Raw genomic sequence first — 227,121 nt, 5'->3', positions numbered from 1 at the left:
ACGCGGCAGGATCTGCTCGAACTCCTCCTGCCCGACGCCGACCACGCGGAAACTGTCGTCGAAGACGATGGCGCGCGACGAGGTGGTGCCCTGGTCGATGGCGAGAACGTAGCCGCTCATGCGCCCGCTCCCGCCCATGCCCCTTGCCGCGTCGCCGGCTCAATCCTGCTCTTCAAGCTGCGTCTCCTCCCGAATCGCGTGCCTTGCCAGTTTAGGAGCGAACGCCGCGCGTTGGAACGCGTGACAGACGTCTTTCCTCCGCCCGCGCGCCGTCGTAGAGCGCGCCGATCAGGGGCGGAGGAAGCGGACCATGGCGAAGCTTGCAGTGGTGACGGGCGGCAACACGGGCATCGGGCGGCATCTCGCCCTCAGCTTCGCGAAGGCAGGCTACGCGGTCGCCGTCGGCTACAAAGCCGACGAAGACGCCGCGCGCACGCTGACGGCGGAGATCGAGGCGGCGGGCGGCCGGGCGCTCGGCCTTGCCTGCGATGTCGGCCAGTCCGCCGAGGTCGCCGCGTTCTTCGAGGCGGTGGAGCGCTGGCATGGCGAGGCGCCGGACGTTCTCGTCAACAATGCGGGCATCCAGACCTGGAGCTCGCTTCTGGATCTGGCGGAAGAAGACTGGGACCGGGTGATCGCGACCAATCTCAAGGGCACTTTCCTCAACACGCAGGCCGCGGCCCGGCGGATGATCGCCCATGGCAAGGGCGGGTCCATCGTGAACATCGGCTCGGGCTGCAACAAGCTCGCCTTCCCCCGCCTCGTCGACTACACGGCCTCGAAAGGCGGCATCGAGCAGCTGACCAAGGTCTCGGCCACTGAGCTCGGGCCGCATGGCATCCGCGTCAATTGCGTCGCCCCCGGCGCCATTCTCAACGAACGCACGCTGCAGGAAGCGCCGGACTACGCCGCGAGCTGGGGCCGCATCACCCCTCTTCGCCGCGCCGGCACGGCCGAGGACATTGCCGGGCCCGTCCTGTTCTTCGCGAGCGAAGCCGCCGCTTTCGTCACCGGACAGACGCTCTGGGTGGATGGCGGCGTGTTCACGCAGGCCAACTGGCCACAGGATGCTTGACTGGAAGACTCATTATACCAGTTGACGATCAGACCAGGGATTGTCATGGTCCCGGCATCGCTGCGGGGAGGCAGCGCCCGATGCGAGGTTCCGCGCGCCCATGAGCCGCCCTCGCTCGGAGAGTTTCGGGAGGACGATCCATGTTCAAGCAGCTTCTTCTATCGACGGCCGCCGCCGCCATGCTCGCGGTCACCCTGCCGGCCGGGGCGTTCGCCGCCGACCTGATGGCAATCATCACGCCGAGCCACGACAACCCGTTCTTCAAGGCCGAGGCCGAGGGCGCGGCGGCGAAAGCCAAGGAACTCGGCTTCGAGCCGCTGATCCTCGTTCACGACGACGACGCCAACAAGCAGAACCAGCTGATCGACACGGCGATCGCGCGCGGCGCCAAGGCGATCGTTCTCGACAATGCCGGCGCGGCGGCCACCACGGCGGCCGTGCAGAAGGCCAAGAATGCCGGCATCCCCTCCTTCCTGATCGACCGCGAGATCAACGAGACGGGCATCGCCGTGTCGCAGATCGTGTCGAACAATTATCAGGGCGCGCAGCTCGGCGCCGAAGAGTTCGTCAAGCTCATGGGCGAAAAAGGCCCCTATGCGGAGCTTCTGGGCCGCGAGGCCGACACCAATGCCGGCATCCGCTCGAGCGGCTATCATGACGTGATCGACCAGTATCCCGACATGAAGATGGTCGTGCAGCAGTCGGCCAACTGGAGCCAGCCGGAAGCCTTCGAGAAGATGCAGACGATCCTGCAGGCGAACCCCGAGATCAAGGGCGTGATCTCCGGCAACGACACGATGGCCATGGGCGCCTGGGCCGCGCTGGAAGCGGCCGGCCGCACCGACGTGATCGTGGTCGGCTTCGACGGCTCGAACGACGTGCGCGACAGCATCAAGAAGGGCGGCATCAAGGCCACCGTTCTCCAGCCGGCCTATCGTCAGGCGCAGCTCGCGGTCGAGCAGGCCAAGCAATATCTCGACACCGGCAAGACGGGCGTCGAGGAAAAGCAGCTGATGGATTGCGTGCTCATCAATGCCGACAATGCCGACAAGCTCGAAACCTTCGCTCTGAAGGACTGACCCGACAGGCGGGCGGCGCATCGTGCCGCCCGCATCGTCGGCTGGCCCGATGCGGAGGCTCTCCATGTCTCACTTTCCCAAACTGCCCCTTGTCGCCCTCGGCCTCGCACTGGCGCTCACCGGCTGCAAGTTCATCGAAACGGCGGAGCTTGCCGCCCGCAAGGAAGCGGCCGCCAAGCCAAAGGCCGGCGCGGGCGCGACCGCCATGTGGGCGACGCAGGTCACCCCCTATTTCAGCGAGAAGGCCCGTCCCTTCGCCGAGGTGCGGCCCGCCATCGCCGCCGATCTCGACACTGCCGGCCGCAGCTTCGGCTATCGCGAGGTGCAGGAAGGCGCGCCCTGGAACTTCGCCGTGCGCGTGAAAGGCACGGTGGTCGCCGCCAACACGCAGTCGCGCGCCGCCACCGCCGAACTCGACACGGATGGCGACGGCAAGGGTGACGTGACGCTCCAGCTCGGCCCCGTCATCAAGGGCACCTCGATCCGCGACGTGCTGCCCTTCGTCTCCTTCACGCAATATGCCAACCAGATCGAATATGCCGACGTCGCCAAGGCCTTCAACACACAGGCCTACGAGACCGCGCTGAAGGACCTGCCGCGCGACAAGCTGGTCGGCGCGACCGTCGAGGCGACGGGCGTCTTCACGATGAAGACCAAGAGCGACAAGATCCTCCTGACGCCGGTTCTCGTTTCGCTCGGGGGCGGCGCATGAGCGCGGGCGCGCAGGACCACGAGATCGTGCTGTCGGTCCGCAATGCGACCAAGGTCTATCCCGGCACGCAGGCGCTCAAGGGCGTCGATTTCGACGTGCGCAAGGGCGCGGTGAACGTCCTCGTCGGCGAGAACGGCGCGGGCAAATCGACCCTCATGAAGATCATCGCCGGCGTCGAGCAGCCGACGACGGGCGAGGTCATCGTCAACGGCCAGTCCGTCACCCTGTCGGGTACGGCCGATGCCGCCCGGCACGGGATCGGCATCGTGTTTCAGGAACTCAACCTCTTCCCGAACATGACGATCGCCGAAAACATCTTCATCGGCCGCGAGAAGACGCGCCTCGGGATCGACATCGACAGGCAAGCCCAGGCCAAGGCCGCGAGCGCGCTTCTGCGCCGGCTGGAGCATTCCAACGCGCCGGACACGCCGGTCGCGGACCTTCGCATCGGCGAGCAGCAGATCGTCGAGATCGCCAAGGCCCTGTCGCAGGATGCGCGCATCCTGATCCTGGACGAGCCGACCTCCGCGCTCTCGGCGGCCGAGGTGGAAATCCTCTTCGGCGTCATCAACGAGCTGAAGGCGCAAGGGGTCGCGATCGTCTATATCTCGCATCGGCTGGAAGAGCTGGTGCGGATCGGCGACTACATCACGGTCCTGCGCGATGGCCGCATCACCGGCGCGCAGCCGATGACCGACGTGGACGTGCCCTGGATCGTGCGCGCCATGATCGGGTCCGCCTCCAAGGACTTCGCCAAGACCGTGGACCATGCCTATGGCGACGAGGTCTTGAGCGTGGAAGACATGACCCTGCCGCGCAAGGGCGGCGGCTTCGCGGTCGATCACGTGACCCTGTCGCTGCGAGCCGGCGAGATCGTCGGCATCTACGGGCTGATGGGCGCGGGGCGCACGGAGCTGTTCGACTGCATCATGGGGCGCGAGCCGCTTTCCACCGGCCGTATCGTGCTGGACGGCAAGGAGCTTCACGACAAGACGATCCATGGCCGCATCAAGCGCGGCATCGCGCTGATCCCGGAGGATCGCAAGGCGGAAGGTCTCGTGCAGATCCTTTCCGTCACCGAGAACATGACCATGTCGAGCTTGGCCGCTTTCACCAAGGTCTTTCATCTCGACGTGAAGGCCGAGCGCGGTGCCGTCCGCGAGTTCGTCCGCAAGCTCGCGGTGAAGGTCTCCTCGCTGGACAATCCGGTGTCCTCGCTGTCGGGCGGCAACCAGCAGAAGATCGTCATCGGCAAGGCGCTGATGACGGGGCCGAAAGTGCTCCTGATGGACGAGCCGAGCCGGGGCATCGACATCGGCGCCAAGGCCGAAATCTTCCGCGTCATGCGCGAACTGGCCGCGCAGGGGCTCGGCATCCTCTTCGTCACCTCCGACCTCGAAGAGGTCATGGAACTGTCGGACCGCATCATCGTCATGTCCAACGGCCGCGTGACGGGCGAGCGCTCGCGCATGGAGGCCTCCGAGCCCGAGATCGTCGCGCTCTCGGCCGCCGGCCATGGCCTGTCCCCTGCCTCGACCACCTCCGTTTCGTCCCGTCCCGCTGGGGAGCTTCACTGATGTCGGCCCAATCGCTTGCAGCCGCGCCCGGCGGAAACGACGCCTCGTTTGTCCTTCTTCTCCTGAAGGCGCGCACCTTCATCGCCCTGATCGCGGTGATCGCCTTCTTCTCCTTCGCCGCGCCGAACTTCCTGTCGACGGCGAACCTCATCATCATGTCCGAGCACGTGGCGCTGAACGCGTTCCTCGCCATCGGCATGACCTTCGTCATCATCACCGGCGGCATCGACCTTTCGGTCGGCTCCATCGTCGGCCTGTGCGGCATGGTCGCCGGCTATCTCGTCCTGAACGGCGTGACGCTCGACTTCACGGGCTACACGGTCTTCTTCAACACCTACGAGATCATCCTCCTGACGCTCGGCGTCGGCGTGATGGTGGGCGTCGTCAACGGGCTCCTCATCACGCGCCTCAACGTCGCGCCCTTCATCGCGACGCTCGGCACGCTCTATGTCGCGCGCGGCATGGCGCTTCTGTCCTCCGACGGCGCGACCTTCCCGAACCTGCGCGGCTCCGAGGAATGGGGCACGGCGAGCTTCCCCTTCATCGGCGCGGGTTCGATCTTCGGCGTGCCCGTGTCGATCTGGGTGCTCGTGGCGGTCGGCCTCGGCGCGGCCTATCTCGCCGCGCGCACGCCGCTCGGCCGGCAGATCTATGCCGTCGGCGGCAACGAGCGCGCCGCCGCGCTGTCGGGCATCAAGGTCAACCGCGTCAAGATGTTCGTCTACATGTTCTCCGGCTTCTGCGCGGCGATCGTCGGCCTCATCATCGCCTCGCAGCTCGTCGCCTCGCATCCCGCCACCGGCGAGACCTTCGAACTCAACGCCATCGCGGCGGCGGTTCTCGGCGGCACGTCCATGTCGGGCGGGCGCGGCCGGATTGGCGGCACGATCGTCGGCGCCTTCGTCATCGGCATCCTGTCGGACGGGCTCGTGATGATGGGCGTCTCCTCCTTCTGGCAGACCGTCATCAAAGGTCTCGTCATCATCGCGGCCGTCGTGGTCGATCAGTTCCAGCAACGCCTTCAGCAGCGCATCGCGCTCCAGCGTCAGGCGGCCCTCGGCCGCTGACGGGAAGGCACATTTCTTTCGCAGTGAAAGGACATTCCATGACATCCATTGCTCTGTTCGGGGCAGGCGGAAAGATGGGCTACCGTCTCGCCAGCAATCTGAAGGGCTCGCGTTTCGACGTGCGCCATGTCGAGCTGAGCGAAGCGGGTCGCGAGCGGCTGAAGTCGGGTCTCGGCTTCGACTGCGTGCCCCAGGATCAGGCGCTCGACGGCGCCGAGGTCGTCATCCTCGCCGTGCCCGACACCGCCATCGGCAAGGTCGCCGCCGGCATCAACGAGCAGCTGAAGCCGGGCACGATGGTCGTCGTTCTCGACGCCGCCGCGCCCTTTGCCGGCCATCTGCCGGAGCGCGCGGACCTCACCTATTTCGTCACGCATCCCTGCCATCCGCCGATCTTCAACGACGAGACCGACCCTGCCGCCAAGCGGGACTTCTTCGGCGGCATCGCGGCCAAGCAGCACATCACCTCGGCCCTCATGCAGGGGCCGGAGGAGCACTATGCGCTCGGCGAGGAAGTGGCGAAGGTGATCTGGGCGCCCGTCATGCGCTCGCACCGCGTGACGGTCGAGCAGATGGCGCTGCTCGAGCCCGGCCTGTCGGAAACGGTCTGCGCCAGCCTTCTCGTTGTCATGCGCGAAGCCATGGACGAAGTGGTCCGGCGCGGCGTTCCCAAGGAAGCGGCGCGCGACTTCCTACTTGGTCACATGAACGTGCTCGGCGCGGTGATCTTCGAGGAAACGCCGGGCGTCTTCTCCGACGCCTGCAACAAGGCGATCGAGTTCGGCAAGCCCATGCTGATGCGCGACGACTGGAAGCGCGTCTTCGAGCCGGACGAACTCGCCGCCTCGATCCGCCGCATCACCTGATTGCTCCAACTGGCGAACCCGTCCCGTCCGGGCCGACAAGGTCCGGGCGGGGCAGACTGAAGGAATGGGAGAGTGACATGACCGAGCTGCGCGGCGCCCTGATCGGCTGCGGCTTCTTCGCCGTCAACCAGATGAACGCCTGGAGCGAGATCGAAGGCGTTCGGATGGTCGCGATCTGCGACCGGGACGAGGCTCGCCTCCAGGCCATGGGCGAGCGTTTCGGCATCGACGCTCGCTACACCGACGCCGCCGAGATGCTGCGCGCGGAAAAGCCGGATTTCGTCGATATCGCAACCACCGCGCCGAGCCACCGCGCGCTGGTGGAACTCGCCGCCTCCCTTTCCATCCCGGTCATCTGCCAGAAGCCGTTCGCGCCCTCCATGGAGGATGCGCGCGCCATGGTCTCGGCCTGCGAGCGGGCCGGCGTTCCGCTGATGGTCCATGAGAATTTCCGCTGGCAGTCGCCCATCCTGCGGGTGCGCGAGGCGCTGGACACGGGCACGATCGGCACGCCCTTCTTCGGCCGCGTTTCCTTCCGCTCGGCCTATGACGTCTATTCCGGCCAGCCTTACTTGGCCGAGGGCGAGCGCTTCATCATCGAGGATCTGGGCATCCACGCGCTCGACATCGCGCGCTTTCTGTTCGGCGATGCCACTTCCATCACGACGCGCACCAAGCGCGTCAATCCGCGCATTCGCGGAGAGGATGTCGCCACCATGCTGCTCGACCACGAGAGCGGGATGCATTCGGTCGTGGACTGTTCCTATGCCACGAAGCTGGAGGAGGAGCGCTTTCCCCAGACGCTGGTGGAGATCGACGGCTCCGACGGATCGATCCGCCTCGACGCCGGCTACCGGCTGACCGTGACGGATGCGAGCGGCACGACGCATACGGACGTCTCGCCCCCGCTCCTCGCCTGGGCCGAGCGCCCCTGGCACAACATTCAGGAAAGCGTGCTCCTGATCCAGAAGCACTGGGTGGAGAGCCTGCGCGCGGGCCGCGAGCCCGACACGTCCGGCCGCGACAATCTGAAGACGCTGGCGCTCGTGGAAGCGGCCTACGAGGGCGCGGCCTCGCGCCAGACCGTCGATCCGGCGAGCCTCTGAGCCATGAGCGACCGCATCAAGCTCTTCGGCACCGACGAGCCGCCCGCCGCCTCGCGCCTGATGACGGCGGGGCCGCTCTCGGTGGAGTTCGTTTCGGGTGCGCTGCGCGCGATCCGCTTCAAGGGCCACGAGGTCCTGCGCGCCATCTCCTATGTCGTGCGCGACCGGGATTGGGGCACCTATGATCCGCCGATCGAGAACCTCACCATCGAGGAGGAAGAGGCCGACCGCTTCGCCCTGCGCTTCGAGGCCGCCTGCGAGGCCCCGGATGGCGCACGGCTGCGCTATCGTGCCCGCATCGCCGGCGAGGCGTCCGGCCGGCTTTCCTTCGAGGTGGATGCCCTGTCCGAGGGCGCGTTCGAAACCAATCGCTGCGGCTTCTGCGTGCTGCATCCGATCGAACATCTCGCCGGAACAGCGGCCGAAATCGAGCATGTGGATGGATCGACGGAGCGCAGCCGCTTCCCCGACCTGATCGAGCCCTGGCAGCCCTTCAAGGACATTCGCGCCATCACGCACGAGATCGCGCCCGGCCTGCGCGCGACCTGCCGGATGGAGGGCGATGCGTTCGAGATGGAGGATCAGCGCGCCTGGTCCGACGCCTCCTACAAGACCTATGTCCGCCCCCTCGCCCTGCCCTGGCCCTATCGGTTGGAAAGCGGCGTGAGCAATCGGCAGGCGGTGACAATGACGATTACGGGGGACGTCGCCGCCCTGTCGCCGGCCGCCCTCCAGACAGGCCTGGTCGAGATCGCGCTCGGCGATGCGACCGGCGAGACGATGCCCCGCTTCGGCCTCGCCATCGCGCCGGAAGAGGCCGAGACCGCGCTCGCCGAGATCGCACGGCTGAAGGCCATCGCGCCCCGATATCTCCTGTTTCACTTCGATCCGCTGGCCGGCCATGGCGTGGGCGATCTGAAGCGCTTCGCCCGCATCGCGGCCGAATGCCCCGAGGCGGAAATCGCGCTGGAATTCGTCCTCCCCGCACGCGGCGATCTCGACGCCGAGTGCGAAGCCGGCGCGCAGGCGATCCGCGAAGCCGGCTTGCGATTGGAGACATTGGTAGTCGGCCCGGATGCCGATCGCGGCTCGACCCCGCCGGGCAGTGCATGGCCGGACTGCCCGCCACTCGCCGACATCTACGCCGCCGCGCGCCGCGCCTTTCCGGATGTCCGGCTGGGCGGCGGCATGTTCAGCTATTTCACCGAGCTGAACCGCAAGCGCGTTCCGCTGGAGCCGCTGGACTTCCTCACCCACGCGACCTGCCCTATCGTCCACGCGGCCGACGATCGAAGCGTCATGCAGACGCTGGAGGCGATCCCCTTCATTGTCAGATCGACCCGCGCCTTTGTCAGCGACAAGCCCTACCGGCTGGGACCGACGACGATCGGCATGCGTCAGAATCCCTACGGCTCGCGCACCATGCCGAATCCCGACAACAAGCGCGTGCCAATGGCCGCCGACGATCCGCGCGGCCGAGGCCTCTTCGGTGCCGCTTGGGCCATCGGCTATGCCGCGCGGCTGGAGGGCGGCGCGCTGGAGAGTTGGTGCGGCGCCTCCTTCGCCGGGCCGCGCGGCCTTCTGACCGAGCACGGCGGCGTCGTACCCTTGTTCCATGTCGCGCAGGGTCTCGCCCACGCCGCCGGCACCCCGCGCCTGGCGCTCGCCTCCTCGGACCGGACCCGGATCGACGGATTCGCGACGCGCGGCGAGGATGGGCGCACGAGCCTCTGGCTCGCGAACCTGACGGGCGAAATCCAGACGCTCCGGCTCGCCGGTCGCTGGTCCGCGAGCGTCCTGGACGAGGCGAGCTTTCTCGACGCGGCGCCGGGCGAGATGCCGGCGGCCCTGCCCCTGGCCGAGACGATCCGCCTCGAACCCTATGCCGTGGCGCGGCTCATGTCGGTCGCGGCCAAGGGTCAGGACGCCTGATGGACGTAGAGCGCGCGGGACCGTTCGAGATGGCGGATCAGGGCCGCTTCCGCGCCGTCCGCGTCGTTGCGCGCGAGGGCGTCGAGGATTTCCTCGTGCTCCACGAGGGTCAGGTTCTCGCGGCCGGTCCAGATCAGCATCTCCGTGTGATACTCCTTGAGCCAGCCGAGCATGGAGCTCGACACGGCCTCGAAGATCGGATTGCCGCAGATCGACGCGATGCGCGTGTGAAAGCGCATGTCGGCGGCGATGAAGATGTCGGGCGTGCCGAGCGCGTCGGCCTGCGCGTCGAGAAGCGCGCGCAACGCTCGGATATCCTCGGCGCTCGCCTTTTCGGCTGCCTGCCGCACGATGCCGCGCTCGAAGAAGATGCGCGCTTCCTTGAGGTGATCCAGCGCCGCCGGCGAGGTGGACAGCATGATCTCGGCGGCCAGATCGACCTGCGAGATGACCGAGCGCGGCGTCAGCGGCAGGACGCGCGCCCGCTCGCCATGCGAGATCGCGATGAGGCCGAGATTGCCGAGGCTCTGCATGGCCTCGCGAATGGCCGGGCGGCCGACGCCGAAGCGCTCCATCAGCTCGCGTTCGGACGGCATGACGTCGCCGGTCTTCAGCGTCCCGTCCGTGATCATCGCCTTCAGCCGGTCGAAGACCTGCGACGACAGCTTCCGGCGCACGATGGGTTCGGACGGCGACGCCATGGACTGCTCCTCGCGCGAAAAAAGGGAAAGCGGAGGCCCGATCATCGACCGGACGCTCCCGCTGGTGTGATGATTATACCAGAGTTTGGAATCGGAACAGAGACGAAGGCGAGGGCGCAAGAGGCTGAATGGCCCGGCAGCCGCAGACCTTCCAGATGGAAATGACATGTCCGACACGATCGTTCTGACCTACCGCATCGAAACGCCCGGCAGCGTGGAGAAAATGGCGGCCAAGATCGCCAGCGACCAATCCACCGGCACGTTCGTTCCCTTGCCCGGCGAGACGCCCGAACTCAAGGCGCGCGTCGCCGCGAGAGTTCTCGACGTGCGCCCGCTCGATCCGGTTCCCGAGCCCGCCTTCGGCCGCTCGCATGACGATCTCGCCGAGGCCTGGCGCTTCAACTGCGGCGAGGCGGACATCGCCTTTCCGCTGGAGGCGGTCGGCACCGATCTCGCCGCTCTGATGACGATCGCCATCGGCGGCACCTATTCGATCAAGGGCTTCAGCGGCATTCGCGTCACCGACCTGAAGCTGCCGCCCGCCTTTGCCGGCGCCTATCCCGGCCCCCAGTTCGGCATCGCGGGCTCGAAGCGGCTGACCGGCGTCGAGGGTCGCCCGATCATCGGCACGATCGTGAAACCGGCGCTCGGCCTTCGCCCCGACGAGAGCGCGGCCATGGTGAAGGAGCTGGTCGACGCCGGCGTCGATTTCATCAAGGACGACGAGAAGCTGATGAGCCCCGCCTATTCGCCGCTGGCCAAGCGCGTGAAGGCGATCATGCCGGTGGTTCTCGACCACGAGCAGCGCACGGGCAAGAAGGTCATGATCGCCTTCGGCATCTCGGCCACCGACCCGGACGAGATGATGCGCAACCACGATCTCGTGGTGGAGGCCGGCGGCAACGCGGCGGTGGTCAACATCAACTCGATCGGCATGGGCGCCATGAGCTTCCTGCGCAAACGCTCGCAGCTCGTCCTGCACGCCCATCGCAACGGCTGGGACATCCTGACCCGGCATCCCTCGCTCGGGATGGACTTTGCCGTCTACGAGAAGTTCTGGCGGCTTCTTGGCGTCGATCAGTTCCAGATCAACGGGATCGGCGCCAAATACTGGGAGCCCGACGCCTCCTTCGTGCGCTCGTTCCAGGCGCTCGATCGCCCGATCTTCTCGGAAGCCGACAAGCCCCTGCCCGTGGTCTGCTCCGGCCAATGGGGCGGGCAGGCGCCGGCGACCTTGGCGGCCGTCGATACGACCGACATCATGTATCTGTGCGGCGGCGGCGTCGTCAGCCATCCGGGCGGACCGGGCGCGGGCGTTCGCGCCGTGCGCCAGGCCTGGGAAGCGGCGGTCGCCGGCATCCCGCTGGAAACCTATGCCGCCAGCCATCCCGAACTCGCCGCGTCGATCCGGACCTTCGCCTCTGGCGCGGGTGCCTGATCCCATGGAGCGCCCCATGACGAGCCCTCTCCTTCTCACCTTCTATGGCGACGACCTCACCGGCTCGACCGACGTGATGGAAGCGCTCGCCCTTCGCGGCGTCGAGACCGTCCTGTTTCTCGACGTGCCGACCGAGGCGCAGCGCGCGCGCTTTCCCGACGCTCGCGCCATCGGCGTCGCCGGCACCAGCCGCAGCGAAACGCCGGGCTGGATGGACGAGAACCTGACGCCGGTCTTCCTCTGGATGGCGCAGGAAGGGGCCGAGATCAGCCATTACAAGGTCTGCTCGACCTTCGATTCCTCGGCCGCGATCGGCTCGATCGGCCGGGCGCTGGAGATCGGCCATGCCGCCTTCGGCGGCCATCCCGTGCCCATCCTCGTCGGCGCGCCGCAGTTGAAGCGCTACACCGCCTTCGGCCATCTGTTCGCCGCCTATCGCGGCGAGGTCTTCCGCATCGACCGGCATCCGGTCATGAGCCGCCATCCGGTGACGCCCATGCGCGAGGCCGACCTGCGTCGGCATCTCGCCGATCAGGCCGACCTGACGATCGCGCTTCTTGATCATCTCGCGCTCGGCGGCGAGGAGGCAGACCAGGTGGCGGACGCCGCCCACGCGGCCCGGCCCGGCGCGATCCTCCTCGACGTTCTCGACGCCGCGAGCCAGCGCGCGGCCGGTCGTCAGCTCCAGCGTCTGGCGCGGGCGGGCTCGCGCTTCGTCGTGGGCTCGTCGGGCGTCGAATATGCGCTGGCCGAAAGCTGGCGCGAGGACGGGACGATCGGCGCACCCGCGCGCTTCGCGCCGCTCGGGGCCACGGAGCGCCTCGCTGTCGTTTCGGGCAGCTGCTCGCCGACCACCGAGCGCCAGATCCGCCATGCCGAGAGCGAGGGCTTCGAAGCACTTGCCTTCGACCCCCGTCATTTCGTGAACGGCGACAGCGCCGCCGTGGAGGCGATGCGGGCGCAGGCTCTGGCGCATCTGGAAGCGGGTCGCAGCGTCATCGTCTACACCGCGCTCGGCCCTGAGAGCGATCTCGGCGCGGAGATCGCAGGGAGCGACGGTGCGCGCCATGCGATCGGTCGCGGGCTCGGCCGGCTTCAGGCCGATCTCGTCCGCCAGGCGGGCCTGTCGCGTGCCGTCATCGCCGGCGGCGACACGTCGAGCCATGCGCTGCGCCAGCTCGGCGTCCACGCGCTCACGCCGCGCCTGCCGCTTCCCGATACGCCGGGATCGCCGGTCTCGACCGCCCATAGCGACGACCCCGCCTTCGACGGGCTGGAGATCGCGCTGAAGGGCGGACAGGTCGGCCACGACGATTACTTCGTGCGGATTCGCCGGGGGAGCTGACCCCTCGTCCGAAGGGCTGGCCCTTCGGACACCGCCCGCCGGGGCGACGCGCGCATCGACCCGAGACTGAAACCGACCGCCGGACCGCATCCGGCGGAACGGTGCCCCATGACCTAAAGCGAGGAACCGAGATGAGCATACCACAACCCGACGTCGAGACATCGGCGATCCGCAAGATCGTCTGGCGGCTCGTGCCGTTTCTCGGCCTGATGTTCTTCATCAATTTCCTGGACCGCACCGCCATCGGCTTTGCCGGGCCGAACGGCATGACGCAAGATCTCGGCCTTTCGGCCGCGCAGTTCGGCTTTGCCGCCGGCATCTTCTTCTTCGGCTACATCCTCCTCGAAATTCCGAGCAATCTGGCGCTTCACAAGTTCGGCGCGCGGCGCTGGCTGGCGCGCATCATGGTGAGCTGGGGCATCGTCTCGCTGCTCTTCACCTTCGTGCAGGACGCGACGCAGCTCTATTGGCTGCGCTTCCTCCTCGGCATCGCCGAAGCCGGCTTCTTTCCGGGCGCGATCCTGTTTCTCAGCCTCTGGGTGCCGGCCCGCCACCGGGCCAAGGTTCTGGCCGTCTTCTACGTCGCGCAGCCGCTGACGACGGTGATCGGCGCGCCGCTCGCCTCGCTCCTGATCGACATGAACGGGTTGTTCGGCCTTGCCGGCTGGCGCGTCATGTTCGCGGGCGTCTCGATCCCGGCCATCATCGTCGGCGTCATCGCCTATTTCTACCTGCCGGACACGCCGAACGACGCCAAATGGCTGACCCCGGCCGAGCGGGACTGGCTGAACGAGGAGCTCGCGCGCGAGGACCGCTCCAAATCCTCCGGCGGCCATATCTCGGGACAGGCCCTGCGCGACGGGCGCGTCTGGACCCTCTCGCTGATCTATTTCGGCTTCATCTACGGGCTCTACGCGCTCGGCTTCTTCCTGCCGACGATCATCGGCGGCTTCGAAGCGCAGTTCGGCACCAAGTTCACGGTGATGCAGCGCGGCCTCGTCACGGCCATCCCCTATCTGCCCGCCGCCGTGGCGCTGATCCTGTGGAGCCGCGACGCCTCCCGCCGGGGTGTGCGCCCCTGGCATATCGGCCTTCCCGCCATTCTCGGCGCCGTCTCGATCCCGCTGGCGCTGACCATGCAGAGCCCGACCGCGACGATCGCCGTCATCACGCTGACGGCCTGCGCCATCTTCTCGGCCCTGCCGAATTTCTGGAGCTTCCCGGCGCGCTTCCTCACCGGCGCGGGCGCGGCGGCCGGCATCGCCCTCATCAACACGATGGGCAATGTCGCGGGCTTCGCCGCTCCCTACATCACCGGCGCAGTGAAGGACTGGACCGGTGGCTATGTCGTCCCGATGGCGATCGTCGGCGGCTTCATGGCTCTGTCGGCGGTTCTCTCCTTCATCGCCCTGCCGCGCCTGCGGGCGCCTTCGGAGGAGACGGTCAGGCGTTCCAGCGTCTGATCCGTCGAGAAATGAGGCTCGCCACCGATCGGGCGAGCCTCCGGCCTTCGTCGGACGGACGCCTAGTTGCCGGTCACCGTCTGCAGCGAGCCGCCGATATTGCGGCCGACATCCTCGATGCTCTGGCCGAGCCTCTGGCGCGCGCCGCGATCGACGATCGCGGCGGGCACGGTCACGGCGGCGTTCACGGCCGAGCCGACGCCTTGTGCCGTGCCGATCGCCGCCGCGCCGAGCGTTTCGCCGAGGCCGAGATTGCCTTCCGAGACCTTCTGCCCTTCGATCAACCGCCGCCCGATCGCCTTCACGACTTCGGCGCTCTGCGCGAATTTCGTGTGATTGAGGCTGTCGCCGGTGCGCACGCTCGTGAGATCCACGACCGTGATGCCGCGCTGCGCGAAGGAGGCCTGCACTTCCGGGCGCGTCAGATCGACAGCGCCCAGGCGCTGGACCCCGCCGGCCAGACGCCGCGACACGAGAAGCGCCCGGTCGTCCTTCGACGTGAAGATCGTGATGCGGGACTGATCCCGCCCGATCTCGTCGAGCTGTTCGTGGAAGACGTCCACGTCGAGATCGGGCGACGCCAGGATGACGTTGGTGAGCTTGGCGGGAAGACGCCCCTTGCGGATCGCCATCTGGCGCAGCGCCTCCATGGTCAGCCAGCTTCCCATGGAATGGGCCATGACCGTGATCTCGGAGACGTCACGGCGCGCGGCCGCTTCCTCGATCACCTTTTCCAGGCTGGACCGGGAATAGTTGGCGCTTTCGCGGTCGTAGAGATAGCCGAAGATCGAGCCTTGCGAGGGCCAGGTGAAGAGGATCGGGGCGGCGTCCGCGCCCGAATCGTGGCTGATCTGGGCGAAACGGAAGACCGCTTCCTCGTAGCTCGAATTGAACCCGTGGACGAAGATCAGGAGCCGCCCGCTCGGTGCCTCGCGCTGACGGAACCAGCGATCCACGGCGCCCTCGTTCATCGGATCGATGCGCAGCGCGACGAACTCGCGGCTCGGGTCAGGCGGCGTGCTCTTGGGGTAGACGACCTCGCCCGCCTTGCGCGTTCCCGCCGGGGGGATCGATACGACGATGTTTTCGAGCGACAGCCCCGGCCCCCGATCGCCGGAGAACACGACGCCGGCGACGGGCGACGGCGCGCGCGTCGTCGCGACCAGCATGTCGACCTCCCGCGCACCAGGCACGGTTTCCCCGACCGCAACCAGCGTCGCATAGGGGCGGCTGGCGCAGGCGGACAGTAGCAGGAACGGCGCGAGGATCGTGACGAGACCGCGCCGTCCGATCAGGGCGCCCACCAGCCGGCTCAGTGTCATGCGTCCCCCGAAACCTCGTCTTGCCCCGCCCCGCTTTACCAGCGTGCGGCCGTCCGGGCGAGCCCGAAGCGCTCGGGCCTTGCTAGTCCCGGTTGCGGTCGTGTCGCCAGACGAAGACGACGGCGGCCGCGAGCATGAGCGCGAGGGCGAACCAGGTCAGGGCATAGACGAGATGATTGTTGTTGAAGCGGATGACGGTGAGGCCGCCGACCGGATAGCCGCCCGGCACCGCCTCGGCGCCCGCATCCACGAAATAGGGCGCGACCGGCCCGTCCAAGTCGCGGGCAGCCGCGATGGCGGCGACGTCCCGCGAGTACCAGCGGTCTGCGGCGGGTTCGTTGGCGCGCAGGAAACGCCCGCCCGGCTCGCTCATCCGCAGCAGGCCCTCGACGGTCTGCTCGCCGTCGAGCTGGCCTTCCGGCCGGCTGGCCGGGTCGCGCCGATCGCCCGGCACGAAGCCGCGATTGACGAGGGTGATCGAGCCATCCGTCGCACGCAGCGGCGTCACCACCCAGAAACCGCCGCCGAGATCGGTGACGGCCTGAACGAGGGTCTCACGATCGTTGAGAAAGGTGCCGGTGAGTTGCACGCGGCGGTACTCGTCCGCGGTCTTGTCGATCGCCGGCCATTCGGCTCGCGTCGGAGCGGGAACGGCCGGGGCGTGGACGCGGGCGTCGACCCGTTCGATGAGATCGAGCTTCCAGGCGCGGCGTTCCACCTGCCAGATGCCGAGGGCGAGAAGGCCGCAGACGAGAGGCAGCGACAGGACGAGAAGAAGAAGGCGGGATCGGCGACGCATCGGCGCTCTTTTCAGGACCGCTTGCCGCGTTCGGACGGGAGGCGAAGGCAAGCCCGAGGCATGAAAAAGGGGCGGGCCGCGTCATCGCGCGGCCCGCCCCTCGGGAATGTCAGGGCGTCATGCTCATATTGTGCATGGGCATCATGCTCGTGTTCATATGGTACATGACCCAGAGCGAGCCGGCGAGAACGATCACCACGACCACCACGGTGAAGACCAGCGCCGTCATGGTCCAACCGCCCTCCGACTTCCCGTTCATGTGCAGGAAGAAGATCATGTGGACGACGATCTGAACCGCCGCGAGCGCCATGATGATGATGCCGGTCAGCGCGCGGTCTTCGAGAACCTCGCCCATGACCAGCCAGAACGGGATGGCCGTAAGGATGACCGACAGGACGAAGCCGGTGACGTAACCGCCGAACGTGCCGTGGTCGTGCCCGTGTCCGTCCAGATGCCCGTGATCGTCGGTCGGGCCGTGGCCCGCACCGTCCGCGAGGGCGGCGTGCTTGCTCGAAGGGGCCTTGGCGCTCATCGAAGCACTCCCATGAGATAGACGAAGGTGAAGACGCCGATCCAGATCACGTCGAGGAAGTGCCAGAACATGCTGAGGCAGCTGAGCCGCAGCTGGTTGGCCGGCACGAGACCGCGCTGGTTGATCTGGAACATCAGCGTCACCAGCCAGATCAGGCCGAAGGTGACGTGCAGTCCGTGCGTGCCGACCAGCACGAAGAAGGCCGACAGGAACGCGCTGCGCTGGGGCGTCGCACCCAGATGAATGAGATGGGCGAACTCGTAGAGTTCGATGCAGAGGAAGGCGAGACCGAACAGGCCGGTGATGCCGAGCCAGATCTGCACCGAGCGCACGTCCCGCTTCGCCATGGAGAGCATGGCGAAGCCGTAGGTGATCGACGACAGAAGCAGCATCGAGGTGTTGAGCGCCACGAGCGGCAGATCGAACAGATCCCTCGGGCTCGGGCCGGCCGCGTAGGCGCCGCCCAGAACCGCGTAGACGGCGAACAGGCACGCGAAGATGAGGCAATCGCTCATCAGGTAGATCCAGAACCCCAGCATCGTGCTGGAGCCCTCGGCGTGCTCGTGCTCGTCGGCGACGTAGAAGGTCAGGACGTCGTCCTGCGCGATAGACGAGGGGCTCGTGGTCATGCGTGCTTGGCCTTCGAGAGGAGACGGGTCCGCTCGGCTTCCGTCGCGATCACTTCGCTGACCGGGATGTGGAAGCTCCGGTCGTAGTTGAACGTGTGGTAGATCGAGTAGCCGACGATCCCGACGAGGGAGAGCGCCGCGAGCCACCAGATGTACCAGATCATGGCGAAGCCGAAGACGACGCTAAGGCCGGCGATCACGATGCCCGCTTCGGTGTTGCGCGGCATGTGGATCGGCTTGAAGCCTTCCAGAGGACGCTGATAGCCGCGCTGCTTCATCTGATACCAGGCGTCGCCGTCGTGGATCATGGGCGAGAAGGCGAAGTTGTAGACCGGCGGCGGCGAGGACGTCGCCCATTCCAGCGTGCGCCCGCCCCAGGGATCGCCGTCCACGTCCGCCAGCTCGTGGCGACGGCGCACGCTGACGAACATCTGCATCAGGAAGGCGCCGATGCCGACCGCGATCAGTCCGGCGCCGATGGCCGCGATCACGAACCAGATCTGCAGCGAGGGATCGTCGAAGGTCCGCAGGCGACGCGTCACGCCCATGAGGCCGAGCACGTAGAGCGGCATGAAGGCGACGTAGAAGCCGACCACCCAGGCCCAGAAGCTCACCTTGCCCCAGAACGGGTCGAGCTTGAAGCCGAAGGCCTTGGGCCACCAGTAGTTGATGCCGGCGAACAGGCCGAACAGCACGCCGCCGATGATCACGTTGTGGAAGTGCGCGACCAGGAACAGCGAGTTGTGCAGCACGAAGTCGACAGGCGGAACCGCCAGGAGCACGCCTGTCATGCCGCCGATCACGAAGGTGATCATGAAGGCGACGGTCCACATCATCGGCAGCTCGAAGCGGATGCGGCCGCGATACATGGTGAACAGCCAGTTGAAGATCTTCGCTCCCGTCGGGATCGAGATGATCATCGTCGTGATGCCGAAGAAGGAGTTCACGCTCGCGCCGGACCCCATCGTGAAGAAGTGGTGGAGCCAGACGAGATAGGCGAGGATCGTGATGACGATCGTCGCGTAGACCATCGAGGTGTAGCCGAACAGGCGCTTGCCGCAATAGGTCGAGGTGACCTCGGAGAAGATGCCGAAGGCGGGCAGGATGAGGATGTAGACCTCGGGATGCCCCCAGATCCAGATGAGGTTCACGTACATCATCGGGTTGCCGCCGAGATCGTTCGTGAAGAAGTTCGTGCCGACATAGCGGTCGAGCGACAGGAGCGCGAGCACCGCCGTCAGGACCGGGAACGAGGCCACGATCAGGATGTTGGTGCAGAGCGAGGTCCAGCAGAAGATCGGCATCTTCATGAGGGACATGCCCGGCGCGCGCATCTTGATGATGGTCACGAGCAGGTTGACGCCGGAGAGAAGCGTGCCGACGCCGGCAACCTGCAGGCCCCAGATGTAATAGTCGACGCCGACGCCCGGACTGTAGTTCGCGTCCGAGAGCGGCGGGAAGGCCAGCCAGCCCGTGCGCGCGAACTCGCCGACGAAGAGCGAGACCATGATCAGGATGGCGCCGCCGGCGGTCATCCAGAAGCTGAAATTGTTCAGGAACGGGAACGACACGTCGCGCGCGCCGATCTGCAGCGGCACGACATAGTTCATGAGACCCGTCACCAGCGGCATGGCGACGAAGAAGATCATGATCACGCCGTGCGCGGTGAAGATCTGGTCGTAGTGATGGGCGTTCAGATAGCCCTCGGACCCGTTGAAGGCCCAGGCCTGCTGCAGGCGCATCATGATCGCGTCGGCGAAGCCACGCAGAAGCATGACGATGCCGAGGATCATGTACATGATGCCGACCTTCTTGTGGTCGACGCTGGTGAGCCACTCTTTCCAGAGATAGCCCCAGAGCTTGAAGTAGGTGAGCGCGCCGAGGAGCGCGAGCCCGCCCAGCATCACCACGCCGAAGGTCACGACGACGATCGGCTCGTGATACGGGAAGGCTTCGAGCGTCAAGCGCCCGAAGATCATTCGTATGAGATCGGAGTTGTCTTGCATCTCTGGCACTCGTGCGATGGCATCGTCAGGCGTCGCACCCCAAACGGCGCGACACGGTGCTCGGTTAGTTCGTCTGGTTCAGCTGGGCCGGCGCGACACCGGTCCCGCTATTGGGCGCGACATTGCCGGACGGATTGGCCGGAGGCGTTTCGGTTCCGTCCTGGTTGACCTCGGGGTTCAGCTGGTCCGGCTGCATGCCCTGCGGCTGGTCCGAGCTGTGCGGCATGCGGCCGCTGGCCGGGAAGGTCGCACCGGCGGGCTCGTCGCCCTGCTCGGCGCGGCGCGTGTCCCACATCAGGCGTTCGCGATTCTGATGACTGTCGACGCCGGCTCCGCCCATCGAGTCGATCTGCATCATTTCGTCCGCGCACATCTTGCCGGGCGCCACGCACTTGTTGAGGATCGCGTTGTAAAGGCCGTCCGCGAAGCTCGAATAGTAGCGCACCGGCTCCTTTTCGCTCGGCTTCTCCAGCTCGAGGAAGGTCTCGCGCGAGAGCGGCTGGCCTTCGGCGCGGACCTTGTCGACCCAGGCGTCGAAGCCCTGCGGGCTCAGGCTGTGGAACTTGAAGCGCATGTTGGAGAAGCCCGCGCCGCTGTAGTGCGAGGACATGCCGTCGTACACGCCCTCCTCGTTCGCCACGGCGTGAAGCTGCGTTTCCATGCCGTTCATCGTGTAGATCATGCCGGCGATCGAGGGCACGAAGAACGCGTTCATCACGCTGGTCGAGGTCAGCTTGAAGTTGATCGGTGTATTGACGGGAGCGGCCAACTCGTTGACCGTCGCGATGCCCAGTTCTGGGTAGATGAAGAGCCATTTCCAGTCCATCGAAACGACGCGGACCTCGATGGGCTTCATCTGGGGCGTGACGGGTTGCCCTTCGGCGATGCGCGTCAGCGGGCGATACGGGTCGAGCAGATGAGTGGCGGTCCAGGTCAACGCTCCCAGACAGATGATGATGAGCAGCGGCGCCGACCAGATCGCCAGCTCCAGGTGCGTCGAATGGTTCCATTCGGGATCGTAGGTCGCATCCTTGTTGCCGCGGCGATAGCGCCAGGCGAAGATCACCGTCGCGGCGATCACGGGAATGATGATGAGAAGCATCAGCCCGGTGGAGATGTAGAGAAGGTCGCGCTTCTGAAGGGCGACGTCGCCTGCCGGATTCAGGAGGACGGCATTGCAGCCGCCGATCAGCAGGAGAAACGGTGCGAGGGCTAGGAAGCGAAGTCGGCTCAAGGTAGCGGTCCAATCCAGCGAAATGGGGTCGCCTGCATGCTTTTCTTAGCTGCATCGCAGCAAATAGTTTATGAGGCGTTCGTTAAGCCTGCCGAGGCCTATATTCAAGGTGGCATCGACACCGGAAACGCGAATGTTCCCCCCGGTTGCCAAAGTTGAGGAGCGAGATCAGATATGAGTTCGAACAGCGCGGCGGCCGCTCCGTCCGCCTTTGAAAGGGATGCGCGCATCGCGAACGCGCATCACGGCGAAGTTAGGCCGAGCGAGATCGCGATCGGCGTGCTTCTTGGTCGCACGGCTGAATTCTTCGACTTCTTCGTCTACGCCCTCGCCTCCGTGCTGGTGTTTCCGGCGGTGGTCTTCTCGTTCACCGATCCCGTCACCGGCACCTACTATTCCTTCGGCCTTCTGGCGCTGGCTTTCGTCGTGCGGCCGATCGGCACGATCTTCTTCACCTGGATGCACCATCGCTACGGCGACGCGGCCAAGCTCACCACGGCTTTGTTCCTGCTCGGCTGCTCGACCATCGTCATGGGCTTCCTGCCGAGCTATGCCAGCGTCGGCATGGCGTCCGTCGTCACGCTCGCCGTCCTCCGCTTCGGCCAGGGCTTCGCCCTCGGCGGCACGTGGGACGGCCTGGCGCCGCTGCTCGCCATGAACGTGCCCGAGAACAAGCGCGGCTGGTACGCCATGCTGCCGCAGCTCGGCGCGCCGCTCGGCCTCATCGTCGCCAGCGCGCTCTACTACTTCCTCATCACCAACCTCACGCAGGAAGACTTCCTCGGCTGGGGCTGGCGCTATCCGTTCTTCGTCGCCTTCGCGATCAACGTCGTCGCCCTCTTCGCCCGGCTGCGTATCGTCGTCACCGAACATTATCGCGAAATGTTCGAACGTGGCGAACTGCAGCCCTCGCCGGTCGGCGAGACCGTCGCGCAAAGCGGTCGCTATATCGTGATCGGCGCTTTCGTTCCGCTCGCCAGCTTCGCGCTGTTCCACATGGTGACCGTCTTCCCGCTCTCCTGGGTCACGCTCTTCGCGGGCGAGAGCATCGCCCGCTTCCTCCTGATCGAGCTGATCGCCACCGTGTTCGGCACGATCGCCCATATCGCCTCGGGTCCGCTGGCCGATCGCTACGGTCGTCGCCGCGTTCTCGGCATCTGCGCCGGCGCCATCGCCTTTTATAGCGGTCTGGCCCCGCTGCTCCTGAACGGCGGTGTCGTCGGCGAGACGATCTACATGGTGGTCGGCTCGATCATCCTCGGCGTCTCCTTCGGCCAGTGCTCGGGCGCGCTCGCGGCGAACTTCCCGCGCTCGCAGCGCTACACCGGCTCGGCCCTGACCTCGGACCTCGCCTGGCTCTTCGGCGCCGGCTTCGCGCCACTGGCCGCGCTTCTGATCGCGGACAAGCTCGGTCTCGTCTTCTCGGGCGCGTACCTCCTGTCGGGCGCCGTGGTCACGCTCCTGGCGCTTCTGATCAACCGCCGCCTCGCTTCCAGCGCGATCTGATCGAACGCTCCGATCCGCCAAGACTGCAAAAGGCCGGGTTCGTCCCGGCCTTTTTCGTGTCCGCATTTCATCGGCTGCGGGAGATCGTCGCGTCCGAGGAGGCGCGCCCCCTCACCTTCCAGCCCTCGCCCCTCCTAGCTTTCGTCGGTGCGGCGAAACGACTCGAACAGGCTCTGCAGCATCCGCCGGCCGGTCGTCACGAGATCGAAGCCGAAGCCGGAGCGCAGCCATTGCGTGATCAGGCCGCTCATGGCGCATTGCAGCGTCGTCGTGGCCGCCTCGGCGGTCCATTCGCCCGACATCAGCCCGCGCTGCGCCGCCTCCTGAAAGGCGCGGCGGATGACGCTCAGCATCTCCTCGTCGGCCTCGCGCAGGCGAACCAGCATCTCCTCCATCTCGGCCACGTATTCGCAGCGCAGCAGCATGATCGCGAGGATCTTCTGCGTGCGGGCGTTGGTGCTGATGAAGTCGAGCGCCTCGACCGCATTGGACCGGATGCGATCGAGCGGGTCGGCGGCGCCGATGAGATCGTCCAGCTGAACGAAGCACTCCTGCGGCAGGCGCCCGCGCTCCAGCATGGCCTCGAACAGCGCGTTCTTGTTGGCGAAGTGAAAGTAGATCGCCCCGCGCGTGACCTTGGCCGCTTCCGCGATCATGGCGAGCGTGGTGCGCGACACGCCGTTCTGAAAGAAGGTCACCTCGGCCGCGTCGAGGATCGCGCAGCGGGTTTCCATCGCTTCGGCCTTCGTCCGCCTCATGCTTCGCCTGCCTTCCTTACGATCTTGTCAGCTTTCATACATGCATGTATGTTGCACGGCAATATCAGAGTCGGTGGCCCCGCACGGGCGGCAAGCGAGACGGTTTTCATGAAGTTCTCTTCCCCCTCCCTGTTTCTCGCGACCGCGCTCGGCCTGCTCGTTCTGGCTGGCTGCCAGGGCGAATCGAAGTCGGCGGCAGCCCAAGGACAGGGCGGCGGCGCACCCCCGCCGAGCCCGGTCGGGATCGTCGAGGTCAAGCCCGAAGCCATCGCCGTGACCGCCGAACTGCCGGGCCGCATCGCGCCGACGCGCATCGCCGAGGTGCGCCCGCGCGTCGGTGGCATCATCGTGCAGCGCGTCTTCGAGCAGGGGTCGGACGTTCAGGAAGGCGATCCCCTCTTCCAGATCGACCCCGCGACCTTTCAGGTGGCGGTGGAATCGGCCGAGGCCGGCGTCGCCCGCGCCGATGCGGTCCTGACGCAGGCCCGGCAGGACGCCGACCGCACGCGGGCGCTCGTCGCGCGCAACACGGTTGGGGCGGCCAATCTCGAAACCGCTGTCGCCACGCAGCGGCAGGCCGAGGCTGATCTGGCCGCCGCGCGCGCCCAGCTTCGCGCGGCGCAGATCAATCTCGACTACGCGACCGTCCGCGCCCCGATCTCGGGCCGCATCGGGCGCGCGATCGTCACCGAGGGCGCGCTGGTCAGCACGACGGGCACCGAGGCGCTGGCGACCATCCAGCAGCTCGATCCCGTCTACGCCGACATCCAGCAGCCGGTCTCGCAGCTCCTGCGCCTGCGCGAGGCGCTGCGCACGGGCCAGATCACGCAGCTCGAAGAGAATGTCGCCCAGGTCCGCCTGCGCCTCGACGATGGCAGCGACTATCCCTATCCCGGCCGCCTGCTCTTCTCGGAAGCGACGGTCGAGGAAACCAGCGGTCAGGTGACGCTGCGCGCCGAGTTCCCCAATCCCGACGACACGCTGCTTCCGGGTCTCTATGTCCGCGTCGCGGTGGATCAGGGCATCGACGCCAACGCGCTGGCCGTGCCGAACCAGGCTGTGCAGCGCGACACGGCGGGTCAGGCCTTCCTGTATCTCGTGAACGGCAATTCCACGGCCGAGCAGCGCAACGTCACCGTGGCGCGCGTCGTCGGCAACCGCTCGGTGATCTCCGAAGGGCTCGCCGCCGGCGACAAGGTGATCGCGGACGGGTTCCAGAAGATCGGACCGGGCTCGCCGGTCGCCCCGACGCCCTGGACGCCGGTGGGCGCTGCGGCAGACGGGCTGACCAAGGACGATGCCGACGGAACGGCCGTCGGCGCCGGCACGCAGGCCCCCGCCCCGACGCCCGCCGGCAACGCCGCAGCGAGCGGCACCACCAATCCGGCCCCGCAGGATGCGGGCAGCCAGCGCGCGAGCACGCCGCCGGCCGACGCGTCCACCTCCGCGCGCTAAGGACCGAATCCCATGCCTCAATTCTTCATCGAGCGCCCGGTCTTCGCCTGGGTGATCGCGATCTTCATCGTGCTCGCCGGCGTCATCTCGCTGCCGTCCCTGCCGATCTCGCAATATCCGAACGTCGCCCCGCCGCAGCTCACCATCTCGACCGCCTTCCCCGGCGCCTCGCCCGAGGACCTCTACCAGCAGGTCACGCGGCCGATCGAGGAAGAGTTGAACGGCATCCAGGGCCTTCTCTATTTCGAGAGCACGAGCGACGCGACCGGCGCGGTGCAGATCACCGTGACCTTCTCGGCCGGCACCGAGATCGCGCAGGCCGTCGTGGACACGCAGAACCGCCTGCGCCGCGTCGAATCGCGCCTGCCGCAGCAGGTGACGCAGCAGGGCGTTCTCGTCGAGGAGGCCGGATCGAGCTTCCTCATGGTCGTCGCGCTGGTGGGCGACGAGAAGTCGACGCTCGATGCGGTCGGCCTCGGCGACTACATCACCCGCAACGTCATCAACGAGATCCGCCGTGTGCCGGGCGTCGGCCGCGCCCAGCTCTTCGCCTCCGAGCGCGCCATGCGCGTCTGGATCGACCCCGACCGTCTGGTCGGCCTGAACCTCGCCGTCTCCGACGTGACCTCCGCCATCTCTCAGCAGAACGCGCAGGTCGCCGCCGGCTCGATCGGCGCCAATCCGAACCCCGTCAGCCAGCAGACGCAGGCGACAATCCTTGTGAAGGGTCAGCTGCAGACACCCGAGGAGTTCGGCGCCATCGTTCTGCGCGCCAATCCGGACGGCTCGCTCGTGCGCCTGTCGGATGTGGCGCGCGTCGAGATCGACGCCGAGAGCTACAATTTCAACACGTTCCTGAACGGCCGGCCGAGCGCGGCCATCGGCATTCAGCTTTCGCCGACCGGCAACGCGCTCGACGCGGCGACGGGCGTACGGGAGGTCATGGAGCGTCTGGCTCCGCTCTTCCCGCAAGGGGTGAGCTACCAGATCCCCTATGACACGACGCCCTTCGTCTCGGCCTCGATCGAGAAGGTGATCCACACGCTTCTCGAAGCGGTGGCGCTGGTCTTCGTCGTGATGTTCGTCTTCCTCCAGAACATCCGCTACACGGTGATCCCGACGCTCGTCGTGCCGATCGCGCTGGCCGGCACGCTGGCGGTGATGCTGGCGGCGGGCTTCTCGATCAACGTCCTCACCATGTTCGCCATGGTTCTCGCCATCGGCATCCTCGTCGACGACGCGATCGTCGTGGTCGAGAATGTCGAGCGCATCATGGCGAGCGAGGGATTGCCGCCCAAGGAGGCCGCCAAGAAGGCGATGGGCCAGATCACCGGCGCGATCATCGGCATCACGCTGGCGCTCTGCGCCGTGTTCATTCCGCTCGCCTTCTTTCCCGGCTCGGTCGGCGTCATCTATCGCCAGTTCTCGCTGACGATGGTCACGTCGATCCTGTTCTCGGCCTTCCTCGCCCTGTCGCTGACGCCCGCGCTCTGCGGCAGCTTCCTGAAGCCCATCAAGGCTGGGCATCACCATGGCAAGCGCGGCCTGTTCGGCCTGTTCAACCGGGGCTTCGACCGGACCTCGCGCTCCTATTCGAACGGCGTCGGCTATCTGATCGGCCGCACCAAGCGCTTCATGGTGATCTATCTGGCGCTTCTGGCGGGTCTTGGCTGGTTCTACGTCCAGATCCCCTCGGCCTTCCTGCCGCAGGAGGATCAGGGCTTCCTGATCGCGAACTTCCAGGGTCCGGCCGGCGCGACCAGCAATCGCCTGCGCGAGGTGACGTCGGAAGCCGAGAAGTTCATCCTGTCGCAGCCGGCGGTCGAGAGCATGATCACGATCCAGGGCTTCTCCTTCTCGGGTCAGGGCGCCAATGCGGGCCTCGCCTTCATCACCCTGAAGGACTGGAGCGAACGCGGACCCGGCGAGGACGCCGACACACTGGCCGGCATCATTTCCGGCCGCATCATCCAGTTCCGGGACGCGATCGCCTTCGCCCTGTCGCCGCCGCCCATCCAGGGTCTCGGCAACACCGGCGGCTTCGCCTTCCGCCTGCAGGATCGCGCCAACCAGGGCACGGCGGCGCTTCTGGCGGCGCGCGATCAGCTGATCGCGGAAGCCGGCAAGAGCCCGATTCTCGGCCGCATCAATTTCGAGGGCCTGCCCCCCGGCCCGCAGATCGAACTCGATATCGACCGCGAAAAGGCCAACGCCTTCGGCGTCACCTTCGCCGACATCAACCAGACGATCTCGGCGGCGCTCGGGTCGGCCTATATCAACGACTTCCCGAACGGCGGCCGGATGCAGCGCGTCACGCTGCAGGCCGAGGAGCGCGCCCGCATGCGCATCGAGGATGTCATGCAGCTCAACGTGCGCAACAACCAGGGCGGCATGGTTCCGCTGTCGGCCTTCGCCGAGGGCAAGTGGACGCTCGGTTCCTCGCAGCTCGTCGGTTACAACGGCTATCCCTCGATCCGCCTGTCGGGCGACGCCAATCCTGGCTATTCGTCGGGCGATGCGATCGCGGAGATGGAGCGGCTCGCCGGGCAGCTTCCAGCCGGCTTCGCCTTCGAATGGACCGGCCAGTCGCTGCAGGAAATCCAGTCGGGCAATCAGGCGCCCTTCCTGATCGGTCTCGCCATCCTCTTCGTGTTCCTGTGCCTTGCGGCGCTCTACGAGAGCTGGTCGATCCCCTTCTCGGTCATGCTCGTCGTGCCGCTCGGCGTCATCGGCTGCGTGGTCGCGGTCATGCTGCGCGGCCTGTCGAACGACGTGTATTTCACGGTCGGCATCATCACCATCGTCGGCCTCTCCGCCAAGAACGCGATCCTGATCGTGGAAGTGGCGAAAGACCTGATGGACGAGGGCATGAGCCTTCGTGACGCGACGATCGAGGCGGCGCATCTGCGCTTCCGCCCGATCCTCATGACCTCGCTCGCCTTCACCATGGGCGTTCTGCCCATGGCCATCGCCAGCGGCGCCAGCGCGGCCAGCCAGAACGCCATCGGCACGACGGTGATCGGCGGCATGATCTCGGCCACCGTGCTCGCGATCTTCTTCGTGCCGATCTTCTTCGTCTTCGTGCTGCGACTGACCGGCTACGGCAAGTCGCGGCCCGCCAAGCCGGAGGGGGCAGAGGCCACGCCCGCAAAGTAACAGGGCCCGACCGACAGAACCGACGCCCCGGCCGCCCGCGCGGCCGGGGCGTTGACATGCAGGTCCCTGCGGTCCATGCGCAGTCCCATCCCGCCGGCATGAGACGGACCGCCATGACCGCCACCCTTTCCGTGAATCTCAACGCGATCGCGATGCTGCGAAACCGCCGCGATCTGCCCTGGCCGGATGTCATCCATTTCGGCCGCATTGCGCTCGCGAACGGCGCGTCGGGCCTCACGGTCCACCCCCGCCCCGACCAGCGCCATATCCGCTTTTCCGACCTGCCAGCCCTTCGCCAGCTGATCGACGCGGAATTCCCTTCCGCCGAGTTCAATATCGAGGGCTATCCGACGGAGCATTTCTTGGGGCTCTGCGAAGACGCGCGCGCCGATCAGGTGACGCTGGTTCCCGACGACCCGGCGCAGGCGACCTCCGACCATGGCTGGGATTTCGCGGCCGAGGCCGAACGCCTTCGGCCCATCATCGCGCGGCTGAAAAGCCGGACCATGCGCGTCTCGCTCTTTGCCGACCCGACGCCCGACGGGCTCGACGTGGCAAGTGAACTCGGCGCGGACCGGGTGGAATTCTACACCGGCCCCTATGGCGGCACGCATTCCGACGAGGCAGCGGCCGAGCGGGAACTCGCCAAGCTCCGGAGTGCCGGCAAGGCCGCGGCCGAGCTTGGCCTCGGCGTCAATGCCGGGCACGATCTGACTGTCGCCAACCTTCCCGCCCTGTGCCGGGCTCTCCCCACGCTTCGGGAAGTGTCGATCGGCCATGCGCTGACGGCCGACGCTCTGGAATACGGATTCGCCGAGACCACGAAGCGCTTCATTCGCGCGCTTCAGCCGGCCTGAGGCTGCCGATCAGCCGATCGGCTTGATCTCGACGATCTCCGCCTCGGAAGGTCCGACCTTCACCACGTCGCCGACGCTCTTGCCGGCGATCGCCTTGGCGAGCGGCGAGAGATAGGACAGGCGCCCGTCCGCCGGGTTCGCCTCGTCGATGCCGACGATGCAGAAGACCTGCGCCCGCCCGTCGTCGCGCTCGATCGTGACCTCCGAGCCGAAATGAACGGTCTCGGCGTCGTCGGGCGCCGGCACGAGTTCGGCGCTCATCTTGCGCGCCCGCCAATAGCGAAGGTCCCGATGAACCGAGGCATAGCCGATCTTGTCGTCGGCGTCCCGCGCGGCGAAAAGCTTCGCCTCGAGATCGGCCACCTGATCCTCGATCTGCTTCAGGCCCTTGGCGGTCACGAAGTTCGGGTCCGTTCCGAGTTCGCGGTCCGGCAGGGTCTCGACCTGATTCTCGTTGGGCTCCTTCACAAACGCGACGCTCACGGCGAACTCCTCTCAGATTCTTGTCTTTATGTAGGGGCTGAAGGAGGGACGTTAAGTCCCTGATCCCTCTTGCGCCGCAGAACCGGCGGTCCCCGCACCTATCGCGATTGTGACAGGCTTCCACAACGCTCGAGACACCAAATGCGCCTCTCCCGCGTTGGGAGGAGAGCAGGAGGGCGGATTATGAGCAATATCCCGATCGAACAAGGCGTGGAGCCTGATCTCAAAGCTGAGGAACTCGCCGGAAAGCACGGAATTTCCGTCGAGGAAGCCCAGCGCATCATCGCCGAAAACGGCACCGACCGCGCGACCATCGACGGCGCGGCCGAAGCGGCGAAGGACGAGACGGACTGATCAGACGGCCGGGCGGCTCATCACCGCCCGGCCGCTTCGGTCTGGTCATTTCGAGAAGCGTCAGGCGCGTTCGATATCGCCAGCACCACCGCCTTCTTCGGGGTCCTTCTCGATCGGCGGACGTCCCTCCCCCGGTTCGCGAACGGCATCCGACCCGACGTGATCGTCTTCGGACGGGTCGGGAAGCGAATCCGGCGGCAGCGGCGGTCCCTTGGTGGGGTCGATGATATTGGGTTCGATATTGGACAAATCGGCCTCCTCGTTCTTCGTGGGAAACGCCGTTAGCCGCCGAAGTTTCCCCAGCCCGTCTTCGCCCGCCCCGACCACGGCTTGAGAACGGCCCCCACTTGCGATAGGGCAAGCATGGGTGGGGCCTGTAGCTCAATGGTTAGAGCCGGCGGCTCATAACCGCTTGGTTGCAGGTTCGAGTCCTGCCGGGCCCACCAATCTGCCAGCCGCCGCACGGGTTTGCGGAAACGTTAGCCAGAGCGTTAGCCACGTCCATTCCCTCGACTCTCAGGGGGAGCCGCAACCCGCCTCCACCTCGCGGCTCACCGGCGCAGGGTCGAGCAGCCATGGCGCGAATCCCGTTTCAGTCACAGCTACGCATTCTACACGAGTGATCGGATAGGGTTCAGTCCACGCGGGCACGCCCCGAGCCTGGGATCGGACCGATGCTGACCGAAACGCTGAATTTCAACGAGGTCAGAGCCGCGATCGACGCGAAGGCGTGGCGCACATCGTTCCCATCGGCGATCGAGGCGGCCTACGAGAGCCACAGGCGGCGCTACAAGGCGCGCGATATCAGGAGCACGATCGTGCCCTGCGTCACCGTCTACAACCTTTTCCTTCTCCTCGACTACCTGCTGGTCCCCGAGACGTTCGCTCTGGCGGTCGCGGTGCATCTCGGTCTCGTCACGCCCTACATGATCTGGGCCGCCTCCGTGCTGAAGCGGGAACCGCGGAAGGTCGTGCGCGAACTGGTGACGATCAGCGTGCCCTGTCTCATGGTCGCGCAGATCCTGCTCATCTATGCCCTGAACACGGGCGAAGGAGCGGATCAGTATCAGTACCTGACGGTCGTCGTCGTGATCTTCATGGGGTCCGTTCAAAGGGCGGACGCGCGCTACGCCATCGTGGCCTCTCTCGCCATGATGGCGCTGTACATCGCGGTGTTGAGCACAGGATCGTCGCCCCCCGCGGTCGAGATCGTCGGCGTCACCTTGATGGGGTCTGTGGCCTATCTCACCGCGACGGCGAACAGGCGTGTCGAACAGAGCGCTCGCCACGCCTTTCTCCGCACGCTTCAGGACAGCTTCGACCGGATCCATGCTCTGGAGGCCGCAAGACGCGACCCTTTGACGGGTCTCGGCAACCGCCGCCATCTCGACGAGCATCTGGCTCAAAACTGGCCGGCGATGGCAGCGAGCGGGACATCGGTCGCCGTGCTGGTCGTCGATGTCGATCACTTCAAGATTCTCAACGACACGCTCGGGCACGACGCAGGCGACATGTGTCTTCGACGGATCGGCGAACTGTTTTCCACGACCATTCGGTTGGAGGATATGGTGGTTCGTTACGGTGGAGAGGAGTTCGTCGTCGTTCTGCTCCACGCCACGGCGACCAACGCGGTCAAGGCGGCCGATCGACTTCGCGAATCCGTGCAGGCGCTCGGCCTGTCGGCTGGCGGAGATACGCCGGGGAATGTCGTCACCGTCAGCGTCGGCGTTTGCACCGGAACGGCCGCCGAGACGTCCCTCCCCTCGCTGATCACCGACGCCGACAAAGCCCTTTATCAGGCGAAACGGAGCGGCCGGAATCGCGTCGTGCTTCACAACGGTTGATGGCAGGGTGGCGGCTCTGCGGTGCCGACCACCAGCGCTGCGCATCCGACACCCTTTCGAGCTTCAACCCACTCCTTAGCCGACAAGTCGGCCTTCCTGATGCCGGCGGAGTTGCATCCTCTGGAGTCCCGTTCTGACGGGCAGTCCCCGTCGGCACTTTTGGAGCCACCGTCGGCGGGCTGGACTCGTCCGTCGAAGCACCTCGGTCCACGCAAGTTCGAGAGCTTGACGTCAGTCCCCCGCCAGCGTGCGCACGAAGCGGATCGTGCGAGGGTCGGTCGGCTGGCGGAAGAGCCGGTCCGGCGCGCCCTCCTCGACCACGACGCCATCCTGCAGGAAGGCGACGTGATGGGCTGTGCGGTTGGCGAGGCGCAGGTCGTGCGTGGCGATCAGCATGGTCGTTCCCTCGCGCGCGAGCGTGCCGAGCACGTCCACCACTTCAGCCGCGAGTTCCGGGTCGAGCGCCGAGGTCGGCTCGTCGCACAGAAGCAGTTTGGGGGACGCCGCCAGCGCGCGGGCGATGGCGACGCGCTGTTGCTGGCCACCCGAGAGCGTCGCGGGATAGGCATCGGCCTTTGCCGCCAGCCCGACGCGGTCGAGGAGTTCGAGCGCGCGCGCCCGCGCCTTTTCGGCCGGCCATTTGAGAACGACGACGAGCCCTTCCATGACATTGCCGAGCGCGGTGCGATGCGGAAAGAGCTGGAAGCTCTGGAAGATCATGCCGGTCTGACGCCGGACCGCGAGGATATCGCGCCGGTCCGGCCCCCTTCCCGAGAAGGTGACGGACAAGCCGTCAAGATCGAGCCGCCCGGCCTCGGGAATCTCGAGAAGATTGGCGCAGCGCAGAAGCGTGCTCTTGCCGCTGCCCGATGGCCCGATCAGCGCCGTCACCTGACCGGGCGCGATGTCGAGGCTCACTTTCTTCAGGATGACGTTTCCCGAAAAGCTCTTTTCGATATCGCTGAGGCGGATCATGCGCGACCCTCCCCATAGCCGCCATAGGAAGCGAAGCGGCGCTCCAGCTTCGACTGAAGCGCGGAGAGAACCGAGGAAAAGGCGAGGTAGATCAACGCCGCCTCGATATAGAGGATCAGCGGCTCGTAGGTCGTGGCAACGATGCGCTGGGCCTGCTGGAACAGTTCGGGCACGGTGATCGCGGCGGCGAGCGAAGTGTCCTTCACCAGCGAGATGAAAGAGTTCGACAAAGGCGGCAGCGCGACCCGTGCCGCCTGCGGAACGATCGTGCGGCGCAAGGCCTGGCCGCGCGTCATGCCGATCGCATAGGCCGCTTCCCATTGCCCCTTCGGAATGGAGGACAGGGCCGCGCGGATGATTTCCGACGTATAGGCGCCGACGCTCAGGGAAAAGCCGATCAGCGCGGCGGGAAAGGCGTCGATCAGGATGCCGACGCTCGGCAGGCCGTAGAAGATCACGAAGAGCTGGACGAGAAGCGGCGTGCCGCGAATGAACCAGACATAGAAGCGCGCGACGGCGGCGAGCGGCCAGGGCGCGAAGAGCCGCACCGAGGCCGTCAGGAAGCCGAGCGCCAGCCCGAAGGCGAAGGAGAGGATCGCCAGCGGGATCGTGAAGCGCAGCCCGCCCCACAGAAGCGGCCAGAGCGAGTCGAGCATGAGCTGCAGGAAGGGCGGCAAGGCGGATCGTCCCGTGGCGGCGGAAGGCGGACGAGCCCGCCTTCCTTCCAATCAGATGAGGAGCGGCTCAGCGCGACACGTCGGCGCCGAAATAGGTCTGCGAGATCTTGTCGTAGGTCCCGTCCGCCTTCATGTCGGCCAGCGCCTTGTTGATGGCCGCGACGAGCTCGGGATTGTTCTTCTGGACGATGATGCCGGAGGCGGCCGCCTCGTCCTGCGTCGCGGCGATCGTCACCGGCGCGTCGGGCTTCTGCTTCTTGAAGTCGAGGAAGGAGAGATTGTCGTTGATCGTCGCGTCCGCCCGGCCGGTCAGGACGAGCTGGATCGACTGGTCGAACCCTTCCGTGCCGACCAGCGTCGCGCCGGACGCTTCCGCCAGCTTGCCGTAGTTCGAGGTCAGCGACTGCGCGGCGCGTTTGCCCTTGAGATCGGCGAAGGATTTGATCGCGTCGTCGCCATCCTTCACGATCAGGACGGCCTTCGACACGATATAGGGGTCGGAGAAGTCGAACCGGGCCTGACGCTCCGGCGTGATGCCGACCTGATTGATCACGGCGTCGTAGCGGTCGGCCGCGAGGCCGGCGATCAGGCCGTCCCACTTGCCTTCCACGAATTCCGGCTGGACACCGAGGCGCTTGGCGACCTCACGGCCGATCTCGACGTCGAAGCCCGTCAGTGCGCCGGATGCGTCATGGAAGGTGAAGGGTGCATAGGTGCCCTCGGTGCCGATCCGCAGCGTCTTCGCCGCTTCGATATCCTTGAGGCTGCCGGCCGAGGCCGCGCCGGCGAGCGAGGCGAAAAGGGCGGCGAGAACGAGCATGCGCTTCATGAGCGAATTCCTGACCATGATGGACCCGACCCGGTGGCCGGCTCGGGACTGCTGTGTGTCGAGATAGGCGAAAGCTCGGCCGAGATTAGTGGGAAAGCGGTCGGGGCCAGCGTTTTGCACCGTTCTTGGCCCTCCTGCGCGCCTCGCGCGCCCATCAGGATGGCGGCCAACGGGTCTCCAACCCCTTTGCGCCGCAATCCCATGCGAGCCTGATCCTTCCGATTCGCCTGGAGATCCGTGTCTTGAGTCCATCCCGCTTCGCCCTCGCCTCGGCCGCGCTGGCCACCCTTCTCGCCGCCTCCGCCCCGGCTCTTGCGCAACAGCCGCCCGCCCCGCCCCCGGCCCGCATCGAAGTCGGCGGCGAAGGCACGGCCTATCGCGCGCCCGATCTCGCCGTGACGCAGCTCATCGTGATGCGCAATGCCGCGACGGCAGCCGACGCGCTGGCGGAGGCGAACGAGGCGATCGCCGCCGTGACGAAGGCGATGGGCGAACTCGGGATCGAGAAGCGCGATCTCCAGACCGCCGGCTTCCAGATTTCCCCGCAATATCAGTACGACAACCAGCCGAACGGACAGCAGTCGCCGCCGAAGGTCGTCGGCTACGAGGTGCGCAATTCGCTGTCGGTCAAGGTGCGCGACCTCGCCAAGCTCGGCGACGTGCTCGACCGCGCCGTGCAGCTCGGCGTCAACGAGGGCGGCTCGATCAATTTCGAGATCGACGACGCCTCCGCCATCTCGAACGAGGCGCGCCGCCTCGCCGTCGCCGACGCGCGCAAGCGGGCCGAGACGCTGGCCGAGGCGTCGGGCCTCAAGCTCGGGCGCGTCATCCTCATTCAGGACGGCGCGATGCGCAACGAGCCCCTGCCGCCCGTGCCGATGATGGAGTTGAAGATGGCCGCGCCGGCCTCGGCCAGCAGCCGCGTTCCCGTGGAGACCGGCGAGAACGCCGTGCGCGCCGATGTGCGGGTCGTCTACGAGCTGACCAACTGACACGAAAAAAGGGGGAGGCCGCTGCCGGCCTCCCCCTTCGTCCTTGCGATCGATCGTCGCGCGCTCAGCGCATTCCGATGACCGGGCAGCCGCGCACCTGCGCGAAGCGAACGGCGACCGGGTGGCCGCGACGGAAGCCCGCGACCGTCACGCCGCGCGGCGAAACGCGCACGATGTCGCCGCGCCGAACGCCCATGCGCGCGGCTTTCTCCAAAGCGAGGCCCGGGCGGCAGATGCCGTCGCGCCGGCCATGGCGATCCTCGCGCCAGCCGCGCCGGTCGTGATGCCAGTCGCGCGGGCCACGGCGCTCGTGCCAATCGCGCGGCCCACGGTCTCCGCGCCAGCCGTCCGGGCGGTCGCCGCGATACTGCACCGTCTGCACCGGAGCGTCGATCGATGCGGCCTGCGAAGGGGCCCACACGCCGGCGGCCAAAGCCAGCCCGAGCAGCGCGGAGCGAACGAGACGAAGCGTCATGGAAACCTCCTGAAAGCGATGCGCCCTCACCGGCGCTTGGCGCAAATCTGCGCCGCTTCGTCTGAACCGGCGACGAAGGCGTCGTTCAGGTTCGGTTCATTTGTCGGAAATCCGGCAGGGGATCGCTAGCCAAGACGGGCGAGACAACCGGCGGATGGGAGAATATTAAAGAGCCCGCGCTACAAGCGGTGCGACCCAAAGGTGGACGCGCATGGCAGTGCATTCTCTGACCCGGCTCGAACGATCCCGAAGCGGAAGACTGGCCTCGCTGCGCCCGTTTGGACCCGCGTTCCTCGCGCTGTTCTGCCTGCCCCTGATGCTTCTCGGCGAGACCGCGAGCCTTGCCGCCGGCGCGGCAATGATCGCGCTGACGCAGGCCAGCGTCTTCGGCGCCTGGCGCCGCGAGCGGCAGCGGTTGGCGGAGGCGACAACGCAGGACGAGGGCACGCGAGCGGACAGAGAGACGGACGCGACCACCGGCGTCCTGACGCGCCATGCCTTTCTCGCCCGCTGCGAACCCCTCCTCACCGGCCAGAAGACCGCGACGGATTTCGTTCTCGTCACCGTGCAGTTCGTGTCGATCGAGGAGGTGAATGAAAGCCTCGGCTACAAGGCCGGCGATTTCGCGCTCGCCACGATCGGTCAGAGATTGGCCAGTTTCGCGCCGGGCGCTATCGCGGGCCGTCTCAGCAGCCGGCACTTCTCGCTCATGCTGCCCTGCGAGACGGGCGTTTCTTCCGCGGGTCGTCTGGACGCCTTGAGGGAGACCCTCCTCCAGCCCTTCATCACCGGCGGTCGAGAGATCGTGCCGCAGCTCCTCATGGGCGCGGTCGCCCTGCCCGAGCAGACCGTCTATCTCACGCAGGCGCTGCAATATGCCGACCATGCCCTGCAAAAGGCCGACCGAAACGACAGCGCGCTGGTCCTGTTCGACAGCGAAATGCAGCGCGAGGTGAAGTACCGGCGCCTGATCGACCGCGAATTGCGCGCGGCCATCCTGATGAACGAACTCGAACTGCATTATCAGCCGATCATCGACCTGCAGGGCACGATGGTCGGCGTCGAGGCGCTTCTGCGCTGGGAAAGCCCCTCGCGCGGGCGCATCTCGCCCGCCGAGTTCATCCCCGTCGCCGAAAGCTCGCTCCTGATCGACCAGCTCGGGGAATGGGTGCTGCGCCGCGCCTGCCTCGACGCGCGCGACTTCGACGGGCTCCACATCGCCGTCAACGTGTCGGCCAGCCAGCTGCGCCGCGACGACGTCGTCTCCATGGTCGCCCGCGTCCTGGCGGAGACCGGCCATCCGGCGGAGCGGCTGGTTCTGGAACTGACGGAATCGGTCGCCGTGGAAACGACGCCCGACATCCGGCGCCGGCTCGCCGCGCTGCGCGCCATGGGCATCCACATCGCGCTCGACGATTTCGGCACCGGCTTCAGCGGCTTCGACTATCTGCGGCACCTGCCGGTGGATTCGATCAAGATCGACCGCTCCTATATCGAGAAGCTCGGCAGCGGCGAGGCGGACAATGTTCTGGTCTCCGCGCTCGCCAGCGTCGCCAGCGCCATGCATCTGAACGTCCTGGCCGAGGGCGTCGAGACCGAAGAGCAGATGGCGCTTGCCAAGGCGGCGGGCTGCCGGCTGTTCCAGGGCTATTACACGGGCCGGCCGATGCCCAAGCACGCTCTCCTGCAAGGCGTCAGCCTCGCGGCCTGACCCCCCTGCCCTTCTAAACGCGACAAACGAAAAAGGCGCCCGAAGGCGCCTTTTCTGCATGATCTCTGGCTGCAAGCCGATCAGCTCTGCAGGAACGAGCGGAGCGTCCGTCGCTCCTAGCTGTCCAGAAAGCTTCTCAGCTTTCTGGAGCGGCTCGGATGCTTGAGCTTGCGAAGGGCCTTCGCCTCGATCTGGCGAATGCGCTCGCGCGTCACCGAGAACTGCTGGCCGACTTCTTCCAGCGTGTGGTCCGTGTTCATGCCGATGCCGAAGCGCATGCGCAAGACGCGCTCCTCGCGCGGCGTCAGCGAAGCCAGAACGCGGGTCGTCGTCTCGCGCAGGTTGGCCTGAATCGCGGCGTCGATCGGCAGGATCGCGTTCTTGTCTTCGATGAAGTCGCCGAGATGCGAATCTTCCTCGTCGCCCACCGGGGTTTCGAGCGAGATCGGCTCCTTGGCGATCTTCAGGACCTTGCGGACCTTTTCGAGCGGCATGGCCAGCTTCTCGGCCAGCTCTTCCGGCGTCGGCTCGCGGCCGATTTCGTGGAGCATCTGGCGCGAGGTGCGCACGATCTTGTTGATCGTCTCGATCATGTGCACGGGAATGCGGATCGTGCGCGCCTGATCGGCGATCGAACGCGTGATGGCCTGACGAATCCACCAGGTCGCATAGGTCGAGAACTTGTAGCCGCGCCGATACTCGAACTTATCGACCGCCTTCATCAGGCCGATATTGCCTTCCTGGATGAGGTCGAGGAACTGGAGGCCGCGGTTCGTGTACTTTTTGGCGATGGAGATCACGAGGCGCAGATTCGCCTCGACCATTTCCTTCTTCGCCTGCCGCGCCTCGCGCTCGCCCTTCTGCACCATGTGCACGATGCGGCGGAACTCGATGATCTCGAGACCCGTCATGGTGGCGAGGCTCTGGATCTCCTGGCGCAGCGTCTTGATGTTCTCGCGCTCGTTCTGGACGAATTTCAGCCAGCCCTTGCCGGAGAGATTGGCGATGGACTGAATCCAGTTCGGATCGAGTTCGGTGCCCTGGTAGCTCTTCAGGAACTCGTCGCGCTTCACGCCGTGCGATTCGGCCAGACGCAGAAGCCGCCCCTCGTTGCCGACGAGCTGCTTGTTGATGTCGTAGAGCTGGGCGACCAGCGCGTCGATGCGGTTCTGGTTCAAGGAGAGCGACTTCACCGCCGCGATGAGGTCTTCCTTGAGCTTGTTGTAGGAGCGCTCCTGGCTCTGCGACAGGGTGCCCTGCGCGGCGAGACGGTTCTCGACCTGCTGGTCCTGCAGCTTGCGCAGACGCTTGTAGTTCTCGGCGATGACGTCGAAGATCGCCATGACCTGCGGACGGATCTCGGCTTCCATCGCGGCCAGCGACAGCGAGTTCTCGAGATCGTCCTCGTCGTCCTCTTCCTCGCCCGGGCGCAACTCGCCATCGGCGCGCGCGCCGGGCAAGCCGCCTTCGGCCTCCTCGGCGGGCGGCGCGGAGGGCATCTTGGCCTCGGGGCCGGCATAGGTCGCTTCGAGATCGACGATCTCGCGCAACATGATGTTGCCTTCGTTCAGTTCCTCGCGCCAGATGATGATGGCCTGAAAGGTCAGCGGGCTCTCGCAGAGCCCGGCGATCATCGTCTCGCGGCCGGCTTCGATGCGCTTGGCGATGGCGATTTCGCCCTCGCGCGACAGAAGCTCCACCGATCCCATCTCGCGCAGATACATGCGCACGGGGTCGTCGGTGCGGTCGTTCGATTCCTTGCGGGTGGTCGTGGCGACGGCGTTGTTGGAAACCTCGGCGAGCTCGGTCGAACCGCTCTCCTCGGCTTCCTTCTCCTCGGCCTCTTCGCCCTCGTCGTCTTCCACGACGTTGATGCCCATGTCGCTGAGCATGGCCATCAGATCTTCGATCTGCTCGGACGTCACGTCCTCGGCCGAAAGCACCGAGTTGAGCTTGTCCATGCTGACAAAGCCGCGCTTCTTGGCGGCCTTGATCATCTTTTTGACGGCATCGTCCGACAGGTCCAGCAGAGGACTGTCAGGCGTCTCCTGACGCTCATCGACGGCCATCTCGCCTTCCTTGACCTTTGTCGCCATGCGCATTCATCTCCAATTCGCGCGATCGATGAAGGAGAGCCGCATCCGCGCCCGACCTTCATAAACGCTTGCCGTTAAGAACCGCTTAACCATAAGCTGGCCCTGCGGTCGCCGACCTCTTCCCTATTCGCCGTCCGAAAGGGCGGCCCCTTACCAGCACTTCGTTCCGACACGTTCGGCGGTGTTTGTGCTTTCGCTCCGCCAAGTCAAGGATTTAACGCATAGCGGTTGGAAAAATTCCAATCGCCTCGCGTCGGGTCTCACCTTCGCCGGACTGTCTCCGTCTCGCGTCTAGATTCCCTTGGCCGGCCGACCCGACAAAACGCCAAACCCGTCGATCAGAGCCTCGGTTCCCGCTAGATTGTTGATCTCTCGATTGATTTCAACGACCTGGGCATAGGCGAGCTCGTCACCATCGACGGCCAGCGCCTGCTCTGCGGCCTTCAGTTCCCTATGTAGCGAGCGAAACTTGTGATGCAAGTGAAGCGCCTGCCGCACGGCCTCGCGCGCATCCTCCAGCGCCGCCTCGCCGAGGAACGACCAGAGCCGCACGGTGCGCAGCTGCGTCTCGAACCCTTCGAAGATCGGCAGGAGCCCCTGGCGCTCGATCGCGGCCAGAAGCTCGTCGCGCGAATGATGCAGCTCGTCGGCATAGACGTCGATCACCGCCGAGCGCAGGCGCTCCAGATCGCCGGGTGGCAGTTCCACATCGGCAAGGTAATCGAAGGCCTCGCGCAGCAGCAGCGGGTGGTTGATGAAGCCGACGACGATCGAGACCTCGCGCAGCGACGCCGCCTGCATCCCTTGCGGGCGAAGCAGCGAACTGCGGCTCAGCCGGTCGGACACGGCGGAGCGACGCCCGCCCATGCCACCCGGACCGCCGGCCCCGCCCCGCCCGCCGCCGCCATTGCGATCGCCGCCTGCCCGTCCACGCCCGCGCCATTCGCCGCCGGCCCCGCCGCCGCGTCCGTAGCCGCCCGTGCTCGGCGCCGGGCCGAAAAAGGCGCGCAGCCGATCGTCCATGTCGCGCAGGTAATGACGGCGCACGCTTTCGTCCTCGATCGTGCGCACCAGCCCTTTCAGGCGGTGTTCCAGATCGGCGCGGCGCTCGGGCGTGTCATAGGTGCCGCCGGCCGTTTCGCGCATCCAGAGAAGGTCCGCCAGCGGCCGGGCGCGGGTGAGCACGGCGCGCATCGCGTCGGGCCCTTCGGCGCGCAGCAGATCGTCGGGGTCCTTGCCCTCGGGCAGAAGCGCGAAGCGCAGCGAGCGGCCGGGCTTCAGGAAGGGAATGGCGATCTGCGCGGCGCGGTTGGCCGCCTTGATGCCGGCCGCATCGCCGTCGAAGCAGAGGATCGGCTCGGCGACCGTGCGCCAGAGAAGCTCGAGCTGGCGTTCCGTCAGCGCCGTTCCGAGCGGCGCCACGGCATGTTCGAACCCGGCCTGATGGAGCGCGATGACGTCCATGTAGCCTTCGGCGACGACGAGCGTTCCCGCCGCCTTGGAGGCGCGCCGGGCCTGCGCGAAATTGTAGAGGACGTTGCCCTTGTGAAAGATGTCGGTTTCCGGCGAGTTCAGATATTTCGCCGCGACGTCCGAGGACATGGCCCGCCCGCCGAAGGCGATCGGCTGCTCGCGCGCATCGAGGATCGGAAACATCACGCGGTCGCGGAAGCGATCGTAGGAGACCGCGATGCCCTCGCCGGACACGACGAGCCCCGCCGCCTCGATCTCCTCGCGCGCGACGCCCTTCCCCGCCAGAAACTCCTTCAGGCGGTTGCGCCCTTCCGGCGCGTAGCCGACGCCGAAGAGCTTCTGCGTCACCGGGTTCATGCCCCGATCGCGTAAGTAGGCGCGCGCCTTGGCGCCTTCGCTTTCCTGCAGCGTCTGGCGGAAGAAGTCGGAGGCGAGCTTCATCGCCGCGATGAGGCCGCCCCGCCCTTCCTCGCGCTTCTCGGCTTCCGCATCGCGCGCCGGCATGGGAACGCCGGCCTCGCCGGCCAAGCGCTCGACGGCCTCGGGAAAGCTCAGACCCTCGAGTTCGGTCAGAAAGCGGAAGTGATCGCCCGACACGCCGCAGCCGAAGCAATGGTAGCGGCCCTTGGAATCCTCGCAGTGAAACGAGGGCGACTTCTCGCCATGGAACGGGCAGCAGGCCCAGTAATCGCCGCGCGAGGGCTGCGTCTTGCGCCGATCCCAGGTGACACGGCGGCCGATCACATCGGAAATGGGAATTCGGGCCCGGATCTCGTCCAGGAAGCTCGGTGAAAAGCGCATGGAGGACATATCGGCTCGCGGCGGCGCAAATACCATGGGCCGGCGGCCGGTCGTAGCCGCCCCTCCCCCTTATCCACGCCAATCCACAGGCTCGTCCAACAAGGAATCCGCAAGCGCGGGGCTTTGACGGCGGGCGCGCTTGCGCCTATCCAACGAGCTAGGGCGCCTCGACGCGCTTCCAGTCACGGACGATGGATATGCAACAGCAGCCCCCCTTGCCGGAGCTTCAGAACCTGCGCGACAGCATCGACAATATCGATGCCGCGATCATCCACATGCTGGCCGAGCGCTTTCGCTGCACCCAGCGCGTCGGGGTGCTGAAGGCCGAGCATGCGCTGCCGGCGGCCGATCCCGCCCGCGAGGCCCGTCAGGTGGCGCGCCTGCGCGAACTGGCGCTGACCGCCAAGCTCGATCCGGATTTTGCCGAGAAATATCTGGCCTTCGTCGTGAAGGAGGTCATCCGCTATCACGAGCAGACCGCGCGCGAACTCGCCGAACGCCCGGCCTGACGAAGCCCGCCCGAGGCAAACGCGCGGGCGGCCCGGCTGCCCGCTTCGGCCTTCTTGCAGGCGTCAGCTCAGGAGCGAGCGCACCACGCCCGAGGCCTGCACCAGATCGACCTTGTCGTTGTAGCGCTCCTTCAGCACGCTGACGCAGCGCCCGACATCGCGCAGGCCCTTGGCGCCGGTCTCGCTGACCGCCTGCTTGCAGGCTTCCACCATCTCGGTCAGCGGCAGCGCCGGCGGCAGGAGCGCGCGAATCGCCTGCGCGTCGCCGCGCTCGCTCGTCGCCTCGTCGTTCCGGCCCTTTTCGGCCAGATCGTTGGCGCTGCGCTCGCGCTGGTCGGCCAGAAGCTGCAGAAGACAGGCGATGTCGCTGTCGGGCACCTTGTCCTTGCCGGCCATGCGGCTTGCCGCATCGCGGTCGCGAATGGCGGCGGTGACCAGCCGGAACAGGCAGGCGCGCCGTTTGTCGCCGGACGCGGTGGCGTCCTGAAGGGCGGCTGCGATCTCTTCACGCATACGCGTTTGTCCTATGTCTCGCTCCGCGCGGCGAACCCGGCCCCGGAGCGAACGTCGGGATAGGCCCATGCCGAATGGGCGGCCATCCTAGTTCGGGAAACTGACTTGGGAGTAAAGGCAAGCGAGGCGGAGAGAAAAGGCGGGCTCGGCGGGCCGCGTCGTCATCGTCCTGTCGTCGTACACTGCTAACTCGTTCGGACATCGAGTCCGAGAACGCATTCTCCGCACGGATATCCGGCGCGCCGACGCTGTCCGGCACCCCGCTTTTACGAAGCATTAAGTTTTGGCCGGCCCTTTTGCAAGGGGACGGACCGGTTCTCCACCGACAAGAGGGTTGCGTTCGGGCTCCAGTGGCGCGATAGAAGCGCTCCGGAAGGGCTCGGTCGCGCCGCGCGGCCTCGACATGCCCGATGGAACCCCGACGGAGATGCCCCCAATGAGCGCAAGCTGGCCGCAGAGGAAACCGACTGCCCTGTTGGTGCTCGCAGACGGAACCGTGATCGAGGGCGATGGCATCGGCGCCGAAGGCGAAGCGCTGGGCGAGGTCTGCTTCAACACGTCGCTGACCGGCTATCAGGAAATCCTGACCGATCCGTCCTACGCCAAGCAGATCGTCACCTTCACCTTCCCGCATATCGGCAATGTCGGCGCGAACGACGAGGACGTCGAGGATCTCGTGCCCGACAACGCGATCGGGGCGGTCGGCGCGATCTTCCGCGCCGAAGTCTCGGCCCCCTCGAACTACCGCTCCGCCGGCGGTCTCGACGCCTGGCTGAAGAAGCGCGGCGTGGTGGCCCTGTCGGGCATCGACACGCGCGCCCTCACCGCCCTCATCCGCGAGAAGGGCATGCCCAATGCCGTGATCGCGCATCGCGCCGACGGGGTGTTCGACGTCGAGGCCCTGAAGCGCAAGGCCGCCGAATGGAGCGGCCTCGTCGGTCTCGACCTCGCCAAGGACGCCGCGACGCCGGCCGAGGAAGTCTGGACCGAAGGCCCTTGGGTCTGGAACGCCGGCTATGGCGCCAACGCCGCGCCGAACTACACGATCGTCGCGATCGACTACGGCGCCAAGCGCAACATCCTGCGCCTGATGTCGGGCCATGGCGCGCGCGTCGTGATCGTCCCGGCGACGGCCAGCGCCGAGGAAATCCTGAAGCACCAGCCGGACGGCATCTTCCTGTCGAACGGTCCGGGCGATCCGGCGGCCACCGGCGAATATGCCGTGCCGGTCATCCGCGATCTCTCCAAGACCGGCATTCCGATGTTCGGCATCTGCCTCGGGCACCAGCTCCTGGCGCTGGCGCTCGGCGGCCGCACGGAGAAGATGCACCAGGGCCATCACGGCGCGAACCATCCGGTGAAGGACTTCACCACCGGCAAGGTCGAGATCGTCTCGATGAACCACGGCTTCGCGGTGGACCCGGCCTCGCTGCCCGAAACGGTCGAGCAGACCCACATCTCGCTCTTCGACGGCACGAATTGCGGTCTCCGCGTGAAGGGCGCGCCGGTCTTCTCGGTGCAGCACCATCCCGAAGCCTCGCCCGGCCCGCAGGACTCGCACTATCTCTTCCAGCGCTTCTTCCAGATGATCGACGATCATCGCGCCGGCAAGGCGGCGTAACCTCCATGCGCTGGGCGTTGCATCTGAAACGCCTCGCCTATGCCGCGCCCCTCCTTCTGGGGCTCGGCTTTCTCGGCGTCCAGCAATGGACCGGGAACGTCCACACCGTGATCGAGCACCAGCTCTATCGCTCGGGAACGTTGGGCGCGAGCGCCTTCGACGCGCTCCTGCAGAAGGACGGCATCCGCACCGTCATCAACCTGCGCGGGCCGCATGTCGGCACGCCCTGGTACGACGACGAGCGGCGGATCGCGGAAGCGCGCGGCGTGCATCTCGTCGACCTTTCCTGGTCGGCGGGCCGCGAACTCAGCGACGACATGGTCGCGGCCTTCTACGACGCGGTCGGGAAGGCCGAGGGTCCGATCCTCATCCACTGCATGTCCGGTTCGGACCGCACGGGCCTCGCCGTCGCGCTCTACATGGCGAAATTCGCCCATGCGGGGGAGTATGCGGCGGAAGAGCAGTTGTCCGTGCGCTACGGGCATTTCGCGATCCCGTTCCTGTCGCGCGCCTATGCGATGAACGAGACCTTCGAGCGCTTGGAGCCGAGCCTCGGCTTCTACGGCTCGTGAAGCCCGTCGACCGATCCTGAAAAACACTGAAGGCGCCGGATACGTCCGGCGCCTTCAGCTTTTCTCCCCCCTGCAATCCGCAGAACGGCGCTCGGTCATGCCAGATGAAGCATCCTGAACAGCCGGCGCACGGCGTTGCGGAAACCGCAGCTGAACGTGGCGTGGCGGTGGAGATCGTCGCGATTGCGGTCCGCTCCGCAGGTCGAGCGGCTGACGATCAGATCGGCAAGCATGGCACTTTCCCTTTCTCGCTTGGCTTGGTGAGGCAACAGCTCGAAACTTCGGGTCTCGTGCTGTCCACCTCTATAACTGCGCACATTGTGCGCCTCGACAAGAGGGTCAGAAGCGCACGAAGTGCATTTATTTATTGCGGGGAGAAGGGCATTTGCTACGACGCCGTAGCGGAGCGGACCGAAGTCTGCGCCCTATGAATTAAGCGAAGCTGACTCCGGCTTAGAGCCGGAGCGAAGGAGCGACCAGGGGAATGACGCCAGCCATGGATTCGGAAGGGTTTCGTCAGTGGCGCCGGGACATGGGTCTGAAGCAGAAAGATGCCGCCGACCGGCTGGGCCTCAAGAAGCGCGTCATTCAATATTACGAGAAGGGCGATCGCGACGGGAAGCGGGTCGACATCCCGCGCACGGTGGAACTCGCCTGTTTCGCCCTGTCGCTCGGCTGCGAGCGCTATGACGGGCGCCGTCTGCCGCGCTCGGCCGCCGACCTTCTCGATCCGCCGCCGCTGGCTTCGCACGAGCCCAAGGGGGAATGAATCGGCGCAAAGCGCGGTTTCACCCTTTCGCCGCGCGGCACGATTGCCTATAACCCGGCCTTAGCCTTGAATTTCCTTGTAGACGCACCCCGGCCGCTTGCGGCGCGGGGTGTCTGCGCACGATCGAACAGACGGATTTGCCATGCCCAAGCGCCAAGATATCAAAACCATCCTGATCGTCGGCGCTGGCCCCATCATCATCGGGCAGGCCTGCGAGTTCGATTATTCCGGCACGCAGGCCTGCAAGGCCCTGCGCGAGGAAGGCTACCGGATCGTCCTCGTCAATTCCAACCCGGCGACGATCATGACCGATCCCGATCTCGCCGACGCCACCTATATCGAGCCGATCACGCCGGAAGTCGTCGCCAAGATCATCGCCAAGGAGCGCCCCGACGCGATCCTGCCGACGATGGGCGGCCAGACCGCGTTGAACACCGCGCTGTCGCTGAAGCGCATGGGCGTTCTCGACAAGTACAATGTCGAGATGATCGGCGCCGACGCGACCGCCATCGACAAGGCCGAGGACCGCGCCCTCTTCCGCGAGGCCATGGCCAAGATCGGGCTGGAAACACCCAAGAGCTATCTGGCCAATGCCACCGAGGCCAAGCAGGCCGACCGCCTGATCCATGAGGAGAAGCGCGCCGCGCTGATCCGCGAAACCGCCGATGGACCCGAGCGCGACGACGCCCTGCAGGCGCTCGAGAACGAATGGAACCTCGGCGAGACCGAGCGCAAGCAGCGCTACATGGCGCGCGCCATGGGCGCGGCCGCCGAAGCGCTGGAGCATGTCGGCCTGCCCGCCATCATCCGCCCCTCCTTCACCATGGGCGGCACGGGCGGCGGCATCGCCTACAACCGCTCGGAATTCTTCGAGATCATCGAGGGCGGCCTCGACGCCTCGCCCACCACCGAAGTCCTGATCGAGGAATCGGTCCTCGGCTGGAAGGAATACGAGATGGAAGTCGTGCGCGACCGCGCCGACAACTGCATCATCGTCTGCTCCATCGAGAACGTCGATCCGATGGGCGTCCACACGGGCGATTCGATCACCGTCGCGCCGGCCCTCACGCTGACCGACAAGGAATACCAGGTCATGCGCAACGCCTCGATCGCGGTGCTGCGCGAGATCGGCGTCGAGACCGGCGGCTCCAACGTCCAGTTCGCCGTGAACCCCGAGAACGGCCGCCTCGTCGTCATCGAGATGAACCCGCGCGTCTCGCGCTCGTCCGCGCTGGCGTCGAAGGCCACCGGCTTCCCGATCGCCAAGATCGCGGCCAAGCTCGCGGTCGGCTACACGCTGGACGAGCTGAAGAACGACATCACGGGCGGCGCGACGCCGGCCTCGTTCGAGCCGACGATCGACTATGTCGTCACCAAGATCCCGCGCTTCGCCTTCGAGAAGTTCCCCGGCGCCTCGCCCGTCCTCACCACGGCCATGAAGTCGGTCGGCGAGGTCATGGCGATCGGCCGCACCTTCGAGGAATCGCTGCAGAAGGCGCTTCGCGGCCTCGAGACCGGCCTCGACGGGCTCGACGAGATCGAGATCCCGGGTCTGGGCGAAGGCGACGACAAGAACGCCATCCGCGCCGCCCTCGGCGTGCCGACGCCCGATCGCCTGCGCATGGTCGCCCAGGCCCTGCGCGAAGGCGCGACCAAGGAGCAGGTGCATCGCTCCTCCAAGATCGATCCCTGGTTCATCGACCGCTTCAAGGCGATCATCGACCTGGAAGCCCGCATTAGGGAACACGGCCTGCCGGAGGACGTCGACAATCTGCGCTTCCTGAAGTCCGTCGGCTTTTCCGACGCGCGCCTCGCCAAGCTGTCCGGCCAGTCCGAGGCCGAGGTGAAGGCATTGCGCGAGCGGCTCGACGTTCACCCCGTCTTCAAGCGCATTGATACCTGCGCCGCCGAGTTCGCCTCGCCGACTCCCTACATGTACTCGACCTACGAGCGGCCCTTCGCGGGCGAAGTGCGCTCGGAAGCCGGCGTGTCCGACCGCAAGAAGGTCGTCATCCTCGGCGGCGGACCGAACCGCATCGGCCAGGGCATCGAGTTCGACTATTGCTGCTGCCACGCCGCCTTCGCGCTGCGGGACGCCGGCCTCGAAGCCATCATGATCAACTGCAATCCCGAGACGGTCTCGACCGACTACGACACGTCGGACCGCCTCTACTTCGAGCCGCTGACGGCCGAGGACGTGCTCGAAATCCTGCGCGTCGAGAAGTCGCGAGGAACGCTCCACGGCGTCATCGTGCAGTTCGGCGGCCAGACCCCGCTAAAGCTCGCAGAGGCCCTCGAAGAAGCCGGCATTCCGATTCTGGGCACGAGCCCTGACGCGATCGATCTCGCCGAGGACCGTGACCGCTTCCAGAAGCTCCTCCACGACCTGAACCTGCGCCAGCCCAACAACGGCATCGCGCGCTCGGTCGAGGAAGCGCGCACCATCGTCGAGCGCATCGGCTATCCCGTCGTCATCCGCCCGTCCTACGTGCTTGGCGGCCGCGCGATGGAGATCGTGCGCGGCGACACGCAGTTCGAGCGCTACATGAAGGAAGCGGTCGTCGTCTCCGGCAAGTCGCCGGTGCTGATCGACAGCTACCTCTCGGACGCCACGGAGGTCGACGTCGACTGTCTCTGCGACGGCACCGACACGTTCGTCGCCGGCATCATGGAGCATATCGAGGAGGCCGGCATCCATTCGGGCGACTCGGCCTGCTCGCTGCCCGTCCACTCGCTGTCGCGGGAGATCACCGACGAGCTGGAGCGCCAAACGCGCGAGATGGCGCTGGCCCTGAAGGTCGGCGGTCTCATGAACGTGCAGTTCGCCATCAAGGACGGCGACATCTACGTCCTCGAAGTGAACCCGCGCGCCTCGCGCACCGTGCCCTTCGTCGCCAAGACGGTGGGATCGCCGATCGCCAAGATCGCCGCGCGCATCATGTCGGGCGAGACGCTGGACGCGGCCTTCGCGGCCTATGGCGGCAAGCCGGACGTGAAGAACTTGCAACACATCGCGGTCAAGGAAGCGGTCTTCCCCTTCGCGCGCTTCCCCGGCGTCGACACGCTGCTCGGCCCCGAGATGCGCTCGACGGGCGAGGTCATGGGCCTCGACCGCGGCTATGCGCTGGCCTTCGCCAAGTCCCAGCTCGGCGCCTCCGTCGATCTGCCGCGCGAGGGGACGATGTTCGTGTCCGTGCGCGACGGCGACAAGCAGAAGATGCTGCCGACCGTGCGCCGCATGGCCGAGCTCGGCTTCCGCATCTCGGCGACCGAGGGCACGCAGCGCTTCCTCGCCGAGCACGGTATCGAGTCGGAAAAGGTGAACAAGGTGCTCGAAGGGCGTCCGCATATCGAGGACGCGATTCGCAATCGTCAGGTGCAGATCGTCCTGAACACGACCGAGGGCGCCAAGGCGCTGTCGGACTCGCGTTCGCTGCGCCGCGCGACCCTGATGCACAAGGTCCCCTACTTCACCACGCTCGCAGGGATGGAAGCGGCGGCCCAGGCCATTGCGGCGCTAAAGGCCGGCAATCTTGAAGTGCGCTCGCTTCAGTCCTATTTTCAAGCCGCTTGAGTTCGCGACGGGCGCATAGGTCTGTCCAACCATGAATGATCGGTCGGCTGGTTTCCTCACGGAAGCCGGCCGGCTTTTTACTTCCGGCAGGGGCCGGACGAAGCAAGACGGCCGGCCGCGAGCCGGGCGTCGGGAAAGCAAGGGTAGAGGGCATGGAAAAAGTGCCGATGACTGTCAGCGGGTTCGAAGCGCTCAAGGAAGAGCTTCGCCGCCGTCAGCAGGAAGAACGCCCCCGGATCATCACCGCGATTTCGGAAGCGCGCGCCCATGGCGACCTGTCCGAAAACGCCGAATATCATTCGGCCAAGGAGGCGCAGAGCCTCAACGAGGGCCGGATCGGCGAGCTGGAGGATCTGACCGCGCGTGCCGAGGTCATCGACGTTTCCAAGCTGTCGGGCGACCGCATCAAGTTCGGCGCGACCGTGAAGCTCGTGGACGAGGACACCGAGGAAGAGAAGGTGTACCAGATCGTCGGCGATGCCGAGGCCGACGTGAAGCAGGGCCGCATCTCCATCTCCTCGCCCATCGCCCGCGCCCTGATCGGCAAGAGCGAGGGGGACACGGTCGAGGTCGCCGCGCCCGGTGGCGCCCGCTCCTACGAAATCATCGAACTGCGCTGGGTCTAACGCTTTCATTCATGCCTTCTTCTGCACTCGATAAGGCCGAGGCGATCGCCTCGGCCGCCCATGAAGGTCAGCTCGACAAGCGCGGGCGGCCCTTTCTGGCTCATTTGCGCCGCGTGGCCGGCTGCGTCTGCGGCGAAGACGAGCGCGTCGTCGCCCTTCTCCACGACGTCGTCGAAAAGGGTCCCGGCTGGACGCTCGAAGCCCTCGCCGCCAAGGGCTTCTCGCCCGAAGTGGTGGAAGCCGTCGATGCCCTCACCCGCCGCGAGGGCGAAAGCGACGAGGAGTTCGTCGCCCGCGCCGTGGCCGTGCCGCTCGCCCGCGCGGTGAAGCGCGCCGATCTCAAGGACAATCTGGAAAGCGCCCGGCAGTTCATGTCCGGCCCCGACGCCGAAGAGCGCGTCGCCCGCTACGAGGCGGAACTGCGCGAACTCGACGCCGCGATCCAGGCGGCGGCGTGAGCCAGACCTCGCATCCCGGCGGCGACGTTCGCCGGGTTCAGGTCATCGCGCCCAATTTCAAGCGCCGCCTCTCGGGCGTGACCTCGACCATCGTCCAGCTCGTTCCCGAACAGGCGCGCACGCTTCCGATCCGGGCCCTCGGGCCCGGCCTCCCCGCCCATCTGCCCAAGCTCCGCTGGCGCGATCTGCCCGCGCTCTGGCGCCGGCCGGAAGGCCGCCCCTTTCGCATCTGGCACGCGCGCCGCAATGTCGAGATGCTGCCCGGCATTCTCCTGCGCGACGTCCTGCGCATGCCGCTCCGCCTCGTCTTCACCTCCGCCTCGCAGCGCCGGCACACGGCCTATACGCGCTGGCTGATCGCGCGCATGGACGCGGTGATCGCGACGAGCACGCGCACCGGGACCTATCTCACCGTTCCCCACTCAACGATCACGCACGGCATCGACCAGTCGCGCTTTCGCCCGCCCGGGAGCCGGCAGGCGGCGCGCGCGGCGCTCGGCCTCGGGCCGGACAAGCGCACAATCGGCTGCTTCGGCCGCGTGCGGCATCAGAAGGGCACCGATCTCTTCGTCGATGCCATGATCGCCCTCCTGCCCCGTTTCCCCGGCTGGCAGGCCGTGATCGCCGGCCGCGCGACGGCCGAGCACCAGGGCTATGAGACGGAGCTGCGGGCGCGCGTCGAGGCGGCGGGCCTCGCCTCTCGCATCCTCTTCGTCGGCGAGCATCGCGACATCGAGCGCTGGTATCAGGCGCTCGATCTCTTCGTCGCGCCGCAGCGCTGGGAAGGCTTCGGCCTGACGCCGCTGGAGGCCATGTCCTCGGCCGTGCCCGTGGTCGCCGCCGATGTCGGCGTCTTCTCGGATGTCGTCACCCCTGACACCGGCGCGATCGTGCCCCCCGGCGATCTCACGGCCATCATCGAAGCCTGCGAGCGCTGGATGGCGGACGATGCCGCGCGCGAAGCCGCCTCGCACGCCGCGCTCGCCAAGGCCCGCGCCGAGTTTCCGCTCGCCCGCGAGGCCGAGGCGATCAACGCCGTCTACGAGCGTCTCTGGCGCGAGGCGCGTTAGCGGAAATCCTCGTCGCGCAGTTCGGTCCGCCGATAGGTCGCGGGGCCCAGGCGGCAGAGATGATGGCCGGCGAGCCGAAGCTGCGTCGCGATCCGCCGCCAGCGGAACGGCAGCGTGTCGAGCCGCAGCGGCAAGCGCCCGCGCGGCGCCTGGATCGAGGTCGCCGCATCGATCGGCGCGCCGCCACTCCGCCGCTCCCAGAGATGAGCCTGAATGGCGAGCGCCGGCTCGGCCTGCCAGGTCTCCAAGCCGGGCAGCCCGTGCAGGAACGCATCCACCGGCGCCGCCCCCCGCTCGGCGCGATCGAGTAGCTTTCGCGCCCCGGCCGGCCAGAGGAGATAGGCCGCCGAGCCCGACTTGTCGCGATAAACGCGGCGCACCGAAAGCCCGTCCCCGAGCGCCACCGCCTCACGCGCCACGAAGCGCCGCCGCTCGAAGCTCTCCAGATTGAGGAACTCCGCCCGGTTGAAAGCGACGAGAACGGGCAGCGCTGACGGAAGCTGGCGCGACAGGATCGCATCATCCTCCAGAACCAGGACCGGCTCCGTCCCGCCGGCGATCTCGCGCCAGAGCCCGTGATGCGACAGGAAGCAGCCGAGTTCGGGCAGCGTCAGCGGCCGCTCCCAGCGCCCGTTCAGCCGGGCGGCGAGCGAGGCGCCGATCTCCCCCGCCTCGACGGCCCGCACCCGCTCCAGCGCGAGGCCGAGCTTTGCGCCCTGCGCTTCCATGAAGGCGCGGCGCGGCACGGCGCGGTCGAGATTGATGAAGACCGCGCGCATCAGTCCCTCCAGAAGCTCGGCGACAGGAGCACGAGCACGGTGACGAGTTCGAGGCGGCCGATCAGCATCAGGAAGGACAGGATCCAGAGCGCGGGCGCCGACAGGAAGGAGAAATTGCCGGCCGGCCCGATCAACTGCCCGAAGCCCGGCCCGACATTGCCGACCGCCGTCAGCGAGGCGGAAAAGGCGGTGAGAAGGTCGAGCCCGCAGATCGACAGCGCGGTGGTGCCGACGAGCAGCGACAGGAAGAACAGGAAGATGAAGATCGTCACGCTCTGCAGCGTTTCGAGCGAGATGTCGTCATGCCCGTATTTCAGCCGCTGCACCGAATGGGGCCGGATGACCCGCCGGAAATTGGCGCGCACCAGGGCATAGAGGATGATGATGCGGTTGACCTTGATGCCGCCCGATGTCGAGCCCGAGCATCCGCCGATGAACATGGCGAGAAAGAAAAGGCCGATCGCGGCGTTCGACCAGAGCGTGAAATCCTCCGATACGAAGCCGGTCGTGGTGATCACGGACACGATGTTGAAGGAGGACGAAACCAGCGCTTCCCGGACCGACACGCCGTTGATGAAGACCCGCGTCGTTGCCAGCACCAGGGTCAGAACGAGGCAGAGGATCAGGAAGAGGATCACCTGCGGGTCGCGCCAGCGCTGAAAGCGGCGCGGCAGGAAGAGGCGGATGTAGAGGACGAAAGGCAGCGCCCCGAGGATCATGAAGACGGTGGCGACGAGAAGGATCGGCTCGGACTGGAAGAAGCCGAGCGATTCGTCATGCGTGGCGAAGCCGCCGGTCGCGAGCGTCGACATGGCATGGTTCACGGCGTCGAAGAGCGACATGCCGAAGACGTAGTAGAGAATGGCGCAGAGCAGCGTCAGCGAGAGATAGACGGCGAAAATGCCGGCCGAAAGCTGGCTGACGCGCGGCAGGAGCTTGCCCGAGCGATCCGAGCTTTCCAGATGGAACAGCGCCATGCCGCCGACCCGCAGCGACGGGAAGATCAGGAGCGCCATGCCGATGATCCCGATGCCGCCGATGAAGTTGAGGAGCGAGCGCCACAGGAGAAGCCCGCGCGGCAGGGCGTCGAGGCCCGAGATGGTGGTCGCGCCCGTCGTCGTCAGACCCGACACCGATTCGAACACGGCCGCAGCCAACCCGTTCGTCGGCAGCGCGAAATAGATCGGCACGGCGCCGATGAGGCTCCCGGCGACCCAGATCGTGGTGACGAGCAGAAAGCCGAGGCGCGGGCTCGGGCGAAACGGCTCGCCGCGTGTCGCGACGGCGATCAGCGTGCAGATTGCCGCGATGACCACGGCCGAGACGACGAAGACGATCCAGTCCCGGTTCCCGTCGAGCGCGTCCACGAAGGCGGGCAGCAGCATGCTGCCGGACAGGACCAGCCCGAAGATCGCGGCGACATGGGCGATGGTCCTGAAGATGGCGGGTCCCCTCACGGCTTCACGGGCGCCCGCCGCCTCCCCTCGCCGGCCGCCCGATGAGAACGCTTCTAGAGCATTTCCAGCAAAAGCCGAACCGGCTTTCGCTGCCGGACAAGGCGACGAGCATGAATCTGAAGCCCGACGGGAAGCCGGTCAACAAAGCGGGCGGGCATCCCCCTCGGAGGATGTCCGCCCGCATCTCGTTCGGACCAGGAGCCCGTCCAGGAGCGAGCCCCCGCCTAGCTCGCGTCGCGCAGCATCGGCGTTTCGCCCTGGCGCTCGGCCAGCTTGCGATAGACGCCGCCGGGCAGGCGCATCAGCGCCTCGTGCGGGCCTTCCTCGACGATCCGCCCGCGCTCGAAGACGAGGATGCGGTCGAGCGCGCGAACCGTCGACAGGCGGTGCGCGATGACCAGTGCGGTGCGCCCCACCATCAGCCGCTCCATGGCCTCCTGGATCAGCCGCTCCGATTCGGAATCCAGCGCCGAGGTCGCCTCGTCGAGGATCAGGATCGGCGCATCGGCCAGGAAGGCGCGGGCCAGCGCCACGCGTTGCCGTTCGCCGCCCGAGAGCTTCACGCCCCGCTCGCCCACCATCGTCTCGTAGCCCTGCGGCAGGCGTTCGATGAACTCGGCCGCATGGGCGAGTTCCGCCGCGCGCTCGATCTCGGCGCGGCTCGCCTCCGGCCGGCCATAGGCGATGTTGTCGCGCAGGGTCCGGTGAAACAGGATCGATTCCTGCGGCACGATCGCGATCTGCCGACGAAGCGATTCCTGCGTGACCGCGGCGACGCTCTGGCCGTCGATGCGGATTTCGCCGCCCGAGACCTCGTGCAGGCGCTGCACGAGCTTGACGAAGGTCGTCTTGCCCGAGCCGGAATGGCCGACGAGACCGACCCGCTCGCCGGCCCGGATCGTGACATCCAGCCCGTCATAGAGCGGCGTCCCATGCGCGGCGTAGTGGAAGCGGACGCGGTCGAAGCGGATTTCGCCGCCCGACACCGCAAGGGGCTTCGCCCCCGGCGCATCCTCGATCTGCACGCGCACGTCGTGCAGATCGACCAGCTCCTCCATCTCGTTGACGGCCTTCTGCAGGTTGTTCACGTGCATGCCGACCTCGCGCAGATAGCCGTGCATGACGAAATAGGTCGTCAGCACATAGGTGAGGTCGCCCGCTCCCGCCCGGCCCTGCCACCAGAGCACCAGCGCAAGACCCGCGATCGCCACGCGCACGACCCAGAGCACCAGCGCCTGCGCCGTGCCCGACCACGTGTGCCGCATCCAGGTGCGATGCGTGTCGTGGGCCCAGTCGCCGAGCGCTTCGGCGAGGCGCACGTCCTCGCGCCGTTCGGCGCCGAAGGCCTTCACCACGGCGTTGCAGGCGAGCGCGTCGGCCAGAACGCCGCCGACGCGCGTATCCTTGCGGTTCGACACGCGCGAGGCGGGCGCGATGAAGCGCACCGACAGGAGCACGGTCATCGTGACATAGGCGACCGCGCCGAGGCCCATGACGAGACCCATGACCGGCCATTGAACGGCGAGCAGCGTCACCGTGCCGACCAGCACGACGACGGACGGCAGAAGCGCCAGAAGCAGCGTGTCGTGCAGAAGGTCGAGCGCCCACATGCCGCGCGTGATCTGGCGCACCACAGAGCCGGAAAAGCTGTTGGCGTGCCAGTCGGTCGAGAAGCGCTGGACCCGCGCGAAGGCGGCCTCCGACACGCGGCGCATGATGCGCAGCGTCATCGGCACCACCGCCGCCCAGGCCAGATGCCGGCAGACGAGGAACACGAGGCCGAGCGCGCCCATGGCGCCGAGCGCCCAGAGCCCCTCGGCCAATGCCGCTTCGCGCCCGATATCGCGCGAAGCGACGGCATCCACCAGCCGGCCGGCGAAATAGGGAACGAAGACGTCCGCGAGCGTCGCCGTGGTGATGGCGAGCGCGATGGTCCAGACAAGACGGCGCTCGCCGCCCCAGTTGCGAAAGGTGAAACGAAGAACGGTGCGGATCGCGTCGCCGCGATCGCGTTCGGGGGAAACAGTCATGGCGTTCCGGCGCGCCGATGGCCGCGCCGTCTCCTCGAAAACCACGCCGAAGCGGGGATCAGATCAGGGGAAGCGTCGGGTCCGCGACGGACACAACACGGAGAAGCTGCCGAAGGCGGGAATCAGACCCGAGACGTGGCAGAAGCCGGGCGAAGCGTCGAAGGATGACGACGGGCCCCAGCCGGGGAAACGAACATGTGCTTGGTCATGAGGCCTCCCCTTTCCAGTGTTGAAAGCAGTCTCAGCGTAGCGAGACCTTTTGCCGCCGTCCAGTCCAGTGCAGGAAACCGGTGGAGCTGTGGCGATCGGGCAACTCTTTCGGTTGTCGGACCTGCCATGCTCCCGTATTGAACTAGGGGATGGCCGGTCCCATGTCCGGCCGGTCCGGCCTTGCCGGTTTCCACTTACGGGTTTGCGGGTTTTGTCATGTCCGAGCGTTTTGCCGAAGTTCTCGTGATCGGTTCCGGTCCGGCCGGCTATACGGCGGCGATCTACGCCGCGCGCGCCATGATGAAGCCGCTTCTCGTCGCCGGCCTTCAGGAAGGCGGCCAGCTCACCATCACCTCCGACGTCGAGAACTATCCGGGCTATCGCGATCCGATCGCCGGCCCGTTCCTGATGGAAGAAATGAAGGCGCAGGCGCTGAATGTCGGCGCCGAGATGGCGTCCGACCTCATCGTCGAGGCCGACCTGTCCGTGCGCCCCTTCCGTTTCCGGGGCGACAGCGGCACGACCTATACGGCCAACGCCGTGATCATCGCGACCGGCGCGCAGGCGCGCTGGCTCGGTCTCGAATCCGAAGCCGCCTTCCAGGGTTTCGGCGTCTCGGCCTGCGCCACCTGCGACGGGTTCTTCTATCGCGGCAAGGATGTCGTGGTGGTCGGCGGCGGCAACACGGCGGTCGAGGAAGCGCTCTACCTCTCGCATATCGCGAAATCCGTGACCGTGGTTCACCGCCGCTCGGAATTCCGCGCCGAGCGCATCATGCAGAATCGCCTCTTCGCCAAGGACAATGTCCGGGTGATCTGGAACAGCGAAGTCGCCGAAATCACCGGCGAGACCAAGCCGATGAAGTCGGTGACGGGCGTCACGCTGCGCAATCGCGAGACCGGCGAGACGCAGACGCTCGCCGCGCATGGCGTCTTCGTCGCCATCGGCCACGCGCCGGCGACCGAGGTCTTCGGCGACCAGCTGCGCCAGAAGGACGGCGGCTATCTCTGGGTGGAGCCCGGCACGACCAAGACCTCCGTCGAGGGCGTGTTCGCGGCCGGCGATGTCGCCGACGATGTCTACCGGCAGGCGGTGACGGCGGCCGGGCTCGGCTGCATGGCGGCGCTCGAGGCCGAACGCTGGCTGGCGGCCCAGGCGCTGGACGCGCAGGCCGCGCGGCAAGCGGCCGAGTAAGACGAAGAGTTCAAGGGGGGATAGGGTCGTATCATGGCGCTCGACTGGGACAAGCTGCGCATTTTCCACGCAGCCGCCGAAGCCGGGTCCTTTACCCATGCGGCCAATGCGCTGAATCTCAGCCAGTCCGCCATCTCGCGACAGGTGGCGGCGCTGGAGCAGGAAATCGGCTCCCCCCTCTTCCATCGCCATGCGCGCGGCCTCGTCCTGTCCGAGCCGGGCGAGCTCCTGTACCAGACCGCCAGCGACGTGCTGAAGCGTCTCGAAAACGTCCGGATGCAGCTCACCGAAACGCGGGAGAAGCCGACCGGCAAGCTGCGCGTGACGACGACGGTGGGTCTGGGCTCAGGCTGGCTGACCCAGCGCGCGCAGGAATTTCTCGAACTCTATCCCGATGTCGAATTGCAGCTCGTCTTCGACAACGAGGAGATCGACCTCACCATGCGCAAGGCGGACGCGGCCATTCGCCTGCGCCAGCCGCAGCAGCCGGACCTGATCCAGCGCCGCCTCTTCACCGTGCATCTGCACGTCTATGCCGCGCCCGGCTATCTCGCGCGCTACGGCACGCCCGAGACGACAGAGGATCTCGACCGGCATCGCATCATCACCTTCGGCGAGCCGGCGCCCAACTATCTGCGCAATCTGAACGCGCTGGAAACCGCCGGCCTGCCGGAAGGCCAGGTCCGCCCGGCAATCCTTCAGATCAACAATCTGATGGCGATGAAGTCGGCCATCGAGCGCGGCATCGGTCTGGCGCTCCTGCCGGACTACATGATCGACAAGGACACCAAGCTCGTGCAGGTCCTGCCCGATCTCGATCTCGCGTCCTTCGACACCTATTTCTGCTATCCCGAGCAGCTCCGCGACGCGGCGAAACTGAAGGTTTTCCGTGATTTCCTGATTGGCAAAGCGCGCACTTGGTCCTACTAGAGGGGGCGGCGGCACGCGGCTCGCCCTCCTCTCCCTTTCGACCAATACATACGAAGCTTCAGCAAAGCTGAACAAGTTCATGCAATTTCTGCATGGCAGGCATGTTGTTTCGTGGCTGGAGGCGGCGCCAAGCTCAGGTTAGCTTGAAGTCACGTCCGGGCCGCGGAAGCTTACCTCCTCCCAAGCTTTCCGCGCCGTTCGTTTCCTCCCAGAGATGCTCTAGCATCTCAAACTTTCAGCCGGGCTCCCTGAGCTCGGCTTTTTCTTTTGCCGATAGCCACATGAACCAAGCGCGGCATCGCCTGCGCCGACCGCGTCGCGAGCGCTTGCGCGGAGCCGCTTCGCCCTGTCATCTGGCCTTCGTGCTTCTCCCTTACGCGCAGCGCATGGCCCCGCTTTCCGACGCTCCTCCCGAACCCATCAGCCGCCACCGAGCTGCGGAGGTGTTCCGCGTCTTTCTCGGGCTCGGCCTCACATCCTTCGGCGGCCCGATCGCGCATCTTGGCTATTTCCGCCATGCCTTCGTCGAGCGCCGCCGCTGGCTGGACGAGGCGCGCTATGCCGATCTCGTGGCGCTCTGCCAGTTCCTGCCCGGTCCCGCCTCCAGCCAGGTCGGTTTTGCCATCGGCTACGGGCGCGCGGGCCTGCCCGGCGCGCTCGCCGCCTGGGCGGGCTTCACGCTTCCCTCCGCGCTCCTCCTCTACGCCGTGGCGCTCGGCGCGGATCGTCTCCAGAGCGGCGTCGGCGCGGACCTCACGCACAGTCTCAAGATCCTCGCCGTCGCCGTCGTCGCGCAGGCCGTCTGGGGCATGGCGCGAACGCTCGCGCCGGATCGCACGCGCGCGGCCATCGCGCTTCTGGGGCTGGCGCTGACCTCGCTCCTTGCGGGCGCGGGCGCGCAGGGGCTCGCGATCGTTCTCGGCGCGCTGCTCGGCCTCGCCTTCTGCCGGGCCGAGACGCAAGCCCCCGCGCCCGACACGCTCGGCCGCGCCGCGCCGCGCCGTCTCGGCCTCGCAGCCGGCGCCCTGTTCCTCGGTCTCGCCCTCGGCCTGCCGCTCGCGGCTTCGCTCGCCGGCTCACCCGCCCTTCAGCTGTTCGACGGCATCTTCCGCTCGGGCGCCTTCGTCTTCGGCGGCGGCCATGTGGTCCTGCCGCTTCTCGAAGCCGAAACCGTGCAGCGCGGCCTCGTCGGCACGGATGCGTTTCTGGCCGGCTATGGCGCCGCGCAGCTCGTGCCGGGTCCGCTCTTCACCTTCGCCGCCTATCTCGGCGCGCTCGCACCCGCTCCGGGCGGCTTGGCCGGCGCGACCCTGGCGCTCATCGCGATCTTCCTGCCGGGCCTTCTTCTGGTGCTCGCCGCCCTGCCCTTCTGGGACGGGCTTCGCCGCCGCCCGCTCGCCCGCGCCGCCATGCGTGGCGCCAATGCGGCGGTGGTCGGCCTCCTCGGCGCGGCGCTCTACGATCCGGTCTGGACCCACGCCATCCTGGCCCCGCGCGATCTCGTGATCGCCGTCGCGGGCTTCCTCCTCCTGACCCTCTGGGCGCGCCCGCCCTGGCAGGTCGCGCTTTTCACCGTCCTCGCCGGCTTCATCCTCTGAACGCGAAAAAGGGCGGCCGATCGCTCGGCCGCCCTTCCTGTTCAGATCCTTGAAAGCTCAGCGCTTGAGCGAGCCGCAGAAGCGCTGGATGCGGGTGCAGGCTTCCTCGAGCAGCGCGTCCGACGTGGCGTAGGACAGGCGGAAGTTCGGGCCGAGGCCGAAGGCCGTGCCGTGAACCACCGCGACGCCTTCCTGCTCCAGAAGCGCGGTGACGAAATCCTCGTCCGTCTCGATCCGCTTGCCGCCCTCGGTGGTGGAGCCGATCAGGCCCTTCACCGACGGATAGACGTAGAACGCGCCCTCCGGCGACGGGCACTCGATGCCGGTTGCTTGGTTCAGCATGGAGACGACGAGGTCGCGGCGCTTCTCGAACATGGCGCGGTTCTTCGGGATGAAATCCTGCGTGCCGTTCAGCGCCTCGACCGCCGCCCATTGCGCGATCGAGCAGGCGCCCGAGGTCTGCTGGCCCTGGATCATGTCCATCGCCTTGATGAGCTTCAGCGGCCCGCCGGCATAGCCGATGCGCCAGCCGGTCATGGCATAGGCCTTGGACACGCCGTTGATCGTGATCGTCCGCTCGTAGAGCGCCGGCTCAACCTGCGCCGGGGTGGCGAAGGTGAAGTCGCCATAGACGAGATGCTCGTACATGTCGTCGGTCATGACCCAGACATGCTCGTGGCGCATGAGCACATCGGTCAGGCTCTTGAGCTCGGCATGGGTATAGGCCGCGCCCGTCGGGTTGGACGGCGAGTTGAACAGGAACCACTTCGTCTTCGGCGTGATGGCGCGCTCCAGCGCCTCGGCCGTCAGCTTGAAATTGTCTTCCTGCCGCGTCTCGACCACGACCGGCGTGCCGCCGCAGAGCGACACCATCTCGGGATAGCTGACCCAGTAGGGCGCGGGGATGATGACCTCGTCGCCCGGGTTCAGCGTCGCCATGAAGGCGTTGAACAGGACATGCTTGCCGCCGGTCGAGACGATCGTCTGCTCCGGCTTGTAGTCGAGCCCGTTCTCGCGCTTGAACTTCTTGGAGATCGCCTCGCGCAGCTGCGGGATGCCCGAGATCGGCGTGTACTTGGTTTCGCCGCGCGCGATGGCCTCGACGGCCGCCTGCTTGATGTTGTCGGGCGTGTCGAAGTCCGGCTCGCCGGCGCCGAGGCCGATGACGTCCCGCCCCTGCGCTTTCAGCTCGCGCGCCTTCTGCGACACGGCGATGGTGGCGGACGGCTTCACGCGGTCCAGGGAAGCGGCGAGAAAGGCCATGATCAGGCTCCGGGAAACAACATGGATTCGTCTGGCGATCTTCGCCGACGCGGGTGCCGCAGCGCGAAAATCGGCGGACCGTAGTCCCGCAAGGCCCTTAGCGCAAGGCGAGGACCCATCAAGATCGCTGATGGGTGCGACGCAAAAAACGAATTGGTGCGAGCCATACCCGATCGGGCACAGATCGACCGGTCAGATGAAAGGATGGGGCGATGATCACGATCCACGGAATGGCCGACAGCGGCAATTGCTACAAGCCCCGCCTGCTCCTGTCGCTTCTCGGGCGGTCCTTTCGCCATGTCGAGGTTTCGACGCGCGACGGTTCGACCCGCACGGGAGAGTTCCTCCAGAAGAACCCGGCCGGCCAGTGCCCGCTTCTGGAACTGGAAGACGGGCGGCTCCTCCCCGAATCCAACGCCATTCTCGCCTATCTCGCCGAAGAGACACCCTTCCTGCCCATCGATCCGTTCGATCGTGCGCAGACGCTGCGCTGGATGTTCTTCGAGCAGAACGCCCATGAAGTCTCGGTCGCGGTGCGCCGCTCCCTCACCGTCTATCCCGAACGCGCGAGCGCCGCGACGCCCGAGCGGCTGGCCCAGGCGCTCCAGAACGGGCGCAATGCGCTCGGCGTGATGGAGCGCCATCTGGCGGTGGAGGACTGGTTCGGCCCGCGTCGCCCGAGCATCGCCGATATCGCGCTCTATCCCTACACGGCCACCGCGCCGGAGGGCGGCTTCTCGCTGGACGAGTTTCCGGCCGTGCGCCGCTGGCTCGCGCGGATGGCGACCCTGCCGGGCTTCCGTCCGGTCGGCTGGGTGCCCGAGGCCGCCTGACGCTAAAAGGCCCGCCCCGGATACCGGAGCGGGCCTCGATCATCGGATCGATCTACGGAGCGATCAGCCGATCAATCGTGACCGGGGACGATCTGGTCGAGATCGACGCCCTGCGCGTTGGTCAGCACGTCGCGCGTCAGGCCCGGCGCGTTCACGCGCAGGTCGTCGCCGTCCATCACGATCTGCATCGCCGACCAGTTCACCAGGACGTCCTTCTCGCCGACGCCGAGGAAGCCGCCGACCTCGACCACGACCGCGCCGACCGAGCCGTCCGCGTTGAGGATGAAGTCTTCGATCTCGCCGATCTTCTCGTTGTTCGCGCCGTAGATGTCCTTGCCGTCGAGGTCATCGGACAGGAACATCGTCGGAGCCGCACCCTGGGTCGCCTGCGGCAGGACGACGATCACGTCGCTCGAAGCGGCGCCGGTGGCCATGGCGCCGGCGGGGGCGGTGGTGGTCGCGGCGGGCGCCGTGGTCGTCGCGGTCTGGGCGAAGGCGGCGGAGCCGAGGAGCGTCGCGAGACCGGCGGCGAGAACGAAGGACTTCATACGCATATTCCTTTTTACATGGTTCCCCGGTGCGTTCGGCATCGGGGATCATGGTGTCAGAATGTCGCGCGACGGGTTCGGTTCCCGGCTGCCGAAGCTTTCCTCACCCGCCTCGCGAACGCTTTACGACGCAGGGAAGACCACGCCGCAGGCCATGCGCGAACCGGCATTGCCGGTCGGCTGCGAATGATGGTCGTCGGCCGATCCATGCACCATGATGGCCGTGCCGTCCGCGTCCTTCAGCGGCGCGTCGCCGCTCGCGAAGCGCACCATCGGATTGAACTGCTGGAACCGCGCCTTGCCGCCCTGCACGTAGATATTGGCCATGTCGCCCGCGTGCGGACCGCCTTCGACCTCGAATCCATGCTGCTTGTCGGTCGGGTTGTGATGGCCGCCGGCCGAGTCGAAATTGCCCTCGCACACGCCCTTGGCATGGAAGTGCAGCCCGTATTCACCGTCCTCCAGGTCGGTCAGGTCGCCATCGACGATCACGCCGTTCGGCGTTTCGGTGATGCGGATCGTGCCGTGGGACTTGCCGTCCGCGCTGCGCATGGTGACGCCGATCGGCTCGCTCATCGAGGCCGGCGCGGCGCCGGCTGCGGCCGGGCTGGCGGCGGCGGGTGCCGGGCTCTGCGCGAGGGCCGGAAGCGCGGCGGAAAGAACGAGGGCGGTGGCGGATAGAAGCAGGGTCTTCATCGAACGGTCTCCGGTCTGAACGGCGGGCCGAGATGTCCGGCCTCCAGCGGCCAACGCCTCCCCCTTTGGCCCGTTCCCGCGGGTCGAAGGGCCTCGCGCGAGCGTGATGGCCCCAAGCCCCGCCGCCTCAGCGCTTGGCCCCCTTCAGCGGCCAGGTCTGCGGCCAGGCGTCGACATCGCCCTCCCCGTTGCATTCGGGCTGGTCGCGCGCCTCGATCAGGGTCAGCCGGCCGGCGTCCGGGTCGATGCGATATTCCGCGTAGGAGCCGCAATCCCCGATCCCGCGCCCCTTGAAGAAGGACACGAGCCGGTCGCCCGACCAGTCGACGTTCCAGAGCTCCAGCGAGGCCACCGGCCCTTCGGCGGACATGGAGGGAACGGGGACGATATCGGCCATGTCGCCGGTTTCGAAGTAAAGCCGCGAGGGCGCGTTGTAGGCGCCGGCCATGCCGCAGGCGAGAACGAAGAGCCGTCCGTCCTCGCCGGTCGGCAGCGAGAAGCCGAGCGGCGACGGCGGCGTGTCGCCGAAATCCGAACAGCTTCCCGGCCCCTCGCTCCAGAGCGTGCGCAGGCTGGCGGGCAGCGCTTGCGCATCGGCGATGTCGGTGGGCAGGGCCTTGCGATCGGGCAGAGCCTTGTCGCCCTTGTCGATCAGCGCGCTCTTCGTTCCGGTCCGCTGCTGGTCCTCGTCCATCTTGCGCAGGGCCGCGACGAGACCGGACAGGGAAAAGCTCGCGCTTTCCGCCTTTCCGCCGGCCGTCAGCGCGATCTCCACCTTGGAGGCCTGACGGAGATCGGCGAGCCAGTCCGCCGCATCCGTGCTGACCGAAAGGCCGTCCGCATCGGGCTTGAAGGCGCTGGCCGGCAGGTCGCGGCTCGGGCCGGCCTCGAAGCGCAGCGAGACCTTGCCGGACAAGGGCGCCGCGTCCCGCAATCCGATCACGAGCGTCGGCGCATCGCCGGCGCCCGCCCCCCGCCGGATCGAAAGGCTGGTGAGCGCCGCGTCGCCGGTCGAAAAACCGGACGCGGTGCAATCGAGACCGGGCGAGCAGGTCAGCGCCCAGTCCCGGTAGCTGCCGCCCGTCGCCGCCGAGGCGCCCGTCGTCATCAGCGCGCTCGTCGCGCCGAGCGCCACGAGGGCACCGGCCATCCATGTCATGCGCATGTGTCTCTCCCCGGAGATATCCGCCGCCCCGCCGGCCTTCCGAGGAAGGAGGATAAGCGAACCTGCCCTTACGTCACAATGCCCCTCGCTCCGGCTTTTCTCTTGCCCGCGAACCGGCTCTCGCGCACAGCAGCGAGGACGAACCGTGGATGAAGGATGGAGCGATGATCGAGGACGAAGGGCACCCGAAGGGCGAACTCACGGTGCGCGTCCAGGCCATGCCGGCGGATCGAAACGCGGCGGGCGATATTTTCGGCGGCTGGGTCATGTCGCAGATGGATCTGGCGGCCGGCATTCGCAGTGCCGAGCGCGCGAACGGCCGGGTGGCGACCGTGGCGGTGGAAACGCTGGCGTTCCGCCGGCCGGTGAAGGTCGGCGACACGCTCTGCGTCTATACCGAGATCGAAACGGTCGGGCGCAGTTCGATCCGCTTGAAGGTCGAGGCCTGGGCGCGGCGCTATCTGACGTCCGAGCGGGTCAAGGTCACGGAAGGCGTCTTCGTCATGGTCGCGTTGGACAGCGAAGGTCGGCCGACGCCGGTGCCGACCGAGTTCGTGAAGGCGGCGGACTGAGAGCCTGCCGGGAAACCCATCGGGATAATCCCCGAAGCCGAGCGTCTCGGCTGAGCCTCGCCCGTCAAGGATAAGGTGCGGATGTCACCATCCGCACCTCCCAACTATCGAAGCGTCAGTTCGCGGGCGGGGGCGGCGGAGGCGTCGCACCGCCCGTCGCGGGCGAGGTCGCGGCCGGCGGGGGCGGCGGCGTGTCGCCGTTCACGAGGTTCTGCGGCGGAGGCGGAACGCGGGTTCCCGCGTCGCCCGCCTTCTGGGCGAAGGCGTCGAGGACCGGCTTGGCCGCTTCCATGCAATCGGCAAGGGATTCGTCGCCGCAGGTGACGCGCAGCGTCTGGCCCGGACCCATGTCGATCTCGAAGCCGGCGCGGGGTGCGGGCGGCGGGGGTGGCGGACCGCGATGACCGTCCGGCCCGCGACGCTCGCCCCTCGGGCCACGGTCGCGATCATGGTCGCGATCCCGATCGTGATCGCGCTTCCGGTCCCTGTCCTTCCGATCTTCGCGATCGCGGTCCTTGTCCTTGTCCTTCCGCTCCTCGCGGTCCCGGTCCTTGTCGCGATCGCCGTCGCGATCGTCGTCCTCGTAATTCATGCGAGCCCAGCGGTCGCCATGGCGCATGTCGCGCGAGCGATCCTCGTCGGCGCGCTCACGATACGGGGGCATATCGTCGTCGGAGCGCATGTCGCGCTCGTACCGATCGCCGCGGTCGGGGCCGTCTTCCTGAGCGTGCGCCATGGGCGCAGCGGCCGCCAGAAGCACGGCGGCAAGTGTCAAGGGCTTCAGCATCGCTGGTTCCTGTTCTCTTCGCGGACCGGGTTCCGCGCGGGCCTAACGCATCAAGCGCGGAAGCGTTGCCACGCATCGATCTTGCACCGCGGCACAGGCTTGACCCGATAGCCGGGACGACAGGTCGCTCAGCGCCTCCCGGTCGGCTGCTCCAGCCCGAAGATTTCGTCGCTCACGTCGTCGATCTTCCTGCGCACCAGCGCCTGCGCATCGTGCAGCCCGGCATTGCAGAAATACCCGCCCATCTTCTCGGCGAAGAATTGCATCAGCATTTCCGCCGGAATGGCGCCAATCGATTGGTCCTGTTCCTCGCGAAAATAGTCCTGGATGTCGGCGACGATCGCCCTGGTCTCGTCGCGATCGAACTGGATCGGCTTCATGGTCGGCACTCCCGGCGGTTCTGGCCCTCGGCCGTCATGTCCTATCTCGACGGGCGAGCGCATGCCGACCCGCATCGGCCCCGACGCATCGGCCGCCGCGCTCCCGGCGCGCGACCTCATTTGCAGGTCGGTCGAAGCCGCGTCTTCACGTCGAGATGCAGGTGGTCGGCATGGGCGCGGTTGTAGCCCGGCCCGAGCACGGTGCCGAAATAGCGGCAGCTTCCCTGCCGGATCGCCGACTGGAAGCCCTTCTCGCGAAACGAGAAGACGCCTTTCGGGCTGATGCGCATGGTCGATCCGTCGCTGAAGCGAAAGCCGCCGACGTCGAGCGCGTTGCCGCTGGCGTGTTCGGAGATCGTGCGCGAGCCCGCGATGCGCGAGCAGCGATAGGAGGACATGTTGATCACCGCCGTCGGCCGCTTCCACAGCTTCCAGCGCGCGGCGGGCTTCACGTCGTTCTCCAGCCAGCGGGCCACGCGGAGCGCCGCCTGACAGTTCATCGTGGCCGCCGGCATCATGGCGATGCCCTTCGCCGCTTCCGTGATGCGCACCGGATTGGGAATGGCGCAGGAGCGGCTGGTCGAGATCGGCGAAATGTCGGTAAAGCGCACGCCGAGCTTGCGCAGCTCGCGCCGGCATTGCGCGTCGCTGCCCGCCATCGGCCGGTAGCCGTCCGGCGTTTCGCGCTCCAGCGCGCCCTGCGGGCCGGGCGGGAGCGTCGCCGGCGGCACGCGCGAGGAGAGCGAGGCATAGGATGGCAACGGCGTGCGGTCGGGCCGGGCGCGGCGCGCGGGAGCCGGCGCGGGCACGTCCTCCGGCTCGGCGTCGAGTTCGGGTTCCGCCGGCTCGGCCTCGGTCAGCCCTTCCCAGGGGTCGAACTCGGCTTCAGGCCGCGCGCCATAGGCGCCGAGCACGCCGGGCGGCGGCTCTTCTAGCGAGGCCTGTTCGATCATGCGGCCGATCGGGTCGTCCACCGGTTCGGGCGCGACGAGCGACGCCGCGCCCGCTTCCTGCACGCGACCGGCTTCCTGCACGGGGTAGGTGCGGCCGTAGTCGCCCGGCCCGCGCTCGGGCTCCGGGAGGGGCGCGGGGTCGACGGCGCGCGCCGCGACGGGCGGCGGCTCGCGGCGTGGCTTTGCGGGCGCCGGCGCGCGGCGGTGAACGGGCGGAGACGGCGGCGGGTCGCCGAAGGCGGGACTCGGAACATACCCGCCTTCGGTCGGCGCGGAGCCACCCCAGACGAGGCGGCCACCGGTTCGGGCGTCGCGCCCTTCGGGCGCGCTCCCATCAGAAGAACTCGACATCGGCGGCATCGGGAAGCCGGAATCCAGGGCTTCGGCCGCCTTGTCGGCGCTCGCCGTCGCATACACGGCGACGGCGAGCGTGACGATGCGCCAACCCGTCTTACGCAGAACCATCGGGGCGGCCTTCGCATCCTCCGCGAAACTCGAGCGGACAAGATCAGAATGGGTGAATTTGGTAAGCGAAAGATGAAGATCGGATCGCGAATGCGTGAGATTCGAATCACCTCTTCGCCGCGCTGCAAAACCGGCCTGGGGCGAACCTTTCGCCGCGCCGCGCTGTTCCCCCTTTATTCCGCCCCACCGGACGTCCATATTCGCGCCATGCCCGATCCCAAGAAGCCCCGCCGCTCGCCCATTCTCGACTATGCCGACGCGTCCGAGCGCCTGCATCCCGGCTTCGGCGAAAGCCCGCAGCCGGAGCTGGCCGGCACGCCCTTGATCGGCCCCCTCTCCGGCTGGGCCGACGAGATCGCGCAAGGGCTGGAAGAGGAAGCGCAGCGCAAGGCCGCGCAGAAACCGGCGAAAGCGAAGAAGCCCTCGGCACCCGCCGACGCGCCCAAGACCAAGCCCTCGAAGTCAGGCGCGTCGAAGACCGCGCGCGGCACGTCGATGGGCGTCGCGGCGACGCCGGCCGAGCGCGCCCGCGCGGGTCTCAATCCCGTGGCCGGCATGGATGTGAGCCTGGAGGACGCCGCCGCCCTCCCCGAAAGCGGCGTCACCGCCACCGTCCAAGCGCTGCAGGACCTCATCACATCGGGCAATCCGCTGTTCAAGAACGGCGAGCTGTGGATTCCCCACCGGCCCGACCGCCCGCAGAAGTCCGAAGGCGGCCAGGCCTTCCGCATCGCCTCGGACTACACGCCGCGCGGCGACCAGCCGACGGCCATCGCCGACCTCGTGTCCGGCATCGGCGACGGCGACCAGACGCAGGTGCTTCTCGGCGTCACCGGCTCGGGCAAGACCTTCACGGTCGCCAACGTCATTGAGCGCACGCAGCGCCCCGCCCTCATCCTCGCGCCCAACAAGACGCTGGCCGCCCAGCTCTATGGCGAGTTCAAGAACTTCTTCCCCGACAACGCGGTGGAGTATTTCGTCTCCTACTACGACTATTACCAGCCGGAAGCCTACGTCCCGCGCTCCGACACGTTCATCGAGAAGGAATCCTCGATCAACGAGCAGATCGACCGGATGCGCCACGCCGCGACGCGCGCGCTTCTGGAGCGCGACGACGTCATCATCGTCGCCTCGGTCTCCTGCATCTACGGTATCGGCTCGGTCGAGACCTACACGGCGATGACCTTCCAGATGGCGATCGGCGACCGGCTGGACCAGCGCCAGCTCCTCGCCGATCTCGTCGCCCAGCAATACAAGCGCCGCGACATGGATTTTACGCGCGGCAGCTTCCGGGTCAGGGGCGACACGATCGAAATCTTCCCGGCCCACCTGGAGGACCGCGCCTGGCGCATCTCGCTCTTCGGGGACGAGATCGAGGCGATCCACGAGTTCGACCCGCTGACCGGCGCCAAGACCGACGACCTCAAGTCGGTGAAGATTTACGCCAATTCGCACTATGTCACGCCGCGCCCGACGCTGCAGCAGGCGGTCAAATCCATCAAGGAGGAGCTGCGCCTTCGCCTGATCGAGCTGAACAAGGCCGGCCGTCTTCTGGAGGCGCAGCGGCTGGAGCAGCGCGTCACCTTCGACATCGAGATGATCGAGGCGACGGGCTCGTGCAACGGCATCGAGAACTACTCGCGCTATCTCACCGGCCGCCAGCCCGGCCACCCGCCGCCGACGCTCTTCGAATACCTGCCCGACAACGCCCTCGTCTTCATCGACGAGAGCCACGTCACCATTCCGCAGATCGGCGCGATGTACCGGGGCGACTTCCGCCGCAAGGCGACGCTGGCCGAATACGGCTTCCGCCTGCCCTCCTGCATGGACAACCGCCCGCTTCGCTTCGAGGAGTGGAACGCGATGCGCCCGCCGACCGTCGCGGTCTCGGCGACGCCCGGCTCGTGGGAGCTGGAGCAGAGCGGCGGCGTCTTCGCCGAGCAGGTCATCCGCCCGACCGGCCTCACCGATCCCCCGATCGACATCCGCCCCGCCCGCTCCCAGGTGGACGATCTCCTCGGCGAGATCCGCGAGGTCACGGCCAGGGGCTACCGCGTGCTCTGCACCGTGCTCACCAAGCGCATGGCCGAGGACCTCACCGAATATCTGCACGAGCAGGGCATCCGCGTGCGCTACATGCACTCGGACATCGACACGCTGGAGCGCATCGAGATCATTCGCGACCTGCGCCTCGGCACGTTCGACGTCCTGGTCGGCATCAACCTCCTGCGCGAGGGTCTCGACATTCCCGAGTGTGGGCTCGTGGCCATTCTCGATGCGGACAAGGAAGGCTTCCTGCGTTCGGAAACCTCGCTGATCCAGACGATCGGCCGCGCCGCGCGCAATGTCGACGGCCGCGTCATCCTCTATGCCGACCGCACCACCGGCTCGATGGAGCGCGCCATCGCGGAAACCAACCGCCGCCGCGACAAGCAGGAAGCCTACAATCTCGAACACGGCATCACGCCGGAATCGGTCAAGGCGAAGATCGCGGACATTCTCGACAGCTATTACGAGAAGGATTCCGTGCGGGTGTCCGCCGGCCCGACGGCCAAGGAAGGCGCGCTGGTCGGCAACAATCTGAAAAGCCATCTGGAGCATCTCGAAAAGGAGATGCGCCACGCCGCCGCCGATCTCGACTTCGAGAAGGCCGCGCGCCTGCGCGACGAGATCAAGCGCCTTCAGGCGACGGAACTCGCCGTCGCCGACGATCCCATGGCCCGCGAGGTGGACACCGCCCTCTTCGGCGGCGGCGAGCCCTCACGCGGCAAGCGCCCCGCGCGCGGCAAGGGCGCCAACCACCAGAACCCGCGCTTCGGCCCGAACGGCGAACCGCTCGCCGCGCGCCTCAAGGGCGACCATGAAAGCGTGAAGGCCCTGCGCCCGAAGGATGCGGCGGAGACCCGCGCCGACGAGTCCCATTCCTATTTCCAGCGCCCGACGCTGGACGACATGGGCCCGGGCACCGACACGCCGACCCCCAACCGCTCGCTCTTCCGCAAGAACTCGCTGGACGAGATGACGGTCGGCCGCACGGAAAAGCCCAAGCACGACGGCCCGACCCCGGTGCGCGCGGTGTCAGGCGACGACGCTAAGCCGATCAGGCGCGAGAAGATCGGCGTGGGGAGTTATGAGGATGCGGGCGACGAGAAGCGCAGGAAGCGCCGGCCGGGGAAGACGGGACGGCCGGGGCGGTAACTTGGCATATATGGTTAGTTGTAACTTCTAAAGGGTTCCAGTAGGCGGGTCTTGGTCCACTTCGCGCATGTGCACCTCAGCCAATTTTATATATGGCTCTCGCTCGACTCCAACTACAAATCTTGAAGCCTGTCGGAACTGCTCACCGATCGTCTTCACCAACAGTATTTCTGAGAATTCCTCTCTGTATTCCACTTGGTCTGCAGCGAGCTTGGTGGATGCTATGAATAAATGATTTGGGGTGATGGGCATCTTGAATGTCACATTCCCGGCGAAATCCACTTTTCGGCTGAGGGGCCTATCAGATAGAACTAGCTTCAGCCTCGGATGATTGAAACGGAATATAGCCCAATTCAGCTTACATAAATCGACTGCCATCTCCTTGCAGAAAGATAGCATTGCATCGAAATAGATACCCTTTCCGAGCGTATTCAGCAAATCTTCGGCATAACGGTCGTTTATCTTTCCTTGTGCAATGTTTTTATCAATTAATTCTTGAAGAGACTCCTTCCATCCCTCAGTAGACGTTCGCGAGCCATCCAGGAACCTAACATTTCTCCGCAGCGGTAACGACCACAGCATAAAAGCAAACTCGCCGCGCTGGGCAGACGTTACTTCATGAAACCTATCTTCCTTTATGAGATCACGAACGATCGCGTACCTCTCCTCAATCTTCTGAAATTCAAGCTCTATGTGATTTCTACCCTCATCGCCCAATGCTTCCAGCGTATGCAGGTTTCTCTCTGATCCAATGCCTTTGAGACTTTTCCTAGAGGATGCAACCTTAGCTGGATGTCGGTAAAACGACTCCACTCGGCTATCCAGACTGCTCACCCATGGCTGCATTAGACATTTCGGAAACCAATGATGGTTAATCGGTTGATGCATGAATTTCCGCCAGGAGAGACTGAATCACACAACCCTAAATGGAAAATACAGTGCTGCCAATAATCACATTACCCGACCACATCAAAATATTTTCCTCCGCTCCATATGACACTTATGACGATTAGAAAAAGGCGGGCATGAATTAAATATGATATCGCGCTTACACTCGCCCCACCGATACGGCCTGGGTGTATTGAATAATAGGTGGCACTGAATCACCACCCATCCCAATACCGATCCCGCCGGCGCTCCTGCCGCTCCCAACGACGCCGATCCTCCCGCTCCCAACGCCGCTCCGCCCTCTCCCGGCGCTCATAACGCGGCTGGGGTCGCTCGTAGCGCTGGTCGCGGCGCACCTCGTCGGAGCTGCGCAGGCCGCGGGCGCGGTTGAGTTCGATCTGCGCGTTCACCTGATCCTGCAGGCGCTGTTCCACCGCGTTGCGCGGCGGGCCGGAGGGCAGCATGAGCTCTTGCGCCAGAGAGGGCATGGCGCTGAGCGCCAGCGCGACGGCGGAGAGGAGAAGGGTCGTCTTCACGGGACCAAATCCTTGAAGCGAGGGAATGGGAAACGCATCGCCGATGACCGGCGGAAGCCGGACGGGGCTGCAACGCAAGAGGGCGCGAAAGCGATCCACCGCTCCGCGCCCCCAATCTGAAGCAAACTTGCTCAAGCCGAGCCGTTCGGTCGGCCCTTCGGCTTACCAGCGATCGCCGTTGCGGGCGGCGCGGCGGATCGAGTGGTTGGCGCGATCCTGCATCCGCTCGATCTGGCGCGCCGAGCGCGGGTCGACGCGGCCATTGTTGTAGTAGCGGGCGCGGCGCTCGACGCGCTCGATGCGGCGCTGCTGACGCTCCAGGCGCGCGGCCTCGCGCGGGCTGATGCGACCATGGCGATAGGCGCGGTCGATGCGCTCCTGCTGGCGCCACTGGCGGTGGTCGGACCGGTGGCTCTGCGCGCTGGCGGGAACGGCGGTGGCGACGAGCAGGCCGGCGATCGCGATGATGAGAGACCTCTTCAAGGGTTCGTTCCTCCAATGTGAACTGGCACCATGAAAGCCTGAATCGCCTGAATGGTTCCTGAACCTAATGGTCAGTCTTGCTGACCAAATGGCGAAACGGCCTGCCCGCGCGAAGGCGAGGTCTCGGGTCGGAGCAAAGGGCGGCCCCGCGTTCCCCGCGAAGCCGCCGGACGATCAGCGCGGCAGGCCGTTCGAGTCGCGCGTCGCCTTCTCGCGCCAGGTGTCGCCGGGCGTGATCGGCTTGTTGATTTCCGCGCAGCCGGCCAGAAGCACGAGCGCGAGGACGGCGCAGACGGGTTTGATCAGGGACAAATCGAAACTCCAGAAATGAGAACGGCCCGCGATGGCGCCGCTTCACGGCGGCGCTGTGGCGAATCAATCCGCAATCTATCCCCGTCCCCGGAAACTGTCGCATCCTTCCCCTCACCTGCCGCTCGCGAAGGAGCGCGAATGATCACCGGGATCGTTCGGGAGCGGCGGGGCGGTGTCCGCGGTGCGTCGCCTTCCGGAGGCGGCGCGGCTCGGACGGTTCTGGCAAGCCGGGCGGCCTCTCACAACGAAGGGGTTCGCAATCGGTCGGCGCCCTGGTTTGGCGACAGCCCCATGGTCTTTCGGGACCGGCGGGCCGAGAACCAGCGCAAGCGCGGCCCGGGACGCAGACGGGGTGTTCGCACCACCTCGTGAGCCGAAAACACCGCGCGGGACGCCGGAGGCGGACCACACAACAACATGAATAGGAGGTTCGCCTCCGGCGTCCCGCCCGCCCTTCCCTCGGGAGGGCTCCGACCGTTCCCCACGCCCGCGCTCGCCGCGCGGGTCGCCTTCGCGCGCCTGTGGCGTTGGGCAGGCAACGCGGACGGGCCTCCCCGCGTTTGGAGGCGAGACACGAATTCGGAGGGGAACGGCATGAGCGGCACGAGCGACATCAAGGCGATCGCGGAGCGCAACGGATTTTCGGAAGAGGCGGCGCGGGCGCTGGCCGATGCCATCCGGTCGGGCGGCGGCTCGATGGCCCAATTCTCGCATCCCGAGCTCGGCGGCATGGGCCAATGGTCGCGCGGCGGGATGTTGATGATCGGCTCGATGAACGATCACGACCTGAAGGCCCGCGTCGGCCGCCTCGCCGAAGACCTCGCGAGCCGGGGCGATAGTAGCGGGCGAGATGCCGGCCCGTCCGAGCGCTCCGCCCCGCCCACCTCCGACAGCCCCTGGGCGCAGACCGGCGACCTCAACGACAACCGCCCGAGCGGGGGTCAGTGCGGCGGCCAGACGGGCGGGCAGACCGGCCAGCGGCACGGTTCGGGTGCGTGGTGGCCGGACGGTCTCGGCCAGCCCTCGAGTTCGGGCGCGCAGAACGGCGTGCGCTACGCCGCCTTCCCGGAGGCCCGCCGCCTCGCGATCGAGGAAGGCGGCAAGGTGACGGTCTACGACACGGGCGACCACCGCATTTCCGGCGTGTCGCAGAGCCAGAGCGGCAGCGGTCCGGGCAGCTTGCGCTTCACCAGCCAGAAGGGCGAGATCGACCTCGGCAGTCTCACGCGAGCGTGATGGCGAGGTGATATCGGGCGCGGGATGGAATCCGCCCGCGCTGCGTATACGGGGCAAGATGACGGACAAGACCTCGCCCCCGGATGTACTCGGCCAGCTCGGCGCGCTTCGCCGCTATGCGCTCACCTTGACGCGCAATCGCGACGACGCGGAGGATCTGGTGCATGACACGCTGGTTCGCGCCATCGAGCGTCAGCACCAGTTCCGCCCCGGCCTCAGCCTGCGGCCCTGGCTGCTCTCGATCCTGCACAACGGGTTCGTGGATCGCTTGCGCGCCCGCCGCGCCGAGGCCCGGCGCAATGCCGAGATCGTCCATGGCGAGACCGCCGAGCTCGCGCCCTCGCAGGATCACGCGCTGCGCCTTGCCGAAGTGCGCCGCGCCTTCCTGACCCTGCCGGAAGAGCAGCGCGCCGCCCTCCATCTCGTCTCGATCGAGGGCCTGTCCTACGAGGAAGCCGCCGCCTCGCTCGGCATTCCCCTGGGCACGCTCGTGTCCCGTGTCAGCCGCGCCCGCGCCCGGCTGCGCGAGATCGAGAATGGCGAGGGCCTCGCGCGGGACAATGTCGTTCCCTTCAAAGCAGCCGGAGGCTCCGATGGCCCTTGATCCCATCCTCGAAGCCGATCTCGTCGCCTATGTCGACGACCGCCTCCCCCCGCTGCGACGCATCGAGGTGGAAGCGCATCTCGCCGTCCACCCGGATGAGGCCGCCCGCATCATGGCGGACCTGCGCCTGCGCGACGAGCTGCGCCTCACGCTCACCGCGCCCGATGCGCCCGGCAGTCGCGCGCTCGCCGATCTCGCGCGCCGGCTGCAGAGCGGCCTCGGCCGCCGTCGCCGGCTCGACGTGCTCCGTCGCTTCGCCGCCGTCGGCGTCTTCGTGGCGCTCGGCTGGCTGGCGCATGAGGGCACCGGGCCGCTCGCGGTGCGCGAAAGCGTCGCCTCCTCGGCGCCGCCGAGCTTCGTGGACGACGCCGTCTCGGCGCACCGCACCAGTCTCCTGCGCTCCGAAATGGACTCGCAGGTGGAAACGCCCGGCTTCGACCCGGCCGAAATCCTCTCGGCCACGGCCATCGCGCTGCCCGAGACGCCGCGCGGCTGGACGGTGCGCGACGTGCAGGTCTTCCCCTCGCCCTTCGGGCCGAGCGTCGAGGTGGCGCTCGCCGACCGCTCGGGCGAGAGCCATTCGCTCTACGGCATCCGCCCCGGCACGTTCGAGGTGACGAAGCCGAGAACCGCCCTCTCCGGCGACCTTGCCGCCGCCTTCTGGCAGCAGGGTCCCGTCGCCTACGCGCTGGTCGGCCCCGCCGCCGAGCGCGACGAATTGGGCGAAGCCGCCGAACGGCTCGCCCGCTCCCTCTACTGAGCCGCAATGGCTCGGCAACCTTCCTCGCGTTTCATGGAGTTCGCGTTATGAACACACCGCATTACGGCTCGGGCTGGGGCACGCAGGCCCATCAGGCCTCGGGCGCCCTCTTCGACGAGGGCCTGCGCCAGCACATGCTGCGCGTCTTCAACTATATGGGCCTCGGCCTCGTGGTCACCGGCATCGTCGCCTTCGCGGTCGGCAACACGCCGGCGCTCTACGTGCCGATCTTCTCCAGTCCGCTGAAGTGGGTGGTGATGCTGGCGCCGCTCGCCTTCGTCCTGTTCTTCTCGTTCCGCATCCACGCCATGTCGGCCGCGGCGGCACAGATGACCTTCTGGGCCTTCTGCGCCGTGATGGGCCTGTCGCTCTCGTCGGTGTTCCTGGTGTTCACGGGCGCCAGCATCGCCAACACGTTCTTCATCGCCGCCGCCATGTTCGGCGCGACGAGCCTCTACGGCTACACGACGAAGCGCGACCTGACGAAGATGGGCTCGCTCCTGATGATGGGCCTCATCGGCGTCATCATCGCCTCGATCGCCAATATCTTCATCGGCTCCTCGGCGCTTCAGTTCGCCGTGTCGGTGATCGGCATCATCGTCTTCGTCGGCCTGACCGCCTGGGACACGCAGACGATCAAGGAGCAGTATGCCGAGAATTTCTCGGCGGAGTCGCAGCAGAAGATGGCCGTGTTCGGCGCGCTGTCGCTCTACCTGAACTTCGTCAACATCTTCCAGCTCCTCCTCAACTTCACGGGCGAGCGCGAGTAAGCGCCGACCTCACGAGCTGAACAGGACGGCCGCCGCGATCCCTTCGCGGCGGCCGTTTTCGTTTCACTTGCGATGGTCGAGCCGCGCCACCAGCCGGTCGCCCGCCCATTGCAACACGGAGACCATGACGATCAGGATCGCCACGACCGCCACCATCACGCTCGTCTCGAAGCGCTGGTAGCCGTAGCGGATCGCGAGATCACCGAGGCCTCCCGCACCGATCGCGCCCGCGACCGCCGTCGCGCCGACCAGCGTCACGAGCGTCACCACGAAGCCCGCGACGAGCCCCGGCAGCGCTTCGGGGATCAGGACCTCGCGCACGATCGTCCAACGCCCCGCTCCCATCGAGCGCGCCGCTTCCACGAGGTTCGGATCGACCTCGCGCAGCGAGACCTCCGCGATGCGCGCGTAATAGGGGATCGCCGCGACCGACAACGGCACGATGGCCGCGAGCGTCCCGATCGAGGTGCCGACGACGAGGCGCGTGAACGGGATCAGCGCCACCAGAAGAATGATGAAGGGCACCGAGCGGAAGGCGTTCACGACGCCGCCGAGAATGCGATTGACCCAGAGATTCTGCAGGATCGCGCCCCGGTCCGTCAGCACCAGAAGAAGGCCGATCGGCAGGCCGAGAACCAGCGAGGCCAGCCCCGATGCGCCAGTCATCAGGAGCGTTTCCCAGGTCGAGCGCCAAAGGAGATCATACAGCGCGGCGGACATAGCCGAGGCACTCCGTCTTGAGGGTTCGGGCGGCGAGGAAGTCGATCACGGCCTTCAGATCGTCCGGTCCGTCGTGTTCGACCCCAACGAAGAGACGGCCGACCGGGCGGCCCTGGATTTCATCGACATGGCCACCGACGATGCGCGCCGGGCGGCCGAAGGCGCGGGTGAAGTCGGAGATGACGGGATCGTCCGCGCGCTCGCCACCAAAGTCGAGCCGCAGCACCGCCTCGCCCGGCGGCTCGGGCGACAGGACATCGAGAATGCGCTGGGGCAAGTCCGCCGTGATGGTCTGAAGCAGGGTGCGCGTCACCGGCGAGGCCGGCTCGGCGAAGACGCGCCAGACCGGCCCTTCCTCGGCGACGACGCCGCCTTCCAGCACAACGACACGGTTCGCGATGCGCCGCACCACTTCCATCTCATGGGTGATGAGAACGATGGTCAGACCGAGGCGCTGGTTGATGTCGGCCAGAAGACCCAGAATCTGCTCGGTCGTCTCGGGGTCGAGAGCCGATGTCGCCTCGTCGGACAGAAGGAGCGCCGGGTCGGCGGCGAGCGCCCGCGCGATGCCGACACGTTGCTTCTGACCACCGGACATCTGCGCCGGAAAGCGATCGCCTCGTCCGCCGAGGCCGACGAGATCGAGAAGTTCGGCGACGCGGCGCGTGCGCTCAGCCCGCGCGACGCCCGCGATCTTTAGCGGCAGCGCGATGTTCTCAGCCGCAGTTCGGTTCGCGAGAAGGTTGAAGTGCTGGAACACCATGCCGACGCGGCGGCGGAGCGGCTGAAGCTCGCGCTCGCTGAGCCGCTCTATCGAACGCCCTTCGACTTCGACCTGGCCTTCGTCAGGCTGTTCCAGCCCGTTGATGCAGCGGATCAGCGTGGACTTGCCGGCGCCCGAGCGACCGATGACGCCCACGATCTCGCCGCGCGCGACGGACAGATCGACGGCCTTCAAGGCCTGATGGCTGCCGAAGCGCTTGGATACGCCGGAGAGCCGGAGGATCGGCCGCGCCGGGGTCGGCGGCGCGTCGATCGGTGTTGTGGATTGGGTCATGACGGTTGTGGAGATCGACTTTCAAAACGAGAAGCGGGCGGCAAGCGCCATAAAAGCGCTTGCCGCCCGTTCGGAAACGGAACGTAAGGAAAAGAAAAGCTTACCAGGCGGGAAGCGTGGTTCCCTTATACCACTTGGCGAGGGCATCCTTCACCGCGTCGGTCTGGTAGGCGGCGACGAGCGTCTTCACCCAAGGGGCATCCTTCTCGTCTTCGCGGACCGCGATGAAATTGCGGTAGGGATTGTTTTCGAGCGGCTCCTGCGCGATGCGCTCCTTATCGGGGTCGATGCCGCTCTTCAGCGCCCAATCGGTGTTGACGACGCCGGCATCGAGATCGTCGATCGAACGGCCGACAATGCCGGCATCGAGTTCGCGGATCTGAATGTTCTTCGGATTGCTCTCGACGTCGATCGCGGTCGCCAGAATGCCGGCGCCCTCGCGCAGCTTGATCAGCCCTTGGGCCTGCAGAAGGTTGAGCGCGCGGCCGGCATTGGACGGATCGTTCGGGATGCCGATCGCGGCGCCCTCAGGGATTTCGGCGGTGTTCTTGTGCTTGCGCGAATAAAGGCCGATCGGCTGAACCAGCGTGTAGCCGACCGGCACGATCTTGTAGCCATGCTGCTGGATCTGCGCGTCGAGATAGGGCTGATGCTGGAAGGCGTTCGCCTGGATCTCGTCATTCACCAGCGCCTCGTTGGGCTGGACATAATCGGAGAACACGACCGGCTCGACCGTCAGACCGTTCTTGGCCGCTTCGGCCGCCACGACCTTCCAGATTTCCTCGTCTTCGCCGGCCATGATGCCGACCTTCACGCTTTCGGCCGCCATGGCGCGCCCGCCAGTGAAACCGACGCCAAGGGTCAGCATCGCGGCGGTCGCGGCGAGAAGACCGAGAACGGCGCGGCGGTTGGGCTCGGACGAGCGGGGCGGCACTTGCATGAGACGATCCATTGCGTTCGATTTCAAAAATGCGGTGCGATGCTTTTGACATCGCGACCGCCTCAAAAGAAACCATCCACGGTCCGGTTTCCAACAATGCGAGGCCAAATTTTTCGCGATCTGCGCAAAATTCGACCAGCTATCAATCCGGCTCCTGCCCCGGCACGATGCCGTTGGAGGGTGTCGACGCTTCCACCGTCGTCTGTCGGCCGTTGACGGTCGGCGAACTCGACGGTTTACCGCGAACGTCCCCCGCCCCGAACAGGAACGGGATGCCGTTGTTCTCGACCAGCGGCACGGTGCGCCCATCCGGCCGAACGTAATGCCCAACCACCTGCTCGCGCTCGCGCGGCGACAGGATCAGCGTCTCGTTGTCGAAGGCGGCGGCCTGATCGACCGCCATGAGGGCGCCGAACAGGCCCAAGCCAGCGACCCAGAACCGAATTCTTTTCATCGCTCCAACTCCTTATCACCACACAGCACCTTCCGACACGCGGGGAAGGTCCTGGGCTTTGGATCATGCCTCCACCCCAAACGGGGCTGCACGCGCAGCCAGCCGTCTGGAAAGAGGCGGTCCGGACATCAGCGGACCGGCGCACCCGGCGAGCCGATCGGAATGCCGATCCCGCCATTGGTGTCGGGGATCGCGCCGGGAATACGCGTCTGCGCGTTGCCCGCCGCGCCCGAGGCATCGGGCGCCATGACGCCGTAAGCGCCGATCCCGTTGGAAAGGCCGCCGGGGCCACGGGGCGTATCGGCGCGATTGGATGTGCTCGTATCCAGCCCGACGCCCGGAAGACCCGTCGCGTTGGTTTCGATCGAGCGCGTCGGCTCGACCTGGACGACGCGGCCGCCGCGCGGAATGGGCGCGGAATCCTGCGCCATGGCGGGCGCGGCGGCCGTTGCGACCATCAGGCCGGCGAAGATGGTGGAAACCGTGCGAAGCATGGGATGGTACCTCTCGAAGAGCTTTGATGTCCAACGAAAGGGCCGCGTCGGCGTTCCGACCCCCATTCGATCGCGGACAAGAAAAAGGCCGCCCACGAGGGGCGGCCGGTTGCCACAGTCGCGGGTGGTCAGTTGGAACTCTGACCGGGCACGAGGCCGTTCGACGGCGTGTTCTCCTCGGCCGCCGCGGCGGCGTTCGGGTCCATGCCGTCGGTCTGGACGCTGGTGCCATCCGTCGGCGTCTGCGTGATCGAGCCGGTGCTGGTGCGGTCCTCGCCGGCGGGCGCCATCGTGCCCGTCGACATGCCGGTCGAGGGCGCGGCGCGTGTGTCACCGGTCGTCGCCGCATTGCCCATCTGGTCGGGCGACGTTCCCGTGACGGGCGGGATAACCTGCGCACCCGAGGTCGAGCCGCCATCGGTGGACTGAGCGAGAGCGGGGAAGGCCGCCAAGGAGATGAAGGCGGTTGCGGCAAGAAGGGTCTTCATGATCGGACATCCAATTCTGTTGGGTTCGTCTTGCGAACAGTCAGGAGAAGAAGAGCCCGGATATCGATAAGTTCCCCATATCACTTCACGTCGGATCACAGACGCGGCACTTCGGGCCGAGCTTTCCCGAAAACCCGGTCGTCCCAGTTTTTCCGCGTCGTGAGGTTACTTGAACGAAACGGTGGACCGCACTGAAAAGAGGAGAGTTTCCGCACCAGCTCCCGCAGGAGCGAACGCTTTCGACCATTCGGTCCACTTTCCCTATGGGTGACGCGAGAGCAAAGGGAAGACCTGACAAAAAACTTTTGCTTGCAAAGTCTAAAATCTCGCTTCACAAGTTTGATGTTCGGGCAAATTCGCGAACTCGGGTGATGGACGAATTGCGTATCGGAGGCGCATCCTCCGGGTGGTCCGCGAAAGCGGGTCGCGATGTATCGCTTCCTTTTCCTCGCATCAAGACTTGCCTGCATACTGCCCTTCAGGGAAACCTGAATAGACTAAAGGAAAAAGGTTCGATCATGTCGCAGACGGGTACTGTCAAGTTTTTCAACACCGAAAAGGGTTTCGGTTTCATCAAGCCGGACAATGGCGGCGCGGACATCTTCGTCCACATCTCGGCCGTGCAGGCGTCCGGTCTGCCGGGTCTCGTTGAGAACCAGAAGGTCTCCTACGACACCGAGCCGGACAAGCGCGGCAAGGGCCCGAAGGCCGTCAACCTCGAAATGGCCTGAGACCTTTTCGATCCTCGTTCCTCGCGAGCGATCCACTCTTCCGCAGCCCGCTTGACCCCGTCAGGCGGGCTGTTTGCTTTCGGCGATCCGATGTTGCCGGCGAAAGCGGCTCTCTCGTCGCGCTTTCGACCCGGATGGCTCGGCGTTTTTGACCTCGCCAGCGGATAAGCTCGCCCGCACGCCATCCAGGGATCGCTTCGCGATCTCATACAGGCTCGCCGGTTACCGGCCGTCTCCCGAGGAAACCGGGGACGCTCCCGACGGACTGCCTGTTCCAAATCGGAACGACTTTTCTGGCATGCGCCTTGCTGTAAACTCATTAACGAATCGTTAATGCGAGCAGTCGAGATGCGTAGCAGACGTTTGATGCTTTCCCTGGCGGTCTGCGCCGCCGCTTGTGGCGCGGCCGAAGCCGGTGGACGCTATTATGGTGAGGGAAACCGGTACCAGCCGATCGGGCATTCCGTGTCGCGCTTCGTTCCGCTTTGGCCGGGCTCCGAAGGCGCGCCGTACGGCACCTCGGCGCTCGGTGGCAGCGTGTCCGTTATCCAGATCAACCGCGCCTCGGACACGAACCCGCGCGCGTCCAGCTATTCCGTGATGCCCGGCGCGGCCGGCCCAAAGATCATCGACGTGGAAAACGTGCGGCTCGACCGGCGCCCCTACGGCCCGAACGGTCTGGACATCGTGTATTCGGGCACGACCAAGATCATCCGCGTCAGCCCGGACTTCCGGCGCGCGCGCGCGGACGTGAAGGACGACGTGGACCTGCCGCCGGCCAAGAACTCCGTCGCCTTCGCGAAGCTCAGCCCGGCCGAACAGGCGGTGACCGTGTATCCCGACCCGGACGAGCCGATCGATCTCGAGACCAATCGGGCGCCGACGCCGCCGAGCCTGCCGAACGTCGCGCGCGTGCCGGCTCCAAAACCCGCGCCGCGCGAGCCGCAGATCGCGAGCGCACCGGCGCCTTCGCCCACGCCCGCCCCGCAGGCGGCCCCCGCCTCGGAACCGGCCGCCGGCTTCGAACCCTGGACCGACGAATGGCTGCGCGCCTGCGTGGCGCGCTACCCCAATTTCGACGCCTCGCTCGGCACCTATACGGACGAAGCGGGCCGCCGCCGCTTCTGCACGGGCGACGCGGCGCGTTGAGGCCCGTTCCGTTTCGAAACGGACCGGAACGTCAGATGAGGAACGGGTTGCTGCGTCGCTCGTCGCCGAGGCGGCTGCCCGGACCATGCCCACACAGGAAGCCGACATCGTCGCCGAGCGGCAGGACCTTTTCGCGGATCGAGCGCAGCAGCGTCTCGTGGTCGCCGCCCGGCAGGTCCGTGCGGCCTATCGATCCCGCGAAGAGCACATCGCCGGCATGGAGAAAGCGGGCCGTGCGCTCGAAGAAGACGACATGGCCCGGCGAATGGCCGGGCGTGTGCAGCACCTCGAACCGATGCGTGCCGATGGTCAGCGCGTCGCCCTCCTCCAGCCAGCGGTCGGGCACGGCATTGCGCACGCCGCCCGCAAGGCCGAACATGCGCGCCTGATCCTCCAGCCGCGAAAGAAGCGGCTGGTCGGCGCGGTGCGGGCCGACGATTTCGACGCCGGTCGCGTCCTTCAGGTCCATGGCGCCGCCGGCATGGTCGATATGGCCATGCGTCAGCCAGATCGCCTCCAGCGTCACGCCGAGCCGGTCGACGGCCTCCAGAATATGCGGAACGTCACCGCCGGGATCGACCACCACGCCGCGCTTCTCGTCCGCGTCGAACAGGATGCAGCAGTTCTGCCGGAAGGGCGTGACGGGAACGATCTCAAGGGACAGTCGGCTCATGGTCTTTCCTTCTCGTCACGGCGTTCGGCGAGCACCTATCATAGGGCGCGGCGCGGCTCCAAACGGGGTGCGCGCATGAAAAAGCCGGCCTCGAAGGGCCGGCTTTCCGATGATCCCGAGCGAGGCGCCTATTCCGCCGCGAGACGCTTGGGCTGAACCTCGTTCATGTAGTCCTCCACCAGCTGGCGCGTGATCTCGCCCGGCTGGAAGCGGTAGGGGCCGATCTCGGCCACCGGCGTCACCTCGGCGGCGGTGCCGCAGAGGAAGCATTCCGTGAAGCCTTCCATCTCTTCGGGCTGGATGGCCCGCACCACGACCTCGATCCCGCGACGACGGGCCAGATCGATCACCGTGCGGCGCGTGATGCCGTCGAGGAAGCAGTCCGGCGTCGGCGTGTGGATCGCGCCGTCCTTGACGAAGAAGACGTTGGCGCCCGTCGCCTCGGCGACGAGACCGCGCCAGTCGAGCATCAGGGCGTCGGCATAGCCCTTGGCCTCGGCGGCGTGTTTCGAAAGGGTGCAGATCATGTAGAGGCCCGCCGCCTTGGCGCGCGAGGGCGCCGTGCGCGGGTCGGGGCGGCAATATTCGGCAATGTCGAGCCGGATGCCCTTCATGCGCTGCTCGGGGTCGAAATAGCTCGGCCACTGCCAGATCGCGACCGCGACGTTGATGCGGTTCTTCTGAGCGGAAACGCCCATGGACTCGGAGCCGCGCCAGGCGATCGGGCGCACATAGGCATCCTGGAATCCCTGACGGCGCAGGAGCTCGGTGCAGGCCGCGTCGATCTCCTCGGCCGAATAGGGCACGGTGAAGCCGAGAACGCGGCCGGACTCGATCAAGCGCTCGGTGTGCTCGCGCAACTTGAAGATCTCGCCGCCATAGGCGCGCTCGCCCTCGAACACGGCGCTCGCATAGTGCAGGCCATGGGTGAGGACATGAACCTTGGCGTCGCGCCAGGGCACGAACTCGCCATTGTACCAGATCTCGCCGTCGAGCTGATCGAATGCCACGGTGCTCATGATGATTGTCGCGCCCTTGGCGGGCGGCCTTTCCTGATCGTTCGTCCGCGACGCCCTCCCGGCGCGCGTCCCTCCCCGGTCACTCAGCCATGCCGGGGCGCCCGCTTCAAGCGAAAGCGCCGGCAAGGCGGGATCGATGGGCGGAAACGCGGCGGGCCGCACGAGTTCACTCGATCGCGACGAGCCTGCCGGCGGGCGGGCTGTTCCAACCGATGCGCAAGGGTGTAACAATGGAAGCAATATACGTCAATATTGCTGACCTTTCTTGATGGACGCCGCATTGCCCGAGACCGCCCGGCCGCCCGGCCCCCGCATCGTGGAAGACCCCCTGCCGACAAGGGGCGAGCTCGACTTCCGCCTGATCGAGCTGTTCTTCTTCGCTTATCGCGAGTTCACGGCCGATGCCGATTCGATCCTGACGCGCTACGGGTTCGGGCGGGCGCACCATCGCATCCTGCATTTCGTCAACCGCGCGCCCGGCATGACGGTGGCCGATCTCCTGGAGCTGCTCCAGATCACCAAGCAATCGCTCTCGCGCGTCCTGCGGCAGTTGATCGACGAGGATTTCGTGGTGCAGGTGCAGGGCAGCGACGATCGCCGGCAGCGCCGCCTCTACCCGACGGAAAAAGGCCGCACTCTGACGCTGGAACTGTCGCGGGCGCAGGTCCGCCGCATCGACGCCGCCTTCCGCGCCGCCGCACTGGACGATCCGGCCCTCGTGAACGATTTCCTTCTGGAAATGGGGATAGACCGCAAGGCGACGCGCGACTGGTTCACCCGGCAGGGCATCGGAAAGGAGACGTGAGGCTGTGACTTTGTCCGAAAGCGTGGCGCGCCCCGAGGCGCTGGACGACGACGCGCCGCATCTTCTCGTGGTGGACGACGACCGCCGCATCCGCAGCCTCCTGTCGCGCTTTCTCTCGGAGCGCGGCTTTCGCGTTTCCGTGGCGGCGGACGCGGCCGAGGCGCGGCGCATTCTCGTCGGCCTCGACTTCGACCTGATGATCGTCGACGTGATGATGCCCGGCGAGACAGGCCTCGACCTCACCCGCTCGCTTTCGGCCATTCGCGACATCCCGATCCTGATGCTGACGGCGCGCTCGGAAACCGACGACCGCATTCTGGGGCTGGAAGCGGGCGCGGAGGATTATCTCGCCAAGCCCTTCGACCCGCGCGAGCTTCTGCTGCGGGTCAACAACATCCTGAAGCGCGGCAATGTCTCGCCCATCCAGAAGGTCGAGCATGTGCGCTTCGGACCCTTCACCTTCTCCCTGTCGCGGCGGGAGTTGAAGCGCGGAACCGAGATCATTCGCCTGACCGAACGCGAGCAGGACATCATGGTCCAGTTCGCGCAGAAGGCGGGCGACACGATCCATCGCCAGGACCTTCTCGGCGGCGAGGCCGATGTCGGCGAGCGCACGGTGGACGTGCAGATCAACCGCCTGCGCCGCAAGATCGAGAGCGACCCCGCCAACCCGCTCTGGCTCCAGACGGTGCGCGGCATCGGCTACCGGCTGAACGTCGATTGACCGGCCAAACGCGATGACCCTCTTCGAGCGCTGGCGGGCGGACCGCTTCTCGTTCCTGCCGGGGCTCGGCAAGCTGCGGGTCTGGCGCGGGCCGTTCCGCCATGTGCCCCGCTTCGTGTCGCGGCGCACGCCGAAGGGCCTCTATGCGCGCTCCCTGATCATCATCATCGCGCCCATGGTGCTGCTTCAGTCGGTTCTCGCCTTCGTCTTCATGGAGCGGCACTGGCAGACCGTGACGCAGCGTCTGTCGACCGCCGTGGTGCAGGACATCGCGGCGGTGATCGACATTATCGACCAGTACCCGCAGGACCCCGAATTCCTGACGATCAACCGGATCGCTCGGGAGCGCCTGGGTCTGAACGTCCTTGTCCTGCCGCCCGAGCCCCTGCCCCCGCCGGCGCCCAAGCCCTTCTTCAACATTCTGGACGGCATTCTATCGGAAGAGATCACGCGGCAGATCGGCCTGCCCTTCTGGATCGACACGGTGGGCGAATCCCGCATCGTGGAAATCCGCATCCAGCTTCCGCACCATCTCCTGCGCGTCTTCGCGCCGCGCAACTCGGCCTACGCGTCCAACACGCATATCTTCCTCGTGTGGATGTTCGGCACCTCCGCCGTGCTGCTCCTGATCGCCATCCTCTTCCTGCGCAATCAGATCCGCCCGATCCAGAAGCTCGCGCAAGCCGCAGAGGGGTTCGGGCGCGGCCTGCCCATGCCCTCGGATTTCCGCGTCCGGGGCGCGTCGGAGGTGCGGCGCGCCTCCGTCGCCTTCATCCAGATGCGCGATCGGATCGAGCGGCAGATCGAGCAGCGAACGCAGATGCTGAATGGCGTCAGCCATGACCTGCGCACCGTTTTGACCCGCTTCCGGCTGCAGCTCGCGCTTCTCGAGGAGAACGAGGACCGGCGGGAGCTCGAAGAGGACGTCAACGAGATGGGCCGGATGTTGGAAGGCTATCTCGCCTTCGCCAAGGGCGAGGCCGGCGAGGATGTGGGCGAACTCGACCTCGAACGCCTGTTTGCCCGGTTCGAGAGCGAAGCGGTGCTGAAGAACCGGGAGATCACGTCCGACATTCTCGGCGATCCGCTCATCACCGTGCGGCCGGACTCCTTCACCCGGCTCGTCGGCAATCTCGTCGCCAACGCCATGCGCCACGGCAGGCATGTCCATCTCACCGCGCGACATGACGACCGCTGGCTGACGATCTCGGTGGAGGACGACGGTCCGGGCATCGCCTCGGACAAGCGCGAGGAGGTCTTCAAGCCCTTCGTGCGGCTGGACGAAGCGCGCAATATCGACGCGGGCGGAACGGGCCTCGGCCTTGCCATCGCCCGGGACATCGCGCGCAGCCACGGCGGCGACATTCTTCTGTCGGATTCCAAGCTCGGCGGCCTCAAGGCCATGGTGCGGCTGCCGGTCTAGAGCGCGCCTCTAGAAGAGCTGCGCGCCGTTCGGCACCGGATGGCTCGGCGCGGCCAGGACGACATGGCCCGCCTCGTCGGGAAAGCCGAGCGTCAGCACCTCCGAGCGCACCGGACCGATCTGCCGAGGGGGGAAGTTCACGACCGCCATGACCTGACGGCCGACCAGCTCGTCCAGGCTATGACGCACGGTGATCTGCGCCGAGGACTTCTTTTGTCCGATCTCGGGTCCGAAATCGATGACCAGCTTGAAGGCCGGTTTGCGCGCTTCCGGAAAGGGTTCGGCCGAGACGATCGTCCCGATGCGGATATCGACCTTCATGAAGTCGTCGAAACTGATCTCGGCGGAGGGTCCGGCCTTCTCGCTCATGCGCGCGACAGCTCCTCGGCCCGCGCCTTGGCGGCCGCGACGGCCTTTTTCAGGAGCGGGCCGAACCCGTCCTCGGCCATCAACACGCCGAGCGCCGCCTCGGTCGTGCCCTTCGGCGAAGTCACGTTGCGGCGAAGCTGGGCCGGATCGTCCTCCGAGCGGAGCATGAGTTCGCCCGCCCCGGCCACCGTGTGCCGGGCGAGACGCATGGCGAGCGCCGGGTCGAGCCCGGCGGCCGCGCCCGCTTCCGCCAAAGCTTCGGCAAGAAGGAAGACATAGGCCGGGCCGCTGCCCGAAACCGCCGTCACCATGTCGATCTCGGCTTCGTTGGACACCCACTCCACCGGACCGCTCGCCGACAGGAGGCGATCCGCGACGCTGTGGGCGTGATCGTCCACCAGCGCGTTGGCATAGGCACCCGTGATGCCGCGTCCGATCAGGGCCGGCGTGTTCGGCATGGCGCGCACGACAGGGTGCGCGCCCAGAAGCGCCTCGATCGACGCGACGGTGCGCCCGGCCGCGACGGAGAGAACCAGCGTCTTGGCGACGAGAACGGGTGCGAGCGGCGCGGCCGCTTCATCCAGAAGCTGCGGCTTGACGGCGAGCACGACGACGTCCTGCGGCGTTTCCGGCGCGGAGGTGCGGTGGCGCACGCCTTGATCGAACAAGGGCAGCAGCGCGTCCGACGGCCGAGGATCGACCACGGTGACGCTGGCCGGGTCGAGACCGGCGGCGATCCAGCCGCGCAGCATCGCCCCGCCCATATTGCCGCCGCCGAGCAGCGTCAGATGCCCCGCCGAAAAGCCCGTCGCCGCCGTCATCTCAAGCGTTCCCCACCGTATCGAACACGGCGCAGGCGAGCGCGCCCTCGGCATCCCGGTCCGCCCAGAGAACGAACTGGAACGCCTGATAATAGCGCTCGCAGGCCTCCAGCGCCGCCGCAAGCAGGCGCTCGGCCTGCTGGCCGGAGGGCTGCTGCCCGCCCGGAAGAAGCATCGTGTGGCGGAACATGACCGCGCCTTCGGAGGGCCACAGGTCGAAATGGCCGAGAAGCTGCTGCTCGTTGATCTTGGCCAGAAGCCGCAGCACCTCGCCCTCGCGACGGGCGGGCACCTTCATCGAAAAGGCACATCCGAGGTGTAGAACTTCCGCATCTTCCATCCAGCAGAAGGACACCGAATAGTTCGACCAGACGCCGGTCACGGCGACCTCGATCTCATTGTCGCAAGAGCGCTCGAACGCCCATTCACGGCGCGATGCCACGCGCTCGATCACGTCCACCGGATTGGTGTGACGTCTCGGTTCCCACTGAGCCAGTTGCATCTCAATCCCCATGCCGCACCTGATGCGGGACCGCCGGGCGCCGCACGCAACCCGCCGTCCGCAAAGCGTGTGCCTCGCACGCCTCGCTTCCGCATTCCGGCTCCTCGCCGCCGCGGCGAATCAGCCTTATGAATCAGTGTATAGAGCGCGACTCCGGATGCCAGAGCGGCCGGGCGATTTTAATCGTTTTCAAACGGTTTTCGGCGTCATGGTCGAAGGTCCGAAATCGATAAGCGACTCCCGGAAAAGGACTTTCCGAGTCGCCTCGTCCGAGCGGACTTGCCGACAAATCTGTGCATAGGCTGTGGATAAGATTCGGGCGGCTCGAACGGCCCGGATGCGCGGCGCATCCCTCTCCCCCAAAACGCGTTTCCGGACATGAAAAAAGCGGCTCGACCCCTGCCGAACCGCCCCGATGATCACTGCGCCTTTCGGCGAAGACGAGAGCGTTACATCGCGTCCGGCACGTCCGCCGGCTTCACCTCGCCGGTGCCGAGCTTGGCTTCCAGATCGGCGATGCGCTTCTTCAGCGCTTCGTTCTCCATGCGCGCCTTGGCCGCCATCTCGCGGACGACCTCGAACTCTTCGCGCTGGACGAGATCCATCTGATTGATGAACCGCTCGCCCTGCGTGCGGAACACGGTCTCCATCTCGCGGCGCACGCCCTGAGCAGCGCCAGCCGCGTCGGTCATCATGCGGGCGAACTCGTCCAGCATGCGGTTCGGTCCTCGGTTCGTCATGGCTCGGCTCCAATGGCGGCAACTCAGGCTGGAGGTAGGCGCTCGCAGGGCGCTTGGCAATGGAGCCGCCCGGCTTGACCGGGACGCCATCCCATCGCAAAGGGTCCCCCGCCGGCGTCTCGGCCCGGGAAACGAGGGAAACCGAACCTATGCTGACGCAAGCCGCATTCGGCCTTCTCACCTATCCCCAGATCGACCCGGTGTTTCTGCAGATCGGACCGATCGCGTTGCGCTGGTACGGGCTCGCCTATGTGGCGGGCATTCTCTGCGGCTGGATGTACGGACGCTATCTCGTTTCGACCCCGCGCCTCTGGCCGAACGGCGTGTCGCCGATCACCAGAACGCAGATCGACGATTTCATCGTCTGGATCACGATCGGCATCGTGGCGGGCGGGCGTCTCGGATCGATCTTCTTCTACGATTTCGACCGGATCGCCGCCGATCCGCTCTCGGCCTTCCGCGTCTGGGAAGGCGGCATGTCCTTCCATGGCGGGCTCATCGGCGTGACCATCGCCATGCTCCTGTTCTGCCGCACGCAGAAAGTGCCCTTCTTCTCGCTGGTGGACGTCGTCGCCGCCTCCGTGCCCTTCGGCCTCTTCTTCGGCCGCATCGCCAATTTCATCAATGGCGAGCTGTGGGGCGCGCCGACGAGCGTGTCCTGGGCCATGGTGTTTCCCCATGCGGGGCCGGAGCCGCGCCATCCGAGCCAGCTTTACGAGGCCGCGCTCGAAGGCATCGTCCTGTTTCTCGTCCTGCGCTTCGTCACGCATGGCTTGAAGGGCCTCGGGCGTCCGCGCCTGACGGCCGGGGTCTTCATCTTCCTTTATGGCTGCGCCCGCATCTTCGTGGAATTCTTCCGCATGCCGGATGCGCAGCTCGGCTATCTCCTCGGCACGAGCTGGGTGACGATGGGCATGATCCTGTCCGTACCCATGCTGCTCGTCGGCATCTGGGCCGTGGCGACGGCCAAGCCGCGCGTTTACGAGCCGCGCGTGGACGCCGAGCCGAGCCGCGCTTGACGGGGCCCGGCCCGACGCCGCTCGACCGGCGCGTTCGCGAGGAGCTCGCCGCGCGCGGGCCGATGCGGCTGGACCGCTTCTGGACCATTGCGCTGTTCGATCGCGAGCACGGCTATTACACGACGCGCGATCCGTTCGGCACGGAGGGCGACTTCACCACCGCCCCCGAAATCAGCCAAATGTTCGGCGAGCTGATCGGCGCGTGGCTGGTCGCGGCCTGGCGCGGGCTCGGGCGCCCCTCCCCGTTTCTCCTGTGCGAGATCGGCCCGGGGCGCGGCACGCTGATGGCCGATATCCTGCGCAGCGTCCGACAGCTCGACCCCGACATGATGCGCGCGGCGCGCGTTCGTCTGGTGGAAACCAGCGACCGGCTGGCGGCGGGCCAGATCGAGCACCTGTCGCGCTTCGACCTGCCGATCGTCCGCCACCGGAGATTGGACGAGCTGGAGCGCTTGCCGCTGCTTCTCGTCGGCAACGAGCTTCTGGACGCCGTCGCCATTCGCCAGCTTCGCTTTTCCGACGGGGCGTGGCGGGAGCGGGTGATCGCGCTCGGGCCCGATGGCGCGCTGCAACTCTCGGACGGCGAGCCGATGCGCTCGGTGCCGGCGGCCCTCGCTAAACTCGGCCGCCCGCCGGAGGGGGCCGTGTTCGAATTCTCGCCGGAGCGCGATGCGATCGTCGCTTCGATTGCCGGCCATCTCGCCGCGCGCAGCGGAGCCGCGCTCCTGATCGATTACGGCCATGCCGCGTCCGGCTTCGGCGACACGCTCCAGGCGCTCAGGCAGCATCGCTTCGCCCCCGCCCTGGATCAGGTCGGCGCGGCCGACATCACCAGCCATGTGGATTTCGAACGCGTGCTGACGGTGGCGCAGGAATGCGGCGTCGCGCATGGGGCACTGGCGACGCAGGGCGATTTTCTGCTTTCGCTCGGGCTTCTGGAACGCGCCGGCGCCCTCGGTGCCCCGCTGGACGAGGCGGGGCGCAGCGCCGTGACGCAGGCCGTCCACCGCCTCGCCGGCACCGGACCGGACGAGATGGGCGCGCTGTTCAAGGTCGCCGCCCTGTCCAGCCGCGCGCTGGCGCTTCCGCCTTTTTCGAGCTGAGGAGATTTCATTGACTCCGAGCGCCCCGTCCCCCACCCTCCGCGCCATGAATGAGACCGCCTCCGCCGCCCTGCGGCCCGACGACGTGCTTCAGGCCCCGACGCTTCAGGGCGACGGCCAGCTGCACCATGCCTTTTTCACCCGCGCCGGCGGCGTCTCGAAAGGGCTCTATGGCGGCTTGAATGTCGGCGTCGGCTCGCAGGATGCGCCCGAGGATGTGCAGGAAAATCGCGCACGCGCGGCGTTCTTTCTCGGCCGCGCGGACGGCGTGATCGCGACCCCCTGGCAGATCCATTCGCCTGATGTCGCCGTGGTGGATGCGCCCTTCGGCACGGAGCGGCCGAAGGCCGATGGCGTGGTGACGCGTGTGCGCGGTCTGCCGATCGGCGTGGTGACGGCCGATTGCGGGCCGGTTCTCTTCGCGGACCGGGACGCCGGCGTCATCGGCGCGGCTCATGCGGGCTGGCGCGGGGCGATCGGTGGCGTGCTCGATCGGACGCTGGACGCGATGGAAGACCTCGGCGCCCGGCGCGAGCGGATCGTCGCCGTGCTCGGGCCGACCATCACGCAGCCGAACTACGAAGTCGACGCGGCGATGATGGAGCCGTTCCTCGCCGAGGACGCCGCCAACGAGCGCTTCTTCACGCCCGGCCGCAGCGAGACCAAACGGCAGTTCGACCTGCCCGCCTATATCGTGGCCAAGCTGACGCGCCTCGGCGCGCAAGCCTCCTTCGTCGGCGCCTGCACCTATGCCGAGGAGAGCCGCTTCTTTTCGTTTCGCCGCACGACCCATCGCGGCGAGCCGGACTATGGTCGCCAGCTTTCGGCCATCGTCCTGCTCTGACCGCCGCCAGCCGGAGCGAGACCCATGCTGCATTTTTCAGCCGACGAATTCGCGAACCGTCGCGCCCGCCTTCAGGCGGAGATGGCGGAGCGCAAGCTCGACGCCCTGCTCCTGTTCGCGCAGGATTCGATGTACTGGCTGACGGGCTACGACACGTTCGGCTTCTGCTTCTTCCAGTGCCTCGTCGTGAAGAGCGACGGCGAGATGCGGCTCGTCACCCGCTCGGCCGATCTTCGGCAGGCGCGCCACACCTCCAATATTGAGACGATCGTGCTCTGGCGCGACCGCGGCGGCGCGAATCCGGCGATCGAACTTCGCGACATGATGGACGACATGGGCCTTCTCGGCGCGCGGGTCGGCGTCGAATGGGCGACGCAGGGGCTGACGGCGGCCAATGGGCGTCTCGTCGAGGAAAAGCTCGGCTCCTTCGCGACGCTGAGCGACGCGTCCGACCTCGTCCCGGCGCTTCGGCTCGTGAAAAGCGAGGCCGAGATCGCCTATGTGCGCGAAGCGGCGCGCATGGGCGACGACGCGTTCGAAGCCATGATGCCGCTCGTGCGCGAAGGGGCCGACGAGTCCGAGCTTCTCCATGCCTTGCAGGGCTCGATCCTGCGCGCGGGCGGGGACTACTCCGCCAACCCGTTCGTGCTGGGCTCGGGCGCCGACGCGCTTCTCTGCCGCTATCGCTCGGGCCGTCGCCAATTGTCGGCGCAGGACCAGCTTACCGTGGAATGGTCGGGCGTTCGGGCGAACTACCATGCGCCGCTCATGCAGACGGTGACGGTCGGGCGCCCCTTGATCCGCCACGAGGAGCTCTTCCAGGCGGCGCGCGAGGGCATGGAAGCGATCGAAGGCGCACTGCGGCCCGGCCAGACCTTCGGCGACGTGTTCGACGCCCATGCGCGGGTCGTGGAAGCGCACGACCTCGTGCGCCATCGTCTGGCGGCCTGCGGCTATTCGGTGGGCGCACGCTTCGCTCCGTCCTGGATGGAGCCGCAGATGTTCGTCGCCGGCAATGCCGAGCCGATCCAGCCCGGCATGACGCTTTTTGCCCACATGATCCTCATGGATTCCGACAGCGGAACGGCCATGGCCGTCGGCCGGACCTATCTGACGACGGAGGGCGCGCCCGAATGCCTGTCGCGCCTGCCGCTCGAACTTCCGTTCGCTTGAGCCTCGAGAGGTTTCCGGCCGCGTTTGCCATTCGCGGGGAATTCTCGGGTGAGAAGCTTGAATCTTTCCATGATCTTGTTATGAGCGCCCCAACGGCGGAGGGCTCTTCCGTCTCACCGGGCGCAGCCAGCGGCTCGACGCGAACCCTCATGCAGTGGTGCGGGACACGATGAAACTTTTTGTCGGCAACTCCAATCGTAGCCTCGCCGAGTCGATCGGCAAGTATCTGGAGCTGCCTCTCGGCCTCGCATCGGTGAAGCGCTTCGCGGACCAGGAAATCTTCGTCGAGATCCAGGAGAACGTGCGCGGCGAGGACTGTTTCGTCATTCAGTCCACGTCCTATCCGGCCAACGATCACCTGATGGAACTGCTCATCATGATCGACGCGCTGCGGCGCGCTTCGGCGCGGCGCATCACCGCCGTCCTCCCCTATTTCGGCTACGCGCGGCAGGACCGGAAGGCCGGCGGACGCACGCCGATCTCGGCCAAGCTCGTCGCCAATCTGATCACGGAAGCCGGCGCCGACCGCGTCATGACGATGGATCTCCACGCAGGTCAGATCCAGGGCTTCTTCGACATTCCGACCGACAATCTCTTCGCCGTGCCGCTGCTCGCGCGCGACATCAAGGAACATCTGGAGACCGACCATGTGATGGTCGTCTCTCCCGATGTCGGCGGCGTGGTGCGTGCCCGCGCGCTCGCCAAGCGTCTCGACGCGCCGCTCGCGATCGTCGACAAGCGCCGCGAGAAGCCGGGCGAGTCCGAGGTCATGAACATCATCGGCGACGTCGCCGGTCGCCACTGCATCCTGATCGACGACATCATCGATTCCGGCGGCACGCTGTGCAACGCGGCCGACGCGCTGATGGCGGCGGGCGCCAAGGGCGTTCGCGCCTATATCACGCACGGCGTCCTGTCCGGCGGCGCTGTCGCCCGCATCGCCGCCTCCTCGATCGAAGAGCTGGTCATCACCGATTCGATCGAGCCGACCAAGGCGATCCGCGAAGCGCGCAACATCCGCGTCGTGACCACCGCGACGCTGCTGGGCGAAGCGATCTCGCGCACCACCACCGAACAGTCGGTGTCCTCGCTCTTCGACTAGCCGGCCTCCCCTTCGATCGACGCGATCAGCGCCGGGAGCTCAGTGAGCGTCTCGATGCGCCGAAAACGCGGCGCCTCCAGCGGCGCTTCGGCATGTTCGTATTCCCATGTCAGCTGGTGGGGCACATGCACGCCCCAGCTTCCGGCCGCGAGCGCCGGGAGAACATCGGAGCGCAGTGAGTTGCCGACCATCATGGCGCGCTTCGCGCCGTCCCCATGGCGGCCGAACACGCCGTGATAGGTCGCCTCGCTCTTGTCCGACACGATCTCGACCGCGTGGAACAGATCGCCGAGGCCGGACGCCGCGAGCTTGCGTTCCTGGTCGAACAGGTCGCCCTTCGTCACCAGAACGAGGCGGAACGCGCCCGCCAGCTCTTCCAGCGTTTCGCGCGCGCCGAGCAAGGTCTGCACGGGATGGCGCAGCATTTCGCGGCCATAGCCCAGAATTTCGCCGATGACGCTCGAGGGAACGCGCCCGTCGGTCAGCTGAACGGCGGTCTCGATCATCGACAGGGTGAAGCCCTTGATGCCGAAGCCGTAGAATTCGAGATTGCGCTTTTCCGTTTCGAACAACAGGCGACCGATCGTGCCGGCGTCGCCATGCTCGGCGAGAAGCATGGCGAAGCGCTCCTGCGTCAGGCGGAAAAAGCTTTCGTTTTCCCAGAGCGTGTCGTCGGCGTCGAAGCCGATCGTGGTCAGCGCGCGCATCGCAACTCCCCTTCCCGGTCCCGGCAGGCTAGCGCCAGGGCCGCGAACCCGCAATCGGCGCCCTGTTCTTGCGAAAGATGGGCCTGCGCGTTATAGGCAAACCGTCCGCGCGGACACCCTTGGAGGCAGCGCGGACGAAAAGCGGCCCGCAACGGCCGCTTTTCGTCGTTTCGGTCCGCCAGACGGCGGATACCGCCTCGACAACCTCTGAACGAACTCAAAGGATAAAGTCATGAGCGAGAGCTACACGGTCAAGGCCGAGCTGCGCCAGAAGGTCGGCAAGGGGGCCGCCAGACATCTGCGCCGCAACAACATGGTTCCGGCCGTCATCTATGGCGACAAGCAGGACGCCCTGCCGATCGCCGTCCCCTACAAGGAAACCTTCCTCAAGCTTCACGCTGGCGGCTTCCTGACCACTGTCGTCACGATCGAAGTCGACGGCAAGCAGATCAAGGTCCTCCCGAAGGACTACCAGCTCGACGTCGTCAAGGACACGCTGGCCCATGTCGACTACCTGCGCGTCTCCGACCGCACGGTCGTTACGGTCCGCATCCCCGTTCACTTCGAGAACGAAGACGCGGCGCCGGGCATCAAGGCCAAGAACGGCACGCTGAACGTCGTCCATCACGACATCGAAGTGCATTGCTCGGCCGAGTCGATCCCGGAGGGCTTCACGCTCGACGCGTCGAAGCTCGACATGGGTGACGCGCTCCATGCGTCCGACCTGAAGCTGCCGAAGGGCGTTTCGCTGTCGACCGACGAAGACTTCGTGATCGCGACCGTCGTTCCCCCGATGAGCGAAGAAGCGGACGAAGCCGAAGAGGCCGAGGCCGGCGAAGCGGGCGCTTCCGAAGAGAAGTAAGCCGCTCCGGCTCACTGACGCGGCGCGAGCGGGGTTCGTCCTCGCTCGCGCCTGCAACGTGAAGCCGCAAGGTCACAGCACGAAGGATTCCGCGACATGCTGCTGATGGTCGGCTTGGGCAATCCTGGCCCGCAATACGAGGGAAACCGGCACAATATCGGTTTCATGGCGGTGGACGAGATCGCCCGCGCCCTTTCCTTCGGGCCCTGGAGCAAGAAGTTTCATGGCGAGATCGCCGAAGGCGTGATCGAAGGCCGGAAGGTGATCCTTCTGAAGCCTCTCACCTTCATGAACGACAGCGGCCGCTCGGTTCAGGCCGCCGCCGCCTTCTACAAGATTCCGCCCGCCGACATTCTAGTTTTCCACGACGAGCTCGACCTGCCGCCCGGCAAGGTGCGCGTGAAGCTCGGCGGGGGCCATGGCGGCCATAACGGGCTCCGCTCGATCGACGCGCATTTGGGCAAGGACTACCGGCGGGTGCGTCTGGGCATCGGCCATCCCGGCTCCAAGGAACGGGTGAACCCGCATGTGCTCGGCGATTTCGCCAAGGTCGACCGCGAATGGCTGGAGCCGCTGTTCGACGAGATCGCGCGTCACGCCGGCCCGCTCGTGAAGGGCGAGGACGCCGTCTTCATGAACCGCCTTTCGCTCGCCACCGGCGGCTCGCAGGAACCGACCGGCGCCAAGGGGGCCGCGCCGAAAGCCGCCGCCAAGGGGCAGAGCCATATCCGTCAGGCGCGCACGGGCGGGAAGCCCGCGCTGCCCACCACAGGCCCGATGGCCGGCATGCTGAAGAAGCTGTTCGGCGGGGACTGACCTTTCATCGACCACTGCCCGCCCTCGCGGCGGCGCCGGGCGCGACGACGCGCCTCCAAACCGAGGATAGAGCATGGGCTTTCGCTGCGGCATCGTGGGGCTTCCGAACGTCGGCAAGTCGACCCTCTTCAACGCGCTGACCAAGACCGCCGCCGCGCAGGCGGCCAACTACCCGTTCTGCACGATCGAGCCGAACACGGGCGATGTCGGCGTGCCCGACAAGCGCATGGGCGCCATCGCCAAGATCGGCAAGTCGGCGCAGATCATCCCGACCCGCATCACCTTCGTCGACATCGCCGGCCTCGTGCGCGGCGCGTCGAAGGGCGAAGGCCTCGGCAACCAGTTCCTCGCCAATATCCGCGAAGTGGACGCGATCGTTCACGTCCTGCGCTGCTTCGAGGACGACGACATCACGCATGTCGAAGGCCGCATCAACCCGGTGGCTGATGCCGAGACGGTCGAGACCGAGCTGATGCTCTCCGACCTCGAGAGCCTGGAGCGCCGCATCACCGGCGTGCGCAAGAAGGCGCAGGGCAAGGACAAGGAAGCGCTCGCGCAGCTGCCGATCATGGAGGCCGTGCTCGCGCGCCTGCAGAACGGCGAGCCAGCCCGCGTGCTTCTCGCCGGCTTCGACGCGGAGGAGAAGCGCGAGCTTCGCAATCTCAATCTCCTGACCTCGAAGCCCGTTCTCTATGTCTGCAACGTCGCGGAAGCCGATGCGGCGACCGGCAACGAATACAGCCGCGCCGTCGAGGAGATGGCGAAGAAGCAGGGCGCGCGCGCTGTCGTGATTTCGGCGGCCATCGAAGCCGAGATCGCCCAACTCGGCGAAGAGGAAGTCGGCGAATACCTGGAGGCCATGGGCCTCACGGAGCCCGGTCTCGATCGCCTGATCGCCGAAGGCTACGCGCTTCTCGACCTCATCACCTATTTCACCGTCGGCCCGAAGGAAACACGCGCCTGGACCGTGAAGCGCGGCGCCAAGGCGCCGGCGGCGGCGGGCGTCATCCACACCGACTTCGAGAAGGGCTTCATCCGCGCCCAGACCATCGCCTACGATGATTTCGTCACGCTGGGCGGCGAGGTCGCCGCCAAGGAAGCCGGCAAGGCGCGCGACGAAGGCAAGGAATATGTCGTGCAGGACGGCGACATCATGATGTTCAAGTTCAACGTCTGAACGAGCGTCAAGGCCCGGCGGGGCTCGCCCCGCTGGCGCACCCGCAGGGCTTCCCCTATCTTCGCGCGTGCAGCGTTTCGGGAGGCACGAGTTGCGTTACTTCGAGGATTTCACGCCGGGCACGCGGTTCGCGCTCGGCCCGTATACGGTGGAGCGCGAGGCGGTTCTGGAGTTTGCCCGCGCCTTCGACCCGCAGCCCTTTCATCTCGACGAGGACGCCGCGAACCAATCGCTGCTCGCCGGCCTTTCGGCCTCCGGCTGGCATACGGCGGCCATGATGATGCGGATGATGTGCGACGGCTATCTCCTGGACAGTTCCTCGCAGGGCTCGCCCGGCGTGTCGGAGCTGAAATGGCTTCGCCCGGTTCGGCCCGGTCACGTGCTCGTCGGCGAAGCCGAAGTCTTGGAAGCGCGCCTCGTCCGCTCGCGGCCCGAGCTCGGCGTCTGCCGAATGCGGAATACGCTCCGCGAGCAGGGAACCGACGAAGTGCTCATGACCTGCGAGTACGGTCTTTTCCTGAAGACGCGCCCAGCCGACGCGCAATGAGCGCCTTCGACGAGATCGAGATCGGCCGCAGGGACGCGCTCGGTGCCTACCATTTCGAGCCGGCGGAGGCGGACGCCTTCGCTCGGCGCTTCGATCCGCTGGTGCTCGTCTCGAGCGACGACGACGCGCCGCTCGTATCGCCCTGGCACGTGGCGGCAGCTTTCATGCCGCTCAACGTCGCGTTTCAGGCAAAGGCGGATCTGTTCCGGTTCGGCCCCTCCCCCGGCGTCTCCGACCTCGTCTGGCACCGCCCCGTCCTACAAGGCGAGACCTTGCGCTACAGCCAGACCACCACCGCCAAGCGGCGCACCGCGCGGCTGGCCGGCTGGGGTCTTCTGACCACGCATGTGGAAGCCCGCGACGAGGCGGACGAGCTGGTTTTCTCGATGACCGGCCGGGTGCTCGTCAGGACCGATTGACGATCGAGGACGGTTCGACCTTTCGCCGCGCCGCCTTGGCACTATCGGACCATTTCGACACGATGCGATTGGTGATGCGGACGCGGTTTCGCCCGGCAGCTTTGGCCGCGTAGAGGGCCTCGTCCGCATATTCGTGAAGCGCCGTCCAGTCGACGCCCTCGCGCGCCGCGAACGCGACGCCGAAGCTCGCGGTGACCCGCAGAGGTCCGTGCCCCTCGCCGATGGGCACGGCCGTCCGCTCGATGCGCGCGCGCAGGCGCTCGGTCAGCATCTGGGTTTCCACGAGCTCGCCGTTCCAGAGAAGAACCACGAACTCCTCACCGCCGTAGCGCGCCACGATGCCGTTCAGCCCGACTTCGGTATCCAGAACGCGCGAGATCGCCTGCAGAACGAGATCGCCGGCCTTGTGGCCGTAGGTGTCGTTGACGCGCTTGAAATGATCGATGTCGAGCGCGAGGAGCGCGACATCGCTGGTCTGGGCCAGACTTCGGGGCGGTCCGCTGTCACGGGCGGCGTCGAAGCCGCGCCGGTTCAAAAGCCCCGTCAATTCGTCGGTCACGGACAGAAGTCTCAGACGCTCCGACAGGGCCGCGCGCTCCGCATCCAGCACGATGCGCTCGCGCTCGCGTTCCTTTAGCGTCTCCAGCGCCCGGAACAGGCTGCTCACCTGCGGCACCGAGCCGGTATAGACGGGGCTGTCGGTGATACGTCGCTCGCTGATGGACAGGATTTCCTGCCGGAAGGCGAGAAGCGGGCGCAGCACCTGGCGGAACGTGTTCCAGGCGAGGATCGGAAGCAGCGTCAGGATCAGCGCGGTGAGAAGCAGGCTCACCGTCATGCGCATCGTGGCCTGAGACGAGAAGGCCTTGGCGTCACTCGTCATTCGTTCCAGGTACAGATCGCGCATGCCGGCGATGAGCTTCGTGGCCGGCTCGTAGATGTCGTAGATCTGCTGAGCCGGCGGCAGGGTTCGCGAATAGCCGGAGGCGGCCCGCTCGATCTGGCGGGAGATATAGGGCAGTGCCTTGCCGAAATAGGCGGCGCGCAGCGCTTCGCCGGCTTTGATCAGTTCGTCGGAATCGGGCGCGGGGACGATCTGCGCGCCGCCGACGTCCCACAGGGCGTAAATGCGTTGGATGATTCGAAGCGCCTGCATCTGCGCATCGCTCGGCAGGAGCGTTCCCGCCGCGATGAAGGGCAGAACTTCGGACGGCAACCTCACGGCCGAATCGTTGAGCGAGGCCAGCAAGCGGACCATCGCGATCTTGCCGCCGATATTGGGGTCGGCAACCTCGATCCGCCGCGACACGATGCTGAGCATCGGGACGATCGTCTCGGAGGCTGAGATCATTCCTCGAACCACGGACATGCGCAGACCGACGGAACGCTGTGTCAGCGGCATGACGAGAAGGGCGTCGCCCCGCGCGCGCTCGGTCTTGAGCTGCGCGCGCAGGAAGTTGAAGTTCATCGCGGACGCGATCCCGGTGTCCTTCGCGCGCCGCTCGAAATGGTCCAGCGCGAGATCGGTGCGAGACCGCCAACGCGCCAATTGATCCAGCCAGACGGGGTCGTTGACCGTATTCTGCGAGAGCGCCGCTTCGAAAGGCTCGCGCTCCTCGACGATCGCGTTCGCCGCCTTGAAGCCGAGTTCGAACGTGCGGAGTTCCTCGAGCGTCGAACTCGCGCGCGATTTCATCGTCATCGCAGACGACAGGGTCATGACCCCCTGGATCGCCGAGGCGAGGAGGAGCACCAACATGCCGGCCTGAAACAGCTCTATGGCATTGGGGCGCCGCATCCAGTCCTCCGAACGATTGGCCGGAAGAATGCGGGGGCAAATCTGAAGAAAGAATGGAGAGTCCCTGTCAGGATTTTTACTCACCCAAACGAAACAAGGAGGCCGAAGCCTCCTTGTGTGTCGTCTCGTATAGGTCGCACGCCCTCAGTGCGGCGTACCGGCCCAGACCCGCTTCTTGACCAGCGCCAGCATGATCGCAAAGCCGATCAGGAAGATCATCACGACGAAGCCGGTCGCCTTGCGCTCGACGAGATGCGGCTCGGCCGCCCACATCAGGAAGGCGGAGACGTCGCGCGAATACTGGTCGACCGTTTGCGGGGCGCCGTCGTCGTAGGTGACCTGACCGTCGCTCAGCGGCGGAGCCATGGCCAGCGCCGGGCCAGCGATGAAGTGCGGATTGTAGTAGGTGCCCGGATTGATCACCATGCCTTCGGGCGGCGTGCGGCCGTAACCCGTCAGCAGCGAGTGAATGTAGTCCGGCCCGCCCTCGGCATATTGCGTGAAGATGTCGAAGACGAAGGTCGGGAAGCCGCGCTCCACGGCGCGCGCCTTGGCGATCAGCGAGAGATCCGGCGGATGCGCGCCGCCGAGCGCCGCGGCGGCCGCTTCCGGGTTCGGGAAGGGCGACGGGAGACGGTCCGCCGGAATGCCCGGACGCTGGAACATCTCGCCCTGCGCGTTCGGCGCCGGGTCGGTGATCTGATACTCGGCCGCGAGTGCCCGCACCTGCGCGTCGGAATAGCCGAGCGCCGTGAAGTTGCGGAACGACACCAGATTCATCGAGTGGCAGGCCGAGCAGACTTCCTTGTAAACCTTCAGGCCGCGCTGGAGCTGCCCGAGATCCCAGTGACCGAACGGTCCGGCGAAGCTCCAGTTCAGAAGCTGCGGCTTTTCCAGCGGGTAATGCGGCGTGGCGTGCTCGCTCGCACCACCGCTGGCATGGGCCGCTTCCGTGCCGCGCGCGGCGTCCGGCGCCGCGCCGGGCGGCTGACCGGCGACGTCGGGCGCGCTCGCGGGCGCCTGGGCCATGGCGGGCGCGGCGATGCCGAGAAGGCAGGCCGCGACGAGGGCTGACAGTCTTTTCTTCATGGCAATACTCTCCCCACGCGCCATCAGCGTTTGGTTTCCGGCGTCGCCGTCGCGCCGGCAGGCACGGAGCGTCCGCCACCATGCTTGGCGAGCACGGCTTCGGAGATCGAATTGGGAAGCTTATGGGGCTTCTCGATCAGGCCGAGCACCGGCAGCACGATCAGGAAGTGGGAGAAGTAATAGATCGTGCCGATCAGCGCGAGCGTCGGGTAGATGCCTTCCGCCGGACGCGAGCCGAGCCAGCCGAGAATCACGGCGTTCACCGCGAAGATCCAGAAGAAGATCTTGTAGATCGGCCGGTAGTTCGTCGACTTCACGCGGCTCGTGTCGAGCCAGGGCAGGAAGAGGAGGATGATGATCGAGGCGAACATCACCAACACGCCGCCGAGCTTGGAATCGATCGGGCCGATGTTGAACGTGATGGCGCGCAGCATGGCGTAGAAGGGCAGGAAGTACCATTCCGGCACGATATGCGCAGGGGTCTGCAGCGGGTTCGCCGGGATGTAATTGTCCGGGTGACCGAGATAGTTCGGCAGATAGAAGACGAAGTAGCAGAACACGGCCAGGAACACGACCATGGCGAGGCCGTCCTTGATCGTGGCATGCGGCGTGAACGGAACCGTGTCCTTCGCGGACTTGATCTCGACGCCGGTCGGATTGGTCTGCCCGGTCACATGCAGCGCCCAGATGTGCAGGATCACGAGACCCGCGATCATGAAGGGCAGCAGATAGTGAAGCGCGAAGAAGCGGTTGAGCGTCGCGTTGTCAACCGCGAAACCGCCGAGCAGCAGGGTCTGGATCGCATGACCGACGCCCGGGAAGGCGGTGAAGAAGCCGGTGATGACGGTCGCGCCCCAGAAGGACATCTGACCCCAAGGCAGCACGTAGCCCATGAAGGCGGTGGCCATCATCAGAAGGAAGATGATGACGCCGAGAATCCAGAGAACCTCGCGCGGCGCCTTGTAGGAGCCGTAGTAGAGGCCGCGGAAGATATGGAGATAGACGGCGATGAAGAAGAACGACGCGCCGTTGGCATGCATGTAGCGCAGGAGCCAACCCCAGTTGACGTCGCGCATGATGCTCTCGACGGACTGGAAGGCGATGCCCGAATTGGCGGCATAATGCATCGCCAGGACGACGCCGGTCAGGATCTGGAGCCCGAGGAACAGGGCGAGAATGCCACCGAACGTATAGGCGTAGTTCAGATTGCGCGGCACCGGAAAGGCCACGAAGGAATCATAAAGAAGCCGCGGTAGCGGGAGGCGCGCGTCAAGCCAGCGCATCACGCCGCTCGACGGCACATAGGACGAATGACCGCTCATGATCGGTTGCCTCTCCCTTAGCCGATACGAATCTTGGTGGGGGTCGTGAATGCGTAGAGCGGGATCGCCATGTTCTCCGGCGCGGGACCCCGCCGGATCCGACCGGCCGTGTCATAGTGCGAGCCGTGGCAAGGGCAGAACCAGCCTTCGAAGTCGCCTGCCTGACCGTTCGGCACGCAGCCGAGATGCGTGCAGACGCCGATCATCACCAGCCACTTCTCCTGGCCGGCGGCCGAACGGTTCTCGTCGGTCGCCGGGGCATCGGCGGGAATGTTGGCGTTCCGGGCGATCGGGTCCTTCAGCTCGGCGAGCGGAACCCCCCTCGCCTCCTCGACCTCCTTCTCCGTGCGCTGACGGATGAAGATCGGCTTGCCGCGCCACTTGGCGGTGATCGACTGGCCTTCCGCAACCTGCGAGACATCGACATCGATCTGCGCCAGCGCGAGCGCCGCCGCATCCGGGTTCATCTGGTCGATGAACGGCCAGACGGCCGCCGCCGCTCCCACCACGCCGGCCGCGCCGGTGGCGATGAAGAGAAAGTCCCGCCGTGTGGGTTCACTTGTGTGGTCGACGCTCACGGGTCCCTCCCCCTCCTTCGAGGCCCCGAGGGCGCCCTCGCCCTCGAACCCTTGTCAGCACCCGAACGCCCCCCATCAGACGTTCAGGCGAATGTGGGCGAATGCCCGTTTTCGGCCAATTTTCTATGCGGCGCTTTGGAACTTGTCCAGACTTCGACGGCAACACCGGGCACTCTGTCGCTGCCTGGCGACAGGTTCATTCCGCCGCGTCCTCCGCCAGGAAACCGCCGGACTGCCGACGCCAGAGCGAGGCATAGAGTCCGCCGCGCCGCACGAGCTCGGAATGGGTCCCTTCCTCGACGATCCGGCCCTGGTCGATCACCACGAGCCGGTCGAGACTGGCGATCGTGGACAGGCGATGGGCGATGGCGATGACAGTTTTTCCTTCCATCATCGCGGACAGATTGTCCTGGATCGCCGCCTCGACCTCCGAATCGAGCGCCGAGGTCGCTTCGTCGAGAACGAGGATCGGCGCGTCCTTCAGGAAAACCCGCGCGATGGCGATGCGCTGGCGCTGGCCGCCCGACAGCTTGACGCCGCGCTCGCCGACATAGGCGTCCATCCCCGACCGGCCGCTGGGATCGCTCACCCGTCCGATGAAGTCGAACGCGTCGGCCCGCCGCGCCGCGGCTTCGATCTCGGCCTCCTTGGCCTCCGGCCGGCCATAGGCGATGTTTTCGCGAATCGAGCGATGGAAGAGCGAGGTGTCCTGCGTCACGACGCCGATCGCGCCGCGCAGCGTCGCCTGCGTGACGCCGGCGATGTCCTGACCGTCGATCAGAATCTGCCCCTTCTCCACGTCGTAGAGCCGCAGGAGGAGATTGACGAGCGTCGTCTTGCCCGCGCCGGAGCGGCCGACGAGGCCGACCTTCTCGCCGGGGCGAATCGCCAGGTTGAAGCCTTCGATCACACCGCCGCCCTTGCCGTAGTGGAAGGTGACGTCGCGAAACTCCACGGCTCCGCCAGAGGGCTTGAGATCCGGCGCATCGGGCTTGTCCACCAGCGCCGGCCGCAGCGACACCGTGCCGACCGCATCCTGGATCGTGCCGTAATTGCGCACGAGACCGTTGATGTTGAACATCATCCAGCCGCTCATCTGATTGAGCCGAAGGACGAGGCCGAGCGCGGCGGCGACATCGCCCGTCGTCACTCCGCCCCCCATCCAGGAATGAATGACGATGGCGCCGATGGCCGTCATCATCATTCCGTTGAGAACGGCGACGGCGGTGCGAACGGCGGTGATCGCCCGCGTCATGGAGCGCACGGATTCGACGAAGCGCCGGAAGCCGTCGAGCACGAAGGCATCCTGGCGCCGCGACGTGTCGAAGAGCTTCACGGCGAGGATATTGGTGAAACTGTCCACCACGCGGCCGGACATGACCGACCGCGCCTCGGCCGTTTCGCGCCCCGCGCGGCGGATCTGCGGCAGGAGGTGGCGCACGATCCAGCCATAGCCGGCGGCCCAGACGAGGAGCACGAGGCCCATGCGCCAGTCCATCGCGCCGAGAATCGCGAAGGCGAGAAGGGCGAAGGTGACGAAGCTCCAGAAGGTTTGGAGGGTCGTGACGATGAAATCGCCCGTCGCCTCGCCGACCTGCTGCACCTTCTGCGCGATGCGGCCGGCGAAGTCGTTCTGGAAGAACGTGTAGGACTGGTCCATCAACCGGCGATAGGCCTGCCAGCGGATGCGATTGTAGAGCGAGGGGACGATGATCTGCTGCTCGAAGACGGAGGCCGCGAACAGGACGAGCGCCCGCAGCACCAGCGTGAACAGGGCAAGGCCGATCAGAAAGCCGCCGTGTTCGGCAAGAAGCGTCGCCGGAGAGGACGTGTTCAGCGAATCCACGACCCAGCCGACGGCCGCGTAGAGGACCGCATCGACGCCGCCCGTCAGACCGCCCGTGACGAGAAGGCCGAGGAACGGCCATTTGGCCTCGCGCGCGAAATGCCAGATGAAGCGATTGGCATCGCTCGGCAGCGGCGAGAGCGCGCCGACGCGGCGCGGCCGCCCGGCTTCCTCGCCGCCATCGCCATAGGGGTCGACGATGCGCTCGAAGCGTTTCAGAAGGCGCTGCATCATTCGGCGGCCCGCGCGTCCTTCAGCGCTTCGCCGATCGTCTCGCCCTCCTCGCCCGCGTCGAGGAAGCCGCCCACCTGCCGGCGCCAGAGAGAGGCATAAAGGCCGCCGCGCTCCAGAAGCTCGGTGTGGGTTCCCTCCTCCACGATCCGGCCCTTGTCGAGAACCACGAGCCGGTCGAGCGCGGCGATGGTGGACAGGCGATGGGCGACGGCGATGACGGTCTTGCCCTCCATCAGGCGATAGAGATTTTCCGCGATCGCCGCTTCCACCTCGGAATCGAGCGCCGAGGTCGCTTCGTCCAGAAGCAGGATCGGCGCGTCCTTCAGCATGACGCGGGCGATGGCGATACGCTGGCGCTGACCGCCCGAGAGTTTCACGCCGCGCTCGCCGACTTCCGCGTCGAGACCCTTGCGGCCGTCATTGTCTGTCAGCGCCGAAATGAACTCGCCGGCTTCCGCCCGCTCGATGGCGCGCGCCAGCTCATCCGGCGAGGCGTGCGGTCGGCCGTAGAGAATGTTCTCGCCGATCGTGCGGTGGAGGAGCGAGGTGTCCTGCGTGACGACGCCGATCTGGGCGCGAAGCGAGTTCTGCGAGACCTCGGAAATATCCTGCCCGTCGATCAGGATGCGCCCGCTCTCGACATCGTAGAAGCGCAGGAGGAGGTTCAGGAGCGTCGACTTGCCGGCACCCGAGCGGCCGACGAGGCCGATCTTCTCGCCCGGACGGATGGTGAGGGAAAAGTCGCTGAGAACCGGACCGGCCGCGCGGTGCGAGACGGCCGAGCGATAGGAGAAGCCGACCTTTTCGAACCGGACCTCGCCCTGCGTCACCGCGAGGGGTTTGGCGTTCGGCGCGTCGAGAAGGGCGACGGGCTGGGTGAAGGTCGAGATGCCGTCGCGAATCGTGCCGATATTCTCGAAGAGCTCGGAGACTTCCCACATGATCCACTGGCTCATGCCGTTGAGGCGCAGGACGAGGCCGAGGCCGACCGCGATGGCACCGACGCTCAGGAGCTCGTTGACCCAAAGCCCGATGCCGACCGCGCCGACCGCGAAGAGCAGCACCGAGTTGAGAAGATAGAGCGTGGAGAAGAAGAGATTGATGAGGCGTGCCTGACCGCGAACCGTGCCGAGGAACTCCTCCATCGAGTGCCGGGCGTGAACGGCCTCGCGTTCGGTATGGGCGAAGAGCTTCACCGTTCCGATGTTGGAATAGGCGTCGACGATGCGGCCGGTCATCGCGGCGCGCGCGCCGGCCTGTTCGGAGGCGACACGCATCAGGCGCGGGATGAAGTAGCGCAGGAGCAGGACGTAGAAGCCGAGCCAGGCGACGAAGGGCAGGACGAGGCGCCAATCGGCCGAGGCGATCATCACCACGATGCCCGTGAAGTAGACGGTGACATAGAGCATGACGCCGATCGACTTCATCACCGTTTCGCGCACGGCGAGCGCGGTCTGCATCAGCTTGGTCGAGATGCGGCCGGCGAATTCGTCCTGAAAGAAGCCGAGCGACTGGTTGAGCAGCCAGTTGTGGACGCTCCAGCGGAAACGCATCGGGAAATTGCCGAAGATCGCCTGGAAGGAGATGAGCGAGGAGGCGAATGTCAGAAGCGGCAGCGCGAGCAGCACGACGCCGCCGATGATGCCCAAGCGCCAGCCCTCGGTGGCGAGGAAGGTCTCGCGCGAGGTGGAGGAGAGCCAATCGACGATCTGGCCGAGAAAGCCGAACAGCGAGACTTCGATCGCCGACACGAGCGCCGTGCCGATCGCATAGAGAAGCAGAAGCGGCCAGATCGGGCGCGCGTAATGCCAGATGAAGCCGAACAGGGTCGAGGGCGGGCTGGCGCGTTCCGAGGGAAAGGCGTCGACGAGACGTTCGAAATAGGAAAACATGAGGCCGGTCCGATGCTACGACGCGCGTATCCGCCCCTGGCGCCGGAGCGCCGAGGCAAGTCAGGACTGCTCATATAGGCAATCCGGCCGCGCTTTCATGACGCCGGCCTTCAGCAAATCCGCCGTCCCCCATCAATCGCCGAAGAAACGAAGCCCGCATGGCCCTTTCGATCGCCCTCTACCAGCCCGACATCGCCGGCAACACGGGAACGCTCCTGCGGCTCGGCGCCTGCCTCGGGCTCGACATCGAGATCATCGAGCCGGCGGGCTTCGACCTGTCGGACCGCAACCTGAAGCGCGCCGGCATGGACTATCTCGAAATGGCGCGACTGGTTCGGCATGTGGACTTCGAGGCCTTCGAGCGCGCCCGGCGCGAAGCGGGGCGTCGGCTCGTGCTTCTGACGACGAAGGGCGCCAGCGATTATCGCGACGTCGCCTTTTCAGGCGATGACGTGCTTCTGTTCGGACGCGAAAGCGCCGGCGTTCCAGACCGTGTCCATGAGCTCGCCGATATCCGCGCGGTCATTCCCATGCAGCCGGGGGCGCGGTCGCTCAATCTTGCGGTCAGCGCGGCGATGGTGGCCGGCGAAGCGTTGCGGCAGCTTCGCGCTTGAGCGCTCAGTCGGCCGTCGGCAGGCGGCGCATGGTGAACTCGACGCGGTCGTCCGGCAGAAGGCGCCAGCTTTCGACCTGCGTCCAATAGGCGGCCTTCGGGAATCGATCGAACCATTCGCGCGCCTTGGCCCGCGCTTCGTCGCGCGGCAGGGCAAAGGTCTCGCGAAGAAACGGATCGTCCGGCTCGCGCCAGCGCGCGGCGCGGCCCCGGCGCAATTGGCGCCGAAGACCCGCAAGCGGCGGTTTGGCGTTGAAGGCCGAGGTCATTCCCGCGCCCGATCCCAGTCTATCCATCACCCTTATATGGTGTTCCCCGAATGGTTTGGGAGTCGTTTCGCGCCTGAACGCGAATCTTACAGCAGAGCGAAAGAACCCGGCTTTTCGAGGCTCGGACTTGCTGCTAGGCCAACGTGACTTGGCGCGGTCCAGCCGCGAGCGCAGAGGAAAGACGCAGGATGGAACGCCCCGAACTGCCTCAAGGCCTTCCCGACGGGATCGACGAGAAGAAGGAGCTCGCCCGCGTCTGGTTCGAGGCGCTGCGCGACCGCATCTGCCAGGCCTTCGAGCAGATCGAGGACGAGTTCGGCGCCGACACCGGGCTCGAGGCGGGCCGCTTCGAACGCACGCCCTGGAGCCGCGAGAACGACGGCGGTGGCGGCGTCATGTCGATGATGCACGGGCGGGTCTTCGAAAAGGTCGGCGTTCACACCTCGACCGTTTACGGCGAACTCTCCGAGGACTTCTCCAAGCAGATCCCCGGCGCGTCGGGCGATCGGAGCTTCTGGGCTTCGGGCATTTCCCTCATCGCCCATATGCGCAACCCGAACGTGCCCGCCGTTCACATGAACACGCGCATGGTCGTGACCACCAGCCAATGGTTCGGCGGCGGCGCGGACCTGACGCCGACGCTCGACCGGCGCCGCACGCAGGAAGACCCGGACACGCAGGCCTTCCACAAGGCCCTGCGCTTCGTCTGCGAGCGGCATTCGGACGTGGCGGACTACACGCGCTTCAAGGAATGGTGCGACGAGTATTTCTTCCTGCCGCATCGCGGCGAGGCGCGCGGCGTCGGCGGCATTTTCTACGACTGGCTTCATGCGCCCGAAGAAAAGGGCGGCTGGGACGCCGACTTCGCCTTCACCAAGGATGTCGGAAAGGCCTTCCTCGTCGTCTATCCGCATCTCGTCCGGCAGAACGTCAACAAGCCTTTCACCGAGGCCGACCGCGACGAACAGCTCGTGCGGCGCGGGCGCTATGTCGAATACAACCTGCTCTACGATCGCGGCACGCTGTTCGGCCTGCGCACGGGCGGGAACGTGCATTCGATCCTGTCTTCCCTTCCCCCGCTCGTGAAATGGCCGTGATCGCCTTTTTTCTTTGGAACGGAAATAAAGTCCGCGCGATCGAACGGATTTTGTATGAGTTAACTTTCATCTTAACCCGTCTCTTCAGCCGGTTAAGAAAAAATTTGATGGCGTAGATCGTCGCAGGAGGGCGGCGGGCGGTTCACATCCGATCGAAGAATGTTAACATCATTTTACCCAGGACAACCTGTGGGCAGTGCGTGTGGCTTCGGAACGGTCCGCACATCGCGCCTTTCCAGAGCCAACTCCTAGCATGTCACGCGCGACCATATCGCCGGTCTCGCCTGATCTCATCGACCAGGGAGGTTACGTATGTTCGAACTCAATTGCTCCGGTGTCATCCCCGGATGCGATCGTGTCATCCGCGCCGAGTCGCAGGCGGAGGTCATCCGCCGCGCCGTGGAGCAGGCCAAGCAGCTGGGCGTGCCCTCCATCACGCCGCGCATGATGGATGCGTTCCGCGAGGGTCTGCACGAAACCGCCCATTGAGGCGGTCCGTCCTTTCCAACCCAGTTCGGCGGGCCGGTTTCGGCCCGCTTTTTTGTTGGCGACTCAGTCGGGCGAAACCGAGGCCAGAAGCGCGTCGCGCTTGAGGGTGAAGCCGCTTTCGGCCCAACGCCGCTTCAGGGCGTCGAGATGCCGGCCGAGCGAAGGCCCCGGCTTCACGCCGCGCTCCTGCAGATCATGACCGGACACGGGAAATTCCGGCGGGTCGAAGCGTTCGGCCTCGGCGAGCCGCGTCGACAATTGCGCGAGCGCCTGGAGCGAAGCCGCATCCGCGCCGGCCTTGCCGCGTGTCGAGGCCAGACGCAGCCGGAGACGGTCCACGATCGCGGCGCGATTGCCGAAGAGGAGCCGGGCGCGAAAGGCGCCGTCCGATTCGTCCGCCCTCGGCTCCTCCGCCATGGCCCAGGCGGTCATGCGGTCGCGATCGACATTGGACAGGCGCAGGCGCTTGGCGAGCGCGGCCATGCGCTCGGGATCGGGCGGCACGATGGCCTGAAGCCGGCGGATCGGATCGGGCTCCCAGCCGAGCGCGCGCTCGGTTTCGCTTAAGGCCGGCAACGCGTCGATGCCCCATTTCTCGCTTTCCGGCAGCACGCGGCTGAGAACGCCGGACTGGCGCATCCAGAGAAGCGCGCGGCCGGGATCGGGCGCGGCGAAGAGCTTGCGGAGCTCGGCCCAGACGCGCTCGGCCGACAATTGGTCGAGCCCGTCCTTGAGGCGCGTCGAAGCGCGAATGCCGTCCGCGTCGGGCCGCCCCTGCCCGTACCAGGCAAAGAAGCGATAGAAGCGCAGGATGCGGAGATAGTCTTCCTCGATGCGCCGGGCGGCCTCGCCGATGAAGCGCAGCGTGCCCGTCTCGATATCCCGTATGCCGCCCACGAGATCCACGACCTCGCCATCGGCCCGCGCATAGAGCGCGTTGACCGTGAAGTCGCGCCGCTCGGCATCCGCCCGCCAATCCTTGCCGAAGCTCACCTTGGCGCGGCGTCCGTCGGTTTCGACGTCCTTGCGCAGCGTCGTCACCTCGAAGGGCCGCCCCTCCCGCACCGCCGTCACCGTGCCGTGCTCGATCCCGGTCGGCACCGCCTTGAACCCCGCCGCCTCGATGCGGCGGGCGGTCTCGGCGGGCTCGCTCGTCGTGGCGACGTCGATATCGGTAATCGCGCGACCCATCAGATGATTGCGCACCGCGCCGCCGACGACACGGGCCTCGTCGCCCTCGACGGACAGGCAGGCCAAGAGCTTCTGGAGGGTTTCGTCGCGGAGCCAGTCGGCGTCGATGCGGGTCATGGTCGGTAGAGCCTTTCGTAGAGCGTGCGCAGGATGCCCGCCGTCACACCCCAGATCATCCTGTCCCCGAAGGAGATGGAGTAGAAGTGCCTCATATGGCCTCCCAACTCGCGGCTGTCACGCCGATGGTTGGCCTCGTCCATCAGGAAGGACAGCGGCACTTCGAAAATATCGGCGACCTCGGCCGGATCGGGCCGCAGCGCGAAACCCGGCCGCACGATGGCGACGACGGGCGTGATGCGAAAGCCCGTGAAGGTTCGGTAGCGCGGGAGGCGGCCGAGCGTTTCCACGAAGCGGGCGTCCAGCGCGATCTCCTCGCGCGCCTCGCGCAAAGCCGCCGCCTCGACGCTCGCATCCTCGGGATCGACCGAACCGCCCGGAAAGGCGATCTGCCCGGAATGCTTGCGCAGCGTCGCCGAGCGCGTCGTCAGAAGGACGCTCGCGCCCTCCGGCCGGTCCACGATCGGCACGAGAACGGCGGCCTCGCGCGCCGCCGCCCGCTCCAAGAGCTGTTCCAGATCGGGATTGAGAACGGCGTCGCCGCTGTCATAGTCGAGATCCGCCGAGCCCCGCGCCAGAACACGCCGGCGCACATCCTCGACGCTCCAGGTCACGGTCGTTTCAGACATGATCTTCCATATCAGGCAGGGGGAAGAAGGCCGCGCCAGAGGCGATGCCGAGCCGTCCGCCGCGCTCGCAGAGCTGACCGGCGAGATCGAAGGCGAGCGCGCGGGTCAGCCGTGCCTCTAACCCGCCGCGAACCAGAAGGTAGGGACGAAAGCCTCCCTCGTCGGAGACGAAGCGCAGGGGATGCTCCGGGCCGGCTTCCACGAGGTCGCCGGCATTGGTGCGGAAGGTCAGGCGTGGCACCCCCTCCCGCTCCGTCGCGCTCATCTCGACGGCTAGGAACGGCGCGTCCTCGACGGCGATCGTCAGCTTTTCCACAGGCGTGACGAGCACGAAGGAGCCATCCGCCTCGCGACGCAGGATCGTGGCAAAAAGGCGCACCAGCGCCTCGCGCGTGATCGGCCGCCCCTCGTGGAACCAGACGCCGTCACGATCGATGCGGATGTCGATCGCCCCGCAATGGCTCGGGTTCCACGTCTCCACCGGAGGCGCCTGGAGCCCGGCGCGTTCGGCTCTTCTCGCCAGAGCCTTGAGGCCGCTATCGTCAGCTTGCGACATGTTGTTCCCTGTCCTATGCCGCGCGCAGCCTCGGGTTTTCGGCCCGGATCACTTACGCGGGACCGGTCTTATTTTGGTCGGGCTTCGCCGTCACGAAATAGTTGCGCGCCCGGCGCTTGCCAGCGCACGATCTCGCCATTCCTTATTCTGACGAGGAGCGGCGCCTCGGCCGGGCGACGAGCGAGAAGGGACCCCACCATCATGACGATCCTCGCACTGGAGAGCGCGACGCTCGACCCCAAGGCCTTGGTGGAAGAGGCCGAGCGCGCGCTCGCCGATATCGCGCGAGCCCGCGAGGCGGTGGGGCGCGTCATCTTCGGCCAGGAAAGCGTGGTGGAGCAGACGCTGACCGCGATCCTGGCGGGCGGGCATGCGCTGCTCGTCGGCGTGCCCGGCCTTGCCAAGACCAAGCTCGTGGAAACGCTCGGCACCGTGCTCGGGCTGGACGCGCGGCGCGTGCAGTTCACGCCCGACCTCATGCCCTCCGACATCGTGGGCACCGAGGTCATGGATCAGGACGAAACCGGCCGACGGTCCTTCCGCTTCGTGCGCGGCCCCGTCTTCGCCCAGCTTCTGATGGCCGACGAGATCAACCGCGCCAGCCCGCGCACGCAGTCCGCCCTGCTCCAGGCGATGCAGGAATATCATGTGACGGTCGCGGGCGAGCGGCACGACCTGCCCGCCCCGTTCCACGTTCTGGCGACCCAGAACCCGCTGGAGCAGGAAGGCACCTATCCCCTGCCGGAAGCCCAGCTCGACCGCTTCCTCTGCCAGATCGACGTTCACTATCCCTCGCTGGAGGCCGAGCGCCGCATTCTCATGGCGACGACCGGCGTTTCGGAAGAGCGCGCCGGCGCGGTCATGACCGCCGAGCGCCTTCGGGAAATCCAGGCGCTGGTGCGCCGGATGCCGGTGCCCGACACGGTGGTGGACGCGATCCTCTCGCTGGTGCGTTCGGCCCGCCCCGGCCACGGCTCGTCGGAGGCCGACGCGCATATCGCTTGGGGTCCCGGCCCCCGCGCATCGCAATCTCTCATGACCTGCGTGCGTGCCCGCGCGCTCTACGAGGGCCGCCTTGCGCCCTCGATCGACGACGTGCGCGCGCTGGCCGAGCCGATCTTGCAGCATCGCATGGCGCTGAACTTCGCGGCGCGCGCCGAGGGCATGGGCGTTCGCGATGTCGTGAAGGCCCTCGTGCGCGGGCTCGGCTGAACCGCATGGCGTCGATCGGTCGGACCACGGACGCGACGACGGGCGGCGAGGCGCTTCTGCGCGCCCGACAGCGCGCGGCGCTCCTGCCGGATCTCCTGGTGGAGGCCCGCCGGGTCGTCGCGACCGTGACGAGCGGCTGGCACGGCCGCCGCCGGCGGGGCGCGGGCGAGAATTTCTGGCAGTTCCGCCCCTTCGTGGACGGCGAGCCCGTGTCGCGGATCGACTGGCGCCGCTCGGCGCGCGACGACAATGTCTATCTTCGCGACCGCGAATGGGAGGCCGCGCAGACGGTCTGGCTTTGGGCCGACCCGTCGCCTTCCATGCTCTACCAGTCGCAGGCCGGCCTCGTGTCGAAGGAAAGCCGCGCGCTGGTTCTGGTTCTGGCGCTGGCCGAGCTTCTATCGCGCTCGGGCGAGCGCATCGGCTATCCGCAGGTGCTCGATCCGATCTCGGCGCGCAACGCCGCCGAGCGGATCGCCGGCGCTTTGATGTCGAGCCGCCCCGACACGGGCTTTCCGGGCGCCGACCGCTTCAAGCGCTACAGCGAGATCGTGCTCGTCAGCGATTTCCTCGATCCGATGGACGAGCTCGTCGCGCGGATCGACCAATTGTCCCGGCGCGGCGTAAGGGGGCATCTCGTGCAGATCGCCGATCCCGCCGAAGTCGCCTTCCCCTATAGCGGGCGCACCGAGTTCCGCGATCCCGAGACCGGCGCGAAGCTCACCGCCGGCCGGGCGGAAACCCTGCGCGAGGAGTATCGCACCCTGTTCGACGCGCGCAGAACGCATCTGGCCGAGCACTGTCGGCATATCGGCTGGAGCCATGTCTTCCACCTGACGGACCGGCTGGCGTCCGAGCCCCTGCTTGCGCTGCACGGGCGCTTGAGCGGGCAGTTCCAGCTGAGCGGGCAGCGCGGTTGATGGGCGGGCTGTCCTTGTCCTTCGGCGCGCCGCTGGTTCTCGCCGGCCTTCTGGCGCTGCTGGTCATCTGGTGGCTCCTGCGCCTCACCCCCCCGCGCCCGCAGACGGAGGCCTTTCCCCCGCTTCGCATTCTGGAGCGGGTCGCAAAGCGCGAGGAAACGCCGTCGAAAAGCCCTTGGTGGCTGACGCTTCTGCGGCTGGCGCTCGCCGCCTTCGTGATTCTGGCGCTCGCCGCGCCCATCCTCAATCCGCGCGAAAGCGCGCTGTCGGGCGAAGGTCCGGTCGTGGTCATGCTCGACAATGGCTGGGCCAGCGCGCGCGATTGGGACGCGCGGCGCGGCGCGGCCGAGGCGCTGATCCGCGAGGCCGGCGAGAGCGGCCGGCCGGTTTCGCTCCTCCTCACCGCCGAGGGCGCGGCTAACGACCCCGCGCCCGTCGAAGCCGCCACCGCGCTGGAACGCCTCGCCGCCGCCGAGCCGCGTCCGATCCCGGCGGACCGCGTTGCCGCCGCCTCGCGCGCGGCCGGTGTTCTCGCCGGCCAGACCGGCATCAGCCTCGCGCTTCTGACCGATGGGCTGGACGAGCCGGGAACGGCCGAGGCGGCCGAGCGGCTGCGAGGGCTCGCCCCGGCGCAGACGCTGCTCTACCGCCCCTCGCTCGCCGGCCTCGTCGGACTGACCGGCGCGGACAATGCGACCGAAGCGCTCGAAGTTTCAGGCGTCCGTGCGGTGAGCGAGGCCGCAGCGCCCGCCGAGACCATGTTGCGAGCGCTGGATGCGCAGGAGCGCGAGATCGGCCGCGCGTCGCTGCGCTTCGCGGCCGGCTCGGCGGCCGGCGAGGCGCGGTTCGAGGTGCCCGTGGAACTGCGCAACGACATCGCTCGGATCGAGCGCGACGGCGCGCGCGACGCGGCGTCCGTCCGGCTCGTGGACGACAGTTTCCAGCGGCGAAAGGTCGGGCTCGTGTCCGGCGAAGCGGCCGATCTCGCCCAGCCGCTTCTTTCTCCGCTCTACTACATCACCCGCGCGCTGGAGCCCTATGCCGATCTCGTGCGGCCCGACAGCGCCGATCTTTCGACCGCCGTTCCCGCGCTTGTCGAGCAAAAGCCCTCGATCATCGTCCTCGCCGATATCGGCGTCCTGCCCGAGCCCGCGCGCGAGGCCTTGAGCGGCTTCGTGGACAAGGGAGGCGTTCTCCTGCGCTTTGCGGGACCGCGTCTTGCCGCCTCCACGGCGGAGGACGACCTCGTGCCCGTGCGTCTTCGCGGCGGCGAGCGTCAGCTCGGCGGTTCGCTCTCCTGGTCCGAACCGCAGAAGCTCGCGCCGATTCCGGCCGAAAGCCCGCTCGCCGGCATCGGCATTCCCGACGACGTCACGGTCTCCCGACAGATCCTCGCCGAACCCTCGGCGGAGCTCGCAGACCGCACCTGGGCGAGCCTTCAGGACGGAACGCCGATCATCACCGCCGCCGAGCGCGGGGCCGGCCGCATCGTTCTCGTTCACACGACGGCCGAGGCCACATGGTCGAACCTGCCGATCTCCGGCGCGTTCGTGGACATGCTCCGGCGCATCGTGACGCTGTCGCGCGGCACGAGCGCGGCGGGGGGCGATGCGGGGGCGCAGGTCCTCCCGCCCTATCGCATCATGGACGGCGAAGGCCGGTTGACCCAGCCGGGGCCGAACGTGCAGCCGCTCACCATCCAGGCCGGCGAAACGCCGCGCCCCTCCGCCGATCATCCGCCGGGTCTCTATGGCACGTCGGAAGGCTACCGCGCGCTCAATCTCCTCGCCGCCGAATCCACGCTCCAGCCGCTGCCGGAACTCGATCTCGGCGCGCCGGTCGAGGCCAGAGCCTATGGCACGCAGGATGCGACCGACCTCACGCCCTGGCTCTTTGCCGCCGCGCTCCTCCTCTTCGCGCTCGACGCGCTGGCGCTTCTCTGGCTGAACGGCGGGCTGTCGCGCCTGGGCCGCCGCCTCGGCGGCACGCGCCGCCCCTCCTCCGCCTTGCCGCTGCTTCTCGTCGGCGCGCTGCTTCTCAGCGCCCTTCCCGAACAGGCTCGTGCGCAGGCGCCTGCGCCCGCCGCCGACGAGGCGACGCAAGGCCTGGAAGGGATGGACGCCCAGAAGGCCATCGCCGCGACGGAAACGACGCATCTCGCCTTTGTGCAGACGGGCGACGCGGAGACCGATCGCATTTCGCGCGAGGGGCTGACAGGCCTGTCGCAGTTCATCGCGTCGAAGACCGCGCTGGAGCCGGGCGATCCGATGGCGGTGGATATCGAAAAGGACGAGCTGTCCTTCTTCCCGATCCTCTACTGGCCCGTCCATGCCAATGCGACCATGCCGAGCCCAGCGGCGATCAGCCGGGTCGACGCCTATATGAAACAGGGCGGCACCGTCCTCTTCGACGTGGAAGGCGATGTCGCGGGCGATCTTTCGGGCAGCGCCGTTTCGCCCGGCCAGCGCCGGCTGCGGGATATTCTCGCCGATCTCGACGTGCCGCCGCTCGAGCCCGTGCCGCGCGACCACGTGCTCACCAAGGCCTTCTACATTCTCGACAATTTCCCCGGCCGGCACACCGGCTCGGACCTTTGGGTGGAATCCTCGGTGCGCAGCGCGGATGCGCAGGCGCGTCCGGCGAGCGCGGGCGACGGCGTGTCCTCGATCATGATCACGTCGAACGATTTCGCCAGCGCCTGGGCGGTGGACGAGAACGGGCTCTTCGTGCGCCCGACCGATTCCGCCGATCCGGCGCAGCGCGACTACGCCTATCGTGCGGGCGTCAACATCGTGATGTACGTGCTGACCGGCAACTACAAGGCCGATCAGGTCCACGTGCCGGCCCTTCTCGAACGGCTGGGGCAGTAGCGCATGAACTGGTCGATCGACTTCGCGCCCTTCTTCTCCTGGACGGTCCTCGCGATCCTCTGCATTCCCGCGCTGTTTCTGGCGGCGGCGCTGGTCTTCGCAGGCCTGCGCGGCGCGGTTCTTCGCGTCCTCGCCATCGCCGCGCTCATGCTGGCGCTTCTCAATCCGGTGGTGCTGCGCGAGGAGCGCGACCCCTTGAAGAGCGTCGTGGCGCTGGTGGTGGATCGCTCGCAGAGCCAGACGATCGGCGAGCGGACGGCGCAGACCGACGAGGCCGTGGCAGCCCTGAAGGAACGCTTGGCGGCCTTCCCGCAATTCGAGCTGCGCGAGGTGGACGCCCGCTCGCAAGGCACGAGCGACGCCTCGACCGCGCTGTTCGGCGCCTTGCGCTCGGCGCTCAGCGACGTTTCGCCGGGGCGCGTCGGCGGCGCCATCATGGTGACGGACGGGCAGGTCCACGACATTCCCGCCAATGCGCAAGCGCTCGGCTTCGACGCGCCGGTTCATGCGCTGGTCACGGGGCGCCCCAACGAGTTCGACCGCCGGCTCGATCTCGTAACGGCGCCGCGCTTCGGCCTCGTGGAACAGCCGCAAACGCTGACCTACCGCGTCGTCGAGGAAGGGCCGCGCGCCTCGCGCAACCCGGTCGAAGTGCAGGTCTTCCTGAACGGCGATCTGGTGCAGCGTCAGAGCGCCGTGCCGGGCGAGCCGACCTCGGTCGAGATCAGGCTGCCGCGCGCGGGCAAGAACATCGTGGAGATTTCCGCCGCGCGCGATCCGGGCGAGATCACACCGGTCAACAACCGCGCCATCGCCGTCATCGACGGCATTCGCGAAAACCTGCGCGTGCTTCTCGTCTCGGGCGAACCGCACGCGGGCGAGCGCACCTGGCGCAATCTCCTGAAGTCGGACGCGGCCGTCGATCTTGTCCACTTCACCATTCTGCGCCCACCCGAAAAGCAGGACGGCACGCCGATCAACGAATTGTCGCTGATCGCCTTCCCGACGCGGGAGCTGTTCGTCGAGAAGATCGAGGATTTCGACCTCATCATCTTCGATCGGTACCAGCGGCGCGGCGTGCTTCCGACGCTCTATTACGATTACATCGCGCAATATGTGCGCAATGGCGGCGCGATGCTGATCGCGTCCGGCCCGGAATATGCAGGGCCCGATTCGGTCGCCAATTCCCCCCTCGCCTCCATCCTGCCGGCGCTGCCGACCGGCGAGGTCGATCTGCGCGCCTATCGTCCGGTTCTTTCCGAACTCGGGCGCAAGCATCCCGTCACCCGCGATCTTCCAGGCTCGGAAAGCTCGCCGCCCAAATGGAGCCCCTGGTTCCGCACCGTGGATGTCGGCCAGACCAACGGCGAAGTCGTCATGACCGGCCCGGACAAGAAGCCGCTTCTCGTGCTCAACCGCGCGGGCGAAGGCCGCGTCGCCCTGCTTCTGTCGGACCAGGGCTGGCTCTGGTCGCGCGGTTATGAGGGCGGCGGGCCGCATGTGGCCCTCTTCCGCCGGCTCGCCCATTGGCTGATGAAGGAGCCCGAGCTGGAAGAGGAAGCGCTGGACGCCGAGGGTTCCGGCACCGACCTTCTGATCACCCGCCACACGATCGGCGGCGATCCGGGTCCGGCGACGGTGGTGACGCCGACCGGCCGCGCCCTGCAGGTGACGCTCGCCGACAAGGGCAATGGCGAATGGCAGGGCCAGCTCGCGACCGACGAACTCGGCCTTTATCAGGTCGCCAACGGCGATCTGCGCGCGCTCGCCAATATCGGTCCGGTCAATCCACGCGAATATCGCGAAGCGATCTCCACCACCGCCAAGCTCCAGCCGATCGCCGATCAGAGCCGCGGCAGCGTTCGCCGTCTGGCGGGCGAGACCGGCGAGATCACGGTGCCGCGCGTCGTGCCGATGGCCGGTCGGGCGGATGCCGAAGGGCGCGACTGGATCGGGCTTCGCACGACGGAGGAAACGGTCCTGCGCGGGGTGAACCGCACGCCGCTCTTTGCCGGCTTCCTCGGCCTTGCCGTCCTTCTCCTGGCGCTGTCCGCCACCTGGTATCGCGAAGGTCGCTAGGGAGTTTTCGCTTTCGGTGCCGCCGGGTCTCTTCGCAATTGCGAAGAGACCTATTTCTTGCGCATGACAAAGACGAGCTTAGCGGAGACTGCGCCGATGCCCCGAGTGTGTCTGGCCCTTCAGGGCGGTGGAGCGCATGGCGCCTTCACCTGGGGCGTGCTCGACCGGCTCCTGGAGGACGGTCGCTTCGCCCCGGCCACGATCAGCGGCACCAGCGCCGGCGCGCTGAACGCGGCGGCGCTCGCGACGGGCCTTCCCGAGGGGCCGGACGGCGCGCGACGCAAGCTCGAAGCGCTCTGGCAGGAAGTGTCCAACCGCTCGCCGCTCGGCGCGGCCGAAAACCGCCTCCCCTTCTTTCCGTTCAGCCGCTCCATGGTGCATGACGCGATCGAGCGCATGAAGCTCTTCGGGCAGCTCATGTCGCCCTATAGTTTCGGCCTGCCCTCCGAGAACGCCCTGCGGCCGGTGGTGGAAGCGGTGATCGATTTCCCACTTCTCCAGAGCGACCGCGTCGTGCCGACCTTCGTTTCGGCGACGGACGTGGAAAGCGGCAATGTGCGCGTCTTCTCAGGGCAGGAACTCACGGCGGATGCCCTCCTCGCCTCGGCCTGCCTGCCCGACGTCTTCCGTGCTGTGGAGATCGAGGGCCGCGCCTATTGGGACGGCGGTTATGTCGGCAATCCCATGCTGACGCCCTTCTTCGCCGAGGATCACGATGCCTGCGATATCCTGATCGTTCAGGTGACCCCCTTCCATCGCGCCGGCTCGCCGGAAACGCCGGGCGACATCATGAACCGCGTGCAGGAGATCACCTTCAACACCTCGCTCATCCGCGACCTGCGGATGCTGACCGAGGTGCAGCGTCTGGTGAAGGGTTCCGATCTCGAAAACCCGGTTCTCCAGCGCATCGCCGGGCTTCGCCTTCACATGATCGAGGCGGGCGAGGCCATGGCCAGGCGGAGCAGCGCCGGCAAGATGGACACGCGCTGGTCCGAACTGACGGACCTGCGCGATTTCGGGCGCGCGGCCGCAAGCGCCTGGCTCGCGGAGAATGGCGAGCATGTCGGCCACCGCTCCACGCTCAAGGGCGATTTCAGCATCCTGACCTGAACACAGGCGTCAGTCGCGCGGCAGGACCGGGCCCACGACGCCGTCGAACGCGCCCGGCACGAGCGCGAGGCCGAGAATGCGCGTCTCGTCCACCGGGCCGGGCATCGTGACCGAGCCGACCGGCAGCGGCGCATAGCCGAGCGGCATGTAATAGGCGCGGTCGCCCACGAGGAAGATCGCCGTTTCGCCGGCGGCCTTTGCGGCTTCGGCCGCAAGGCTGAGAAGCATCCGGCCGATGCCCCGCTTCTTGAAGCCCGGCCGCACCGCGAGCGGTCCGAGCATGAGCACATCGGTTTTCCCGATCCGCACCGGCGTCAGCCGAACCGAGCCGACCACCTCGCCGCGCAGGATGGCGACGCGCGACAGCGCGAGATCGTGCGGGCTGTGCTCGCGCACCCGCTCGGCCGCCCGGGTGAACCGGCCGGGGCCAAAGGCTTCGGCATTGATGGCTTCGATCGTATCCGCGTGCGCGGGCAGTTCCGCCTCGAAAGCGAGGTCGAGATCCTGAAGGGTGGAGAGCATGACGAGGTCCGCAAAGGCTGGATGAGCAAGGTCGCTCGCGCCCGGACCCCATCGAAGGTCAGGTGGCGGCGTCGATCACAGCGGCGCTGGCCGCTTCGTCTCGTCGTCGTCGGAGCAACATACCCGCCTTCCCTGGCCGCCGACCATCCCGATCGGTCGGCCCTCTTAGCATCACGCATGAGGGAAATCCATGGCCTTTCCTCGCTGCATCGCAGTGCGCGGGGTGACGCTGCGTTCCCTCGTTTCCGGGGAACGTCGGCCCTGCCCCTCGCTTATGCTGCGACGACACGACTGGCGAAAGGAGCGCGGCGATGGGTCTTCTCGTGGACGGACAATGGCAGGACAAGTGGTACGACACGAAGTCGACCGGCGGCCGCTTCCAGCGCACGACCACGAGCTTCCGGCGCTGGGTGACGCCGGACGGCGCGCCGGGCCCGGACGGTCAGGACGCGGTGCCCGCCGAAGCCGGGCGCTACCATCTTTATGTCTCCCTCGCCTGCCCCTGGGCGCACCGGACGCTGATCCTGCGCAAGCTGAAGAAGCTGGAGGACGTCATCTCCCTGTCGGTCGTCGACTGGCACATGGGCTCGGAAGGCTGGGTCTTCTCGGATCGCCCCGGCGCCATTCCCGATAGCGTCAACGGCGCGAAGCGGCTCTACGAGGTCTATCTGAAAGCCGACCCGCACTATAGCGGCCGCGTCACCGTTCCGGTTCTCTGGGACAAACAGGAGGGCACGATCATCAACAACGAATCGGCCGAGATCCTTCGCATGTTCAATTCGAGCTTCGACGCCTTCGGCGATGCGAGCGTCGATCTGTGCCCGGCGGACCTGAAAGCCGAGATCGACGCGGTGAACACGCTCGTCTACGGCAACGTGAACAACGGCGTCTACAAATGCGGCTTCGCCACCGCGCAGGACGCCTATGAAGAGGCGTTCCACGCGCTGTTCGACACGCTGGACGAGCTGGACGCGCGCCTCGGCACGCAGCGCTATCTGACCGGCCCGCGCCTGACGGAGGCCGACTGGCGCCTCTTCACCACGCTGATCCGCTTCGACCCGGTCTATGTCGGGCACTTCAAGTGCAACAAGCGGCGGATCGCCGACTACCCCAACCTCTTCCACTACATGCTCGAGCTCTACCAATGGCCGGGCGTCGCCGAGACGGTGGATTTCCACCACATCAAGCATCATTATTACGAGAGCCACGGGACCATCAATCCGACCGGCATCGTGCCGCTCGGCCCCGAACAGGACTTGCGGCAGGCGCATGATCGCGGGCGGCTGCCGTCGGCCTGAGCGCTACCAGTCTTCGGGAAACCCGCCGCCTGCCAGATCCTCGGCGATGCGGCGGCGCGTCGCCGGCGTCGCCCCTTCCGGCAAGGCGTCCGGCGCGAAGAAGCCGGTTTCGGCGATTTCGCGGTCGGGCCGGCGCGGCTTGACCTGCCGGGCGCGGTCGCAGCGATACAGAAGAACGTGATCGCGCGCCTCGCGCCGGTTGTAGAACACGGCGAGGAGGCGCGGCTCGGTGAGGCACTGAAGGTGCCCCTCCTCCGCCGCCTCGCGACGCGCGGCCGCGAGCGCCGTTTCGCCGACATCCACCGCGCCGCCGGGCAGATACCAGCCGTCGCGATAGCTATGGCGTACCAGAAACACGCGTCCTGCCTCGTCGAAGGCGAGGAGACGCACGCCGAGCGTCATCGGGCGCGACAGGAGCGCCCAGCGGCGAAGTCCCCGGCCGAGCCATCGCTGCGCCAACGCCTTCACGCGAGGCCCCTTTTCATTCCCGCTCGGCCAGCTAATTCCCACGCCATGTTCCGACTCGCCCATCTATCCGACATTCATCTGGGTCCGCTGCCCGAGCTTTCCTATCGCGAGCTCGCCTCGAAGCGGATCACGGGCTACATCAATTGGCAACGCAACCGGAAGCGGGCGATGTTCGGCGACACGCTTCTGCGTCTCGTCGCCGACATGAAGGCGCACCGGCCGAACCACGTGGCCGTCACCGGCGATCTCGTCAATCTGGCGTCGAAGCAGGAAATCATCGGCGCCCGTCTCTGGCTGGAAGACCTCGGCAAGCCGGACGGCGTGTCGGTCATCCCCGGCAATCACGACGCCTATGTGCCGGGCGCCCTCAAGCGCGCCTATCGCGAATGGCATCCCTACATGATGGGGGACCATGGGCTCGGGGCCGAGGCCAAGCACTTCCCCTTTCTGCGCGTGCGCGGTCAGGTCGCCATCATCGGAACGTCCAGCGCGGAAGCGACGGCGCCCTTCTTCGCCACGGGCTCGTTCAAGCGCGGGCAGGCGCTGCGCACGGCGCGGCTTCTGGAGGAGGCCAAGGCGCGCGGCCTGTTCCGGGTCGTGATGATCCACCATCCACCCATTTCCGGCGCGGCGGCCTGGTCGAAGCGGCTGATCGGCAAGCAGTTCTTCTCCAAGGTCATCCACGATGTCGGGGCCGAACTCGTTCTGCACGGGCACACGCATCTCGATACGCTCTACTGGCTGACCGGGCCGGACGGGGTGAAAGTGCCCGTCGTCGGCGTGCCCTCGGCCAGCCAGAACGCAGGCAGTTCCAAGCCCCCGTCCCGCTACAATCTCTTCGAGATCGACGGCGAACCCGGCCATTGGTCGCTGACGCAGCGCGAGCGGGGTTTGAAGCTCGACGGCTCGGGGATCGACTGGATTCGCGAGCGGCAGCTTCTGACGGATGGCACGGCGGTGGATGCGCGCCCGAGGGAAGACGCCAAAACGCCGGGCGACGTCGATCCCGCGCTCGGCTAGCGGCCGAGCCATCAGGACGCAGGCCGTTTCGCCGCGGCCTCGATGGTCGAGACCTCGGTGAAACGAAGCCGCAGGGATTGTCTGGCGCGCACCCTGATGCGCCTTGCCTCTCCTGCCGGGTCCGCAAACCACATCCGCCTCTGGGCAGCGCGGTTTGCGCTTGCGAGAGTGGGAGGAACGGTCGTAAGCCCCAAAAGGCCTCGGTGCACCCTTGTCGCGGGTGCCGTTCCCGAAAGCCTTGCCCATGCGCCTGCCGCCGCTCGCCGCCGTCTCGGCCGGCCTCCTTGCCGCCTTTGTCGGCTTTGCCAGTTCCTTCACCGTCGTCCTGCAGGGCCTCGTCGGCGTCGGCGCGACGCCCGAACAGGCGGCGTCCGGCATCATGGCGCTCTCGGTCGCCATGGGCCTGTGCGGGCTTCTCGTGTCCTGGCGCACGAAAATGCCGATCTCCATCGCCTGGTCTACGCCGGGTGCGGCACTCCTGGCCGGCGCCGGCCTTCCAGAGGGTGGGTTCGCGGCCGCCATCGGGGCCTTCGTCCTTGCAGCCGGGTTGGTGATCCTGACCGGCCTTGTCAAGCCGGTCGGCCGTGCGATGGCTGCGATCCCCGTGTCGCTCGCCAACGCCATGCTCGCGGGCATCCTCCTCCCGCTCTGTTTGGCGCCGGTGAAGGCGGTGGCCGTGTTGCCGCTGGAGGGCCTCGCGATCGTCGCGATCTGGTTCGCGGTCGGTCGATGGAACCGCATTCTCGCCGTGCCGGCCGCCGCCGTCGCGACCTTCCTTCTGATCTATCTCCGGCATTCCGGGCCGGGCACCGGCGCGGCGATCGTGCCCGACCCGGTTCTCGTGCTGCCCACATGGTCGCTTTCGACCATGGTCGGGATCGGCCTGCCCTTGTTCCTGATCACCATGGCCTCGCAGAACATTCCGGGCCTCGCCGTCCTCAAGGTCAACGGTTACGCGCCTGCGCCCGGTCCTCTCTTCACGCTCACGGGCCTGTTCAGCTTGTTCAGCGCGCCCTTCGGCGGTCATGCGGTGAATCTCGCCGCGATCACGGCGGCGATCTGCGCGGGCGACGAGGCGGGGCCGGACCGCGCGCGCCGCTGGTGGGCCGGAATGGTATCGGGGGCGGGCTATATCGCCTTCGGGCTCGCGGCCGGCTGGGCCACGGCCTTCGCGGCGCAATCGCCCGTCCTGATCCAGGCCATGGCGGGTCTCGCCCTGATCGGCGCTTTCGCCGGCGCGCTGGCCGGCACGGTGGCGGAGGTGCAGGACCGCGAAGCGGCGGTCCTGTGTTTCGTGGTCACGGCGTCCGGCACGGCCTTTTTCGGCATCAGCGCCCCGTTCTGGGGTCTGGCCGTCGGCGGTCTCGTGATGCTCGCGACGCGCCTGCGGCGCTCGTGACGCGTTTGCGACGTCAGCCGAAAAGCGAGGTTCCGCGCGCGGCGGCGATGGCCATGAGAATGCCGACGCCGACCACGACGCCGATCATCAGCCAGGACAGGGCGATGACGAAGTCGGTGGAGCGCGGCCGCTCCGGAAGGCGCATCGGATCTTCCGACGAAAGGCTGACCGGCGCGGTCAGCGTCGGCGTCGGGCGTTCGGGCTGTGCCAGACGTGTGCCGAGCCCGTCGAACACGGCGAGCGCCTTGTCCCGCTCCACGATGCGCTCGGCGATATAGTCGGTGACGCGGTCGATGACGAAGCGCAGCTCGGGCGATTCGGCGAGCGTGACGCGGCCGAGCCTGGTCTCGCGCACGAAACGATAGGTGCGCCGGTCCCGTCCCATCATCACATGGGCCGTCGCGTCGATCCAGAACCGGGGCTGGCTGCCGCTCGACAGTGAGAAGTCGAAGAGTTCGTCGTCGGCCGGGACGGCGTCCATGATCGGCTGCAGCTCGTCCACGAACATTTCGAGACGCGCCCGATCGGCTTCCCGGATGTCCACCACGATGTCGGTGCGTTGGGCGGCGGCGATCTTGGCCGCGCGCACGGCGTCGGCCAGTCGCTTGGTTCCGTTCGTCACCGCCACAGCGGATTTGGCCTCGGCCATCTTGCCACCTCGACTCATCGTGTGGCGAACCCTCGTGGCTCGCCCCGCGCGACCTCTTTCTCTAGAGGCGCAGGCTTTCGCGAACCCTGTCCGAGGCTGGTCGGCCCGCCTTGACGCGGGCCGACCGTTCGAGACCTCAGCCTTCCAGGACGCGGTTGGCCGCCGAGACGATCGCCTTCAGCGACGCCGTGGTCGCGTTCTGGTCGATCCCCGCGCCGAACACCCGGCCCTCGCCATGCTCGATCTCCATGTAGGCGATCGCGCTGGCGTTGGATCCGCGCTGGAGCGAATGTTCCGAATAGTCCGCGACGCTGAGCGACAGGCCGAGATGCGCGTTCAGCGCGTTGATGAAGCCGTCGATCGCGCCCGTGCCGCGCCCTTCGATCTTCACTTCGCGACCGCCGTCGAGGATCGTCGCCTCGACCAGCCGGCTGTTGCGGTCGTTCTCGACGCGGGTGAAATGATCCGCATAGCGCAGGCGCGCCTCGGGCTGCTCGACATAGCGCTCCAGGAAGCGCTCGTAGATGCGCTTCACCGGCAGCTCGCGGCCTTCCTCGTCGGTGATCCGCTGGATGTCCTCGCGGAATTCGATCTGGAGATTGCGCGGCAGGTTCAAGCCGTAGTCGGCCTGCAGCACATAGGCGATGCCGCCCTTGCCGGACTGCGAGTTGATGCGGATGATCGCCTCGTAGGAGCGGCCGACATCCTGCGGGTCGATCGGCAGATAGGGCACTTCCCACAGCGGCTTGTTGGCGACCTTCTGCGCCTTCATGCCCTTGTTGATCGCGTCCTGATGCGAGCCGGAGAAGGCCGTGTAGACCAACTCGCCGACATAGGGATGGCGCTCGGGAATGGCGAGCTGGTTGCAATATTCGTAGACGTCCTTGATCCGATTGATGTCGGAGACGTCCAGCTCGGGGTCCACGCCCTGCGTGAACATGTTGAGCGCCAGGGTCACCAGATCGACATTTCCGGTGCGCTCGCCATTGCCGAACAGCGTGCCTTCCACGCGGTCCGCCCCGGCCAGCAGGCCGAGTTCGGTCGCGGCGATCGCCGTGCCCCGGTCGTTGTGCGGATGCAGCGACAGGATGATCGCCTCGCGATTGTCGAGATTGCGGCTCATCCATTCGATCTGGTCGGCATGGATGTTGGGCGTCGACATCTCGACCGTCGCCGGCAGGTTCAGGATCAGGCGGTTTTCGGCTGATGGCTTCACCACCTCGGCGACGGCGTTGCAGATTTCGAGCGAGAACTCGAGCTCGGTGCCGGTGAAGCTTTCGGGCGAATACTCGAAGCGGAAGCCGCCGCCGGCCTTGGCGGCCATGTCGGTGATCATCTTGGCCGCGTCCACCGCGATCTGCCGGATGCCGGCGCGGTCCTTGCCGAACACGACGCGGCGCTGCAGCTCGCTGGTGGAATTGTAGAAATGGACGATCGGGTGCTTGGCGCCTTCCAGGCTCTCGAAGGTGCGCGAGATCAGCTCGGGCCGGCACTGGACGAGGACCTGCAAGGACACGTCGTCGTCGATGCCCCCTTCTTCCACGCACCAGCGCACGAAGTCGAAATCGGTCTGCGAGGCCGAGGGGAAGCCGATCTCGATTTCCTTGAAGCGCATCGCCTTCAGGAGCGCGAACATGCGCGACTTGCGGTCGTGGCCCATCGGATCGACCAGCGCCTGATTGCCGTCGCGCAGATCGACCGAACACCAGATCGGCGCCTTCTCGATCTGGCGCGAGGGCCATTGACGATCGGGCAGATCGACCGCCGGGTAGGACTGATATTTCGTGGCGGCCTTGGCCATGACGGGAGCGGATACGGACATCGGGTTACCTTGCTCGTTCGGCAAAGACGGGCGGCCAAAGGCGCGACAAGCCGTCTTTCAAAATTTCAGGACGATTGTAAAGCCGAAGAGACGGAAGGGCGCGAGGGCGCCGGCTCGACCGCCGGGCGCCTCTTCGTTAACGGGCCCGACGATCGCTGATAAGCGCGAGAAGGCCCGGAAGGAGGCAAGCGAATCCCGTGGCGGCGATGGCCGCTCGTGCGCCCTGAAAGGCGAAGGGGGATTCGGTCGATGTCATGGAACGAGTTGTCGCCCGGCCCGAGCGGAATTGCAAGTCGCGATCGGAGCGATGCGAACGCCCTTCCCCCAAACGCAAAAAGCCCGGCTCGAAAGCCGGGCTTGTCTGGACCAGACGGCCCGAAGTCGGATCAGAAGGAGTCCGAACCGGGGACCAGGAGGGTGGAGATGCTGGAGGCCGGGGTGGCGCCGTTGTTGTAGACGCCCTTCGACACCGCGTTGATCTGCGCCGTCTCATCGGCATGCACCGTGGTGCGCGAACCCGGGACGACGCCCTCGTTGGCGCTCACGCCGGCCGGATAGCCGAAGGAGCGGGTCTCGACCGTGTTGACGGTTGCGCCGCGAGCGGCGGCCTGACCGGCGATCACCGTGTTGGCGGCGTGATCGGCCTGCACGTCCTCGTAGTAGTCCGAACCCGGGACGAGGCCGGCGGCCGACGAGACGCTGGTGAAAGCGACGAGAGAAAGCACAGCGGCGGAAGCAATAGCGAAAGTCTTCATAATTTTATTCCCCATAAAGTCGTAGCGACTGGCGGGACCTGCTCGTTTATTTCCCAAGCGGTCGTTTTATTTCCGCGTCGTTCGATGACCCTGATGTAGTCGATCCCGGTCGCCCCTACGAGTAGCGGATTGCGAACAGTCCGTTCGGGAAGTAAGGCGCTCTTCCTATCCATGACCCTCTTGCGCTGCACAAAGAAGCACCTACGCGCCTTCGCAGGCGCAAAAAGAAAGGGCAGCGAATCCCGCTGCCCCTTCAAACTCTTAGCTGTTTTGGCGGCCTATGACGCCTAGATGACAGGCACGCCCACCTGTTTGGCTTCCGCTTCCGGCTCCACATGGATCAGAACACGGGCGTTCAGAAACTCCTCCTGAAGCGCGTCCTCGATCCGGTCGCAGATCACATGCGCATCGCCGACGCTCATCGCGCTGGGCACCACCATGTGAAATTCGATGAAGATCGCGCGGCCCGCGATGCGCGTGCGAACGTCGTGGACTTCCAGCGCCCCGTCGGCCTTGGTGGAGATGATCTCGCGCACGCGCGCGTCGTCGGGCGCGTCGAGCGCCTGATCCATGAGGCCGGACAGCGAGGCGGCGACGACCTTCCAGCCCTCGCGCAGGATGTTGAGCGCGACCAGCGCGGCGAGCAGCGGATCGAGGATCACCCAGCCCGTCGCCTGCGCCACGGCGAGGCCGGCGAGGACGCCGACCGAGGTCACCACATCGGCCATGATGTGGCGCCCGTCCGCATCGAGCGCGGGCGAGCGGTGCTCGCGCCCCTTGCGGATCAGAACCGTCGCCCAGAAGGCGTTGATCGCGGTCGCGACGCCATTGATGGCGATGCCGAGAAGCGGCGCCTCGATGGCGCGCGGCGCGGCATAGGCGAACCAGGCCTCGCGCAGGATCAGAAGCGCGGCGAGCACGATCAGAACGCCCTCCACCACGGCGGAGAAATACTCCGCCTTGGTGTGTCCGAACGGGTGATCGGCGTCGGCGGGCTTGTAGGAGACCGTCACCGCCCAAAGGGCGATGAGGCCGGCGACCACGTTCACGATCGATTCCAGCGCGTCCGAAAACAGCGCCACCGAGCCGGTCACCATATAGGCGAGATATTTGATGCCCAGGACGAGACAGGCGACCGCGACCGTGATGGTCGCCGTGCGCTTGACCAGCCGGCCGGTGTCGTCGTCGCTCATGGTGATCGCCGCTGCATTCATTGACGGAAGACCTTACGCGCGGTTGCGCCGGGGCAGCTTGGCCACGACATTCTCGATCATCTTCATCCCGGCGTCTCCTCCCAGACTCATGATGCTTTCGGGATGGAACTGCACCGCCGCGACCGGCTCGTGCTTATGCTCGAAGGCCATGACGACGCCGTCCTCGGTCTCGGCCGTCACCTCGAACTCGCGCGGCAGGCGCACGGGATCGGCGAAGATCGAGTGGTAGCGCCCGACCGTCACTTCGGACGGGAGCCCGGCGAAGATCGTGCCCGCCGAGGCGACGCGGATGCGCGAGGGCTTGCCGTGAACCGGCACATGCAGGGTGCGCAAGGTGCCGCCATAGCTCTCCGCCAGGGCCTGGAGCCCGAGGCAGACGCCGAAGATCGGCGCCTGGCGCTTGCGCGCAAGCGCGATCGTGCCGCGACAGTCGAAATCATCCGGCTTGCCGGGGCCCGGCGAGAGAACCACGAGATCGGGCGACACGCGGTCGAAGATCTCTTCGGGCACGGGCGTGCGAACCGTCGTCACCTCGGCGCCGGTCTGGCGGAAATAATTGGCGAGCGTGTGGACGAAACTGTCTTCGTGATCGACGAGGAGGATGCGAACGCCCTCCCCGACCTTGGCGCGCTCGGCCGTGGCGCCGGAAGCCTGCGGCGCGCCGGCCTCGCGAATGGCGGCGAGAAGCGCGGAGGCCTTCAGCTCCGTCTCGGCCTCTTCCTCTTCCGGGTTGGAATCGTAGAGGAGCGTCGCGCCGGCGCGCACTTCGGCGATGCCGCCATTCAGCCTGATCGTGCGCAGCGTCAGGCCGGTGTTCAGATCGCCGTTGAAATGCACCATGCCGACCGCGCCGCCATACCAGGCGCGGGCGCTCTTCTCGTTCTCCTCGATGAAGCGCATGGCCCAGAGCTTGGGCGCGCCCGTCACCGTCACCGCCCAGGCGTGGGACAGGAAGGCGTCCATCGCGTCCATGCCCTCGCGCAGGCGGCCCTCGATATGGTCCACCGTGTGGATCAGGCGCGAATACATCTCGATCTGACGCCGGCCGATGACGCGCACCGAGCCCGGCTCGCAGACGCGGCTCTTATCGTTGCGATCGACGTCGGAACACATGGTGAGTTCCGACTCGTCCTTCTTGGAGTTCAGGAGCTTCAGGATCTGCTCGGAATCCGAGATCGCGTCCTCGCCGCGCCGGATCGTGCCGGAAATCGGGCAGGTTTCCACGCGGCGGCCCGACACGCGCACGAACATTTCGGGGCTCGCCCCGATCAGGAATTCGTTCCGCCCAAGATTGATGAAGAAGGAATAGGGCGAGGGATTGATCGCCTTCAGGCGGCGCGACACGGCCGAGGGGCGGCTTTCGACGCGCTCGTAGAAGGTCTGGCCCGGCACGACCTCGAACAGGTCGCCACGCATGAACTTGTCCTTGGCGCGGCGCACGAGCGAGGCGTATTCGCCGGGCTCGTGATCGCCGCGCTTGGGCGCCTCGTTGGCCGGCACGAAGGGCGCGTCGGTGCCGCCCCCTTCCAGCCCTTCGGTGGAGCGCCCGTCCTTGGAAAACTCGTAGGCCTCGACATAGGCGCGCGCCGAATAGTGATCGACGATCAGGATCTCGTCCGGCAGGTAGAGGACGAGATCGCGCCGCGCGTCGTCGCGCGCCTGCGTTTCGCGAACCGGATCGAACTGGAAGGCCAGATCGTAGCCGAAGGCGCCGTAAAGGCCGAGATCGCTGTCCTCGTCCGACTTGAACAGGGCGACGATGGCGCGCAGCACGGAAAAGACGGTCGGCATGCGCGAGCGCTCTTCTTCCGTGAAGGCGCGCGACGGCAGGGCGACGGTCAGATCGAGGCGGCTTTCGCCGCGAAGGGTCTCGGCGAGGTCCTCGTGGCCCTCCAGCGCGTCCGCCACGAAGCCGAGGAGCACATGGCCGCGCGGGTTCAGCGCCTCCACCCGGACGTGACGGCCGGACGAGGTGACGGCGAGCGGCGGATCGACGATCGCCGTGTCCCAGCGCGTGTAGCGGCCGGGATATTCGTAATTGGAGGAGAAGACCGCGCCGCGCCTCGTGTCGAGCCGATCGACATAGGGCTCGATCGCCCCCGCATAGGCGACGTCGCGGCGCCGGCGGGTGACGGTGACACCGCCTTCGGTCTCGTATCGGAACGCGCCGTCGCTGGCGGTTTCGAGGGTCATGGGTTCCACTCCTTCAAGAAGCACCGGCCCTCACGGCCCCTTTTTCAAGCAAAAAGGCCGCCGGGTTTCCCGGGGCGGCCTTTGTTTCGAACAGACGCACGTGTTCGCCAGCCGCCTATGTGCGGATGAGCCACCACTTGCCGATGTTGCGCGCGTTCGTCATGGCGGAAGACCTAGCCCAGAGCCCGGCCGATCGCAACGAAAATTCCCCGCAAGGCCTTATTTGCCAGTGCTTCGCAAGTGCGCGCGAGCGGCCGGCTCAGCCCTTCGCGGCGGCCAGAAGCGCGTCGTCGATCTCGGTGGCGCGGCGATAGGCCGGGCGGGACCGGACGCGTTCGGCATAGGCCTCGAAAGCCGGCCGGCGCTCGATCGAGCCGAACTGAAGGCCCCAGGCAACGTGACTGCCGACATAGACGTCGGCGGCGGTGAACCTGTCTCCGGCGATGAAGCTGGAGACCGAAACCGCGCCTTCCAGCGCGTCGAGGGCGGTCTCGTAGGAGCCGTATCCGACGAAGGCGCGCTTCTCGTCGGGCACGGTGACGCCGAGCGTGCGATTGGTGACGGCTGCTTCCAGCGGGCCGGCCGCAAAGAACATCCAGCGATAATAGGCGGCGCGCTCCGAAGCCGTGCGCGGCAGGAGGCCGGCTTCGGGGAAGGTTTCGGCGAGATAGGCGCAGATCGCCGCGACCTCCGTCACCACCACGCCGTCATTGATGAGGGTCGGCACCTTGCCCATCGGGTTGAGGGCGAGAAACTCGGGCGCCTTCATCCCCTCGCCATAGGAGAGGATCTTCGCCTCGTAGGGTGCGCCGACCTCTTCGAGCATCCAGCGGACGATGCGTCCGCGCGACATGGGGTTCGTGTAGAGGATCAGACCATCGGGCATGCGTCGGCTCTCCGCTGAACGGGCCCGACCGCGATGGCCGGCATCCTCGTTTCAGCGACGATTTCTAGACGAGACCGGCACGCTTGGCACGATCCCCGGCGCTCGTCAGACGAGCGCAGCGACCCTCGGCTTCGGCCGGCTTCGGGCGAGCGCCTCAGAACAGCCCTTCCACGCGCCCTTCCGCGTCGAGGAAGATGCGCTCGGCCGCCGGCTGTCGCGGCAGGCCGGGCATGGTGAGAATGTCGCCGCAGATCGCCACCACGAAGCCGGCGCCTGCGGCCAGCCGCACCTCGCGCACATGCACGATATGATCGGTCGGCGCACCCAGCCGGGCGGGGTCGGTCGAGAAGGAATATTGGGTCTTGGCCATGCAGACCGGGAAATGGCCGTAGCCATCGGCCTGGAAGCCGTCCAGCGCCTTCAACACGGCGGGCTCCGCCGTTACCGCCGCGCCGTGGTAGATGTCCTTCACCACGGTCTCGATCTTGCCGAGAAGGCTGGTCTCGTCGGGATAGATCGGCTTGAAGCGGGCGCGGCCGGAATCGGCAAGGCTCGCGACCTTCTCGGCGAGTTCCTCCGCGCCCGCCGAGCCCTGCGCCCAGTGCCGGCAAAGGACCGCCTCGACGCCCGCTTCCGCCGCCGCCTCGCGCACGGCCTCGATCTCGGCGTCGGTGTCCGTCCCGAAATGGTTGATCGCGACGATGGCCGGCACGCCGAAGGAGATGCAGTTGCCGACATGGCGCTTGAGATTGGCCGCGCCGCGCCGGACGGCCTCGACATTCTCCGTGCCGAGTTCGGACTTGGCGACGCCGCCATTCATCTTCAGCGCGCGCACGGTGGCGACGATGACAGTCGCGGCCGGCTTCAGCCCGGCCTGCCGGCATTTGATGTCGAAGAACTTCTCGGCGCCGAGATCGGCCCCGAAGCCCGCTTCCGTCACCACATAGTCGGCGAGCTTCAGCGCGGCGCGGGTCGCGACCACCGAATTGCAGCCATGGGCGATATTGGCGAAGGGCCCGCCATGCACAAAGGCGGGGTTGTTCTCCACGGTCTGCACGAGATTGGGCAGCATCGCGTCCTTCAGGAGCGCGGCCATGGCGCCGTCGGCCTTCAGGTCGCGCGCCGTGACGCGCGACTTGTCGGGCCGGTAGCCGATGACGATGCGCCCGAGCCGCTCCTGCAGATCGTCGAGATCGGCGGCGAGGCAGACGATCGCCATGATCTCGGAGGCGACGGTGATGTCGAAGCCCGATTCGCGCGGCAGGCCGTTGGCCGGGCCGCCGAGCGACTGCACCATGTCGCGCAGCGCCCGGTCGTTCATGTCCATGACGCGGCGCCAGACGATGCGGCGCGGGTCGAGCCCCAGCGCGTTGCCCCAGTGGAGATGATTGTCCACCATCGCGGCGAGGAGATTGTGCGCCGTGGTGATGGCGTGGAAGTCGCCCGTGAAATGGAGGTTGATGTCCTCCATCGGGATGACCTGCGCATAGCCGCCGCCGGCCGCCCCGCCCTTCTGCCCGAAGCAGGGGCCGAGCGAGGGCTCGCGCAGGCAGATCGCCGCGCGCTTGCCGATGCGGTTCAGCCCGTCGCCGAGGCCGACCGTCGTGGTCGTCTTGCCCTCGCCGGCGGGCGTCGGGTTGATGGCGGTGACGAGGATCAGCTTGCCGTCGGGGCGATCCTTCAAGCCCTCGAGAAAGGCGGCGTCCAGCTTGGCCTTGTCGCGGCCATAGGGGATCAGCGCGTCCTCGGGAATGTCGAGCCGGGCGGCGATCGCGGCGATCGGCTTCTTCTGGGCGGCGCGCGCGATGGCGATGTCGGACAAAGGCTCGGCCACGAACGAAGGCTCCATGCTGGCACGGCCTCGCCGGGGAGGCCCGGCGCCACCATACGAAGGGCGGCGCCGGGCGCAAGGAGCGTTGAGGCTTAATCCCCGCCGGCGGCGATCAGGCTGGCGTTTCCGCCTGCCGCCGCCGTGTTGGTGGAGATCACCTGCTCGCGCACGAAGCGGGCAAGATAGTTCGGCCCGCCGGCCTTCGGTCCGGTGCCCGACAGGCCCGAGCCGCCGAAAGGCTGCGAGCCGACGATGGCGCCGATCATGTTGCGGTTCACATAGACATTGCCGACCGTCAGCCGCTCCTTCACGAAGCGGATCGTCTCGTCGATGCGCGAATGAACGCCGAGCGTCAGGCCGAAGCCCGTCGCGTCCACCGCGTCGCAGACCTTGGCGAGATCGCCGGCCTTCCATCTGACGACATGCAGCACCGGCCCGAACACTTCGCGGGTCAGCGCCTCCGGCCGGTCGATCTCGACGATGGTCGGGGCGACATAGTGCCCGGCCGCCGGCAGGTCGGCCGGGAGCTTGCCCTCGAAACGGACATTTTGCTTGGCGCGCATCTCGGCGATATGGCCGGTCAGCATCTCGGCCTGCGCGGCGTCGATCACCGGGCCGACATCGGTCTCGAGATCGGCGGGGTCGCCGACATGGAGCTCGGCGGCCGCGCCCTCGATCATCGCCAGCATTCGATCCGCGACATCGGCCTGCACGAAGAGAAGCCGCAGCGCCGAGCAGCGCTGGCCGGCCGAGCGGAAGGCCGAGCGCACGACATCGTCCGCCACCTGCTCGGGAAGCGCCGTCGCGTCCACGATCATGGCGTTCATGCCGCCGGTTTCCGCGATCAGCGGCGCGATCGGCGCGTTGCGGGCGGCGAGCGAGCGGTTGATGGCGAAGGCGGTCTCGGTCGATCCCGTGAAGGCGACGAGCGCGGTCGCCGGATGGGCGACGAGCGCCGCGCCGGCTTCGCCGTCACCCGGCGCCAGATAGACCGCGTCCTTGGAGAAGCCCGCCTCGTGCAGGATCGCCACCGCGCGGGCGGCGATCAGCGGCGTCTGCTCGGCGGGCTTGGCGATCACCACATTGCCGCCGGCCAGCGCCGCCGCAACCTGGCCAAGGAAGATCGCGAGCGGGAAGTTCCAGGGCGAGATGCAGACGGCGACGCCGCGCGAGCGATAGATCAGCCGGTTCTCCTCGCCGGTCGGCCCCGGCAGGGCGACGGGCTGCGCCAGGAGGCGCTCGGCCTCGGCGGCATAGAAGCGGCAGAAGTCCACGGCCTCGCGCAGTTCCGCGATCCCGTCGTCCAGCGTCTTGCCGGCTTCACGCGTCAGAAGCGCGAGAAACTCGCCCTCGCGCGCTTCCAGAAGATCGGCGGCGCGGCGAAGCTGCGCGGCGCGGGTCGTGGCCGGCACGGCTTCGGTGGCGCGGACCGCCGCCTTCGCGCGCTCGACCAGCGCCGTCGCGCCGGCAGCCGTCAGGAAGCGGCTGGTGCCGACGGCCGCGCCGTCCACGGGCGAGCGGATGTCGATCGCGGCGCGCGTGTCGAGCCCTTGCACGGGATCGGCCGAAAGACCTGCGAGCTTGGCGCCGTCGCGGGCCTTCAGGAGCGCGGCCAGCGCCCAGCGGTCGCCGAACTCCGTGCCCTTGGAATTTGGCCGCGAGCCGAACAGATCGGTCGGGTTGACGACCCCCGCATGGGTGACGCGCCCGCCCTGCAGAAGCTCGCGCGGATGGGCGAGGAGATCATCGACCGGCACCTTCACGTCACCGACCTTGGCGACGAAGGAGGAATTGGCGCCATTCTCGAGGAGGCGACGCACGAGATAGGCCAGTAGATCGCTATAGCCGCCGACCGGCGCGTAGATGCGGCAGGAGACCTCGCCCTTCGTGTCCTCGCGCAGCGCCTCGTAGAGCGATTCGCCCATGCCGTGCAGGCGCTGGAACTCGAAGCCCGAGCGATTCGAGCCGGCCATCTCCAGGATGTTGGCGACGGTCAGTGCATTGTGCGTGGCAAATTGCGGATAGAGCCGGGCTCGGCGCTGGAGAAGCTCGTTGGCGCTGGCGAGGTAGGACAGGTCCGTCGCCGGTTTCACCGTATGCACCGGGAAACCGGGCAGGCCCTTTTCCTGGGACTGCTTGATCTCGGTGTCCCAATAAGCGCCCTTCACGAGGCGCACCATCATGCGGATGCCCGCCCGCTCGGCGATCGCGTCGAGATGACGGATCAGCGGGATCACGCGCTTTCCATAGGCCTGGATCGCCAGACCGAAGCCGATCCAGCCGTCGAACGTCACCTGCTCCACGACGGCTTCGATCACGTCGATCGAGAGCTCCAGACGCTCGGCTTCTTCCGCGTCGATCGTGAAGTTCAGATCATAGGAGCGGGCGCGGTTGGCGAGGTCCACCACCAGCGGCACCAGCTCGCGCAGCACGGTGTCGCGATGGGTTGGATGGTAGCGCGGATGCAGCGCCGAGAGCTTGACGGAGATGCCCGGGCGATCGGGCAGCGCCTTGTTGCCGGCCTTGCGGCCGATCGCCTCGATCGCGTCGGCATAGGCCTTGAAGTAGCGCTCGGCGTCCCGCTTGGTGCGCGCGCCCTCGCCCAGCATGTCGTAGGAGTAGCGATAGCCCTTCTTCTCGAAGCCGCGCGCCCGCTCCAGCGCGTCCTCGATCGTCTCGCCTAGCACGAACTGCCGGCCGAGAAAGCGCATGGCCTGACGGGTCGCGGTGCGCACGGCCGGCGCGCCGACGCGCTTCACCAGCGACTGCACGATGCCGGACGGCGTCTCGTGCGGGCGGATGATGCGGGCCGACAGGCCGAGCGCCCAGGCCGAGGCCGCCATCATCTTCTGATCGACGATGGGCTCGCGATTGGCCCAGTCGCCCGCGCCGATCTTGTCCTCGATCAGGCGGTCCTGCGTTTCGGTGTCGGGCACGCGCAGGAGCGCTTCGGCCAGCACCATCAGCGCCAGCCCCTCGCGCGTCGAGAGGCCGAATTCGCGCATGAAGTCTTCCACCGCGCCGATGCCGCCCGCGCGCGAGCGGATGCTCTCGATGTAATGGCGGGCGCGCGCCTTCACCGCGCCCTCGTCCACGGCAAAGCTTTCGGCGGCTTTCAGGAGGCCGGCGACGGCGTCGCGGTCGCTGGGTGAATAGGGGGCGGAAAAGGGCGCGAGGCTCATGAAAACCGGGGCTCCGTCGGCGGGGGAAGATCGCGCCGGACCCTATCAAATCCCGGACTTTCTTTCCCGGCGATTATCGCATCCTATACGCTGGATTTCGAAGCCTGAGGGATATCGCGCGATGGAAAACGCCACGCTGGACGAAAAGGACCGAAATATCCTCCGCGCGCTTCAAGCGGACGCCCGGCTTTCCACGGTGGATCTGGCGGCCCGCGTTCACCTTTCGCCGACCGCCGTCGCGGCGCGCGTCAAGCGGCTGACCGAGGAAGGCTTCATTCTCGGCCATCATGCGCGCCTGTCGCCCGAGAAGCTGGATCGTGGGCTCGTGGTCTTCGTGGAAGTGAAGCTCGATCGCACCAGCGAGGACGTGTTCACCGAGTTCGGACGCGCCGCCAAGGCCAATGCCGACATTCTGGAATGCCACATGGTAGCGGGCGGCTTCGACTATCTTCTGAAAGCGCGGGTAAAGGACATGGTCGCCTATCGCGCCTTTCTGGCGCAGGCGCTTCTGGAACTTCCCGGCATTCGGGAAACCCACACCTATGCGGTGATGGAGGAGATCAAGAGCACGACCGCCCTGCCCTTGTGAGACCTCTCCTGGGAGCGCCGCCGCCCTCGAGAAGGCGGCGGCGTCGATCGTCAGGCGGCCGGCGCGCCGCGGGCGGCCATGCGGGCGCGGATGCTCTCGATATCGGCGCGCGGCGTCGAGGCGAACAGCTTCTTCGTGTAGTCGTGGCTCGGCGCGGCAAAGACCTCGTCGCGCGTGCCGTATTCTACCACCTCGCCGTAATACATCACCATCACCTTGTCGGCGATGTAGCGCACGACCGACAGGTCGTGGCTGATGAAGACATAGGTGAGGCCGAGCTCGTCCTGCAGATCGGCCAGAAGGTTCAGGATCTGCGCCTGCACCGACAGGTCGAGCGCCGAGACCGGCTCGTCGAGAACGAGAAGGCTCGGGTTCAGCATCAGCGCGCGCGCGATGGCGATGCGCTGGCGCTGGCCGCCGGAGAACATGTGCGGATAGCGGTTGAAGTGCTCCGGACCGAGGCCGACCTTGACGAGCATGGCCATGGCCTTCTCGCGCCGCTGCGAGGCGGACAGATCGGTGTTGAGAAGCAGCGGCTCGGTCAACACGTCGCCGACCTTCTGGCGCGGGTTGAGCGAGCCATAGGGGTTCTGGAACACGATCTGCACCTTGCGGCGCATATCGGAGGTCACGCCCTTGGCGACGTCCATCGGCTGGCCGTCGATATGGAGCGAACCGGCGGTCGGCGCGTCGATCAGGGTCAGCATCCGCGCGAGCGTGGACTTGCCGCAGCCCGATTCACCGACGATCGCGAGCGTCTGCCCGCGATCCACCGAGAAGCTGACGCCCTTCACGGCGTGGACGGTCTTCGTCGGCGAGAAGAGCCCGCCCGCGATGTGGTAGTCGCGCTTGAGGCCGCGCGCTTCGAGAACCGTGCTCATCGCATTCCCTCCAGCGCCATGGCGTCGGCGACGGTCGGCAGGCGGTCCCCGGTCGCGTTCTCCGGCAGAGCGGAGAGAAGCGCGCGCGTATAGGGATGTTTCGGCGCTTCGAACAGGGAGAGCACGTCCGCCTCTTCCATCTTGCGGCCCTTGTACTGCACGACGACGCGGTGCGCCGTTTCGGCGACGACGCCCATGTCGTGGGTGATCATGATGAGCCCCATCCCGTGCTCGCGCTGGAGCCCGACGAGGAGGTCGAGGATCTGCTTCTGGATCGTCACGTCGAGCGCCGTCGTGGGCTCGTCGGCGATCAGGAGCTTGGGGTTGCAGGCGATCGCCATGGCGATCATCACGCGCTGGCACTGGCCGCCCGACATCTGGTGCGGATAAACCGAGAGGCGCGAGGCCGGGTCGGGAATGCCGACCGCCTCCAGAAGCTCGATCGCCCGGCGCTTGCGCTCCGAGCGGCCGAGGCCGAGATGGAAGCGCAGCGTCTCGGTGAGCTGGAAGCCGACCGTGAAGCACGGATTGAGGCTCGCCATCGGCTCCTGAAAGATCATCGAGATGTCGCGCCCGATGAGCTGGCGGCGCTCGCGGCCGGAGATCGCGCGCATGTCGCGGCCGTCGAACAGCATCCGGTCGGCCGTGACGGTCGCGGTCTTGGGCAGAAGGCCCATGGTGGCGAGCATGCCGACCGACTTGCCGGAGCCCGACTCGCCGACGATGGCGAGGACCTCGCCCTTGTCGACATGGATGTCGATCCCGTCCACGGCCTTGAAGGGGCCGGAGGCGGTGTCGAAGCTGACGGTGAGATTGCGGATTTCGAGAAGCGACATGGGATCAGCTCCGGCGCATCTTCGGGTCGAGCGCGTCGCGCAGACCGTCGCCCACGAGATTGATGGCGAGCACCGTGATGAGGATGGCGAGACCCGGCAGGGTCACGACCCACCAGGCGCGCAGCACGAACTCGCGCGCTTCGGCCAGCATCGTGCCCCATTCGGGCGTCGGAGGCTGGGCGCCGAGGCCGAGGAAGCCGAGCGCCGCCGCATCGAGGATCGCGCTGGAAAAGGACAGCGTCGCCTGTACGATGAGCGGGCCGAGGCAGTTCGGCAGGATCGTCTTGAACATGAGACGCAGCGGCCCCGCGCCGACGACCCGCGCCGCCACGACATATTCACGCTCCTTTTCGGCGAGAACCGAGGCTCTCGTCAGACGCACGAAATGGGGCTGCAGCACGAGCGCGATGGCGATCATCGCGTTGGTGAGGCCGGGGCCGAGGATCGCGACCAGAACCAGCGCCAGAAGCAGCGAGGGGAAGGCCAGGATCACGTCCATCACGCGCATGATGACCGTGTCGACCCAGCCGCGATAATAACCGGCGACGAGGCCGATCACGACGCCGGTGGAGACGGCGAGCACCACCACGACGACGCCGATGAAGAGCGAGTACTGCGCGCCGAACAGAAGGCGGGACAGGACGTCGCGCCCGACCGCGTCGGTGCCGAGCAGGAAGGCCGCCTGCCCGCCCTCCTGCCAGACCGGCGGCACGAGAAGCGCCGCGCGGTTCTGCGCGGTCGGATCGTGCGGAGCGAGAACCGGCGCGAGGATCGCGAGAAGAACGATCAGCAGGAAGACGAAAAGACCCGCCACCGCGCCGCGATTGACCGAGAAATAGTACCAGAACTCGCGCAGCATCTGCGCGCGGCCGCCGGCGGGCGGCGCGTGGTCCGGCATGTTGGAGCCGATGCCGGCTTCCGCTTCCTGAGCTTCGATATGGGACATCAGAGCCTCTCCTTATCGCGCGCGGACGCGGGGGTTGATGAGGCCGTAGAGAAGATCGACCACGAGATTGACGACCATCACCACGAGCGCAATCAGGAGGAGACCTCCCTGCACCACTGGGTAGTCACGGCGGAACACGCTATCGACCATCCATTTGCCGATGCCCGGCCAGGAGAAGATCGACTCGGTCAGGATCGCGCCGGCCATCATCACGCCGATCTGCAGGCCGATCGTCGTGATGACCGGGATCAGCGCGTTGCGCAGGGCATGAATGCCGATGACGCGGTTGGGCTTGAGGCCCTTGGCGCGGGCGGTGCGCACATAGTCCTCGCTCAGCACTTCCAGCATGGCCGAGCGCGTCTGCCGCGCGATCACGGCGAGCGGGATCGTGGCGAGCACGACGCTCGGCAGGATCAGATGGCTGAGCGCCGAGGCGAAGGCGCCCTTCTGCCCGGACAGGAGGCTGTCCACCAGCATGAAGCCCGTCACCTGCGGGAAGAAATACATCAGCGAAATGCGGCCCGAGACGGGCGTCCAGCCGAGCGTTCCCGAGAAGAAGATGATGAGGAGCAGGCCCCACCAGAAGATCGGCATGGAATAGCCGACGAGCGCCGTGCCCATGATCGTCTGATCGAGCCAGGAGCCGCGCTTCACGGCGGCGAAGACGCCGGCGGGAACGCCGATCAGCACCGCCAGGAAGATCGCGACGAGCGAGAGTTCGACGGTCGCCGGGAAGAGCGTCAGGAACTCGGTCAGAACCGGGCGCCGCGTGACGATCGACGTCCCGAAATCGCCGTGAAACAGCTGCACGATGTAGTTCATGAACTGGATCGGCAGCGGCTGGTCGTAGCCGAGCGCCGCCGTCAGCTGGGCGTGGCGTTCGGCGCTGACGCCGCGCTCGCCCGCCATCAGCGTGACGGGGTCGCCCGGCAGGAGCCGGATGAAGGAAAAGGCGACGAGAGCGACGCCCAGAAAGGTCGGCACGAGAATGCCGAGACGAGCCATAAGAAAGCGAAACATGGGGGCGCTCTACACGGTTCTGCGGGCGCGCGTCACCGCATCGGTTTGAATTGGCTGCATAAAGCAGAGTTTTGACCAAAAGGAAAAGGGGCGGCTGCGCGCCGCCCCTCCTCGCTCAGCGCGTTGTGGCGCGCTCAGTCCTTCAGATCGACGCCGTCGAACGTGTAGTCGCCGAGCGGGCTCTGGACGAAGCCGACGACGTTGGAGCGCATCGGCACGTAGACCACCGAGTTGGCGATCGTGGCCCAGGGCGCCTGTTCCTTGAAGATGACCTGCGCCTGCTCGTAGAGCTTGGCACGGTCTTCCTGCTTGGAAACGGTCTTGGCTTCCTGGATCAGCTTCTCGAAGTCCTGGTTGCACCATTGCGCGCGGTTCGCACCGCCCACGCCGTCGCAGCCGAGGAGAACGGCCAGGAAGTTGTCCGGGTCGCCATTGTCGCCGGTCCAGCCGAGCAGGACCGCGCCGTCGCGGTTCTTGTCCTTCGAGCGCTCGAGATACTCACCCCATTCGTAGGTGACGATCTCGGCCTTGACGCCGACCTTGGCGAAGTCCGCCTGGATCAGCTCGGCCATGCGGGCGGCGTTCGGGTTGTAGGGACGCGACACGGGCATGGCCCAGATCTTCATCGAAAGATCCTTGACGCCGGCCGCTTCCAGCGCCTTCTTGGCCGCTTCCGGATCGTAGGCGTCGTCCTTGAGAGCGTCGTTGTAGCTCCACATGGTCGGCGGGATCGGCGCCTTGGCCTTCTGGCCGGCACCCTGGTAGACGGCCTGGATGATGGCGTCCTTGTCGATCGCCATGTTCAGCGCGCGACGCACTTCGGGCTTGTCGAAGGGTGCGACCTGCGTGTTGTAGGCGAAGTAGCCGACGTTCAGGCCTTCCTGCTCGGCGACCGTCAGGTCCTTGTTGGCCTGCAGCGCCGGCACGTCGGCCGGGTTCGGATAGGCCATCAGCTGGCACTCGTTCGCCAGAAGGCGCTGCTGGCGAACCGAGGCGTCCTTGGTGATGGCGAAGACGAGATCGTCGATCGGCTGCTTGCCGCCCCAATAGTCGGCGAAGGCCTGATAGCGGATCACGGCATCGGGCTGATAGGCGACGAAGCGGAACGGCCCGGTGCCGATCGGCTGCTGGTTGAACTGCGCCTGGTTGCCGGCCTCGGCCAGCTTGTCGGCATATTCCTTCGACACGATCGAGGCGAAGGGCATGGCGACGTTCGCGAGGAACGGCGCATAGGCGCTCTTCAGGTTGAAGCGGACCGTGAGGTCGTCCACCTTCTCGACGGACTGCACGATGTCGGGCATCGACATCGAGGCGTAGTATTCCCAGGACGCGCCCGAGACATACTGGTGCCAGGGATTGCTCGCGTTGCCCTGACGGTCGAACGAGAACACGACGTCGTCGGCGTTCATGTCACGCGTCGGCGTGAACGTGTCGTTCGCGTGGAACTTGACACCCGGGCGCAGCTTGAACGTGTACTGCTTGCCGTCTTCCGAAACGGTCCAGCTCTCGGCGAGGCCCGGTTCGGTCTCGGTCGTGCCCTTCTTGAACTCGGTCAAGCGGTTGTAGATCGGATGGGCCGAGGCATCGAACGTGGTGCCGGCCGTGTAGAGGCCGGGGTCGAAGCCTTCCGGCGAGCCTTCCGAACAGAAGACGAAGGTTTTTGCCGAGGCGGCCGATCCCAGAGTCAGGACGATTGCCGTGGCGGCCAGCAGCTTCTTCGCCAATGTCATCAATGCGTTCTCCATGAACGTCGTGGCGGCGCCATTGCCGCCGGGAGCCCGCATGGAGACCAAAAATCAAGTTTTGTGCAAGCCTATCGTCTGAGCAATCAGTCAAAAACAATTGTGGGTGCCTTGGGAGTCGTGGCCGAAACCCCTTCGATCGAGGCCAGAACCCGCGCCGCGATGTCCCGATAAACCTGTGCATGAGGTCCGGACGGGTCGTCGGCGACCACCGGGCGGCCCGCATCGGAGCTTTCGCGAATCACCATTTCGAGCGGCACCTCGCCCAGGAAGGGCACGCCCAGGCGCTCGGCTTCGGCCCGCGCGCCGCCATGGCCGAAAATATCGTATCGCTTGCCCGTATCGGGCGCGACGAAATAACTCATATTCTCGACGATTCCGAGAACGGGTACCTCGACTTTGCGGAACATCGCGAGGCCCTTGCGCGCGTCGATCAGCGCGAGATCCTGCGGCGTCGAGACGATCACGGCCCCGGCGAGCGGCACGGACTGCGCCATGGTGAGCTGCGCGTCTCCCGTGCCCGGCGGCATGTCGACCACGAGCATGTCGAGATCGCCCCATTCCACTTCGCGCAACATCTGCGTCAAGGCCGACATGACCATCGGCCCGCGCCAGATCATCGGCGTTTCCTCTTCCACGAGGAAGCCCATCGACATGGCCTTCAGCCCATAGGCTTCGAGCGGCACCATGGTGCGACCGTTGCGTGTCTCGGGCTTGCCCGACAGATGCAGGAGGCGCGGCACGGACGGGCCGTAGATGTCGGCGTCGAGCAAACCGACCTTGAGGCCGAGCGAGGAGAGCGCGAGCGCCAGATTGACGGCGGTGGTCGACTTGCCGACGCCGCCCTTGCCGCTCGCCACCGCCACGATGCGGCGGATGCCCGGAATATCGGGCCGCACGGGACGCGGCGGCGCCACCGGCGGCGCGGGCATGGCGGCGCCGCCCGGACGCGGACGGGGATGATGGTGCGGATGCGGCGCGCCGGGCTGCGGCCGAGGCGTCGGCGCCGGGCGGGCGGCCATGCCCGCGCCCTTGCGCTCGGCGGTCAGCGCGACCATTGCCGTGTCGATCCCCTCGATTTCGGTGACGCGGCGCTCGGCTTCCTGCCGAAACCCTTCGAAGCGCTCCGCCTCGCTCGCCGCGACGCTCAGCGAGAAGAAGGCCTTGCGGTCGGCGACGAAGATGTCCGACACCATGTCGCGAGACACCACATCCCCCCCGCCATCCGGCGTCGGAATGGAGCGCAGAACGTCGAGAATGGCGGATTTGAGCGTGTCGGACATGGGAACTCCGTCGACGGCGAAGGACTGGGCCTTCCCGCTTCCTATCGGGCTGAGATAGTTCATTTCGCCTCATTTGGGGAGGCCATGAGAGGGGAAGGCCGCGCAAAATGACCGACGATCCATCTGACGCGCAGCGTCGCGCCGAGCCGTTCCTGGTGCCCGACGAGGCCGCGCGTCGCGACGCGCGGCGGCTCGCCGGCGAAGCACGCCATGGCGCCTTGGCGACGCTCGACGCCTCGGACGGGCTGCCGCTCGCGACCCGCGTCGCGCTGGCCCGCGAGCCCGGCGGCGACGTGCTCCTCCTCCTGTCCGATCTGTCGGATCACACCAAGGCCCTTCGCGCCCATCCCGTCGCCTCGCTTCTCGTGGGCGAGGTCGACAAGGGCGATCCCTTGGCATCCGCGCGCCTGACCCTTCGCTGCGACGCGGCGCGGATCGAGGCCGGCAGTTCCGAACACGATACCGCCCGGGCCCGTTTTCTTGCGCGCCTGCCACGTGCGGCCCTTTATGCGGATTTCGCGGACTTCGCCTTCTGGCGACTTCGGGTCCGCTCCGGGCTTCTGAACGGGGGCTTTGCCCGCGCCTATCGACTGACCCGCGACGACCTTTGCCGGGAGGTGGCAAGCGACATCCTCGCCCGCGAGGCCGCTGTCATCCGGCATATGAACGAGGATCACGCCGACAATCTCGACGCCATCCTGCGCCATGCGCGGGCGCAGTCGGGAAGCGACTGGCGCATCGTGACGCTCGATCCGCTCGGCTTCGAGGCGCAGCGCGGCGACGGGCTCGTTCGTGTGGATTTCGCTCGCGTGGTGGAAACGCCGGGCGACTATCGCGATGCCTTCGTCCACCTCGCCCGCGAGGCCGATAGCTCAGAGGCAAGCGAAAAAGATTCGCCTCAGGGCTTGTAGCCCTCCGGGCAATCGGCGCGGAAGCGGCGGCCCACGGCGTTCTCGTAGATGCAGCGGCCGGTCTCGCTCGCGGACTGGCCGATCAGCTTGTCGCCTTCATGCGCCTGAATGTCCGGGAGCGTGCCGGGCGCATAGGCGGCGATGCCCCCTTCGCCGAGCCCGAACACGGCTGGGAGAACGTCCGAGCGACAGCCCGGCAGCGCCAGCGTCGACAGGGTCAGCACGAGACCGAGGGCGCCGAGGCGAAGCCGGCGGCTGGTCGTGTTCTGATCGGATCGGCGCATCGCATCCTCCAAACGAAACGAGGCCGCCGCGATGGGCGACGGCCTCTTTTAGTCATCCCGAACGGACGGTCAGTAACCGGCCGGGCAATCCGCATAATAGCGCTGACCGCGACCGTCGCGATACACGCACTGGCCGGGACGGTTCGTCGCCGCGCCGAGCAGAGCGCCGCCGGCGCCGCCGACGGCCGCGCCGATCAGCGCGCCACGCGCATTGCCGGTGATCCCAGCGCCCACGGCCGCGCCGCCGAGCGCGCCGATGCCGGCCGGGATCGCCACGTTGCGATCCACCGACTGGCAGCCGCTCAGCGCGAGAGTGCTAGCCGCGACGGCGGCGAGAATCATGGACTTCATCGGAAAGCCTTCTCCATTCAAACGTCCCTGGCGACGTTATAGCACCCGGCTTCCGCTCTTCCAGATCGGTTCGTCAGCGGGCGGCAACGAGATTGTTGGAATCCCCCAACTCGACGCTCAATTGCCCGCCGCGCGTCAGCGCCCAGGCGAGCGAAACCGAGGACTTGCCCTTGGCCGACGCCATGGGCACGCAGGTCGAGAAGAGCTTGGACTCCCCTGCCCCGGCCAGACGCATCGCGAGCGGGCGCGCCGTTTCGCAAGATTCCATGCTGACCTGAATGGGCTCGGGCACGGGGATCTCGCGGCAGGTCGACATCTCAGCGTTACAACCAACGAGGAGGAGCACGGCGGCGATCTGTTCCATGGCGAACATCCTTTCGCCACGTTAACCGATTGAACATATCTCAGGTTCCCGAACGATGCGGCGTCGGGACCGAATCAGCCATGCGCTAGATGAGTTCGAACTGGTTGGACGGAATACGCAGTCGGTACTGGAGTCCATCCGGCTGATAGTCGAGTTCGGCTTCGCCGCCCACGGAATTGGGGACGATGCGTTCCAGGGTGGATGTGCCGAAGCGCGGATCGTGATCGACCCGGACGCGCGGCCCGCGCGATTCGGTCCATTCGAGAAGAAGGAGGGTCGATCCGCCTCGCTCCTCCAGCCCCGAGCGGATCGAGACCCGGCCGCCCGGTACGGAGAGCGAGCCGTAGGAGGCGGCGTTCACGGCCAGTTCGTGCAGCGCCAGCCCGACATGCAGCGCAGCGGTCGGCGACAGATAGACGTCGATCCCGTCGAACTGGATCTGATCCATTCCGTCAGGCGCGTAGCGCTCGACCTGAAGGGTGACGAGGCCGAACAGGTCGGCGCCGCGCCAGTCGGTGTCGGTGACGATATCCTGCGACGACGCCAAGGACTGGATGCGTCCACGAAACCGCACGAGGAATTCGGGCACGGTGAGCGAATGGCGCGCGGTCTGGCTGGCGAGGCTCTGAATGATGGCGAGAAGATTCTTGGAGCGATGCGAGACTTCCCTGAGGAGAGTCTTCAGCGTTTCCTCGCGCCGCTTCTGTTCGGTGATCTCGAGCGACGTGCCGATGATGCCGATCACCTCGCCCGCATCGTTGCGATCGACATCGATGCGAATGTCGAACCAGCGCACGGCCTCGCCGCTGAGGATCGGCAGCTCGAACCGCGCCGGCTTGTGGGTTCGGAGAATGTCCTGCTTGATCGAGGTGGATTTCTCGGCCGCCGGCCCCGGCAGGAAGTCGTGATCCGTATCGCCGTTATGCGCCGTCGCCAGCCATGAACCCTCGGCATTGAAGAGCCAGAGGTAGCGCAGGCTCGTATCTTGAGCGAACAGGGCCATTTCCGTGTTCGCCAATGCCTTGAGCGCCTTGTAGGCTACCATGTCGCGTTGCTCTTTTCCGTCCGGCCGCGCCTCGATGCAAAGACGTGGCTTACACGGATATTTCTACGAAACCGTTCCCGGCTACATAATTCGAAAGTGCGCACGGCTTCAACCTCCGGGAACACTCTCAAAGGCCTCAACAGAAGGTTTCGGATGCTCCCGCGGTCGAGACCCGTGCCCGAACCTCGCGTCACCACTGGCATCGGTCCTGCAAGCATCCGACAAGACCCTGTCATAACCACCCGAAACCTCATTGTTCCTGACGGATATCGCTGGGAAGCACGGAAGGTTCCAACCTGAACCTCAAATTTCAGGCGGCTCCCTCCGCGCAGTCATCCGAAGTTACATTCCGTCAGGCGGCTTCGCGCTCGGTCTCGAAGAACAGCGCTTGACTGATCAGCGCCTTCACCATGTCCGGGTTGAACGGCTTGGTGACGAGGAAGGTCGGCTCCGGCCGCTCGCCCGTCAGGAGGCGCTCGGGGAAGGCGGTGATGAAGATCACCGGCACGGACACCTTGGACAGGATCTCGTTCACCGCATCGATGCCCGAGGAGCCGTCCGCGAGCTGGATGTCGGCGAGAACCATGCCGGGCTTCTGCTGCTCGAACAGGGTGATCGCTTCCTTGTGCGTGCGGGCGATGCCCGTCACGCCATGGCCGAGGCTCTCCACCATCTGCTCGATATCCATCGCGATCAGAGGCTCGTCCTCGATGATCATGATGTTGGTGGACACCTGACGGCCGATATCGGAACTCGCCTGGTCGATGAGTTCGGAGAAATCGGCATCGCCGACGCCAAGGATCGTCGCGGCCTCCTCGGTGGTGAAGCCTTCGACGGCTACGAGGAGGAAGGCCTGTCGCGGCAGGGGCGAGATGCCGCGCAGGTTGCGCGAGGCTTTTTCTTCCCAGGCCGAAACCGGCGCGTCGTCGCGCACGTTCACCTCGACCGACTGCCAGAGCGAGGAGAACAGCTTGTAGAGGGAAATGCGGGGGCTTTCCTGCGTGTCGAACAGGCTCGGTTCGGCGATCAGCGCCTCCAGCACGGCGGCCACATAGGCATCGCCCGAGGTCTGCGAACCGCTGAGCGCGCGAGCGTACCGCCGAAGATAAGGAATGTGCGGCGCTATGCGCGAGGACATCGACATGGAATTCCCCTCGTAACTCTCGAAAAGACCGACCGTGAAGCCAGCCGACACCACTGCCCTCCGACGAACGGAGCTGCCGCCGACGCCCTTCGAGAGCGCGGCCTGCAATCCGCAGCTTCGCTCCAAGTTAAGGCGTCGTTCGGGAAGTGCCAGAGCGTCGCGACAATATTTGAACCCTCCCGCAAGGCCGGACTTGAGAAACGGGGCCGGTCCTACATGTAGCGCTCATGACGGCGTGATGGCGACGGCGCGGATCAGCATGACAAGGGTACGGGACAGTATGGAAGATCGAGACAACAGGGAAGGCGCGCAGCCGCAGCACGAAACCGCGCCTGCGTCGGGCGGCCCGACCGATCTGGGCTCGAGTTCGGCCATCGGCAAGCGCTTGAAGGCCTATTACGACGACGTGGCGAGCGAGCCCATTCCCGACCGATTTCTGTCCCTTCTCGACGCTTTGGATGCCGTGGAGTCGGCCGCCAAGACGCCCAAGGAGGATTGAACCACCATGGGTCAGGAACCGGACTTCCGCCGTGAGTTGATCGCCATCATCCCCAATCTGCGCGCCTTCGCCGCATCGCTGGCGGGCTCCTTCGACCGTGCCGACGATCTGGTGCAGGAGACCCTGGTCAAGGCCTGGGACAAGCAGCACACGTTTCAGCCCGGCACCAATCTGAAGGCATGGCTGTTCACGATCCTGCGCAACGAGTTCTACACGCAGATGCGCAAGAAGGGCCGCGAGGTCCAGGACGTGGACGGCATCCACGCCATGCAGCTCGCCGGGCACCCCGAACAGCAGGGCCATCTCGACCTTCAGGACTTCCGCAAGGCGCTCGACCAGCTGCCGGACGACCAGCGCGAAGCGCTGATCCTGATCGGCGCCTCGGGCTTCTCCTACGAGGAAGCCGCCGACATCTGCAAATGCGCCGTGGGCACCATCAAGAGCCGCGTCTCGCGGGCGCGCACCCGCATGGCCGATCTCCTGGGCATCGAGGGTGACGGCGAGTTCGGGCCGGATTCGATCTCCTCGCAGATCATCGGCGTCGCACCCGCCGCTTGAGGCTCTCTTGCGCGGATCGCACCCGCGCAGGATTTTTGCAGCGCAACAGGGAACCAGCGTCCCTGCCCCGCCATTCAGGCACCGGCCATCGGCAGCGATGGTCTCCGCCAGTTCCGTCGTTTTCGACCAGTAGGGTAAAGGAGCCTTCCATGTCCGACAGCACGCCGTCCGATTTCTCCCAGTCCGGCAAGGCCGAGGCTCACAAGGCCGAGGGCGATCTGGAGTCGCAGGTCGCCAAGCTGCGCGAGGATGTCGCCCAGGTGGTCGAGTCCCTGAAGACGATCGCCGGCGGCCGGGCGGACGACGCGCGCTCGCAGGCCTTCGCGCTGCGCGACGAAGTGCGCGACCGGGGCGAGCGCTACTTCCGTCAGGCGCAGGAAACGGCCGGCGAGTTCGAGGAGCAGGTCAGCGAGCGCGTGCGCGCCGAGCCGATCAAAAGCGTGCTGATCGCGGCCGCCGTCGGCTATCTCTACGCGCGCCTCTTCAAAAACTGATCGATGCTCGGTCAGCTCATCACCAAAGTCTTTACGGGCGAGGCGTCGATCTACATCGCGCGCCTTCGCACGGCGCTGGCCCTCTACATCGTCATGGCGATCCTCGGGATCAGCGCGTTCGGGTTTCTCGTGAACGCGCTGTTCACATGGCTCGCCTTCCGCTACGGCCATGTCCAGACATCGATCGGCTTCGGTCTCGTGTGTCTGATCGGCGTCGCGATCATGTATGTGGTGCTTCTCGTCGTCGGCCGTCGCCCGCGCCAGCGCGCGCGGGACCGCGTTCAGCGTGATGTCGCCTCGATCGCAAGCGTCGCGGCGGTGTCGAACCTGCCGCTGATCTTCGCGATGGTGCGCAAGCGCAAGGCGCTTCTTCTCCTGCCGGTCGGGCTCGCCTCGTTCTGGGGCCTGTTCATGGCGCTGCGCGGCTATCGCGATCGCGGCGACTGACGGCGCGCCCCATGGCTGCAGATCGAAGGGCGGTGCGCGGCGAGCGCACCGCCCTTTTTTTGGCAGGCGCCTGCCCCGATCGACTTTTCCCGAAAACGCGATGGATCGTTTCGCGCGGCCGCGAATTGTTCCCCCTGAGATATCGAACAATGGGAGAGGTCCATGGCAGAGCTCAACACCACGAAAGCGCGGCAGGGCCGAACCGGACGCCCGGTCCTCTATGTCCTCCTCGGCGGACTGGCGCTCGCCCTCATCGTGTTTGCCGGCCTCGGCATCTACGGTAGCGTGCTGCCCGATCAGAATATCGGCGGCGTCCAGAATTCGGACGTGAGCGCCGCCCCCGCGACGCCGACCGACACTACGAGCTCCACCGTGACGCCTTCGCAGGCGAACAACAGCGCGGCCGTTCCGTCGGGCACCGGCACGCGCCCCTGATCCGCACGCTCCTGTCCGAACGCAGGAAGCTCGGTTGCTCGTGTCGAGCGGCCGGGCTTTGTCATGTCGCACCTTACACAAAGTTCACGAGGGGCACGCCGCAACCTCCCTCCCCTCGACCGCGTTGCTGAATCGAGAAATGGGAGATCGACATGAGCGACATCCAGCGCTTCGACCGCACCTTGACCGGCCTCAACACGGAGGTCGGCGCCGACGATGACCGGCCGGGGATCGCCCAGCCCGTCACGCAGGACGAGATCGACGACATCCTCAACAATCCGGCGATGACGCTCGAAGAAAAGCAGCACCGCCTCTCGGCCCTCGCCGGCCAGATAGACGACCGCGCCGATATCGATCGCGGCAGCGAGTTCGAGCCGATCGCGATGCAGATCCGCGATGCGATGGACATGCTGGCGGACGGCGGACATGCCTATGGCACCGCCGAGTCCATCGGCATGGACCCCGAGAGCCGAAGCGACGCGCGCGCGCCGGACGACTTCTCCAACGAAGTGCGGTGACGAAACCGGCGGCCAGCGCGAAGCGCCGGCCGCCGAAACGGGCCGGAACGATCGGGGCGGCTTCGCGAGAAGTGCGCCCCGTTTTCGTCAGGTCAGCGAGGCATCGTCGGGCACGACGACCTTCAGCGCGCGGCGCTGGATCGACACGTCGGACACGCGATCGAGCGTCTTCAGCTCGCCGTCCATGACGGCGCGATTGTGGGTCTTCCGGCCGCCATAGACGATGCGGATGGACTCGGCTTCGGTGACGGTCAGGTCCTTGTTCGACTTCCAGGCCCCGCGCATCATGTCCATCGTCATCTTCAGCATGGCCGGCCGGGCGTGCGAGCGCATGAGGTAGATGCCGAGCTTGCCGGCCTGCGGATCGTCGGCGAAGGGCACATGGCCGTCGCCGTAGAGATTGTTGGAGATCGCGACCGCTGGCGTGCGGATCGACTCGCGCTTTCCGTCGATCTCGATTTCGAGGTCCACCAGCGGCAGCGTGTAGATGGCCGACATGATCGCCTTGGTGCTCGCCCACATCTTTCCGACCCGCGAGCCGTAGTCGAGCTTGTCGCGCGTGCGCACCATGCGGGCGTGAAGGCCGACAGCGAACTGGTGGATGAAGATTTCGTCGTTCACGCTGGCGACGTCGACCTCCACGATCCGGCCGGTCGACAGCGCGCGCACGGCCTCTTCCAGTTCCAGCGGAATCTGGATCGAGCGCGCGAAGAGGTTCATCGTGCCCGCCGGGAGCACGGCGAGGGCGATGGGCGAATGCGCGACGCTGGCGGCGGCCGACGAGACCGTTCCGTCGCCGCCCCCTACCATCAGGACGTCGAGATCGTTGCGCTCGGCCTGCGTCTTGAGAGCCGCCGCCAGTTCGTCGCCGGACAGCGTCTCGACGTCGATCTCGTGGCCATGAAGGCGAAACTCGTCGCAGATGAACGTCTTCAGGACGTCGAGGTCCGTCGTCCGCAGAGTGCCGCCATCGCGATTGAGGAGGGCATGAACCTTCATGACGCCGATCGGCCTCGCTGATTTCCAATGTTTTGCCGCTCATATGGAGCGCGCGGCTCCGAGCGGGAGGCCCTGCGGGAACGGGAACTGAGGTCGGTGCCGACCGTTTTGTCGCAGGAGCCGCGAAGGGCGCGGCCAGCGCACGGAAGGTGTCTCACATGCTCGAATGGATCGTCATTCTTCTCGTCGTCGCGGCCATCGCGAGCCTGCTCGGCTTTCGCGGCGTCGCGGGCGCATCGGCCGGCATCGCGAAGGTTCTGATCCTGATCGTCCTCGTCGGCTTCCTGCTCCTCCTCTTCTTCGGCGTCATCGCTTTCGCCTGACCGAAACCGGCTTCGGATCACGAAGGCGTTTTTGAAAGGGTTCGGAACTCAGCCCTCGCCACGCGGTTAAACTTTCTGAAAGGTGGCGCGGCGCGCCGCCAGCCACTCCACGCAACAGCTTCAAGGGAGAACTCGAATGGTTCGCAAGCTCCTCGCGACGACAGCCATCGCCACCGTGCTCGCCACCGGCGCCTTCGCGCAGTCGGCCGCTCCGACCACGACGACCGAGCCCGCGATGAACAATCAGGGCATGAGCACGGGCGGCATGACCAGCCAGGGCTCCACCGCCGCCGCTCCCGCCACCACCGACACCGCTCCGGTCGCCGACATCGCCTATATCCAGAGTCTGGGCGATAACCAGTATCTCTCCGACGACCTGATGGACATGAACGTCTACGCCTCGGCCGACGCCAATGCCGAGGAAGCCGGCGAGATCGAGAACCTCATCGTGGCGGCCGACGGCACCGTGAAGGCCGTCGTGATCGACACGGGCGCCTATCTCGGCGACCAGTCCAGGACGATCGCCGTTCCCTTCGATCAGGTGAACTGGACGATGGGCCAGAACAACGAGCCGCGCGCCGTTCTGACGGCTTCGCGCGAGCAGCTGACCTCGGCGCCGGCCTTCACCACCCCGGCCGAAACCAACGCCGCGATGGGCACGACGCCCGCCGGCGGCATGGCGGCGGCTCCGGGCGCGGCGACCACCACGGCTCCGGCCGCGACCGGCGGAATGGCCGCCAACACGACGGCAACCGGCACGATGGCTCCGGCGGCGCCGCAGACCAATATGGCCGCCAGCACGACGCAGCCTGCCACGACCGGCACGGCCATGGCCTCGTCGGATGGCTACGCGGCGACGCTCGGCGCGGATGAATATCTCGCCTCCAACCTCGTCGGCGACAATGTCTATGGCGGCGCGACCACGGATTCCGACCGCATCGGCGAGATCAACAACCTGATCGTCTCCTCGGACGGCCGCGTCGACGGCATCGTGATCGGCGTCGGCGGCTTCCTCGGCATCGGCCAGAAGGATGTCGGCGTTCCCTTCGACAACGTCTCCATGACGCGCGGCGAGAACAACGAGCCCCACGCCATGCTCGCCGCCTCGCGCGACCAGCTGAAGAACGCCCCGTCCTTCGAGGACGACAAGGCGAACGAAATGGCCGCCAACACCACGGCGACCAACAACGGCATGGCCAATAACCGCGCGGCGACGGGCATGGCGGCCGGCACCGCTGCGGGCACGGCCGGCATGGCCGCTGGCACCGCTGCGGGCACGGCCGGCATGGCCGCTGGCACCGCTGCGGGCACGGCCGGCATGGCGGCTGGAACGGCCTCGACCGGCATGGCGACCGACACGACGGATGCGACGTCCACCGCCTCGACCGGCGGCACGCAGCCGATGGCCGGCGGTTCGCCCGTGACGGGCGCCGAGCTTTCGGCCGACAACCTGATGGGCACGACGGTCTACGGCCCGGACAACCAGACGATCGGTTCGATCGGCGATCTCGCGCTGACCCCGCAGGGTCAGGTCGACGCGGTGATCGTGGATGTCGGCGGCTTCCTCGGCATCGGCGCCAAGCCGGTCGCGGTGGCGATGGACAATCTGCAGTTCATGCGCGACTCCAGCGGCCGTCTCACCCTGACGACGCAGTTCACGCAGGACCAGCTGCGCAACGCACCGGAATACAATCGCGACAGCTACGCCCAGAACCGCGACTCGATGCGCGTCGAGAACCCGGGCGACCTGCCGGCCACGACGCAGGCACAGTAACGCAAGCGTGTCCGCTTCGTGAGGAGCGGGCAAAGCTCAGGGAAGGCCCGCGTTCGCGCGGGCCTTTCGCCGTTCCGGTCCTTCGTTCAGGTCTCGTTAAGCCAGACTTACCAAAATTTATGGAACGGAGCCGTCGCGCTTCGCTAGGTTTGCAGTGCAACGGCGGGCAGCTTTTCGCGCCCCGAGCCGAAAAAGGGTCCCATGGCTTTTCTCCGACAGCTCGTCGTGACCATCGTCGTTCTTCTGGCCGCCCTCGGCATCTGGATGACGCTGTCGCCGCTTCCCGGGCGGATGGTGCTCGAAAGCGGGCTTCCCCTGCCCTCGCCGGTCCGCGATCTCGTCGCGCGCCTGTCGCCGGCCGAGCAGGAGAAGGTGGGCGCGACGCCGGCTCAGCGCGAAGGCCGGCAGGCGGTTCCGCTCGTCGTGGTGGATCCGGCCCTGCCCTCCGTCACGCGCGACCGGCTCAACGCGCTCGGCACGGGCGAGGCGGTCCGCTCCGTCGCGATCCGGCCGGATGCGGGCGGCATCGTCGCGGGCATCGGCTTTGCATCCGGCGATCAGGTCGAGGAAGGCGCGACGCTCGCCGTTCTGCAGAACGACGCCGAGCGCGTCGCCGTGGATCGCGCCAAGCTGGCGCTGACGGCGGCCGAGGAGCAGCTTCGCCGCTACCAGTCGCTGTCGGCCGGCGCGGCCATCACGGCGGTTCAGCTCGACGAGGTCAGCCGCGCGCGCGACGCCGCCGCACTCGACCTCCAGACCGCGGAGATCGCGCTGCGCAAGCGGGATGTCGTCGCGCCGATTTCCGGCCGCGTCGGTCTTCTCGATCTCGACATCGGCGATCTCGTCGACAGTTCCACGCAGGTCGCCGTGGTGGACGACCGCTCGCAGCTGAAGATTCTCTTCAACGTTCCCGAAGCCTATGCGGCGGAGCTGACGCTCGGCCAGACCGTGACCGCCGAGCCGACGACGCGCACGGGCCGCGTCTTCGAGGGACGCCTCTCGGCGCTCGACAGCCGCATCGACGAGGCCAGCCGCACGTTGCGCGCCGAGGCGCTGGTGGACAATGCCGAGGACCTCCTGCGGCCGGGCATGTCCTTCGGCATTTCCATGGAATTCCCCGGTCAGTCCTATCTCTCGGTCGATCCGCTCGCCATCCAGTGGGAGCGCGCCGGCTCCTATGTCTGGGCCATCGAGAACGACAAGGCCGTGAAGAAGCCGGTGCGCATCATCGAGCGCAACGTCGATCGCATTCTCGTCGCCTCCGAGACACTGAAGGCCAATGACCGAGTGGTGCGCGAAGGGCTCCAGCAATTGCGCGAGGGGCTGAGCGTGCGCGTCCTCGACCAGGCCGTCCCGCCCGTTCCGGCGGACGCCACGCAGACGCCCGCGCCGATCCCCTCGGCCGCCGCCGACCCGGCCAATGGCCGCCGCGCGGAGCTCGCGCCTTGAGCGGCGCGCCGAAGATACCCGGCGAGGGTCGGATCGACGGGCTGACGGCCTTCACCTCGCTGTTCATCCGCCGGCCGGTCTTCACGATCGTTCTGAACCTTCTCCTGATCGTCGCCGGCCTTGCCGCCTTCAACGCGGTGGAAATCCGCGAGCTGCCCAATGTCGATCGACCCGTCATCACGGTGACGACCCGTTTCGAGGGCGCCTCGCCGGAAGTCGTGGACCGGCAGCTGACGGACGAGATCGAAAGCGCCGTCGCCCGCGTGCCCGGCATCGCCTCGATCTCCTCCTCCTCGCGCTTCGGCCAGAGCCGGGTGACGATCGAATTCACCGATTCCACCGATCTGAACGTCGCGGCGAGCGACGTGCGCGACGCCGTGGCGGGCATCGCGAATTCGCTGCCCGACGATGCCGACGAAGCGCGCATCGTGAAGGCGGATGCGGACGCCGACGCGATCATGCGTCTTGCCGTCCTGTCCTCGTCGCTGAAGATCGAGGACCTGACGACGCTGGTGAACGACCGCATCGCCGACCGCGTGGCCGCCGTGGAAGGCGTCGCCAGCGTCGAGCCGTCGGGCGATCGCGAGAAGCTCGTCTATATCGACATCCGGCCGGACGATCTGGCGACGCGCGGGCTGACGCTTGCGGACGTCACCACCGCGCTCGGAAACGCGTCCTTCGACCAGCCGGCGGGTTCGCTGGAATCGCCGACGCAGAACCTCGTGGTGCGCGCGAGCGCCAGCCTGACGACGCCCGACCAGTTCGGCGCGGTTCTCCTCAACAAGACGACGCGGCTGCGCGACGTCGCCTCCGTGCGCTTCGGGCCGGACGAAGCGGCCTCGCTCCTGCGTGTCAACGGCCAGACCGGCATCGGCCTCGAAGTCGTGCGTCAGGCCGGCTCCTCCACGATCGCCATTTCGGAAGGGGTGCGCGCCGCCGTCGCCGAACTGAACGCCAGCCTGCCGGAGGGCACGCGCATCGTCGTGACCTCGGACGAGGCGAGCTTCATCAACGGCTCGTTGCACGAGGTCGAGCTGACGCTGATTCTCGCCGTCATCATCGTCGTCGCGGTGATCTACGCCTTCCTGATGAACGCGCGGGCGACGCTGATCCCGACGCTCACCATCCCGATCGCGCTGATCGGCGTCGTCGCGGGCATCTATCTCGTCGGCTTCTCCGTCAACATCATCACGCTTCTGGCGCTGGTTCTGGCGACCGGCATGGTGGTGGACGATGCGATCATCGTTCTGGAAAACATCATCCGCCAGCGCGATCTCGGCATGAGCATCCGCGCGGCGGCGGTGATCGGCACGCGCGAAGTGTTCTTCGCGGTCGTCTCGACCACGGCGACACTCGCGGCCGTGTTCATCCCGATCTCCTTCCTGCCGGGCGTCGCGGGCGGCTTGTTCCGCGAGTTCGGCTTCGTTCTCGCCATCTCGGTCACCCTCTCGGCCTTCATCGCGCTGACGCTGTGTCCGATGCTCGCCGCTGCCTTCCTGACGGATCGCGAGCCCGAGGTCGGGCCGCTGAAGCGCGCCGCCGCGCGCCTCGGCGGTCTGTTCGCCGGCGTCTACGCGCGGCTCCTGCGCCTGTGCCTCGGCTATCCGCTGCCGGTTCTGGCGGCGTCGATCGTGTTCGCGGTCGGCGCGCTCGGCGTCTTCGCCGGCCTGCCGCAGCAGCTGACGCCCGCCGAGGATCGCGGCACCGTGCTCATGAGCATCTCGGCGCCGCAAAGCGCCAGCCTCGACTACACCAACGAGCAGATGCGCAAGGTGGAAGAGATCGTTCTGCCCTATGTGGAAAGCGGCGAAGCCACCAGCATCTACGCGCGCATCGGCACCGGCACGGGCAACAGCGCCTTCATGGTGATGACGCTGACGGACTGGGGCGCGCGGGAGCGCACGCAGCAGGAGATCGCGAGCGAGCTGAACCGCGCCTTCCGCGACATTCCGGGCGTGCAGGCGCGGGTCATCCAGCCGAACTCCCTGGGCATCCGGGGCGGCGGGCGCGGTCTTCAGTTCGCGCTGGCGGGTCCGAGCTACCAGTCTCTGTCCGACACGGCCGAGGCGCTGGAAGCGGCGATGAACGAGGACGGGCGCTGGGGCCGCGTCCAGCTCTCCTTCGACACGACGCAGCCGCAGCTCTCGGTCTCGATCGACCGGCAGAAGGCGTCCGATCTCGGCATCGACATCAACGCGCTCTCGGCCGCGATCCAGTCGCTGCTCGACGGGCGCGAGATCGGCACGACCTATGTCGAGGATCGCTCGGTGCCGATCCACATCGTCTCCACCTCGCGGCCGATCAACGATCCGTCCGACCTCGCCAACATCTTCCTTCGCAGCACCGACGGGCGTTTCATTCCGATGTCCTCGATCGCCACCGTGACGGAGGAAGCGATCGCGCCGTCGCTGGCGCGCGAGAACCAGTCGCGCTCCGTGGCCCTGTCGGCGGACCTGCGGCCGGGCAGCTCGATCGGTCAGGGCTGGGCGGAGCTTCAGGACTTCGCGTCCGACCGCCTGCCCGAGGACATCCGCCTCGTTCCGCTGGCGGAAGCGGCGACGCTTCAGGAAACGTCCAGCGGCCTCGCCCTCGTGTTCGGCTTCGCCATCGTCGTCGTGCTCCTGGTTCTGGCCGCGCAGTTCGAAAGCTTCGTCTCGGCCTTCATCATCATCGCCACCGTGCCCTTCGGCGTCGCCTGCGCGATCTATTCGATGGGCTTCTTCGGCGAGAGCCTGAATCTTTATTCGCAGATCGGTCTCGTGCTGCTCGTCGGGATCATGGCCAAGAACGGCATCCTGATCGTGGAATTCGCCAACCAGCTTCGCGAGACCGGCCTGTCCGTGCGCGAAGCGGTGGAACAGGCCTCGATCATCCGTCTGCGGCCGGTGCTCATGACGATGATCGCGACGATCGTCGGCGGCGTGCCGCTGATCTTCTCGTCCGGCGCCGGGGCGGAGGCGCGCGTGACGCTCGGCTACGTGATCGTCGGCGGTCTCGGCCTCGCGACGCTCGCGACACTGTTCCTGACGCCGGTGGCCTATCTGCTTCTCGCCCGCTTCTCGAAGCCCGCAGGCGAGCGCGCGGCGGAAATCCGCCGCGACGTTCTCGCGGCCGAGCAACTCCATGCGAAGGGCGAGGCACCGGGCGTCTGACGCCTTGCCATCCCCTTCCCTGCCCGTCCGGGATCGAACCGGGCGGGCACGCCCCCCCCCCCGACCGCCCGCATCGCGCGTTGACCTCACGGCGAAACAACGCTGAAACGGGCGAGGCTAACAGGAGAGGCGATTCGGCCGGCCGGCATGGGGGAGGAAACGGGGCGGATGGATCAGGAGGTTCGCAAGACGCGCAGCGGGAAGCCGAAGACCCGCATCCAGGCCGCCAACCGCGAAACCATTCTCGCCGCCGCCCTGCCGATCTTCGCCGCTTACGGTTATCGCGGCTCGACGATCGACCAGATCGCTAAGAGCGCCGGCATGTCGAAGCCCAATCTCCTCTATTATTTCGGGCGCAAGGAAGAGATCTACGCGGCGCTTCTCGAGCGCACGCTGACGGAATGGCTGGCGCCCCTGCGCGTTCTGGAACGGGACGGAGACCCGGAAACGGAGCTGCGCTTCTATATCGCCGCCAAGCTTCGCATGACCTTCGAGCAGCCCGAGGCCTCGCGCCTTTTCGCCAATGAAATCCTGAGCGGCGCGCCGGTGATCCGCCCGTATCTGGAGACCGAGCTGCGGGCGCTGGTCGAGGCCAAGGCGAGCGTGATCGCGCAATGGATCGCCGATGGACGGATCGCGCCGGTCGATCCGGTGCATCTGATCTTCACGATCTGGGCGACCACGCAGCATTATGCCGACTTCGCCGTGCAGATCGAGGCGGTGCTGGGCGATCGCGCCCGAGCCCCGGGGTTCCTCGAGGAGACCACCGAGGCGATCCTCGCGATCATTCTCGGCGGCGCGCGCCCTGCCCCTTCGCCGCGATAGAAGCCGCGAGACGGGCGCGAACGCGCCGCGCGGTCAGGCGCGCAGGGCGACGGGCGCGGGGGCCGGCTCGAAACGCCCGTTCTGGAAGCCTTCGCGCACTTCCACCAGCACCTTGGCGAGCTCGCCCGCCGCGCGCGGCGGCGAGAAGAGATAGCCCTGCATTTCAAGACAGCCCTCGCCCTCGAGCGCCACCATCTGATCCACCGTCTCCACGCCCTCGGCGATGACCGCGAGCTTCATCGAAGCGCCAAGGCCGAGAACGGCGCGCACAATCGCCATGTTCTCGCGGCGCGAGAGATCGCGCACGAAGGACTGGTCGATCTTGATCTTGTCGAACGGGAAGCGGCTGAGATAGCCGAGCGAGGAATAGCCCGTGCCGAAATCGTCCATCGAGATCGTGACGCCGAGCTTGCGCAGCGCCGTCAGGATGTCGAGCACCTTGTCGCCGTCGGACAGGAACAGCGACTCGGTCACTTCGAGCTGCAGGCGCTTGGGATCGAGCTTCGTTTCGGAAAGGGTCTGCCGGACGTCGGCGACGATGTCTCCGACGTCGAACTGACGCGGCGAGAGGTTGATCGATAGGGTCAGGCCACCGGGCCAGCGAGCGGCCTGCCGGCACGCGTCGCGCAGGACGAAGAGCCCGAGCGGCACGATCAGTCCGGTTTCTTCCATGATCGGAATGAAGACGCCCGGCGAGACGTGCCCGCGCGTCGGGGAGTTCCAGCGCACCAGCGCCTCGAAGCCGGACACGCATTTGCGCTTCACGTCGATGAAGGGCTGGAAGTGCAGCTCGAACTCGCCGCGCACCAGACCCTCGCGCAGGTCGCGCTCCATGTCCTGACGCCGCTGGTGCTCGATACGGATTTCCGGCGCATAGACGCAGAACGGGTCCGAGGTGCTCTTCTTGGCGGTTTCGAGCGCGATCTCGCAATCGCGCATCACGATGCGCGCATCGAGGCTGCCATCGGGCTGCAGATCGGGTACGACGCCCACCGCGAGGCGCACGGTCAGCGGCCGACCGGCGACGGTGATCGGACGGCGGGCGAAATCGTGGACGATGTTGCGGCCGAACCGCTCCGGCCCGCCTCGCTGCTCGATGCTCGGCGCGACGAGGCCGAACTCGTCGCCGGCCACACGCGCGACGTGGCAATCCGGACCGGCCAGCTGCGTCAGGCGCTCGCCGACCTGCCGCAGGAGTTCGTCGCCCGCGCCGAGGCCCAGGGTCGTGTTGACATTCTTGAAGGCTACGACGTCGATCACGAAGACCGAAACCGGCTCCGTCCCGCTCTTCAGCGCGTGGTCGAGGAAGCTGTAGAAATTGTCGCGATTGGGAAGGCCCGTCAGCGAATCCTGCATCGAGAGACGCTCGAGTTCGCGCTGCGTGGTCTCGCCCGGCGTCAGGTCGTCGAACACCGCGATCATGCCGTTGTCGATGGGATTGGTGTGGCAACGGACGCGGAAGAGCGAACCGTCTCCCGGCTCCAGAACCTCGTCCTCCCCGCCCTTGAGAAGCGCGTTGGCCAGAAGCTCGTGGCCGGTCCAGGTGCTGACGAGCGTGCCGACACGAAGATCCGGGAAGAGCTTCTCGAATTCCCGGTTCGCGTCCGTCAGGCGCCCGGCTTCGTCCACGAGGCAGAGCGGCTTGCGCAGGGCATCGAGCGCCACGCGCAGTCGCTTCTGCTGCCGCTCCACCGTCGCCAGGAGATGAGCGGCGGAACTGCTCCTCTGAAGACGGGAGCTGCGTTCCTTGTTCTCGATCACGGTTTCCACGAAGCGGATCGCCGATTCGAGATCGAGCATCATGTCGGCTGCGGGCGGCTCGCGCCCTGCGGTCGATGCGCCGCCCACCTGGCGAAGCGCGGACGCCGCGCTGCGGATCGGCCGCGAGATGCTGCGCGAGAGATAGAAGATGAGGAACAGGCCGATCACGATCCCCGTCACGCCGCCGGACAGAACCGCCTGATCGATGGCGCGCCGCTCCTGCAACGAGGCGTCGCGCATCCGCACGAGATCCTGTCGAATCAGGGCGATGGAGGTTTCCACGTCATTGACGATGCCGGAAAGCTCGCGCCTGACCAGCCGATGCGTGACGTCGCCTTCCGCGCTGCGCAGGCGGTTGATGGAATACAGGAGTTCGTCGAGCTTGCGCGACAATTGCGGATCGGGCACGGCGACCATCGCACCCCGCACGCTGGCGACGATATCGGACAGGCTCATGAGCAGCGCATCCCCTTCGAGGGGCGCGAGCGGCAGAGCGCGGGTTTCGGGCCCCGGCTGCTCGGCGAAACGCTTCTCCAGGTCCGAAAGCGAGCGCGAGGCGGCTTCCAGCTGATCGAGCGGATCGACGCCATGCTCGATCATGGCGATCGCCATCTGCGCGGCATCCCGGTTGCTGCGAAGCACGAACATGCCCACGAAACCCGACAGCAGCGCTATGAGCAACCCACTGATCAAAAGCTTGGCGTTTATTGACTTCACAACACCAACTCATGCTCCTGTGGATGACCGATCATCGATCATCCTGCATCGTTCATTCCGACTTCGAGCGAAACCGTCGCATGGCCATGTTTAGTGTTCCGTTACGGAGCCGACCTTTCCGCGACCATCCCCAACAGAGCGTTGCGACGAGCGAGACATTTCTCGCCAATCGGGCGGGGTCCATCGTGCCGGAGATACGATCGCTGAAAGGCTCCCATGCGGATTTTCGGCAAATCCCCCGCAGCGGAGCACCCGCTCGGGAACGCTCGCCAAGCTCCGCCGAAGAAACTCCCGTTGGGTCATGGACAAGAAAAGGTCCCCTTCCCTAACGTGCTCCATCCAAACTTCATGCTCCGGTCGTAAGCGTTCACCCTGAAATTCACGCAAATCGGTGGCATGGGCTTGCTCGGAACGTCAGGCGGGGTAAATGCCGCTCGCTGCGGCCCAACCTGCAGCGCGGGACCATCGGGAATCGACGCATGACCATCGAGGCCAAAGCCGACCGCTCCTCCGCCCGCGCCTGGCGAAAATACGTTCCGGCCCTGCTTGGTCTGGCGATCACGATCGCGGCCTTCGCCGCGCTCGGCAGCATGGTCCACACGCTGACGCTGGCCGAGGTCCGGGCCGCCGTGGACGCCGTGTCGGGTCTCGACCTGCTGCTCGCTCTCCTGTTCACGATCATCTCCTTTGCCGCCGTCTCGCTCTACGACGTGGTGGCGGTGGAGACGATCGCGCCCGGCCGCGTCTCGAAGCCCGTGGCCGCGACGGTCGGCGCGGCGGGCTATGCCATCTCCAACGCGCTCGGGTTTCCACTGCTCACCGGCGGCGCGCTGCGCTACCACGTCTACAAGGCGGGCGGCATCGAGCTCGCCGATATCGGGCGCATCGTCGGCACATCCTGGTTCGCGCTCTGGTTCGCGCTCGCCATCATGCTGGGCGTCGCGCTGATCGTCGATCCGAGCGGCGTGCCCGTGTTCCGCGATGCCGGACCGGTGGTGGACGCGGCGATCGGCGTCATCCTCGTCGCCCTCGTCGCCGGCTTCGTGTTCTGGCTCTCGGGCGGGGAACGCACGGCGCGCTTCGGCAAGTTCTCGCTGCCGCTGCCCTCGCACAAGGGCGCCATCGTCCAGCTCGTCGCCGGCATCGTCGATGTCGGCGCCGCGGCAGCCGTTCTCTACATCCTGATGCCCGCCGGCACGGTCGACAGTTTCATTCTCTTCGCGCTCGTCTTCTCGGTCGCGGTCGTGGTCGGCGTCGCCTCCAGCGCGCCCGGCGGCCTTGGCGCCTTCGAAGCGACGATCATCGTCAGCCTCGGCCTGTCGCAACGCGCCGATGTCGTGGCCGCCCTTCTCGTCTACCGCCTGATCTACACGCTCCTGCCGCTGCTCGTGACCGTGGTCGGCCTTCTCGTGGTGGAGGCCTTCCGCCGGCGCGGCGCGATGAAGGGGCCGATGAAGGAACTCGCCCGGGCGCTGGAGCCCATGGTGCCGCCCGCCACCGCCGTGCTGGCCTTCGGCGGCGGGCTGGTACTTCTGGCGTCGGGCGCGACGCCCAGCAAGGAATACCGGCTCGACGTCCTGGCCGATTTCGTGCCCCTGCCCTTCATCGAGATGTCGCATCTCGCCGCGAGCTTCGTCGGCGTCACGCTGCTGATCGTCTCGCGCGGCCTCGCCAAGCGGCTCTGGCGCGCCTGGGTCGTGGCGCTCGGTCTCCTCGTCGCCGGGGCGGTCTTCTCGATTTCCAAGGGGCTAGACTGGGAAGAAGCCTTCGTGCTCGTTCTCGTCGCAGGGCTCCTCCTCGGCTTCCGTCACGCCTTCTATCGCCGGTCGATGCGCGGCCTCTTCGCCATCAACTGGAGCTGGCTCGCCGCCGTTTCGGCCACCGTGATCGCAACGGTCTGGCTCGGCTTCTTCGCCTATCGCCATGTCGAATACGCCAACAACATGTGGTGGGACTTCGCGCTTCTGGCCGATGCACCGCGCTTCCTGCGCGCCAGCGTCCTCGCCTTCGCGGTGATCGCCTTTGTCGGGCTCGACGTCGCGATCCACCGCCGCAACGACCAATTGCAGCGTCGCATCCGCATTCCGGACGAGGTCGCGCAGATCGTCGCCGCCTCGCCCAGCACCAACGCGGCGCTGGCGCTGCTCGGCGACAAGCGCTTCCTGTTCTCGCCCGACAAACGCGGCTTCGTGATGTATGCCCGCTCGGGCGGCAGTCTCATCGCGCTCGGCGAGCCGATCGGCCCGCCCGATGTCGTCCACGACCTCGCCTGGGCGTTTCGCGATCTGGCCGATTCGCAGGCCGAGCGCACGGTCTTCTACGAAGTTTCGCCCGAAAGCCTGCCGATGTTCCTCGACATGGGGCTCGTCGCGCTGAAGCTCGGCGAAGTCGCGCGCGTCGATCTCACCACCTTCACGCTGGAAGGCGCCAAGAAGCAGGACCTGCGCACCGCGATTCGCCGCGCCGAGCGCGAGAGCCTCGTCTTCTCGGTTCTGACGCGCGAGGAGGTCGCGGCCAGCATGGACGAGCTGCGCGCCGTATCCGACGCCTGGCTCGAAATGAAGGCCGGCTCCGAGAAGGGCTTCTCGCTCGGCTATTTCGACCGGGCCTATCTCTCGCATTTCGACATGGCGGTTCTGAAGAAGGACGGCGCCATCGTCGCCTTCGCCAATATCTGGCGCGGCGCGAACAAGCAGGAGATCTCCATCGATCTGATGCGTTTCCTGCCCAACGTGTCGAAGGTCATCATGGACGCGCTCTTCGCCAATCTGATGCTCCACGCCAAGGACGAAGGCTATAGGTGGTTCAACCTCGGAGCCGCCCCGCTCTCGGGTCTCGTGGACCGGCGCGGCGCCTCGCGCTGGAACCGCTTCGGCTCCTTCCTGTATCGACGCGGCGGCTCGTTCTACCGCTTCGACGGGCTGAAATCCTTCAAGCAGAAATTCGCCCCCGTCTGGACTCCGCATTATCTCGTCTGCCCCGGCGGCTTCGACACCGCCAAGGTGCTGGTGGACGTGACGACCCTTATCTCCGGCCGACCCAAGCAGGATTCATGAAGCGAACCCCTCTCTTCCTGGCGGCTCTTCTCACGCCCGTTCTTCTCGGCGGCGTGGCGGCGGGCGTTCTCCTTTCCCGCGTCAAGACCGACGCCGCAGCCGTCGTGCCGGCCGCCGTCGTGTCCTACGAGAACATGGAAGCGGTTCCCGTGCTGCAACCGCAGGACGATCCGGTCGGCCTGACCGTCCTCCTCTCGGACGAGGGCGGCCTGACGCGTGACGATCGCGACCTCGCGGCGCGGCTCGTGGCGGGCGGGCAGATCGTCCTGCCGATCGACCTCGCCCGTTGGCGCGCGGAGCTCGAGGACCAGATCCAGGACGGCGACGACTGCATCTATCTCGGCTCCGACATCGAGGGCATCGCGAAGGAAGCCCTGCGCGCGCTCGATCTGCAGACCTATTTCCACCCGGTCGTGGTCGGGCGCGGCGCCGGCGGCACCTTCGCCTATGCCGCCGTGGCCGACACGCCGGCCGCCACCATGGCGGGTGGCGTGGCGCTGAACGCCGCCCCGTCGGCGCGCTCCAGGCTGCCGGTCTGCAAGGGCGCCGAGCCGACCGCGAGCGGGCGCGGCAGCTATTCCTACGCCCGGGACGCGGACCTCATCCAACCCTTCGTCTTCGTGGATGCGGACGGCCACTCCACCGACCTCGCGAACCCGCCGGCGAACAAGGCGAGCATCATCGTCGCCAAGGACCCCGATCTGGCGGCGGACGACGTGGTGAGCGCGGCCAACAACATCTCGCAGGCCGACAATTCGGCGCTGCCGATCATCGTCTCGAAGCCCAAGGGCGAGCCGATCGCGGTCGCCCTCTTCTTCTCGGGCGACGGCGGCTGGCGCGATCTCGACAAGACGATCGGCGACTGGCTGACCGAGCACGGCGTCGAGGTCATCGGCGTCGACGCGCTGCGCTATTTCTGGTCGGAAAAGACGCCCGAGCAGATGGCGATCGACATGGAAACCATGCTCGGCAAGGCCAACCCCAAGAAGGGCGTTCCGGTCGCGCTCCTCGGCTATTCCTTCGGCGCGGACACGCTGCCCTTCGCCTATCCCAAGCTCCCGCAGATCTGGACCGACCGCATCGGCCTCGTCGGACTTCTCGCCCCCTCGCAGAAGACCGGATTCGAGATCTCCGTCGGCGGCTGGCTCGGCATGGCGACGGGCGAGAGCGATGTCGTGAACGCGCTGAAGGCCGTTCCGACCTCCAAGATCCTCTGCGTCTACGGAACCGAGGACGAGAAGGACACGGCGTGTCTGGCGTCGCAGCTCGCCGACGCCGCCACGGTTTCGATCGAGGGCGGGCACCATTTCGACGGCAATTACGAGGCTCTGGCGGAGCGCATCCTCAACGCCATCCTGAAAGGCCCGAAGGCCGCGCTCGCGGCACCGGCGGAGCCCGCCGCGACGCCGGCCCAGTAAAGGCCATCGGCTCGCTGCGTGCGCGCGGCGAGCCCTGCTCCTGGTCGTTTCAGCTCGTTCGAGCGCGCTTCGGCAGCAAGGCTAGAACGGCGACGGCGAGCCAGGAGAGAATCAGCACCGACCCGCCGGTCGGCGCGGCCATGGCGAAAAGCCGGCCGCCCGTCGCGAGCCGCATCGCGAGATCGCCCGAGAACAAGACGACGCCGACGATCATCCCGAGCACCGGGACGAACGATCCGCGCAGCCGCTCGCCGGCAAGGCCGAGCGCGAGGAGCGCCGGGGCATGGACGAAGGCGATCGCGGCGGCGATGGCCGCAAGGCTCGCATCCCCTCCCCCATGCGCGGCATAGGCCGCGCCGCCGGTTCCCGCCGCGCCGAACAGACCGGAACAGACGAGGGCGAGACGATCGTGGGGACGCAGCATGTCGGACTTTCCGGTGCGCAGGCTCGGAGGCGAGCGCCCTCTTCTCGGCGCGGACGCCGCCGAGCGCAAGGGCGACGTTCGGCGGCTTGCGAGTGGCGGGCGCTCAGGCGCGGTCCGGGTTCGGAGGCGTGTCGCTGTCGGCGAGCGCGGTCGGAACCGTTTCGGGGTCGTCCTCCATCTCGTCCATCACCGAGCCGGACCACATGCGGTAGCCCGCGGAATAGGCGGCCTTGCCGAGAAGATGCGCCGAGATCGGTGCGGTGAGGAAGAAGAACACGATGGCCGCGATGGCCCGCAGGACTTCCGCCGTTTGAACCGAAACGATGGCAAGCGCGATCAGCGCCAGAACCGAGCCGACCGTGCCGGCCTTCGAGGCAGCGTGAATGCGCGTGTAGAAATCGGGCAGTCGCAGAATGCCGATCGAGGCGACGAGGGCGAAGAGCGCCCCCATCACCACGAAGACGCCCGCCAGGATGTTGCCGACCGCCTCCATCATGCGCTCCGATCCTGTTCCCCGAGGATTTTCAGGTCCGCCTCCGGCTCCGTCGCGGAAGCAACGGGCGAGCGCTCGGTGTCGCCGCGCGCCAGAATGAAGCGGGCGAAGGAGACGGTGGCGAGAAAGCCGACGAGGCCGAGCGCGATGGCGATATCGACATAGAGCGTGAAGCCCGTGTCGATGCCGATCACCGCGATGAAGCCGATCGAGGACGAGGTGAGGACATCGAGCCCGAGCACCCGGTCCGGCAGGGTCGGTCCCTTCCAGATGCGGATCACCGTGCAGAGGAAGGAGATGCAGAGGAGAACGAGCGCGACCGTCAGGGCGATGTCGAGAAAGCGCTCCGAGAACTGGGCGAAGCTCATCGGAACGCCTCCAGAATCCGGCGCTCGAAGCCCTCCGCGATCTCGCGGCGGCGGGCCTCCGGGTCGGAGCAGTCGAGCGCATGGACGAAGAGGGTCGAGTTGTCCTCGGAAATATCGAAGATCAGCGTGCCCGGCGTCAGCCCGACGAGATTGGACAGAAGCGCGATCTCGAAATCCGTCTTCACGCGGTGGCGATACAGGAACACGCCGGGGCGCACGTCCAGCTTGGGAGCGAGGACGACATTGGCGACGCGCCAGGCCGACACGGCCAGATCGTAGATCAGAAAGAGAATGAGGCCGAGAACCTTGCGGCCGCGCTGGAAATAGCCCTGCGCGCCGATCTGCTCGCGGATCAGGAACAGCGAGCCCGCGCCGAGGACGAAACCGAACAGGAGATTGCCGAGGCTGAAGCCGCCGGTGATCACCAGCCAGATCAGAGCGAGAAGAAGGTTCGCGACGAAGGGATTCATCATGGCGTGCCTCCGAGGACGACGGCGAGATAGGCGCTCGGCTTCAGGACCTGATGGGCGGCTTCAAAGGTCAGTTGGGCGAGCGGCTCCGGCCAGACGCCGACCACGATCACGAAGAGGCAGAGCGCGACGAGCGGAATGAGCGCCAGCGGGCGGCCCGGCTGCGGGGCGCGGAACACCTCTTCGGGGGGATGCCCCTCGCCGGCTTCCGCGAGCACCGGCAACGGCCGCCAGAAGGCCAGCGAGAAGACGCGGATGCAGGCGATGGTGAGGAGGAAGCCCGAGACCAGCACCGCCGCCGCCAGCCAGGGCAGCTCCGCCGCGATCGCGGCGCGCACCAAGAGCATTTTCGGCCAGAAGCCCGAGAAGGGCGGCAGGCCGGACACGGCGAGAAGCAGAACGAGGAACAGGGCCGAAAAGAGCGGGTGGCGCTTCCACAGCCCGCCCATCTCATGCAGCGAGGAGGAGCCGTTCCGGAAGGCCGCGACGCCGGCGGCAAGATAAAGCGCGGTCATGACCACGACCGAGTGGAGCGCGTAGAACACCGCGCCCGACAGGCCGGTCGCCAGCGGCCCGTCGAGCGAGACGCCGTTGTTGAACGCCGCGCCCTCCGCCGCCTGCCGGAGAACGCCGGCGGCGCCCGTGGTGATGGCACTGGTGCGCGACTCCAGGATGGGCGGGATCGCAAGGCCGGCAAGGATCGTGCCGATGCCGGCGATCACGACATAGTTCAGCATCCGGCGAAGGTCGGTCTGCGACAGGGCGCCGAGCGCGCCGACCAGCATGGTCAGCGCCGCCATCCAGGCGATCACGAAGCCGAGCCCGCCGCGCTCGGGCGGAAACAGCATGAGCACGACGCGGATCAGCGCGTAGATGCCGACCTTGGTGAGAAGCCCGGCAAAGAGCGCCGACACGACGAAACGCGGCGTGTGATAGGAGGCCGGCAGCCAGAAGTTCAGCGGGAAGGCCGCCGCCTTCATCGAGAAGGCGACGAGGAAGAGCGAGGCAATAGTGAGGAGAACGCCGTTGCCCTCGAGCGCGGCCGACTTCACCGCGATGTCGGCCATGTTGAGCGTGCCGAACACGCCGTAGAGATAGCCGATCGTGAGCAGGAAGAGCGTCGCACCGATCAGGTTGAGGAAGCAATATTTGGTCGCGCCGTCGAGCTGCTCGCGCTCCGATCCGAGGATCAGGAGCCCGAAGGAGCCGATCAGCATGACCTCGAACCAGACATAGAGATTGAAGATATCGCCGGTCAGGAACGCGCCGGAGACGCCCGCCATGACCATGAACAAGAACGGGTAGAAGCCGTAGCGCCGCCCTTCTGCGTCGATCGAGGCCCCCGCATAGATGCCGCAGGCCAGGCCCGCGAAGCCCGCGACCGACAGGAACAGGGCGCTGAGGAGATCGGCGGTGAAGGAAATGCCGAAGGGCGGTTTCCAGCCGCCCATCGCCATCGAGATCGGCCCACCTTCCGCGATGCGCGCCAGAAGCGCCAGATCGCAGACGAGAAGCAGCACGAGCCCGGTGATGGCGACGATCGGATGGCGGTCCATGCGCCGGCGCATCATCAGAAGGCCTGCCCCGAAAACGAAGCAGATGAGGACGGGCAGAATGAGGAGATACTGATCGGGCCGGAAGGCGCCGACCACCATGGCCTCGGCAATGTAGTCGTTCGCGTTGTTCACCGGCGCCTCCTAGTAGCCGAGGGGCGGGAGCCCCTCGTTCTCGGGTTCGGCGACGCGCATGTCGTTGGTGTCGTCGGTTTCGAGGTCCTGATAGGCGCGATAGGTGAGCACGAGCAAAAAGACGAAAAACGAGAAGGAAATGACGATCGCCGTCAGGATCAAGGCCTGCGGCAGCGGATTGGCGATCGCCTGCGGCGGCACTTCGAGATGGTTGGGAATGAGCGGCGGCGCGATCGGCCCGATCCGCCCGGCGACGAAGACCGAGAGATTGACCGAGGTTCCGAGCAGGACCACGCCGAGCAGCATGCGGATGATGTAGGTCGAGATCAGGAGGTAGATCGAGATCGAGAAGAGAATGCCGACGAGCGCGGCGAGGACGACTTCCATGCGGCGCTCCTCAGTCCGAATAGCGTTCTTCGAGCGACAGCGCGATCGAGCTGATCGCGCCCACGATCACCAGAAACACGCCGACGTCGAAGAGAAGTGTGGTGGACAGGGCGACTTCGCCGCCCGCGATATCGATGAAGGCCCAGAGCCCGGTCATGAATTGCGCCCGCCCGAACAAAGGCAGGAAGCCGGCCAGGGTGGCGATGATGAGCCCCAGCCCTGCATAGGCGATCGGGTGATAATGCAGCGCGCGGCGCACCGCCTCCACGCCGCAGGCCATGCCGTAGACCGCGATGGCGGAGGAAGCGATGAGCCCGCCGATGAAGCCGCCGCCCGGCTCGTTGTGCCCGCGCAGGAGAACGAAGAGCGAGAAGAGCAGCATCAGCGCCGTCAGATAAGGCGCGGTGACGCGGAAGATCAGCGTTCTCATGGCTGCAGCTCCCCTGCCCGGCGGCGGCGCTTGCGCGAATAATGCGGATCGGGCTTCACCGCGCGGATGCGCACCAGCGCCAGAATGGCGGCGCCGGTCGTCAGCACGACCGCGATCTCACCGAACGTATCGACGCCCCGGAAATCGACGAGGATGACGTTCACGATGTTGCGGCCATGGGCGATGACGTAGCTGTAGCGCGTGAAGAAGTCGCCAATCGTCGTGTCGAAGGGGCGCTGCGTGATGTGGAGGAGGAAGAGCGCGAAGCCGACGCCTCCCGCGATCGCCAGCGCCGCCTCGGGAATGATGTTGCGCCAGGGGCGTCGGTCGGCCGGCATAAGGCGCAGCCGCGTCATCACCAGCGCGAGGATCGCGACCGAGAGGATCTCCACCATGAATTGCGTGAAGGACAGATCCGGCGCGCCGAGGAGCATGAAGAGAAGCGCGACGGCCAAGCCCTGGATGCCGAGCGACACGATGGCGGTCAGGCGGTTGTTGGCGAGAACGACGACGACGGCGCCGAGCACGATCAAGCCGATGACGCCCCATTCGTAGAAGTAGAGGTCCGGCATGGAGGGGCGCGTCGGCAGCGAGCCGGCCCAGATCATCGTGATCCAGAGCGTCGCCACGATCACCGCGATCGTCACCTTCATGTAGACGTCGAGCCGGCCGGGCTGAAGCTTCACGGTGAGATGGAAGGCCATGACCACCAGACCGCGCATGAGCTGGTCGAAGCCCTTGTCCGGCCCCCACCCGACCCGCCGCAGGAGATCGGCGACGAGCGCGCGCATCTGGGTGGCGCGCAGGAAGAGGCCGATGCCGAGCGCGACGGTGACGATCGACAGGATCAGCGCCGGCCCCCAATGGAAGCCGAGCGCGATGTCGACGGCGACCGCGCCGTCGAGGGCCGGGGGCGACATCGGGTTGGAGATGAACTGGTGCGTGGTCTGCGAGAAGATCGCGGCCAGGAGCCCGACCACGCCGAGCACGATCGGCCCGAACCAGATGAGCGGCGTCGATTCATGCGCCTTGCGAATGCCGCTCGGCATGGTTCCGGCGAAGGGCTTGATGGCGACGACGAGCGCGACGGCGAACATCAGCGCATTGCCGACCACGGCGGCCATGGTGGTCAGGATGCCGGTCAGGTCGGCGGTCGCGGTGGCGGCATAGACCTCCTCCTTGGCGAGGAAGCCGAAGAGCGGCGGCAGGCCACCCATCGCCGCCGCGCCGAGGATCGCCGCCGCGAAGGTCATCGGCATCTTGCGGGCGAGACCGCCGAGCGCGCGGATGTCGCGCGTGCCGGCGCTGTGGTCGATCGAGCCCGCGACCATGAAGAGGCAGGCCTTTGCGAGCGAATGGGCGAAGAGATACAGCACCGCCGCTTCGATCGCGAGTTCCGAACCGATGCCGAGCAGCATGACGAGCAGGCCGAGCGAGGCGACGGTCGTGTAGGCGAGCATCAGCTTGATGTCGCTCTGGCGCATGGCAAGGAACGCGGCGATCACCAGCGTCACGCCGCCGAAGAGCGGCAGGATGGTTTCCCAGGCGGGCGTGCCGCCGAGCACCGGAAACAGGCGCATCAGGAGATAGATGCCGGCCTTCACCATGGTCGCCGAATGCAGATAGGACGAGACCGGCGTCGGCGCTTCCATGGCGTTGGGCAGCCAGACGTGGAACGGCATCTGCGCGGATTTGGTGAAGGCGCCGATCAGCACCAGCACGAGCGCCGGCCCGTAGATCGACAGGGCGCGAACGGCGTCCGGCTGCTCCAGCAGCGCGGTGAGGCTGGTGAGGCCCGTCGCCTCGCGGATCAGGAGCAGGCCGGCGAGAAGCGCAAGGCCACCCCCGCCCGTGATCACCAGCGCCTGCATGGCGCCGCGCCGGGCCGTTTCCTTCTCGAAATTGAAGCCGATGAGAAGGAAGGAGGTGATCGAGGTCAGCTCCCAGAAGACGAACAGCGTGATCAGGTCGTCCGACAGGACGAGCCCGAGCATCGCGCCCATGAACAGGAGGATATAGGCGAAGAACCGGCCGCGCTTGGAGCCCTTGGGCATGTAGCCGCCCGAATACAGGACGACGAGCGCGCCGATGGCGAGAATCAGGAAGGCGAAGCCGAAGGACAGGCCGTCGAGCCGGAAGGACAGGCGGACGCCGAAGCTCGGAATCCAGTCGAAGCCGAAGAGGATCGGCACCCGCTCCTGCACCTGGGCGCTCTGCTGAAACAGGATCGCCAGCGCGCCGATCGGAAAGCAGGCGAGAAGCAGAGAGCCGAACCGGCCGAGCGCGATGAGGGATAGGGGGGCGATCAAGGCGCCGATGAACGGCAGGGCGAGGACGAGATAAAGGAGACCACTCGACAGGCTGTTCATACCGGCTCAGCGTTTCCCCGATTCCCTCGACCCCTCGGCCGCTTCCAACGACCGTATTAATAGGCCCCGAGCCCGTATCTTCAACCCGCATGAGGCCTGCGAATTGCTTCGAAGGCCCGGTCCGGGAGCCATCTGACCCGCTTGTGATCGCGCTTGCGCGGCCCTACCTCCCCTTGGAAAGCGAAACGGAGACGAGACCGATGGCCAGCGAGAGCGAACGCCCCCTGAAGGTTCGCAAGTCGGACGCCGAATGGCAGGACATCCTGACCCCGGAGCAGTACAAGGTCGCGCGGGGCCATGGCACGGAGCGCCCCTTCACCGGGCCGAACTGGGACCAGAAGGCGACCGGCCTCTACCGCTGCGTCTGCTGCGAGAAGCCCCTCTTCCGCTCCGAGACCAAGTTCGAATCGGGAACCGGCTGGCCGAGCTTCTACGAGCCGGTGGAGCGGGACGCCGTCAGCGAGCACGTCGATCGCTCCTTCATGATGACGCGCACCGAGGTTCGCTGCGCCGATTGCGACGCCCATCTCGGCCATGTGTTCGAGGATGGCCCGCGCCCGACGGGCCTGCGCTACTGCATGAACGGCTACGCGCTGCAGTTCGACGAGGACTGACCGCCTCCCGACCCGGCCTTTCAGGCTTGCCTTTGCCCGCCGCCGGACGAAAGCTCCGGCGGCTTGATTCTGTCCGTTGCGAACGGTGTTTGATGTCTTCTGTGTTTCGTGCCGACCTTCCCGCGCCGCCGCGCGCGCCCCAGCGCCCGGTGGAACTCACCGCGCATGGCCGCACGCGGTCCGACGAATATGCCTGGATGCGCGTCGACAACTGGCAGGAGATGTTCAAGGACACCTCGCTGCTCGACCCGATGATCCGCGCCCATCTCGAAGCCGAGAACCGCTATGCCGACGCCGCGCTCGCCGATGTCGAGCCGCTGAAGGCCAAGCTCATCGCCGAGATGCGCGGGCGCATCAAGGAGGACGACAGCTCCGTCCCCTCCCCCGACGGCCCGTTCAGCTATGGCGTCGCCTATGAGGCGGGCGCCGAATATCCGCGCTTCTTCCGGGTGTCGCGCGACGGGGGCGCCGAACAGGTCTATCTCGACGCCAACAAGGAAGCGGACGGCATCGACTATTTCTCGATCGGCGGCGTCGAGCATTCGCCCGATCACGCAAAGCTCGCCTGGAGCTTCGACGACAAGGGCTCCGAATTCTACGACATCGCCCTGCGCGATCTCGAGACCGGCGCGGACCTGCCCGACCGCATCACGGACACGAGCGGCGACGCGACCTGGGACGCGCGCTCGCACGGCTTCTTCTACACGCGCCTCGACGCCAACCACCGGCCGAGCCGCGTCTTCTACCATGCGCTCGGCACCGACCCGGCGTCCGATCCGCTCGTCTACGAGGAAACCGACACGGGCTTCTTCATGGGCGTCGGCAAGACGCAGTCCGGCGACTTCGTGGTGATCGACATCCACGACCACGAGACCTCGGAAGCCTGGCTGATCCCGGCGGCGAACCCGGCCGCCGAGCCGCGCCTCGTCGCGCGCCGCGAGAAGGGCCTCGAATACGATGTGGACGAGGGCGACGGCACGCTCTTCATTCTCACCAATGCCGACGGCGCGCGCGACTTCAAGATCGTCACCGCCCCCGCCAACGAGCCGGGTCGCGAGACCTGGACCGATCTCGTGCCGCACGAGGACGGACGCCTGATCCTGTCGCATCTCGTCCTGAAGCGGCATCTCGTCTGGCTGGAGCGGCGGGACGGCCTGCCGCGCATCGTGGTGCGGCGTCTTGCCGACGGCGCGGAGCATTCCGTCGCCTTCGAGGAGGAGGCCTATTCGCTCGGCCTCGGCGGCACCTACGAATACGACACGACGACGATCCGCTTCTCCTATTCCTCGCCGACGACGCCGAACCAGACCTTCGACTACGACGTCGAAACGCGGGACCGCACGCTCCTGAAGACGCAGGAAGTGCCCTCGGGCCACGATCCCTTGCTCTATGTCGCGCGCCGTATCTTCGCCCCCGCGCCGGACGGCGAGACGGTTCCCATTTCGCTCGTCTATCGCCGCGAGACGCCGCTCGACGGGTCCGCGCCGCTGATGCTCTACGGCTATGGCTCCTACGGGCACTCGATCCCGGCCTCGTTCAGCACCAATGTGCTCAGCCTCGTCGATCGCGGCTTCGTCTATGCCATCGCCCATATTCGCGGCGGCAAGGACAAGGGCTTCCGCTGGTACGAGGCGGGCCGGCGCGAGCACAAGCGCAACACGTTCACCGACTTCATCGCGGCCGCCGATCACCTCGTCGCGGAAGGCTTCACGGGCTATGAGCGCATCGTCGCGCAGGGCGGCTCGGCGGGCGGAATGCTGATGGGCGCGGTCGCCAACATGGCGCCCGAGAAGTTCGGCGGCATCATTGCGGTCGTGCCCTTCGTGGACGTTCTCAACACGATCCTCGACGACACGCTGCCCCTCACCCCGCCCGAATGGCCCGAATGGGGCAATCCGATCCTGTCGGAGGCCGACTACGAGACGATCTCGAGCTACAGCCCCTACGACAATGTCGAGGCCAGGAGCTATCCGCCGATCCTGGCGCTCGCCGGCCTCACCGATCCGCGCGTGACCTATTGGGAACCGGCCAAATGGGTGGCGCGCCTGCGCGCGAGGAAGATCGACTCGAACCCCGTGATCCTGCGCACCAATATGGGCGCCGGTCATGGCGGCGCGTCGGGGCGCTTCGCCAAGCTGGAAGAGATCGCGATGATCTACAGCTTCGCCCTCAAGCTCATGGGCAAGGCCGAGCTCTGAGAACGGATGGGGCGGCCTCGGCCGCCCCTTTTCCTACCTTGCGTCGGCCGCGTCCGGGATGGGCGGCACGACCTTTAGATAGGCCGCGATGGCGGCGAGGTCGTCTTTGGGCAGGCGCGCCAGATTGTGCTGCACCTCCACCATCGAGCTGCCGACACTGTCGAATTCGGGCGTGAAGCCGGTCTCGAAATAGGTGACGAGATCGTCCTCGCTCCAATCGGCCGTCGGGCCGCCCGGCGTGATGTTGGGAATGCGCCCGTCGCCCTCAGGCGCAGGACCGCCGGCGAGCCAACGCGACAGGTCGAGCCCACCCGCCCCGCCGAGCGTTCGCGGCGTGTGGCATTCGCCGCAATGTCCCGGACCCTCCACCAGATATCGCCCGCGCCGAACCGGCTCGGGCACGTCCGCCGCCAGCGTGACGACCGGCTCGGGATGGAGAAACATCGCCTTCCACAGACCGAGCGCGATGCGCTGGTTGAAGGGGAACGGCAGATCGTTCGGCGGCGCATCCGCCGTCGAGGGCGGCAGCGTCATGAGGAAGGCGTGGAGATCGGCGACGTCGCCGGGCGTCATGCGCGCATAGGACGTGTAGGGGAAGGCCGGATAGAGATTGCGCCCTTCCGGATCGACGCCGCGCTGCAGGGCATTGGCGAAATCGGCCAGCGTCCAGCGCCCGATGCCATGCTCGGGATCGGGCGAGATGTTGGGGCCGTGGAACGTGCCGAAGGGCGTGACGAGCGGAGCGCCGCCGGACAGGACCGGACGGTCCGCCGCCTCGCTCGCGTGGCAGGACACGCAACCGCCCGCCCAGAACAGGCGCTCGCCGCGCGCGGCATCGCCGCTTCCTTCGGGCGCGATGGCCGTGGCGTCGAGCCGCACCGGCCGCAGGAGGCTATAGCCTCCCGCCGCGAGCACGGCGACGACGCCCGCCAGAACCAGAACGAGGCCCCGCCGACGCAAGCGTGACGCCGATCAGCGCTGCCGGAACTGCTGGTGGCAGCCCTGGCAATTGGCGGCGACCTTGGTGAAGGCGGCCTTGAAGCTGTCGAGATCGGCGGGCTTGGCGTCGATCGCGGCCTGCGTGTCGGCGATGAACTTGTCGTTCGCCGCCTTGAACTCGGCCGGCTTCTCCCAGATCGCGGGCGAGGCCTCGGTCTTGGCCCCGGTCTTGGAATCCTCGGGGAAGAGCGTCGCGAACTTCTTGGCGTCGTCGTTCAGCGTCTGGAAGACGCCCGCCGCCACCGCCGCGTCGAAGGGCTGGCTGCCCTTGATGATCTCCGAGGCCGTGCGCGCGGCCTTGGCGTTGTTCTTCATCAGCTGCTGGCGTTCTTTGATGACGCTTTCGTTCTGGGCAAGGGCCGGCAGCGCCGCGGAAGCGGCAACGCAGAGTCCCACGATGAGGGCGGACAGGCGCATCAGAATCACTCCCGGCTCTTGGCGGAATGGAATTGTTCCAAACGGGATGAAAACCCGTTTTAACCGGGACGTCCATTCCCAACCCGCGAGCATAGGAGAAATATCGTCGCAGCCGGCCCCGCATGAAAACGCCCCGCCCTCTCATCGAGGACGGGGCGCGAAACCTTGCGCGAACGAGCGGGCCCGGATCAGGCGCCGGCGGCCTCGTAGCGCTCCAGGACGTAGTCCCAGTTCACGAGGCTGTCGACGAAGGCTTCGAGATATTTCGGCCGGGCGTTGCGGTAGTCGATGTAGTAGGAATGCTCCCACACATCGACGCCGAGGATCGGCTCGGCGCCGTGAACCAGCGGGTTCTCGCCGTTCGGCGTCTTCATGATCTGAAGCTTGCCGTCCTTCAGCGCGACCCAGGCCCAGCCCGAGCCGAACTGGCCCTTGCCGGCTTCCACGAAGTCGGTGCGGAACTTGTCGTAGCCGCCGAGATCGGAATCGAAGGCCGTCTGCAGCTTGCCCGGCAGCGACTTGCCGCCGCCGTTCGGCTTCATCCACTTCCAGAAATGGATGTGGTTGTAGTGCTGGCCGGCATTGTTGAAGAGCGGCTGGTTCTTGCCGAAGGACTGCTTGACGATCTCTTCCAGCGAGGCGTCGGCGAGGCCGGCATCGGCGGCGAGCTTGTTGCCCATGTCGACATAAGCCTGGTGGTGCTTGTCGTGATGGTACTCCAGCGTCTCCTTCGACATGAAGGGCTGCAGCGCGTCATAGGCGTAAGGCAGTTCGGGAAGCGTGAAGGCCATGTCCGTCTCCTTCGGGTTGGGCCCGCCCCGGCGCAAACGAATCGCCGGCCGGCGGGCTTTCGAGCCGGGTCCTTAGCTAGGGTGTCTTGAAGCCGATGTCAGCCGCCCGGTGCGGCAAAACGCACCCGTCAGGCCGTCTTTTCGCTCGTCTTGGCGAAGCGCCAGTAGAGCTCGCGCGCCCGCGCCGCCACGCGGCTCGTCTCGAAGGCGCGATCCTCCAGCCGCGTCACCGGCACGACCTTGGAATGGTTGCCGGTGGAGAAGACCTCGTCGGCCGACAGGAAGTCCTCCACCGTCAGGCTCGCCTCCACGACCTCCATCCCGTCCTCGCGCAGGAGCCGGATGACGCGCTGGCGCGTGATGCCATTGAGGAAGGAGCCGTTGGGAACGGGCGTGAACACCGCGCCGTCGCGCACCATGAAGAGATTGGACGTGCCGGTTTCGGCGACATTGCCGATCGTGTCGCGCACCAGCGCATTGTCGAAGCCGCGCCGCTTGGCTTCCAGGATCGCCCGCGCGTTGTTGGGGTAGAGGCAGCCGGCTTTGGCGAGCGTCGGCATGGTCTCGGGCGTCGGCCGGCGGAAGGGCGAAACGCCCAGCGAGAAGCCCGCCGGCGGGATCATCGGCGATTCGTACAGGCAGAGGCAGAAGCGCGTCGTCGCCGGGTCGGCGGGCACGCCCATATAGCCGCCATCCTCGGCCCAATACATCGGCCGGATATAGACGGCGGTTTCTCCGTCGAAATTCGCCAGCCCTTCGCGCGTCAGCCGGACGATCTCGGCCGGCTCGACGGTCGGCTCCAGTCCCAGCGCCTCCGCCGAGCGGTTGACGCGCGCCGCGTGAAGGTCGAGGTCGGGCGCCAGCCCTTCGAACCAGCGCGCGCCGTCGAAGACCGACGAGCCGAGCCAGATCACGTGAGAGCGCGGGCCGACGAGGCCCGGATTGCCCTCCAGCCATTCGCCTTCGAAGAACGAGAAGGTGCGCGAGAAACCGTTTGCCATGGGGTCCTACCGTCCGTTTCCGATCCCCCGCGTCTTACAGCGTGACCATTCGCCTGTCACATCGAAGACCCACTTCACCCTCCGTTAAGGCTGACGCGGCTTTCCGGTCCCCGCTTTGCCGCATTGCCGCCGTCAAGCTGCCCTTTGCCGCTGGCGAGACGGAACGAACCGAGCGGTTCGACGTTTTCGCCACGACCGCAACAACCAGGGTCGATCTCGAAGGCTTCGTGAGAAAGCCCGTGTCGCTCCCCTTTCCCGGCTGGATCATGACCAAAGATTTGCTTTCCCGCCCGCTGCCGCGCCGCGCCGTTCTGTCCGGCCTCGGCCTCGGGGCGCTGGCGACGCTGACGGGCTGCGTGAGTTCGCCGAGCTCGCAGAATGCCGACCTTTCGGCCTTCGGCGGCCGTCCCGGCAATATCCCGCCCGAATACGCGACCGCCTACGGCCCGATTTCCGATGGCGGCTTCACCATTCCCGCGATCGACATGCGCCGGATGAACCCGCAGTTCCTGCGTCGGCAGGTGGCCTATAACGGTCCGGAAACGCCGGGCACGATCATCATCGACACGCCGACGCGCTACGCCTATCTCGTCCAGCCGGGCGGCACGGCCATGCGCTATGGCGTCGGCATCGGCCGCGACGGCTTTGCCTGGGAAGGCCGCGCCAAGGTGCAGTACAAGCGCGAATGGCCGCGCTGGACGCCCCCGAACGAGATGATCGACCGCCAGCCGGAACTCGAAGTCTATCGCGGCGTCGGCATGGACCCGGGCCTCACCAACCCGCTCGGCGCCCGCGCGCTCTATCTCTTCAAGGACGGCAAAGACACGCTCTACCGCCTGCATGGAACGCCCGAATGGTGGACGATCGGCAAGGCCGTCTCGTCGGGCTGCGTGCGCTTCATGAATCACGACATCATCGATCTCTACAACCGCGCCGAACCGGGCGCGACGGTGATCGTGAACCAGCCGGGCGGCCTCGCGGTCTGAGGCCTGCGGGAACTGGCCGCCTCGTTCGGGCGGCCTTTCTCCGTCGCATTCGTCACCCATACGCCTTGCCCCCCCAACTCGTTGCGGCCGCCGATTGCGCCCGCCCGGGTCCGCTGACAAGATGACGGGCCGAACGGCCTTCCCCCTCCACTGCCAGGGTTCTTCATGTCCGAACTGACCGACCGCATCAGCGCCGCCGCTTCCCTGACGCCCGAAGCAGCAGAACAGGCCATCGGCAATATCCTGGCCTTCCTGCGTTCCGAAAGCGACGACCCGTCGGTGGAGACGGTGATCGCGGGAACGCCGGGCGCGGCGGATGCGCTTCGCTCCGCCGGAGACCCGGAGTTCGGCGGCGGCATCATGGCGCTCGGCGGCAAGCTCATGGGCCTCGGGCTCGACATGGGCCAGATCCGCACCGTCGGCGAGGAGTTCGTCGCCTTCGCCAAGCTCCACACGGACGAGGCGACCGTCTCGCGCGCTCTCGGCTCGGTGCCTGCGCTCGCGCCATTCGTTTGATACATTCGCGTCGTAACGCAAGGCGGCGGCTCCCTTCCGGGAGCCGCACCGCTTTTTAGACGATGCCCGATGGCGCCGCCGTCGCGCCGGCTCTATATCGCCGTCGCGAGAGGCGCCGCTCGGGCGCGCGCGATCGTCTCGAAGCGTTCCGCTTCGGACGCGCGACAAGGATGATGGCCCATGATCGATGCCTATACGGTGTTCGGCTCCCAGGTGCGCCGCCACAACAGCGTGCGCGCCGACGAGATTCCCCCCGAAGCCGTGTGGCTGGATCTGCGCAATCCCACACCTGAGGAAGAAAAGGCGATCGAGGAGCTTTGTGGCCTCGAAGTGCCGACGCGCGAGGAAATGCGCGAGATCGAGGTCTCGAGCCGGCTTTATTCGGAAGACGGCGGCGACTTCATGACCGCCTCGATCGTCTATGGTCTGGACGAAGGGCGGCCGGATTTCGGCCCCGTCACCTTCATCCTCGTCGGCCAGCGCCTTTTGACGCTGCGCTACACCAATCCCCGCTCGTTCCAGATCTTCTCCACCAAGCTCTGCCGCGAAGGAAACGGCGACGGGCAGAAGAGCGCGCATCTGTCGAGCCCCGACCATTACGGCCCGCCGCCCGCGCCGCCCAAGCCCTCGCGCACCAAGGGTCCGACAGCCGATTCCATCGCCGTCGGCCTTCTGGAAACGGTGGTCGATCGCATGGCCGACATGCTGGAGCAGATCGCGACCGATCTCGACCGGATCGGCACCGACATCTTCCGCTCCTCCGACACGAACACGCCGACCGCGACCGCCGATTTCAAGCAATTGCTGAAGCGGCTGGGCGCGGCGGGCGATCTCTCCTCGCGCACGCGGGAAAGCCTCGCCACGATGGACCGGCTGCTCCCCTTCCTGTCACTCGTGATGGACCGGCGCAAGCCGCAGAAGGAGCTGAAGCTCCGGGTGAAGGCCATGGCGCGCGACGTCGCCTCGCTGAACGATTTCGTGTCCTTCCTGTCGAACAAGACGACCTTCCTGCTCGACACGACGGTCGGCATGATCTCGATCGAGCAGAACGCGATCATCAAGATCTTCTCGGTGGCGGCGGTCGGCTTCATGCCGCCGACGCTCGTCGCCTCGATCTACGGCATGAATTTCGAGCATATGCCCGAGTTGAAATGGGCGCTGGGCTATCCGATGGCGCTCGGCGTCATGGTTCTTTCCGCGCTTCTGCCGCTCATGTATTTCCGCTACAAGAAATGGCTCTAGCGCCGTCGGCATCTTTAACAAGAGCGCGCGGATAAAAAACTTCTAGAAGCAGGATGCTCGAAGACCATCTTTACCATGAGATGTTTTTCGCCCTCTTTCGGACAAACAGCCCCCAAAACGAGCCTGCCCTACGGACAGATTCGATGGTCGGGTAAAGATGTATTCAGCGGTGGCGGGACATCATGGCTCCGAGTGGAGAAGAACCATGAGCCTACTGACCGTCCTGAAAGCAAATCATTCCCTCGGCTTCGCCCTCGTCGCGGTGGCGCTTTGCGGACTGGGTGCGATCATCGCCTTCTTTCTCGTGGGCCGGGCGATGGACGCGCGCGCGCCGGCGCGCAACGGTTGGCTTTTCCTCGCCGCGATCTGCGGAGGATCGACCCTTTGGGCGACGCATTTCATCGGCCTTCTCGGTTACACCTCGGGCGTCCAGCATTCTTTCGCGACGATCACCCTGTTCGCCTGCATGCTCGCAGCGATCGGCGGGATCGGCCTGGCGCTGCTGGTCGCCACCCATTCGGCCAAGCGCAGCTCGATTCTCATCGGCGGCGGCCTGCTTGGGCTGTCGATCGCCTCGCTGCACGTCATCGCGATGCCCGGCGAGGAGGTCGAGACCATCCTCCTTCAGCACTCCCCGTCCTTCATCGCTTCGGTGATCCTGCCGATCCTGTTCGGCATCCTCGCCGTCGCGTCCATGCACCGCTTGCGGGGCGGATATTCCCGGATCACGCCGATCGCCTGCCTGATCGCGGCAGTCGCCTCCTCTCATATCGCCGGCGTCGCGACGTTCGAAAGCCCGCTCGCGCCGGGATCGACGAACCTTAGAGCGGTGGATCGGGAAGCCCTGACCCTCGCCGTCGGCTTCGTCGCCCTCTTCATCATGGGCGGCGGCGTGTCGCTTTATCTGATCGAGGATCGGATGGGCTTGCGGTTCAGGGAGCGCCTGCCGCATTCCAGCTTCCAGGACGCCCTGACGGGCCTGCCCAACCAACGTGCCTTGCAGCTGCGCATGGAGGAGGCTTATCGGGTCCGCCGCTGGTTCAAGCTGCTCCTGATCGATGTCGACCATTTCAAGCTCATCAACGACACCTATGGAAGCGCGGTCGGCGACGCGGTGCTCCTCGCCATGGCGGAGCGGCTTCGCGAGATCGCGGGAGAGGATGCGACGGCATTTCGGGTCGGCGGCGACGAACTCGCCATCATGGTTTTCGCGAACCAGGAAAGCGCGTTGCAGATGGCCGACGACGTCGTCATCTCGCTGCGCTCGCCCTATGCCGTCGAGAATCGGATGGTGACGCTCGGATGCAGCGTGGGGCTTTGCTCCTCCGACAATGCCTCGAACGCGGTGGAGGTGATCCACAATGCCGAGGTCGCCCTTCACGACGCCAAGCGGCGCGGCCGCAACCAGATTTCGCGCTACCGGCACGGCATGGAAAGCGCAGGGCTCGAGCGCACGAAGCGCGAGATGGATCTCAAGACCGCGATCGACGAGAAGCAGTTCTTTCTCGCCTATCAGCCGGTCGTGGACATTCGAGATCGCAAACCGATCGGCTTCGAGGCGCTGATCCGCTGGAAACATCCCGAGGATGGTCTGGTGTCGCCCGCAGAATTCGTCCCCTTGGCCGAAGAGACCGGGATGATCCTGCCGCTCGGCAAATGGGTTCTGGAAGAGGCCTGCCGCGAAGCGGCCCGTTGGCCCGGAAACCTTCATGTCGCGGTGAATGTCTCGGCGCTCCAGTTTCGTTCGCCGGCGCTCGTCTCGCATGTCAAGCAGGCGCTGGAACAGAGCGGCCTTCCGGCCGGGCGGCTGGAACTGGAGCTGACCGAGACGGCGATCGTGGCCGACGGCAAGCAGCTCGCCCATGTTCTCAAGGACCTGCGCGCGCTCGGCGTGAAGATCGCGATGGACGATTTCGGGACCGGCTATTCCTCGCTGTCGCACCTGCGCGACCTGCCTCTCGACCGCGTGAAGATCGACCGCAGCTTCGTGGCCGCGGCGGCCGAAGACCGCAATTCCATGGCGGTGCTGCGCGCCGTCACCCAGCTCGGACGGGACATGGGCATCGCGACGCTCGGCGAGGGCGTCGAAACGGAAGAGCAGTTCGACATTCTGGAACAGCTCGGCTGCGACGCCGTGCAGGGCTATCTGACGGGCCGTCCCGAACCGCGCCAGCGCGTCGAGGACGAACCGGCGGTGGCCGCCTGAGACGAGGGCGAACCGGCCGACGGAAAGACGAACACGACAAGGCCCGCGCCGAGCGATCGGAGCGGGCCTCGCCTTTTGGATCGCGAGCCTATTGCGCCGCTTCGGCGGTCGCGTCCCCCTCCCCCAGCGCATCGCGCAGGAGCCCGGCGGTGCCCGCCCAGATGCCATAGCTCCCGTCCTCGCGATCGAGAATCTCGACGCGAAGTCCGAGTTCGCGGCAGATCGCGGCGCCGCCGGCTATGTCCCACATCGTGGTGACGGGCTGGATATGCCCCTCGAAGCGGCCGAGCGCGGCGAACAGCATGGAAACCGAGGTGCAGTGAAAGGATTCCACGATCCATTCGCGCTCGCGCAAGCGGCGCTGAAGCGCGATCGCGGCGTCCAGATCCTCGCCCGGACTGTCGCCGAGCGACACGAGACCGAGGCCCGGCACGGCGACGTCGCGCTCGAACGGGACACCGTTGCGCACGACGCCCGCGTCCCGCGCGCCGGCCATGAGTTCGCCGAGGCAGGGCGCGGCGATGGCGCCGACCACCGGTTCGCCGTCCACGACATAGCCGAGCGACACGCCCCAGAGCGGCGAGCCGGCGAGAAAATTCGAGGTGCCGTCGATCGGATCGACGATCCAGTAGCGCGACCCCGCTTCGCCACCCTCCTCCTCGCCGACGACCGCTTCGCCGGGAAAGCGCTCGGCAAGGTGCCGGCGCACCATGGCTTCGATGGCGCGATCGGCCTGCGAGACGAAATCGCGCGGGCCGTTCTTGGTGGCGACCGCCAAGGTCGAACGCTCGGCGAAAAAGCGCAGCGCCTCGGCGCTGGCGGCCTTCACGATCTCGGCCGCGACCTCGCGGCGAAGAAGACCTTCGACGCTCACAGGCGGGCGCTCGCGCAACCGCGCTTCGCCAGATAGGCGGTGAGCGCTTCCGATTCGTCGGTCTGGATGGCGCGCACGCCAAGATCCATCAACCGACCCCAGACCGCATCCGCATCGAGCCGCGCCGCCGCGTCGTTGAAATGCGTCATGTGAGCGACGTCCAGCGTGTTGATCCACAGTCTCGTGCCCATGTCGCGCACCACCTCCATCCCCGCTTCGAGATCGTCCACATCATAAGGACAGGCCTCGATCATGAAAGGGCGCAGCGGCCCGAGCGCGCTGAGATCGGCGGCAAAGCGCCCCTTGGCTGAACGGATCACCGGCATGAAGGGCAGCGGGCCGAAAGCGGGATGGTCGGCCGGAAGCTTGCCGAGATCGGCCGGCGACAGCTCGGCCTTCACGAGAACGCCTGCCCCGAAGCCGCCCCGCAGAACCTCCCGCGCGACGGCGGGAAGCTCAGCGACGGATTTCGTGTCGATATTGACGAGAACGCGCCCCCTCGCCTCTTCCAGCGCTTCGAAGAGCGTCGGCACGCGCTCCTCGGTGAGGGGCATGGTCTTGCCACCCCCGCTGCGGCGAAGGCGCAGGCGCCCCATCGCCGCGCCGTCCAGCGCATCGACCGGCCCGGTGGCTTCCGTGGTGCGATCGAGCGTCCTGTCATGGATCACCATGAAGGCGCCGTCGGCCGCCCGACGCGTGTCGATCTCGACCATGCCGACGCCGAGGCGCACGGCGTCCCGGATCGCCAGGAGCGAATTTTCGGGCGCTTCGACCCAGGAGCCGCGATGGGCGACGACCAGGAGGGCGTCGGCATCGAAGTCGAGGATCGGAGAACGAAGCGAAACCGCGTCGGCGACGACGGCAAGCGGACTGGCGGTCATGGAAAGCTCGGGTCCTCGGGACAGGAAGGTGCCGCGCGCACAAGGAGCGGTCGACCGAGCCCGTGCGCTAGCACGGCACCCATGTCAGCCCCATGACGGAACGATCAAACCTTACTGACAAGATCGGAGGGTCCGAGCAACGACTACCTCAAAGTGTGTCATCCAAACTTCATTTTACTCCAGCACCGACAGACCATATTGGACCGCCGCGACGAATGACGAGACTTCGTCAACAATTCACCGATCCTGAGGTCACTGATGCTGACGAAAATCTTCGGCGCTGCGAGCGCGTTTGCCATGATGGCGGCCTTGGCCGGAACGGCGCAGGCGGAGCCCGTCAAGTTCGAGTTCTGGCACGGTCTGTCGGGCGATCTGGGCGATCGCGTGCAGGAAGCCTGCACCAAGTTCAACGAGTCCCAGAAGGACTATGCGATCAGCTGCACCAGCCAGGGCGGCTACGACACCAACCTGCAGAACACGATCGCCGCCTATCGCGCCAAGAAGCACCCCGCGATCACGCAGGTCTACGACGCGGGCACGCTCGACCTCATGCTGTCGAACGCCTATCTGCCAGCCAAGAAGCTGATGGCCGACAATGGCTACAAGATCGACTGGGACAACTACTTCCCCGGCATCGGCCAGTACTATGCCACCGCGAAGGGCGAGCTGCAGTCCTTCCCGTTCAATTCCTCGACCGCCGTCCTCTATTACAACGGCGACGCCTTCAAGAAGGCGGGCATCACTGAAGCGCCGAAGACCTGGGAACAGGTCGCCGCCGACGCCAAGAAGCTGAAGGACGCGGGCTATGAATGCCCGATGGCCATCAATTTCGACCCCTGGTTCACGCTCGACCAGTTCTCGGCCATCCACAACCAGCCGATCGCCACCAAGGCCAACGGCTATCAGGGCCTCGACGCCGAAGTCGTCTTCAACAAGACCAAGGTCGTCGACGAGATCAAGTTCCTGAAGAAGCAGGCCGACGACAAGCTCTTCGTCGTGAAGACCAAGCAGCTCGGCATGGACGCTTTCCCGTCCTTCACCTCGCAGACCTGCCAGATGGCGATGAGCTCGATCGCCGACCACGGCACGGCCGGCAAGACGCTGCCGCAGGGCGTCGAATGGCATGTCGCCATGCTGCCGACCTTCGAGGGCACCGAGCGCCAGAAGTCGCTGGTCGGCGGCGCCTCGCTCTGGGTCATGAAGGACCGTCCGGAAGCCGAGTACAAGGGCGCGGCGGCGTTCCTGAACTTCCTCGCCCAGCCGGACATGGTGGAATGGTGGTCGACGGTCACGGGCTACATCCCGGTGACGAAGACCGGCTTCGAGGCGATGAAGGCCAGCGGCTTCTACGACAAGCCGCAGTTCAAGGGCCGTGAGCTCGCGATCGAAAGCCTGACGCTGACCGAGCCGTCCGAGAACACGCGCGGCATCCGCCTCGGCAACTACACGCAGATCCGCAAGGAATTCTCGACCGCGCTCGAGGCGATCTTCATGCAGAACGCCGACGTGCAGAAGAGCCTCGACGAGGCCGCCGACCGCTCGAACACGCTGCTGCGCCGCTTCGAGAAGACCTATGCCGGCCAGACGCTGAACTGAGCCTTTCCGACATGAACCACGCCGCCGGCGCCCTTGTGGGGCCGGCGGCGTCCTTATTCGCGGGTCCTTCGTCATGAAGCGTGTCGTCTTCAAAAGTCGCTGGGTGCCGGCCGTCGCCGCCCTGCCGCAGCTTCTCCTGATCTTCCTGTTCTTCTACTGGCCGGCCGTTTCGGTCTTCAACTGGGCCTTCACGCTGGAGCCGGCCTTCGGCGGCGCGGGCGAGCGGCTTTTCGTCGGCTGGGAGAACTTCACCTCGGTCTTCGCCGATTCCCAATACTGGAACTCGGTGCGCGTCAGCTTCACCTTCGCGATCTCGGCGACCACGATCACGATGGCGGTGGCGCTCGTCCTGGCGCTCGCGGTCGACCGCCAGCTCAAGGGCTCGAAGCTCTTCCGCTTCTTCTACATCTGGCCCTATGCGCTGGCCGGCCCCGCCGTCGGCACGGCCTTCCTCTACATCCTGTCGCCCGAACGCGGTCTGATGGCAATGGTGAACGCCACCCATCCCGACTTCTGGAACCCGGCGCGCTACGGCAGCCATGCGATGATCCTGATCATCGCCTGCTTCGTGTGGAAATGGGTCGGCTACTGCTTCATCTTCATGCTGGCCGGGCTCCAGTCGATCCCGCGCAGCCTTCTGGAGGCGGCCTCCATGGATGGCTCGGGCCCCTTGCGCCGGGCGCTCGACATCCAGATCCCGCTCCTGTCGCCGACGCTCTTCCTTCTCCTCATCCTGATCGCGACGGAAAGCTTCGTCGGCAAGGACACCTACGGCATCGTGGAGCGCACGACCGAGGGCGGCCCGAACAACGCCACCGACGTCATGGTCTTCAACGTCGTGTCCAAGGCCTTCTACGGGCTCGACTATTCGGGCGCGGCCGCGCAAAGCCTGATGATCATCGCTCTCATCATGGTCTTCACCTTCATCCAGTTCCGCTTCGTCGAGCGGCGCGTGCATTATCGCTGAGGGCGCCGTCATGATCGAAAAGACACCCCTCTCCAACGCCGTCACCTACGCGATCATGGCCGTGGCGCTCGGCACGGTTCTCCTGCCCTTCTGGATCGTCTTCTGCGCCTCGACGCAGTCGCTCCAGGAGGTCAACGCGGTGCCCTTCAGCTTCCTGCCGGGCAGCCACATGGTGGAGAACTTCACCGCCGCCTGGGCGCGCGCCGATCTCGGCGTCGCGCTGTTCAACAGCTTCGTCATGGCCGGCCTCGTGACGGCCGGCAAGATCGCCGTCTCGGCGCTCAGCGCCTTCGCGATCGTCTATTTCCGCTCGCGCTGGGGACTCGTCTTCTTCTGGCTCGTCTTCCTGACGCTGATGCTGCCGCTCGAAGTGCGCGTCGTGCCGACCTACAACATCGCCGCCGACGTCCTGCAGCCGTTCCGCCTCCTGATCGAATTCGTGACCGGCCTGCGCATCGGCATCGACTGGAACCTCCTCAACACCTATTCCGGCCTGACCCTGCCGCTGGTCGCGACGGCCACCGGCACGTTCCTGTTCCGCCAGTTCTTCATGACCGTGCCGGACGAACTCGCCGAAGCCGCGCGCATGGACGGGTCCGGCCCCTGGCGCTTCTTCGTCGATATCCTCCTGCCCCTGTCGCGCACCAACATGCTGGCGCTCGCCACCATCCTCTTCGCCGACACCTGGAACCAGTATCTCTGGCCGCGCCTCATGGTGACGGACCCCGCCTACAACACCGCCATGACGGCGCTGCGCGTGCTTCGCCCGGCCGAGAACTCGCTGCCGGACTGGAACGTCACCAATGCGGGCGCTCTCATCATCGTCCTGCCGCCCCTCATCGTCGTCGCCGTTCTGCAGCGCTGGTTCGTGCGCGGCCTCGTCGCCACCGAAAAATAAGGAAGAGTCCGATGGCACGGATCGACATCCGCAAACTCCAGAAATCCTACAACGCGACGACCCGGACACTCCACGGCATCGACCTGACCTTCGAGTCCGGCGAGTTCGTCGTGATCCTCGGCCCGTCCGGCTGCGGCAAGTCCACCCTCCTGCGGATGATCGCGGGGCTGGAGGACATCACGGCCGGCGAGATCGCGATCGACGGAACGGTGGTCAACACGCTGGAGCCGCGCGAGCGCGGCTGCGCCATGGTGTTCCAGAACTACGCGCTCTATCCGCACATGAGCGTCGCCGACAATATCGGCTATGCGCTGAAAGTGGCGGGCGTTCCCAAGGAGGAGCGCCAGCGGCGCATTCGCGAGACGGCGGCGATCGTCGGCCTTGCCGATTATCTCGACCGCAAGCCGGCGGCGCTTTCGGGCGGCCAGCGCCAGCGCGTCGCCATGGGCCGCGCGATCATCCGCGAGCCGCGCGTCTTCCTGTTCGACGAGCCCTTGTCCAATCTCGACGCCAAGCTGCGCGTCACCATGCGCGCCGAAATCCGCAAGCTGCACAAGCGCCTGTCGGCGACCTCGGTCTTCGTAACCCACGATCAGGTCGAGGCGATGACGCTGGCCGACCGGCTGGTGGTCATGAATGCCGGCCATGTCGAGCAGGTGGGCAAACCGGGCGAAATCTACGACCGGCCCGCCACGCGCTTCGTCGCGAGCTTCATCGGCTCGCCCCCGATGAACCTCCTGCCGGGCGAACTGGATTCCGAAGACGCGCTGCGCCTCAAGGACGGATACCGGATCGACCTGCCGGTCGGCGCGCGCGTCGGCTTCGGCGCCCGCAGGATCGAGATCGGCATCCGGCCCGAACACGCGATCCTGACGCGGCGCGGCGCGCCCGGCAGCGCCGATGCGGTGGTGGATTTCATCGAGGAGCTCGGCGCCTCGCGCGTCGTCTATGCTGAACTCGGCGGCACGATGTTCGCGGTCACCGTGTCGGAAGCGATGGAGGTCGAACCCGGCAGCGCCATCGGCCTGATCCTTCCGCCCGAGCGTCTCCACGCCTTCGACGCGGAAACGGGTCGGCGCCTGGAAATGCAGCGCGAGCGCGCGCCCCAGCCGGCCTGAGTTCTAGCCGCGCTCGCCCTCGATGAAGGGCCGCTCTCGCGCCACCGCCTCGGCCAGATGGTCGAGAAGCGCGCGCACGCGCGGCACGTGCCGCAGATCGGCATGGGTGAGCAGCCAGAGGTCGGTCGCAAAGCGCGCGTCCGGCTCGCCCAGCCGCTGGAGCGCCGGGCGGCGGTCGCCGACGAAGCAGGGCAGAAACCCCTGGCCGATTCCTGCTTCCACCGCTTCGGCGAGGCCGAGCACGGAATCGACGCGGTAGCCGACCCCCTCCGGGCCGGCTTCCGCAAGGACGTGGCGAACCACCTTCATCGCGCCCATCGCCTCGCTGAGCGTCACCCAGCCGCGCGGCGCGGCTTCCTCCTCCCCCGCCCGCGCATAGAGCGCCCAGGCGATGCGCGCCGCCTTGCGCCCGACGAGATTGGGCGGCGGATCGTCGGTCGCGCGGATCGCGACGTCGGCGTCCCGCTTCGAGAGGTTGAGCGCGGAATTGCCGAGCGCGATGTCGAGCCGCACCGACGGACAGACGGCCCGGAAGCTCGCGAAGATCGGCGTCAGAAGATGGATCAGCAGGGAGTCGTTGGTGGCGACCCGCACCTCGCCCGAGGGCGACGGCTCGCGCCCGGCAAGGCGCAGCGCCACCGCGTCCACCGCCTCGCCCATCCGGGCGGCGAGCGCGGCGATCTCCTCGCCCGCGCTCGTCGGGTGAAGCGCGTTCTTGTTGCGCTCGAACAGGGCGCAGCCGAGCGCGGCCTCGATGGCGCGCAAGCGGCGGAACACGGTGGAATGCGCCGTGCCGAGCCGCTCTGCCGCGCCGGGCAGCGTTCCCGCCTCCGTCACGGCGCGGATCAGCCGGAAGTCGTCCCAGCTCAGACTGTCGAACCCGTTCAAGACGCATCTCCGCAATCCCACCATTGCAAGAATGCAATGGGATCAGGCCTTATGACCAGAGTTCGTTGCGACTATGTTTCGGCCAGGACATTCGAGCCTGGAGACGGACCATGACCCAGCACGGCATTCATCACGTCACGGCGATCGCCGGCCCCGCCAGCCGCAATGTCGGCTTCTATACGAAGACACTCGGCCTGCGCCTCGTGAAGCAGACGGTCAATTTCGACGATCCCGGCACCTGGCATCTCTATTATGGTGACGAGGCGGGCTCGCCCGGCACGATCCTGACCTTCTTCCCCTGGGAGCATGTGGCGCCCGGCCGGCTCGGCGTCGGCGAGACGCAGGAGACCGTGTTCCGCGTGCCGGAGGGCTCGATCGGCTATTGGACGCATCGCTTCATCGAGAAGGGCGTCGCCTTCGACCCGATCGCGAAGCGCTTCGGCGAAACGGCTCTTTCGTTCCGGGACCCCGATGGGATGCGGCTCGCGCTCGTCGCCGTTCCCGGCGCGGAGCGCGAGCCGGCCTGGAGCGCGGGCGAGATCGCGCCCGACCATGCCATTCGCGGCTTCCATTCCGTCAGCCTGCTTCTGGAGGAAGCCGCGCCGACGGGCGCGGTGCTGACCGACGTTCTGGGCTTCCGGCAGGGTGCGAGCGAAGGCTCCACCACGCGCTTCGAAGTGCCGGGCGCGGGCGTCGGCGGGATCGTGGACATTCGCGCGGTGGGCGGCTTCCTCAAGCCGCGCCCGGGCGGCGGGTCGGTGCATCACGTCGCGTTCCGCGCGGCGGATGATGCGGAAGAAGCGGCGATGGCGGCAAAACTCGTGGAGAACCACGGGATCAGCCCCACCGAGCAGCGTGACCGCAACTACTTCCGCTCGATCTACTTCCGCGAGCCGGGCCATGTCCTGTTCGAGATCGCGACGGATCAACCCGGCTTCGCCGTGGACGAGGCGCCCGCCGACCTCGGGCGGGCGCTGAAGCTGCCGGACTTTCTGGAGCCGAACCGCGCGCGGATCGAAAGCGTGCTGCCAGCGCTCGGCGAGCCGGCCTGACGACACGAGACGGGGCGCGCGACACGCGCCCCGCCCTCCTCTCACCTGGAGTTCGCCCCATGGACCTGCCGCTCAACGACCTGTCGATGATCCACCGTTTCACCCCCGCCAGCGCGGAGGGCGCGCCGCCGCTCCTGCTTCTTCATGGCACGGGCGGCGACGAGAGCGATCTTCTGCCGCTTGGCGGCCTCCTGTCGCCGGGCTCGGCGCTCGTTTCGCCGCGCGGGCGCGTGTTGGAAAATGGCATGCCGCGCTTCTTCCGCCGCTCGGCGGAAGGCGTGTTCGACGAGGCGGATGTCAGGCTTCGCGCAGCCGAGCTTGGCGAGTTCGTCGCGCAGGCGCGCGAGCATTACGATCTGGCGCGGCCGATCGCGGTCGGCTTCTCCAACGGCGCCAATATCGCGGCGGCACTGATGATGCTGGCGCCCGAAGCGCTCGCCGGCGCGGTGCTGATCCGCGCCATGGTGCCACTCACTGACCCGCCCGCCTTCGACCTCGGCGGCAAGCCGGTCCTCATCCTGTCGGGCGGGATGGACCCGATCGTGCCGGCCGAGAACGCCGCGCGCCTCGCCCGGCAATTCCAGGCCGGCGGCGCCGCGCTGACGCACGAGACGCTGCCGACGGGCCATGGTCTCGGGCAGATGGACCTGACCATCGCCCGGGAATGGCTGGCGGCGAGCTTTGGTTGAAAACGAGCCGGCGGGCCCATCGAGCCCGCCGGCTTTTTTCTATCGCGCGATCTCCGGCGAAAGCGGCGTGATCGCCACCGCGCCGCCGGCCCGAGAGCTTTCCAGCGCCGCGAGACCGCAGAGCACCGACATGGCGCCGGCGCGCGAGCCGGCACGCTGGCGCAGCCGGTCGTTGGAGCCCGGCTTGAAGATCATGTCGCGCATCCGGTTGTCGCCGCCGTAATGGCCACCCGGCTCGTGCGGCACCCAGATGCGCTCCGTGCCGCCGCCGAAGCTCTTCATCACCACGATCTCGTCGGCGGGCGGCACGCTCCAGGGCTGGCGCTCGTATTGGCGCAGCTCGATGCGCCCGCGATGGCCGTTGAAGGCGATGTGATGGCCCTCGATCGGCATGTAGGTGTTGAGCGAATAGGAGACCTGAACGCCGCTGCGGTAGAGGATCGAGGCCGTCATCGTGTCGGGAATGTCGATGTCCTCGCGGAACACGCAGGCATCGCGCACATAGCCATCGACGCTGGAGGGCTCTTCATAGAGCGTGTCGAGGAACCGGTCGGCCGAGAGATCGAAGTAATAGTCGCATTCGTTCTTGTACGAGCACGTGCGGCAGCGCTCGCCCCGGAACGGGCCGTTGCGCCCGTAGTGGAGCAGCTGGCCGAAGCCCTTCACCTCCACGGGGTCCGAGTCGAGATACCAGTTCAACAGGTCGAAATGATGGGTCGCCTTGTGGACGAAGAGCGAGCCGGAATGTTTCGTGAAGGCGTGCCAGCGGCGGAAATAGTCGGCCCCGTGCTGGTTATCGAGATACCAGTGGAAGTCGACCGAGGTCACCTCCCCGATCGCGCCTTCCTCGATCAGTTCCTTGATGCGCGCCGAGGTCGGCGAGAAGCGATAGTTGAAGGACACGTCCACGCGACGCCCGGTGCGCGCCTCGGCCTCGCGGATGCGGGCGATCTTTTCGGGCGTCGTCGTCATCGGCTTTTCGCTGATGACATCCGCGCCGCTTTCGAGCGCCCGCACGATCAGGTCGTCATGCGTATCGTCGGGCGTGCAGACGATGACGAGCGAGGGCTTCAGCTCGTTGAGCATCGCGTCGAAATCGGCATAGAGGGGCGCGGTGGAGCCGATCATCGTGCGCGCCCGCTCCGCGCGCATGAGGTTGAGGTCGCAGATGCCGACGAGTTCCACGAACTCGCTCCAACCCGCCAGAAGCTCGCGCCCCCACATGGTCGTGCCGCGATTGCCGGTTCCCACCAGCGCGTAGCGGATGCGCTGTCTTGCCTGTTCCATCGTTCCTCCCGACCCGCGATGCGCGGGCATTTTCATGCCGGCCGAAGGGCGTCCCCTCCGGCCCGAAGCCTCGTTCAGCAGACCGTGCGGTAGCGCTCGACGCAAGTCGCCAGAACCTCGTCGATCGGTCGCGCGCCCCAATCGTGCGAGAAGATTTCGACCTCCTGCGGCCCGTGGAATCCGGCCGCCTCGATCATCTGGCGGAAGGCCTTGAGGTCGATCACCCCGTCGCCCATCATGCCGCGATCGTTCAGGATATCCTTGGTCGGCACCAGCCAGTCGCAGATGTGGTGGGCGAGGATCTGCCCGTTGCGCCCGGCGCGGGCGATCTGCGCGGCCAGATCCGGGTCCCACCAGACATGGTAGACGTCGATCGCGACGCCGACGCCGTCTCCCAAGCTGTCGGCGAGATCCAGCGACTGACCGAGCGTGTTGAAGCAGGCCCGGTCGGCGGCGTAGCTCGGGTGCAGCGGCTCGATGGCGAGCGGCACGCCGGCCGATCGCGCATAGGGCAGAAGCTCGGCCATGCCGTCCGCAACCATGGCGCGTGCGCCCGGCAGATCGCGCGAGCCCGCCGGCAGACCGCCGACCACCATGACGAGACAGGCCGCGCCGAGCGCCGCCGCCTCGTCCACCGCGCGCCGGTTGGTCTCGATCGCCGCGCGCCGACCGGCCTCGTCAACAGCGGGAAAGAAGCCGCCCCGGCAATGGCCGGAGACCTGCAACCCGTTTTCACGGACGATCCGCGCGGCCTCGGCCACGCCCGCCGCTTCCACATGCTCGCGCCAGGGCGAGATGGCGGTGATGCCGTGGCGCAGGCATGCATCGACGATCGCGCCGAAGGAGCCGCCCTGGCGCACGGTCGCGAAATTGATGGACAGGCCGGGGACGCTCATTGCGCGACACCCCGCACGGCCAGAAACTGCCCCATGCGCCGCGCCGCCTCGTCCGGGTCGGCCAGCACATGGGCGCGGTCCGCGAGGCGGAAGAGCTCGGTGAAATGGAGGGTGGAGCGCGCGCTTTCCTGGCCGCCGACCATGGTGAAGTGATCCTGCAAGCCGTTCAGCCAGGCGAGGAACACGACGCCCGTCTTGTAGAAGCGTGTCGGCGCGCGGAAGATATGGCGCGACAGCGCGACGGTCGGCTCCAGGATGTCGTGGAACTCGTTGGTGCTGCCGCGTTTCAAGCTGGCGAGCGCCGCCGAGGCAGCCGGCGCGATGGCGTCGAAAATACCGAGCAGCGCGTCGGAATGGCCCGCTTCGTCGCCCGCGATCAGCTCGGCATAGTTGAAATCGTCGCCCGTATACATGCGCACGCCCTCGGGCAGGCGACGCCGCATGGTGATCTCCTTCTCCTTGGAAAGGAGCGAAATCTTGATGCCGTCGATTTTGGCGGCATTCGCCTCGATCATCCGCAGACAGGTGTCCATGGCGGCGTCGTGATCGCCAGCGCCCCAATAGCCTGATAGTGCCGGGTCGAACATCTCGCCCAGCCAATGGATGATGACGGGCTGGTTCACGCCCGAGAGAACGCGGGCGTAGACTTCGAGATAATCGTCCGGCCTCCTGGCGCTCGCCGCCAGCGCGCGGCTCGCCATCAGGATGACGCGCCCGCCCTCGCCTTCCACGAAGCCGATCTGCTCGGCGTAAGCCGAGGCGATACGATCAAGCGACAGAGAGGGATCGGGCGTGAGATGGTCCGTGCCCGCGCCGCAGGCGATCAGCGCGTCGTCGCGCGAGCGCGCCTCGCGCAGCGAACGACGGATCAGTTCCTGGGCATCCGGCCAGCCGAGCCCCATGCCGCGCTGCGCCGTGTCCATGGCTTCGGCGACGCCGAGGCCGAGATCCCAGAGCCGGTGGCGGAAGCGCAACGTGGCGTCCCAGTCGATCGCCGGCTCCAGCCAGGGATCGGAGGGCGCGAGCGGATCGGCCACGACATGCGCGGCGGCATAGGCGACGCGGTTGAAATCCTCCGCCCGGCGGCGGATGAGCGGAAGGGGCGCACCCGTCAGGCGATAGGTCTCGACGCCGCGCCCCTCGGTCGGCAGTTGAAGCTGCGTCATGTCAGCGCCCTCACGCCGCCATCGACTGGCGCGAGCGCCGCTGGCACGTCGAGCCAGCGGCGCTCGCGCCAGGACTGAAGCCCGAGTTCGGCGAGCTGCACGCCCTTTACGCCTTCCATCAGGCCATAGGGCCAGGGACCGTCCTCCGCGACGTGGCGGATGAACAGTTCCCACTGCGCCTTGAAGCCATTGTCATAGGCAATGTTGTCCGGCACCTCGTCCCAGGTGTTGAGGAAGTCGATCGTCTGCGGCTGGTCCGGGTTCCAGACGGGTTTGGGCGTATTCACCCGGTGCTGCGTCCAGCATTTCGTAAGGCCGGCAACCGCCGAACCATGGGTTCCGTCCACCTGGAAGGTCACGAGATCGTCGCGCCGCACGCGCACCGCCCAGGACGAATTGATCTGCGCGATGACGCCGCCCGCGAGTTGGAAGGTCGCATAGGCCGCGTCGTCCGCATCGGCTTCGTAGGACTGGCCGCGCTCGTCCACGCGGCGCGGAATATGCGTCGCGCCAAGGCAGGAGACGGCCTGCACCTCGCCGAAGAGATTGTCGAGCACGTAGCGCCAGTGGCAGAGCATATCGAGGATGATGCCGCCGCCATCCTTGGAGCGATAGTTCCAGGAGGGGCGCTGGGCCGGCTGCCAGTCGCCCTCGAAGACCCAATAGCCGAACTCGCCGCGCACCGACAAAATCTGGCCGAAGAAGCCGGAGTCCTTCAGCATGGCGAGCTTGCGAAGACCGGGCAGGAAGAGCTTGTCCTGCACCACGCCATGCTTCACGCCCGAGCGGGCGGCAAGCTCTGCCACCTCGATCGCTTCGGGCATCGTGTCGGAGATGGGCTTTTCGCAGTAGACGTCCTTGCCGGCCCGGATCGCCCTAGCGAGCAGGCTCCCGCGCATCTGCGTCGTGCCGGCGTCGAAGAAGAGCGTGTCGTCCGGGTTGGCGAGCGCCGCGTCGAGATCGGTCGTCCAGCGCTCGATCCCGTGGCGGCGGGCGATCTCCTCGATCTTGGCGCCGTTGCGACCCACCAGAATCGGGTCGAGCATCACCTTTTCGCCCGTGGAAAGCGTCACGCCGCCTTGCGCGCGGATCGCCACGACGGAGCGGACGAGATGCTGGTTGTAGCCCATGCGGCCGGTGATGCCGTGCATGATCACGCCGATACGCTTCATGGAATGTCCTCCCTCGCGGCCCTCCCGGCCGCTGGCCCGCCGCGCTGCTCCGAGCGCCAACTTGTAACCATCTGGTTATTTAGAGGGAGGAGACCGGAGCCTTGTCAACCAGCATTCGACGCTGCCCCGCCGTTGCTGCGGCGCAACCAAGGCTAGCGGCGGACGGAGGCGAGAACGGTCGCGACGATATGCTCGCCCCAGCGATCCAGCTCGCCCCGCGTCTGGAGATCGCGGCGGAAAACGGTCGAAAGCGTATAGCGATTGGAGAGATAGAAGAAGCCGAGCGAGGCGATGGTGAGATAGACCGTGACGGGGTCGAGGCCGGGTTTGAAGACGCCCGCCTCTTCGCCGCGCCGCAGCACGTCGGAGAGTTCGGTCAGGAAGTTGGAATGCATCTCGGCAATGCCCGCCGCCTGCCGCAGATAGCGGGCGTGGTTGAGGTTCTCCGTGGCGAGAATGCTCAGGAATTCCGGGTGATCGAGATAATAATGCCAGGTGAAGAGGGCGAGTTCGCTCAAGCCCTCCTCCGGCTCGCGCCGCGCCAGATCCAGCCGCCGCTCGGCCTGCCGGATGTGCTGGTAGGTCTCTTCGAGAACCGCGAGGTAGAGCGCGTCCTTGTCCCCGAAATAATGGTAGATCATGCGCTTGTTGGTGCCCGCGCGCCGCGCCACGACGTCGACCCGCGCGCCCGCCAGCCCTTTTTCCGCGATCTCGCGCCGCGCCGCCTCCAGGATCGCGGCCCGCGTGCGCTCGGGGTTCCGGGTGGAACGCTCGGCGCCCGCGCGCGCGCCGGCGGCGTTGCTTTGTTCAACCGAATGGTGTTCCGATGCTTCGTCGTCCATCCGTCCCCCTGCTTGACAAGCCCCTAGATCGGTGGTCACCTTTGTAACCAAACGGTTATAAATCGGCAACAGCCGATGGCCGCCCCGCTTGGGAGAGCGGGTTTCTTCGGGAGGAATGCGATGACGGTTTCGGTAACACGGCGGAGCCTTCTTCAGGGCGGCGCGGCCGCTCTGGCGCTCGGAACGCTGGGCGGCGGCATGGCCTTCGCGCAGGCGCAGCGCCTGCGCTTTCTCTGGTGGGGCAGCCAGGAGCGCGCCGACCGCACGCAGGTCGCGATCACGGCCTACAAGTCGGTCGCGCCCGAAACCGAGATCGTCGGCGAATTCGCGGGCTGGTCCGACTACTGGCCGCGCCTGGCCACGCAGGTCGCCGGCCGCAACGCGCCCGATCTCATCCAGATGGATTACCGCTATATCTTCGAATATGCGCGGCGCGGCGCACTGAAGGATTTGAGCGGCGAAGTCGGCAAGGGCCTGAAGATCGAGGATTTCGGGCAGGCCAATATCGATTCCGGCAAGGTCGACGGGAAGCTCTACGGCGTCAATCTTGGCGTCAACTCTTCCTCCATGGTCTATGACGCGGCGGTCTGGGAAAAGGCCAAGACCGAAGCCCCCAAAGCCGGCATGACCTGGGAAGAACTGGCCGACCTCGGCGAAGCCTTCGCGAAGAACCGCGCTCGGCCGGGCGTCTTCGCGCTGGCCGATGCGGGCGGCGTGGAGCCGAGCTTCGAGCTTTGGCTGCGCCAGAACGGCAAGGCGCTCTACACCGCCGACGGCAAGCTCGGCTACGAGCCGGCGGATGCCGAAAAGTGGTTCGCCCTCTGGGACGACATGCGCAAGCGCAAGGCCTGCGTGCCCGCCGACATCCAGGCGCTCGACCAGCTCAATATCGAGACCAACGCCATCACGACGGGCAAGGCGGCCACCGCCTTCATGCATTCCAATCAGTTCGTCGGCTACCAAAAGCTCAACAAGGGCAAGCTGGCGCTGGCGCCCTATCCGCGCCTGTCCGCCAGTGCTCCGTCGGGCCACTACCTCAAGCCCTCCATGCTGATCAGCCTGTCGGCCAACGCGCCGGAGCAGGCGGTCGCCTTCGCCAATTTCCTGGTCGCCAGCCCCGACGGCGTGAAGGCCCTCGGCACGGAGCGCGGCGTTCCGGCTTCCGAGTCGATGCGCGCGCTTCTCGTGCCGCAGCTCTCCGAGGTCGAGAAGGCGATGGTGGATTACATCGCGCTGATCACCCCCGATGTCGGCGCGCTGCCGCCCTCCCCGCCGCCGGGCGCGGGCGAGGTCGCCTTCGTGCAGAAGCGCATCAACGAGGAAGTCGGCTTCGGGCGCAAGACGCCGAAGCAAGCCGGCGAAGACCTCGTGACCGAAGCGAGCGCCATTCTCAAGCGGGGCTGAGCCATGAGCATCCACACCGAGGTCGCGGGACTGCCGAGCGCGAAAGCGCCGGCGGCCGCCGCGCCCGGCGCTGCGCGACGCTCATGGGCGCGCAACGGGCCGGCCTATCTCTTTCTCCTGCCCTGGCTGATCGGCTTTTTCGGCCTGACGCTCGGGCCGGCCCTCGCCTCGCTCTATCTCTCCTTCACCGATTACGACCTGATCCGCTCGCCCAATTGGGTGGGCGCGGCCAATTACGTGCGCATCGCCACGGCCGATCCGAAATTCGCCTCGGCCATGTCGGTGACCTTCCTTTATGTCGCGCTCTCGGTACCGCTGAAGCTCGGCTTCGCGCTTCTCGTCGCCCTCGCCTTCAATCGGGGCCTGAAGGGCCTGCCGGTCTATCGCGCGATCTTCTACCTGCCGTCGCTCCTCGGCTCCTCGGTCGCCATCGCCGTTCTCTGGCGTCAGCTCTTCGCCTCCGACGGCCTCGTCAACATGGCGCTCTGGCAGTTCTTCGGGATCGAAGGCCCGAGCTGGATCTCGAACCCCGACTATTCGCTCTATACGCTCGTCGTCCTCGCCGTCTGGCAGTTCGGCTCGCCGATGATCATCTTCCTCGCGGGCCTTCGCCAGATCCCGACCGACATGTACGAGGCCGCCGAGATCGACGGCGCGTCGAAGACCCGGCAGTTCTTCCGCATCACCCTGCCGCTCCTGACGCCGGTGATCTTCTTCAACGCGGTGATCCAGACGATCGACGCCTTCAAGGCCTTCACGCCCGCCTTCATCATCTCGGAAGGCACGGGCGGGCCGATCAACTCGACGCTCTTCTACACGCTCTACCTTTATCAGGAGGCCTTCGGGTTCCTGCGCATGGGCTATGCCTCGGCGCTCGCCTGGATTCTCGTCGTCATCGTCGCCGCCTTCACCGCCTTCTCCTTCCTGTCGGCTCGCTATTGGGTGCATTATGACGACTGAGGCCCTGCCCCCGCCCCGGCGCCAGGGCCACCGCTCGCCGGTGCGCTCCGTGCTGACCCATGCGGTGCTGATCGCCGCCTCGCTCCTGATGCTCTATCCCATCCTCTGGATGATCTCGGGCTCGGTGCGCCCCGAAGAGGAAATCTTCGGCACGTCCTCGCTCATCCCCTCGGCCGTCGATTTCGGCGCCTATGTCCGGGGCTGGACGGGGCTTCAGGTGAGCTTCGGAAAGTTCTTCTGGAACTCGCTGGTGATCTCGGTCCTGGCAACCGTGGGCAATGTGGTCGGCTGCTCGCTAGCCGCCTTCGCCTTCGCGCGGCTGCGCTTTGCGGGTCGCAATTTCTGGTTCGCGCTCATGCTGGGCACGTTGATGCTGCCCTACCACGTCGTGCTCATCCCCCAGTACATCATGTTCCTGGAAATGGGCTGGGTGAACACGCCGCTGCCGCTCATCGTGCCGAAGTTCCTGGCGACCGACGCCTTCTTCATCTTCCTGATGGTGCAGTTCTTCCGGGGCATTCCGCGCGAGCTGGACGAGGCGGCGATCATGGACGGCTGCTCGCCCTGGCGCATCTACTTCAAGATCATGCTGCCGCTGTCGCTGCCAGTGCTCGCGACCGCAGCGATCTTCTCCTTCATCTGGACCTGGGACGATTTCTTCGGCCCGCTCATCTATCTCAACGACATCAACACCTACACGGTGCAGCTCGGCCTGCGCTCCTTCGTCGACTCCACGGGGTCGTCGGACTGGAGCTCGCTCTTCGCCATGTCGAACCTGTCGCTCGTGCCGGTCTTCCTGTTCTTCCTCTTCTTCCAGCGCCTCCTCATTGAGGGCATCGCCACCACCGGCATGAAGCGCTGAAGGGTCTCGCATCATGAACATGTCCGCTCCCGCCCTGCACGCCAGCGAGACCACGAGGCGCTTCCGCGTCGCGGTGGTCGGCTGCGGCATCGGCCGCTCGCATATCGTGGAGGGCTACGCCCCCGCCCCGGAGAAGTTCGAGGTCGCCGCGCTCTGCGATCTCGACGCCGCCCGCCTCAACGACGTCGGCGACGAGTTCGCCGTCGCGGAGCGGGTGCACGATTTCGACGCACTTCTGGCGCGCGAGGATATCGACATCATCGACATCTGCACGCCGCCGGGCCTCCATCGCGAGATGATCCTGAAGGCGCTGGCGGCGGGCAAGCATGTCGTCTGCGAGAAGCCACTCGTCGGCTCGCTGAAAGAGGTGGACGAGATCATCGAGGCGGAGGCGCGCTCGCGCGGGCGTCTCATGCCGATCTTCCAGTATCGCTACGGCGACGGCGCGATGCAGGCCAAGCGCATCATCGATGCCGGCATTGCCGGCAAGCCCTATGTCGGTGTGGCCGAGACCTTTTGGAAACGCACGGCCGAGTATTACGACAACCCGTGGCGCGGGCGCTGGAAGACGGAGCTGGGCGGCGTGCTCATGACCCACGCCATCCATATCCACGACCTCGCCTGTTTCCTGTTCGGCCCGGTCGATCGCGTCTTCGCCCGCGCCGCGACGCGCGTCAACGCGATCGAGGTGGAGGATTGCGTGTCGGCCTCCTGGCGCATGGAAAGCGGCGCGTTCCTCTCCTCCACCGCCACGCTCGGCAGCCAGAACGAGATCAGCCGGTTGCGCCTGCATTTCGAGAACGTCACCTTCGAGAGCGCGCACGAGGCCTATTCGCCCGGCGACGGGCCGTGGACGATTCTGCCGGCCAATGATCAAGTGAAGGCGCGGATCGACGAGGTGCTGGAAGGGTTCGAACCCGTCGGACGACGCTTCCGAGGGCAGATGGCGGCCTTCCACAAGGCGCTGAGCGCGAGCGAGCCGCCGCCCGTCACCAGCCGCGACGCGCGCCGCTCGCTCGAACTCGTCACCGCCATCTATGCCTCGGCCGAGACGGGGGGCGATGTCGAACTGCCGATCGGCCCGGCCCATCCGAAATATGCGAGCTGGCAGCCGCAGGACGCTTGAAGGGGAAAGACGATATGGCGACCACCATCCAGCTCGACGGCGTGGAAAAGGTCTATGGCGGCCTGCGCGTCATCCACGGCATCGACCTCACCATCGATCCCGGCGACTTCACCGTCTTCGTCGGCCCGTCCGGCTGCGGCAAGTCCACGCTTCTGCGCATGATCGCGGGGCTGGAGGACATCACCGGCGGCGAGCTTCGCATCGACGGGCAGCGCATGAACGAAGTGCCCGCCTCCAAGCGCGGCATCGCCATGGTGTTCCAGTCCTACGCGCTCTATCCGCATATGAGCGTCTACAAGAATCTGGCCTTCGGGCTGGAAACGGCGGGCATGAAGAAGCCCGAGATCGAGCGCCGGGTGCAGGAAGCCGCCGACGTGCTCCAGATCGGCCCTCTCCTCCAGCGCAAGCCCAAAGCCCTTTCGGGCGGCCAGCGCCAGCGCGTCGCGATCGGCCGCGCCATCGTGCGCGAGCCCAAGATCTTCCTGTTCGACGAGCCACTATCCAATCTCGACGCCGAGCTTCGCGTGCAGATGCGCGTGGAGCTGACGCGGCTCCACCAGCAGCTCGGCAACACGATGATCTACGTGACCCACGATCAGGTCGAGGCCATGACCATGGCCGACAAGATCGTGGTCCTGAAGGAGGGGCGCGTGATGCAGGCGGGCCGTCCGCTCGACCTCTACAACCACCCCGCCAACCGCTTCGTCGCGGGCTTTATCGGATCGCCGAAGATGAACTTCCTGAAGGCGCGCATGGCATCGGGTGACCCGTCGCGGCGCACGATCGATGTCGGCGGGCTGAAGGTGCAGCTCGAAAAGCCCGTGGAAGCGCGCAGCGACGAGGAACTCACCTTCGGCGTGCGCCCCGAGCACCTGCGCGCCGGCGAAGCGCGCGCCGGGCTCGGCTCGGCCTCGGTGCAACTGGTGGAGCATCTGGGCGGCTCGACGGTCGTCTATACCAGCACGGGCGGCGGCGAGCCGACCACCGTGCTTCTCGACGGCCAGCAGGCCATCCGACCCGGCGAGACGATCCCGCTCGGCTTCGACCCCGCGCAGGCCCATCTCTTCGGCGCGGACGGGCGGCGGGTTTAAGGATCGAAGAACGCCGCCGGCCTATCGCCTCGGGCGATAGGCGGACATGTCCACTTCGACCCGGCGCAGGGCCACGTCTTCGGGATGGCGGCTCTGCGCGAAGCCGAGCTCGCCGGCCATGGCCAGCATGGCGCGGTTTTCGGCGAGAACCTCGCCATAGACGCGCGCGAGCCCACGCCGGCGCGCATAGTCGAGGATCGTTTCCATCAGGAGCCAGCCGAGGCCCCGCCCCTTCTGGTCCGAGCGCACCATGACGCCGAACTCGGCCTTTTCCTCGTCCGGGTCCGCCACGATGCGGGCGACGCCGAGGATTTCGCCATGTGCGTCGCCGTCGCGGGTCGCGACGAAGGCCATCTCGCGGCGATAGTCGATCTGGGTGAGACGCGCCGCGAAGGCATGGCCGATCCGCTTCATCGGCGCGAAGAAGCGCAGCCGCACGTCCTCGGCGTCGGAGCGCGCGATCATGTCCACGATGCCCGGCTCGTCCTCCGGCCGGATCGGCCGCAGGAAGAAGCTCGAGCCGGACCGCGAATGGGCGACATGCTCCAGCTCGTTCGGATAGGGCCGGATGGCGAAGCGCGAGCGCGGCGACGCCGAGGGCGAGCCGAGGACGACGCGCGCGTCGAGCGCGATGACGCCCGCTTCGTCCGCCAGAAGCGGATTGATGTCGAGTTCGGCGATCTCGCCATGATCGGCGATCATGCGCGAAAGCCTCACCAGCGTCGCGGCCACCGCGTCCGTATCGGCGGCGGGCCAGTCGCGATAGCCCTTCATCAGCCGCGACACCTCGGTGCGCTCGATCATGTCGCGGGCGAGCGGCAGGTTGAGCGGCGGCAGGCCGATGGCGCGGTCGGCGATCACCTCCACCGCCGTTCCCCCGCGCCCGAACAGGAGCACGGGACCAAAGACCGGATCGGTGTCGACGCCCAGGATCAGCTCGTGCGCGCGCGGCCGGCTGATCATGGTCTGCACGGTGAACCCGTCGATGCGCGCGTCGGGCCGGCGCTCCGTCAGAAGCTTCAGCATGTGCTGCGCGGCCTCGCGCACCATGTCCGGCGTGTCGAGTTCCAGCCGCACGCCACCGACGTCGGACTTGTGGGTGATATCGGCGGAAAGGATTTTCAGCGCCACCGGAAAGCCGAGGCGCATCGCCAGCCCGGCCGCTTCGTCCGGGTTGCGGGCGATCTCGGTGCGCACCACGGGAATGCCATAGGCGGCCAGCAGCGCCTTGGCCTCCGGCTCGGTCAGGACGTTGCGCCCGTCCTCCCGCGCGCGATCGAGAATGGCGCGCGCCGCCGCGTCGTCGGCAAGCCCCGGCTGGATGGCCGGCGGCGTCTGCATCAGAAGGTCCTGGTTCTTCCGGTAGTTCACGAGCTGCAGAAAGGCACGCACCGACTCGTCTGGTGTCTGGTAGGTCGGCATTCCCTTGGTCGCGAAGAGGCGACGGGATTCGCGCGCCGCCCGCTCCCCGAGCCAGCAGGTGAGGACCGGCGCCGTGCGCCGCGTTTGGGTACCCGCGACCGTGGCGCGCGCGGCGTCCAGCCCGTCGGTCACGGCCTGCGGGCAGTTCATCACGAGAACCGCGTCCTGGCCGGGATCGTTGAGGATCGCCTCCAGCGCCTGGCCGTAGAGCGCGCCCGGCGCGTCGTCCCTGAGATCGACGGGGTTGAGATGCGAGCCGTCCCGAGGAACGATCGCCTGGAGCCGCGCGATCGTCTCGGGCGAAAGGTCGGCCAGTTGGCCGCCGGCCTCGCGCAGCGTGTCGGCCGCGAGCAGGCCCGCCCCGCCGCCATTGGTGAGGATCGCGAGCCGCGCGCCCTTCGGCCGGATGCCCGAGGCGAGCGTTCCGACCGCCTCGAAAAGCTCGCGCAGCGAATCCACGCGCAACATGCCGGCGCGGCGGAAGGCGGCGTCGTAGACCGCGTCCTGCCCGGCGAGCGCGCCGGAATGGGACGACGTGCGCCCGCCCGCGACCGAGCGGCCCGCCTTGATGACGACCACCGGCTTGGCGCGCGCCGCGATGCGCGCGGCGGTCATGAATTTCTGCGCGTCGGTGATGGTCTCGACATAAAGGAGGATGGCGCGCGTCTTGGTGTCGAGCGCCAGATAGTCGAGGAGATCGCCGATATCGACGTCGCTCATGTCGCCGGTCGAGACGACATGCGAGAAGCCGATCTCGCGTACGTCCGCCCAATCGAGAACCGAGGTCGCGATGGAGCTGGACTGGCTGACGAAGGCGAGATCGCCGGCGCGCGGCGTCAGATGGGCAAAGCTCGCGTTGAGGCCAGTGCCGGGCGAGATCACGCCGAGGCAGTTCGGCCCGACGATGCGCAGGAGATGCGGCTTGGCCGCGTCGAGCAGCGCCTGACGCGCCGAGGGTTCGGCAAAGCCCGTCGAGATCACCACCGCCGCGCGGCAGCCGCGCTGGCCGAGTTCGGTGATGATGCCGGCAACGCTCGGTGCGGGCGTCGCGACGACCGCGAGATCCGGCACGACCGGCAGGTCGGCGACGGAGCGGAAGTTCACCGAGGACCGGATCGCCATCTCGTGCGGATTGACCGGCATGACCGGCCCGGCGAAGCCCGAGCCGAAGAGATTGCGCGCCAGAACCGCGCCGACCGATCCGTCCCGGTTGCTGGCGCCGATCAGCGCCACGGCTTTGGGCTCGAACAGCGCGTCGAGATTGCGGATCGTCATGCCAAGCCCCAGCGCCAAAGCGGATGGTCAGGCCCGGCCGGGGCTCGGCGCGCCCCCGGCCGGGTGCGGATCATCGCGTGATGAGCGCGAAGAACAGGCCGCCGATCAGCACATAGGCGGCGAGGAAGCCCATGAGACGCACCATGCCGGTCGCCTCGTTGCCGCCGACGATCACGCGCCAGATCTTCAACAGCGGATCGTGCTGGGCCTTCAAACTGTCCATGATCGGGACCTCCTTGCCTGTTCGAATCTTGTTTCCGTCGAGCCGGATGCTGGCTCAGCCCTCGTCGCCATGCAAGGCGGCCGGCGGGCTCGTCGCCTCGATCGCCGTGAAGCGCTCCAGGATGCGATAGGTGTGCTCGGCCTCGGCCGGCACCAGCCAGGAATCGCCGGGGCCGAGCGGCACGGTCTGCCCGTCCACCAGCAGTTCGGCGCGCCCCTTCAGCACATAGCCGACCGTCTCGTAGCGGTTGCGGCGCGGCGGCTTGTCGGCGTTCGGCGCCTCGTCGCGCCACATGCGCATCGACACCTGCTGGCCGGCGGCAAGGCGAATCTCGCCGTCCGCGCCTTCGGGCGAAGCGGCGTCGGCGGAGGTCTTCAGTTCGGTCTGGCTCATGGCGGTCTTTCCTCGGAAGGGTTCGCCGGTCAACGACCCGGCCGCCCCGCCGTTCCGACGCTTCACGGCCCGTCCCCCGCGACGCTCGCGCGCGCCGCGTTTCAGGACAGCTGGCCGCGCAGGCGATACACGACCCCAGTCGGCTGGAAGTCGGTCTCGGCCGAGCCGTTGAAATAGCCGGGCACGACGCGCTCGGTCAGGCGCGTGCCGAAGCCCTTGCGGCCGGCAAGTCGAACCTCCGGGCCGCCTTCCTCGCGCCATTCGAACTGGAATTCGCCGTCTTCGGCCGTCGCCCAATGGAGGTGGACCTTGCCCTCGTCCGCCGAGAGCGCGCCGTATTTCACCGCGTTGGTGGCGAGTTCGTGCAGCGCCAGCGCGATGCCCATCGCCTGCTGGGCGGACAGCTCCAGTGTCGGGCCGGTCACGAGGAAGCGCCCGTCCCGGTCCACATGCGGCTTGATGGCCGCGTCCACGGCTGTGCGCAGATCGGCGATGGTCCAGTCCGACTCGGTGAGCATGTCCTGCGCCCGGCCGAGCGCCTGGATGCGCGAGGAGGCGACGCTCGTCGCTTCCTCGAGCGACGTCGCGTGGCGCAGGCTCTGCGTCACCACGGCCTGCACCATGGCGAGCGTGTTCTTCATGCGATGCGACAGCTCGCGCTGGAGAACGCGGCGCTGGCGCTCGCCCTCTTCCTGGCGCGCGAGGCTTTCCGACAGATTGTGGTTCAGCGCTTCCAGCTCGCGCCGCTCGCGCATGAGCCGCGTCGTTTCGGTCACGATGTTGAGGACGCCCGCGATCCGCCCCTCGTCGTCGAAGAGCGGGCTGTAGGAGAAGGACCAGAAGGTCTCCTCCGCAAAGCCGTTGCGCGTCATGGTCAGCGGCAGGTCCTCGACCCAGGTGCCGCGCCCCGCCAGCGCCTCGTCCAGATAGGGCTTCACGCTCTCCCACACGTCGCTCCAGAGAACGGAGAAGGGCTTGCCGATCGCACCCTCCACGCGGGCGCCGAGCATGGGCAGATAGGCCTCGTTGTGGAACTGGAGGAGGTCCGGTCCCCACCAGAGGCACATGGGCTGCTTGGACGTGAGAAGACTGCGCAGGAGAGCGCGCAGCGTGAACGGCCAGCGCTCCATCGGCCCGAGCGAGGTCTCCTCCCAGACCACACACCGAATCGCGTCCCAGATCGCACCGTCCTCGTGCATCGCGTCGGCGTCCTCGCGCCTCGCTCTGACCGGCTCGTTCGGCGTCATATCGGTTCGCCCCTCCTTGCCCGAGCGTCCCCGCCCCTCATCAGGCATTTGGTCTGATCGTCAGGCTTTCATAGCAGCCTTCACCATGCCCGCCCGCAAATGTTTTGGAGAAGGCCAACGAGTTCAAGGGACCCCTCGAAATATACAACTACGAGGCGTTTGATTCACAACCTGTCATGCCACACCGATGCGCAAAAGATCGTGGAGATGCAGGATTCCCACAGGCTGGCCGTCGGACACGACCATCAGCGCGGTGATGTTGGAGGCGTTGAGGATCTCCATCGCCTTCACCGCCAGCGTCTCCGGACGGATCGTCTTGGGGGCCGACGTCATCACCTCGTCCACCGTGCGCGTCAGGAGATCGGGCGCCAGATGCCGGCGCAGATCGCCGTCCGTGACGATGCCGAGAAGACGTCCCTCCGGCGCCACCACGGCGACGCAGCCGAAGCCCTTGCTGGAGATCGCGAGGATCGCCTCCGACATCAGCGTGCCGCTGGCGACGAGCGGCATGGCCTCGCCCCGATGCATGATGTCGGACACGTGCGTCAGGCTCGCCCCGAGCTTTCCGCCCGGATGGAAGACGCGAAAATCGCTCGGCGAGAAGCCGCGCGATTCCAGAAGCGCCAGCGCCAGCGCGTCGCCTAGCGCCAGTTGCATCAGGGTCGAGGTGGTCGGCGCCAGGCCGTGGGGGCAGGCTTCCTCGACGGGCGGCAGCAGAAGCACGAGATCGGCCTCGCGCCCGAGCGTCGAGTCCGCCGCCGCCGTCATCGCGATCAGCGGAATGGAGAAGCGGCGCGTATAGGCGATGATGCTCTTCAGCTCGGCGCTTTCGCCGCCCTTCGACAGGGCGAGCACGACGTCGCTCGACGCGATCATGCCGAGATCGCCGTGATTGGCCTCCGCCGCGTGGACGAACGAGGCCGGCGTCCCGGTGGAAGCGAAGGTCGCCGCGATCTTGGCGCCGATATGCCCGCTCTTGCCGATGCCGGTGACGATGACGCGCCCCGACCCGGCGGCGATCCGCGACACCGCGTCCTCGAAGGCGGCGCCGAGCGACCCCTGGAGCGCATCCGCGAGCGCACCGAGCCCGGCGGCCTCCGTGGCCACGGTGCGAAGGGCCGATGCGACGGCGGAGGGAGGCGAAAGCTCGAGCATGGAAGGCGCCGTTACGAATTGCCGATGCGCTCTCCTACCCCCCGCGCGAGGCGAAAGCCACAGGTGACCGACCGTGCCGCCTCACCCATCGGCGCAGGGCTAAGGCAAGCTTCGTATAACCCTGCGGGTTTACCCCTTGCTAACGAATAGGCGCCGGCGATCCGGCATGAGGGTGGGGACGACGATCCTTCATGGCAGTCAGGACGAGACATCGCACCGCCGCGCGCGGGCTCCTGGCAGCCTGCGGCCTGCACCTTCTCGCCGGCGGCGCGCTGGCGCAGGAGGCCGGGACCTCTCCCGGTCTTCCCGCCGACGATGCCGGCCCGGCCCTGCGGGATGGCGACACGCGCCTGTCCGACCAGAGGCTGCTGCCGCCGCTCGGCCAGAGCCAGACGCCGCGGAATCGGCTGACCGATCCGGGCCGGCTCGATCGCTCCACCACGATCCGTCCCGACATGCGCCTCGGCTCGACGCCGATCGACGCGCCGCTTCCTCCTTTCGACCTGCGCGACGAAACAACGGAGAGCGACGACACGCTGCCCAATCCCGGCCTGTCGCGCCGTGAGAACCGCCGCGACGTCCGAGCCGAACCGGCAGCGCGCGCAGAAGAGGAAGGCGGCACGGAGCGTCCCGCCAATCCACGGCGGGAGGCGGAGGACGCGCCCGAGACCGGAGTGGCGAGCCTTCGGGCGATCGGCCCGGTTCGCAGCCCGACCTTCGACGAAATCGGCGGCCGTCGTCTTGCGGACGGCCTTCCCGAATTGCGCCGCGTCGGGCCCGGCAGCGACACGAGCGATCCCTTCGCGCCGGTCGGCACGCGCATCGGCTCGTTTCTGGGCTATCTCACGCTGGACCAGAGTCTGGGATATTCCGACAATCTCACCCTGTCGCGCGACGGGCGCAAAGGCGCCTTCAGCCAGACCAGCCTGACGGGGCGGCTGGTCTCCGACTGGTCGCGTCACGAGGCGGAGCTCAACTTGGCGGCGACCTATCGGCGCAACTTCGCTGGTCCGGTCGAGGAAGAGCCCCGGATCAATGCGGACGGGCGCGTTCGCCTCGATCTGACGCGCGACATGACCGCGACGCTTCGCGGCGCCTTGTCCTTCGGCCGCGAGGACGACTTCACCGCCGGCGCGGCGCAGGACGCCGCCTCGCGCGCCGACATCCTCACCTATTCCTTCGGGGGAGACCTGCAGGCCCGCTTCGGCCGGTTCGACACGACCGCCAGCCTGCAGGCGGTGCGCGAGGACCTGTCGGATCGGGCCCGCGCCCGCCGCTCGCTGGACGACAGTTTCACCACCTACACCGCCGGGCTCCGGGCGGCGCTCGACGAGCGCGCCACGCTGCATCCCTTCGTCTCGGCGAGCCTTGGCCGGCGCGTCTTCGACCAGGAGAGCCCCGGCGGCGTATCGCGTGACAGCCTCATTCCCGCGCTGCGCGGCGGCGTCGGCTTCAATCGCGGCGAGAAGTTCTCGGGCGAGATCGCCGTCGGTTATGCCTGGAACGTCCCCGACGAGGCCAGCCTGCCCACCAGCGCCAGCCCGACCATCGATGCGCTGTTGAACTGGTCGCCGCGCCGGGGCACCGACCTCGCGCTGCGGGCGAGCACGGCCTTCGACCCGGAATCCTCGGGCCTCGATACCGCGACGCTCTATCAGTTGAGCCTCGAACTGCGGCACCGCGCCACCGCGCGGCTCGACCTCACCGCGGCGCTCGTCGCCGGCCTGCGCGACCGCGACCGTCTGGCCAACGAATATATCTATAGCGGCGAGGCCGGCTTCACCTACTGGCTGAACCGCCATCTCGGCTTCACCGGTCTTTATCGCTACGACCGGTTCGAAGGCGCCTTCGCGGCGAACAGCTACGACGCCAACACGGTGCGCCTCGGCCTCCGGCTACAGAACTGAGGAAACGAAAAAGGGGCGCCGGAAGCGCCCCTCGTGTCGATAGCAAGGATCGAAAACGACGCCGGTCAGCGCTCGCTGCCGCGACGCTCCTGCGGCTCGACGGTCGCCATCAGTTCCTTCAGGTTGTCGAAGACCTTGCCGCGAATGTCCGGGCGCCAAAGCGCGAAGGCGACATTGGCCTGGATGAAGCCTTCCTTCGAGCCGCAGTCGAAGGTGCGGCCGGTGAAGGGATAGGCGTAGAAATCCTGGTTCTGCGCCAGCTTCAACATGCCGTCGGTCAACTGGATCTCGTTGCCCGCGCCCTTTTCCTGCGTCGACAGGATGTCGAAGATCTCGGGCTGGAGGATGTAGCGGCCCGAGATGAAGTAGTTCGAGGGCGCTTCCTCGTTCTTGGGCTTCTCCACCATGCCGTCGACCTTGAAACCCGAGCCGACCTCGGTGCCCTTGCCGACGATGCCGTATTTATGGGCTTCGGCGGGGTCGCACTGTTCCACGGAGATGACGTTGCCGCCGGTCTCTTCGTAGAGCTCGACCATCTTCTTGAGGCAACCCTCTTCGGCCTGCATGATCATGTCAGGCAGGAGAAGCGCGAAAGGCTCGGGGCCGACCAGATCGCGCGCGCACCAGACCGCGTGACCGAGGCCGAGCGGCGCCTGCTGGCGCGTGAAGCTCGCCGTGCCGGCTTTGGGCTGAAGGCTGTCGAGAAGTTCGATCTCGACCTTCTTGTTGCGCTCGGTGAGCGTGTTCTGAAGCTCGACCTGGATGTCGAAATAGTCCTCGATGACGCCCTTGTTGCGTCCCGTCACGAAGATCAGATGCTCGATTCCCGCCTGACGGGCCTCGTCCACGACATACTGGATCACCGGCCGGTCGACGACCGTCAGCATCTCCTTCGGAATGGCCTTCGTCGCGGGAAGAAACCGCGTTCCCAAGCCGGCGACCGGGAATACGGCCTTTCTGACCTTGCGCATACATTCATCCTTCCAGCGGGTGCACCCGTCGCCACCCATAAATCACGAATGCCTGACCTGTCGACGGGAACGGCGCGATGCCGCGTTTTAGCCCCAGAAAGATAGGAGTCTGGCAACGTGTCGGCGCCTCTTCAGCTTTTCGTGTTCAGACGTGGTAAACGAAGCGTTTACATCCTGCCCGTAAGCTCGAGGACACAGCACACGACCAGTCCGACCGAGGATCCGCCTATGCCTGGACCGATCAAAGCCCGCTTCGCCCGCCTCGCCGCCGCAACGCTCGTTCTGGCGACCGTTTCCGCAGGTCCCGCCTTCGCCGACCAGGGGTTCCGCAACTGGATCGGCAGTTTCGAGAAGACCGCCGTCGCCAACGGGATCAGCCGGCGCGTTTATGAACGCGTCTTCGACGGCGTCAGCGAGCCCGATCCGGACGTCATCCAGAAGGCGCGCTTCCAGCCGGAATTCCGCGACAATATCTGGGACTATCTGGACAACCGGGTGAACGAGGAATCCGTGGCCGAAGGGCGCCGGATGCTCGTGCAGTACAAGTCCTGGCTCGACCGGATCGAGCAGCGCTTCGGCGTCGATCGGCACATTCTCCTCGCGATCTGGTCGATGGAGTCCAATTACGGGCGCATCCTGGAGCGGCAGGACGTGATGAAGAGCGTACCCCGCGCGCTGGCGACCCTTGCCTATCTCGATCCCAAGCGCGCCAAGTTCGCCCGCCAGCAGCTTCTGGCCGCCTTGAAGATCGTGCAGGACGGGCATGTGACGCCCGAAGGGCTGACCGGCTCCTGGGCCGGCGCCATGGGCCACACGCAGTTCATCCCGACGAGCTACCAGGCCTATGCCGTGGACATGGACGGCAACGGCCATCCCGACATCTGGCGCTCGGTGCCCGACGCGCTGGCGACCGCCGCCAATCTCCTTCGCAAGAACGGCTGGCAGAGCGGCAAGACCTGGGGCTACGAGGTCGTCGCGCCGGCGGGATCGGCCAAGATGGAGCGCGCCGGCAAGACGCTGTCGCAGTGGCAGAGCCTCGGTTTCAAGCGCGTCAGCAACCGGCCCTTACCGACGCCCTCGGACCGCGCCAATCTCATGATGCCGGCGGGCGCGAGTGGCCCGGCCTTCCTGATGACCAAGAACTTCTTCGTCATCAAGCGCTACAACAATGCCGACAAATACGCGCTCGCCGTCGGACATCTGGCCGACCGCATCGCCGGCTACGGGGCCTTCGCGCAACCCTGGCCGCGCGGCTACGTTCCCTTGAGCATGGAAGAGCGCTACGAAGTGCAGCAGCGCCTCACCCAGCACGGGTTCTACGACGGCAAGATCGATGGCAAGATCGGCGAAGGATCGAAGACCGCCATCACCGCCTACCAGCGCCGCGCCGGCATGGAGGAAGACGGCAATGCCTCGAAGGCTCTTCTGGAGCTTCTGCGGAGACAGTGAACGCATGACGAAACGCAGCATCGCCGCCCGAAGGCGCCGCCTGGGGCTCGCCCCTATCGTGGCGCTCACGGTCGCGGCGATGCTGCTGCCGGTCGAGGCCATGGCGCAGGACCGGCCGCGCTCGCTTCTCGACATGCTGTTCGGGGGGCCGCCTCGCGCCCGTCCCTCCTATCGCGTCTACGAGGAGCCGCCGCCGCGCCGGATCATCCGCAAGGCGCCGCGCAAGAGGGCCCCGGCCGAAGCGTCGGCCCCGCGTCGCAGCCCGAGCCGGGCCGCCACGGGCGCGGCAGCGGCGACCGCCGCCGCCACGGCCGCAGCGGCCGCGAGCACGCCGGCCGTGGAAAAGAGCGAGACGGCGCGCAACGTCCTCGTGATCGGCGATTTCATGGCGGGCTCGCTCGGCAAGGGCCTCGAAGCCGCCTTCGCCGACAATCGCGACATCCGCGTCACCACCCGCGTCGACGGCTCGTCCGGCCTCGTGCGCGACGATCATCGTGACTGGCCGGCGACGATCGGCACCATGATCGACGAAACCAAGCCGGCCGCAGTGGTGGTGATGCTCGGCGCCAACGACCGGCAGGCCATTCGCGCGCCGGACGGCGCCCTGCCCCTTCGCGGGCAGGAATGGGCCGAGGCCTATGAGGGCCGCGCCAAGGCGCTCGCCGAGGCGATCCGCGCCAAGAAAGTGCCCTTCCTCTGGGTCGGGATGCCGGCCTTCCAGTCCGACCGCGCGACGGAGGACATGGTCTATCTCAACGACCTCTTCCGCACCGTGGCGCTGATGTCCGGCGGCGAATATGTCGATGTCTGGAGCGGCTTCACCGACGCCAATGGTGGCTTCGTGACCTCCGGCCCCGACACGGCCGGCCAGACCGTGCGCCTGCGCAATTCCGACGGCATCACGCTTACCGGCGCGGGTCAGGAAAAGCTCGCCTTCTACGTGGAAAAGCCGGTGACGAAGGTGCTCGGCCTCAATGTCGAGGATTTCGTCGCGAGCCTTGCCGATCAGCAGCTTTCGGCGAAGGACCTTCCGACCGCCGTGGACGCCGCGCTCGCGACCTCCGCGCCGCCGGTCTCTTTCGCCGACCCGCGTCTCGACGGCGGCGATCAGCTTCTCGGCGGGCCAAAGGATGCGGCCGGAGGCCAAGGCTCGCCGCGCGAGAAGCTGGTGCGCGAGGGCATCGCGACCGCCGCCGTTTCGGGCCGGGCCGACCAGTTCAGCTGGACCGGGCGCGACAATGCGGTCTCGCCCATCACGCACGACAACGCCATCGTCTTTCGCGGCACGACGAGCCTCGAAGAACTGCGCCTCCATTCACCCGAGGCGGAGCCCAAAGCCGCGCCCGCGCCGGCGGCCCCCGCCCCGAGCAAAGCCGGCACGCCGGATACGTCCGCCGTCAACTGACAGGCGCAAACGAAAAAGGCTCGCCCCTCGGGGCGAGCCTTTTTGTTTTCGAACCCGCTTCGATCAGAGCGGCAGCGTCGTCTTGCCCATCAGGTCGAGATCGATGGCGCGGGCCGCCTGACGCCCTTCGCGGATCGCCCAGACCACCAGCGACTGGCCGCGACGCACGTCGCCCGCCGTGTAGAGCTTGTCGATCGAGGTGAGGTAGCGCTTGTCGTCGGCGAGCACCGCGACATTGCCGCGGCTGTCGGCCTTGGTCTTCAGCGCCTCGCCGGCATCGGCCATGAACCCGTCCATGAACGGACCGGCGAAGCCGATGGCGATGAAGGCGAGATCGGCCTTGATGACGAATTCCGTGCCGGGGATCGGCTTGCGCCGGTCGTCCACCTGCGCGCACTTCACGCCGGTCAGCTGCCCGTCCTCGCCGACGAACTCGAGCGTCGCCACCTGGAACTCGCGCACCGCGCCCTCGGCCTGGGAGGAGGAGACGCGCATCTTGGTCGCCCAATAGGGCCAGACTTCGAGCTTGTTCTCGGTCTTGGGCGGCTGCGGGCGGATGTCGAGCTGCGTGACCTTCACCGCGCCCTGGCGGAACGCCGTGCCGACGCAGTCCGACGCCGTGTCGCCACCGCCGACGACGACGACATGCTTGGCGCCGGCCCAGATCTCGCCGGCGTTCCAGCCCGCGCTCTCGACCTTCTCGCCGCCGACGCGCCGGTTCTGCTGAACCAGGTAGGGCATGGCGTCGTAGATGCCGTCGAGACCATTGGTCGGAATGCCGGCATCGCGCGGGCGCTCGGCGCCGCCGCAATAGAGAACCGCGTCGAACTCGGCCTGAAGGTCGCTCAGGCTGCGATCCCGGCCGATATTCACGCCGCAATGGAAGGTGACGCCCTCGCCTTCCATCTGCTCGACGCGCTTGTCGATCCAGTGCTTTTCCATCTTGAAGTCGGGAATGCCGTAGCGCAGCAGACCGCCCGGGCGGGATTCCCGCTCGAACACATGCACCTCATGGCCAGCGCGGCCGAGCTGCTGGGCGGCGGCGAGACCCGCCGGGCCGGAGCCGATCACGGCGACGCGCTTGCCGGTCTGCGTTTCGGCCGGCTGCGGCTTGATGAGGCCGAGCTTGTAGGCCTTGTCGGCGATCGCCTGTTCCACCGTCTTGATGGCGACCGGCACGTCTTCCAGATTCAGCGTGCAGGCTTCCTCGCAAGGCGCGGGGCAGATGCGGCCGGTGAATTCCGGGAAGTTGTTGGTCGAGTGGAGATTGCGGATCGCCGTCTCCCAATCGCCGGAATAAACGAGATCGTTCCAGTCCGGGATCTGGTTGTGGACGGGGCAGCCCGTCGGCCCGTGGCAGAAGGGAATGCCGCAATCCATGCAGCGCGCCGCCTGCTTGCCGACCTCCTCGTCGGAGATCGGCAGCGTGAACTCGCGGAAATGGCGAATGCGGTCGGACGCCGGCTGATATTTCGCCGTCTGGCGGTCGATCTCCAGAAAGCCCGTCACCTTGCCCATATGCCCCTCCGTCTTAAGTTCCGCCACATCCCATGCAGCGGCAGACCGCAGCGCGACGCCGCATGCCCGGTCCATCGGGGCTGCGTCGTTCCGCGTCGCATTACACCAAAATCCGCGAGAATAGAACGCGTCTAGACTTCGCGAGCGATTGCCGGCGACCCGTTGTTTCCCTCCGCTCTCGCCGACCGGCGGCGAGAAGGCGGATCAGGGCCGCGGATACCGGCGTCTTGTTCAGAAGGCGCAACCGAACGGGGCTCCAAGGATCAAGGCCGGCATCGGACCCTATCCGCTGACCCGCCACCCCCGTCGGAAAGGCGATGGCGACCGAAACCGCCATCCGCCCTCCATAGCGCCTCGTTCGAGGCCTGACGCCGCCTTACTCGGCGGCGACGCCCATGCGAGCCCGCTCCATTTCGAGAAGGGCGCGGCGGTACTCGACCGGCATGACCTTCACGAATTTCGGACGGTAGGTCTCCCAGTGGTCCAGCATCTCCTTGGCGCGGGTCGAGCCCGTGTAGTGGAGATGGTTGGAGATCAGCTTGTAGAGACGCTCGTCGTCATGGCCCGTCATGTTCGAGGACACGTCGACCCGGCCCTTGTGCTGGAGATCGCCGCCGTGATGGTGCAGCTTTTCCAGGAGGTCGTCCTCCTCCGGCACCGGCTCCAGTTCGACCATGGCCATGTTGCAACGGTTCGCGAAATTGCCTTCGGGATCGTAGACATAGGCGATGCCGCCCGACATGCCGGCCGCGAAGTTGCGGCCCGTATGCCCGAGGATCACCACCACGCCGCCGGTCATGTATTCGCAGCCGTGGTCGCCCACGCCCTCGACCACCGCGATGGCGCCCGAGTTGCGCACGGCGAAACGCTCGCCCGCCACGCCCCGGAAGTAGCACTCGCCGGAGATCGCGCCGTAGAGCACCGTGTTGCCGACGATGATCGACTCCTCGGGCACGATGCGCGTGTTCTCGCGCGGGCGCACGATGATCTTGCCGCCCGACAGGCCCTTGCCGACATAGTCGTTGCCGTCGCCCACGAGGTCGAAGGTGACGCCCTTGGCGAGGAAGGCCGCGAAGCTCTGGCCGGCCGTGCCCGTCAGCTTCACCTTGATCGTGTCGTCGGCGAGCCCCTTGTGGCCGAAGCGCTTGGCGACTTCGCCCGACAGCATGGCGCCGGCCGAGCGATCGACATTGCCGATCGCGGTTTCGATCTCGACCTGCTGGCGCGCGGTGAGCGCGGCCTCGGCCTCAGCGATCAGCTTGCGGTCGAGCACCTCGGCGATCGGATGCTCCTGCCGGCGCGTCCAGAGCGTTTCCTCGACCGGGGCCTCCGGCTTGTGGAACATGCGCGAGAAGTCGAGCCCCCGCGCCTTCCAGTGGTCCACCAGCTCCTGCTTGTCGAGGCGCTCGGAGCGGCCGATCAGCTCCGCCAGCGAGCGAACGCCCATGGCCGCGAGGATCTCGCGCACTTCCTCGGCGACGAAGAAGAAGAAGTTGATGACGTGCTCGGGCGTACCCTTGAAGCGCTTGCGCAGAACGGGGTCCTGCGTGGCGACGCCCACCGGGCAGGTGTTGAGGTGGCACTTGCGCATCATGATGCAGCCGGCCGCGATCAGCGGGCCCGTCGAGAAGCCGAACTCGTCCGCGCCGAGCAGCGCGCCGATCACGACGTCGCGGCCTGTGCGAAGCCCGCCGTCGACCTGCAGCGCGATGCGCGAGCGAAGCCCGTTGAGCACCAGCGTCTGCTGGGTTTCGGCCAAGCCCATCTCCCAGGGGGAGCCGGCATGCTTGATCGAAGTGAGCGGCGAAGCGCCCGTGCCGCCGTCGAAGCCCGACACGATGATGTGGTCGGCGCGCGCCTTAGCGACACCGGCCGCGACCGTGCCGACACCCACTTCCGACACGAGCTTCACCGAGATGTCGGCCTCGGGGTTCACGTTCTTCAGGTCGAAGATCAGCTGCGCCAGATCCTCGATCGAGTAGATGTCGTGATGCGGCGGCGGCGAGATCAGGCCGACGCCCGGCGTCGAGTGGCGCGTCTTGGCGATCGTCGCGTCCACCTTGTGGCCGGGCAGCTGGCCGCCCTCGCCGGGCTTGGCGCCCTGCGCGACCTTGATCTGCAGCATGTCGGCATTGACGAGATAGTCGGTCGTCACGCCGAAGCGGCCGGAGGCGATCTGCTTGATGGCGGAGCGCTCGGGGTTCACGTCGCCGTTCGGCAGACGCGCGTAGCGATCCGGCTCCTCGCCGCCCTCGCCCGTGTTGGACTTGCCGCCGATCCGGTTCATCGCGACGGCGAGCGTCGCGTGCGCCTCGCGCGAGATCGAGCCGAAGCTCATCGCGCCGGTGGAGAAGCGCCGCACGATGTCGGCGGCCGATTCCACCTCTTCGATCGGCACGGGCTGGAGACCGAGGTCTTCGGCCATGCGGATCTTGAACAGGCCGCGAATGGTCTGCGCGTCGGCCGACGCGCCGTTCACCAGCGCGGCATATTCCTTGTAGGTCTTGTAGCTGTCGAGGCGCACGGCGTGCTGAAGCGCGGCCACGACGTCGGGCGACCAGATATGGGCCTCGCCGCGCATGCGGTAGGCATATTCGCCGCCGACTTCCAGCGAGCGCGCCAGAACCGGATCGGCCGAGAAGGCGAGCGTGTGACGCTCCACCGTTTCGCGGGCGATCTCCTCCAGCCCGACGCCCTCGATCGTCGTGGACGTTCCGAAGAAGTAGCGCTTCACGAAATCGGACTTGAGGCCGATCGCGTCGAAGATCTGCGCGCCGCAATAGGACTGGTAGGTCGAAATGCCCATCTTGGACATGACCTTGAGCAGGCCCTTGCCGACCGACTTGATGAAGCGGCCGACCACTTCCTTGGCGTCCACCTCCGGCGGGAAGTCGCCGCGCGCATGCATGGCGAGCAGCGTGTCGAAGGCGAGATAGGGGTTGATCGCCTCCGCGCCGTAGCCGGCCAGACACGCGAAATGATGCACCTCGCGCGGTTCGCCCGATTCCACGACGAGACCGGCGGCCGTGCGCAGACCCTTGCGGATCAGGTGATGATGCACGGCGGCCGTCGCCAGAAGCGCCGGGATCGGAATGCGATCGGGGCCCATCTGCCGGTCCGACAGGACGATGATGTTGTAGCCGCCGACGACCGCCGCCTCGGCGCGTTCGCACAGGCGATCCAGCGCGCCGGCCATGCCGCCCGCGCCCTGCTCGGTCGGATAGGTCGTGTCGAGCGTCTTGGTGTCGAAGCGATCTTCCGTGTGGCCGATCGTGCGGATCTTCTCCAGATCGCCATTGGTCAGGATCGGCTGGCGCACTTCGAGCCGCTTGCGGCGCGAGGTGCCTTCCAGATCGAAGATGTTGGGCCGGGGTCCGATGAAGGACACGAGGCTCATGACCAGCTCTTCGCGGATCGGATCGATCGGCGGGTTGGTGACCTGCGCGAAGTTCTGCTTGAAATAGGTGTAGAGCAGCTTCGACTTCTCGGACATGGCCGAGATCGGCGTGTCCGTGCCCATCGAGCCGATGGCTTCCTGGCCCGTCGTGGCCATGGGCGCCATCAGGATCTTCGTGTCTTCCTGCGTGTAGCCGAAGGCCTGCTGACGGTCGAGCAGCGACACGTCGGCGCGCGAGTCGCGCGGCTGCACGGGCTTCAGGTCTTCGAGGATGAGCTGCGTCGACTTCAGCCAGTCGCGATACGGGTTGGCCGTGGCGATCTCGCCCTTCACTTCCTCGTCGGAAATGATGCGACCCTTTTCGAGGTCGATCAGGAGCATGCGGCCGGGCTGGAGCCGCCACTTGGTGATGATCCGGTCCTCGGCGACTTCCAGCGTGCCGGCTTCCGAGGCGAGGATCACGAGATCGTCGTCGGTCACGACGTAGCGCGCCGGCCGCAAACCGTTGCGGTCGAGCGTCGCGCCGATCTGGCGACCGTCCGTGAAGCACACGGCGGCCGGGCCGTCCCAGGGCTCCATGAGGGCGGCGTGATACTCGTAGAAGGCCTTGCGCTCGGGCGCCATTTCCTTGTTGCCGGCCCAGGCCTCGGGGATCAGCATCATCATCGCATGGGCGAGCGGATAGCCGCCCTGCGTCAGGAGTTCGAGCGCGTTGTCGAAGCAGGCCGTGTCGGACTGGCCTTCGTAGGAGATCGGCCAGAGCTTGGAAATGTCGTTGCCGAAGAGCTCGGAATCCACCGAGGCCTGACGCGCCGCCATCCAGTTGACGTTGCCGCGCAGCGTGTTGATCTCGCCGTTATGGGCCACCATCCGGTAGGGATGGGCGAGCCGCCAGGACGGGAACGTGTTGGTGGAGAAGCGCTGGTGAACAAGGGCGAGCGCGGATTCGAAGCGCTCGTCCTTCAGGTCGCGATAATAGGCGCCGACCTGATAGGACAGGAACATGCCCTTGTAGACGATGGTGCGCGAGGACAGCGACACGACGTAGAAGTCGGTGTCGACGGACTGCGCCTCGGCATAGACCCGGTTCGAGACGACCTTGCGGATGATGTAGAGCTTGCGCTCGAACTCGTCGTCCGTCTGCGCGGACGCCGGACGGCCGATGAAGATCTGCCGGTGCATCGGCTCGGTGGCCGCGATGTCCGGCGCCTTGGAAAGCGAGGCGTTGTCGACCGGCACTTCGCGCCAGCCCAGAACCGTGCAGCCTTCTTCCTGCACGGCCTGTTCGAACAGCGCCTTGAAGTGGAGCCGGCGCGCTTCGTCCTGCGGCATGAAGACGAAGCCGACGCCGTAATGACCGACCTCGGGCAGTTCGACGCCCTGGCTCGCCATCTCGGCCTTGAAGAAACCATGCGGGATCTGCACGAGCATGCCCGCGCCGTCGCCCATCAGCGGATCGGCGCCGACGGCCCCGCGATGTTCGAGATTGTGCAGGATCTTCAGCCCCTTCTCGATGATCGAGTGGGACTTCTCGTTCTTCATATGCGCGATGAAGCCGACGCCGCAGGCATCGTGCTCCTTGGTCGGGTCGTAGAGGCCCTGCGCCTCCGGCAAGGTGCGGGGTTTGACCGGCGCGACACGAGTGTTCGCGGCCATGGCGGCCTCGCTCTCGAGAATGGATGGCGTCTTCGTCATCGCGTCACGTCTCCCTCTTCACGAACCGCGCCAGATGCGGGTTCCAGTTCCGGGCAGGCCAAGAGGGCGCGGACGGCCCAGACCATCGCGCCCCAAAGGGACTTCCCGTTTCGATCGGGGCATCCTCGCCCCATGTCTCCAGCCCCCACGATCCGCCGGGGTTCGTCCTTGCGGCCAGGAACGGCCGGCAATTTAGGTCAGCATTGCTGCCATATCTCAGGGCTTATTGCAGCTTCCTTAGATTTTTTCAAGAGTGCTTCTAGCGTGTCGGCGCGTCGGTTTGAAGCGCGCAAAGCCAGGCGACCCGTGGAAGGAAATCGTGAGCCGCCTCGAAAGCCGCGTCGCCACGCGCGGTTGACGGGCCTGTTCGAAGCGCGCAAGGCCTGTCGCTTCCAAATCTTCAGGCGGAACGAGCTTCATGATCTTCGCATCCGACAACTGGTCCGGCGCGCATCCGGCCGTATCCGCCGCTTTGTCCACGCATGGCGCAGGCATGGCCGCGGCCTATGGGTCGAGCGACATCGACAAGGCGGTGGAACAGCGCTTCAACGAGATCTTCGAGCGCGAGGTCGCCGTCTTCTTCGTGGGCACCGGCACGGCCGCCAACTCCTTGAGCTTTGCCGCCGTCAACCGGCCGGGCGGGGTCGTCATGTGCCATCGCGAGGCGCATGTCGTGGAGGACGAATGCGGCGCGCCGGAATTCTTCACCCATGGCGCGCGCATGGCGCCGGTGGACGGAGCGCTCGGCCGCATCGATCCGGGGCAGCTTCGCCACGAGCTGGCGCGCTTCCGGCCCGGCTTCATCCATGCCGGCCAGCCGATGGCCGTGACGATCAGCCAGGCGAGCGAAGTCGGCACGCTCTACGGCCGCGACGAGATCGCCGCCATCGCCGAGATCGCACATGAGCAGGACCTGGCCTTCCACATGGACGGCGCGCGCTTCGCCAACGCGCTGGCCGCCACCGGCCTGTCGCCCGCCGACATGACATGGCGCGCCGGCATCGACATCCTCTCCTTCGGCGCCACCAAGAACGGCTGCTGGTGCGCCGAGGCGGTGGTCTTCTTCGATCCCGACAAGGCCAGGCAGTTTCCCTATATCCGCAAGCGCGGCGCGCAGCTCTTTTCCAAGACGCGCTTCATGGCGGCGCAGTTCATGGCCTATCTCGACGACGGGCTCTGGCTGACCCTCGCCGCCCATGCCAACGCGATGGCCGACCGGCTGCGCGCCGGCCTCACCAACCGTCCCCACGCCCGTCAGGCCTGGGACACGCGCTCGAACGAGGTCTTCGCGATTCTCGATCAGGTAACGGCGGACGCGCTGCGGGCCCAGGGCGCCATGTTCTACGACTGGAACCTGCCCCATGGCAGCGGCGTGCGGATGAGCGAGACCGAGCGCCTCGTGCGGCTCGTCACGAGCTGGTCCACCGAGGCCGCCGATGTGGACCGATTCCTGGCCGGGATGAACTGACGCCAAAAAAAGCGGGAACGGAGCGGCGGCGAAGGCGTTTCTGCAACTGATCAACAACGCGGAGGAACTCATGGCAGCCGACGCATTTCATCAGGGCAAGCTGGCCTTCCAGAACAACCATCCGATGTCATCCTGCGAATATCCCGTAGGCTCCAGCCTGCGGGCCGAATGGATGGCGGGTTGGACCGAAAGCCGCAACACGGAACCCGGCCATTTCCGTTCGTCCACGCAGAACGAAGGTGCGGCCGCGTCCAACGGCACCGCCTCCGAGGCGCGACACTGACGCCCTGATCTCTCGAACACGCAAGGGCCGGATGGGACATCCCATCCGGCCCTTTTTCGTTCGCGCGGAAAACGCGCATGGCTCGATGGAAGCACAACGAAAAACGGCGCCCCGAAGGGCGCCGTTTCCATGAAGCGATGATCGACCGATCAGGCGGCGTTGGCCTCGATCGCCTTCGCATTGGCGTTGGCGTTCGAAATCTCGATCCGGCGGGGCTTCATGGCCTCGGGGATCACGCGCAGAAGGTCGATATGGAGGAGCCCGTTCTTGAGGCTCGCGCCCTTCACCTCCACATGGTCGGCGAGCTGGAACCGGCGCTCGAAGGCCCGGCCCGCGATGCCGCGGTAGAGGAACTCGGCGCCCTCCCCCTCAGCGTCCGCCTTCTCGCCCTTGACGGTCAGCGTGTTCTCACGCGACTCGATCGAGAGCTCGTTGTCGCCGAAGCCGGCGACGGCCATGGTGATGCGATAGGCGTTCTCGCCGGTCCGCTCGATATTGTAGGGCGGGTAGCTCTGAGCGGCCTCGTTCGAGCCGAGCGTGTCGAGCATCGAGAAGAGACGGTCGAAGCCGACGGTCGAACGGTACAGGGGGGCGAAATCAAACTGACGCATGGTCGTTCTCCATAGGAAGCAACAGGTTTGCGACTTTGACGCGAGACGTTTGCATCCTCCCCGTTCCGGCGGAGGGTCTCCCGTCAGCGGCCCCATTCGGCGGCCACGGGACTGAGATGGTAAGCTCAAAACGGGCCTTCAAGCGCCGCCCCAATTTTTTTCGAAGATTTTTTGTGCGAGCCGAAACAGCGGCTTAGCGGGTGGCTGAGCGATGAACGGGGGATGAATGATCCCTTTGGCCTGGGTTCATCCGGCATGGCGCAGATTGGCGATCCGCGAGGCCCGCAGCCTTGCGGGGCACAGCCCTCGGCGTCCCGTCCCTTCCGCCAGGGTTGCGTGGAGCCGGCCCCTTCCAGGAGGGGCCGGCTCCCTTTGCATGGGGGATATGACGGCCGCTTGCCCACGCCGCCGTTCGCCATCCGGCCTCGCCATGCGCTATAGGAGAGGACAGGTTCGGGACCCTCGCAGGCCCGGCCCGCCTTGCCGCTCGAAGGGATCGCCGCCCGTGTCTCAAACCCTGCCGCCCTTCGTCGCCTCGCCCGACAATCCGCCGCCCGATCGACTGGACATGGGGCTGCTCGATATCGGCCAGGGCCGGACGCTGCGCTTTGCGATCGCGCCGGCGGCCGAAGGCGGGCGGAGCCGAGGTACCGTCCTTCTGCTGCAGGGGCGCAACGAGGCGAGCGAGAAATATTTCGAGACGATGCGCGATCTGAACCGGCTCGGCTTCGTCGTCGCGACATTCGACTGGCGCGGCCAGGGCCGCTCCTTCCGCTCGCTCCCCAATCCCACGATCGGCCATGTCACGCGCGTCGCCCATTTCGTCGACGATGTCATGCGCTTCTTCCACGAGATCGTCCTCGCGCGATGCCCCGCCCCTTACGCGGTGCTCGCCCATTCCATGGGTGGGCTCGTGGCGCTGAGCGCGATGGAGCGGCTGCAGGATCGCGTCCAGCGCATGGTCGTGCTGGCGCCCTTCGTCGCCCTGCCCGGTTCGCCGTTCAAGCTCCGGCTTCTCGGCGCCGTCGCCTCCGCCCTGCATTGGACGGGCTTCGGCCGGCTGCCGCTGCGCCGGGCGCGGCGCATCGAGCCGGGCTCGAGTTTGGCCGACAACACATTGACCTCGGACCGGGCCCGCTTCGAGCGCAATCTCGCGCTCCAGACCGCAGCGCCCGATCTCTTCGTCCAGACGCTCTCGGCCTCCTGGCTGCGCGCCGTCCTTCGCGCGCAGCGCCGGCTGGAGGAGTCCGACCGCATCGCACGAATGCGCGTGCCGACGCTCATTATCGCCGCCGGAGCGGATCGGATCGTTTCCAACCGCGCGGCGGAGCGTTTGGCCTGGCGGATGCGCTCGGGCCATTTCCTGCGCGTGGCCGGCGCGCGGCACGAGCTTCTTCAGGAAGCCGACCGTTACCGCGAGCCGACGCTGTCGGCCTTCGAGGCCTTTCTGGATTCCGCCCTGCCGCGCACCCGCCCGCCCGAGCCGGCTGTCGATGCCGCCTTGGTGGAAGAAGCCCTCGTGGCCGGCCTTCCCGAGGTGGCCCGGGCGGAGTGATCCGCCAGGGCGGACTAGAGCGTTTCGGGTTTTATCGGAATCGACTTGTGGTTCCGATCGCGGCTGATGTGTGATTCAAGATGCTGACTGGATGGGAGGCCGGCATCGGATGACAGCACCTCTTTCGCATGATCTTCGCCAGCGGGTCGTTGGTGCGATCGAAGCCGGCGAGAGCTGCCGATCTGCGGCCACGCGGTTTGGGGTCGCGGTGTCCTCGGCGGTAAAGTGGTCGCAACGTTATCGCAC

General features: G+C 66.8%; 210 protein-coding genes and 1 tRNA gene (1 of these 211 only partly in view). 103 read left to right on the top strand and 108 right to left on the bottom strand.

Translation table 11 applies throughout. The annotated features are described in order from the left end of the window. A protein-coding gene (gene glpK, locus B146_RS0118540; protein WP_019997974.1) for a glycerol kinase GlpK crosses the window boundary here: on the bottom strand, positions 1-120 show its 5' end (the start). The gene continues 1,386 nt to the left of window position 1, outside the view; only the first 120 of its 1,506 coding nucleotides appear in the window; its start codon is at positions 118-120; its stop codon lies off the left edge, out of view. A 190-nt stretch (positions 121-310) separates the two neighbouring features. On the opposite strand from glpK, the gene B146_RS0118535 reads away from it, so the two are divergent. From B146_RS0118535 to apnL, 8 genes are all read left to right on the top strand, one after another. Beyond that, on the top strand, positions 311-1,075 hold the full coding sequence (locus tag B146_RS0118535; RefSeq protein ID WP_019997973.1) for an SDR family NAD(P)-dependent oxidoreductase: 765 nt from the start codon (positions 311-313) through the stop codon (positions 1,073-1,075). 140 nt (positions 1,076-1,215) lie between these two features. Next, positions 1,216-2,154 carry a D-ribose ABC transporter substrate-binding protein gene (locus B146_RS0118530; protein ID WP_019997972.1) on the top strand — a complete coding sequence of 313 codons (939 nt, stop codon included), beginning with the start codon at positions 1,216-1,218 and terminating at the stop codon, positions 2,152-2,154. A 64-nt stretch (positions 2,155-2,218) separates the two neighbouring features. After that, positions 2,219-2,866: a DUF2291 family protein gene (locus tag B146_RS0118525; protein ID WP_019997971.1), complete on the top strand. Its 648-nt coding sequence runs from the start codon at positions 2,219-2,221 to the stop codon at positions 2,864-2,866. Then, on the top strand, positions 2,863-4,443 hold the full coding sequence (locus B146_RS0118520) for a sugar ABC transporter ATP-binding protein (protein ID WP_019997970.1): 1,581 nt from the start codon (positions 2,863-2,865) through the stop codon (positions 4,441-4,443). Before B146_RS0118525 ends, B146_RS0118520 begins: the two co-directional genes overlap by 4 nt. Next, complete coding sequence (locus B146_RS0118515) at positions 4,443-5,510, top strand: ABC transporter permease (protein WP_019997969.1); 1,068 nt, start codon at positions 4,443-4,445, stop codon at positions 5,508-5,510. The genes B146_RS0118520 and B146_RS0118515 overlap by 1 nt, the downstream gene beginning before the upstream one ends. Before the next feature lie 38 nt (positions 5,511-5,548). Continuing rightward, a complete protein-coding gene (locus B146_RS0118510) occupies positions 5,549-6,376 on the top strand; it encodes a phosphogluconate dehydrogenase C-terminal domain-containing protein (RefSeq protein WP_026358735.1) in 828 nt (275 codons plus the stop codon). Between the two features lie 77 nt (positions 6,377-6,453). Continuing rightward, positions 6,454-7,482 carry a Gfo/Idh/MocA family protein gene (locus B146_RS0118505; RefSeq protein WP_019997967.1) on the top strand — a complete coding sequence of 343 codons (1,029 nt, stop codon included), beginning with the start codon at positions 6,454-6,456 and terminating at the stop codon, positions 7,480-7,482. A gap of 3 nt (positions 7,483-7,485) precedes the next feature. Further along, positions 7,486-9,414 (top strand): D-apionate lactonase, encoded by a 1,929-nt coding sequence (apnL, locus tag B146_RS0118500; protein ID WP_019997966.1) that lies wholly within the window; start codon positions 7,486-7,488, stop codon positions 9,412-9,414. Here the strand turns inward: apnL and B146_RS0118495 are convergent. Continuing rightward, positions 9,402-10,115, bottom strand: a complete 714-nt coding sequence (locus B146_RS0118495) for a transcriptional regulator NanR (protein WP_026358734.1) — start codon at positions 10,113-10,115, stop codon at positions 9,402-9,404. The two genes, apnL and B146_RS0118495, sit on opposite strands and share 13 nt — an antisense overlap. Before the next feature lie 166 nt (positions 10,116-10,281). On the opposite strand from B146_RS0118495, the gene oiaX reads away from it, so the two are divergent. The 3 genes from oiaX to B146_RS0118480 all read left to right on the top strand — a co-directional run bounded on the left by oiaX (position 10,282) and on the right by B146_RS0118480 (position 14,361). Then, positions 10,282-11,553, top strand: a complete 1,272-nt coding sequence (gene oiaX, locus B146_RS0118490; RefSeq protein ID WP_019997964.1) for a 3-oxo-isoapionate-4-phosphate decarboxylase OiaX — start codon at positions 10,282-10,284, stop codon at positions 11,551-11,553. A gap of 16 nt (positions 11,554-11,569) precedes the next feature. Next, positions 11,570-12,898, top strand: a complete 1,329-nt coding sequence (locus tag B146_RS0118485) for a four-carbon acid sugar kinase family protein (RefSeq protein ID WP_019997963.1) — start codon at positions 11,570-11,572, stop codon at positions 12,896-12,898. Positions 12,899-13,029: 131 nt separating this feature from the next. Beyond that, positions 13,030-14,361 (top strand): MFS transporter, encoded by a 1,332-nt coding sequence (locus B146_RS0118480; protein ID WP_019997962.1) that lies wholly within the window; start codon positions 13,030-13,032, stop codon positions 14,359-14,361. Positions 14,362-14,423: 62 nt separating this feature from the next. Here the strand turns inward: B146_RS0118480 and B146_RS0118475 are convergent, their stop codons facing one another. The 6 genes from B146_RS0118475 to cyoA form a co-directional block, all read right to left on the bottom strand. Then, positions 14,424-15,683, bottom strand: a complete 1,260-nt coding sequence (locus B146_RS0118475) for an alpha/beta hydrolase (protein ID WP_019997961.1) — start codon at positions 15,681-15,683, stop codon at positions 14,424-14,426. 82 nt (positions 15,684-15,765) lie between these two features. Further along, entirely contained in the window at positions 15,766-16,482 is a 717-nt protein-coding gene (locus B146_RS0118470; protein WP_019997960.1) for an SURF1 family protein, read from the bottom strand. Between the two features lie 109 nt (positions 16,483-16,591). Further along, positions 16,592-17,014: a cytochrome o ubiquinol oxidase subunit IV gene (gene cyoD, locus B146_RS0118465; protein ID WP_019997959.1), complete on the bottom strand. Its 423-nt coding sequence runs from the start codon at positions 17,012-17,014 to the stop codon at positions 16,592-16,594. Beyond that, positions 17,011-17,643, bottom strand: a complete 633-nt coding sequence (cyoC, locus tag B146_RS0118460; protein WP_019997958.1) for a cytochrome o ubiquinol oxidase subunit III — start codon at positions 17,641-17,643, stop codon at positions 17,011-17,013. Before cyoC ends, cyoD begins: the two co-directional genes overlap by 4 nt. Further along, entirely contained in the window at positions 17,640-19,649 is a 2,010-nt protein-coding gene (gene cyoB / locus B146_RS0118455; protein ID WP_026358731.1) for a cytochrome o ubiquinol oxidase subunit I, read from the bottom strand. The genes cyoC and cyoB overlap by 4 nt, the downstream gene beginning before the upstream one ends. A 64-nt stretch (positions 19,650-19,713) precedes the next feature. Beyond that, positions 19,714-20,883, bottom strand: a complete 1,170-nt coding sequence (cyoA, locus tag B146_RS26650) for a ubiquinol oxidase subunit II (RefSeq protein WP_019997956.1) — start codon at positions 20,881-20,883, stop codon at positions 19,714-19,716. A 174-nt stretch (positions 20,884-21,057) separates the two neighbouring features. On the opposite strand from cyoA, the gene B146_RS0118445 reads away from it, so the two are divergent. After that, positions 21,058-22,389 carry an MFS transporter gene (locus B146_RS0118445; RefSeq protein WP_019997955.1) on the top strand — a complete coding sequence of 444 codons (1,332 nt, stop codon included), beginning with the start codon at positions 21,058-21,060 and terminating at the stop codon, positions 22,387-22,389. A gap of 134 nt (positions 22,390-22,523) precedes the next feature. Here B146_RS0118445 and B146_RS29385 read toward each other — a convergent pair whose 3' ends face one another. Further along, positions 22,524-23,147 carry a TetR family transcriptional regulator gene (locus B146_RS29385; protein WP_019997954.1) on the bottom strand — a complete coding sequence of 208 codons (624 nt, stop codon included), beginning with the start codon at positions 23,145-23,147 and terminating at the stop codon, positions 22,524-22,526. Positions 23,148-23,255: 108 nt separating this feature from the next. Between B146_RS29385 and B146_RS0118435 the strand changes: the two genes are divergently transcribed. The 3 genes from B146_RS0118435 to B146_RS0118425 all read left to right on the top strand — a co-directional run bounded on the left by B146_RS0118435 (position 23,256) and on the right by B146_RS0118425 (position 28,615). Continuing rightward, complete coding sequence (locus B146_RS0118435; protein ID WP_019997953.1) at positions 23,256-24,602, top strand: efflux RND transporter periplasmic adaptor subunit; 1,347 nt, start codon at positions 23,256-23,258, stop codon at positions 24,600-24,602. Positions 24,603-24,614: 12 nt separating this feature from the next. Beyond that, positions 24,615-27,758 carry an efflux RND transporter permease subunit gene (locus B146_RS0118430; RefSeq protein WP_019997952.1) on the top strand — a complete coding sequence of 1,048 codons (3,144 nt, stop codon included), beginning with the start codon at positions 24,615-24,617 and terminating at the stop codon, positions 27,756-27,758. 113 nt (positions 27,759-27,871) lie between these two features. Beyond that, a complete protein-coding gene (locus tag B146_RS0118425; protein ID WP_019997951.1) occupies positions 27,872-28,615 on the top strand; it encodes a pyridoxine 5'-phosphate synthase in 744 nt (247 codons plus the stop codon). A 9-nt stretch (positions 28,616-28,624) separates the two neighbouring features. On the opposite strand, the gene greA (B146_RS0118420) is transcribed toward B146_RS0118425, so the two are convergent. After that, positions 28,625-29,098 carry a transcription elongation factor GreA gene (greA, locus tag B146_RS0118420; protein WP_019997950.1) on the bottom strand — a complete coding sequence of 158 codons (474 nt, stop codon included), beginning with the start codon at positions 29,096-29,098 and terminating at the stop codon, positions 28,625-28,627. Between the two features lie 183 nt (positions 29,099-29,281). Between greA (B146_RS0118420) and B146_RS29135 the strand changes: the two genes are divergently transcribed. Further along, a complete protein-coding gene (locus B146_RS29135) occupies positions 29,282-29,452 on the top strand; it encodes a hypothetical protein (protein WP_019997949.1) in 171 nt (56 codons plus the stop codon). A 60-nt stretch (positions 29,453-29,512) separates the two neighbouring features. Here B146_RS29135 and B146_RS0118410 read toward each other — a convergent pair whose 3' ends face one another. Beyond that, positions 29,513-29,779, bottom strand: coding sequence for a hypothetical protein (locus B146_RS0118410; RefSeq protein ID WP_155897586.1), 267 nt, complete (start codon positions 29,777-29,779; stop codon positions 29,513-29,515). 43 nt (positions 29,780-29,822) lie between these two features. On the opposite strand from B146_RS0118410, the gene B146_RS0118405 reads away from it, so the two are divergent. Continuing rightward, positions 29,823-29,898 (top strand) — tRNA-Ile (locus B146_RS0118405). A gap of 228 nt (positions 29,899-30,126) precedes the next feature. Continuing rightward, positions 30,127-31,296 carry a GGDEF domain-containing protein gene (locus B146_RS27945; protein ID WP_019997947.1) on the top strand — a complete coding sequence of 390 codons (1,170 nt, stop codon included), beginning with the start codon at positions 30,127-30,129 and terminating at the stop codon, positions 31,294-31,296. Positions 31,297-31,527: 231 nt separating this feature from the next. Here the strand turns inward: B146_RS27945 and B146_RS0118395 are convergent, their stop codons facing one another. From B146_RS0118395 to B146_RS0118385, 3 genes are all read right to left on the bottom strand, one after another. Then, positions 31,528-32,271, bottom strand: a complete 744-nt coding sequence (locus B146_RS0118395) for an amino acid ABC transporter ATP-binding protein (protein WP_019997946.1) — start codon at positions 32,269-32,271, stop codon at positions 31,528-31,530. Continuing rightward, positions 32,268-32,948 carry an ABC transporter permease subunit gene (locus B146_RS0118390; RefSeq protein ID WP_019997945.1) on the bottom strand — a complete coding sequence of 227 codons (681 nt, stop codon included), beginning with the start codon at positions 32,946-32,948 and terminating at the stop codon, positions 32,268-32,270. Before B146_RS0118390 ends, B146_RS0118395 begins: the two co-directional genes overlap by 4 nt. Before the next feature lie 67 nt (positions 32,949-33,015). Continuing rightward, positions 33,016-33,768: an amino acid ABC transporter substrate-binding protein gene (locus B146_RS0118385; RefSeq protein WP_407638564.1), complete on the bottom strand. Its 753-nt coding sequence runs from the start codon at positions 33,766-33,768 to the stop codon at positions 33,016-33,018. Positions 33,769-34,019: 251 nt separating this feature from the next. Here B146_RS0118385 and B146_RS0118380 point away from each other — a divergent pair, with 251 nt between their 5' ends. Continuing rightward, the gene (locus B146_RS0118380) at positions 34,020-34,769 is read left to right on the top strand and encodes an SIMPL domain-containing protein (RefSeq protein WP_155897585.1); all 750 of its coding nucleotides are present in this window, start codon (positions 34,020-34,022) and stop codon (positions 34,767-34,769) included. A gap of 64 nt (positions 34,770-34,833) precedes the next feature. On the opposite strand, the gene B146_RS26640 is transcribed toward B146_RS0118380, so the two are convergent. After that, positions 34,834-35,244 (bottom strand): hypothetical protein, encoded by a 411-nt coding sequence (locus B146_RS26640; protein ID WP_155897584.1) that lies wholly within the window; start codon positions 35,242-35,244, stop codon positions 34,834-34,836. Positions 35,245-35,455: 211 nt separating this feature from the next. On the opposite strand from B146_RS26640, the gene B146_RS26635 reads away from it, so the two are divergent. Then, a complete protein-coding gene (locus B146_RS26635; protein WP_019997941.1) occupies positions 35,456-36,955 on the top strand; it encodes a putative bifunctional diguanylate cyclase/phosphodiesterase in 1,500 nt (499 codons plus the stop codon). A 116-nt stretch (positions 36,956-37,071) separates the two neighbouring features. Here B146_RS26635 and rpoD read toward each other — a convergent pair whose 3' ends face one another. Together rpoD and dnaG are read right to left on the bottom strand one after the other, a co-directional pair. After that, positions 37,072-39,051, bottom strand: a complete 1,980-nt coding sequence (rpoD, locus tag B146_RS0118365) for an RNA polymerase sigma factor RpoD (RefSeq protein WP_019997940.1) — start codon at positions 39,049-39,051, stop codon at positions 37,072-37,074. 291 nt (positions 39,052-39,342) lie between these two features. Then, positions 39,343-41,334, bottom strand: a complete 1,992-nt coding sequence (gene dnaG, locus B146_RS0118360; RefSeq protein ID WP_019997939.1) for a DNA primase — start codon at positions 41,332-41,334, stop codon at positions 39,343-39,345. A 188-nt stretch (positions 41,335-41,522) separates the two neighbouring features. Between dnaG and B146_RS0118355 the strand changes: the two genes are divergently transcribed. Beyond that, the gene (locus B146_RS0118355; protein ID WP_019997938.1) at positions 41,523-41,834 is read left to right on the top strand and encodes a chorismate mutase; all 312 of its coding nucleotides are present in this window, start codon (positions 41,523-41,525) and stop codon (positions 41,832-41,834) included. Positions 41,835-41,897: 63 nt separating this feature from the next. Here B146_RS0118355 and B146_RS0118350 read toward each other — a convergent pair whose 3' ends face one another. Continuing rightward, entirely contained in the window at positions 41,898-42,347 is a 450-nt protein-coding gene (locus B146_RS0118350; RefSeq protein WP_019997937.1) for a GatB/YqeY domain-containing protein, read from the bottom strand. A 427-nt stretch (positions 42,348-42,774) separates the two neighbouring features. On the opposite strand from B146_RS0118350, the gene carA reads away from it, so the two are divergent. Both carA and B146_RS0118340 read left to right on the top strand, forming a co-directional pair. Then, positions 42,775-43,968: a glutamine-hydrolyzing carbamoyl-phosphate synthase small subunit gene (carA, locus tag B146_RS0118345; protein WP_026358727.1), complete on the top strand. Its 1,194-nt coding sequence runs from the start codon at positions 42,775-42,777 to the stop codon at positions 43,966-43,968. A 5-nt stretch (positions 43,969-43,973) separates the two neighbouring features. Next, entirely contained in the window at positions 43,974-44,540 is a 567-nt protein-coding gene (locus B146_RS0118340) for a tyrosine-protein phosphatase (protein ID WP_019997935.1), read from the top strand. A gap of 95 nt (positions 44,541-44,635) precedes the next feature. Here the strand turns inward: B146_RS0118340 and B146_RS29130 are convergent, their stop codons facing one another. Beyond that, entirely contained in the window at positions 44,636-44,773 is a 138-nt protein-coding gene (locus tag B146_RS29130) for a hypothetical protein (RefSeq protein WP_019997934.1), read from the bottom strand. Between the two features lie 251 nt (positions 44,774-45,024). Between B146_RS29130 and B146_RS26630 the strand changes: the two genes are divergently transcribed. The 5 genes from B146_RS26630 to B146_RS0118310 all read left to right on the top strand — a co-directional run bounded on the left by B146_RS26630 (position 45,025) and on the right by B146_RS0118310 (position 51,037). Further along, entirely contained in the window at positions 45,025-45,309 is a 285-nt protein-coding gene (locus tag B146_RS26630) for a helix-turn-helix domain-containing protein (protein ID WP_081631033.1), read from the top strand. Between the two features lie 142 nt (positions 45,310-45,451). Further along, the gene (carB, locus tag B146_RS0118325) at positions 45,452-48,883 is read left to right on the top strand and encodes a carbamoyl-phosphate synthase large subunit (RefSeq protein ID WP_019997932.1); all 3,432 of its coding nucleotides are present in this window, start codon (positions 45,452-45,454) and stop codon (positions 48,881-48,883) included. Positions 48,884-49,035: 152 nt separating this feature from the next. Then, on the top strand, positions 49,036-49,509 hold the full coding sequence (gene greA / locus B146_RS0118320) for a transcription elongation factor GreA (protein WP_019997931.1): 474 nt from the start codon (positions 49,036-49,038) through the stop codon (positions 49,507-49,509). 11 nt (positions 49,510-49,520) lie between these two features. Beyond that, complete coding sequence (locus B146_RS0118315) at positions 49,521-49,967, top strand: HD domain-containing protein (RefSeq protein WP_019997930.1); 447 nt, start codon at positions 49,521-49,523, stop codon at positions 49,965-49,967. After that, positions 49,964-51,037 (top strand): glycosyltransferase family 4 protein, encoded by a 1,074-nt coding sequence (locus B146_RS0118310; RefSeq protein WP_019997929.1) that lies wholly within the window; start codon positions 49,964-49,966, stop codon positions 51,035-51,037. The genes B146_RS0118315 and B146_RS0118310 overlap by 4 nt, the downstream gene beginning before the upstream one ends. On the opposite strand, the gene B146_RS26625 is transcribed toward B146_RS0118310, so the two are convergent. The 3 genes from B146_RS26625 to B146_RS0118295 form a co-directional block, all read right to left on the bottom strand. Further along, positions 51,034-51,816, bottom strand: coding sequence for a glycosyltransferase family 25 protein (locus B146_RS26625; RefSeq protein ID WP_019997928.1), 783 nt, complete (start codon positions 51,814-51,816; stop codon positions 51,034-51,036). The two genes, B146_RS0118310 and B146_RS26625, sit on opposite strands and share 4 nt — an antisense overlap. Further along, a complete protein-coding gene (locus tag B146_RS0118300; protein ID WP_026358726.1) occupies positions 51,816-53,213 on the bottom strand; it encodes a TrkH family potassium uptake protein in 1,398 nt (465 codons plus the stop codon). Before B146_RS0118300 ends, B146_RS26625 begins: the two co-directional genes overlap by 1 nt. Before the next feature lie 284 nt (positions 53,214-53,497). Continuing rightward, on the bottom strand, positions 53,498-55,303 hold the full coding sequence (locus B146_RS0118295; protein WP_019997926.1) for an ABC transporter ATP-binding protein: 1,806 nt from the start codon (positions 55,301-55,303) through the stop codon (positions 53,498-53,500). A 426-nt stretch (positions 55,304-55,729) separates the two neighbouring features. Between B146_RS0118295 and trxB the strand changes: the two genes are divergently transcribed. From trxB to chrA, 3 genes are all read left to right on the top strand, one after another. Next, positions 55,730-56,707, top strand: coding sequence for a thioredoxin-disulfide reductase (gene trxB, locus B146_RS0118290; protein WP_026358725.1), 978 nt, complete (start codon positions 55,730-55,732; stop codon positions 56,705-56,707). A 33-nt stretch (positions 56,708-56,740) separates the two neighbouring features. Beyond that, positions 56,741-57,637 (top strand): LysR family transcriptional regulator, encoded by an 897-nt coding sequence (locus B146_RS0118285; RefSeq protein ID WP_019997924.1) that lies wholly within the window; start codon positions 56,741-56,743, stop codon positions 57,635-57,637. A 386-nt stretch (positions 57,638-58,023) separates the two neighbouring features. Continuing rightward, positions 58,024-59,235 (top strand): chromate efflux transporter, encoded by a 1,212-nt coding sequence (gene chrA, locus B146_RS0118280; RefSeq protein WP_155897596.1) that lies wholly within the window; start codon positions 58,024-58,026, stop codon positions 59,233-59,235. A 57-nt stretch (positions 59,236-59,292) separates the two neighbouring features. On the opposite strand, the gene B146_RS0118275 is transcribed toward chrA, so the two are convergent. After that, positions 59,293-60,498, bottom strand: a complete 1,206-nt coding sequence (locus B146_RS0118275) for a pyridoxal phosphate-dependent aminotransferase (RefSeq protein WP_019997922.1) — start codon at positions 60,496-60,498, stop codon at positions 59,293-59,295. A 212-nt stretch (positions 60,499-60,710) separates the two neighbouring features. On the opposite strand from B146_RS0118275, the gene B146_RS0118270 reads away from it, so the two are divergent. Then, positions 60,711-61,331, top strand: a complete 621-nt coding sequence (locus B146_RS0118270; protein WP_019997921.1) for a glutathione S-transferase family protein — start codon at positions 60,711-60,713, stop codon at positions 61,329-61,331. 71 nt (positions 61,332-61,402) lie between these two features. Here B146_RS0118270 and B146_RS26620 read toward each other — a convergent pair whose 3' ends face one another. From B146_RS26620 to B146_RS0118255, 3 genes are all read right to left on the bottom strand, one after another. Next, positions 61,403-61,879 (bottom strand): PRC-barrel domain-containing protein, encoded by a 477-nt coding sequence (locus tag B146_RS26620; RefSeq protein ID WP_019997920.1) that lies wholly within the window; start codon positions 61,877-61,879, stop codon positions 61,403-61,405. Between the two features lie 123 nt (positions 61,880-62,002). Next, the gene (locus tag B146_RS0118260; protein ID WP_019997919.1) at positions 62,003-62,575 is read right to left on the bottom strand and encodes a superoxide dismutase family protein; all 573 of its coding nucleotides are present in this window, start codon (positions 62,573-62,575) and stop codon (positions 62,003-62,005) included. Positions 62,576-62,702: 127 nt separating this feature from the next. Continuing rightward, a complete protein-coding gene (locus B146_RS0118255) occupies positions 62,703-63,740 on the bottom strand; it encodes a DUF1176 domain-containing protein (protein WP_019997918.1) in 1,038 nt (345 codons plus the stop codon). A 164-nt stretch (positions 63,741-63,904) separates the two neighbouring features. On the opposite strand from B146_RS0118255, the gene B146_RS0118250 reads away from it, so the two are divergent. Further along, a complete protein-coding gene (locus B146_RS0118250) occupies positions 63,905-64,312 on the top strand; it encodes an acyl-CoA thioesterase (RefSeq protein ID WP_026358724.1) in 408 nt (135 codons plus the stop codon). A gap of 115 nt (positions 64,313-64,427) precedes the next feature. Here the strand turns inward: B146_RS0118250 and B146_RS26615 are convergent, their stop codons facing one another. The 3 genes from B146_RS26615 to B146_RS29915 form a co-directional block, all read right to left on the bottom strand. Continuing rightward, positions 64,428-65,099, bottom strand: a complete 672-nt coding sequence (locus B146_RS26615) for a hypothetical protein (protein ID WP_019997916.1) — start codon at positions 65,097-65,099, stop codon at positions 64,428-64,430. Positions 65,100-65,227: 128 nt separating this feature from the next. Continuing rightward, entirely contained in the window at positions 65,228-65,479 is a 252-nt protein-coding gene (locus B146_RS0118240) for a DUF2164 domain-containing protein (RefSeq protein ID WP_019997915.1), read from the bottom strand. Between the two features lie 116 nt (positions 65,480-65,595). Further along, positions 65,596-66,897, bottom strand: coding sequence for an extensin-like domain-containing protein (locus B146_RS29915; protein WP_019997914.1), 1,302 nt, complete (start codon positions 66,895-66,897; stop codon positions 65,596-65,598). A gap of 207 nt (positions 66,898-67,104) precedes the next feature. Here B146_RS29915 and uvrB point away from each other — a divergent pair, with 207 nt between their 5' ends. Then, positions 67,105-70,095: an excinuclease ABC subunit UvrB gene (uvrB, locus tag B146_RS0118230; RefSeq protein ID WP_081631037.1), complete on the top strand. Its 2,991-nt coding sequence runs from the start codon at positions 67,105-67,107 to the stop codon at positions 70,093-70,095. A gap of 27 nt (positions 70,096-70,122) precedes the next feature. Here uvrB and B146_RS28470 read toward each other — a convergent pair whose 3' ends face one another. From B146_RS28470 to B146_RS29125, 4 genes are all read right to left on the bottom strand, one after another. Further along, positions 70,123-70,983, bottom strand: a complete 861-nt coding sequence (locus B146_RS28470) for a DUF4238 domain-containing protein (RefSeq protein WP_081631031.1) — start codon at positions 70,981-70,983, stop codon at positions 70,123-70,125. A 215-nt stretch (positions 70,984-71,198) separates the two neighbouring features. Then, the gene (locus B146_RS0118220; RefSeq protein WP_020665178.1) at positions 71,199-71,519 is read right to left on the bottom strand and encodes a hypothetical protein; all 321 of its coding nucleotides are present in this window, start codon (positions 71,517-71,519) and stop codon (positions 71,199-71,201) included. 162 nt (positions 71,520-71,681) lie between these two features. Beyond that, positions 71,682-72,002 (bottom strand): hypothetical protein, encoded by a 321-nt coding sequence (locus B146_RS0118215; protein WP_019997911.1) that lies wholly within the window; start codon positions 72,000-72,002, stop codon positions 71,682-71,684. Between the two features lie 174 nt (positions 72,003-72,176). Further along, positions 72,177-72,314 carry a hypothetical protein gene (locus tag B146_RS29125; protein ID WP_019997910.1) on the bottom strand — a complete coding sequence of 46 codons (138 nt, stop codon included), beginning with the start codon at positions 72,312-72,314 and terminating at the stop codon, positions 72,177-72,179. A gap of 594 nt (positions 72,315-72,908) precedes the next feature. Between B146_RS29125 and B146_RS29585 the strand changes: the two genes are divergently transcribed. From B146_RS29585 to B146_RS0118190, 4 genes are read left to right on the top strand one after another with little or no spacing between them, the layout of a single operon-like run. Continuing rightward, positions 72,909-73,550, top strand: a complete 642-nt coding sequence (locus tag B146_RS29585; RefSeq protein WP_019997909.1) for a hypothetical protein — start codon at positions 72,909-72,911, stop codon at positions 73,548-73,550. Between the two features lie 58 nt (positions 73,551-73,608). Then, complete coding sequence (locus B146_RS0118200; protein ID WP_019997908.1) at positions 73,609-74,154, top strand: sigma-70 family RNA polymerase sigma factor; 546 nt, start codon at positions 73,609-73,611, stop codon at positions 74,152-74,154. After that, positions 74,144-74,914, top strand: a complete 771-nt coding sequence (locus tag B146_RS0118195; RefSeq protein ID WP_019997907.1) for an anti-sigma factor family protein — start codon at positions 74,144-74,146, stop codon at positions 74,912-74,914. Before B146_RS0118200 ends, B146_RS0118195 begins: the two co-directional genes overlap by 11 nt. A gap of 47 nt (positions 74,915-74,961) precedes the next feature. Beyond that, on the top strand, positions 74,962-75,684 hold the full coding sequence (locus tag B146_RS0118190) for a Bax inhibitor-1/YccA family protein (RefSeq protein ID WP_019997906.1): 723 nt from the start codon (positions 74,962-74,964) through the stop codon (positions 75,682-75,684). Positions 75,685-75,747: 63 nt separating this feature from the next. Here the strand turns inward: B146_RS0118190 and B146_RS0118185 are convergent, their stop codons facing one another. The 6 genes from B146_RS0118185 to B146_RS0118160 form a co-directional block, all read right to left on the bottom strand. Continuing rightward, positions 75,748-76,404, bottom strand: a complete 657-nt coding sequence (locus tag B146_RS0118185; RefSeq protein WP_019997905.1) for a methionine ABC transporter permease — start codon at positions 76,402-76,404, stop codon at positions 75,748-75,750. Continuing rightward, complete coding sequence (locus B146_RS0118180; RefSeq protein WP_019997904.1) at positions 76,385-77,461, bottom strand: methionine ABC transporter ATP-binding protein; 1,077 nt, start codon at positions 77,459-77,461, stop codon at positions 76,385-76,387. The genes B146_RS0118185 and B146_RS0118180 overlap by 20 nt, the downstream gene beginning before the upstream one ends. Positions 77,462-77,561: 100 nt before the next feature. Continuing rightward, a complete protein-coding gene (locus B146_RS0118175; protein ID WP_155897582.1) occupies positions 77,562-78,401 on the bottom strand; it encodes a MetQ/NlpA family ABC transporter substrate-binding protein in 840 nt (279 codons plus the stop codon). Positions 78,402-78,543: 142 nt separating this feature from the next. After that, positions 78,544-78,855, bottom strand: a complete 312-nt coding sequence (locus B146_RS0118170; RefSeq protein ID WP_155897581.1) for a hypothetical protein — start codon at positions 78,853-78,855, stop codon at positions 78,544-78,546. A gap of 128 nt (positions 78,856-78,983) precedes the next feature. Next, positions 78,984-79,349 (bottom strand): hypothetical protein, encoded by a 366-nt coding sequence (locus B146_RS0118165; protein WP_019997901.1) that lies wholly within the window; start codon positions 79,347-79,349, stop codon positions 78,984-78,986. Positions 79,350-79,477: 128 nt separating this feature from the next. Beyond that, the gene (locus B146_RS0118160) at positions 79,478-79,837 is read right to left on the bottom strand and encodes a hypothetical protein (RefSeq protein ID WP_019997900.1); all 360 of its coding nucleotides are present in this window, start codon (positions 79,835-79,837) and stop codon (positions 79,478-79,480) included. A 518-nt stretch (positions 79,838-80,355) separates the two neighbouring features. Between B146_RS0118160 and B146_RS0118155 the strand changes: the two genes are divergently transcribed. Both B146_RS0118155 and B146_RS29910 read left to right on the top strand, forming a co-directional pair. Then, positions 80,356-80,568 carry a cold-shock protein gene (locus B146_RS0118155; protein WP_019997899.1) on the top strand — a complete coding sequence of 71 codons (213 nt, stop codon included), beginning with the start codon at positions 80,356-80,358 and terminating at the stop codon, positions 80,566-80,568. Positions 80,569-80,934: 366 nt separating this feature from the next. Further along, positions 80,935-81,717 (top strand): BA14K family protein, encoded by a 783-nt coding sequence (locus B146_RS29910; RefSeq protein WP_040408738.1) that lies wholly within the window; start codon positions 80,935-80,937, stop codon positions 81,715-81,717. Positions 81,718-81,748: 31 nt separating this feature from the next. On the opposite strand, the gene B146_RS0118145 is transcribed toward B146_RS29910, so the two are convergent. Together B146_RS0118145 and B146_RS0118140 are read right to left on the bottom strand one after the other, a co-directional pair. Further along, positions 81,749-82,390 carry an MBL fold metallo-hydrolase gene (locus tag B146_RS0118145; protein WP_019997898.1) on the bottom strand — a complete coding sequence of 214 codons (642 nt, stop codon included), beginning with the start codon at positions 82,388-82,390 and terminating at the stop codon, positions 81,749-81,751. A gap of 128 nt (positions 82,391-82,518) precedes the next feature. Continuing rightward, a complete protein-coding gene (locus B146_RS0118140) occupies positions 82,519-83,409 on the bottom strand; it encodes a branched-chain amino acid aminotransferase (RefSeq protein ID WP_019997897.1) in 891 nt (296 codons plus the stop codon). Positions 83,410-83,677: 268 nt separating this feature from the next. On the opposite strand from B146_RS0118140, the gene B146_RS0118135 reads away from it, so the two are divergent. From B146_RS0118135 to B146_RS0118125, 3 genes are read left to right on the top strand one after another with little or no spacing between them, the layout of a single operon-like run. Continuing rightward, positions 83,678-84,214 carry a MarR family winged helix-turn-helix transcriptional regulator gene (locus B146_RS0118135; protein WP_019997896.1) on the top strand — a complete coding sequence of 179 codons (537 nt, stop codon included), beginning with the start codon at positions 83,678-83,680 and terminating at the stop codon, positions 84,212-84,214. Between the two features lie 10 nt (positions 84,215-84,224). Further along, on the top strand, positions 84,225-84,938 hold the full coding sequence (locus B146_RS0118130; protein WP_019997895.1) for a response regulator: 714 nt from the start codon (positions 84,225-84,227) through the stop codon (positions 84,936-84,938). 13 nt (positions 84,939-84,951) lie between these two features. Further along, entirely contained in the window at positions 84,952-86,361 is a 1,410-nt protein-coding gene (locus tag B146_RS0118125) for an ATP-binding protein (protein ID WP_019997894.1), read from the top strand. A 9-nt stretch (positions 86,362-86,370) separates the two neighbouring features. On the opposite strand, the gene B146_RS0118120 is transcribed toward B146_RS0118125, so the two are convergent. From B146_RS0118120 to B146_RS0118105, 4 genes are all read right to left on the bottom strand, one after another. Then, on the bottom strand, positions 86,371-86,730 hold the full coding sequence (locus tag B146_RS0118120) for a tRNA-binding protein (RefSeq protein WP_019997893.1): 360 nt from the start codon (positions 86,728-86,730) through the stop codon (positions 86,371-86,373). Continuing rightward, complete coding sequence (gene proC / locus B146_RS0118115) at positions 86,727-87,551, bottom strand: pyrroline-5-carboxylate reductase (protein ID WP_019997892.1); 825 nt, start codon at positions 87,549-87,551, stop codon at positions 86,727-86,729. Before proC ends, B146_RS0118120 begins: the two co-directional genes overlap by 4 nt. Position 87,552: 1 nt before the next feature. Next, a complete protein-coding gene (locus tag B146_RS0118110; RefSeq protein ID WP_026358721.1) occupies positions 87,553-88,053 on the bottom strand; it encodes a type III secretion system chaperone family protein in 501 nt (166 codons plus the stop codon). A 449-nt stretch (positions 88,054-88,502) separates the two neighbouring features. After that, positions 88,503-88,793 (bottom strand): accessory factor UbiK family protein, encoded by a 291-nt coding sequence (locus tag B146_RS0118105; protein WP_026358720.1) that lies wholly within the window; start codon positions 88,791-88,793, stop codon positions 88,503-88,505. A gap of 149 nt (positions 88,794-88,942) precedes the next feature. Between B146_RS0118105 and lgt the strand changes: the two genes are divergently transcribed. The 5 genes from lgt to B146_RS0118080 all read left to right on the top strand — a co-directional run bounded on the left by lgt (position 88,943) and on the right by B146_RS0118080 (position 94,034). Then, entirely contained in the window at positions 88,943-89,812 is an 870-nt protein-coding gene (lgt, locus tag B146_RS0118100) for a prolipoprotein diacylglyceryl transferase (protein WP_019997889.1), read from the top strand. Continuing rightward, positions 89,809-90,915 carry a class I SAM-dependent methyltransferase gene (locus B146_RS0118095; RefSeq protein WP_019997888.1) on the top strand — a complete coding sequence of 369 codons (1,107 nt, stop codon included), beginning with the start codon at positions 89,809-89,811 and terminating at the stop codon, positions 90,913-90,915. The genes lgt and B146_RS0118095 overlap by 4 nt, the downstream gene beginning before the upstream one ends. Before the next feature lie 46 nt (positions 90,916-90,961). After that, positions 90,962-91,759, top strand: a complete 798-nt coding sequence (pgeF, locus tag B146_RS0118090; protein ID WP_019997887.1) for a peptidoglycan editing factor PgeF — start codon at positions 90,962-90,964, stop codon at positions 91,757-91,759. Positions 91,760-91,783: 24 nt separating this feature from the next. Then, a complete protein-coding gene (locus tag B146_RS0118085; protein ID WP_019997886.1) occupies positions 91,784-92,932 on the top strand; it encodes a M24 family metallopeptidase in 1,149 nt (382 codons plus the stop codon). Between the two features lie 169 nt (positions 92,933-93,101). Beyond that, positions 93,102-94,034, top strand: coding sequence for a ribose-phosphate pyrophosphokinase (locus B146_RS0118080; RefSeq protein WP_026358718.1), 933 nt, complete (start codon positions 93,102-93,104; stop codon positions 94,032-94,034). Here B146_RS0118080 and B146_RS0118075 read toward each other — a convergent pair. After that, positions 94,031-94,741, bottom strand: a complete 711-nt coding sequence (locus B146_RS0118075) for an HAD family hydrolase (protein WP_019997884.1) — start codon at positions 94,739-94,741, stop codon at positions 94,031-94,033. The two genes, B146_RS0118080 and B146_RS0118075, sit on opposite strands and share 4 nt — an antisense overlap. A gap of 232 nt (positions 94,742-94,973) precedes the next feature. Here B146_RS0118075 and B146_RS0118070 point away from each other — a divergent pair, with 232 nt between their 5' ends. The 5 genes from B146_RS0118070 (at position 94,974) to B146_RS0118050 (ending at position 98,562) form a co-directional block, all read left to right on the top strand. Beyond that, entirely contained in the window at positions 94,974-95,603 is a 630-nt protein-coding gene (locus B146_RS0118070) for a 50S ribosomal protein L25/general stress protein Ctc (protein ID WP_019997883.1), read from the top strand. A gap of 96 nt (positions 95,604-95,699) precedes the next feature. Continuing rightward, entirely contained in the window at positions 95,700-96,419 is a 720-nt protein-coding gene (pth, locus tag B146_RS0118065; protein ID WP_019997882.1) for an aminoacyl-tRNA hydrolase, read from the top strand. A 73-nt stretch (positions 96,420-96,492) separates the two neighbouring features. Further along, a complete protein-coding gene (ychF, locus tag B146_RS0118060) occupies positions 96,493-97,596 on the top strand; it encodes a redox-regulated ATPase YchF (RefSeq protein ID WP_019997881.1) in 1,104 nt (367 codons plus the stop codon). A 91-nt stretch (positions 97,597-97,687) separates the two neighbouring features. Beyond that, positions 97,688-98,143: a MaoC family dehydratase gene (locus tag B146_RS0118055; protein WP_019997880.1), complete on the top strand. Its 456-nt coding sequence runs from the start codon at positions 97,688-97,690 to the stop codon at positions 98,141-98,143. Beyond that, the gene (locus B146_RS0118050; RefSeq protein WP_019997879.1) at positions 98,140-98,562 is read left to right on the top strand and encodes a hotdog family protein; all 423 of its coding nucleotides are present in this window, start codon (positions 98,140-98,142) and stop codon (positions 98,560-98,562) included. Before B146_RS0118055 ends, B146_RS0118050 begins: the two co-directional genes overlap by 4 nt. On the opposite strand, the gene B146_RS27935 is transcribed toward B146_RS0118050, so the two are convergent. From B146_RS27935 to B146_RS26590, 6 genes are all read right to left on the bottom strand, one after another. Beyond that, positions 98,549-100,360, bottom strand: a complete 1,812-nt coding sequence (locus B146_RS27935) for a GGDEF domain-containing protein (RefSeq protein WP_019997878.1) — start codon at positions 100,358-100,360, stop codon at positions 98,549-98,551. The genes B146_RS0118050 and B146_RS27935 overlap by 14 nt on opposite strands. Before the next feature lie 144 nt (positions 100,361-100,504). Continuing rightward, the gene (locus tag B146_RS0118040) at positions 100,505-101,389 is read right to left on the bottom strand and encodes a cytochrome c1 (RefSeq protein WP_407638565.1); all 885 of its coding nucleotides are present in this window, start codon (positions 101,387-101,389) and stop codon (positions 100,505-100,507) included. A gap of 83 nt (positions 101,390-101,472) precedes the next feature. Then, positions 101,473-102,771 (bottom strand): cytochrome b, encoded by a 1,299-nt coding sequence (locus tag B146_RS0118035; RefSeq protein WP_019997876.1) that lies wholly within the window; start codon positions 102,769-102,771, stop codon positions 101,473-101,475. A gap of 17 nt (positions 102,772-102,788) precedes the next feature. Next, on the bottom strand, positions 102,789-103,349 hold the full coding sequence (petA, locus tag B146_RS0118030) for a ubiquinol-cytochrome c reductase iron-sulfur subunit (protein ID WP_019997875.1): 561 nt from the start codon (positions 103,347-103,349) through the stop codon (positions 102,789-102,791). 196 nt (positions 103,350-103,545) lie between these two features. Further along, the gene (locus B146_RS0118025) at positions 103,546-105,429 is read right to left on the bottom strand and encodes an ABC transporter ATP-binding protein (RefSeq protein WP_019997874.1); all 1,884 of its coding nucleotides are present in this window, start codon (positions 105,427-105,429) and stop codon (positions 103,546-103,548) included. Continuing rightward, positions 105,426-107,321, bottom strand: coding sequence for an ABC transporter ATP-binding protein (locus B146_RS26590; RefSeq protein WP_019997873.1), 1,896 nt, complete (start codon positions 107,319-107,321; stop codon positions 105,426-105,428). The genes B146_RS0118025 and B146_RS26590 overlap by 4 nt, the downstream gene beginning before the upstream one ends. 158 nt (positions 107,322-107,479) lie before the next feature. Here B146_RS26590 and B146_RS0118015 point away from each other — a divergent pair, with 158 nt between their 5' ends. Beyond that, the gene (locus B146_RS0118015; RefSeq protein WP_019997872.1) at positions 107,480-107,935 is read left to right on the top strand and encodes a tRNA (cytidine(34)-2'-O)-methyltransferase; all 456 of its coding nucleotides are present in this window, start codon (positions 107,480-107,482) and stop codon (positions 107,933-107,935) included. Between the two features lie 4 nt (positions 107,936-107,939). On the opposite strand, the gene B146_RS0118010 is transcribed toward B146_RS0118015, so the two are convergent. Beyond that, the gene (locus B146_RS0118010; protein WP_019997871.1) at positions 107,940-108,203 is read right to left on the bottom strand and encodes a hypothetical protein; all 264 of its coding nucleotides are present in this window, start codon (positions 108,201-108,203) and stop codon (positions 107,940-107,942) included. 188 nt (positions 108,204-108,391) lie between these two features. Here B146_RS0118010 and hemF point away from each other — a divergent pair, with 188 nt between their 5' ends. Further along, on the top strand, positions 108,392-109,300 hold the full coding sequence (hemF, locus tag B146_RS0118005; RefSeq protein ID WP_019997870.1) for an oxygen-dependent coproporphyrinogen oxidase: 909 nt from the start codon (positions 108,392-108,394) through the stop codon (positions 109,298-109,300). A 312-nt stretch (positions 109,301-109,612) separates the two neighbouring features. Continuing rightward, entirely contained in the window at positions 109,613-109,789 is a 177-nt protein-coding gene (locus B146_RS28460) for a DUF1059 domain-containing protein (RefSeq protein ID WP_019997869.1), read from the top strand. Positions 109,790-109,852: 63 nt separating this feature from the next. On the opposite strand, the gene B146_RS0117995 is transcribed toward B146_RS28460, so the two are convergent. The 3 genes from B146_RS0117995 to B146_RS0117985 are packed head-to-tail and all read right to left on the bottom strand — an operon-like array spanning position 109,853 to position 112,282. Next, positions 109,853-111,097 carry a CCA tRNA nucleotidyltransferase gene (locus B146_RS0117995; RefSeq protein WP_019997868.1) on the bottom strand — a complete coding sequence of 415 codons (1,245 nt, stop codon included), beginning with the start codon at positions 111,095-111,097 and terminating at the stop codon, positions 109,853-109,855. Continuing rightward, positions 111,094-111,726, bottom strand: coding sequence for a CoA pyrophosphatase (locus tag B146_RS0117990; protein ID WP_019997867.1), 633 nt, complete (start codon positions 111,724-111,726; stop codon positions 111,094-111,096). Before B146_RS0117990 ends, B146_RS0117995 begins: the two co-directional genes overlap by 4 nt. Then, the gene (locus tag B146_RS0117985; RefSeq protein ID WP_026358717.1) at positions 111,719-112,282 is read right to left on the bottom strand and encodes a DUF1285 domain-containing protein; all 564 of its coding nucleotides are present in this window, start codon (positions 112,280-112,282) and stop codon (positions 111,719-111,721) included. Before B146_RS0117985 ends, B146_RS0117990 begins: the two co-directional genes overlap by 8 nt. A 201-nt stretch (positions 112,283-112,483) precedes the next feature. Between B146_RS0117985 and B146_RS0117980 the strand changes: the two genes are divergently transcribed. From B146_RS0117980 to B146_RS0117960, 5 genes are all read left to right on the top strand, one after another. After that, positions 112,484-113,494 (top strand): AAA family ATPase, encoded by a 1,011-nt coding sequence (locus B146_RS0117980; RefSeq protein ID WP_019997865.1) that lies wholly within the window; start codon positions 112,484-112,486, stop codon positions 113,492-113,494. A gap of 5 nt (positions 113,495-113,499) precedes the next feature. Further along, positions 113,500-114,414, top strand: a complete 915-nt coding sequence (locus B146_RS0117975; protein ID WP_019997864.1) for a DUF58 domain-containing protein — start codon at positions 113,500-113,502, stop codon at positions 114,412-114,414. Continuing rightward, entirely contained in the window at positions 114,414-117,284 is a 2,871-nt protein-coding gene (locus tag B146_RS0117970; protein WP_019997863.1) for a DUF4159 domain-containing protein, read from the top strand. The genes B146_RS0117975 and B146_RS0117970 overlap by 1 nt, the downstream gene beginning before the upstream one ends. Positions 117,285-117,287: 3 nt before the next feature. Further along, complete coding sequence (locus tag B146_RS0117965) at positions 117,288-119,363, top strand: membrane protein (protein ID WP_019997862.1); 2,076 nt, start codon at positions 117,288-117,290, stop codon at positions 119,361-119,363. Between the two features lie 96 nt (positions 119,364-119,459). Beyond that, on the top strand, positions 119,460-120,473 hold the full coding sequence (locus tag B146_RS0117960) for a patatin-like phospholipase family protein (protein WP_026358716.1): 1,014 nt from the start codon (positions 119,460-119,462) through the stop codon (positions 120,471-120,473). Between the two features lie 9 nt (positions 120,474-120,482). Here B146_RS0117960 and B146_RS0117955 read toward each other — a convergent pair whose 3' ends face one another. Continuing rightward, positions 120,483-120,995: a GNAT family N-acetyltransferase gene (locus B146_RS0117955; RefSeq protein ID WP_019997860.1), complete on the bottom strand. Its 513-nt coding sequence runs from the start codon at positions 120,993-120,995 to the stop codon at positions 120,483-120,485. A 311-nt stretch (positions 120,996-121,306) separates the two neighbouring features. On the opposite strand from B146_RS0117955, the gene B146_RS0117950 reads away from it, so the two are divergent. After that, positions 121,307-122,293, top strand: a complete 987-nt coding sequence (locus tag B146_RS0117950) for a glutathione S-transferase family protein (RefSeq protein WP_019997859.1) — start codon at positions 121,307-121,309, stop codon at positions 122,291-122,293. Between the two features lie 3 nt (positions 122,294-122,296). Here B146_RS0117950 and B146_RS0117945 read toward each other — a convergent pair whose 3' ends face one another. Beyond that, complete coding sequence (locus tag B146_RS0117945; RefSeq protein ID WP_019997858.1) at positions 122,297-122,761, bottom strand: NUDIX domain-containing protein; 465 nt, start codon at positions 122,759-122,761, stop codon at positions 122,297-122,299. 45 nt (positions 122,762-122,806) lie between these two features. Here B146_RS0117945 and B146_RS0117940 point away from each other — a divergent pair, with 45 nt between their 5' ends. Beyond that, entirely contained in the window at positions 122,807-123,781 is a 975-nt protein-coding gene (locus B146_RS0117940; RefSeq protein WP_019997857.1) for a metallophosphoesterase family protein, read from the top strand. A gap of 244 nt (positions 123,782-124,025) precedes the next feature. Further along, positions 124,026-125,180: a benzoate/H(+) symporter BenE family transporter gene (locus tag B146_RS0117935; protein ID WP_019997856.1), complete on the top strand. Its 1,155-nt coding sequence runs from the start codon at positions 124,026-124,028 to the stop codon at positions 125,178-125,180. Positions 125,181-125,193: 13 nt separating this feature from the next. Here the strand turns inward: B146_RS0117935 and B146_RS0117930 are convergent, their stop codons facing one another. The 8 genes from B146_RS0117930 to putA form a co-directional block, all read right to left on the bottom strand. After that, the gene (locus B146_RS0117930) at positions 125,194-125,829 is read right to left on the bottom strand and encodes a hypothetical protein (protein WP_019997855.1); all 636 of its coding nucleotides are present in this window, start codon (positions 125,827-125,829) and stop codon (positions 125,194-125,196) included. 136 nt (positions 125,830-125,965) lie between these two features. After that, positions 125,966-127,651: a 2-isopropylmalate synthase gene (gene leuA, locus B146_RS0117925; RefSeq protein WP_026358715.1), complete on the bottom strand. Its 1,686-nt coding sequence runs from the start codon at positions 127,649-127,651 to the stop codon at positions 125,966-125,968. Positions 127,652-128,037: 386 nt separating this feature from the next. After that, positions 128,038-128,406: a hypothetical protein gene (locus tag B146_RS0117920; protein ID WP_060577688.1), complete on the bottom strand. Its 369-nt coding sequence runs from the start codon at positions 128,404-128,406 to the stop codon at positions 128,038-128,040. Between the two features lie 287 nt (positions 128,407-128,693). Next, on the bottom strand, positions 128,694-129,599 hold the full coding sequence (locus tag B146_RS0117915; RefSeq protein ID WP_026358714.1) for a cation diffusion facilitator family transporter: 906 nt from the start codon (positions 129,597-129,599) through the stop codon (positions 128,694-128,696). A gap of 33 nt (positions 129,600-129,632) precedes the next feature. Beyond that, positions 129,633-131,813, bottom strand: a complete 2,181-nt coding sequence (locus tag B146_RS0117910; protein ID WP_019997851.1) for an anthranilate synthase — start codon at positions 131,811-131,813, stop codon at positions 129,633-129,635. 259 nt (positions 131,814-132,072) lie between these two features. Continuing rightward, the gene (locus B146_RS0117905) at positions 132,073-132,699 is read right to left on the bottom strand and encodes a glutathione S-transferase family protein (protein WP_019997850.1); all 627 of its coding nucleotides are present in this window, start codon (positions 132,697-132,699) and stop codon (positions 132,073-132,075) included. 154 nt (positions 132,700-132,853) lie between these two features. After that, positions 132,854-134,548, bottom strand: a complete 1,695-nt coding sequence (locus B146_RS0117900; protein WP_019997849.1) for a formate--tetrahydrofolate ligase — start codon at positions 134,546-134,548, stop codon at positions 132,854-132,856. A gap of 74 nt (positions 134,549-134,622) precedes the next feature. Further along, complete coding sequence (putA, locus tag B146_RS0117895; protein WP_019997848.1) at positions 134,623-137,712, bottom strand: bifunctional proline dehydrogenase/L-glutamate gamma-semialdehyde dehydrogenase PutA; 3,090 nt, start codon at positions 137,710-137,712, stop codon at positions 134,623-134,625. 121 nt (positions 137,713-137,833) lie between these two features. Here putA and B146_RS0117890 point away from each other — a divergent pair, with 121 nt between their 5' ends. Then, the gene (locus tag B146_RS0117890; protein ID WP_019997847.1) at positions 137,834-138,301 is read left to right on the top strand and encodes an Lrp/AsnC ligand binding domain-containing protein; all 468 of its coding nucleotides are present in this window, start codon (positions 137,834-137,836) and stop codon (positions 138,299-138,301) included. 50 nt (positions 138,302-138,351) lie between these two features. Here the strand turns inward: B146_RS0117890 and B146_RS0117885 are convergent, their stop codons facing one another. From B146_RS0117885 to B146_RS0117860, 6 genes are all read right to left on the bottom strand, one after another. Continuing rightward, a complete protein-coding gene (locus B146_RS0117885; protein ID WP_019997846.1) occupies positions 138,352-139,182 on the bottom strand; it encodes a dipeptide ABC transporter ATP-binding protein in 831 nt (276 codons plus the stop codon). Continuing rightward, on the bottom strand, positions 139,179-140,018 hold the full coding sequence (locus B146_RS26585) for an ABC transporter ATP-binding protein (RefSeq protein ID WP_019997845.1): 840 nt from the start codon (positions 140,016-140,018) through the stop codon (positions 139,179-139,181). The genes B146_RS0117885 and B146_RS26585 overlap by 4 nt, the downstream gene beginning before the upstream one ends. A 4-nt stretch (positions 140,019-140,022) precedes the next feature. After that, positions 140,023-140,916: an ABC transporter permease subunit gene (locus B146_RS0117875; protein ID WP_026358712.1), complete on the bottom strand. Its 894-nt coding sequence runs from the start codon at positions 140,914-140,916 to the stop codon at positions 140,023-140,025. A gap of 60 nt (positions 140,917-140,976) precedes the next feature. Then, positions 140,977-141,984 carry an ABC transporter permease subunit gene (locus B146_RS0117870; protein ID WP_019997843.1) on the bottom strand — a complete coding sequence of 336 codons (1,008 nt, stop codon included), beginning with the start codon at positions 141,982-141,984 and terminating at the stop codon, positions 140,977-140,979. 134 nt (positions 141,985-142,118) lie between these two features. After that, positions 142,119-143,717, bottom strand: a complete 1,599-nt coding sequence (locus B146_RS0117865; protein WP_026358711.1) for an ABC transporter substrate-binding protein — start codon at positions 143,715-143,717, stop codon at positions 142,119-142,121. A 95-nt stretch (positions 143,718-143,812) separates the two neighbouring features. Continuing rightward, positions 143,813-145,009: an Mrp/NBP35 family ATP-binding protein gene (locus B146_RS0117860; protein WP_026358710.1), complete on the bottom strand. Its 1,197-nt coding sequence runs from the start codon at positions 145,007-145,009 to the stop codon at positions 143,813-143,815. A 107-nt stretch (positions 145,010-145,116) separates the two neighbouring features. Between B146_RS0117860 and B146_RS0117855 the strand changes: the two genes are divergently transcribed. Beyond that, entirely contained in the window at positions 145,117-145,920 is an 804-nt protein-coding gene (locus B146_RS0117855) for a HugZ family pyridoxamine 5'-phosphate oxidase (protein WP_019997840.1), read from the top strand. Here the strand turns inward: B146_RS0117855 and B146_RS0117850 are convergent. From B146_RS0117850 to B146_RS0117830, 5 genes are all read right to left on the bottom strand, one after another. After that, positions 145,908-146,204, bottom strand: coding sequence for a hypothetical protein (locus tag B146_RS0117850; RefSeq protein WP_019997839.1), 297 nt, complete (start codon positions 146,202-146,204; stop codon positions 145,908-145,910). The genes B146_RS0117855 and B146_RS0117850 overlap by 13 nt on opposite strands. A gap of 69 nt (positions 146,205-146,273) precedes the next feature. Beyond that, the gene (locus B146_RS0117845; RefSeq protein WP_019997838.1) at positions 146,274-146,555 is read right to left on the bottom strand and encodes a glycine zipper domain-containing protein; all 282 of its coding nucleotides are present in this window, start codon (positions 146,553-146,555) and stop codon (positions 146,274-146,276) included. A 73-nt stretch (positions 146,556-146,628) separates the two neighbouring features. Continuing rightward, complete coding sequence (locus B146_RS26580) at positions 146,629-146,919, bottom strand: hypothetical protein (protein WP_155897579.1); 291 nt, start codon at positions 146,917-146,919, stop codon at positions 146,629-146,631. An 85-nt stretch (positions 146,920-147,004) separates the two neighbouring features. Then, on the bottom strand, positions 147,005-147,964 hold the full coding sequence (locus tag B146_RS0117835; protein ID WP_019997836.1) for a sensor histidine kinase: 960 nt from the start codon (positions 147,962-147,964) through the stop codon (positions 147,005-147,007). A 352-nt stretch (positions 147,965-148,316) separates the two neighbouring features. Next, positions 148,317-149,108: a response regulator gene (locus B146_RS0117830; RefSeq protein WP_026358708.1), complete on the bottom strand. Its 792-nt coding sequence runs from the start codon at positions 149,106-149,108 to the stop codon at positions 148,317-148,319. 280 nt (positions 149,109-149,388) lie between these two features. On the opposite strand from B146_RS0117830, the gene B146_RS0117825 reads away from it, so the two are divergent. From B146_RS0117825 to B146_RS0117800, 6 genes are all read left to right on the top strand, one after another. Next, a complete protein-coding gene (locus B146_RS0117825; protein ID WP_019997834.1) occupies positions 149,389-149,607 on the top strand; it encodes a NepR family anti-sigma factor in 219 nt (72 codons plus the stop codon). 6 nt (positions 149,608-149,613) lie between these two features. Further along, positions 149,614-150,165, top strand: coding sequence for a sigma-70 family RNA polymerase sigma factor (locus B146_RS0117820; RefSeq protein ID WP_019997833.1), 552 nt, complete (start codon positions 149,614-149,616; stop codon positions 150,163-150,165). 149 nt (positions 150,166-150,314) lie between these two features. Continuing rightward, a complete protein-coding gene (locus B146_RS0117815; RefSeq protein WP_019997832.1) occupies positions 150,315-150,659 on the top strand; it encodes a DUF883 family protein in 345 nt (114 codons plus the stop codon). A gap of 3 nt (positions 150,660-150,662) precedes the next feature. Continuing rightward, positions 150,663-151,106, top strand: coding sequence for a hypothetical protein (locus tag B146_RS0117810; protein ID WP_019997831.1), 444 nt, complete (start codon positions 150,663-150,665; stop codon positions 151,104-151,106). Positions 151,107-151,268: 162 nt separating this feature from the next. After that, positions 151,269-151,541, top strand: a complete 273-nt coding sequence (locus B146_RS26575; protein ID WP_019997830.1) for a hypothetical protein — start codon at positions 151,269-151,271, stop codon at positions 151,539-151,541. A 152-nt stretch (positions 151,542-151,693) separates the two neighbouring features. After that, the gene (locus tag B146_RS0117800) at positions 151,694-152,059 is read left to right on the top strand and encodes a hypothetical protein (protein ID WP_019997829.1); all 366 of its coding nucleotides are present in this window, start codon (positions 151,694-151,696) and stop codon (positions 152,057-152,059) included. Positions 152,060-152,146: 87 nt separating this feature from the next. On the opposite strand, the gene B146_RS0117795 is transcribed toward B146_RS0117800, so the two are convergent. Next, positions 152,147-153,058, bottom strand: coding sequence for a diacylglycerol/lipid kinase family protein (locus B146_RS0117795; protein ID WP_019997828.1), 912 nt, complete (start codon positions 153,056-153,058; stop codon positions 152,147-152,149). Between the two features lie 158 nt (positions 153,059-153,216). Here B146_RS0117795 and B146_RS28455 point away from each other — a divergent pair, with 158 nt between their 5' ends. The 5 genes from B146_RS28455 (at position 153,217) to B146_RS0117770 (ending at position 160,581) form a co-directional block, all read left to right on the top strand. Continuing rightward, positions 153,217-153,381, top strand: coding sequence for a DUF1328 domain-containing protein (locus tag B146_RS28455; RefSeq protein ID WP_019997827.1), 165 nt, complete (start codon positions 153,217-153,219; stop codon positions 153,379-153,381). A 136-nt stretch (positions 153,382-153,517) separates the two neighbouring features. Beyond that, positions 153,518-155,155 carry a PRC-barrel domain-containing protein gene (locus tag B146_RS26570; RefSeq protein WP_019997826.1) on the top strand — a complete coding sequence of 546 codons (1,638 nt, stop codon included), beginning with the start codon at positions 153,518-153,520 and terminating at the stop codon, positions 155,153-155,155. Between the two features lie 201 nt (positions 155,156-155,356). Next, a complete protein-coding gene (locus B146_RS26565; RefSeq protein WP_019997825.1) occupies positions 155,357-156,604 on the top strand; it encodes an efflux RND transporter periplasmic adaptor subunit in 1,248 nt (415 codons plus the stop codon). Further along, complete coding sequence (locus tag B146_RS0117775) at positions 156,601-159,756, top strand: efflux RND transporter permease subunit (RefSeq protein ID WP_019997824.1); 3,156 nt, start codon at positions 156,601-156,603, stop codon at positions 159,754-159,756. Before B146_RS26565 ends, B146_RS0117775 begins: the two co-directional genes overlap by 4 nt. A gap of 168 nt (positions 159,757-159,924) precedes the next feature. Continuing rightward, entirely contained in the window at positions 159,925-160,581 is a 657-nt protein-coding gene (locus tag B146_RS0117770) for a TetR family transcriptional regulator C-terminal domain-containing protein (RefSeq protein WP_019997823.1), read from the top strand. A gap of 33 nt (positions 160,582-160,614) precedes the next feature. On the opposite strand, the gene B146_RS27930 is transcribed toward B146_RS0117770, so the two are convergent. Beyond that, a complete protein-coding gene (locus tag B146_RS27930; protein ID WP_155897577.1) occupies positions 160,615-162,990 on the bottom strand; it encodes a putative bifunctional diguanylate cyclase/phosphodiesterase in 2,376 nt (791 codons plus the stop codon). 548 nt (positions 162,991-163,538) lie between these two features. On the opposite strand from B146_RS27930, the gene mprF reads away from it, so the two are divergent. Then, complete coding sequence (gene mprF, locus B146_RS0117760; protein ID WP_019997821.1) at positions 163,539-166,115, top strand: bifunctional lysylphosphatidylglycerol flippase/synthetase MprF; 2,577 nt, start codon at positions 163,539-163,541, stop codon at positions 166,113-166,115. Next, on the top strand, positions 166,112-167,533 hold the full coding sequence (locus B146_RS26555) for a virulence factor family protein (RefSeq protein WP_019997820.1): 1,422 nt from the start codon (positions 166,112-166,114) through the stop codon (positions 167,531-167,533). The genes mprF and B146_RS26555 overlap by 4 nt, the downstream gene beginning before the upstream one ends. Before the next feature lie 49 nt (positions 167,534-167,582). On the opposite strand, the gene B146_RS0117750 is transcribed toward B146_RS26555, so the two are convergent. The 8 genes from B146_RS0117750 to B146_RS0117715 all read right to left on the bottom strand — a co-directional run bounded on the left by B146_RS0117750 (position 167,583) and on the right by B146_RS0117715 (position 174,162). Beyond that, positions 167,583-167,957 carry a DUF423 domain-containing protein gene (locus B146_RS0117750; protein WP_019997819.1) on the bottom strand — a complete coding sequence of 125 codons (375 nt, stop codon included), beginning with the start codon at positions 167,955-167,957 and terminating at the stop codon, positions 167,583-167,585. 103 nt (positions 167,958-168,060) lie between these two features. Beyond that, positions 168,061-168,453 carry a monovalent cation/H(+) antiporter subunit G gene (mnhG, locus tag B146_RS0117745; protein WP_019997818.1) on the bottom strand — a complete coding sequence of 131 codons (393 nt, stop codon included), beginning with the start codon at positions 168,451-168,453 and terminating at the stop codon, positions 168,061-168,063. Beyond that, the gene (locus B146_RS26550) at positions 168,450-168,818 is read right to left on the bottom strand and encodes a cation:proton antiporter (RefSeq protein ID WP_019997817.1); all 369 of its coding nucleotides are present in this window, start codon (positions 168,816-168,818) and stop codon (positions 168,450-168,452) included. Before B146_RS26550 ends, mnhG begins: the two co-directional genes overlap by 4 nt. Continuing rightward, on the bottom strand, positions 168,815-169,291 hold the full coding sequence (locus B146_RS0117735; protein WP_019997816.1) for a Na+/H+ antiporter subunit E: 477 nt from the start codon (positions 169,289-169,291) through the stop codon (positions 168,815-168,817). The genes B146_RS26550 and B146_RS0117735 overlap by 4 nt, the downstream gene beginning before the upstream one ends. Further along, positions 169,288-170,943 carry a proton-conducting transporter transmembrane domain-containing protein gene (locus tag B146_RS0117730; protein WP_051091595.1) on the bottom strand — a complete coding sequence of 552 codons (1,656 nt, stop codon included), beginning with the start codon at positions 170,941-170,943 and terminating at the stop codon, positions 169,288-169,290. The genes B146_RS0117735 and B146_RS0117730 overlap by 4 nt, the downstream gene beginning before the upstream one ends. Before the next feature lie 42 nt (positions 170,944-170,985). Continuing rightward, positions 170,986-171,363, bottom strand: coding sequence for a Na+/H+ antiporter subunit C (locus B146_RS0117725; RefSeq protein ID WP_019997814.1), 378 nt, complete (start codon positions 171,361-171,363; stop codon positions 170,986-170,988). A 10-nt stretch (positions 171,364-171,373) separates the two neighbouring features. Then, positions 171,374-171,793: a Na(+)/H(+) antiporter subunit B gene (locus B146_RS0117720; RefSeq protein ID WP_019997813.1), complete on the bottom strand. Its 420-nt coding sequence runs from the start codon at positions 171,791-171,793 to the stop codon at positions 171,374-171,376. Then, positions 171,790-174,162, bottom strand: coding sequence for a putative monovalent cation/H+ antiporter subunit A (locus B146_RS0117715; protein WP_019997812.1), 2,373 nt, complete (start codon positions 174,160-174,162; stop codon positions 171,790-171,792). Before B146_RS0117715 ends, B146_RS0117720 begins: the two co-directional genes overlap by 4 nt. A gap of 200 nt (positions 174,163-174,362) precedes the next feature. Between B146_RS0117715 and msrB the strand changes: the two genes are divergently transcribed. Together msrB and B146_RS0117705 are read left to right on the top strand one after the other, a co-directional pair. Then, positions 174,363-174,776, top strand: a complete 414-nt coding sequence (msrB, locus tag B146_RS0117710; protein WP_026358705.1) for a peptide-methionine (R)-S-oxide reductase MsrB — start codon at positions 174,363-174,365, stop codon at positions 174,774-174,776. 92 nt (positions 174,777-174,868) lie between these two features. Then, positions 174,869-176,974: a S9 family peptidase gene (locus B146_RS0117705; protein WP_019997810.1), complete on the top strand. Its 2,106-nt coding sequence runs from the start codon at positions 174,869-174,871 to the stop codon at positions 176,972-176,974. Positions 176,975-177,007: 33 nt separating this feature from the next. On the opposite strand, the gene B146_RS0117700 is transcribed toward B146_RS0117705, so the two are convergent. The 4 genes from B146_RS0117700 to B146_RS0117685 all read right to left on the bottom strand — a co-directional run bounded on the left by B146_RS0117700 (position 177,008) and on the right by B146_RS0117685 (position 180,182). Then, the gene (locus tag B146_RS0117700; RefSeq protein WP_019997809.1) at positions 177,008-177,934 is read right to left on the bottom strand and encodes a cytochrome c; all 927 of its coding nucleotides are present in this window, start codon (positions 177,932-177,934) and stop codon (positions 177,008-177,010) included. Positions 177,935-177,946: 12 nt separating this feature from the next. Next, positions 177,947-178,390 (bottom strand): c-type cytochrome, encoded by a 444-nt coding sequence (locus tag B146_RS0117695; RefSeq protein WP_040408747.1) that lies wholly within the window; start codon positions 178,388-178,390, stop codon positions 177,947-177,949. Between the two features lie 188 nt (positions 178,391-178,578). After that, positions 178,579-179,181, bottom strand: coding sequence for a superoxide dismutase (locus B146_RS0117690; protein ID WP_019997807.1), 603 nt, complete (start codon positions 179,179-179,181; stop codon positions 178,579-178,581). A 128-nt stretch (positions 179,182-179,309) separates the two neighbouring features. Then, entirely contained in the window at positions 179,310-180,182 is an 873-nt protein-coding gene (locus B146_RS0117685) for a branched-chain amino acid aminotransferase (RefSeq protein ID WP_019997806.1), read from the bottom strand. A gap of 266 nt (positions 180,183-180,448) precedes the next feature. Here B146_RS0117685 and B146_RS0117680 point away from each other — a divergent pair, with 266 nt between their 5' ends. From B146_RS0117680 to B146_RS0117665, 4 genes are all read left to right on the top strand, one after another. Then, the gene (locus B146_RS0117680; protein WP_040408746.1) at positions 180,449-181,168 is read left to right on the top strand and encodes a L,D-transpeptidase; all 720 of its coding nucleotides are present in this window, start codon (positions 180,449-180,451) and stop codon (positions 181,166-181,168) included. A gap of 165 nt (positions 181,169-181,333) precedes the next feature. Then, positions 181,334-181,684: a hypothetical protein gene (locus B146_RS0117675; RefSeq protein ID WP_019997804.1), complete on the top strand. Its 351-nt coding sequence runs from the start codon at positions 181,334-181,336 to the stop codon at positions 181,682-181,684. A gap of 180 nt (positions 181,685-181,864) precedes the next feature. Next, the gene (locus B146_RS0117670; RefSeq protein WP_019997803.1) at positions 181,865-182,926 is read left to right on the top strand and encodes a magnesium transporter CorA family protein; all 1,062 of its coding nucleotides are present in this window, start codon (positions 181,865-181,867) and stop codon (positions 182,924-182,926) included. Between the two features lie 205 nt (positions 182,927-183,131). Then, a complete protein-coding gene (locus B146_RS0117665) occupies positions 183,132-185,132 on the top strand; it encodes a putative bifunctional diguanylate cyclase/phosphodiesterase (protein ID WP_019997802.1) in 2,001 nt (666 codons plus the stop codon). An 88-nt stretch (positions 185,133-185,220) separates the two neighbouring features. Here B146_RS0117665 and B146_RS0117660 read toward each other — a convergent pair whose 3' ends face one another. Together B146_RS0117660 and B146_RS0117655 are read right to left on the bottom strand one after the other, a co-directional pair. After that, positions 185,221-186,006 carry an inositol monophosphatase family protein gene (locus B146_RS0117660; RefSeq protein WP_040408745.1) on the bottom strand — a complete coding sequence of 262 codons (786 nt, stop codon included), beginning with the start codon at positions 186,004-186,006 and terminating at the stop codon, positions 185,221-185,223. Continuing rightward, a complete protein-coding gene (locus tag B146_RS0117655) occupies positions 186,003-186,887 on the bottom strand; it encodes a glycerophosphodiester phosphodiesterase family protein (RefSeq protein WP_019997800.1) in 885 nt (294 codons plus the stop codon). The genes B146_RS0117660 and B146_RS0117655 overlap by 4 nt, the downstream gene beginning before the upstream one ends. Before the next feature lie 297 nt (positions 186,888-187,184). Here B146_RS0117655 and B146_RS0117650 point away from each other — a divergent pair, with 297 nt between their 5' ends. From B146_RS0117650 to ugpC, 4 genes are all read left to right on the top strand, one after another. Next, entirely contained in the window at positions 187,185-188,483 is a 1,299-nt protein-coding gene (locus B146_RS0117650) for an extracellular solute-binding protein (protein ID WP_244498254.1), read from the top strand. A 73-nt stretch (positions 188,484-188,556) separates the two neighbouring features. Continuing rightward, positions 188,557-189,450, top strand: coding sequence for a carbohydrate ABC transporter permease (locus B146_RS0117645; RefSeq protein ID WP_040408734.1), 894 nt, complete (start codon positions 188,557-188,559; stop codon positions 189,448-189,450). A gap of 10 nt (positions 189,451-189,460) precedes the next feature. Next, positions 189,461-190,348 (top strand): ABC transporter permease subunit, encoded by an 888-nt coding sequence (locus tag B146_RS0117640; protein ID WP_019997797.1) that lies wholly within the window; start codon positions 189,461-189,463, stop codon positions 190,346-190,348. A gap of 11 nt (positions 190,349-190,359) precedes the next feature. Further along, a complete protein-coding gene (gene ugpC / locus B146_RS0117635) occupies positions 190,360-191,466 on the top strand; it encodes a sn-glycerol-3-phosphate ABC transporter ATP-binding protein UgpC (protein WP_019997796.1) in 1,107 nt (368 codons plus the stop codon). Positions 191,467-191,469: 3 nt separating this feature from the next. On the opposite strand, the gene B146_RS0117630 is transcribed toward ugpC, so the two are convergent. Beyond that, positions 191,470-192,354: a LysR family transcriptional regulator gene (locus B146_RS0117630; protein WP_019997795.1), complete on the bottom strand. Its 885-nt coding sequence runs from the start codon at positions 192,352-192,354 to the stop codon at positions 191,470-191,472. Positions 192,355-192,464: 110 nt separating this feature from the next. On the opposite strand from B146_RS0117630, the gene B146_RS0117625 reads away from it, so the two are divergent. After that, positions 192,465-193,406, top strand: coding sequence for a ring-cleaving dioxygenase (locus B146_RS0117625; RefSeq protein ID WP_019997794.1), 942 nt, complete (start codon positions 192,465-192,467; stop codon positions 193,404-193,406). A gap of 59 nt (positions 193,407-193,465) precedes the next feature. Continuing rightward, positions 193,466-194,095, top strand: coding sequence for an alpha/beta hydrolase (locus B146_RS0117620; RefSeq protein WP_019997793.1), 630 nt, complete (start codon positions 193,466-193,468; stop codon positions 194,093-194,095). 39 nt (positions 194,096-194,134) lie between these two features. On the opposite strand, the gene B146_RS0117615 is transcribed toward B146_RS0117620, so the two are convergent. From B146_RS0117615 to B146_RS0117595, 5 genes are all read right to left on the bottom strand, one after another. Further along, the gene (locus tag B146_RS0117615; RefSeq protein ID WP_019997792.1) at positions 194,135-195,382 is read right to left on the bottom strand and encodes a Gfo/Idh/MocA family protein; all 1,248 of its coding nucleotides are present in this window, start codon (positions 195,380-195,382) and stop codon (positions 194,135-194,137) included. Positions 195,383-195,456: 74 nt separating this feature from the next. Further along, positions 195,457-196,278 carry a sugar phosphate isomerase/epimerase family protein gene (locus B146_RS0117610; protein ID WP_019997791.1) on the bottom strand — a complete coding sequence of 274 codons (822 nt, stop codon included), beginning with the start codon at positions 196,276-196,278 and terminating at the stop codon, positions 195,457-195,459. After that, positions 196,275-197,444 carry a dihydrodipicolinate synthase family protein gene (locus tag B146_RS0117605; RefSeq protein WP_019997790.1) on the bottom strand — a complete coding sequence of 390 codons (1,170 nt, stop codon included), beginning with the start codon at positions 197,442-197,444 and terminating at the stop codon, positions 196,275-196,277. Before B146_RS0117605 ends, B146_RS0117610 begins: the two co-directional genes overlap by 4 nt. Further along, positions 197,441-198,616, bottom strand: a complete 1,176-nt coding sequence (locus tag B146_RS0117600; protein WP_019997789.1) for a Gfo/Idh/MocA family protein — start codon at positions 198,614-198,616, stop codon at positions 197,441-197,443. The genes B146_RS0117605 and B146_RS0117600 overlap by 4 nt, the downstream gene beginning before the upstream one ends. Positions 198,617-198,768: 152 nt before the next feature. Then, entirely contained in the window at positions 198,769-199,458 is a 690-nt protein-coding gene (locus B146_RS0117595; RefSeq protein WP_019997788.1) for a TetR/AcrR family transcriptional regulator, read from the bottom strand. Between the two features lie 120 nt (positions 199,459-199,578). Between B146_RS0117595 and B146_RS0117590 the strand changes: the two genes are divergently transcribed. The 5 genes from B146_RS0117590 to B146_RS0117570 are packed head-to-tail and all read left to right on the top strand — an operon-like array spanning position 199,579 to position 204,901. Then, positions 199,579-200,862, top strand: a complete 1,284-nt coding sequence (locus B146_RS0117590) for an ABC transporter substrate-binding protein (protein WP_019997787.1) — start codon at positions 199,579-199,581, stop codon at positions 200,860-200,862. A gap of 3 nt (positions 200,863-200,865) precedes the next feature. Further along, on the top strand, positions 200,866-201,822 hold the full coding sequence (locus B146_RS0117585; RefSeq protein WP_019997786.1) for a carbohydrate ABC transporter permease: 957 nt from the start codon (positions 200,866-200,868) through the stop codon (positions 201,820-201,822). After that, positions 201,812-202,684 (top strand): carbohydrate ABC transporter permease, encoded by an 873-nt coding sequence (locus B146_RS0117580; RefSeq protein WP_026358703.1) that lies wholly within the window; start codon positions 201,812-201,814, stop codon positions 202,682-202,684. The genes B146_RS0117585 and B146_RS0117580 overlap by 11 nt, the downstream gene beginning before the upstream one ends. A 13-nt stretch (positions 202,685-202,697) precedes the next feature. After that, on the top strand, positions 202,698-203,810 hold the full coding sequence (locus B146_RS0117575) for a Gfo/Idh/MocA family protein (protein ID WP_019997784.1): 1,113 nt from the start codon (positions 202,698-202,700) through the stop codon (positions 203,808-203,810). Between the two features lie 14 nt (positions 203,811-203,824). After that, on the top strand, positions 203,825-204,901 hold the full coding sequence (locus tag B146_RS0117570) for an ABC transporter ATP-binding protein (RefSeq protein WP_019997783.1): 1,077 nt from the start codon (positions 203,825-203,827) through the stop codon (positions 204,899-204,901). 21 nt (positions 204,902-204,922) lie between these two features. Here B146_RS0117570 and B146_RS0117565 read toward each other — a convergent pair whose 3' ends face one another. The 5 genes from B146_RS0117565 to B146_RS0117545 all read right to left on the bottom strand — a co-directional run bounded on the left by B146_RS0117565 (position 204,923) and on the right by B146_RS0117545 (position 210,616). Then, positions 204,923-207,598, bottom strand: coding sequence for a bifunctional acetate--CoA ligase family protein/GNAT family N-acetyltransferase (locus tag B146_RS0117565; RefSeq protein ID WP_040408742.1), 2,676 nt, complete (start codon positions 207,596-207,598; stop codon positions 204,923-204,925). Between the two features lie 70 nt (positions 207,599-207,668). Continuing rightward, positions 207,669-207,821 carry a hypothetical protein gene (locus B146_RS29120; RefSeq protein WP_019997781.1) on the bottom strand — a complete coding sequence of 51 codons (153 nt, stop codon included), beginning with the start codon at positions 207,819-207,821 and terminating at the stop codon, positions 207,669-207,671. 54 nt (positions 207,822-207,875) lie between these two features. Then, positions 207,876-208,214 (bottom strand): cupin domain-containing protein, encoded by a 339-nt coding sequence (locus tag B146_RS0117555; RefSeq protein ID WP_019997780.1) that lies wholly within the window; start codon positions 208,212-208,214, stop codon positions 207,876-207,878. A gap of 101 nt (positions 208,215-208,315) precedes the next feature. Continuing rightward, positions 208,316-209,461 (bottom strand): sensor histidine kinase, encoded by a 1,146-nt coding sequence (locus tag B146_RS0117550; RefSeq protein ID WP_019997779.1) that lies wholly within the window; start codon positions 209,459-209,461, stop codon positions 208,316-208,318. 174 nt (positions 209,462-209,635) lie between these two features. Then, on the bottom strand, positions 209,636-210,616 hold the full coding sequence (locus B146_RS0117545; RefSeq protein ID WP_019997778.1) for a KpsF/GutQ family sugar-phosphate isomerase: 981 nt from the start codon (positions 210,614-210,616) through the stop codon (positions 209,636-209,638). A 191-nt stretch (positions 210,617-210,807) separates the two neighbouring features. Here B146_RS0117545 and B146_RS0117540 point away from each other — a divergent pair, with 191 nt between their 5' ends. Next, entirely contained in the window at positions 210,808-212,523 is a 1,716-nt protein-coding gene (locus B146_RS0117540) for an outer membrane beta-barrel protein (RefSeq protein ID WP_019997777.1), read from the top strand. A 65-nt stretch (positions 212,524-212,588) separates the two neighbouring features. Here the strand turns inward: B146_RS0117540 and galU are convergent, their stop codons facing one another. After that, a complete protein-coding gene (galU, locus tag B146_RS0117535; protein WP_019997776.1) occupies positions 212,589-213,494 on the bottom strand; it encodes a UTP--glucose-1-phosphate uridylyltransferase GalU in 906 nt (301 codons plus the stop codon). Between the two features lie 228 nt (positions 213,495-213,722). Here galU and B146_RS0117530 point away from each other — a divergent pair, with 228 nt between their 5' ends. Together B146_RS0117530 and B146_RS26545 are read left to right on the top strand one after the other, a co-directional pair. Beyond that, positions 213,723-214,943 carry a lytic murein transglycosylase gene (locus B146_RS0117530; RefSeq protein ID WP_019997775.1) on the top strand — a complete coding sequence of 407 codons (1,221 nt, stop codon included), beginning with the start codon at positions 213,723-213,725 and terminating at the stop codon, positions 214,941-214,943. A 4-nt stretch (positions 214,944-214,947) separates the two neighbouring features. Further along, positions 214,948-216,348, top strand: a complete 1,401-nt coding sequence (locus B146_RS26545; protein WP_019997774.1) for an SGNH/GDSL hydrolase family protein — start codon at positions 214,948-214,950, stop codon at positions 216,346-216,348. Positions 216,349-216,411: 63 nt separating this feature from the next. On the opposite strand, the gene B146_RS0117520 is transcribed toward B146_RS26545, so the two are convergent. Continuing rightward, a complete protein-coding gene (locus B146_RS0117520) occupies positions 216,412-217,866 on the bottom strand; it encodes a glutamate synthase subunit beta (protein ID WP_019997773.1) in 1,455 nt (484 codons plus the stop codon). A 376-nt stretch (positions 217,867-218,242) separates the two neighbouring features. Next, positions 218,243-222,958, bottom strand: a complete 4,716-nt coding sequence (gene gltB, locus B146_RS0117515; RefSeq protein ID WP_019997772.1) for a glutamate synthase large subunit — start codon at positions 222,956-222,958, stop codon at positions 218,243-218,245. A gap of 418 nt (positions 222,959-223,376) precedes the next feature. Here gltB and B146_RS0117510 point away from each other — a divergent pair, with 418 nt between their 5' ends. Both B146_RS0117510 and B146_RS0117505 read left to right on the top strand, forming a co-directional pair. Beyond that, positions 223,377-224,426, top strand: a complete 1,050-nt coding sequence (locus B146_RS0117510) for a threonine aldolase family protein (protein ID WP_019997771.1) — start codon at positions 223,377-223,379, stop codon at positions 224,424-224,426. A gap of 70 nt (positions 224,427-224,496) precedes the next feature. After that, positions 224,497-224,709, top strand: a complete 213-nt coding sequence (locus tag B146_RS0117505) for an Rmf/CrpP family protein (RefSeq protein ID WP_019997770.1) — start codon at positions 224,497-224,499, stop codon at positions 224,707-224,709. Positions 224,710-224,858: 149 nt separating this feature from the next. On the opposite strand, the gene B146_RS0117500 is transcribed toward B146_RS0117505, so the two are convergent. Continuing rightward, positions 224,859-225,320 (bottom strand): Hsp20 family protein, encoded by a 462-nt coding sequence (locus tag B146_RS0117500; protein ID WP_019997769.1) that lies wholly within the window; start codon positions 225,318-225,320, stop codon positions 224,859-224,861. 505 nt (positions 225,321-225,825) lie between these two features. Here B146_RS0117500 and B146_RS26540 point away from each other — a divergent pair. Together B146_RS26540 and B146_RS28450 are read left to right on the top strand one after the other, a co-directional pair. Next, the gene (locus B146_RS26540) at positions 225,826-226,875 is read left to right on the top strand and encodes an alpha/beta fold hydrolase (protein WP_019997768.1); all 1,050 of its coding nucleotides are present in this window, start codon (positions 225,826-225,828) and stop codon (positions 226,873-226,875) included. Between the two features lie 109 nt (positions 226,876-226,984). Then, the coding region (locus tag B146_RS28450; RefSeq protein ID WP_155897573.1) for a helix-turn-helix domain-containing protein at positions 226,985-227,121 on the top strand (137 nt) is incomplete at its 3' end.

Source organism: Aureimonas ureilytica DSM 18598 = NBRC 106430 (assembly GCF_000382705.1).
Lineage (GTDB): Bacteria > Pseudomonadota > Alphaproteobacteria > Rhizobiales > Rhizobiaceae > Aureimonas > Aureimonas ureilytica.
This window is presented reverse-complemented; position numbering and strand designations above follow the sequence as displayed.

Bases quoted from the DNA above. Each gene is read 5' to 3' on its own strand.
- B146_RS0118535 (WP_019997973.1), top strand. From the start codon at position 311: ATGGCGAAGCTTGCAGTGGTGACGGGCGGCAACACGGGCATCGGGCGG.
- B146_RS0118530 (WP_019997972.1), top strand. From the start codon at position 1,216: ATGTTCAAGCAGCTTCTTCTATCGACGGCCGCCGCCGCCATGCTCGCG.
- B146_RS0118525 (WP_019997971.1), top strand. From the start codon at position 2,219: ATGTCTCACTTTCCCAAACTGCCCCTTGTCGCCCTCGGCCTCGCACTG.
- B146_RS0118520 (WP_019997970.1), top strand. From the start codon at position 2,863: ATGAGCGCGGGCGCGCAGGACCACGAGATCGTGCTGTCGGTCCGCAAT.
- B146_RS0118515 (WP_019997969.1), top strand. From the start codon at position 4,443: ATGTCGGCCCAATCGCTTGCAGCCGCGCCCGGCGGAAACGACGCCTCG.
- B146_RS0118510 (WP_026358735.1), top strand. From the start codon at position 5,549: ATGACATCCATTGCTCTGTTCGGGGCAGGCGGAAAGATGGGCTACCGT.
- B146_RS0118505 (WP_019997967.1), top strand. From the start codon at position 6,454: ATGACCGAGCTGCGCGGCGCCCTGATCGGCTGCGGCTTCTTCGCCGTC.
- apnL (WP_019997966.1), top strand. From the start codon at position 7,486: ATGAGCGACCGCATCAAGCTCTTCGGCACCGACGAGCCGCCCGCCGCC.
- B146_RS0118495 (WP_026358734.1), bottom strand. From the start codon at position 10,115: ATGGCGTCGCCGTCCGAACCCATCGTGCGCCGGAAGCTGTCGTCGCAG.
- oiaX (WP_019997964.1), top strand. From the start codon at position 10,282: ATGTCCGACACGATCGTTCTGACCTACCGCATCGAAACGCCCGGCAGC.
- B146_RS0118485 (WP_019997963.1), top strand. From the start codon at position 11,570: ATGACGAGCCCTCTCCTTCTCACCTTCTATGGCGACGACCTCACCGGC.
- B146_RS0118480 (WP_019997962.1), top strand. From the start codon at position 13,030: ATGAGCATACCACAACCCGACGTCGAGACATCGGCGATCCGCAAGATC.
- B146_RS0118475 (WP_019997961.1), bottom strand. From the start codon at position 15,683: ATGACACTGAGCCGGCTGGTGGGCGCCCTGATCGGACGGCGCGGTCTC.
- B146_RS0118470 (WP_019997960.1), bottom strand. From the start codon at position 16,482: ATGCGTCGCCGATCCCGCCTTCTTCTTCTCGTCCTGTCGCTGCCTCTC.
- cyoD (WP_019997959.1), bottom strand. From the start codon at position 17,014: ATGAGCGCCAAGGCCCCTTCGAGCAAGCACGCCGCCCTCGCGGACGGT.
- cyoC (WP_019997958.1), bottom strand. From the start codon at position 17,643: ATGACCACGAGCCCCTCGTCTATCGCGCAGGACGACGTCCTGACCTTC.
- cyoB (WP_026358731.1), bottom strand. From the start codon at position 19,649: ATGCAAGACAACTCCGATCTCATACGAATGATCTTCGGGCGCTTGACG.
- B146_RS0118445 (WP_019997955.1), top strand. From the start codon at position 21,058: ATGAGTTCGAACAGCGCGGCGGCCGCTCCGTCCGCCTTTGAAAGGGAT.
- B146_RS29385 (WP_019997954.1), bottom strand. From the start codon at position 23,147: ATGAGGCGGACGAAGGCCGAAGCGATGGAAACCCGCTGCGCGATCCTC.
- B146_RS0118435 (WP_019997953.1), top strand. From the start codon at position 23,256: ATGAAGTTCTCTTCCCCCTCCCTGTTTCTCGCGACCGCGCTCGGCCTG.
- B146_RS0118430 (WP_019997952.1), top strand. From the start codon at position 24,615: ATGCCTCAATTCTTCATCGAGCGCCCGGTCTTCGCCTGGGTGATCGCG.
- B146_RS0118425 (WP_019997951.1), top strand. From the start codon at position 27,872: ATGACCGCCACCCTTTCCGTGAATCTCAACGCGATCGCGATGCTGCGA.
- B146_RS29135 (WP_019997949.1), top strand. From the start codon at position 29,282: ATGAGCAATATCCCGATCGAACAAGGCGTGGAGCCTGATCTCAAAGCT.
- B146_RS27945 (WP_019997947.1), top strand. From the start codon at position 30,127: ATGCTGACCGAAACGCTGAATTTCAACGAGGTCAGAGCCGCGATCGAC.
- B146_RS0118395 (WP_019997946.1), bottom strand. From the start codon at position 32,271: ATGATCCGCCTCAGCGATATCGAAAAGAGCTTTTCGGGAAACGTCATC.
- B146_RS0118385 (WP_407638564.1), bottom strand. From the start codon at position 33,768: ATGCTCGTTCTCGCCGCCCTTTTCGCCTCGCTCGCCGGCGCGGCCTCG.
- B146_RS26640 (WP_155897584.1), bottom strand. From the start codon at position 35,244: ATGACGCTTCGTCTCGTTCGCTCCGCGCTGCTCGGGCTGGCTTTGGCC.
- B146_RS26635 (WP_019997941.1), top strand. From the start codon at position 35,456: ATGGCAGTGCATTCTCTGACCCGGCTCGAACGATCCCGAAGCGGAAGA.
- rpoD (WP_019997940.1), bottom strand. From the start codon at position 39,051: ATGGCGACAAAGGTCAAGGAAGGCGAGATGGCCGTCGATGAGCGTCAG.
- dnaG (WP_019997939.1), bottom strand. From the start codon at position 41,334: ATGTCCTCCATGCGCTTTTCACCGAGCTTCCTGGACGAGATCCGGGCC.
- B146_RS0118355 (WP_019997938.1), top strand. From the start codon at position 41,523: ATGCAACAGCAGCCCCCCTTGCCGGAGCTTCAGAACCTGCGCGACAGC.
- B146_RS0118350 (WP_019997937.1), bottom strand. From the start codon at position 42,347: ATGCGTGAAGAGATCGCAGCCGCCCTTCAGGACGCCACCGCGTCCGGC.
- carA (WP_026358727.1), top strand. From the start codon at position 42,775: ATGCCCCCAATGAGCGCAAGCTGGCCGCAGAGGAAACCGACTGCCCTG.
- B146_RS0118340 (WP_019997935.1), top strand. From the start codon at position 43,974: ATGCGCTGGGCGTTGCATCTGAAACGCCTCGCCTATGCCGCGCCCCTC.
- B146_RS29130 (WP_019997934.1), bottom strand. From the start codon at position 44,773: ATGCTTGCCGATCTGATCGTCAGCCGCTCGACCTGCGGAGCGGACCGC.
- B146_RS26630 (WP_081631033.1), top strand. From the start codon at position 45,025: ATGACGCCAGCCATGGATTCGGAAGGGTTTCGTCAGTGGCGCCGGGAC.
- carB (WP_019997932.1), top strand. From the start codon at position 45,452: ATGCCCAAGCGCCAAGATATCAAAACCATCCTGATCGTCGGCGCTGGC.
- greA (WP_019997931.1), top strand. From the start codon at position 49,036: ATGGAAAAAGTGCCGATGACTGTCAGCGGGTTCGAAGCGCTCAAGGAA.
- B146_RS0118315 (WP_019997930.1), top strand. From the start codon at position 49,521: ATGCCTTCTTCTGCACTCGATAAGGCCGAGGCGATCGCCTCGGCCGCC.
- B146_RS26625 (WP_019997928.1), bottom strand. From the start codon at position 51,816: ATGCGCGCGGTCTTCATCAATCTCGACCGCGCCGTGCCGCGCCGCGCC.
- B146_RS0118295 (WP_019997926.1), bottom strand. From the start codon at position 55,303: ATGACTGTTTCCCCCGAACGCGATCGCGGCGACGCGATCCGCACCGTT.
- trxB (WP_026358725.1), top strand. From the start codon at position 55,730: ATGTCCGAGCGTTTTGCCGAAGTTCTCGTGATCGGTTCCGGTCCGGCC.
- B146_RS0118285 (WP_019997924.1), top strand. From the start codon at position 56,741: ATGGCGCTCGACTGGGACAAGCTGCGCATTTTCCACGCAGCCGCCGAA.
- chrA (WP_155897596.1), top strand. From the start codon at position 58,024: ATGGCCCCGCTTTCCGACGCTCCTCCCGAACCCATCAGCCGCCACCGA.
- B146_RS0118275 (WP_019997922.1), bottom strand. From the start codon at position 60,498: ATGGCCTTTCTCGCCGCTTCCCTGGACCGCGTGAAGCCGTCCGCCACC.
- B146_RS0118270 (WP_019997921.1), top strand. From the start codon at position 60,711: ATGATCACGATCCACGGAATGGCCGACAGCGGCAATTGCTACAAGCCC.
- B146_RS26620 (WP_019997920.1), bottom strand. From the start codon at position 61,879: ATGAAGTCCTTCGTTCTCGCCGCCGGTCTCGCGACGCTCCTCGGCTCC.
- B146_RS0118260 (WP_019997919.1), bottom strand. From the start codon at position 62,575: ATGAAGACCCTGCTTCTATCCGCCACCGCCCTCGTTCTTTCCGCCGCG.
- B146_RS0118255 (WP_019997918.1), bottom strand. From the start codon at position 63,740: ATGCGCATGACATGGATGGCCGGTGCCCTCGTGGCGCTCGGCGCGACG.
- B146_RS0118250 (WP_026358724.1), top strand. From the start codon at position 63,905: ATGATCGAGGACGAAGGGCACCCGAAGGGCGAACTCACGGTGCGCGTC.
- B146_RS26615 (WP_019997916.1), bottom strand. From the start codon at position 65,099: ATGCTGAAGCCCTTGACACTTGCCGCCGTGCTTCTGGCGGCCGCTGCG.
- B146_RS0118240 (WP_019997915.1), bottom strand. From the start codon at position 65,479: ATGAAGCCGATCCAGTTCGATCGCGACGAGACCAGGGCGATCGTCGCC.
- B146_RS29915 (WP_019997914.1), bottom strand. From the start codon at position 66,897: ATGGTTCTGCGTAAGACGGGTTGGCGCATCGTCACGCTCGCCGTCGCC.
- uvrB (WP_081631037.1), top strand. From the start codon at position 67,105: ATGCCCGATCCCAAGAAGCCCCGCCGCTCGCCCATTCTCGACTATGCC.
- B146_RS28470 (WP_081631031.1), bottom strand. From the start codon at position 70,983: ATGCATCAACCGATTAACCATCATTGGTTTCCGAAATGTCTAATGCAG.
- B146_RS29585 (WP_019997909.1), top strand. From the start codon at position 72,909: ATGAGCGGCACGAGCGACATCAAGGCGATCGCGGAGCGCAACGGATTT.
- B146_RS0118200 (WP_019997908.1), top strand. From the start codon at position 73,609: ATGACGGACAAGACCTCGCCCCCGGATGTACTCGGCCAGCTCGGCGCG.
- B146_RS0118195 (WP_019997907.1), top strand. From the start codon at position 74,144: ATGGCCCTTGATCCCATCCTCGAAGCCGATCTCGTCGCCTATGTCGAC.
- B146_RS0118190 (WP_019997906.1), top strand. From the start codon at position 74,962: ATGAACACACCGCATTACGGCTCGGGCTGGGGCACGCAGGCCCATCAG.
- B146_RS0118185 (WP_019997905.1), bottom strand. From the start codon at position 76,404: ATGTCCGCCGCGCTGTATGATCTCCTTTGGCGCTCGACCTGGGAAACG.
- B146_RS0118180 (WP_019997904.1), bottom strand. From the start codon at position 77,461: ATGACCCAATCCACAACACCGATCGACGCGCCGCCGACCCCGGCGCGG.
- B146_RS0118175 (WP_155897582.1), bottom strand. From the start codon at position 78,401: ATGCAAGTGCCGCCCCGCTCGTCCGAGCCCAACCGCCGCGCCGTTCTC.
- B146_RS0118170 (WP_155897581.1), bottom strand. From the start codon at position 78,855: ATGAAAAGAATTCGGTTCTGGGTCGCTGGCTTGGGCCTGTTCGGCGCC.
- B146_RS0118165 (WP_019997901.1), bottom strand. From the start codon at position 79,349: ATGCTTCGCACGGTTTCCACCATCTTCGCCGGCCTGATGGTCGCAACG.
- B146_RS0118160 (WP_019997900.1), bottom strand. From the start codon at position 79,837: ATGAAGACCCTTCTTGCCGCAACCGCCTTCATCTCCTTGGCGGCCTTC.
- B146_RS0118155 (WP_019997899.1), top strand. From the start codon at position 80,356: ATGTCGCAGACGGGTACTGTCAAGTTTTTCAACACCGAAAAGGGTTTC.
- B146_RS29910 (WP_040408738.1), top strand. From the start codon at position 80,935: ATGCTTTCCCTGGCGGTCTGCGCCGCCGCTTGTGGCGCGGCCGAAGCC.
- B146_RS0118145 (WP_019997898.1), bottom strand. From the start codon at position 82,390: ATGAGCCGACTGTCCCTTGAGATCGTTCCCGTCACGCCCTTCCGGCAG.
- B146_RS0118140 (WP_019997897.1), bottom strand. From the start codon at position 83,409: ATGAGCACCGTGGCATTCGATCAGCTCGACGGCGAGATCTGGTACAAT.
- B146_RS0118135 (WP_019997896.1), top strand. From the start codon at position 83,678: ATGGACGCCGCATTGCCCGAGACCGCCCGGCCGCCCGGCCCCCGCATC.
- B146_RS0118125 (WP_019997894.1), top strand. From the start codon at position 84,952: ATGACCCTCTTCGAGCGCTGGCGGGCGGACCGCTTCTCGTTCCTGCCG.
- B146_RS0118120 (WP_019997893.1), bottom strand. From the start codon at position 86,730: ATGAGCGAGAAGGCCGGACCCTCCGCCGAGATCAGTTTCGACGACTTC.
- proC (WP_019997892.1), bottom strand. From the start codon at position 87,551: ATGACGGCGGCGACGGGCTTTTCGGCGGGGCATCTGACGCTGCTCGGC.
- B146_RS0118110 (WP_026358721.1), bottom strand. From the start codon at position 88,053: ATGCAACTGGCTCAGTGGGAACCGAGACGTCACACCAATCCGGTGGAC.
- B146_RS0118105 (WP_026358720.1), bottom strand. From the start codon at position 88,793: ATGACGAACCGAGGACCGAACCGCATGCTGGACGAGTTCGCCCGCATG.
- lgt (WP_019997889.1), top strand. From the start codon at position 88,943: ATGCTGACGCAAGCCGCATTCGGCCTTCTCACCTATCCCCAGATCGAC.
- pgeF (WP_019997887.1), top strand. From the start codon at position 90,962: ATGAATGAGACCGCCTCCGCCGCCCTGCGGCCCGACGACGTGCTTCAG.
- B146_RS0118085 (WP_019997886.1), top strand. From the start codon at position 91,784: ATGCTGCATTTTTCAGCCGACGAATTCGCGAACCGTCGCGCCCGCCTT.
- B146_RS0118080 (WP_026358718.1), top strand. From the start codon at position 93,102: ATGAAACTTTTTGTCGGCAACTCCAATCGTAGCCTCGCCGAGTCGATC.
- B146_RS0118075 (WP_019997884.1), bottom strand. From the start codon at position 94,741: ATGCGCGCGCTGACCACGATCGGCTTCGACGCCGACGACACGCTCTGG.
- B146_RS0118070 (WP_019997883.1), top strand. From the start codon at position 94,974: ATGAGCGAGAGCTACACGGTCAAGGCCGAGCTGCGCCAGAAGGTCGGC.
- pth (WP_019997882.1), top strand. From the start codon at position 95,700: ATGCTGCTGATGGTCGGCTTGGGCAATCCTGGCCCGCAATACGAGGGA.
- ychF (WP_019997881.1), top strand. From the start codon at position 96,493: ATGGGCTTTCGCTGCGGCATCGTGGGGCTTCCGAACGTCGGCAAGTCG.
- B146_RS0118050 (WP_019997879.1), top strand. From the start codon at position 98,140: ATGAGCGCCTTCGACGAGATCGAGATCGGCCGCAGGGACGCGCTCGGT.
- B146_RS27935 (WP_019997878.1), bottom strand. From the start codon at position 100,360: ATGCGGCGCCCCAATGCCATAGAGCTGTTTCAGGCCGGCATGTTGGTG.
- B146_RS0118040 (WP_407638565.1), bottom strand. From the start codon at position 101,389: ATGGCCCAGGCGCCCGCGAGCGCGCCCGACGTCGCCGGTCAGCCGCCC.
- B146_RS0118035 (WP_019997876.1), bottom strand. From the start codon at position 102,771: ATGAGCGGTCATTCGTCCTATGTGCCGTCGAGCGGCGTGATGCGCTGG.
- B146_RS0118025 (WP_019997874.1), bottom strand. From the start codon at position 105,429: ATGATGCAGCGCCTTCTGAAACGCTTCGAGCGCATCGTCGACCCCTAT.
- B146_RS26590 (WP_019997873.1), bottom strand. From the start codon at position 107,321: ATGTTTTCCTATTTCGAACGTCTCGTCGACGCCTTTCCCTCGGAACGC.
- B146_RS0118015 (WP_019997872.1), top strand. From the start codon at position 107,480: ATGGCCCTTTCGATCGCCCTCTACCAGCCCGACATCGCCGGCAACACG.
- B146_RS0118010 (WP_019997871.1), bottom strand. From the start codon at position 108,203: ATGACCTCGGCCTTCAACGCCAAACCGCCGCTTGCGGGTCTTCGGCGC.
- hemF (WP_019997870.1), top strand. From the start codon at position 108,392: ATGGAACGCCCCGAACTGCCTCAAGGCCTTCCCGACGGGATCGACGAG.
- B146_RS28460 (WP_019997869.1), top strand. From the start codon at position 109,613: ATGTTCGAACTCAATTGCTCCGGTGTCATCCCCGGATGCGATCGTGTC.
- B146_RS0117995 (WP_019997868.1), bottom strand. From the start codon at position 111,097: ATGACCCGCATCGACGCCGACTGGCTCCGCGACGAAACCCTCCAGAAG.
- B146_RS0117990 (WP_019997867.1), bottom strand. From the start codon at position 111,726: ATGTCTGAAACGACCGTGACCTGGAGCGTCGAGGATGTGCGCCGGCGT.
- B146_RS0117985 (WP_026358717.1), bottom strand. From the start codon at position 112,282: ATGTCGCAAGCTGACGATAGCGGCCTCAAGGCTCTGGCGAGAAGAGCC.
- B146_RS0117980 (WP_019997865.1), top strand. From the start codon at position 112,484: ATGACGATCCTCGCACTGGAGAGCGCGACGCTCGACCCCAAGGCCTTG.
- B146_RS0117975 (WP_019997864.1), top strand. From the start codon at position 113,500: ATGGCGTCGATCGGTCGGACCACGGACGCGACGACGGGCGGCGAGGCG.
- B146_RS0117970 (WP_019997863.1), top strand. From the start codon at position 114,414: ATGGGCGGGCTGTCCTTGTCCTTCGGCGCGCCGCTGGTTCTCGCCGGC.
- B146_RS0117965 (WP_019997862.1), top strand. From the start codon at position 117,288: ATGAACTGGTCGATCGACTTCGCGCCCTTCTTCTCCTGGACGGTCCTC.
- B146_RS0117960 (WP_026358716.1), top strand. From the start codon at position 119,460: ATGCCCCGAGTGTGTCTGGCCCTTCAGGGCGGTGGAGCGCATGGCGCC.
- B146_RS0117955 (WP_019997860.1), bottom strand. From the start codon at position 120,995: ATGCTCTCCACCCTTCAGGATCTCGACCTCGCTTTCGAGGCGGAACTG.
- B146_RS0117950 (WP_019997859.1), top strand. From the start codon at position 121,307: ATGGGTCTTCTCGTGGACGGACAATGGCAGGACAAGTGGTACGACACG.
- B146_RS0117940 (WP_019997857.1), top strand. From the start codon at position 122,807: ATGTTCCGACTCGCCCATCTATCCGACATTCATCTGGGTCCGCTGCCC.
- B146_RS0117935 (WP_019997856.1), top strand. From the start codon at position 124,026: ATGCGCCTGCCGCCGCTCGCCGCCGTCTCGGCCGGCCTCCTTGCCGCC.
- B146_RS0117930 (WP_019997855.1), bottom strand. From the start codon at position 125,829: ATGGCCGAGGCCAAATCCGCTGTGGCGGTGACGAACGGAACCAAGCGA.
- leuA (WP_026358715.1), bottom strand. From the start codon at position 127,651: ATGTCCGTATCCGCTCCCGTCATGGCCAAGGCCGCCACGAAATATCAG.
- B146_RS0117920 (WP_060577688.1), bottom strand. From the start codon at position 128,406: ATGAAGACTTTCGCTATTGCTTCCGCCGCTGTGCTTTCTCTCGTCGCT.
- B146_RS0117915 (WP_026358714.1), bottom strand. From the start codon at position 129,599: ATGAGCGACGACGACACCGGCCGGCTGGTCAAGCGCACGGCGACCATC.
- B146_RS0117910 (WP_019997851.1), bottom strand. From the start codon at position 131,813: ATGACCCTCGAAACCGCCAGCGACGGCGCGTTCCGATACGAGACCGAA.
- B146_RS0117905 (WP_019997850.1), bottom strand. From the start codon at position 132,699: ATGCCCGATGGTCTGATCCTCTACACGAACCCCATGTCGCGCGGACGC.
- B146_RS0117900 (WP_019997849.1), bottom strand. From the start codon at position 134,548: ATGGAGCCTTCGTTCGTGGCCGAGCCTTTGTCCGACATCGCCATCGCG.
- putA (WP_019997848.1), bottom strand. From the start codon at position 137,712: ATGAGCCTCGCGCCCTTTTCCGCCCCCTATTCACCCAGCGACCGCGAC.
- B146_RS0117890 (WP_019997847.1), top strand. From the start codon at position 137,834: ATGGAAAACGCCACGCTGGACGAAAAGGACCGAAATATCCTCCGCGCG.
- B146_RS0117885 (WP_019997846.1), bottom strand. From the start codon at position 139,182: ATGAGCACGGTTCTCGAAGCGCGCGGCCTCAAGCGCGACTACCACATC.
- B146_RS26585 (WP_019997845.1), bottom strand. From the start codon at position 140,018: ATGTCGCTTCTCGAAATCCGCAATCTCACCGTCAGCTTCGACACCGCC.
- B146_RS0117875 (WP_026358712.1), bottom strand. From the start codon at position 140,916: ATGCCGGACCACGCGCCGCCCGCCGGCGGCCGCGCGCAGATGCTGCGC.
- B146_RS0117870 (WP_019997843.1), bottom strand. From the start codon at position 141,984: ATGTTTCGCTTTCTTATGGCTCGTCTCGGCATTCTCGTGCCGACCTTT.
- B146_RS0117860 (WP_026358710.1), bottom strand. From the start codon at position 145,009: ATGTCCGACACGCTCAAATCCGCCATTCTCGACGTTCTGCGCTCCATT.
- B146_RS0117855 (WP_019997840.1), top strand. From the start codon at position 145,117: ATGACCGACGATCCATCTGACGCGCAGCGTCGCGCCGAGCCGTTCCTG.
- B146_RS0117850 (WP_019997839.1), bottom strand. From the start codon at position 146,204: ATGCGCCGATCCGATCAGAACACGACCAGCCGCCGGCTTCGCCTCGGC.
- B146_RS0117845 (WP_019997838.1), bottom strand. From the start codon at position 146,555: ATGAAGTCCATGATTCTCGCCGCCGTCGCGGCTAGCACTCTCGCGCTG.
- B146_RS26580 (WP_155897579.1), bottom strand. From the start codon at position 146,919: ATGGAACAGATCGCCGCCGTGCTCCTCCTCGTTGGTTGTAACGCTGAG.
- B146_RS0117835 (WP_019997836.1), bottom strand. From the start codon at position 147,964: ATGGTAGCCTACAAGGCGCTCAAGGCATTGGCGAACACGGAAATGGCC.
- B146_RS0117830 (WP_026358708.1), bottom strand. From the start codon at position 149,108: ATGTCGATGTCCTCGCGCATAGCGCCGCACATTCCTTATCTTCGGCGG.
- B146_RS0117825 (WP_019997834.1), top strand. From the start codon at position 149,389: ATGGAAGATCGAGACAACAGGGAAGGCGCGCAGCCGCAGCACGAAACC.
- B146_RS0117820 (WP_019997833.1), top strand. From the start codon at position 149,614: ATGGGTCAGGAACCGGACTTCCGCCGTGAGTTGATCGCCATCATCCCC.
- B146_RS0117815 (WP_019997832.1), top strand. From the start codon at position 150,315: ATGTCCGACAGCACGCCGTCCGATTTCTCCCAGTCCGGCAAGGCCGAG.
- B146_RS0117810 (WP_019997831.1), top strand. From the start codon at position 150,663: ATGCTCGGTCAGCTCATCACCAAAGTCTTTACGGGCGAGGCGTCGATC.
- B146_RS26575 (WP_019997830.1), top strand. From the start codon at position 151,269: ATGGCAGAGCTCAACACCACGAAAGCGCGGCAGGGCCGAACCGGACGC.
- B146_RS0117800 (WP_019997829.1), top strand. From the start codon at position 151,694: ATGAGCGACATCCAGCGCTTCGACCGCACCTTGACCGGCCTCAACACG.
- B146_RS0117795 (WP_019997828.1), bottom strand. From the start codon at position 153,058: ATGAAGGTTCATGCCCTCCTCAATCGCGATGGCGGCACTCTGCGGACG.
- B146_RS28455 (WP_019997827.1), top strand. From the start codon at position 153,217: ATGCTCGAATGGATCGTCATTCTTCTCGTCGTCGCGGCCATCGCGAGC.
- B146_RS26570 (WP_019997826.1), top strand. From the start codon at position 153,518: ATGGTTCGCAAGCTCCTCGCGACGACAGCCATCGCCACCGTGCTCGCC.
- B146_RS26565 (WP_019997825.1), top strand. From the start codon at position 155,357: ATGGCTTTTCTCCGACAGCTCGTCGTGACCATCGTCGTTCTTCTGGCC.
- B146_RS0117770 (WP_019997823.1), top strand. From the start codon at position 159,925: ATGGATCAGGAGGTTCGCAAGACGCGCAGCGGGAAGCCGAAGACCCGC.
- B146_RS27930 (WP_155897577.1), bottom strand. From the start codon at position 162,990: ATGTTCGTGCTTCGCAGCAACCGGGATGCCGCGCAGATGGCGATCGCC.
- mprF (WP_019997821.1), top strand. From the start codon at position 163,539: ATGACCATCGAGGCCAAAGCCGACCGCTCCTCCGCCCGCGCCTGGCGA.
- B146_RS26555 (WP_019997820.1), top strand. From the start codon at position 166,112: ATGAAGCGAACCCCTCTCTTCCTGGCGGCTCTTCTCACGCCCGTTCTT.
- B146_RS0117750 (WP_019997819.1), bottom strand. From the start codon at position 167,957: ATGCTGCGTCCCCACGATCGTCTCGCCCTCGTCTGTTCCGGTCTGTTC.
- mnhG (WP_019997818.1), bottom strand. From the start codon at position 168,453: ATGATGGAGGCGGTCGGCAACATCCTGGCGGGCGTCTTCGTGGTGATG.
- B146_RS26550 (WP_019997817.1), bottom strand. From the start codon at position 168,818: ATGAGCTTCGCCCAGTTCTCGGAGCGCTTTCTCGACATCGCCCTGACG.
- B146_RS0117735 (WP_019997816.1), bottom strand. From the start codon at position 169,291: ATGATGAATCCCTTCGTCGCGAACCTTCTTCTCGCTCTGATCTGGCTG.
- B146_RS0117730 (WP_051091595.1), bottom strand. From the start codon at position 170,943: ATGGTGGTCGGCGCCTTCCGGCCCGATCAGTATCTCCTCATTCTGCCC.
- B146_RS0117725 (WP_019997814.1), bottom strand. From the start codon at position 171,363: ATGGAAGTCGTCCTCGCCGCGCTCGTCGGCATTCTCTTCTCGATCTCG.
- B146_RS0117720 (WP_019997813.1), bottom strand. From the start codon at position 171,793: ATGAGAACGCTGATCTTCCGCGTCACCGCGCCTTATCTGACGGCGCTG.
- B146_RS0117715 (WP_019997812.1), bottom strand. From the start codon at position 174,162: ATGAACAGCCTGTCGAGTGGTCTCCTTTATCTCGTCCTCGCCCTGCCG.
- msrB (WP_026358705.1), top strand. From the start codon at position 174,363: ATGGCCAGCGAGAGCGAACGCCCCCTGAAGGTTCGCAAGTCGGACGCC.
- B146_RS0117705 (WP_019997810.1), top strand. From the start codon at position 174,869: ATGTCTTCTGTGTTTCGTGCCGACCTTCCCGCGCCGCCGCGCGCGCCC.
- B146_RS0117695 (WP_040408747.1), bottom strand. From the start codon at position 178,390: ATGCGCCTGTCCGCCCTCATCGTGGGACTCTGCGTTGCCGCTTCCGCG.
- B146_RS0117690 (WP_019997807.1), bottom strand. From the start codon at position 179,181: ATGGCCTTCACGCTTCCCGAACTGCCTTACGCCTATGACGCGCTGCAG.
- B146_RS0117685 (WP_019997806.1), bottom strand. From the start codon at position 180,182: ATGGCAAACGGTTTCTCGCGCACCTTCTCGTTCTTCGAAGGCGAATGG.
- B146_RS0117680 (WP_040408746.1), top strand. From the start codon at position 180,449: ATGACCAAAGATTTGCTTTCCCGCCCGCTGCCGCGCCGCGCCGTTCTG.
- B146_RS0117675 (WP_019997804.1), top strand. From the start codon at position 181,334: ATGTCCGAACTGACCGACCGCATCAGCGCCGCCGCTTCCCTGACGCCC.
- B146_RS0117670 (WP_019997803.1), top strand. From the start codon at position 181,865: ATGATCGATGCCTATACGGTGTTCGGCTCCCAGGTGCGCCGCCACAAC.
- B146_RS0117665 (WP_019997802.1), top strand. From the start codon at position 183,132: ATGAGCCTACTGACCGTCCTGAAAGCAAATCATTCCCTCGGCTTCGCC.
- B146_RS0117655 (WP_019997800.1), bottom strand. From the start codon at position 186,887: ATGACCGCCAGTCCGCTTGCCGTCGTCGCCGACGCGGTTTCGCTTCGT.
- B146_RS0117650 (WP_244498254.1), top strand. From the start codon at position 187,185: ATGATGGCGGCCTTGGCCGGAACGGCGCAGGCGGAGCCCGTCAAGTTC.
- B146_RS0117645 (WP_040408734.1), top strand. From the start codon at position 188,557: ATGAAGCGTGTCGTCTTCAAAAGTCGCTGGGTGCCGGCCGTCGCCGCC.
- B146_RS0117640 (WP_019997797.1), top strand. From the start codon at position 189,461: ATGATCGAAAAGACACCCCTCTCCAACGCCGTCACCTACGCGATCATG.
- ugpC (WP_019997796.1), top strand. From the start codon at position 190,360: ATGGCACGGATCGACATCCGCAAACTCCAGAAATCCTACAACGCGACG.
- B146_RS0117625 (WP_019997794.1), top strand. From the start codon at position 192,465: ATGACCCAGCACGGCATTCATCACGTCACGGCGATCGCCGGCCCCGCC.
- B146_RS0117620 (WP_019997793.1), top strand. From the start codon at position 193,466: ATGGACCTGCCGCTCAACGACCTGTCGATGATCCACCGTTTCACCCCC.
- B146_RS0117615 (WP_019997792.1), bottom strand. From the start codon at position 195,382: ATGGAACAGGCAAGACAGCGCATCCGCTACGCGCTGGTGGGAACCGGC.
- B146_RS0117610 (WP_019997791.1), bottom strand. From the start codon at position 196,278: ATGAGCGTCCCCGGCCTGTCCATCAATTTCGCGACCGTGCGCCAGGGC.
- B146_RS0117605 (WP_019997790.1), bottom strand. From the start codon at position 197,444: ATGACGCAGCTTCAACTGCCGACCGAGGGGCGCGGCGTCGAGACCTAT.
- B146_RS0117600 (WP_019997789.1), bottom strand. From the start codon at position 198,616: ATGAAGCGTATCGGCGTGATCATGCACGGCATCACCGGCCGCATGGGC.
- B146_RS0117595 (WP_019997788.1), bottom strand. From the start codon at position 199,458: ATGGACGACGAAGCATCGGAACACCATTCGGTTGAACAAAGCAACGCC.
- B146_RS0117590 (WP_019997787.1), top strand. From the start codon at position 199,579: ATGACGGTTTCGGTAACACGGCGGAGCCTTCTTCAGGGCGGCGCGGCC.
- B146_RS0117585 (WP_019997786.1), top strand. From the start codon at position 200,866: ATGAGCATCCACACCGAGGTCGCGGGACTGCCGAGCGCGAAAGCGCCG.
- B146_RS0117580 (WP_026358703.1), top strand. From the start codon at position 201,812: ATGACGACTGAGGCCCTGCCCCCGCCCCGGCGCCAGGGCCACCGCTCG.
- B146_RS0117575 (WP_019997784.1), top strand. From the start codon at position 202,698: ATGAACATGTCCGCTCCCGCCCTGCACGCCAGCGAGACCACGAGGCGC.
- B146_RS0117570 (WP_019997783.1), top strand. From the start codon at position 203,825: ATGGCGACCACCATCCAGCTCGACGGCGTGGAAAAGGTCTATGGCGGC.
- B146_RS0117565 (WP_040408742.1), bottom strand. From the start codon at position 207,598: ATGACGATCCGCAATCTCGACGCGCTGTTCGAGCCCAAAGCCGTGGCG.
- B146_RS29120 (WP_019997781.1), bottom strand. From the start codon at position 207,821: ATGGACAGTTTGAAGGCCCAGCACGATCCGCTGTTGAAGATCTGGCGC.
- B146_RS0117555 (WP_019997780.1), bottom strand. From the start codon at position 208,214: ATGAGCCAGACCGAACTGAAGACCTCCGCCGACGCCGCTTCGCCCGAA.
- B146_RS0117550 (WP_019997779.1), bottom strand. From the start codon at position 209,461: ATGACGCCGAACGAGCCGGTCAGAGCGAGGCGCGAGGACGCCGACGCG.
- B146_RS0117545 (WP_019997778.1), bottom strand. From the start codon at position 210,616: ATGCTCGAGCTTTCGCCTCCCTCCGCCGTCGCATCGGCCCTTCGCACC.
- B146_RS0117540 (WP_019997777.1), top strand. From the start codon at position 210,808: ATGGCAGTCAGGACGAGACATCGCACCGCCGCGCGCGGGCTCCTGGCA.
- galU (WP_019997776.1), bottom strand. From the start codon at position 213,494: ATGCGCAAGGTCAGAAAGGCCGTATTCCCGGTCGCCGGCTTGGGAACG.
- B146_RS0117530 (WP_019997775.1), top strand. From the start codon at position 213,723: ATGCCTGGACCGATCAAAGCCCGCTTCGCCCGCCTCGCCGCCGCAACG.
- B146_RS26545 (WP_019997774.1), top strand. From the start codon at position 214,948: ATGACGAAACGCAGCATCGCCGCCCGAAGGCGCCGCCTGGGGCTCGCC.
- B146_RS0117520 (WP_019997773.1), bottom strand. From the start codon at position 217,866: ATGGGCAAGGTGACGGGCTTTCTGGAGATCGACCGCCAGACGGCGAAA.
- gltB (WP_019997772.1), bottom strand. From the start codon at position 222,958: ATGACGAAGACGCCATCCATTCTCGAGAGCGAGGCCGCCATGGCCGCG.
- B146_RS0117510 (WP_019997771.1), top strand. From the start codon at position 223,377: ATGATCTTCGCATCCGACAACTGGTCCGGCGCGCATCCGGCCGTATCC.
- B146_RS0117505 (WP_019997770.1), top strand. From the start codon at position 224,497: ATGGCAGCCGACGCATTTCATCAGGGCAAGCTGGCCTTCCAGAACAAC.
- B146_RS0117500 (WP_019997769.1), bottom strand. From the start codon at position 225,320: ATGCGTCAGTTTGATTTCGCCCCCCTGTACCGTTCGACCGTCGGCTTC.